Raw genomic sequence first — 230,686 nt, 5'->3', positions numbered from 1 at the left:
CAAGGTTCTACTCATGCGTTGCGAATACAATAATTCCTTTGGATACTCCATACCCGAAACGGAATACGTATTCACATCTTCAGCATTTTTTTTATCAATTAAAGCAATTGCAGTTTCAAATCTTGTAGGTTTCATCTTTTCATTTTTTAATCTGAAAAGCCAATATACACATTTTCTTCTTCAATCTTAACAGGATAAGTTGCAATGGCATCTAAATCTCCATTTAAATTCTCACCTGTTTCTAATGAGAATGTTTTTTTATGTAATGGACAAGCTACTTTAGGAACTCCTTTATCATCGCCTAACATACCTCTTGATAAGACCATTTCCATTTTATGTGGACATACATTTTGACAGGCAAACCATTGTTTTGTTCTTGTAAAATTAAAAACAGCTATTTGCTTTCCTTTATATTTTACACATCCTCCTCCGTTTTCAAAAAAATCGGCAACAGCACCCGCCTTAAACCAAACAGTAACATCGCTTATTGCAGTAGCTTTATATTGAGAAAGTATTGTATCCATAATTTTATTTTATTTATTACTGTGAATTTTAAAAATAAACCGTTGTTATTTTTGCTTAATATAATTTAGTTTTTCCAATGTTCTGGCATTTTTTGATCACGTAAAGGAACAAATACTAAATTATCATCTCTATCATCTGAGTTTACAAAATGATTAAAACGTTTTTTAGTTTTATCATTCTCTATCGCTTGTTTCCACTCACACTCGTAAGCATCAACTAAAAACTGCATCTCCTTTTCTAATTCTGGAGCAATATTTAAACTGTCTTCAATAACAATTTTTTTCAATTGCTCAATACCACCTTCTAATTTATCCAGCCAAGCAGCAGTTCTCATTAACGGTGCTGCAGTTTGTATGTAGTACATTAAGTAACGATCTAAATATTTTAAAACCGTTTCGTTATCGATTTTCTCAGCTAATAACTCTGCATGTCTTGGGGTTGCACCACCATTTCCACCAACATATAAATTCCATCCGCCTTCTACAGCAATGACACCAAAATCTTTTCCACGAGCTTCGGCACATTCACGAATACATCCTGAAACACCACCTTTTAATTTATGTGGGGAGCGTAAACCTTTATATCTGTTTTCTAATTCTATAGCAAAAGAAATACTTTCATCTAAACCATAACGACACCAAGTAGAACCTACACAACTTTTTACTGTTCTTAAAGATTTTCCATAGGCATGTCCACTTTCAAAACCAGCATCAATCAACTCTTTCCAAATAGCAGGTAAATCGTTTAACTCTGCACCAAAGAAATCGATACGAGCACCTCCGGTAATTTTAGTATATAAATTATATTTAGAACCAATTGTACCTAAAACAATTAAACCTTCAGGTGTAATTTCTCCACCAGCAATTCTTGGAACAACAGAATACGTTCCGTTACGTTGTATGTTGGCTAAGAATTTATCATTTGTATCTTGTGTAACATCTTCTTTATTCGGAGTGAAATTATATAAACTTGCAAAAATAGAAGACACTAATGGTTTACATGTTTCGCAACCATGCCCTGTTCCACAAGTATCAAGAACATCGTCAAAAGACGTTAATTTTTTAATTTTTATAATGCCATATAATTCTTGACGACTATATTCAAAATGCTCACAAATTACATTTTTAACCGTTTTACCAAGAGATTTTAAAGTTTCATTTACCAAATCGGTAACCATAGGTTTACAACCTCCACAACTTGTACTGGCTTTAGTAGATGAAATGACACCTGCTAAATCTTCGCAAGAACCATCTTTAATGGCGCCACAAATTTGACCTTTACTTACATTTTCACAAGAACAAATTTGTGCCGTATCTGGTAAATCTAAAGCGCTACCAAAAGCACCGCCTTCTGTTGCTGGCAATATTAATTGTGCGGCATCTTCAGGAATCGCCATGCCATTTAAGTATACTTGATGTAGCATATTATAATCCGATGCATCACCAACCAAAATTCCTCCTAATAGACTTTTACCGTCGAGACTGACATTAATTCTTTTATATAAATGTTGTGTTTTATTTTCAAAAATAACTGAATGCCCTTTTGATGCAGGCATAAAAGGTTCTCCAAAACTCGCTACATCTACACCAATTAATTTTAATTTGGTAGACATATCAATTTCGGCAGGCATTAAACTTTCAGCTTTACCTAAAATTTGGTCAACCGCAACACCAGCCATATCATAACCTGGAGCAACTAATCCAAAAATCATTTGATTGTAAAGCGCAATTTCACCTATAGCATAAATACTATCGTCCGATGTTTGCATCTTGTTATCAACCACAATACCTCCACGTACGCCCATTTCTAAACCACAAGTTTTTCCAAGCTCATCTCTTGGTCTAATTCCTGCTGAAATAATAAGCATATCGCAATCTAAAACGTCGTCTTCTCCAAACTCCATTCCTGTAATCGCTTTATCTCCTAAAATTTGATTGGTTGCTTTACTTAGGTGAATATTTAAACCAATAGACTCCAATTTTAATTGAAGCACTTGGCTACTACGTGAATCTAATTGTCTTGGCATTAATTTGGAAGCAAACTCTACAATATGTGGTTCTAACCCCATATCCATAGCAGCTTTACCAGCCTCTAAACCTAATAACCCTCCACCAAGTACGGCAGCTCTAGGATTAGGATTTGTTTTTTTAATTTTTTCAGCATAAGCAAGCATACCTTCTAAATCCTCAATAGTTCTATATACAAAAACACCTTCTTTCTCAACACCTTTTATTGGTGGAACAAAAGCCGATGATCCCGTGGCTAAAACTAAGTAGTCGTATGAAAACTCACGATCTTTTACTGTTGTAATGGTTTTTGTAGATCGATGAATATCACTAACACGTTCACCTGTTATTAATTCTATACCATTTTCAGCATACCATTCGGCAGGCGCCATTTCTAAAGCTTTCGCATCTTGGTTTTCAAAAAACTCACTTAAGTGTACACGATCGTACGCTGGGCGAGGTTCTTCACCAAAAACCGTTACTTTAAATGACTCATTTCCAGATTGTGCTGCAAATTTTTCACAAAATTTATAACCAACCATTCCATTTCCAACAACTATGATATTTTTCATAAACTACGTATTTGATACAAAACTAAGTAATTTTACTTAATTTTAATACTTAATCACATAGTTTTTTACGTAGCCCCTTAATAATTACATATTTCCTAAATTGACAATCATTTAATTAAGTATTAGGCAAAAAACAGGATTGTGAATTATGAAAATATCAGGATTTAAACAGATGCTTCTACCGTAATCACCACACTTTTAGACGCTGGAGTCTTCGCGGTATGCGCAAAACTATCTAGTGGCACCAGTACATTTGTTTCAGGAAAATACGTAGCACAGCAGTTTTTAGGAATATCATAACCAACAACCTTAAAGTTGTTAGCATGGCGTTTAACACCTTTAAATTCCGACTTTAAATTAACCACCTGATGTTCTGTTAAGCCTCGTACCTTCATGTCTTCACGGTTCATAAAAATAATACGACGTTCGTTAAAAACACCTCTGTAGCGATCATCTAATCCGTAAATTGTGGTATTAAATTGATCGTGACTACGTATTGTCATCATTATCAATTCATCATCCTTTAATTTCCATTCAGGAAGTTTATTGACAGAAAAATTAGCTTTTCCTGTTTTGGTATTAAATTTTCTAACGCGAGCCCCATTTGGTAAATAAAAGCCTGAAGGATTTTTTAAACGCGTATTGTAATCCTCGAAACCAGAAACCACTTCAGCAATATCATCTCGAACCAATTTATAATCGTCCTTATAAGATAACCACTTCACTTTAGTTTTACTTTTTAAAGTAGCATGCGCTACTCCACAAACTACAGCAACCTCACTTAATAAAGCATCAGAACATGGTTCTAGAATACCTTTAGTAGATGATACTACACCCATTGAATTCTCTACGCTTTGCACCTGTTCGCCAGATTTTTGATAATCTTTTTCGGTACGACCTAAACATGGTAAAATTAAAGCTTCTTTACCTGTAACTAAATGCGAACGATTCAATTTTGTACTTACATGCACGGTTAAATTGCAATTAGCCAAACCTTGGGCAGAATAACCTGTATCGGGTACAGCAGAAATAAAATTACCACCTAAACCAAAAAATACTTTCACCTTTTTCTCATACATGCCTTTAATGGTTTCAATAACTGAAAAACCATGTTTTGCACTCGGCTTAAAACCATATTTGCTTTCAATTTTATCTAAAAAAGCTTGAGGAGCCGATTCCCATATACCAACTGTTCTATCACCTTGCACGTTAGAGTGCCCACGAACAGGACAAGTTCCTGCTCCTTCCTTACCAATACTTCCTTTTAATAAAAGTAAATTTATAAGCTCTCGAATATTATCTACCGCATTTTCATGCTGCGTCAAACCCATGGCCCAACACACAATAATTTTTTCATTATTTAATATTAAATCGAAAGTTTGATTAAAAATATCTAAAGAAACACCCGAAGCTTTTAGGCATTCATCAAAATTATAAGTTTTTAAATCTGCTATAAACGCGTTGTAATCGCTAGTATATTCTTCAATAAAATGTTTATCAAAAACATTACCTAGCTCCTCCTCTTTTTCTAATAATTTTAAAAGAATTGCCTTTATAAAAGCAACATCGCCGTTTATAGTAATTGGTACAAATACATCTGCTAATTTTGTGCCTCCAGTTAATAGTTTTATAGGGTTTTGAGGATCGGTGAATTTAATTAAACCCGCTTCTGGCAATGGATTAATCGCTATTATTTTACCTCCATTATTTTTACATTTCTCTAAAGCACTAAGCATTCTTGGGTGATTGGTTGCTGGGTTTTGACCAATAACCATAACCACTTCAGCTTTATATAAATCGTCTAATTTCACCGAACCTTTACCAATACCTAAAGTTTCAGTAAGCGCACTTCCACTGGCTTCATGACACATATTCGAACAATCGGGTAAATTTGAAGTCCCAAATTCTCGCACAAATAATTGATATAAGAATGCCGCCTCATTCGTCGTTCTTCCTGATGTATAAAAAGCAGCTTCGTCAGGATTATCTAGCGCATTTAAATGGCTTCCCACTTTCTCAAAAGCAGTTTCCCAAGAAATGGGTTGATAATGTTTAGCCCCTTCCTGCAAAAACATAGGTTCTGCTAAACGACCAGATTTACCAATTTCGAAATCGGTAAAATCGGCCAATTCATCCACAGAATATTTTGCAAAAAAGTCTCGATTTATTGTTTTATTTTGAGCTTCTTCTGCAATGGCTTTCATACCATTTTCGCAATATTCACCAATAGCAGAACGTTCATCATCTGGATCTGGCCAAGCACAACCTGGGCAATCAAAACCACCTTTCTGATTTATTTTTAATGATAGCTTCAACGCATCAGAAGCTTTCATATATTTATTAACCTGTGTTGCAGCTGCTTTTAAAGCGGCAAAACCTACCGTGTTTTTTGGTGGAGCTTCCGTTTTTAAATTGGTAAACCCCTCTGGTGTTTTTGCTTTATCTTTTGCTGAACTGCTCATAAACTTATTTTTTATAGTTAAATCTACATGTTTTATTGGAAGAATTAAACCTTTTAAAAAGAATCATGACTATAAAACCATATTTTAACAAAAAGCTAAACTTTGTATAAACTCTAAAGCGCGTTGCTCATTATAATAGACATTATTTTTAGAAACAAAACCAACATGCCCGCCATATTCAGGCATTTCTAAAAACAAATTCGGATTGTTTTTTGCTTCCTTTACAGGATAACATTCTGGAGACAAAAACGAATCGTTAAGTGCATTAATAATTAAAGTAGGCGTCTTTATATTAGGAAGAAATTGCAAACTACTACATTGCTCGTAATAATCGGCTGCATCAATAAAACCATGTGCTTTAGACGTATATATATTGTCGAAATCTTTAAGTGTTTTGATCCTATTAAAAGCTTCCATTGACATACTATTTGGAAATTTATCAATCTTCTTTTTTAGAGAAGTCTTTAAATGTGTTAAAAAGCGATTAGAAAATGCTGCATTTTTTAATTTATGAAGCTCATCGCAAGCTCCACTTAAATCACAAGGTGTCGATATAGCAACTGCAGCCATAACTTCCTTTGGAACACTATCTCGCTCTCCTAAATATTTCAATATAATATTGGCCCCTAAACTAATGCCTTTTAAATAAATTTTCGAGTACTTTTTTTCTGAAATTAAATGCGTAATAACATCTACTAAATCTTGTGTTTCTCCAGAGTGATAACTTCTAAATTTAGAATTCACTTCTCCCGAACACCCACGAAAATTCACAGAAACAGCATCTATATTATTAGCATTAAAAAGTTTGGCAGCTCCTGTTAAATAAGGACGCTGGGCATGACCTTCCAAACCGTGAAGCAACACAATACAAGCTTTACTTTTTTCTTCGGAAAAGCTCCAGTCTAAATCAATAAAATCGCCATCGCTTAATATTAAACGTTCGCGCTCTTGCTCTAAAGAAATTTTACGAACAAGCCCAGAATATACCGTAGAAACAAAGCCACTTTTAAAATAAAACTTAGGTTTATAGGTCGATGTTAATATTGGCATTATTTATAGTTATTAGTTGTTACTGAAAAACAAATATTTTTTACTCTAAAGAACAAAAGTAGTTAAATTACAAACAGTTTTATTCTAGCATTTCTTAATAATGATTATACATAGTTTGTTATGTCAATAAAAAAATAAGTAACCCAACAGAAATAAAATAAAAAACTTAGAAGAACTTTAGTAAGAATGAAAAACCACAGGATAAATTAAAAGTAGTTTAACTGTTGCTTTTTCGACCGATAAGCACACTGTTTGTTCCTTCAATATTTTTAAAAAGTGATGTTTCAAAATAAATTGACTTTTCAAAATAAGTAATTACTTGCTCCGTTTTCTCTGTCATTTTTCCTTTTAAACCTAAATTAAAAATGAAATATCCGTTTTCATTAACCAATTTTGAAATATTCTCACAAAAAATAGCAGAATAAAATTGATCTGGAACTTCGTTATTAATAAATAAATCAATAATAATTAAGTCATATTTTTTATTGCTCTTTTTAACAAATTTATAAGCATCATATTTACTTATTGTAAGGTTGTGCGAAGTACAAATATTAAAATCATTTTTAGCAATAGCTATAATCTTTTCGTCAATATCTACCGCTTGAATATACCCATTAAAGTCAAACTTTTTTCTTAAAGAAGATATAACGCTACCGCCTCCCAAACCCAATATAAGAACATGTTTAACATTATCAAACTCAATTTTAGAAAGTGCATATTCTAGAATTTTTTGAAGGGATCCATAAGAATAGTTAGCATCTTTAGTATTAAGCATTTTTTTACCATTATAATAGGTTATTTCTAACTTCCCATTGGTATCAGAATCGATAGTTTTGGCTGTTACAGGCCATATATAACTTAATATTTTTTTCATTGAATAGAAATTATAGCTTAATGGTTTACGTTAAATTTAGATTGTTATTAAGCAGCTGAAACTCTAAGCATCTAGTGATGTAAATTTAAAATCTTTACCATTAAACAACCCTTTATCGCTTAATTTTAAAGACGGAATAACTAACAATGCCATAAACGAAAGCGTCATGTAAGGCGCATTTAATTTAGAACCCATTTTTTTAGCCATAGCGTCCAATTGTGCATACTGCTTTCCAATAGTTTCACCATCTTTATCACTCATGATTCCAGCAACAGGTAAGGACACTATTTTTTCTTCGGACGCAGTCACGGCACAAATACCACCTTTATTTTCTATTAGTAAATTAACAGCTTTGCAAATCATTTCGTCCGATACGCCTACAGCAATAATATTATGAGAGTCGTGACCAACTGATGATGCAATAGCTCCTTCTTTTAATCCGAAGTTTTTAATAAATGCCATGGCTGGTTTTTGATCGTTGTAGCGATTAACAACCGTCATTTTTAAAATATCTTTTTCGGTATTTGAAACTAAGTTCCCGTTTTCAATTAATGATTCTTCAATTAATTCATTGGTTACAAGTTGACCTTCTAAAGCTTCGATAACTCTTATTTTATCTGACGATGACGCGACTTTAAAATCTGAGATTTCTTTTTTAGTACAGTTGAAATTATTCAAATTTGTAAAAGAAACGGGCTTAATTAAAGATTTACCATTATTAGAAACCAATTCACCATTTATATAGGTTTGTAGTGTTTTAAAATCTTTTAAATCTTCTACTACAATACAATCGGCAACATCATTAACTTGCAACAGACCAACATCCAAATTATAATGTTTCACTGGGTTTACGCAAGCCGCTTGCAATACTTTAAAAACATCGATGCCTTTGGCAACTGCTCTTGCACATAATTTATTAATATGATTAAGAATTAAATCGTCAGGATGTTTATCATCACTACAAAACATCATGTTTTCGAAATATTCTGGTAATAAATCGATTAAAGCTTCAAAATTTTTGGCAGCACTTCCCTCTCGAATTAAAATTTTCATACCTTTTTGAAGCTTCTCTAAAGCTTCATCATAAGTAAAACATTCGTGATCTGTAGAAATTCCTGCTCTAATATATTTTGAAACATCATGACCGCGTAGTCCTGGTGCATGTCCATCGATAGGTTTGTTAAAATATTTTGCCCAAGCTATCTTTTTCATGACTTCATCGTCATTAAATAAGACGCCAGGATAATTCATCATTTCAGCCAAATATTTGATATCCGAATTTTCCAAAAGTGCTTTTATATCATCGGAATCTATTACAGCTCCGGCAGACTCAAAAGTAGTCGCAGGCACACAAGATGGTGCTCCAAAGTTAAATTTAAATGGCACTTTCTTACCATTTTCAATCATGAATTCCACACCTTTCACACCTAAAACATTGGCTATTTCGTGCGGATCGGAAACCGTTGCAACTGTACCATGAGTAACAGCCAATCTAGCAAATTCACTAGGCACTAACATAGAACTTTCTATATGTATATGTGCATCTACAAAGCCAGGAAGTATGTAATGATTAATGTTATGATTAGCTTTTTTTATTGATAAAATCTTCCCGTTTTCAATGGTAATTTCTCCTTTATAAATACGCTTATTTTCTATATCGACTATTTGGCCTTGTAATATCATGACTTATATTTTTTAATAGTTTTATTAAACCTCCAAAAGCTATTTGGAGTTAATTGAATAAACTATTGTAATGTAATTTTTAAAATGTTTTTTGTGTTTTCGGTAACCTTAAAGCGATTGTCTGCGCGTCTATTTACAACCCAAACAATAGTATTATTAGAACATAACACAGAAACGTGTTCCTTATCTAAAAGCGATAGCTTCTCATCTTTTAAATATTTGCTGATTTTCTTTTTACCCGACATTCCTAAAGGATGAAAAAAGTCGCCATCTTCCCATTTTCTTAAAGTTAATGGATATTCTAAAGTATCAGCATCGACATAAATAACCTCACTTCGCTTTCCAAAAATAGCATCGGCTTCATCAAAAAATAATGTTCCAAAAGGTGTTCCCACCTGTTTTTCCTCTTTTGAAATTAAAATACTTTTTTCTTTTTCGTTATTAATTTCACTTAATAATAAGTGTTCTCTATTTTTAATTAAGCGATGTGTTGCAGAGAATACCTGCTTTCCAGATTCGGCATCGAGTAAATTTAAAACATCGTTCCATTCGGTAAATCCATATTCCTTAAAAATTTCGAATAAATAAGCTTTTGGATTCCTTAAGCTTTTAAATTCTGAAATTTTAAATACCGTTTTATCATCATCTTGAGATACAATAGCTTTACTTAAAAGATGATCTAAACTATCTTTAACGAGATCTTTAGCATCCTTTAAATTACTTAGCGTTGTTTGAAAACTTTGAAGTAAACTCGGGTTTATTTCTTTTAAAATAGGTATTAAATTATGACGTAATTTATTACGCACATATTTAGTGGAAGCGTTACTACTATCATCTCGCCAAGCGATATTATTTGCTTTGGCATAATACTCGATAGCTTCACTCGAAAATGGTAATAACGGACGAACAAAAATTGTGTTGACTTCAGGAATCCCTGTTAACCCCTCTAAACCTGTACCTCGTGTAAAATTTATTAAAAACGTTTCGAGATTATCGTCGGCATGATGTGCTGTTAAAATATAATCGAATTCTAATTGATTTGCCAAATCTTCAAACCAATTGTAACGCAACTCTCGAGCTGCAATTTGAATGGATTGCTTATTGGTTTTAGCATAATTTTCTGTGTCAAAATTTTGAACAAAAACTTCTAAACCCAAACTGTCGGCGAACTTTTTTACCGATTGCTCATCTCCATTACTTTCCTCTCCTCTTAAATGAAAATTGCAGTGTGCTAATGCTACATTGAGTTTTAATTGATGGCATAAATGTGTTAAAACAACGCTGTCGATTCCTCCGGAAATAGCAATTAGGATTTTGCTTTCGTTTAAAAATGCAAGATTTTTATTGATATGGTTTTGAAGATTTTTAAGCATACTTCAAATTTAGTGTTTATTTTGATTATTCGTAAAGATTTAAATAGCTTATAAGAAGTAAAAAGAAATCAATTGCGTAAATAAACCATTGTTCAAAGCTGTTCTAAACCTAACGGATATACGCGCAAGGGATTGAACGGTTTGTTTGAAATCCTGCTTGTTTTCCTAAAAAACAAGCAGATTGAGTAGTGAAAGCCCGACCCTTTTCGGGTTGCGCCCAAAGTAATTTAATTCTCTAAAACGGTGCGCATAGCTTTGGCTTTTACTAGACATTCTTCGTACTCTTTAAGCGGATCACTTTTTGCTGTGATGGCACCACCAACGGAGTAAGACACGTATTTTTGTGTGGCATTGTACAAAATGGTTCGGATAACAACATTGAAATCGAAGTCGTTTTCGGGTGTAAAATAACCTATGGCTCCAGAGTATAACCCGCGTTTGGTAGCTTCGAGTTTCTCTATAATTTTCATGGCAGATATTTTTGGTGCGCCCGTCATGCTTCCCATCGGGAATGTACTTTTTAGAATGTCTACTGGGTGCGTTTCTGGTTTTACCTCAGAAGTAACCGTAGAAACCATTTGATGTACTTGATCGAAGGTATAAATTTTGCAAAGCTCCTCTACTTTAACACTTCCTTTTGTGGCTGTTTTTGAAAGATCGTTACGTACTAAATCGACAATCATGATGTTTTCGCTTCGCTCCTTTTCATCTGTAATCAAGTTGTTTATTAACTGATTATCTTCTGTTTTATCTAAAGATCGTTTTGCTGTACCTTTTATAGGTTGCGAAATTAAGTGATTACCTTCCTTTTTAATATACCGCTCTGGCGAAGCGCTTAAAGCGTATTTATCATATAATTTAACGAATGCCGCGAAGGGCGGTTTAGAAATTTTATTAAGTTTATTGTAGGTTTCTAATGGTGAAATTTGTGTGTTTTCGGCGTAAAATTCTTGACAAAAATTAGCTTCGTAAATATCACCATTGTGAATATGATTGAGAACGGTATCTACTTTATTAAAATACTCGTCTTTATGGATTTTAAGTTTAATTTTAATGTTGTTTTCTTGATGATCTTTAACGGCTTCTTTTGCATTTCTAATGGCTTCTAAATCGGTTTCAATTTCATCGTCTACACATTTTAAATACTGAATTTCAACTTGATTATCTTTAAATAAAAAAAGTTTTTTAGGTTGAAAAAAGGATAAATCGGGAAACTCTAACCCGTCGGTATTCTGAGATTTTAAAGCCTCTACATCGTTTTTTAAATCGTAGGTTAGGTAACCAAAAACCCAATCTTTTACAAGAGTTTGATATTCTTTTAATTTATCGAACCCCTGATGATAGTCGGTTTGTATGCTTGTAAAGGCTTCTACTGCTAAAATAGCATCGTAACTGCCATACTTCTGTTCGTAATGATTGGAATCTAACCAAATAACTTCGTCGAATTGCTGCCCCCAAATCAGTATTTGATTTTTAAAATCGTCGATATTTTCTGGGTTATGGGTTTGTTTTGCTCTCAATGGAATGTTTTGGTATGCTATTTTTTGACACAATATTATGTATCCCTTCGATTAAAAATATTTTATCCTTAAATATTATTCGGTAAAGTTAATGAGTTTCCATAAAAAAATGTAAATTTTGAGCATAATACCAATTTTAAAAGGAACTATGTACACTTTACAGAATGAATTACTGAAAATAGCCGTTAAAAAAACAGGCGCTGAACTTTGCAAAATTACATCGGTTAAGCATAATACCGATTTTATGTGGGATGGTAATCCGGATGTTTGGGCTGGTATTGCTCCTAACCTATTCCCTATTATTGGCGCTTTAAAAAATGATACTTATAAATTTGAGGGCAAAAGATATAACTTACCTAAACATGGTTTTATTCGCCATAGTGAAGATTTAAAAGTTATAGAGCAGACTGAAAATAGCTTAACTTTTAAATTGATTTATAATGATGATTTATTGAAGCTTTATCCGTTTAAATTTGAGTTTTACATCATTTATTCCTTAACAGGAAATACACTTAAAATTAAGCATACCATTAAAAATATTGATGATAAAGCATTATATTTTTCTTTAGGCGGCCATCCTGCTTTTAAATGTCCAGTTTTTAAAAATGAAACTTATGATGATTATTTTTTAGAGTTTGAGCATGCCGAAAATTCTAAAACGCATTGTATTAATATGGAAAATGGTTTAATTTCATCGAGCACCAAACCCGTTTTTGAAAACACAAATTTGCTTCCTTTAAAACATGATTTATTTAATGAAGACGCCCTAGTTTTTAAAGATTTAAAGTCTAGAAGCGCTATTTTAAAAAGTAAATTGAATGGCGAAATACTTACTGTAAGCTATCCAGACTTCCCGTACTTAGGGGTTTGGGCAAAACCTACGGGCAATTATGTTTGTATCGAGCCATGGCTAGGTATCGCGGATAATGAAAATACAAATCAAGATTTGATAACAAAAGAAGGCATTTTAAAACTTGAAGCAAAAAATGATTTTTCGGCTAGTTATAGTGTTAAAATAGCTAAAACACATTTAGAGTAAACAGCCACTATAAGTTTTTAAAAACCTTATAGAAAACATGTATAAAACAAGAGATTTTCAATTAGCTAAGATTATAAAAAAATGGTGTAACTTTGCCGCTTAAACTTTCCACTGTGATTTTTCAAGATTTAAATTTAAATACACCACTTTATAATGCCCTAGACGACTTAGGCTTTACTATCCCTACGCCTATACAGGCAGAGGCTTTTAATGTTGTAAGCTCTGGTAAAGATGTTGTTGGTATTGCGCAAACAGGAACAGGTAAAACGTTTGCTTACATGTTACCTATTTTGAAAAACCTTAAATTTTCGACTGATGAGAACCCACGTGTTTTGGTATTAGTACCAACACGGGAACTTGTTGTACAGGTGGTAGATGAGATTGAAAAACTATCTAAATATATTAACAATCGTGTTTTAGGTGTTTATGGAGGAACTAATATTAATACACAAAAAAAAGCTATTGCTGAAGGTATTGATATTTTAGTTGCCACACCAGGGCGCATGTACGATTTGGCTTTAAGTCGTGTTTTACAGTTAAAATCAATTCAGAAATTAGTTATTGATGAAGTTGATGTTATGTTAGATTTAGGTTTTAGACATCAAATAATTAACATTTTTGATATTTTACCGCCTAAAAGACAAAACATCATGTTCTCGGCAACAATGACGCAAGATGTTGATGTTTTAATTAACGATTTCTTTAAAAATCCAGAACGGGTTTCTATTGCCATTTCTGGAACACCACTAGATAATATTGTTCAACAACGCTATAATGTTCCTAACTTTTATACGAAAGTAAATTTATTAGCGCACTTATTGAAAGATACTGAAAAATACAGCAGAGTCTTGATATTTGTGGCTTATAAACGTATGGCAGATCGATTATTTGATCAATTAGATGAAATTTTTCATGATGAATTATGTGTTATTCATTCGAATAAAACACAAAACTATAGATTACGAAGTATTGAGCAATTTAGGGAAGGTAATAACCGTATTTTAATTGCGACAGATGTTATGGCTCGTGGTTTAGATATTGATAATGTATCTCATGTTATTAATTTTGATACACCAGATTTTCCAGAAAACTATATGCACCGTATTGGTAGAACTGGCCGTGCCGAAAGACAAGGTGAGTCATTATTATTTTCTACAGTAAAAGAAAATAACTTGGTTGAGCACATTGAAGCTTTAATGAACATGACAGTTCCTGTTTTGGAAATCCCCGAAACTGTTGAAATTTCTACCGAGCAAATTGACGAGGAACGCGCAGAAATTAAAGAACATTACAATCCTATAAAACGTAAGGATGAAGATGCTCCTGGACCCGCTTTCCATGATAAATCTGAAAAAAACTCTAAAGAGAATTTAGGTGGTTCATACAAATTTAAAATTGCTGCGAAGTACAAAAAACCTAAAACCCGTGGTGATAAAAACTATAATAAGCGTAATAAAAATAAATAAGATTGAAATTACTAAAAAAAACGAAGGAGGTTAGCTGAAAAGTTAACCTCTTTTGGTTTTAATAATCTGTTACATGTTTCCAGTTTTCACCAGATACTACGCGATATAATTGCATTTCCGAAATTCCAAATTCTTTAGCAATCATTTTAATGCGTGTACGCCGGTTTGGGTCGTTTACTTTTCTTCTAATTAATCGAACACGACTTTCTGTAAGCTTGGCGTAAGAACGGTCTATTTTCCTGTTTTTATAGTTTTCGCCAGAGTATTGGTGAACTTCCTTTTCGCGTTTAGTTGCCCATTTTAAATTTTCGACTCGATTATTAATTTTGTCGTAATCTAAATGAATTACATAAATTTGATTGTCTTCTTTTACTAAAAAATGTTGTGCAACTAATTTATGAATATACCTTCCAGTACTTTTTCCGTTAACACGCTGCTTTAATGAAATACTAACGTAACCATTTGTTAGCGAAGGGTCAACTAGTCTCTCTTGGTCTTTTTTACAATTAATTAACCGACCATAATTGGAAATCTTGTAGTTTTCAAATTCGGCTATTTTGTCATCAAAAACTACGTGTTCCCATTTTTCTAATGGATAATCACGTATCATATTATAATATATTAGTTAAGATTAACAACAATATAAAAATATTTTTTCGACACACCTAAATTTTTCAACTTATTTTTCTTTTCCAAAATGAACAAAACTACTGATTTTTAAACTATTACAAAACATTTCAAAAGAAAAAACCTCGTTTTAATCATGTAAAAAGAGGTTTAAAAATACAAATATTTTATACTTAAATTATGCCGCTCGAAACGCTTTTAAAACTACAATACAAATTCTTGTTATTACAAAAGTAAACGTACCAAATACTGTTGTTAAAAAAGATATTTTAAGCCCTGCCGCAAGCATACCAGACGAAATACTTCCCATACTTTCTATGGCATCAAAAGCTGTAATTAATCCAATAATTGAGCCTAAAAACCCAAAAACAAGACCTAACAAACTTATTTCTGATGCTAACGTTGTCATTTTTTTACATTTCGCTAAATCTTTTTTCAAATTTAAAAAAGCATTAACTACAAAAAATAAGGATAACAAAAAACAAATTAATATTAAAGACATAAAAAGCGGACCGCCTTCCATAAAACGATCGACAAAAACATTAGACACTAAAAAAGTAGATAATAGATACATAGAAATTTTCATAATTAATGGTTTTAATTAAACATAATACAAACCTAGTCACTTCTCAATCTTTAAATACTAAAATGCGATAGATGGCAAGATTAGCACCTAATATAACTTTAAGTTAAATCCCTAACAGAATCAGTTATCTATCTACAAAGCACCTATTAAAATCAAAAATATAGTATTATTGTAAGGCTATAGCAAAGTTATGATAACAAAATTGATATTAAATAAAATTGGGCAAGTACTACTCCATTGTGTTTTTTGGTGTGGTGTGTTACTATTTTACACTTATTTTTTTGGCTTCAATAGTGCCGATTTTAATTATGTATTCTCTTTTTCTTTGTTTTTAATGCCTATAACCATTGCTACAACATACGTTTCTATATATAAACTTATTCCAGATTATTTTGTAAAAAAGCGCTATGCTTTATTTAGCTTGTATAGTTTGTATACGTTTATAATTTCGGCATATTTAATTGTAGTTTCTGTTTTTTATGGCCTCATTTATTTATCGCATTTTCAGCTTCAAAACATGGCTCCTATTAGTAAAAGCTTATTACTCGTAGCCACAGCTGTGTATTTAGTAGTTATAGTTGTAAGTGCTTTTAAACTGCTTAAACTAAATGTAAAACATAGCGAGGAAACAAAAAAACTAGAGACAAAAATACTTGAAACTCAACTTAAGTTTAAGGAGCAAGAATTAAACTATTTAAAAATGCAAATTCACCCGCATTTTTTATTCAATACCTTAAATACATTGTATGGATTTGCTCTTAAAAAAGCAGATGAAACTCCTGATATGATTTTAAAATTATCTAATCTCCTAGATTATTTACTTTACCAAACTGATAAACCTTTTGTTTCTTTAACTGAAGAAATACATCATATCCAAGATTATATCGCTCTAGAAAAAATGCGCTTCAATAACACTTTAAATATTAATTTTAAAACCAATACTATTTCCGAAGAATTAAAAATAGCCCCCATGTTATTGCTTCCTTTTATTGAAAACAGTTTTAAACATGGCGTTATAAAGAATGGAAATTTAGTTATTGACATTAATTTACATTGCCATAAAAATCAGATTAACTTACACGTTAAAAACACTTCTTCTTCTTCTGAAACAAACACAAATGGAATTGGATTGGAAAACATAAAAAAGCGATTAGAACTCTTATATTCAAATCAATATGAATTAAAAATCGAACAAAATGAAGATTTTTTTAAAGTAAATTTGAAATTAAAATTGAATTAAATATGCAGCAAAACAAAAACATTTCGTGCATTATTGTTGATGATGAAAGTATAGCAAGAGATATTATAGCTAAACATTTATCGGAAATTGACAACATCGAAATTGTTGCGAGTTGTAACAATGCTATTGAAGCGTTTAATTGTTTGAATAAGCATAAAATTGATTTGGTGTTTTTAGATATCAATATGCCGGAAATATCTGGAATTTCGTTTGCTAAATCTATTAATAAAGACATCAAAATTATTTTCACCACAGCCTATCGAGATTATGCAGTTGAAGGTTTTGAGTTGCAAGCCGTAGATTATTTATTGAAACCTATTTCTTTTGATAGGTTATTGAAAGCCGTTAATACTTATTTTGATATTTACACAACTTACAACCACTTAAAAACGCCTGTACAAGAACTGCATAACTTTATGTTTGTGAGAGCAGATAGGCGCATGATTAAGATTGATTTTGATTCTATTCTATATATTGAAAGCTATAGCGATTATATAAAAATCCATCTAGAAAATGAAACCATTGTAACCCGGGAAACTATTAGTGCTATCGAAGCTAAACTGCCTAGTGAAGCCTTTTTAAGAATACATAGATCGTTTATTATTGCACTTAACTATATTACATCGTTTACTAATGAAGAAGTAACTATTAATAAAACATCGTTAACTATTAGTAGGAGTTATAAAAAGGATGTTTTGAAAGTGCTTGAGAAATTCTAAAAACCTTTTTTAAACACTTTAATAAATTATGGATTCTTAACTAAAAAATATTAATAACAATGTTTTTTTAGTTATAACCTACAATGGTAACAGGTAATGTTTTTAGCCCCCTTAGTTATCCCATATTATATTAATCACCTTCTCTGCTTTTGAAACTGAAAGATTATTTCTAGCACCTATTTTCTTAATTTGATTAATGTTCGATTTCATATTTTTATTATCCTTTTTATTATGGACAAATTCTAATTTTTTAAAATCTAAAAATTTACTTCCGTATAATATATTTCCTGTAATTGAATTATTACTTGTTTTTCCTAACTTTAAAAAATTAGCTGTTCCTTGATTATAAAAAATATTCCCTTTGATCGCCGTTTTGTCTGGCCAAACATATCCCCATTGTTTATACCACATCATTACATCATCTATTTCTGTATCCGTCACAAAAAGATTATTAGAAATCTCTGTATTTGTAATATTTCCAGAGAAACGGATCATGTGATGCTTCTCATCCTGAAAAATATTATGGCGTACAATTGTACCATCATTAAAAGAATTTTTAACTTTTCCCCAAGAACAAACCAATAGCCCACCCCAACCGTTATGGTGGCTATAGTTATATTGTATAATCGTGTTTTTACACATATAATCACTATCAAATCCACTAGCATCGGCATCTCCTTCATTATAAACTGTATAGCAAGCTTCATTGTATTGCCATAATGCATTATCACAATTGTATGGATAAGAAGCATTCCCTGTTGTTTTAGAACCACACTTAACAAACAAGTTATATTGAACTAGAGGCGATTCTGCCACACGCGTAACCAAACCATTTCCACCGATATTTTCAAATTTAGAATTCTCAATAACGATATTATAACTAGGAAACCAATTATGAGTTTTACCATCTGCACACAATTCACCATATTCCGAATCTATATCGCGCTTCTTCCAGAAAGATTGATTTATAAAACCACCACGATCTACATCTACAAAATGACAATTATTTATATAAATTCCATCAAAATTAGTAGGTATTCTTTTTTCAGAAACTTTATCTGCAATAACATTAAAAAAAACACCCCCATTTGTTCTTGTTTTTAGAGAGCCATTTACATTACTTATTTTTAAATTTTCTAATTTAAAATCATGCAATGTTCCAATATCTTTTGCCAAAATTAGAATACCTGCTTTTTTTGTTGGTTTTATTGGATTTTCTTTTTCAAAATTTCGAACTTCTAAATCTCTTATTTCCCAATATTCTTGATTAAAAAATATAATACCTGCCGACAAGAAATCATCATCTCCTTTTTTTCCTTCAGCATCTATTATAGGTAAACTACCTTCTCCATAAGCGCCAATAAAAATTCGCTTTCCTAATATACCATTTCCTTTGGGCTTCAAAGTTCCTATCCACGTATTGCCTCTTTTAAAAAAAATGGAATCTCCAGCAGTTAAAAGTTGTTTATTTATTTTTTTTAAACTTCGAAAAGCGGCAATTTCGCTTGTGCCTAAATTGTTATCATCTCCATCTGTATTATCTAAATAATAATTAGTCTGAGCATGGCATACGGTAGTTATACATAATAGAACTAAAAGCAATATATCTTTCATATTTAAAATTTTAAAAAGTTGCACCAATACTGATAATCTCGACCTTAACTACTAAATCTCCATAATTCTGTTACTTGCCCTAATCTATCTATCATTTTTTTAATATTTTCAGCTTTCCGGAGATTAGATTGTAAGATTCTCTCTTATCATTCTTTAAATTTAAAAGTATTATTTTTTTTCCTTCATTTGTGATACAGGTTTTAGACCTCACTTTTTTCTAATGATATAATTAGTAACATTATACACTCATTGAGCCCCTGAAGCTATTGGCTTAATAAAATTACTAATTGAAAAAAAGATAATTTATAGATTAAAACTTATTCAAAAATATATGATAATTCGTTTAAAAACAAGTTATTAATTTTCTTATTTTATAAACATAAAGCATCTATATGATAAGAAAATCAAACTATCACTTTCACGCATATAAAAGCTAATACACCTATGGATTATACGAGCTTGATCCAACTCATTTTAGTTTATTACAATTTGAAGCTTGACTAAGCATCGCTAAATGTAAAATTTGTCTTTTCTATATTAAAAAAGTAAAAACAAAATGTTTATATTTGATTTGAAAATACTTAAAAGCTAACTACTAAACCTCTCACCTACTAGCCATACACTAAGTAATTGTATAGCCGAATTGCAATGTCAATTAGTAGCTGTTTGAGTTTAAAAAGTTGGAGTTAAACTTTAAGTTAGCAAAGATATTTATATGAAGTTTAGAAATGACATTAATGCTTTAAGAGCTTTTGCTGTAATTTTTGTAATATTTTATCATTTTAAAGTTCCATATTTTTCTGGAGGTTTTGCAGGTGTTGATATTTTCTTCGTGATATCAGGCTATTTGATGTCAAAAATTATCTTGAAAGGATTTGAAAAATCATCTTTTTCTTTAATCGTTTTTTATAAAAAAAGATTTGTTAGAATAGTACCCACTTTATTAGTATTAATTGTTGCTGTTCAATTATTAGGAAGTATTTTCTTGTGGCCATCTGAACACAAACTACTATCAAAATATGCAATAAGTAGTGAGCTATTTCTATCAAATATCTATTATTGGTTAAATTCAGGTTATTTTGACCCATCCTCAGATACTAATCCATTACTCCATTCTTGGTCCCTGTCAGTAGAGTGGCAGTTTTATATGATTTACCCGTTATTATTACTTCTTATTAAAAAACTTTTTCTTAACAACAGAAAGGTATTTAGTATGATTATAATAGCGGCGCTTGCTGTTAGTTTTGCTGTCTCTATCTGGCTTGGCAATCATCACCCATCATTTGCCTTCTATATGTTTCCGGCACGATCTTGGGAAATGCTAATTGGATGCTTGATTGTGTTATATGAAGATCGCTTTGTAGAAAAGGTACCGACTAATTTAAGAAATATTTTATCCATTATTTCTTTAACTACAATGGGAGTATTTATATTCACGTATGATTCAAATTATTCATGGCCTAATTGGCCTAGTTTATATACATTAATTCCTGTAGTTAGTGCTTCTGTTTTAATACTATGCAATACACCTTTTACACTTTTTAAAAACAAAATTATCGGTTTTTTTGGTAAAATATCATACTCACTATACTTATGGCATTGGCCATTATTTGTAATTGCATCTAGCCTAGGCTTTAAAGGAGTATATTTTACAATAATACTTTTAGCTGTTGTTATTCTAATTTCTTATGCTTCATATAAATATATCGAAACAAATAAGAATCTTTTCTTTTCGTTAAAAAGAAGATTATTAATACCTTTAATTGTAATAGGTTTTTCTGTAATCATGGGGTCTTTCCATATAAACAAGCTTTTTATTAATGATAAAACGCTAGAATTGGCAGATTATAAAGAAGGTCATTTAGACCAAATAACAGACCAGTTTAATGTAGGGAAATGTTTTTTCGATGATAGCTTTTATTATGAAGATTTTTCTAATGCTGATTGTATTCAATTATCCGATTCAAAAAAAAATGTTCTTTTAATGGGAGATAGCCATGCCGCAGAATTCTCTTTAAGTCTTAAAAATGCATTGAATTTACTAGACATGAATTTAATTCAGGCGACCACCTCTTACTGTTTTCCTTTATTGAATAGTAATGGTAGAGAGGAAAATGTAAAGCTAACCAATTACATTTTGAAGGATTTTATACCTGAAAATTCTACAAAAATAGACTTGGTAATTATTTCAGCAAATTGGTCTGGTGGACAAGGATACTCAAATGATGATCTAAAAGTTAAAATAATAGAGCTAATTGATTATTTTAAACAAAATAACATTAAAGTTAAAATTATTGGTCAGACTGAAAACTATTCTCTCCCGTTCCCTGCTATATCGAGTAAAAAAATAGTGTATAAATACATAGATATGACTGATTTTATTAACATTAAATCTTACGATACAAACGAGTTTCTTAAATCGTTTATTCCAAAGGAAATTTATATTGATGTCTATAATCTTCTAAATCAAAAAGTATCACCAGACTACATACCCTATATGTTTGACAAAAACCACCTTACTCTATGGGGAGCAGACGAGTATCTTAAATTAATATTAAATGAACAAATATTGAAATAAAAACATATAATTGATATATTTATTTTGATGTTACGTAAAAAGAAACTGTCGTTTTTTACAATAATATAAAACGTTGTTTTCGTGAATTTATGCTAAGAAAAACACCTCACTCGAATTAAAAAATATAGGGTATAATAATACAAAAGAAATAAAATATCTAGAATTATCTACTTACAAGTAGGCTTATTTTGAGATAATACCTAAAAACAAATACTAACCAAAAAAGAAGTAAAACTTAAAAATCAACACTTTTTAATCGATCTAATCTTTATTTATATCATCTAATTCTAAAATTGGCGTATTTAGCTCAGTTACTATTGAAGCAATAATATTATCATTTTTTATTATTGCTAAGCGTAGCCTATACAAATGATATATCTTTGGCACTTTTAAAACCAATTCAGATGTTTCCCCTATTTCATTTATAGCTAAATAATTACCAAATTCATCACACTTTATTAATGACCATTCATACTTTAAATCTTTATACTTTGATGCAAAGTCCCAAGAATCACTATCTCTATTAAAAACCAATGCATGATAGACATACTTTTGACCATCAAAAATATATCTAGATGGTTTTAAGATATTGAACACATCATCATTATCAACTAATTTCTTTTTACCTACTAAAGTTAAAAATTCTGAATATTCTGCTTTGTATCTTCCTTTTCTATCTATTAATCCATTAAAATTAAGATGATTACTTTCGTGTTCATCTTGCCATTGCCTGATATAAAAAGGTATTTTTTTCTCAATTATTTTATGATTTCTAATAGTTTTTATATCTATATCACTCAAGACGAAAGGCTTATTAATTTTTTTCAAAAAACCTATAACATCTTCCAAATCTTCATCATATTCAGCTACCAAACCAATAATATCTATATTTTTAACATAATTTAAAATATAATTTATGTGATATTTAGTTTGTTTATTTACTTCAAAATCTAAAACAACCAATCTTTTAGAGTCTATTTTTTTTATCTGTGCCAACAAATCTTTAATCCATAATGCATAAGCTTCATTCTGATATAAAAGTTCTGGTTTCTGATAAAAATCTTTCTGTAAATACAACACATCATTTTTTATATGCCACCTAAAGATTTGTTTATTATCCTTTAAAGAACGTACTTTATTAACTATTTCTTTTTTTAATGCGGTAGTTTTTAATGTATCAAGAACAAAATCCAAATTTTCTGGCACCCAAAAACTATATGAAATATCAATACCTTTAGCTTTACTTACATTTAGTACATTATAATCATAAACCGAATTACCTAAGTAATTAACTGTTTTAATTCCAAGTTTTGATAACTTTTCAAAATCAGAAACTAAATTATTTCTTGTAAGAACATGATAATCTTTATCCCAATTATGCCCCTTTTTAAGGTTTACACCCATTGTATAATTAACGGGTTCGGAATTCGTATTATTTTCGTATTCCTTTATTTTATTACTTTTATTTTTAAAAGGTTGTAATACATAATTAGGTACCTTTTTACTATTAAATAAATTAATAGAGGTTTGTTCTGATGATACGGTCCAATCTAAATATATGCTAGAACTTTCTCCTTGTGGTAAATTATTATCTACTTTACTATTAAAATAAACTACCGATTTTATTTCATCAAATTCATTTTCTATATTTTGAAATGCGCTATCTATCCACTTTTCCTGTACCTCAGCGGATTTAGGGTCTTTTAAAGATCCAAATTCAGCTATTATAACTGGAGTAGCAGGAAGCTTTTTAAATTCTTCGTGAAAAGGGCTATATAAATCAATAAAATCATGATTCTTTCCATCTTTGTTTAAACTACCATAATTTAAAACATTAACTCCAATCCAATCAACATAATCAGAACCAGGATAATAGTCTTTAACATTTTCGGCTTTCCAAGGGTTCCATATCCAAATTACATTATCTGCTCTAACATTTTTAAAAATTTCATAAATATGAATCCAAGCTATTTTAAAACTTTCACTATCTTCTTCTCCTTCTACATACCAAGGGTAAAAAGGATTATCAAATTCGTGAGCAAACCTTATAAAAACAGGTCGATTAAGATTCTTTAAAACTTTTGAAAAACGATATATATACTCATCAAATTCCCCTTGTTCTATTTGTTCATATAAATTTTTATCATCTGTGTTTTTATTACTTGCAAAAGAATTTAACCAAGGTTCCCATGTAATTAACGGTGTTGATTTCTGTTGATAAATAGAATCTATTAATGTTTTCGGAAAGTTAGATTCAATATCTTCATCCCAAGCCAAATACAAAGAAATTATATCAAATTCACCTTCTTTAAATCGAATTGATTTTTGTAGCTCTTTTAAATCTGTTAAACCATTATCAAACTTAGGTGTAAAAGTACCCAAGTATCTTATTTTATTTTTCACTTTAATTTCTGGAGAAACACCTTTCCATTTAATATAATCGCCATAATATTGAAGAGAGCCACAAGTTAATGCTACCAATACAACAATAGAAATAACTGATTTATTAAAAAATTTAAAAAATTTATTTTTAATATTTTTTAAATATGGTTTATCATAATTCTGTAAAGCTGCATTTTCTGCTAAAGGTTTATCATATGCAAATCGAAAAGTGTACAGCATAAAAAAAGCATTAATAGCTGCAAAACAAGCCATAAGAATGGTAAATGGAGTAAAATCTATAGAAAGTCCATAAATTATAGCAAAAATAGAGACTAATGCCACAACTAGATTAGGTATCAATAACTTAAAACTTGTAACCCCTTCACTATTCTTTGGAGTAGGCAAATACGGTACTTTTTTCCCTATTACGGTATAAATAAAACCAACGAGATATATCCACCAAGTACAAATCATTAAAATACCTCCTAAAAAATGAAGTCCCCTTTCACTTTTATGCAACAACCAACGTTGCACATAAATATGGATACCTATTAAACAAGCAAATACAGGCGTGTAAATAAGTCCAAAATTAATAATATTACCTTTCCAAGGTAATGACGCATTTAGCAATGATATAATTGGGATTAAAAAACCAATTAAAAAGAAAATACCTGATAAATAATGTATTGGCAATAAGCCGTAATGTAATTTTTGTCGCCAAGTAAAATTTTTAAATAACTTAGGATAAACTGATGTTAATAAATCTAAAGTTCCTCTTGACCACTTAAGTTGCTGTTTATAATAAGCAGTTAAGGTCGCTGGTGTTAGACCTCTTGTTAATACTTTAGGTACGTATGTAGATTTCCAGCCTTTAGCATGAAGTTGCATTGCCGTATGCATATCTTCTGATAGTCCTGGAGCATGGCCACCTATTGAGTCTAAGGCCTTTCGTCTAAAAATACAGTTAGCTCCAATTGCATTTACAGTTCCATAAGCATTCATACACATCATTACTGGTCCGTAAAAATGAAATGTTTGCTGTGCTGCTGCTAACGCAACTTTCGATTCGTTATAATTATAATATGCTTGAACAGATTGTACATAGCCAACTTGTTCATCTTCAAAATAAGGTATAGTTTCTTCCAGAAAATTAGGAAAAGGCACATGGTCTGGATCTAATATTAAGGTAATTTCGCCTGTAGCTTGCTTAAGAGCATTATTTATATTTCCCGCTTTAGCATTAATCCTATTATCTCTAGTTACGTGAACTATATCATTATCTGCACAAAACTTTTTAAGATAATCATCATTAGCTTCGTCACACAAATATGTAGTTACCGTATGAGAATGATTTATTTTCTTAATAGCTTTCAAGGTTGCAATTACCATATCATATGGTTCCCCAGGAAAATAGGTTGTTAGGATATCAACAGAAAACTGTTTTTTAGAATTTACTTTTACAGGAATCGCAATATTCCAATAATGATACCACAAGAAAACAATTCTTAAAGATCCAAAAATTAAAACAGCTGCTAAAAACCAAAACAGTAATTTATTTTCAATTAATTCTGGTTTTAAAAACCAATAGAAAAAATTAAGAATACTTAATAAACCGATAATAATGAGCAGCCTAATAGTAAATTTATGTTTTCTTTTGGGTTCCTTTATTTTATTTAAATTATTCATTATCGTTTAAGACATAAAATGGCGTGTTAGATGTAGCAAAATTGCCCTTATTATCATATACATCTACAAAAAGTCTGTAAGGACCTTCAATTAAAGGTGTTTTAAAAGTAAACAAACGTTTCCCGTTATTTTGTATACTATCCGAACTTAATAATGGCTTATTAGTTACCACAGAAGAATCATTATCATACCATCTTTCTTTATAAATATTCCATTTATAAGTATAAGTTGAATCTACTTTACCCTCTAAAAATAAAGTCGCTGTTTTTAATTCATTTGGCTTATACATCAAATTATCTTTAGCTCCCTTTCCATCTACTAGCATATATTTTATTCGAGGTGAAAAACTACTATTTTTATAGTTTTTATTGTTCCAAACAGATTCTAAAGAGTAGCAGATTTGAGATTTCCTTCCGTTTTCATCAAATAAATTAAACCATGTATGCGTATATTCTTGCTTATACCCCCAATAAAAAGCTAAACTACCTAGAGATTCCTTATCTGACTTTATATATGATTCATATTGATTTTTATATTGTTCTGCTTTTTTTGTAGAAGTTTGTTCTATTGGAACATTCCATGCCGTTAATTGCTCTTCTTCCCAAGGACCAACATTTCCAAATTCACTTAAATAATAAGGAAATGGTTTTACAAAATAATTAGCTTTTTTAAGATCCGATTTTAAATCATGTAAATGTGCAAAAATGTTAAAACCAAATAAGTCTAATTCCGGAGAATTTAAAAGCATACTAAACACTTCTTTTTTCCCAATAATAGATGTAGATACTGGGTGATTAGAGTCTATGGTATGTATAAGATTTATAAGATTATTAAAAGTATTTATAAAATCATTTTTTATTATAACATTAGGATACTTAATCTCATTACCAAGATTCCAGAACAAAAGAGCAGGATGATTTTTATATTTATTTACTAATTCTTGAACACTATCACTTAGTTTAGAAGTATTTTCTTTTAATGAATAAAAATCATCATTTTTGTTATACTTTGGCAAGTAAATATCAACAATTACTGCTATATTATTAATTTGTGCACTATCCAATATTACTTCAAGATTCTCAGTCTCATATACGCGAATAGTGTTACCTCCAATATTCGATAATTCATTTAAATAATTTTTTCCTGAAGCTCCTTTTATATAGAAAATTTCACCATTCCTTATTATATTGAATTTTTCACCTGTTTTTTTTATATAGACTGTTTTCTCAGTATCAATCACTTTATCATTAAAAGGAACGAATCTATAAATCAAAAAACTAAGAAGAAATAACCCAAGTAAAATTAACGTTAAACGTATTATTAATTTAATCATATAATATATTATATAATTTAAAAATACTTCTATTTTAAATTATACCCTTTGTTAGTTTATATAATGTTAAGCTTTATATTACTGGTATTTTAAGAGAGGTTTTAAAAGAATAAAGGTAATAAAAATATTTTATTAAATTGAAATAAAATTAACTCTAATTATCATAACCAAAGCTTTATTTGGTTACGTAAAGCCTCATCGCTACACTTTTTAATTATCTAATTTTCTTATTGAAACCAGAAATTACAGTCCATGTTTTAAAATAAATTTATAATTATATGCAAAACAAATATGTAAAAAATTCGATATAACATCATTGCTAAAAACATTTTACTATCTATGGAAAAAATAATTTATCCAGATTGTGACAAAAAAAATAGCACTGTTAAAAAGAGCCGTTAAAGATTATTTCTTAAGAAAATGAAATAAAAAAAAACTGTGAATATAATCTCCGCGAGCAACAAGAGAAATATAGGCTTAGATATGCCAAGAACTTATTTCTTATTCAGATAAAGAATCTATGCGAGCTAGATTTTTACGGATTGGATTTAAAATTATAACGTATCGGTAAACAATCAATAAACCATGAAATAAGTAAAAACAAAAAAGCTCCACTATTTCTAGTGAAGCTTTAAGTGAGCCCTGCAGGATTCGAACCTGCGACCGCCTCCTTAGAAGGGAGGTGCTCTATCCAGCTGAGCTAAGAGCCCGTAGTTTTTATGTTTCTACGAAAACAGTGCAAAAGTAAAAAACTCTACTAATACAACTTATATTTATACGGTTATATTTAAAAAAATTAAACTATAACTTACGTTTTAAACACGCTATTTAAGAACTTAAAAGTAAAGGGTTTTACTTTATCGGGTGCAAATATATAATTAGTTAGAGTTCTAAACAATAAAAATCGCTTTTAATTTCAAATTAATAATAGTTTTATAATTTATTTGAAACCCTTGTTATTTTGCATCAGCCTCAACTCAAAAACAAACTACTGATTTGAAAGGCATTATACAACTCGCCCTCCTATAACTCATTTTATTATGCATGATACATTAAAAAATAAATCTTGTAATTTTATATACGTTTTTTTCACATCTCATACAAAAGGATAAATATTATTCCCTCCTGTCGTCTTATTGATACTAATGTACTTTCTTTATCTCCTACTTTTTTTTTAGTAAAGTATGGAAAAATCATTTTTAATACAAAGATGAATACTCCCAGATAAAAAATTTCAGAACCATTCCTGAACAAACTCTAACTCTTTTTAAACTTGCGAAATAGGAAACAAAATACATCATGAAATTTAGTTTAAAAACAAGGCAAAAAAAACTGGCTTACTCCAGTACACATAATACTCCATTATATAAAAATAAATGGATACAAGTACTACAATTTAAAAGTATTCAAACTAAATTCTAAAAAATCAAAATAACGCCTTCTATTAAGTCCTAGTATGGTCCAATGTTCGTTTCAACAACTTCATATATATAGGTCCATTCCCAAGCATTGCTGTACATACAGATGCAGTTACTGCTGTAAAAATCAATGGTAAAATTAAATCATAGTTTGCTGTCATTTCAACAGAAAGAGCCAAACCTGTAAGCGGAGCTCTAATTGTGGAAGCAAAAATACCCGTCATTCCGGCAACAGCAAAAATGGCAGGATCTTGAACCAACTCTGGTAAAAAGTATTGTGCAAGCCCGCCAAATAACATACCCGAAATAACACCTAAAGTTATTAAAGGCGTAAAAATACCACCAGAAACGCCAGAACCATAACTAAAAATGGATAATATAAACCTTACTACAAACAACAATAAAAGAAACTTTAGCGTAAACGAATTAGTTGTTACGTTATAAATTGTTTCATATCCTGCACCAATCATATCTGGAAAATAATTTCCTAAAATCACGATTAATAAGGCTAACACTAATGCCATTTTAAAATAATTCAGCTTTAATTGTTCAACAAAGTCTAACGTTTTAATTAACAATTTATTAAATGCAACACCAATAACACTTAATATACTGCCTAATAAAATAAACAACCAAATACCCGACAGGTGATCAAAAGTGAAAATCGATATTTTTATTATTGGACCACCAGCCACCATGGCTCTTACCACCAAATCGGCAGTAGCAGCACCAATCATAAGTGAGGCCACCGAATAAAAATTAAACTTAAAGTGCCCATTCATCTCCTCAATAACAAAAATAATACCGGCAAAAGGGGCATTAAAAGCACTAGCTAATCCAGATGCTGCTCCTGTTGAAATAAGCGCATTATTATTATCTTTGGATTGATGTAAAACATCTTCTACCATCTTACCTACATTGGCTCCTATTTGAACCGTTGGTCCTTCTCTCCCTAATAACAAACCACTACTTAGAGAAAAAATAGATGACAAAAATTTAATAGGCAATACTCTTTTCCAAAGTATTGGTCGCACGCCATCCAACGCTCCTTCTATCTCTTGAATACCACTACCGGCGGTTTCTGGAGCGAATTTTTTAACTAAAAATAACGAGAATAAAATAGCTAGAAAGGTAAACACAAATAATAAAAACAAACCCAACCAATCGTGATGCAGCCAACCTTTAAAAACATTAGTTTTTAAAGTCTCTAGATATGTTAATATGAGTCTAAAAAAAGAGCTCACGACACCAGAAATTAAACCAACCAAAAAAGCATAAAACAAAAGCTTATAATTGCTATACTCTCCCGCGCTCCATCGATTAATAAACTTTAAACTATATCTTTTTAGCATGAACCATTTTATTAAACAATTAATCTTGTAAGACTATTAGAATTTTACTTGGGTTAAATAAAAACTTATTCCAAAGGCTTTTTATTATGTTTTTCTTTCTTTAAAGCGGTAAAACCAGAGATCACATCAAAAAGTTCTTCGTCTATTGAACTTTGTCTTAATCGATGATAAGTATGCCCTATTTCATCAAGTAACTCCTCAATATTTTTTTCTGCCCGTTGCATAGCATTCAACCTACTAAAATTTTCACTTGCCAACGATTCCGTACAGCTTTTATAAAGCGTAACAAAAAGATATTCTCTAATTAAACGATGTATTAGTTTACTACTATCCCCTATAACTTGGGGTTGCTTTTTGGTAGGCCACTTTAACTGCTTTTTTTCTTGAAGCCATTTTGCATCTAGAGGAAATAAACGTAATTTTTCTTGTTGATAAGAGCCTTCTTTTACCAGATGATTATAAAAAAGATAATACTCATCTACACTTCCATTTTCTCGATTTTTCTCTACCTCTATCAAAATGGATCCTATAAGAGCTGTTATAGCATTAATAGAATTGGGAAGGTTAAATTCCTTAGTTACCGTCATCCCCATATCCGCTAATAACAAGGGCACGCGAACACCAACAGTCCAAATTTCTATTTTACCCTCGTGACTAGATAAAGACTTTTCGACATATTGCGAAAGCGAATCATTAAACTGACCAACAAACCCCTGATCCGATCCAAAAACAATAGCACAAATAGATTTATGCTCTTTTTTAAAATTTTTACTCTGTTTTATGATAGGGCTTTCTAAGTTTATATGTTTTAAATACGCAATAAGTCCTAAAGAAACGTTTGTCCAATAATCACCTAAAGACTCCATAGCTATTTCATATTGACCAATATTAGCTGCCGCCATAGCCTTCATTGTACGCACTATGCCGTTTAGATCTTTGGCTCCTGCAATCTGTCTTGTTAAGCTTTCTAAGGAATCCATTATGGTTTATTTTTTGTTTATTTACTCTGTTTCCTGAAGTGTTGTAAGGGCATTTTTTGCTACTGTTAAAATACTTTCTTCTCCCGCATCATCTATTCCTTTACTGGAATACAAACTTTGCTGAACTTCTTTAGGCAAAGCAGCCATACTTTTTATAACTATAGCTTCGGCTTCACGCATATTTTCTAATGAAATGGTATCAAAAAGACCATGGGTTAAAGCTAGAAGTACACCTATCTGCTCTACTACAGATAAAGGTTGTAATTCATTCTGTTTAAGAATCTCTCGAATACGCTTACCATGTTCAATAATTTGTTTTGTTTCTTCATCTAAATGAGAACCAAAACGCGCAAAAGTCTCTAATTCTTCAAATTGTGAAAACCCAAGTTTTAAATCTCCTGCAATAGTTCTGTAAGCAGGGAATTGAGCCTTACCTCCTACACGAGAAACCGATTTACCAACCTCAACAGCAGGTAAAATTCCTAACTCAAATTGTTTGGGAGACAGGTAGATCTGCCCATCGGTAATTGAAATTAAATTGGTAGGTATATAAGCCGAAATATTCTGTGCTTCAGTTTCAGTTATGGGAAGTGCAGTTAAAGACCCACCTCCAAGTTCGTCGCTTAAATGTGTAGAACGCTCCAATAATCTAGAATGAATATAAAAAATATCCCCTGGAAACGCCTCGCGACCTGGTGGTCTTTTCAATAAAAGAGAAAGTTCACGATATGCCCTAGCATGGTTTGTTAAATCATCATAAACAATAAGGACATCTTTACCACTTTCCATAAAATACTCAGCGATACTTGTGGCTGCATAGGGAGCTATATATTGAAGACCTGGGGAATTATTACCCTCTGTAACCATAACAATGGTATATGCCATCGCACCATTTTCTTTTAAATCTGCGATAACTTTAGCTACTGAAGAAGCCCGTTGACCAATAGCACAATACACACAAATAACATCTTTATCTTTTTGATTAACAATAGTATCTATTGCAATTGCAGTCTTACCTGTTTGCCGATCGCCAAGAATCAGTTCTCGTTGCCCTCTTCCTATCGGGATCAATGCATCAATCACTTTTATCCCTGTTTGTAAAGGCACACTTACTCCGGAACGATCCATAATTGATGTGGCATTTCGTTCTATAGGAAGTCTTTTTTCATAAGAAATGGCTCCTTTTTCATCCATAGGTTGCCCCAAAGGACCAATAACTCTTCCAAGGAGCGCTTTCCCCACTGGGACATCCATAACACGATTTGTGCGCTCTACGGGATCACCAGCATTTATATCGGAGTCCTCTCCTAAAAGTATGGCTCCAATTTCATCTTCTTCAATATTGAAAGCAATACCATACAAATTTCCAGGAAATTTCAATAACTCCTCGTAACCTGCGTTGGGAAGGCCCGATACTTTTACAACACCCGCAGAAACACTAGTAACACACCCTACTTCTTTTGGAGCTAGTTTAAACTCGTGATTCTCCGTCTGTTTTGCTAGATCATCAAACGTATCGTTTAATAAACCATTATAATCTGTCGCTCCCATTTTATTTAGATTTCATTTATATTTCTAAGGCTTTACCTGGTTCAGCATGGTCTTCAAAAGATTTTAAATAGTCAGAAATACTCCAAGACAATTTGTAGCCATTTGCCAAAATTTCAATACCATTAATCAATTCGGGTTGAACTTTAAATTCATAAGAATTTTCTTTTTCAAATAATTCTTTTAAAGATTTCTTAATCGAAGCTTGTTGGTTGGTAGACAATGGAAAAGCACTTTGTACCAATATAGATTTACTGCCTTTTAAAGCTTCTAAAAATCTTACTTTCTCATCACCATCTAAACCCTTCATTTTTTTTAAAAAAACCTCTAGCGTTTGCTCTTCTAAGTTCGCAGAAGACAGATCTATCAATGTTTTTCTTGTAATATCAAGAACCTCATCTCCTATCCGTTTTGCCATGTTCTTATTTTTTACAGCTTGATCTTTTGTAAAAGCTTTTTCTAATTCATCTTTAAGATTATTGGCTTCATGTCTTGCATTTTCCTTAAGTCTATCGCCTTCTGCTTTGGCCTCTTCTGCTGCCTTCTGCATTAACGCATCCTTTTCTATACTAAAAGTTTCATTTTTAACTTTGAATTCATCTTTTTCTTTTGCGGCATCTCTCTTTTGAGATTCAGCATCTAAAAGTTGGTTCTTTATTTTAGTTTCCCGTTCATCGATTGCCGATAAAATGGGCTTATAAAGAAAGCGTTTTAATAACCACATCAACACTAAAAAATTGATGATTTGGGCAATGAACGTAAACCAGTTAATTTCCATTTTTAATTATTTAGCGATAATAAAGTTCCAGAAAGGATTTGCAAAAAGTAGAATCATTGAGATCACAAAAGAATAGATTGCTAATGATTCAAGCATAGCGAGCCCTACAAAAAGAGTCCGCGTAACCGTTTGACTTGCATCTGGTTGTTGAGCCATTGAACTTAAGGCCGATGAAATAGCTTTTCCTTGCCCCAAAGCTGGAATCATACAGCCAATGCCTGTTGTTAAACCTGCAGTAACAATTGAGGCCACCGCGATTAATGTTGAATTATCCATAATATTTGTTTTTTTTATTTTTAAATTTTTATTTTGAATTAAATTTTCAAGACCATTTTAGCCACTACTTATTTAGCTTCAATTACCATTTTAGATGTATTCTTAATTTTATTTTTTCTCTCCTTATGCCTATCAGATTCTTCAGTTGCTGCAGCGATATAAACAGTTGCCAAAATGCTAAATATATAAGCTTGTATAACTCCTGTTAAAAGTCCTAAAACAGTCATTAAAACCGGAAAAAACAGCGGTGCAATACTCAAAAGAATTGTTATAATAAGACCACCGCTCATAATATTACCAAAGAGACGTACTGCTAATGCCAACGTTCGAGACAGCTCACTAATAATATTAAACGGAAGCATCATAAATGTGGGTTCTATATAGGTTTTTAAATACCCTAAAATCCCACTTTCTGAAATTCCAAAAATAGGTGTCGCTAGAAAAACACATATAGCTAAAGCTGCAGTAGTGGAAAGCGAACTGGTAGGAGGTTCATAACCTGGAATAATGATGCATAAATTCGAAAAGGCGATAAAAATGAACATGGTACCAATAAACCCAAGAAATTTTTCAGAATTTTTAAGTCCCACTTCCTTTATCTGTTGGTTCATAGTGGTTACTAACATTTCTAAAACACATTGCCAACGTGATATTTTTAAATCTGTACGCAATTTTCTGGTTACCAAAATAGAAGCTAAAACCAATATAAGTATTAAAACCCATGTGGTTACTAGCGTAAGGTTTATGGTTATAAAACCATGTTGCCAAAAAATTGTTTCGTCGGGACTTAGTTCCATCTTATTTTTTTTTAATTAATGGGTTTCATTACTTTAGTTTTCGTTAAACGAATAACAATAAAACGTGCCGTTATAAAGCCCAAAAGGCAGCATACCATATATTTCCAGTTGTTTTGACCCATATAATAAAACCCTAAAAGGGTAACACTTAATCTTACAAAGAAACTTCCCAAATACCATAATACTGGATTTTTAGAATGCAACATTTTTTTTGAAGTGAGCCAAAGTCCACCAAAGAATAGAAATCCTAAACAAGAGCCTCCAAAAAGCACTAATATTGTTATAACTAAATCATTCATCTTTATTTTTTTTATGTTCGTGCATTGATTTATTTTCTTTGTCTACCCACTGCCAAGCAATAGCACAACCCACAAATAAACCAGCTATTAGCAATGTTAATGTCCAGGAAAACGTTTGCGGATAGTTCTTATCTAACCACATCCCCAAAACAGCTCCAAATACAGTAGGTGCCGATACGGACCAACCTATAATACCAAATACCCCAAAACCTCTCCACTCACTCCTTTTTTCTTCTTCTCGAGCATTCAGCATGTATTGTTCTTTATTTCTAACCTCTTCTAAAAAGCCTTTTTCGTTTTTCTTATCTTCTGTATTTGGTTTCATGATTGATGTAGTTTTTTAATACCATGAATAAATTCACTTTCTAATTTGGCTACAGCTTTCCGTACATCCCTTTCTTCTTCATCTAAGTTTACAAACTCGCTTTCTACGGCATCTCTAAGTTTTCCTAGATTAGCTCCCGCAATTGCATTTCGTACAGATATTTCAACAAAACCTTCTCGCTTTGTTAGTATACCTTCATCCATGGCTACAAAGTGCTCTTCACCTTCCTTTGTTTCATAAATCAATATTCCAGGAACTAGAGCAGCAACACAATCTAATCGATTTGGCAAAAAACCGTATGAACCGGCATTGGTATCTACCACAATACGCCGTACTCCTGAAATTTTCAGAAATATCTTAAACGGAAGTAATATATGTAGATCCATTATTTTTAATTCTCAGTTTATACTTTAGCTGTTTCCTTTTTAGTAGTGCTTGTTTTTTCTTCATCAGGTTTCGTTTCTTCTTTCTTTGATTCTTTTTTTGCTTTTTCTATGGCTTCATCAATTGTTCCTACCATATAGAAAGCTCGCTCTGGCAAATCTTTAAATTCATCTTTAAGAATACGTTCGCAACCGTCAAGCGCATCTGCTAATTTCACTCCTTTTCCTTTTAGTCCGCTAAACTGTTCCGTTGTAAAGAAAGGCTGCGTAAAGAACCGTTCTAGACGTCTTGCTCGGTTTACAGTAGCACGATCCGTTACGGAAAGTTGTTCTAAACCTAACATGGCAATGATATCTTTCAACTCTTCATATTGAGCTAATGTTTGCTTTATTTGCTGTAAAAGATGATAATGGCGTTCACCTATAATTCCTGGTGTAGCCATTTTAGAACTAGATTGTAATAAATCTATAGCTGGAAAAAGTCCCTCTCCTGCTCTTTTTCTTGACAAGGTTAATGAAGCTGAAAGGTGAGAAAACGTATGCACAGCCGCAGGATCTGTAAGATCATCCGCAGGTACATAAACCGCTTGTATACTAGTAATAGCTCCTGTATTAGTATTTGCAATACGTTCTTCTAGTTTAGAAAGTTCTGTACCCAAAGTAGGCTGATAACCCAATCTTGATGGCATTTGCCCCATAAGGCCAGAAACTTCCATTCCTGCTTGAATAAAACGAAACACATTATCTATAAGTAAAAGTACATCACGATGCTCATCATCCCTAAAATATTCAGCCATAGTCAGAGCGGCATGTCCTACTCTAAAACGAGCTCCAGGTGGTTCGTTCATTTGTCCAAACATCATTACCATATCTTTCAATACATTGGCTTTTTTCATATCGTGGTATAACTCATGGCCTTCACGGCAACGTTCGCCAATACCGCAAAACATACTTATACCTTGATGGTAGCCTACCATATTATGTATCATCTCGGTAAGCAATACGGTTTTACCAACACCTGCACCACCAAACAAACCAGCATTACCACCATGTTGTAAGGGTACCATAACATCGATAGCCTTTATTCCTGTTTCAAAAATTTCAGATTTTGTAGATCGTTTAGATAATGGTGGTGGCAGTTGGTGTACACTTTTCCTTGGCAACTCTGGCAAAACCTCTCCGTGGTCAATAGTATTACCAAAGACATCGAACATACGCCCCATGATTTCTTTGCCTACAGGAACGGACAACTGTTCGCCATCTGTTTCAGCCTGCATACCCCTTGCCAATCCTTGTGTTGGAGTTAAAGCAATACCCCGAATTCTATTCTCGTCTAATTGAGCCAAAACCTCAATAGCAATGGCGTTATCTGGCCCTGTGTGTATTAAAGTATTAATAGATGGCAGGTTATTATCAAACCAAATATCTACCACACTTCCTCTCACAGCAACTACTTTACCTAAAATAGACTTACTGTTATTTTTCAAGACCGTTGCCATACTTTTTTACTTATAAATGAAGTGTAAAATTATAGCTCTTAATGGCGAATAGGCATGACCTAGGTCATGCTACTTATTTTTTCTTAAATGACCTAGGTCATTTTGGTAGGCATAAAAATATCGGATATTCGTATAGTTAATCTTGGTCGGGAACGACCCCAAAAAAAATAGAGATGAAAAATTACATACGTTACTTTGACGAAATTGACATTAACGATGTACCAATTGTAGGAGGCAAAAATGCTTCTCTTGGGGAAATGTTTCAAAAGCTCACCTCTAAAGGTGTTCAGGTTCCCGATGGCTTTGCTACTACGGCAGAAGCATATTGGCACTTTTTACAAGAAGTACATATAAAAGATGAGATTTTTGGTTACTTAGCAAAATTAGATACCAAAAAATTTTCTAATTTAAAAGCAATTGGAGCTACTGTAAGAAAGGCTATTCTAGATACAGAACTTCCTCAAGATATTAAAGATGATATTGAAGAAGGATACGATGCTCTATCTAAAAAATATAAAGGTGATATTTCATTGGCGGTCCGAAGTAGTGCTACAGCCGAAGACTTACCCACTGCCAGTTTTGCTGGCCAGCAAGAGAGTTATTTGAACATAAAAGGCAAAAAAGATCTTATTGATGCCTGTAAAAGATGTTACGCATCACTATTTACAGATCGTGCAATTAAATACAGAGAAGACAATGGCTTTGACCATACAAAAGTGGCTCTTTCCATTGGTGTACAAATGATGGTACGTTCAGATTTAGGAGCTTCTGGAGTAAACTTCACTTTAGATCCAGATACTGGTTTCGACCAAGTAGTAATGGTTTCCAGTATTTATGGTCTTGGTGAGAATATTGTTCAGGGTAGCATTAATCCTGATGATTATTTCGTCTTTAAACCTGGCTTAAAAAATGATGTAGAACAACCAATTGTTTCTAGACATTTAGGTAGCAAAGAAAAAACCATGGTTTATGATAAATCTGGTAGTGGAATAATAAATCTTGATACTCCTATGGAGAAACAAGAACAATATGTACTTACGGATGCCGAAGTAATAAAACTGGCACAATGGTCATTAATTATTGAGGATCACTACAAACGCCCTATGGATATTGAATGGGCAAAAGACGGACAAACAAACGAACTCTTCATTGTTCAAGCTAGACCCGAAACTGTTCAGAGTGCCAAAACGAATAAATTAAAAATCAACACCTATACCTTACTAAAAAAAGGTAAAGAAATTACTCATGGAATGGGTTTGGGAAACAAAATAGCATCGGGTAAAGCCCGAATATTACATAGCCCAAAAGAATCTGATAAGCTTCAAAAAGGTGAAATATTGGTTACCGAACGCACCAACCCCGATTGGGATCCAATTCTAAAAAAAGCAGCAGGTATTGTTACAAATCAAGGTGGACGAACCAGCCATGCAGCTATCGTTGCTCGTGAAGTAGGTGCGGCTGCAATAGTAGGAAGTAACAATGCTACAGAAGTGATTAAAGACGGACAAGAAATAACTATTTCTTGCGCAGAAGGAGATACAGGTATCGTTTACGATGGACTTTTAGAATGGAATGAAACCGAAATAGACCTAACTACCTTAGGAAAACCAAAAACCCAACCTATGCTTATTTTGGCAGATCCAGACCAAGCATTCAAATTTTCGTTTTACCCTTCCGCAGGAGTTGGATTGATGAGAATGGAGTTCGTTATTAACAACTCTATCCAAATTCACCCTATGGCCTTGAAGCATTTTGATACATTGAAAGACCAAGCGGTTAAGGATAAAATCCAGAAACTAACACATCACTATCCAGACAAGTCAGATTATTTTGTACACAAACTTGCTGAAGGTATCGGAACTATAGCAGCAGCCTTTTATCCAAAAGACGTCATTGTTCGTACTAGTGATTTTAAAACCAACGAATATGCCAGCTTAATAGGCGGCACTGAGTTTGAACCCGTAGAATCTAACCCAATGTTAGGTTTTAGAGGTGCTTCTAGATACTACAATCCTAAATACCAAGATGCTTTTGCATTAGAATGTAAAGCATTAAAAAGAGTACGAGAAACTATGGGATTAACCAACGTAAAAGTTATGATTCCATTTTGCCGTACACTAAAAGAAGCTGCAAAAGTGGTAGAGGTTTTAGAAAAAAATGGTTTGAAACGAGGTGAAAATGGACTTCAGCTTTATATGATGACCGAAATACCTAATAACATCATTTTAGCAGAACAATTTGCTGAATTCTTTGATGGATTTTCAATTGGCTCAAACGATTTGACACAATTGACATTAGGTGTAGATAGAGACTCTGAATTATTAAGTGACATCTTTGACATCAATGATATAGGAGTTAAAAAAATGATTGCAATGGTCATTAAATCTGCACATAAAACCAACACTAAAATTGGACTTTGTGGTCAGGCACCAAGTGATTTTCCCGAGTTTGCCCAGTTTCTCGTAGAAAAAGGAATAAACTCTATATCCTTTAATCCAGATGCGTTGATTTCAGGTATTAAAAACATTAATAGCGCAGAGAAAAACAAAGCCACATTTGGCATGGCAGAAAGTAGTAACTAAACCACTTTAATTAAGAACCTTAAAAACCAAAGTCATGGGATTTCTAGAAAAAAATTTAATACCAGGCATTCATGGTATGGTCTTTACTATCAACACTAAAAATGAAAAAGACAGAGCAAAAGTGAAAAAAGTTTTATTAAAAATGCCTGAAATAGCAGATGTAATATTTAATACAGAAGCTTACCCAGAAGAAATGACGGTAAGCACAAATAAAGTAATCGCTGTAGAAAAATTACAAAAAGCACTTATACCCTACAGTTTTCATGCTTTGCGTAAAACACTTACAGGGTATTAGTTTCTAGTTTGTTTAATTTGAGTACCTAATAATTAAAAATGAAAATAGCCATATTTAATGTCCACAAATGGGAAAAGGAATATTTAGAAAGTGCCAATAATGGCAAGCATACCTTAAAAATGTTCGACACATACTTATCTAAAGATACAGTTGAGCTAGCAAAAGGTTGTAAGGCTATATGCATTTTTACCGAAGATGATGCATCTACTCCAGTTTTAGATCGATTGCATGAACTTGGTGTTCGTTATATAGCGCTACGTTCAGCAGGTTATAATAATATAGATGTACCACATGCACAAAAACTAGGTATTCGCATGGCTCGAGTACCCGAATATTCTCCTTATGCTATTGCCGAATTTACTGTAGGTATTATGCTTGCGCTGAATCGAAAATTAATCCGTACCCACTATAGAATTATGGAAATGAATTTTTCTTTGAACGGGCTAGTCGGTTTTGATATGAACGGTAAAACGGTTGGCATTATTGGTATGGGTAAAATAGGTCATATCGTGGCCAAGATTTTACATGGATTTGGTTGTAAACTACTCGCCTATGATTTTATAGAAGACCCCCTTTTATCCCTACAATACGGCGTGACTTATACCAGTCTAGATGAACTTTGTAAACAATCTGATATTATAACCTTGCATGCTAGACTAAATACCGTAACTCACCATTTAATAAATGAAGAGAGAATTTTAACGATGAAAAAAGGTGTGATGCTAATCAATGCTGGTCGTGGAGGTTTAGTAAAAACACAAGATGTTATCAACGGACTTAAATCTGGCAAAATTGGCTATTTTGGAATGGATGTTTATGAAGAGGAAAAAGGACTTTATTTTGAAGACCATTCTGACGATATTCTTCTTGATGACTCCATGTCGCGATTGATGACGCTTAAAAATGTTTTAATTAGTAGTCACCAAGCTTTCTTGACAGATACGGCACTAAAAAATATAGCGAATACTACTTTTGAAAATTTGGGCCACTTTGAAAAAGGTCAAATCTGTTCAAATGAAATTAAATGTATTTAAATTAAAAGAATCTACTTTTTAGTTTAAAACTGAAAGTAGATTTAAATATAATAATCATGATAGAACAAATTGAAAAATTCGATAACAATGTACTATTCATTGAAGTTATCGATGGATTTACAGAAACCGACGAAAAGCTTTGCCAAAAGCTCTTTAATAAAAAAATAAAACAGGGCTTTGAACAGATAAATGTATTGGTGAAATTAGATGAAATGAAAGTTTCAAATAGCAATATAAAAGCCTTTTTTGAAGATTCACTTTGGCTACTTAGAAATTATAAAGCATTAGGCCAATTAGCAATAGTTGCTCATAATAAAGTTTTGAAGGCATTGGTTCCTATTGATAACATTTTTTTCGCCAGAGCGAGTAAAGGAAGACAAGAACGTTATTTTGATATTTCTCAATTAGATGAAGCTAAAACGTTTGTAAATCCCGATAATAAAGATTAATTCTTCAATTAAAAAAATTAAAATACAACCATTATGGGAAGATTAATATTAGTAAGACATGGAAAAAGTCTATGGAACGTAAAAAATGTTTTTACAGGATGGACAGACGTCGACTTAGCTCCAGAAGGAATTAATGAGGCAAAAAAAGCAGGAAAACTTATAAAATCAAATCATATTGATATTGACATTTGTTTTTCTTCATACCTAAAAAGAGCCATTAGAACAGCATGGCTTTTATTAGAAACAGCAGAAATGATGCATGTAAACTGCCAATATAGCTGGAAACTGAACGAAAGACATTATGGAGATTGGCAAGGCAAAAATAAAGATGAAGTGCTAAAAGAGGTAGGAGAAGATTACTTTCTAAGTGTTCGAAGAGGTTACGATGCTGCTCCTCCGAGCCTTTCCTGCAATGATAAGCGAAATCCAAAATTCGACCCAAATTATAAAGATTTAGATGTATATGGCTTACCCTTAGGAGAATCCCTAAAAGATACATCAAAAAGAGTAGTCAATTACTTTTTTGAAGCCATCGCTCCAGAAATAGCTAAAGATAAAACGGTATTAGTATCAGCCCACGGAAATTCACTAAGAGCTCTTATAGAATACCTAGAACATATATCATCGGATGAGATTGCTAAAGTTGAAGTCGCTACAGGAGTTCCCCATATGTATGAGTTTGACAGTAAATTGAACGTAACAGATCATTATCAATTAAAATAGAGTACAAAAAAAAACAGGATTTAAAATGACTAAAATAATCACTCTTACTGTAAACCCTGCGATTGACAAAAGTACAACCGTAGCAGGAATTGGCCCCAATACAAAACTACGTTGTTCCGAACCTACTTTCGATGCAGGTGGTGGTGGAATTAACATATCTCGAGCCATTCATAAATTAGGAGGCTCATCGCTTTGCATCTACTTTGCCGGTGGCCCTTCTGGAGAAAATTTAAAAAAACTTTTAAACGAACAAAATATAGAACAATCTATAATTTCTATTGAAGGTTGGACGCGCGAAAATCTTGCAGTTACAGACACAACCACAAATCAGCAATATAGATTTGGAATGCCTGGCCCAGCTATAAAAGAAAAAGAATGGCAAAATGCTCTAAAGCAATTAGAAGGTATTCTTAATAAAGGAGATTATTTAGTAGCTAGTGGAAATTTACCGCCTCATATACCGGACGATTTTTATGTAAAAGTAAGCCAAATAGCAGAAAAAAAAGAAGCTCGATTTATTCTTGACACCTCAGGTGAAGCACTTATGAAAGCTGCAAAATCACATGTTTATATGCTAAAACCCAACTTAGCAGAATTAGGAGTACTCACTGGAGTTCCCTCTATAACTCACTTAGACTTGAAACCCTTAGCTAAACAGTTTTTAGAAAATCATGATTGCGAAATTATTGTAGTATCCCTTGGTCCAAAAGGAGCCTTACTAGCCACTAAAAATGAAATAGTTCATGTTCCAGCTCCTGTAGTTCACCAAAAAAGTACTATTGGCGCAGGCGACAGTATGGTTGCTGGTATGGTTATGAGCTTAATATGGGGCAGAACTTTAGGAGATATGGTAAGGTACGGCGTAGCATGTGGTACTGCTGCTACAATGCATCACGGCACACAACTTTGCAATAAAGAAGATGCAGATAAACTCTACGATTGGATAAATGAACAAAAACCAATTACAAAAACAAATTAAAACAAAAGTTATGGAACTTGAAAAATATTTAAAAGAAGAAACATCATATCTACTAGATCATGAATGTACAACCATTTCTAAAGATAAGATTAACCTACCAGGCCCTGATTTCAATGATCGGATTATGGCATCAACTGATAGATCAAACCGTGTTTTAGGAAGCTTACAACAGCTATTTGATAACGGAAGACTTGCTGGAACAGGACATCTTTCGCTTTTACCAGTAGATCAAGGCGTAGAACATTCCGCAGGGGCTAGTTTCGCACCAAACCCTGAGTATTTCGACCCAGAAAACATAGTAAAACTAGCTATTGAAGGCGGTTGTAATGCCGTAGCTTCAACACTTGGAGTACTTGGTGCAGTTTCTAGAAAATACGCCCATAAAATTCCTTTTTTAGTAAAATTGAATCATAACGAACTACTTACGTATCCAAACACTTTTGATCAAATCTATTTTGCCGAAGTAGAACAAGCTTGGAACATGGGAGCTGTAGCTGTAGGAGCCACCATTTACTTTGGTTCTCCAGAATCTGATAGACAAATACAAGAAACTAGCAAAGCATTTAAACGTGCACATGAGTTAGGTATGGCCACAGTACTTTGGTGTTACCTACGTAATGATGCCTTTAAAACAGATAAAGATTATTCCGTTAGTGCCGATTTAACTGGCCAAGCCAATCACCTTGGTGTAACCATTGAGGCGGATATTATTAAACAAAAACAACCAAGTAATAATGGTGGTTTTCTTTCTTTAAAAAACTTTGGAAAAACTAGCGACCTTGTTTATAACAAATTAACTACCGATCACCCTATTGATTTAACGAGATACCAAGTCGCGAATTGCTATATGGGACGAGCAGGACTTATTAACTCTGGTGGCGCTTCTGGTAAGGATGATTTTGCTGCTGCAGTGCGTACGGCCGTTATTAACAAAAGAGCTGGTGGTATGGGATTAATTTCAGGTAGAAAAGCATTTCAAAGACCTATGAAAGAAGGTGTTAAACTACTTAACCTTATTCAAGATATTTATTTAGATCCATCGATAACCATAGCTTAAAAACACAACATCATGAAAATTCCGGAAAACCACCCATTATCCATACTTCATGAACCTTTGATTCCTTTAGCTGTAGGGTCTAAAACGAATTTAAGTCATAAAAAAGGAAACATCCTCGCTGGCGATATAGGCGGTACAAAAACAAATCTCGCCCTTTTTGAGTTCAAGGATGGCAACCTATATCTAATTAAACAAAATTCATATAAAACAAAAACTTATACTTCACTATTAGAAATTATAAAAGATTTTGAAGTTGCAGAAATGGATCAAATAGATAGTATTTGTTTTGGTGTTGCAGGCCCTATAACTAATGGCAAAGTACATGGTACCAACTTCCCTTGGAAAATTGATACTGAAGAACTTATTAGTGCACTAAATTTAGAATCCATTTTTTTAATAAATGATATGCAAGCTAATGCCTATGGATTGGCCTCGTTAAAAGAAAAAGATTTAGATCCTTTAAAATATGGTTCAAAAATAGAAGGCAATGCTGTAATTATTTCTCCAGGCACTGGTTTGGGTGAAGCTGGTATGTATTGGGATGGTGAGGCTTATCATCCTTTCGCTACCGAAGGAGGCCATTGTGATTTTAGCCCAAGAAATGATTTTGATATTGAAGTCTGGAAATATTTTCAACAAAAATATGGACACGTAAGTTGGGAGCGTCTACTTTCTGGCCAAGGCATACGCGACACCTATCAGCTATTACGTAATATTAGTGGAGAAAAAGAAACTGATGCTTTTAAAGCGAAAATGGCTAAAGAAGACCCTGCAGCTGTAATTACAAAAACGGCTTTAGAAGGAGCGGATACTATTTGCGGAGAAACCTTAGATCTTTTTGTTCGGTTTTTAGCTATAGAATCTGCCCAACTTGCTTTAAAATTCAAAGCTACTGGAGGTATTTATATTGGTGGAGGTATTATGCCTAAAATTATAAAAGGAATAAATCGTGAAGTATTTACTGATAATTTTATGCAATCTGGACGTATGAATTCTCTTTTACAAATGGTTCCTATAAATGTTATTCTTAACGATAATACAGCTTTACTCGGAGCAGCTTATTATGCAGCAATGTCTCTTAAACAAAAATAAAAACAACTTATAAACTTACCATCGGGATACCTTTTCAGTATTTAAAAAAAGTGCTATAAAGTATAAAGTTTAACTTCAGGATAATTAACAAAACTTATAGTTTTCTACATATTGCCATTCATAACAGAATTCTCTTACTCTTATAATAAAAGCTTCTTATAAATTATTTTTTTTTATAAAAAGTCACCTTAAACGATGTATAAGTCTATGGTTAAGAAACATTTCAAATTAAAAAAAAGTAAAATTATTTCGTTATAATGATTTAAATCATACTTATTCATTCTAAAGAATTAAACCTTTGCCAAGACATTAGATAAAACTTTTATAAATAGATGAAAGATCGAGTAAGAACAAAACGTAAAGCAGGATTCGCAAAGATGACTTTTCTACTTATGATGATACTCACATCTTATGCGAAAGCACAAGAGAAAGTAATAAGTATTTCTGAAGCCTTAGAACTAAGTTACTCCAACAACAGTAAAATTAAACAATATAACGAGCGCATACAACAAAAAGTAAATGAAGACAAGGCGGCTAAAGGCAACTTTTTACCTTCAATTAATTTGTTGGGTGGTTATACTTACCTCAGCGAGAACATAGAAGTAAACACCTCCCAAATTTCGAGTTCTTTAGATGAACTAGGAGCTAAATATGGTGCCGCATTTGTAACAGCCTATGGCGATGAAATAGGTCTTTCTGGTGTTAGTACGGAAAGTGCTTTTAGTACACTATCTAGTGTTTTAGGCCAATTTCCAGACTACCCAAATATGGAGGTAGACAACCAACAATTCCCAACAGCAGCTTTAGTAGCAACCCAACCTTTATTTACAGGCGGAAAAATAATTGCAGCTAAAAAATACGCAAAAGCAGAGCTAAATTCGGCAAACATTGAATTTACACAAGTAAAAGATGACATTGCGAATGAGCTTATTGAGCGCTATTTAAACCTAGTTCTTATAAAACAAGTTGTACAAACTCGTGAAGCCGTTTATAATGGTATGTTGAAACATAAAGAACAAGCTGAACGTGCTGTTCAGTTAGAAATTCTTCCCAAACACGAATTATTAAGAGCGCAAGTTGCTGTAGCAAACGCTCAAAAGGATTTAAACAACGACCTTAATAAAGAGACTTTAGCCATCATGGCTCTCCGCTCTACAATGAACGTTCCTGATGATTTTCAGTTTAAGGTTATGGACAGCATTGCTTATAGAGATCTTTATTTAGATTTTGAAGCGTTATTGAATACAGCTTATGAAAAACAACCAATTTTAGGTTTAATTGGGCAAAAAGAAGAAATGGCAAAACAAGCCCTTGCTTTAGAAAAATCTAAATTTATGCCCAACATAGCTGCTTTTGGTAGTTACAATATTGTACGTGATGAGCTCTCGATTATTCCTCCTAAATTTATTGTAGGGGTGCAAGCCCAAATAAATATCTTTAACGGGTTTAAAGATATTCACCAATTTAAAGCTAAAAAACATTTACAAAAAGAAGTTAAAAATGCGAAGGAATATGCTTTACAACAAATTCACTTACTTGTTCAATCTAACTACGTGAATGCGCTAAATCAACAAAAGCTTTACAATAGCTTATCTGCAACAGTTGCATTGGCTAAAGAAAATTTAAGAATTAATACGAGACGATTTGAAGAAGGTTTAGGAAAATCTATAGATGTTATTGATGCCACGCTCTTATACAAAAAATCGAAAATAGAACAATTGGTAGCACTTAATGAATACTACCAAGCTATTGCCAACCTTTACACCTCTACAGGAGAACCAGAAAAAATAATACCGTTTATCAATAAATAAGCTTCATTATGAAAAAAGCATATATAACATTAATCATACCTATAATAATCATTGTTTTTGCAATCGTTTTCTTTTTCTTTAAAGCGAATAGTGAAGAACAGACCATATATTCGGGTATGCTAGAAACTACAGAAGTTAATGTAGCATCAGAAATTTCAGGAAGAGTACACACCCTTCTCGTTGAAAAAGGGACAACTGTAAAAGAAGGACAACTATTAGCAACACTAGAACCCGATATTCTAAATGCAAAAAAAGGCCAAGCCCAAGGTATGGTTAATGCCGCCAAATCTTTATTTAACAAAGCGGAATACGGCGCTAGAAAAGAAGAAATAAATGCGTTACAAAACCAATATCAAATGGCAAAAAGTCAATTTGATTTCGCTGAAAAAACATATAAAAGGTTTCAAGCTCTTTATGCCGATAGCATTATTTCTAAACAAGAAATGGACGAAATTCAGTTTAAATACGATGCTGCTAAAGAGCAAATGAATGCTGCTAAATCGGTTTGGGAAATGGCAAAAAAAGGAGCTAGAAAAGAAGATATTAGTGCGGCCTATGGCAGTTATGAATCTGCGCAAAGTGCCTATAATGAAGTAGAAGCTTTTTATGATGAGTTAAAAATTGTTGCTCCTACCGCTGGTATTATAAGTAATCAAGTTGCCGAAGTTGGTGAAGTTATGGCTGCCGGCTACCCTATTGTAACAATACAAATTCCTGAAAAAATTTATGCTATATTCAATGTGAGAGAAGATCATCTTGCGGATTTTAAAATGGATCAAATCTATAAAGCAAAAGTACCAGGTTTAAGTAATGAAGAAGTTGAATTCAAAGTGAGTTACATTTCGCCAATGGCAGATTTTGCTACATGGGTTCCTGTAAAAGCTAAAGGAGAATACGATCTAAAAACTTTTGAAATTCACTTAAAACCTCAAAGCCGCATTACGGAGTTAAGACCAGGTATGTCTATTCAAATTTACAAATAGAATTATGTTAAGTAATTGGAGTGTATATCTAGTTTTTAAGCGAGAAATGCTGCGATTGGCACGGCAGAAATCTGCACGAAATTTATTTATTGTAATTCCATTTGTTGCGTTTTTTATACTTGGTGCTATTTATTCTAAGGGCGCATTAAGAGAAGTTCCTATTGCTGTTTATGATAATGACAACAGCTCTTTAAGCCGAACTTATATTAGATCCTTAGAAGCTTCACCCACTTTTAAAGTAACACATTACATAACCTCTGACGAAAACATTGAAAACACCTTTGTAAAAAATGGTGTTGAAGGTATATTCTATATTCCGAAGGATTTTTATAAAAACGTATTAAAAAAAACACCCGTACAGATAAAGGTTTATACCAATTCCACAAACATTGTTTTTGGAAACCTAATTTACAGATCGGCACTTCAAATTACACAATTAGTAAGCGCTTCGGTTGTTATAAAACGAATTGCTCCTTTAGGAATAAATCCTAGTAAAATATCGGGAACAGTTCTACCAATACCAGTAAACTCAAGAGTTATAGGTAATCCGCAATATAATTACAGTTATTATTTAATTCCGGGTTTAGCAATTGTTCTATTACAAATGATTGTTTTTATCGCGGCCTCAAGAGCTTTTAATAATGAATGGAAAATGGAAACATTTCAAGATTTATATACCATTTCAAAAGGAAATATATTATCCATGCTCTTCGGAAAATATTTTGCATATTCTATTTATAGTTTAGGATTATGCGGTATTGTTTTAGCCATATTGTTTCCTTTTTTTGACATTCCCATTTATGGAAATATAGGTAGTTTATTACTATTAATTTTTCTTCTAATTACTGTAAATATATTTCTCGGATTTGGAATTTCACTCATATTTAAAAAGGAACTCATAGCTCTCGACTTAGCTATATTTTATAATTCGCCAGCCTTTGTTTTTAGTGGGTTTACCTTTCCTATTTGGGCTATGCCGTGGTTAAATTCAGCATATGCTCAAATTATCCCTTTTACCCACTTTTTAACGGGTTTTCTTAAAATTTATCAATTAGATACACCTATCCATTTTATATGGCCAGAAATATGGAAATTACTTGTATTTCTATTGGTGGCATTTGTATTGATTTTAGCAGGATTAACCATTAACAGAAAACTCATTTTTCCTGTTAAAAAAACAGCTGCGATATGAATCTAAAAATTATATGGAAACTAATAAAAAAAGAAGCGCTCCTTATACTTAATGATAAGAGTATTCTTCTGGTTTTATTTGCCGCTCCATTTCTATACTTGTTTTTAATTGGTACTACTTATATAAAAAAAGATGAAGAAAAGGTAAGCGTTGGTGTGGTAGACATGGACCACACAAAAAGTAGTAAATCATTTTTAAATAAACTAAATACAACTCAAAAAGTAGCGCTCACCCATACTTACACAAATTTGCTCGAAGCTAAAAATGGACTCTCCAGTTTTGAAGTGCAAGGTTATGTGCATATTCCAAAAGGTTTTGAAAAAAAGCTACTTTTAAAAGAAAGTTCACCTATTGCATTGGTACTGAATAACACACGATTTCTACCCTCTAACGATATTAACAAAGCGGTTAATTTAGTAGCTCTAGATTATGCAGTTAAATCACGAGAAGATTTTTTTAAATCCAAAAAAATTGCTCCAGAATTGGCTCACGAATATGCAAATCCTGTATCCATAAAGGTAAATGCAGTATACAACTCAACTAATAATTATGGTGATTTTTTACTACCGTTCGTGCTATTTCTAATTCTACACCAAACACTATTAATGGGTTTGGCTGAAAGTGTAGCATCCGATCGTGAAAAAGGACTCATGCAAGTTGGTTTTGAAGAAAGTAAAAACAACTTTCTAAATTATATATTCGGAAAAATCGGGATTCATTTCTTAATTTTTCTAGCCTATACCCTATTAGTACTTTTAGTTATTTTTCCTTTTTTCGATTTACCTATTCATGGTAACTTATTTATACTATTAGGAGTATCATGCCTATTTATTTTAACTACATTATTGTACGGTTGGTTCTTTGCCTCTTTTTTTACTACCGAAACAGGAGCTATGGAAGTCATAGCCTTTACCTCTTACCCTGTTTTTTTAATTACAGGTGTTACATGGTCTATCAATGAAATGCCGTTATTAATACAATATATTTCAAACCTTATTCCTTTAAGACCCTTTTTTGTTTTTCTGAAGAAACTTACAATAATGGGTGTTGATAGTCCGTTTTATTTTAATGACATCATACACCTCTTAATTTTATTATTTATAGCCTATGTGGGGGCTTATTTAAGATACCGCTATTTACAGAAAAGAAGAAACATAATAGAGACTTCCTTACCAATATCTTCAGCTAAAAATTAAAAGCTTTTCCGAAGAAAATTCCTTAAATAATGTTTATAAATATCGTTACGACTTATTAGTTTTTACTAAAATTTAAAAAGATAGCCCATACTGATATAGGTCAGTGTAATTACTTTAGGCTTATAATACCTTTGGATTATTATTAATTCAAAATTAGAAAAAAATGAAAACTCCTAACATCGGAATTTCAGATGAAAACAGACAAGCTATTGCAGATCAATTGTCAATAGTATTAGCAGATGAATTTGTTTTATATTCAAAAACATTAAATTTCCATTGGAATATTGAAGGCCCAGATTTTCACTCTGTACACCTTTATCTTGAAACCTTATACAATGAACAACAAGAAGTTGTTGATACTGTAGCAGAAAAAATACGTATGATAGGTCATTATGTATCTGCAAGCTTAGAAAAATATTCTGAATTAACACACCTTACCGAAAAAACAAAAGGTAAAAATGATAGCCAAAGTATATTTGCCGAATTATTAGAAGACCATGAAAGTATTATTATTTTTCTAAGAGAAGAAATAAAACCTATTGCAGATAAATGGAAAGCTGATGGTATTAGCGATTATCTAACTGGACTTATGGAACAACACGAGAAAACAGCTTGGATGTTAAGATCACATCTAAAATAGCACAAGTTATAATAACCTTATTTATTATAATTAATTGGGGATAATTAATATTTATACCAATGGAAGCAGCTTTTAAACCAATAGCATTTAGCAAAAAACACTACAATTATTTGCTAACTCCTCTAGAAAATTGTTCGTTAGAACAAAATTTACATCATCATGCTTAGGAACGTCAAAATATCGCTTTGGATCGTACTCTTAGTCTTAACAAGTTTATGGGTATTGGCAAGTTTACCTTTACCTAGTACACTTAATTTTATTACTGTTCGTAATTTATTCATTCAATATTCTGGAGTTATAGGCATTGGGGTAATGAGTATATCTATGGTGCTTGCACTTCGCCTAGTTTGGCTTGAGTCCTTACTTGGCGGGTTAGATAAATCTTATAGACTTCACAAATGGTTAGGAATTACTGGGCTAATTGCTGTGGTATTGCATTGGGTTGCTAAAGAAGCTCCACATTGGCTTACCAAACTAGGTTTAATAGAAGGTGGTCATCGTCGTGGTGCTGGTTCACATTCAGAATCCGACTCGCTTAATCAGGTTCAAGCATTCCTTGATGGTCTGCACGGTCCTGCCAAGTTAATTGGTGAATGGGCCTTTTATGCACTAATTATACTTATTGCGATAGCGTTAATTAAGCGCTTTCCCTATAAAATTTTCGTAAAGACACATTCACTAATCGCGGTGGTTTATCTAGCTTTGGTATTCCATGCTGTGGCTTTATTAGATTTTGCCTCATGGAGCCAACCATTGGGAATTGTAATGGGGCTTTTGTTAATTGTAGGTACAATATCGGCTGTAATTGTGCTAACTGGACAACTCGGTAAACGACGTAAGGTTGAAGGCGCTATAGAAACACAACACTATTTTCCAAAAATGAAGGTGCTAGAAACCTTGATCTTACTAAAGGATGGATGGAAAGGCCACAAGAGTGGTCAGTTCGCTTTTGTTAGCTTTGATAAGAAAGAAGGACAGCATCCATTTACTATCGCCTCAGACTGGGATGCAAACAATCCTCGTATCATGTTTATCACCAAAGCACTTGGCGATTACACCAATTTTTTACCAGAAAAATTAAATATTGGAGATAAAGTAATTATAGAAGGCCCTTATGGTTGCTTCACTTTCAACGATTCGGCCAAACGTCAAATATGGATTGGTGGTGGAATTGGTATAACGCCTTTTATTGCGAGAATGAAACATCTTGCCCACAACCCAAGCTCTCAAGTTATCGATTTATTCCATTGTGCGAGCGAACTAGAACCTGAGGTATTGAATAAACTAACTGTCGATGCTGCCGCTGCTAATATTACGTTGCATGTGATACTTGATAAGCGTGATGGCCACCTAAACGGGGGGAAATTGCGCGAAATAGTTCCCGAATGGAAATCGGCTAGTGTGTGGTTCTGCGGGCCTATTGGATTTGGTAAAGACTTACAAAAAGACTTATTTAAAAACGGACTACCATCTAACAGGTTTCATCAAGAGCTTTTTAGTATGCGTTAGTAATAAAAACACTTGGGCAGGCTATACTTCATCCGCACTTAAAAATATAAATAAAATACTCAAAAAAACAGACGGTCTTGATGAAGCTAGAGACCAAACGATTCTAATGGTAATTAAAACGTTATTACTTATGGATGAATGAATCTAGAATTTATATTAACATAGTATTAGAACTCCTTATAGTCTTAACTGTAGGGTTTTCTTTTATAAAAACCTTACTATATTATAACAATATTAATGCATTTTTATTTTCTAAAAGACTGACATAAGTCATTTTAAATACTACTTCAACAGCATATCTTTACTTCTAATAAATTATTGTTTCATCAAAAATAAATAGACATGAAAACTGATTGTCAAATTAAACAAGACATATTAGATGAGTTGGTATTTCAACCTAACATCGAAGAAAACCAAATTGGTGTGGTAGTAGAAGACGGCGTAGTAATGCTAACTGGAGTTGTTGATGATTTTTCTATAAAAGTAGCCGCAAAAAAAGCAGTTAGAAAGGTAAAAGGCGTAAGAGCAGTAGCAGAAGATATAGAAATAAAATATGGTACAGATTATCAAAAAACAGATTTAGAAATTGCAAAAGCAATAGTATATGCTTTTAAAGAGAATACAGCTATACCAGAAACAAAAATAGAGATTGAAGTTAGTGATGGTTGGGTTAACCTCTCTGGAGAAGTAACATTTCCTTATGAAAAAGAAGCCGCAAAAAAAGCAACAGAAATAATTCTCGGAGTTAAAGGAATAAATAATGCAATTGTGATAAAACCAACTGTAAACCCCGAAACTATTAAAGGAAAAAGCAACCTCCTTGAGTTAGAAGAAAAATAAATAAGAAAAAAAGCACTAAAAAAAAACAACTTATTTCTCTCTATACGCAATTAGAATAGAAAATAGATTGGGTATAATTTCTTAAAAATAATTGAATAAAAACAACCCTAATTTATAGCTATAAATTAGGGTTGTTTTTATTATAATGACTTAGGTCATTACTGGGCTTAATAGGATATATTAACTTTGTATTAGAGTACTACTAGAACAGTAAAACAAAAAAGTTAAACATAAAACTATTGAAATGAGCTACAAAAATATAACCATCGCGGGAAGTGGTGTTTTAGGATATCAAATTGCATTTCAAACCGCTTTTCATGGATTCAATGTTACCGTTTATGACATTAATGATGAAGTTTTGGAAAAAGCAAAAACAAAATTTAATGGTTTGAGCGACGCCTATAAAACAGATTTAAATGCAACCCAACAACAGCTAGATCGAACCTTCCAAGACCTAAGCTACACTTCCGATTTAGCCGAAGCGGTTAAAAATGCAGATTTACTAATTGAAGCAGTACCAGAAGACCCAAAAATAAAAACAGAATTTTACAAAAAATTAGCAAAAGTTGCTCCTAAAAAAACTGTTTTCACAACCAACTCTTCAACACTTTTACCTAGTCAATTTGCTAAAATAACAGGAAGACCTTCTAAATTTTTAGCTTTGCATTTTGCGAATAAAATATGGCTCCATAACACGGCAGAAATCATGGAACATACAACAACAGACCCACAAGTTTTTAAGGATGTAGTGGCCTTTGCTAAAGCCATTGGCATGCTAACTTTACCTTTACATAAAGAGCAACCAGGATACATTCTAAATTCATTATTAGTGCCATTGCTTAGTTCTGCACTAGATTTATTAGTAGGTGACGTTGCAGACCAAGAAACTATAGATAAAACATGGATGAAAGCAACTAGCGCACCCTTAGGCCCTTTTGGTATTCTTGATGTTGTTGGTATCACTTCGGCTTATAATATTGGTAAAATTTCTGCGGAAAAGACCAAAAATGAATTAAAAATAAAAACAGTAAAATACTTAAAAGAGAATTATATAGATAAAAACAAATTAGGTGTTTCTACTGGAGAAGGATTTTATAAATATCCAAATCCGAGTTTTAATAACCCAGATTTTTTAAAATAAACCACTATATATCCTGCCTACTTAAAAAAAACTATTGATTAAAACTCATAAAACAATAAGTAAATCAGGATGTTATTTAATTCAATACTGGTAGAAAAAACCTGAAAATTAATTTTACTAGTCAAATATTTAAAAAAATTGCCGATAACTAATATGCGGTGGAGTACTTACAAATGTTGCGTTTTTCAAAACCTGTAACATGTTTTCTAAGAAACTTATATATTTCCATACATTGTCTACGCTCCATAGTTTTCGCGTTACTTAAATCGAACGGGTTTAAAGGATTGAAAACTAACACACTAGATGTATTAAATGTAAATTCAACTTAGATATTCGTTTCAAAAGACAATACATTTTCTCTAGGAATAGTTACTTTTACTTTGCTGTTGCGACATTCCATAAATCGTAAAAGCCCCATGTAGAAATGCGCTTGCTACGCTCTAAAACATCAGCTTTATCATTCGCTATTTCCTCAGCATCAAATTGATCCCAATTGTTAACCATATATTCTCTTAACTTTACTGTATCCTCATTTCCAACTTTAATATTAGTTGTTGAATAGTATCTGTGCAAACTACAGTTGTTATGCCTCCAATATAAGACCATACAATAGCAAATAATGCAAATTCATGAAATTGTACTTTGCCCTGTAATAATACTAAGCACAAAAACTCTACTTAATAATTGTACACCTTAACTCATAGTTTTACCAATCATAAAAAGGTTCGTGCTAATTGACTTGTTTTTATACCTAATCTATTTTGAATAAAATTGTATGAACTAAAAATGCCTTCTTCATAATATTCTTTTAATAACACATAAAGCAAAACCAATAGTCATTTGCAAATAGGTTAAATTTCTATTCATGAAAAGTATAAAAACAGGAACTACTATAAATGTAGCAACACTTGTTTTTGTTACTATTAAAGATAAAGAAACCACCCACCATGGCAGGTTATTTTCACTTTTAAAAAAAGCATTTAAGCCTTTGTCTTTATTTTTTTACAAGTTCTCCAATTAGAATTGTTCCTAAAAGGAACAATAATTAATATAACCCTATTTAAGGTTGAAAAAGAACATAAAATACAAGTTTGAAGAAAAAGTAGTAACGGAAAAAATATCAATACTGAAAAACATAATATTAATTTTGACAACAACTCAAATTTTAGAAATAACGCTGTAACTGACGGATTAAAAAAATGGTGTACAATTATAATATTGACATGTCATCGAACGCTATTTTGTTTTGTGCTACGATCCAAAAAATTAAATTCAGTATATATTTTTTTAAAATTAGTAAGTCAAGGTCAACAAACAACAGCGCAATATTATGAGGAAATGAGTTTCATCTTTATGCCATTCAAAAAAAAAGAGAACGGCGGATTGTTTCCCGTCGTCCTCTTTTAAGACTATAATATAAAATCGTTTTTCAAAATAATCTCCGGAAGTAATTTCCGATGAATTATTTCTTTAACGTCTTGAAATAATCGAATATTTCAGGAACATTGCCACTTCCCATGCCTGCATCTAAAGCAGCCTGAAGGTTGCCTGAAGTAGCTTCGGCTATTGTAGAAACTGAACCAAGATCTTGTATCATCTGTACGAAATAACCCAAATCCTTATTAGCATTGGCAATAGAGAAACCTAGATCACTTACATTATCTACAGCGTAGTTTTTAGTGAATTTCATGAACGGTGAATTCGATGGTCCAGCTGACATGATATCAAACAATTGTTGCCCATCTACTCCAGCTAATTTCGCTGCAGCGAAAGCTTGAGACATAGCAACTACAGTAGTCATACCCATAAAATTGTTTATCAATTTAGTTGTATGACCAGCACCAAGAGCGCCTAAATAAAATACGTTCTCACCTTGCTCATCAAGAACCGGCTTTACCTTTGCAAAGGTATCTTTATCTCCTGCTGCCATAATGTTAAGCAGTCCGTCTTTAGCATGAGCTGGTGTACGACCAAGCGGCGCATCAATCATACCTGCACCTTTACTAGCAAGATCTTTTCCAATTTTGATAGTAGAAGCAGGAATAGACGTTCCGAAATCAATCAAAACAGCACCTTCTCTAATACCCGCTAAAATACCTTTTTCGCCATAAACAACCTTTTCAACAACAGCAGAAGTGGTAAGACAGAACATTACGATATCGCTCTTTTCAGCCAATTCTTTTGGTGAGCTAGCTTCTGTAGCATTACCTCGAGCGATAACTTTTGCAACTTCGTCCTTATTAAGATCCATTACTGTTAGCTCATATCCTCTTTTTTGCAGATTTTCAACCATGTTACCTCCCATAAGGCCTAGTCCGATAAATCCGATAGTGGGTTTTTTCATATTTAACTTATTTTAATTATAATTGTTAGCACAAAGATATGCTTCTAATAACATTCACAAAATTATTTAATAGAACAATCCCAAGCATTGGGACGTTAAATTAATCTAAAAACATTGCTCCCCTACTTTCGCAAAAAGAAAATCCATTATTTTGTGTGTAAATTTACTAAATTTTGGGCGAAGTAAAACTTCTTTCCTACGTCGTTTCGTAAAAAAATCTCTATTAACGTCATTAATGAACATTTAAGAAGAAAAAAACAAGAAAAAGTAGTAAATTAAACTTCACTTTTGCCATTACAGTATAAACATTTTTTGCAACGCCTTACGGATTCTAACCTATTACCATCGGTGCATTTCTTGCGATGATTTTACAGGACTTGTTTTTAAATCTACATTAACAAAATTGCTCATTACGTTTACTTTTGAAACAATTAGTACTTAATCTAAAGATGCTGAAGATATTTTTAATTTAATGTCTATTTTATTATTTAGATGTTTCTCTACAATTAGAAGTTCTTGGTTTTCATACCCTAACTGATAAAATTAAACGATATCATTCACTGAAACATCATCTAACTCGAAATAGCCAGACGCGTTAGTATAAGTATCTTTTGATGTTTTTTTAAAAATAATTAAGCTACCTAGGTTATTCAATTATTCTCCCTCAATAAGTCCCATTTCTCCAACAATTACCTTAAGTTCAAACGTATTTGCTATATTATTCCCATCCGTATAAATTATTCGAATAACATCCACCCCTTCCGATACAGTCTTGAAATTGAAGGTGTAAGTTTCTGTAGTTTCATTTTTGATTATTACTACAGGTTTTTCAAGTTCCGTAAATTGTGGATTAGCATCTAACCGCCATGTATATCCCGAATTGACTTCGCCTTCAAGAATAATTTCAAATGGATCATCTTCAGATAAGGTTACTCTAGATCCACTGTCGGATAATTTATAAGGTTTAGAGCAACTTGCAAGCAATAACATCGCTACTATTAAAACATAATTTTTAAAAATTGTTTTCATGATTTATTAGGTGTTTAATCGTTTTTTGAGCTAAAACAAATACAGCAAGAGTTTCTGGATAATAGAAATAATCTACCACCTCTAAATCATGTTTTATTTCTATGTTTGTCTCAATTAATCTCCAAGTTAAATATAATTCCGCATATCTCCATTAGGCTTTAATATTCACCCAAAAAATTTAATTTATGTGTAAAGGAACTAAATAAAAGCAAAAGGCAATGCTACCTAAGTAGCAATTTCTTTTCTTTAAAAAATAGAATACTTTTACAAAAAATAAAAACATCCTTTTATGGCATTTATTATTGCTTTTATATTTTTAGTAGCTTTTGCTATTTACACGCTTTATGTTACCAAAAAGAAGAAAGCTGAAAAATTCCCGACTAATTGGCATACCTTAATAATACAACATGTTAACTTTTACAAAAGTTTACCGACTACCGAACAAAAACGATTCCAGAAGCGTATAATGGTGTTTTTAAGCGAAATAAACATAGAAAGTGTTGGTTTTGACCTAGAAGATCTTGATAAAATATTAATTGCATGTAGCGCTGTTATACCCGTTTTTAATTTTTCTGAATGGCATTATAAAAATTTAAGTACTGTGTTGGTTTATCCAGACCATTTTAATGAAGATTTAGGTTTTGCTCAAACCGATGAAAATCGACAAATTGCAGGTATGGTTGGTACCGGACAATTTGAACATCAAATGATTTTATCACGAAAAGCACTGCATGGAGGTTTTCAGAAAAAATCTCACATTCACAATACTGGTATTCATGAATTTGTTCATTTAATAGACAAACTAGATGGCTTAACAGATGGCGTACCAGAAACTTTAATACAACAACCCTACGTTATTCCTTGGTTAAAAATTATTCATAAAGAAATGGAAGCCATAAATAATAATAAATCTGATATTAGAAATTATGGAGGTACCAATGAAGCCGAGTTTTTAGCAGTAGCTTCAGAATATTTTTTTGAACAACCTAAAAAAATGAAGAAAAACCATCCAGACCTATACCAAATGCTTAAAGTTTGTTTTCGTACAAAAGATAAATCTAAAATTTAAAAAAGCATCTAAATTCACTTTAGATACTTTTTTATAATATTTAAACTTAAGAAGTTTTTTCTGCTTTTTTTATAGGCACTATCAATATAGGCGTTGTAGAATGTTTCACTATTCTCACCGCAGTATTACCCATTAATACATTTTCTATAATGCTGTGACTGTGCGTGCCCATTATTAATAAATCGGCTTTCCATTCTTTTAAGAATTTCAAAATCTCATAATCTGGCTCGCCTTCTAATACTTTAATCTCTATTTCTGGCTCACCTAAAAAGTTAGCCGTTGATTTAAGAAATTTTCCTGCTTCAGTTTTAAAATCATCAACAAGACCAATATTTTGTTGAATTAAACTACCACTATAGTCCATGATAGGATCAAAATCTATAGCATATTCTGCTGCATCTGAAACTACATGAACTAAAACTAATTTGGCCTTCAATGCTTTTGCATACTCGAAACCTAAAGTTGCTATTTTTTCTGCGGAAGGACTAGTGTCCAAAGCAATACATATCCTTTTCATTTTTAGATTTTTTTGATTTATTATTCCACTACGCTAGTAAAATTAATTGCACTATAATGTAAATATAACACCATAGAAGAACTAGAACTGCTACTTAAGTAGCAGTTCTAGTTCTTCTTAATAAAAAGAGAGATTATCTTTTAAAACAACCTCTCTTAACTCTAACCAATAAATAAAATGAAACTTTCATTTTCTCCTTAAAATAAAGGAAAAACTCCTACAGGGTATACATTTTCTGGTTGATGTTCTTTAAAATATGCTTCTGTTTCTTTTGCATGCGCTTTAGCTCTTTTTTTCCAAGCAATATAATCCTCTTTTAGTTTTTCACCTTGAGCTTCCAACTTTTCTCCTTCTTTTTTGGTAGCACCTGTTAGTTTGGATTTTCCAGCCTTAAGACTTTTCATATTATGATCTAATACCTTCTCTAATTGCGAATCGTTAACTTTTTCAGGTTCTGTGAGAATATAGGTATCATCGGTAACCAAATAATCATGCCCCACATTAATCTCTGCGTTGGCCATCACACTACGTAATGCATCTATATCTACCTTTTTTTCTTTTTCTAATAGTTTAGAAAACTCTGTAAGCTGATTAATACTGACATCTACACTTTCTATAAACTCAGAGCCTTTATTCTTAGCTTCTGTTTTTAATTCCTTAGCACCATAATTTATGTGTTCTGCTGCCGATTTGTATTCATTTTTATCTAGAGCCATTAACGCTTTTTCAAATGCAATATCAGATTTATTAGGCAATTCCATAGATACCTCATTCTCTACAACATCTGTCACTTCTTCTGCTTCTTTTTTTTCCTTATTACCGCAAGAGCTCACAACCATTCCAGATGCAACTAATACGAATAACAATCTTATATTTTTTAGATTTTTCATTTTAATAAACATTATTGGTATTTACCTTTATGCCATACAATTAAGTACGCCGTAATAGTAAATACAATTAAACTACCCTCTAAGTATGTTTCCATTACCATCTATGTACATACGGTGTGTTTTACCGTTATTCATAATTTTAACATGGTAATACACCGAAGTTTTACCATCCCTTGCGTAGTGTGTAGACACATATCTATCTGACAACAATTTAGCTTTAGGATACTTTTTAAAAACCGCTCTGTCTATAGCACTTGGTAATGCTATATTTTTAATACTTTCATAAGTACTCTCTAATGTGCCATCGGCATTATAATAAGCACTTATTTTTGCATCTTTTCCAGAAAGTCTTACTTCATAAGTATCATAATAATTAGGGTTAAAATCTTCATTTTTAGTAACAATTACCTGATCTTCTATCATAGTTATAGGTACCGCCTCATACTCTATAACGCTATAATCATTAAAATCATTTTCTACTGAAGACACTACTTCTACAGGTACCTTTTCTTTTAAAATTTTTGCTGAATACAAGACTCCTTCTTGTCCAAACATTGAGCTGGTTAGGCCCATAAAACATAAACCAATTAAAAACTTTTTCATTATAATAAAATTTAATTAATAATAAATCCTGGTTGATATAATCCTATATATGAAGAATTACTATGTAAAGATATTATCACTTAAAACCTCTTTATACTACTTAAGTAGCACTTCTATATTTTTATGAGTTTTTTAACATATAATTTTGATTATGAACACGTTGCGACAACAGTTGATAATTAACCACATCTGTATGTTTACGCTGTACGCTAATAATACCGTCTTTTTTAAATTGTTGGATATAACGGTTTACTACTGCTCTTGTACTACCTATCATATAAGCAATCTCATTATGCGAGAGATCATTTATTCTCTCCAAATGTTTAGTTTCATTACAATTAGACATAAACAAACGAGCTAAACGTGTAGGGATATCAGCTAATACATTATCGGTAAGGTTAGCTTCCATTTCACGCATTCGGCATGCCATATAAGGCATAAATGTTTTATATATGGCTGGATTGACTTCCATCCAAGCTCTCATTTTAGTCATTGAAGTTAAGAGCACTTCTACCTCATCAATTGTTGTAAAGTTAATATCATGTCTATGCCCATCTATAAGTGACATAATATCCAAAACATCCCCTTTTTCTAATAATGACAGTGTATAATTTCTATCTGTATCATAATTAGATTTACAGGTTTTTAAACGTCCTGATAAAATGATACAAAAGTTATTTGAATTGTTATCACCTGCAAAAAATTCTGTGCCTTTTTCCCATATGGTATATTTAAAATTATCTAATAAAGAGGTTATTGCGCCTTCATTTAAATGCTTAAATAACTCATGCTCTTCTAATTCAACTCGGCAAGCTGAATAATTTATATTTGTAGTTTTCATAATTATAGCCTTCAATTGGTGCTAAAGTAAAGCAGATTACTAACCTATTTAAAGACTTAAGTCAGTCCTATAAAAAAAAATTAGAAAAAATTTAAAAAGAAACTGACATACATCAGTGTATTTAAATTTCAAGAAGTATCTAAATATAAAAGGCCGAATAATAAAGGCGTCAAAGCGTGAATACAAATCTATTTTTGGGTTCTTAAAAAAAATAAAACACCTCTTCATTCAACCATATAAAATACTTCCGTCTTTCTAGGGTATATTTTTTTAATAGACAGTATATAAGTATGAAATTAACTCATTTTATAATAATTCTGAAAATATATAATTATCATTTTACCTAGATTAAAGCAATAAATTTAATAACACATAATTTATTCTTGTTAAAATTTTTGAAGTGACAATTTATTAAACACAGTCTTCCTAAACCTTTCAAAGTTGCTACCAATAATGTATATTTAAAGGATATGAATCTTTATATATAAAACATGCGAATTGGTATTATCATTGGTAGAATTGGTGGAGTGGACGGTGTAGCTCTTGAAACCGAAAAATGGATAGATGTCTTAAAAAAATTAGGCCATGAGGTATTTATCATGTCTGGAGAGTTTGAATCTTGGAATATGGATTATGAACACGACTATTTATATCCTGCTTTATCTTTTTTTTCGGTAGAAGCCGAATGGGGACAACGTAAAGCCTTTTACGAACCCGATAAAGATCCAGGTCCATTACTTGAACATGTTGAAAAAGCATCTAACATGATTCATGATGCCATGGTGAAATGGGTAACTAACAAAAAAATAGATGTTCTACTTTCCGAAAATGCTTCGGCACTACCCTGCCATTTATCTATGGGTGTAGCTATAAAAAAACTAATTAAAACTACAGGATTACCTATTGTAACTCATGATCATGATTTTCATTGGGAACGTGGTCAGCGCTATGTTTCTACACACCCAGAAGTTAACCAATATGTGGATGATAATTTCCCATTATTACTACCCGATGTGAAACATGCGGTAATTAACACTTTTGGAGTAGAAACATTTAAAAACAGATTTGATATAGACGCCACCTTAGTTCCTAATGTTATGGACTTTAATCGAATCTACGGTGTTCCAACCCCAGAAAACCAGTTTTTTCTTAGAGATCTTGGTATTAAAGAAGACGAAATTGCCTTATTACAAGTAACACGTATTGTAAGACGAAAAGGTATTGAAACTGCCATTTCTTTAATTGATAAGCTAGATGATAAAAAATTAAAACTCGTAATTACTGGAAATAATAATGATGATGAAAACAAAGAATATTACAACGAATTAATAGACCAAATACATCAACTTAATATATCTAGCCAAATTATATTTGCTGCAGATAAAGTTTTAGACCATAAAGATTTATCTGATGTTTATGCACACGGTCGGGCTGCAACTTACTTTAGTACTTATGAAGGTTTCGGAAATGCTTTTGTAGAAACAGTACTTGCAAAAAAACCAATTTTTGTTAATAACTACAAACCTGTATACATGCAGGATATTGGCTGTAAAGGTTTTGAAACCGTTATGATAGAAGATGGCAATTTAACACCTGAAAGTGTTCAACAAATGTCTGATATTATATACAACCCCGAACGATGTAAAGAAATTGGTGAATTCAACTTTAATCTTGGAAAAAAACATTTCTCTTATGAAGTTCTAGAAGAAAAATTAAGTAGTCTATTTAAATTTTAAAAACAAATAATGATTAAACAGGAAGCAGCGAAAATCCATAACATTTTAAAAAATTTAAAAAATGAAAAGATAAACACTTGGTTCGACCTCGGTTTATTTATTGATAAGTTCAAAGAGCAAAAATCACCCTTAGCATTTAAAGGTGATGCACAATCTTTTGATAAACAAATAGAAAAAGGAGGTATAGCTTTCCTTACATTCTATTTTACTATAGATGGTATTACAGTGGAAACTGAAAAGTATGCCAAAATTTTTAAAAACATCTATCCAAACATTCCTATACACTTTGTAGCAGGAGATATTAAAGAAGAAGCCGATGAGTTAATCCCCAAAGATGCCTTTAAAAAAGTGATTCCAGAAATGGAAGCTTTTGATGCTTGGCCATTATATAAAGACTTCTTTAGCGTTAAAATGGAGCGCGGAAGCGAGGCCTATAACGATCTTATCGGAAAGTTTTGGAAAGAGGTTCTTGTACTCGTCGAGAAACTAGGAAGCTATATTGAAGAAAACGATATTTCGCTGTTGTATCTCATCAATGTTTGCTCCAATCCTGGCAATGTTTCATTGGCCTTGGCTACAGTTTTAATTTCAGAATATTTAGGAATTCCTGTTATAAATAATAATCATGATTTTTACTGGGAAGGTGGTAATAAAAAGGAAGATATTAAAAAGAAAGGCTTAAAAAAGGGACCAAGAGATTTCTTTTTTCATAATGCGCATATTGGCGAATTTTTCTCTGTTATAGAAATGGTATATCCATGGGAAAGTCGTTCTTGGATGAACGTAAATATTAATAAAATGCAACAAGAGCATCTTATAAATATTAATGGTCATAATCCAGCAAATGTAGCTTTATTAGGTACTGCCGTAGATACCCAAATGCACCAAATGAGTAAACGTGATATTATAAAAGCGTTTATGCAAGTGTCTACTATTTTTTCTAATAAAAAAGAAACCATTACAGTACACACCGCCGCCAACCATAAAGACAGTAAACGTTCTTTAAAACCTATATTATTAGGACATAAAAAAATTGAAAAATTCGATTTTGTAAACAATAATATTGTTTTTCTGCAACCCACTCGGGTTATTAGTAGAAAATCTATTGAGCTTAACTTTAAGCTTATAAAACGATTATTTTCATACGATTCATTTGCTGAAAAATTTTCTACTAATCCACAATTAAAATTATCGCTCATTGTTTCTGGCCCCATACCTCATGGCCAACAGAATTATTATAGAGATTTAAAAAAGGACTTTACAAACTTCCTTAAAGAGCTTCCAAAGGAATTTAAATCAAGAGTGCTTCTAGGTTTTTTATTTAGTGAATTTGATAAAAATGAGTTCAAGAAAAAATATAAAAAACCATTAAATATTGAACAGCTTTATGATGTTGCTTCTCTAATTTTATTACCAAGTCAAACCGAAGGACGAGGCCTGCCTATTATAGAAGCTGCAGCTTGCGGAACACCTATATTTTGTAGACAATACGAACCAAGAGAGGTTTACGATCAAGTTATCGGGCGTCATTTAGATGAGTCCTTACGTTTAAAAGTGTTAGAATTTAAAGGCTCTAAAATTCCTAAAATATTGGCAGAAAAGATATGCGACCACGTATTTTATCCGCAAAACCGAATGGTAGATGTAACACACAACCGAAGTGTTATTAATAAACGTTACAGCATAGAATCTTTAGAAAAAAACATGCGATATATTTTAGAACGCATGTGTTTACAGCTAGATTCTTCGGGTATTGAAGAGAATATACAAGTGGTTAATTTACTAAAACAATACAAAACATCTGTTAACTTTGAAAACGATGATTTAAATGCTATTCTGAATAAGAAAACAAGACATTATTTACCAGGATATGGCCGTTTATCATTTATGTTGTACTTGAAATCTTTAATAGACCCTAGTTTTTTTAGAGTTGAAGAGCAACTTGTAAAAGGTAAAGTAATGCGTTATGCTAGAATGATGGAAAATGATATTCCAGATTTAGTAAATACCAATTTAGAACGCATTCATACTTATTACAATGCCATTGATGATATTTTTAAATATGTGGATGGAGAAATTACAACCAGACACGATCACGCACTTACATACAGACATAGAAATAAAAAATCTTATGCCTATCAAGCTTTTACCTACCAAGAAGTAACTGGTTTGGTTAACATGATTTATAACGATATTTTTAAGCCAGAAAACTTAACAGATTTAACATTAGCTCCACAATTTTTTGCTGATTGGGAATTGGCTTTATTTCAATTAACCAATAGTAAGTTTTTAGGTATTGATGATAGAAAAATATTAACAACCAATTTAAAGAAAAATGTGCCTAAAGGTTACTTCCCTGGGCGTTACATAAAACACGAGTTAGAATATTTTGTTTTACAACCTATTCGCGCACAACTAAAACTTACCATACAAGAAGAACTTACTACAGAAGTACTCCAATCTAGCCTAGATACATTAGAAAAAGTATATATTTTTATACATGAGCCAAGAATAACAAAATGGTTTTCTAGTGCAAACATTAAAGAGTATTTAGAAAGTGGTAAAGAACCAGAGTTAGGCTTGCTTTACAAAGCTGGAGTGGTTCAAATAGTAGAAACCAAACAATGGTCAGAAGGTGTTCATTTCCCTCAAATGGGTCCGAAAGCCATTAAAATTTTACGAGACATAAAAGAAGCCAATGGGTTTATAATTACAAATGGTGAATATTCTGCCATGATGACGGATATTATCGAAATAGATCATTTTCATATTGGAAAAGTGCTATATGAAATGACGGCCAAAATTATGGGAATCCCTAAAGATAGTGGCTTTATTCAATTTGTGCCAGCAGCTGTTCGTACTACTTTAGCCTACCCTACTCCAATACAAACGGCCAAAGATTTTGATTTAGCTTTAAAAAGTGAAATTTTCAATGATTTAAAAAATACAATTGGTGAAAAGGAATTATTCCAATTGATTTCTACCGATGCTATCGAAAACGGAACGCCTATTGTTAAGCTACTAGAACAAATAAAGGCGAGTTTGAAAAAGTCTAAAACTATTGAAAAAGTAAAATCATCTTTTGCAGGAGGTGTCTATGATGATGGTTTACCATGGAGTGGTGTATTAGCTGAAATTGATACTAAAAAGCACAATTGGAAATTTGCAGCACATATTGCGAATAAAACGCCTAAAAATGTTCCTGCATTAGTCAAGGAATATAAAAAGAAAAGTAAAAACCCAAATAAAATAGAACTCGCCTGGAATGGCGGTTATATTTTAAATCCTGAATTAGTTGGAAAACTGGGATTACCAGAAACCTATATTGGCTCGCCTTTAGGTTTATTAATTATGAATAATAAGGTGTTTTGCCCACCTTTATTTAATAAACCAGCCTTTATTATTTATAAAAATGGTGATGTAGATATTAGAAAGGTAAACAGTGAAGCTGGCTTTATCATAAAAGGCAAGCAAAAAGACATCGTTTTTAGCGCGAACAACTATAACAAACATAGTAATACTGAACCTTGTTTTTATGATTTATCCTATTCCGAAGATACTTTAAAAGGAGATGGTAATGTCATTATCAGAATCGCAGGAAACACAGTGAAACAAATAATTAAAACGAAAGAAAAAGAATCTGTAGCATCCATTCCCGTTGGTATCACCCTATCTATTCCTTCTAAAATATTTTCCGATACTATCTTTAAAGAAGGTATGCCGCTAGATATTCAATTATTAGAACCAGAGACTAATCCTTATAAATGGGACGAGATATCTTATGCTATTGAAGCTGGACCTATGCTGATTGATGGCGGAAAGCAAATATTAAATATGGAAGATGAAGGTTGGAAAACCTCTAACTCTATTAAAACACAAGCTGCACGGTTAGATTTCACAGATATGCGCGGACCAAAAATTGCTGTAGGTATTACCAAAGAAGGTAAACTAATGGTACTTATGGTGAATGGTAGAATTCGAGAATCCGTTGGAGCAACTCATTTTGATATGGTTGATATTCTTTTAAAATATGGAATGGAAAAAGCTATGGGCTTTGATCCAGGAGGAAGTAGCACCTTAGTTGTTGATGGAGAAATCATGAATATTTCACCATACAATAAAAATTACGAGAAAGACATTTACTCATTACCTCCAGAACCACGATTTGTAGCTAATGCTATTATGGGTTGGATTGAAGAATAAGTTCTTTACTTTATTCTGAAGTAAGATATTATTCTATTAAAACTTAATTCAGTTGAAATTTTTAAGCCTCTTTTTAGTAATTTAAAAAGAGGCTTTTCTTACAGTTAATAATATAATCAACTTTAAGTTATACTAATTTTTAATACGTTTCACAGTCTTTTTATTCAAAAAAAGCAACGGTAATGATACGCCAAGCGTTAATGCTATCAATATATAAACCATAGTAAAACCATTAGAAAAAATAGAATCTATTAAGGCTAAACGCTTATCACTGTTAGATTCAATAAAAACAAAATTCATTATTGATAATATAGTTTCGTAGGCATAATAACCCGGAATCATAGGTATCACGCCTGGAACAGAAAAAACAACTGGGGGATTATGGATTTTATGTGCAATAGGAATACTTATTAAACCTACATAACAAGCAGCAAATAGACTAACAAGAGCTATATGGAAATTAAAATGTAAAAGTAAAAACTTTATAAAACCAGATGAAAATCCTAATAAGAATATGGTGAATATAGTGTTCTTAGGCACATTAAAAAGCACTCCAAATCCAACTGCAGCAATACCAGACCAAAAGGAAACTTCTAACAAATGTAATATCAAATCTATCATATTTTATTAATTGAAAAAACATACATAGCAATAAAAAGCCCAGTAGCAATGGCCAAAACAGTCATTGCTCCCATCGCAAATCTAACAACACCGTTTAAAATATTCCCTTCAAGTAAATCTGTAAAGGAGTTAATAAGTGTTACTCCAGGTACAAGAAAGAGTATGGAAGTCGCTACCGCCGTTTGAGGGTTTGCTCCTATATTAAACACCATACCTATAGAAGCTATTAAAGAAGCAACTAAGGACGCCAAGAAAATCCGTATATACATATTGTACTTTAACCTATGTGCTTGCTGAGCAACAAACAACCCTACAAATGCACTTATAAAAGCAACTAACATGTTTAGATAATCCCCTTTAAAAAGGTTACAAAACCCAGCAATAGCAAAACTAACAGCAAATAGCACAACTATTTTAGGGTACTTTTCAAGTTCTTTAATCCGTTTAATTTCTGCTTCAATTTCTTCTAAAGACCAATTTTCATGAATAGCCGTCCAACTGGACTTACTAATTTCAGAAATGATAAGATAACTTAAAGCATGAGGTGGCAAATTATAAACTTTTGTAGTACTCTGTTTAGTTACTTCATCTGTTAATGTCATTATAATCGTTTTTTGACTAATCCAACTTTGAACATCAAAATTTAAAACTGAAGCAAATCGATCTATGCTAATATTAATTCTACTAGTATTTGCTCCCGAAACCATCAAAAGTGATGAAATTTCAAAAAGCAAATCTGCTGTTTGTTGAAACTTTTTAGAATCAGACATTTATATATTAAAATAGTTTGTTTTCGCAAATTTATAATTACAATTTTTAAGTTTAACTGATATGAATCAGTTAAACTTAACCAAACTCACTTCTCATTTTGATTTAGCTCTAGAAAATTCATTTACCTCCTAATAATAACTATTTTTGTTATATGAAAAAAAGAATAGCGATTATAGGTAGCGGACCAGCAGCTTTATTATTGGCGGCCTTTTTAGATCCCCAAAAATTTACTGTTACTATTTACGAAAAAAACAAAACCTCTGGACGTAAATTTTTAGTGGCTGGTAAAGGCGGTTTTAACTTAACGCATTCGGAAGATATTAATCAATTTATTAAACGTTATACTCCTAAATATTTTTTAGAAGAAGCGCTATTAAGTTTCACTAATAACGATTTTAGAAATTGGCTCGATACAATAGGTATTCCAACTTACGTAGGAAGTAGTAAAAGAGTATTTCCGGAAGAAGGGATTAAACCTATTGAAGTACTAAATGCTATTCTACAACTTCTTAACGAAAAAGGTGTTATTATTAAATATCAACATACTTTTTCTGGTTGGGATGATACTAGTAGTCCTGTTATTAATGACAAAAGTATACAAACAGATTACACCGCTTTTGCTTTAGGAGGAGGAAGTTGGAAGATTACAGGATCGGATGGAAGCTGGCTTAAAACTTTTGCTAAAAAAGAAATAGAAACTAAACCTTTTCAAGCGTCTAACTGTGCCTATCAAATTGATTGGCACCCAGATTTTATACAAAATAACGAAGGAACACCTTTAAAAAACATTGCTATTTCATGTAATGATGTTATTCAAAAAGGAGAAGCCGTTATTACTAAATTTGGACTAGAAGGAAATGCTATTTACGGGTTAAGCCCTCAAATTAGAGGACAGTTATCTTCAAACTCTAAAGCAACCATTTTTATAGATTTTAAACCTTTACTAACATTAGATAATATTCATTCTAAAATAACAACTTCTAAATTCAGAAATACTTCGGAAATTTTAAAAAAAGAATTAAAGCTAAGTACCTCGCAAATTAACCTATTAAAAATATATTTATCCAAAGATGTTTATTTAAACGCGGAATTATTAGCCAAACACATCAAAAAATTTCCTTTAGAAATAATAAATACGGCAGCAATTGACAAAGCAATTTCTACCGTTGGAGGTATTGGTTTAAATGCTATTTCTAAAAATTATGAACTTAAAAAAATGCCCAATCAATTTTGTATTGGCGAAATGGTAGATTGGGATGCTCCTACTGGAGGATATTTGTTGCAAGCTTGCGCAAGCACTGGAGCATTTTTAGCAAAGCATTTAAATGAAAATGGTTAAAACATATTTATTTAAGTTGAATTCGCTTTTTATTTTAAATTTTAGGCTTAAATCTAAAAAATATTTAGAATTAGTCATAAAAAAACTCTGCATCATTACAACACAGAGTTTAAAAGCTCCCTACAGCCTTTATTAATAGCTTATACAAGATTACAACAACTGTAGGATTAATCTTTACGGTTTTCCGTAAACACACATTTTTTTTTCAAATTAAACCCAAATCTTTAGCTATTGCGATTAAATGAATCGTATTTTTTGAACATAACTGGATTTTAAGTTTATTTAATCTCTTCTCGATGGAACTTAAACTCGATGGCGATATGCCTTTATTTCTAAAAAGCACACTAATTTGATCTTTTGATAGGCCTTTAGAGACATTCTCGAGTAATTTAACATCATAGTCATCTATCTCTAAATTGGTTTTATCTCCTAATGCTTTAGCTATTTTAGGTGAAAAATAATTACCACCCTCAGAAACAGCTATTACACCTTCCGCCAATTCAACTAAACCCTTTCTTCCTTTACATACATAGCCATTAACACCTAATTTAACTAAACGTCGAACCCTTTCTAATCTATCGTCAATAGAATAAGCTATTATATTTACTTCTGGATGTTCTTTTTTTAAAACCGAAATTAAATCTTCACCAGAAATTAAAGTTTGCTCTCTATGATCGGATTGAAATGATAAATCGGTAATAAGCAAATCGTATGGTTCATTATCAAAAAATGCTTTTTTAATTTTTAGATAAGCATCATCGCAATATTGAACTTTTGAAACATTTTTTATATTCAAATCTTTCAAAACAGTAGATACACCTTGATTGATGCTCCCTAAATCATCAGAAATTAAAACTTTTTTAAACATATTATATTTTTGCTTTAACTTTAAAACCTTCACCTATTTTTGTGCTAAAGATAACACTTCCTCTTAATGCATGAATACGGGTTTCCACATTTCCAAGACCATTTAGTCTTTTTAGCTCGGCCCCGACACCGTTATCAGCATAATTCATCTCTAAAACATTTTTGTTTTTATTAAATGAAACCGATACTAATGTGGCCTTACTATGCTTTTTCATATTCGTCATAAGCTCTTGCAACACACGGTAAATAGTAGTTCTTTTTAATTTAGAGATCGTTTGCCAATTAATATCTTTTAAACCCCTTGTAATAATTACGAGACCTTCAGTTTCATAAATAAGTAATAAGTCATTTAAAATAACACCAAAGTCAGTCTCTAAATCGATAGTACCGCTCTCTCTCGATATATCTCGAGTTTTATTATAGATATGCTCCAATTCGTCTAGTAACACTTCATTCTCTCCAACCTGCTCGTATTGTAGCTTGGTCATAACTTGGTATACATCATTAGCAACCTCATCATGTATTCTTTTAGAAATTCTTTTTTCAGTAACATAAACTTCCTGAACTCTATCTTTTCTATGTTTTGCATTTAATGTAAAGAAAATTAAAATTGATAATAAAACAATTAGAATCCAAAGAGTTAGATATAACCATTTATAGGTTCTTTCCTTTTCTTTTTCAAACTCACTAACTAATAGCTTGGTTTGGTTTTCTTCTAATAATTTTTCTTTTAAAGCAACATTATATTTAATAGCTGCAAACTTATTTTCCCAAAGCTTACTCTTACTTTTAACTTGCTTATTTAATGCTACATATTTATGGAAATCGGAATTATTTTCAAGATTCAACTTTAAAGCTAAAGCCTCAATTTGATAAGCAGGTGCTTGAATATTATTGGATAACTCTGTTACCTTATCGGCATAATAAAGAGCTTTTATTTTGTTTCCTTTTTCTGAAAAAAATAAAGATAAATGCCTATAACTAGAAAACAATCCAGATAAATCTTGAAGTTCCAACCTCATCTTTAAGGCGCCCTCCATTTCTTTTAAGGCTCGACTGCGTTTAGTTTTAAAACTAAAAAAACCAAAATTATCAAAATAGGTTGCTTTAATTTCTGAATTATCTAAAGTAACGGCGTCATCATAAGATTTCGACAAAGTTTCTATGGCTTTATCGTATTTTTTTTGATCTGCATAAGTGTTTGCAATGTTGGTGATAATCGCAATTTTATCTTCTAATTTTGTATTTAATTCTAAGGCCTGGTTATAATATCTGCGTGCATTTTCAAAATCTTCAAGCCTTCTGTAAATCATACCTAAATGATTAGATAATCTTTCTTCAGCATCTTTTTTAGATTTCGAATTGCTTTTATTTAATAATTTTAAAGCTTTAATACTATTGGCTTCACTTTCGTAAGAGAAACCCATTTTCAATTGACCTAATGCTATTAACTCTAAATAATATGCCGCTCTTTCGGTATTATTATTTAACAAAGCTTGGTCTGCTTTCTTTTTAAAAAACTCAAAAGATTTACTTATAGATTTTACATCTTTTAATTCTGTAATAGCTTTGTAGTAAAATAATGTGCTATCCCTTTTATTTTGTGATACTAAATTATGGCTTACAATACAAAACGTATTTATAACAATAAACCAAAAAAAAAGGAATGAAGTTTTATTGACTTTCATTCCTCAAAAATAACAACTTATTTTTAGTTACAAGCAAAATTAATTACCTGTTGTTAGTGATGGTGAAATTAAGCACCTATCCGCATAACAATTCTCTTTATTTATAATTACAGCATAGCTTATTTTTAAGGAGTTAACCTTTTTTGTTTCCCCTCTTTGATTACCCCTTTAATAAGTGTAAATAGTTCGGTTTTTAATGATCTGTAATTATCTAAAAATTCGCACACAACAACAATTAGTTTGCCATGCTCTATTTTATAAGCATTTTCTTTTTCAAACTCATTTACACCATCGACCATAATTTTTAGTCCATTTTCATGATTTATAATAGTATCAATTAATGAGCTAGTTTCCCTTTGTATAGCACTTAATTTAACCACAAGGTTTTTACTTACTTCAAAATACTTTGAATCGATAAGCTGAATTGTGTAGGACTTTATTAAATCATCAAAAAACAGTTCTTCATCTTTTACAAATCTTAATTCAGATAACCATTTTAGAGAATCTTTATGCATAATCTCAGGACTTAACCATGCACTATATTTTGCTTTTACTGCTGTAGTTTTCATTTTGTTTAGTTTAAGAATTAAAAAACAGAAAGCAATATTTTAATGAGATATTGCTTTCTATTTAGAGGAGAATTTAATTCACCTCAATCATTTTTTTCGGAGCTTGTTTCTCTTTAACATCTTGTTGTTTCAATAATTTTAAATTTAAAATACCATTTTTGTAAGATGCTTTTACTTCTTGATCAAAATCAATAGACGATGGAAGCATCATTGATCGTTTAAAAGATTTATAACTAAATTCTTTACGAGAAAAATCATCTTCTTTTTGCTCTTCTTCTAATTTTTTTTCACCAGAAACATGAAGTACATCTTCTTCAATTGAAACTTCAAAATCTTTTTTATCGAATCCAGGAATAGCAAATTCAATTTCAAAATCTTTTTTATGCTCTGTAACGTTCATTGCTGGCATTAAGCTATCTTTTTCAAAGAAATCATCATCTATCCCTGACAGATTGTTTAAATTAGATGGGAATAATCTACCGCCCCAAGGCTGTACTAAATTGTTGTTCCAAGGGGTTAATAATTGGCTTTCTAATGGAGATAATCCATTTCGTCTTTTTCTACGTTTCATTAATGTAGTCATGACATTATTATTTAAATTAAACTTATATTACTATACTAATGTATTTCGATATTCATATTTTCACAATGATATATATCAGTTAGCTTATGTCTATTTGTTAACCAAATGGAATTTACAAAACTAATTTTTCTACATCTGTAAGCTTAGGAATTGTAACATGCCAATGGTATGTGTCTTTTATTTTTACACGAAATGCATCTGCCGCATTAGGTTCGCCGTGAATTAAAAACACGTTTTCAGGCATATTTTTTATAGCACTCATCCAGTCTAACAAATCGTTTTGGTCGCCATGTGCCGATAAACTATCTATGCATTTAATTTCGGCTTTTACAGGATAATATTTTCCACGAAAGCGAATTTCATGAGCGCCTTCTTTTAATTGTCGCCCTCGAGTCCCTTCGGCTTGATAACCCACTAATAATACCGTTGTAGAAGACTCATCTATAAGTTGTTGCAAATAAGTAAGCACTCGACCGCCAGTTACCATACCGCTACCTGCAATAATTATTTTAGACCGTTTATCGTCTATAGTTTTCCAGGTATCCTTGTAAGATTCTATAATATTTACATGCTCACACATGGCATTATAATCTTCCATCGATAATTTATGCCACTCAGGAAAACGTTTAAAAACTTCTAAAACATTATTCCCCATAGGGCTATCTATAAAAATTGGAATATTTGGTATTTTATTCTTTTTGTAAAGTTCCCATAGTAAATACATAAGTGTTTGCAAACGTTCTACAGCAAAACTTGGGATGATTAAATTTCCTTTTTTATGAATAGTTTCTTTAATAATTTCTGATAAAATTTCCTCTATGTTTTCTACCGGATGTAGTTTATTACCATAAGTACTTTCCATAAATAAATAATCGGCAAGTTCTGGTTTTTTAGGTTTTTCTAGTAAATAATCATTTACGCGACCTATATCTCCAGAAAACACAAATCGTTTTCCAAAAATATCCAGTTCAATAAAAGTAGCTCCAATAATATGGCCGTTATATTGAAAACGATATGATATATTTTTAGTTAACGCAATCCAATTATCTGGCTTTTCTGCTTTAAATAATACTATGGTTTTTTCGGCATCAACCTTGGTATAAAAAGGCAATGCAGGTTTATGTTTTGTGTAGTTTTCTTTATTTGCTTCTTTGGCGTCTTCTTCGTGTATTTTAGCGCTATCTCTTAATATAATTTCGGCTATAGCCAAAGTAGGTGCGGTTCCTACGATTCTGCCTTTAAACCCTTGTTTTAATAACCTTGGCAGATAGCCAACGTGATCTAAATGGCCATGCGTTAACAAGACCACATCAATAGCTTTAACATCTACAGATAGATTTGTCCAATTAAGCATTCGTAATTCTTTTAGCCCTTGAAACATACCACAATCTATCAATATATTTTGCTCCGAGGTTTCTAACAGAAACTTAGAACCGGTAACAACGCCAGCTGCTCCTAAAAAATGTACTTTAACAAACTTATCCATAGCTTTTAATTATTACATAACATACTTATTTCTTTCATTATTTTTTCCTTCCGTATTTCCGAGATCCCTAAATGATCTAAATAAAACGCGTCGCCAATTAACTCTCTACAAAGCACAACATCTCTGCTTAATAAAAACTGTTTTTCTCTATTAGTTAATAATGTAGATACCGTAATGGGATATAAACCTAAACGATCTATTCTATCTTTTAGACCTTCATTTTTGGGATAATCCCAACTTAACAAATAAAGATTAACACAATTACCATATTTAATGGCATCTTCTGTAAAACGAGTATTAGTAACTACCCAACCATTAGTGAGTTCCGTTTTGTTTTTTGAATTAGCATCCCAATTTGCCCTAACATCATTATATCGCGAATTTATATAAAGTGGAATTTTCACGTTACAATTAAGTCCTTCTTCATTATGGAATTTACATTCTACAACTGTGCTTTCGTTGTTTTTATTTGCTATAATATCAATTTCGTGCGTAACGCATAGGCCTTGTAGAATGGTACCTACTTCTGTTTTATATCCCGAATACTCTAAAATTGCACTTATAAAACGTTCAAAAGGAAAACCTGTTGGTCCCAATTCGTAAATCGCTTTTTTAAGCTTGTATTTAGAAGCTAAATGGCTATCCTTTTTTTTCAATAAAGCAAATGCTCGATTATAAATTTCTTTTGTTGAAATACCTTGATATAGCTCGTCTCTAACTCTATTAATAGTTTGATTAACCGTTTGCTCATCTGCGCCAATACGCCTTAATGAAGTCCGTAGTTTCTCTATGGAAAATTTAACCTTTTCTCCAGAAGATTTAATAATATCTATAGTATCTGTTTCCATATTTGCGTTTTTATTAAAACTACCAAAAACCAATTATAATCGACTAATTTGGATTAGGAGTTTTATAAAAAGCTTTTACCCAAGCTTTCACTTGTCTTTTGGTCATTTTATCAGTTTTTACTACATCTTTAACTTTAGCGCTTAAATCTTTATGATATGTTGCTAATTCTTTATTGAACTTAATTTTGGTTTCAGCAGGACCAAACAACACAATAACATCGTCATCTTTAATTTCTGAAGCTATATCATTAAAATATTTTTTTAGTTGATGTTTTTCACGTTCTAAATATTTACTATCATGAACAACATCTTGTGGACCGCCTTTTAATCGTGATCCGGAACCACCATGAACATGAAAATACTCCATATTCGATAATAGTGTGTTTACACTTATATCTCCATTATAAAGCGTTACAATAATGGCTCTTTCTTTGTCTAACCAAATTCCTGCTCGTTTCATCTTATTTTATTTTAACCTTAATATTTCTTTCGAAAGTCTTTTTGCTTTGACAGGTTTTAATTTCTTAAATCGTGCATAACCAATATGGGTACTTTAGAGTTCCTACCTATATCTTTCACTAAAGGATGGGTTAACATACTTCCAAAAAATACATGTTTTTTATTGATAAAAGCAACCATATCACTCTCTCTACTTTCAACAAAACAGTTAATAGCCATTGGTATATCTGCATGGCTTAGGGTATGAAAAGAATAATCTACATCTTCAAAATACTCTTCTAAAATTTTTTTATTATTTGCTTGATGTTTGTTTAGTTCGGCTTCTTCAGAAATATGAAGAATTTTAATAGATGCGTTACATTTTTTAGCAATATCTATTAAGTAGTTTAGTTCTCTTCTTTTTAAATGGGTTTTAAAACTAGTAGGAAAAACAATTTCTTTAGGTAATATGCGAAGTGCTAATTCTGGCACTACAATTACAGGACAGTTACGTACTTTCTCCATAACATTAATAGCTGTACTACCATAAGCAACACCTCGTGAACTTGTTTTACCCTTGGTGCCCATAACTATCATTTCTATATCCTTTTCTTCAACTAAGCCTTTAATAGCTTCTACAGCATTGTTAAAAGTTGAAATAGTTTTAAAATGATGTTTTGGATTATCAAAATCTTTAAATGCCAACATATCTAAAACCTTGGCGAGTCCGTTTTCCGAATTTAGTTTTGCTGTTTCATACAGTTCACTGCCAGGTTCCGCATTTATTAAACTATCGATAATATTACCGGTAGAGGAATACACGTTTAAAAGATAGAAATCACAGTGATCTCTTTTATATAACTCTATTGCATAACATATGGCATGCCATGCATTCTTAGAAAAATCTGTAGGCAATAATATTTTACGTTTCATAATATTATTTTTTAGGTTATTATATAATTCCTGACTGAATAATAGTGAACGGACAAGCTAAATATCTACTGATTCTGGTATTACTAAAAATGGAATTTTAGCATGAAAACCTAGATCTTTTATAACAGGTTCGTTTAATATTTTTTGAAAAAAATTATGATTGTACTTTACCATAGCTAGAATATCAATATCCAATTCTTCTATAAAATCATTGATTTCTTCAACCTTTTCAGCATAATTTGGCATCCAATGTAAACTGAAGTTATTATTTTTTAAATAACTCTCCAACACTATTAAGTTATCACTTTGCTTATCGGAGAGCTCTTCCTCAACATCAATATGTACAATTCTAATTTCTGAGCTATATAAATCGGCTAATTCTCTTAAAGATTTAATTTCATTAGCGTGATAAAAATGATTGTAATCTGTTGGAAAAGCAATTTGCTTAGGTTTTATAAAATCAAATTCCTCTGGTATCATTAAAACAGGACAGTTTTTAATCTTCATAATAAGGCTTACAGTATTACTTCCGAAGAAAAGCTCTTTTGCTCCAGTGGCACCTTTTGTCCCCATTATTATAAGACTAATGTCATGTTTTTCAACAGCATTTTTCACTGCCTTATTTAAATCATCTGAACTTAAAATAATATCAAAATCATGTTTTGGGTTTGGATCACTACTTTGTACTAGTTCTTTTAAATCTAAAAGCTCTACCATAGCATTTTCTCTCATTGTTGTAATTAATTTATTGGAAACATTAGAAAGCATGTTTACCTTAACCACTATTGAGTTTAAAAAATAAAAAGTACACTCTTGTTCTGCAAAAAGTTTTAGGGCATAAACCGTAGCGCTCCATGCATTATCCGAAAAATCGGTTGGCAATAAAATTTTACGCTTCATTTCTTTATTGTTTTATCATTATTTAATAACCTATTACAATTCGTCTTTAAATATTTGCGTTTAGTATAGGCTGCCACATTATTTATCTATAAAAAACTTAGGCTTTAATACCCTTTGAAGGAATAACTAAGAATGGAATGTTTAAATGAAAACCAATATGCTTTATTGTAGATTTGAAAAATAAGTTTTCAAAAAATGAGTGTTTATTATTAATCATAATCAACAAATTAACTTTTGTTTTTTGCTGAAAATTAGTGATACCTACTTCTACGGTTTGGTTACTCTCTTCATGAAATAAATGTGCTATTTTTTTAAAGGATTTTTCTAAGATATTTTTATTTTCTTTCTGTGCTTCAGATAAATCATAACCATAAGTAAGGTAAAGTATATTAACTCTGGAGGTATTATTATTCTCAACCATAAATTTAATTGGTTTTAATTGTTGCTCCGTATACTTTATGGAATAATCTGTTGGAAATAAAATTTCGTGTGGTGTTTCAAACTCAAATCCGCTAGGAACAGCAAGTATTGGGCACTTCACATTTTTAAATACATGTACTGTATTCGATCCAAATAAAATTTCTTTCGCACCAGTAGCACCTTTTGTACCCATTACAACATAATCGATAGCTTTATCTTCAACAATTTCTGTAATTTCTGCAATAAGCATGTTAAAGGCCCCTATGGTTTCTATAGTATGCTTAGGGTTCTTAAACTCGTTTTTAATACGCGTTTTATAATCTTCTAAGTTTTTTAAAACCTCATCTCTAACGCTATCTATCATGCCCAATTGAGCAGGTTCTACCAATACATATTCAGCATGGTATATTACAGGTGTGTAAGTGTTTAGTAAATAAAATTTACAAGTTTCGTTTTTAAAAAGTTGCAATGCATATTTTATAGCATTCCAAGAATTTTCGGAAAAATCGGTAGGAAGAAGTATCTTTTTCATGATGATAAAATTTAGTTTATATGTTTTTACGTTTCATGTTTTGTAATGCTAAAAACGGAATATCAAGATTTAAGCTCAATTCATCTATAGTTGTAGATTGAAACAAAATATTTTCTAAAAATGAATGTCTTGTATTAACCATAACAAGCATATCTACATGGTTTTCTTTAAGATATTTATATATTGTATTAATGATGTGTTTGCTTTTTTCTACTTTAAAATTAACGGTGTTTTTGCATAACTCCTCATCTATAAATTTTTGGTTATCCAACTGTCTCATAGACAACTTTTCTATTTTAGATATGTAAAGCACATCTATTACAGCTCTATATGGAGAAGCCATTTCGCATAGCAGCTTAAGTTCTCTTCTTTTATAAGGAATCATGTAATCGGTAGGAAAAAGAATGTGTCTTGGTTGGGTGTATTTATAATTCTCTGGAATAGCAAGCACAGGGCATTGCACATATTTTAAAACTTGTAATGTATGGCTCCCAAAAGTTATTTTTTTATCATTCGTTTTCCCTTTAGTACCCATAATTATAATGTCGATATTTTGATCATCAACAACAATATCGGCCTCTTCAATAAGTAAATTATTGGCCGAAATGGGATAAAAAGTATGTCTTGGATTAGGAGAAATATTTTCAATTTCTCTTATAGTATTTTCTAATTCTTTCTGAGATTTTTTACGCATCTCAGATTTCACATCAGCTAAGTTAGCTTTGGTTAATGCAGACTCATTAGCATAAATATCGTCTTGATAAGCATGCATAATATAAAACTCACTAATATCATACTTAAATAAGTTTACAGCAAATTCTATAGCGTTATTGGCATTTTCTGAAAAATCGGTGGGAATCAATATCTTTCTCATGACGTAAAGTATTTAGCTTAAATTTAAACACTTAACAACAAAACAACAATGATATTTATCAGCTAAAAACGAGTATATACTCGTGAAGATTGGTTGTTTTTGTAAAATAAAAAAGGGAACGTTAAAATTAACACTCCCTTTTTATTCACATTACTGAGATAATGTGAACTAACCAACTATAACTTTACTAAAAGACAAAAAGCAAGAGCTTTCTATCTCCAGTATTGAAATGTTTGATGGTGCTAACTACCTTTTTGAAAATTTAATATACCCCCCTTAAAAGCTATATTAAATTTCAGATATTAAATACCTTCAAACAATCCTTAACAGCGTTAAACGTTTAATAACCTGTTAATTTTTAAAGAACTTACAATTATACTGCAAATTTACAGTAGAAACCCATGTTAAAACATGATAAATGTCACGTTTTAAAAAAAATTACATCGGTACAATATTGTAAACCACATTTAATAAAAATAAACCAGTAAAAAATAACATGGTATAAATAAGCTGGACGAATTTTATATTAAGAAACTCTAAAATGGAAACCGCACGTTTAGGGAATATAAAAAGTGCTAAGCCTATAAACAAAGAGCTCCAGCCTATTAGGGTAATAATAAGCTTCCAGTTTGGTTCCCATATATTATGAAATAAAATATTTAGTAAACCAATAATAATGGCTAAAAAAGATGACACAATTAGAAATTGCTCACCCTTTAAATCTGTGAATACTTGCTTTATACGTTTTGGATTTAAACTTAAGATAAAGAAAAATATAATGAGGTACCAACCCCAAAACTTTGCTAAAAATATTGAATTATCCATGATATATTAATTTTTGTCGTGTAATACTAAAAACGGAATTTTTGTGTGATAACTTATTTCTTCAACATTTGAATGAAATAAAATTTGCTGAAAATAATTAAGATTTTTTGCCACCATACATATCATATTTATTTTTTCATTTTTAATAAAAGACTGTATGGCAACCTCTGTTTTTTTATTTCTTAAATAATGAAAACTATGGTTTGTATAACTAAAATAATCATCCAATAATTCTCTGTTTCTTTTTTGTTCTATATTTAAATCTGTTTTATTTTTACTTACATGTACTATATGTAAAGCGGGCTTATGGTTTTCCAAAACATCAAATAAGGGTTGCAGTATTTGCATATCATAATTTAAAGAAAAGTCTGTTGGAAATGCGAGTTCTTTTAACTCCGTAAATTGAGCTTCTTCTGGAACTGCCAAAGTCGAGCATTTCACTTTAGTAATAACATCACCTGTATTGCTACCTAATATAATTTCGGCTAAACCAGAGGCGCCTTTGGTCCCCATAACTATCATATCTATTTTTTTTTCTTCTACATGTTTTCTTATAGATTCTATAAAAAAATCGTAATCCAAAAGAGAATAAAATCGATGATTTTTATTTGGTACAATATGTTTTGAAATACGCGTTAAAACCTTACGTAACTTTTGCATGGCAGGTTTAGTATAAACATCTTCAATAACATCAGAATTACTAATATTTTTATATGAAGAGTTACTTTCCAAAACATCACTAAGCATATTTACATGGAGTAAATAAAAGTTGCAAGTTTCTTTTTCGAAAAAAGCTACCGCATATTTAATAGCATTCCATGAGTTTTTTGAAAAATCGGTGGGTAATAATATATTTTTCATCTAACAGCATATTTACAACCACTAATTTAAGTGGTATACACATAAACCAAAATGATATTAATCATTTAGAGAAGATTAAAAATAGAGCTAATAGATCTGCTTTAGTTTTTCAATATCGACTACTTTTATATTTCTACCTTCAGATTTTATAATACCTAGTTTTTTAAATTCCGTTAAAGCTCTAATCAATGTTTCGGTTGCAATTCCGGCAACACTTGCTAAATCGCTTCTAGAAATTTTTATTGGATCGTCTGGCTTTCTATTTATTTTTTCGGCAAATTTTAAAATAGTAGTTGCTGTTTTTTTATTTACCGAGGCATAAGCTTTTTCTAATAATTGCTTTTTTATTTCTATAAGGTTATCAGATAATAACTGCATAAGCTCGATAGTTAATTTATGATTATTGTTAAGAATTTGATTAAATTCAATAACAGAAACACCGGTTAACTCGGTATCGTCGATAGCGGTAACGGTTTCTTTGTGTGGTATGTTTTGCGTAAAAGATGTGTAACCAAACAAATCGTCTTCTTTATAAAGAGCCGTTACAAGTTCTTTGCCCTGCTCCTGTATTTGGTGGCATTTTACAGCGCCTTTGTTAATTAAATAAATATAATTGGTATGGTCGCCTTCATTGTAAATAACCTGGTCTTTACTATATCTAAATATGGAACCATAATCGTCAAAATAGTTTTTTAAATCGTTAATGGTTTTTATTTCATCTTCAATATCTACACTTTTAGTAGTATTCGATTTTGTAGCTAAATCTTGTAAAATAGCGACTTTAGCTAAACGACTTTCTATAGCGTTAATAAGATCGTTAATAGCAAAGGGTTTGCTAATATAATCGTCTGCGCCTAAATTCATACCTTTTCTAACATCACAAACCTCTGTTTTAGCAGATAAAAATATAAAAGGAATAGACTTGGTGTTTTTATTTTTTGAAAGCATTTTAATAACACCGTACCCATCGAGTTCTGGCATCATTATATCGCAAACTATAATATCTGGCCTTTTTAACTTTGCCAACTCTACTCCTATTTTTCCATTAGAAGCTTTTACCACCGTGTAGTTAGATAGCTCTAAAAGTTCTGTTGTACAATCTCTTAAAACCACATCATCTTCAATAAGTAAAATTGTTTTCATGAGTATTTTTTTTTAGTTTTTGCTATTTTATTCTAACCCTATATTCGGAAATGTTATTGTAAAAGTGGATCCTTTATTTTCTTCACTTTTAAAAAAAATAGTACCACCTATATTATTTATATGATTTTTAACGATATTTAAACCTATGCCCGTGCCTTGAATATTTATTGCATTTTGTGCTCTAAAATAACGTTCAAAAATATTTTTTTGGTCTTTCTCAGGAATACCCATTCCTTGATCGGTAATAGTTGCTGTTATAAATTTATCATCCTGTTCAATATGCATATCTATAATGGATCCTTCTGGGGAATATTTTATAGCGTTGTGCAAAAGATTGGTGAAAATTAACTGAATAATTTTTTCATCTTGATATATAGATAAATCGTCTATGTTTTCGGGATACTTTATATTCTGACCATCTTTTAAAAGCATGTTAGCATTATAAACAACCTCGTTAATTACTTTACTAAGTTTAAAATGGTTAAATCTATAATTCACTTTTCCACGCTCCAGCTTATCTACCGATAAAAAGTCGTTCAAGATGTTATTTAAATAATACACTTTATCCGTGATATTTTTTATATACTCATTTCGTTTTTCTTGGTGCTCGGTTAATTGGTATCTGCTAAGTAACTCGCTAGAAGATAAGATACCACTTAAAGGTGTTTTAAATTCGTGAGATACTAATGATAAAAAATTAGTTTTCAATTCATTTATATCTTTTTCTTTAACCAATGCCATCTCCAGTTGTTTGGTTCGTTCTTCTACTTTATTTTCTAATTTATTAGTATAACTTTTACGTTCTGTAATGTCTAAAATAATAGCTACAAAAACTTCTTTGTTGTTTAGGTTTGATAATTGCAAATGAACTTCAACAGGATATTCTGATCCATTTTTACGCTTATGCAACGTTTCAAACTCAATCTTATTTACTTTCTTTTTTAATAAAACGTCTATGGTATTTCTAAATTCAATTTCGGTATCATTTTTTTTAATATCTAAAGGCGTCATGTGTTTTAATTCATCTAAACTATAGCCTATATTAATTTGCGCACCATAATTAACATTTATAAACTTTAATGTTTCAGCATCAAAAACATAAATTTCATTTAAAGACTCGTCAAAAATAGACGCTAAATGATGACGTTCTTCTTCTACTTTTTTTCTTAGTGTAACATCATTCTGAATACCAATAAAATTTGTAACAATACCTTTAGAATTCGTTATCGGAAAAATGTACAAATCATTCCAAAATAAGCTACCATCTTTTTTATAATTACGAAGCGTTGCTTGGCAGCTTTCCCCGTTTTTTATTGCAGTTCGAAGTTTTTTAAGAGGTTCTTGATTTCTATCTTGAGCTTGCAAAAATCTACAATTATGGTTAAGTATTTCTACCTCGGAATAACCCGTAAGGTTTTGAAAAGCCGAATTGAAATAAATGATAGGATTATCATCTTTTAAAGCATCGGTAATCACTATGCCATTATTAGCAGATTGTAATGCTTTGGTACGCAGCATTAAGTTTTTTTCAATTTCCTTTTTTTCTGAAACATCTTTAATCAAAGCCATAACATAAGTTTTGTTATAAATTTGAAAAGGGTTTAATTCTACTTCTACCGGAAAAATAGTTCCATCTTTTTTTAAGGCAAAAATATCTCTAACGTCACCCATTTTTATACGTTTACTTGCCTTAAGAAACGCTTTAAAATACTTAGAGTGACTATGATGATAATTAGACGGAATTAATACGTTTAGCTCCTTGCCAAAAATTTCTTTTTTTGTGTATCCAAAAATAAATTCTACCGATGCATTGACTTCAACTATTTTTTGGAGATTATCAACAATAATAACACCCTCGGAAACCGTTTCTAATAGAATATTAAATATTTCTTGATCTTGTCTAAACATAAATAACGATGCGTTAATGGATAGTCCCCTAAAAATAGGTAAAAATGCACGATTTATAATTAAGAACGACTGATTTATATCATGATTAAATCAATATTTTATCTTTATTTTTAGTAAAATTAAACGTTGCTAAACATGGAAACTAAAACAAAGTTAACCCTAGAGTTCTATCAACACCTTGGTAAGCTGTTCTATGCTATTGCTGCAGCCGATAAAAAAGTACATCCAGATGAGTTTAACAAATTAAAAGAGCTTGTTAAACTAAAATGGTTACACCTTGATCTTGCTGAAGACCATTATCATACAAATGCTGCTTACCATATAGAAATTGTTTTCGATTGGCTAAATAACGGAGCCTATGAAGCCGAAACTTGCTTTCATGATTTTGTAAATTACAAAAATGAAAACCCAGAGCTATTTACGAAAGTTATTAAAAAACTAATCATGAAAACGGCTAATGCTATTGCTTCTTCTTTTTCTGGGTTAAATAAATCTGAACTCATCATGCTAGCAAAATTAGAGATGGAACTAAAATCTAATACTTGCGAAAAAGCATAAGTATTTTATTATTATAAAGGCATACTAAAAGCATCCATATAGAAGCAAAAAAAGGAAATATTTATTCTTTTTGTTTTCCTATTCATTTATCTCAACAAAAGTTTTTACTGTAATTGATAGAGAAAACTATTTAGCATCATAATTGAAATAGCGTTAAACACTCTTTGTATATAAAAACCATTTTATCCAACCGTTTAGTAATAGTTGTTATTAATAAAAATAAGCCTAGGTATATCTATTTTATTAAAAGTTAAATTAAACATGAAGATAATACAATTAACAAGTCTGTTTTTACTCATGGTGTCTTGTTCTAAAAACACAGATAAAATACACCCAGAAAAACAAAATCTAACAGAATCTGTATACACTTCTGTAACCATACAGCCAGATAGCCTTTACCAAGTGCATGCCATTGTTGCCGGTATTTTATACAAAAACTTAGTTGAAGAAGGAGATATTATCTTAAAAGGTGATGCCTTATTACAAATTGAGAATAACACACCTAAACTAAATACTGAAAATGCCAAACTATCTTTAGAATTGGCTCAAGAAAATTATAACGGAAATGCAGCCGTTTTAAGAGGTATAAAAGATGAAATAATTGCGGCTAACTTAACATACAAAAATGATTCGGTTAATTATTTCAGACAAAAAAATCTATGGAATAAAAATATTGGTTCTAAAGTAGAATATGATACAAAACAACTTAATTATCAATTATCATCAAATAATTTACAACTACTACAAAGTAAATATAACAGAACTAAAAACGAATTACAGACAACCGTAAAACAGGCGCGTAACAACTATCAATCTTCATTAATAAACACTAAAGATTTCACCATAAAAAGCACAATAAATGGTAAAATATATGCCTTATATAAAGAACCCGGCGAAATTGTTGCTACCACAGAACCTCTGGCTACAATAGGCAGTGCAACCAAATTTATTATTAAAATGCTAGTAGATGAGGTGGATATTGTAAAAATAATAAAAAATCAAAAAGTCATTATTAGTCTAGATGCATACAATGGCTCTATTTTTACAGGAAAAGTATCCAAAATATATCCAAAAAAAGATGAAAGAAACCAAACATTTACAGTAGAAGCTCTATTTGATGAAGCTCCAAAAACCTTATATCCTGGACTTTCTGGAGAAGCTAATATTATTATTTCAAATAAAGAAAATGCGCTTACTATTCCAAAAGAATATCTTATAAAGGACAATACAGTAAAAACCGATGATGGACTAATAACCATTACTACTGGTTTACAAAATATGGAATTCATAGAAATAACTTCTGGAATTAGCGAAAACACAAGTATTTATAAACCCGAATAATGACGAACTGGAAGGTTATACTAAACATTGCAAAAATGCACTTGCTAACTAAATTTAAGCAAACTGCGGTTGCGGCATTAGGTGTTACTTTTGGAATTGGAGCTTACATTACTTTGGTAAGTTTTATGACGGGTTTAAACACCATATTAGACGATTTAATTCTAAATCAAACACCGCATATTCATATTTATAATGAAATAGAACCTTCAAAAAAACAACCAATCGCGTTATATGATGAGTTTAAAAACAGTATGAATGTAGTGCATTCCATTAAACCTAAATTAAGTCAAAAAAAAATACACAACGCATTACCTATAATTAAATATTTAGAAAACAAAAACATTGTTCGTGGTGCGCTCCCCCAAATAAAAGCTAATATATTTTACATTGCAGGTTCTATAGATATTAGTGGGAATTTAACAGGCATTAATGTGCTAGATGAAGCTAAATTATTCAACCTTAATGATTATATAGTTAGAGGTTCTCCAGAAGCTTTAGATCATACCGAAAATGGTATTTTACTCGGTATAGGTATTGCAAAAAAAATGGCTTTAGATGTTGGAGATCGCATTCAAATAAACACAACAACTGGCGAGATTTTCCCGTTAAAAATAGTTGGGTTATACCAAAGTGGTGTTACAAATATTGATGCTATACAAAGCTTTGCAAATTTAAAAACAGTACAACGCATTCTTGGTGAAGCAGATAATTATGTTACAGATATTAATGTAAAACTTAATAACATTGATGATGCACTTCCTTTATCAAAAAAACTAGAACAAGAGTTCAATTTAAAAGCCATAGATATCAATACCGCCAATGCCCAATTTGAAACAGGCACAAATGTTAGAAATATGATAACCTATGCCGTATCTATAACTTTGCTCATTGTTGCTGGTTTTGGTATTTACAACATTTTAAATATGTTTATTTATGAAAAAATGAACGATATCGCCATTCTAAAAGCCATAGGGTTTTCTGGCAAAGATGTGCAGCTTATTTTTATGAGTCAAGCCATGATAATTGGGTTTATTGGCGGAATTTTAGGTCTACTTGTTGGTTTCATTTTTACAAATATTATTAGCACAATTCCTTTTCAAACTCAGGCATTACCAAGAGTAAAAACGTACCCTATAAATTTTAATCCATGGTTTTATTTTATAGGCATGTTATTCGCTATGATATCCACTTTTTTCGCAGGTTATTTACCATCACGAAAAGCTAAAAAAATAGATCCTGTAACCATTATAAGAGGTCAATAATTATGCGCACTGTACTAGAAGCTAAAAACATTAATAAATACTTTAAAAAGCCTATGCCTTTTCACGTTTTAAAGGATATCAGTTTTAAAATAAAAAAAGGAGAATTTGTTTCTATTATGGGGAAATCTGGTTGTGGAAAATCCACATTACTCTACATACTATCTACCATGGACACCAATTATCAAGGTGAACTATTTTTAAATAATAAATTAATAACAGGCAACAATAACGACCAATTATCATACATAAGAAACAAGCATATCGGTTTTGTTTTTCAATTTCACTATCTACTTTCAGAATTTACAGTTTTAGAAAACGTAATGCTTCCTGCTAAAAAATTAGGTGAAAAATCGAATTTAGAAATTGAGCACGATGCCATGCAAAAACTCAAAATTTTAAATATAGAACAGCTTTCAAAAAAGAAAGCCTCTCAAATTTCTGGAGGAGAAAAACAACGCGTTGCCATTGCGAGAGCTTTAATTAATAACCCTTCCATTATTATGGGAGACGAACCTACTGGTAACTTAGATAGTCATAATTCTAAAAACGTCTTCAATATTTTTAAACAACTCAGTGAAGAACAAGATTTATCGCTTCTTATTGTAACTCACGACGAAGATTTCGCTAAAAAAACAGATAGAATTATTACTATGGAAGATGGTAAAATTATAGTTTAGAAATTTATATATCTTAAAATCAAAAGCCAAAACTAGTTACTAAAACTAGGTTACCTTAACTGATATTTATCATTTATAATGAGCCATTTTAAAAGTACTTTTAAGTTTTAACCTTCTTAAAATTAATGCGATGAAAAATTACCGAATAAAACCAACCGCAAATTATATTAAAGAAGCTAATTGGGACGAACTTTATATTTTAATAGAGCATTGGAAAAATGATATAGCGTTTTATTTATTCGACATAAAATTTTTAGAAACTCTTATAGAGTCGCACTTTTCTGAACTATTAGAATACGAAAATCTGGACGAATTAAGAGAATTACAACTTGAAATTTTTGAGTTAAAAAACCAGTGCGAATACATACAGCAACGGATACAATTAAATTTAGACAATATTGTTAAAATAATCGATAAGACATACAAACATAATACTGCCGAATTTAGAATTGAAAACGAACAACTTGAAGATGATATTATTTCATTAATAAATAATGAAAGAGAAGTTAAAAATGTTGTTTTTAGGATGATTAAAGAAATCTTAGAAAATGAAAAATCGAAAAAAACTTGGATGTTTAATTAAAAAATCATGGATAAATTACAAATTATAGAGAACAAAATCGTTAAGCTAACAAACTTAATAGAAACGGATTACCCCGAACTATATCCCTTTTTAGACGAAACACCAATGACTGTGCCTTCCAAAAACAAACCACATATAAACACGAAGGTAATGGGCGATTATTTAGAAAGTTTAAACCTGTTATTAAAACATCATATCGAAACCCATAAAAATAAGTAGATAATGGCTTACATAGATTATTATAAATTATTAGGGCTTTCAAAAACAGCCTCAGAAGCCGATATTAAAAAAGCATATCGCAAATTGGCTCGTAAATATCACCCAGACTTAAATCCGAATGATAAAGTTTCAGAGAAAAAATTTAAGCAAATAAATGAAGCTAATGAAGTTTTAAGCCACCCTGAAAACAGAAAAAAATACGACCAATACGGTGAGAATTGGCAACATGCTGAAGAGTATGAAAAAGCAAAACAACAAGGACAATATAATCAAAGTTCTCAAGGTGGTCCTAGTGGATATGCCGATCAAGGTTATTCTTCTTTTTTCGAGGATATGTTTGGTGGTAGAGCTTCAGGAGGAGGCGGTGGTCGATCTGTAAAATTTAGAGGCCAAGATTTTAATGCGGAAATGCAACTAGACTTAAAAGATGTTTATACAGCACACAAACGTACCTTAACCGTTAATAATAAAAACATTAGAATAACCATTCCGGCAGGTATAGAAAATGGACAAAACATAAAAATAAAAGGCCACGGTGGCAAAGGTGTTAATGGTGGTCCAAATGGCGATTTGTATATTCAGTTTTCTATTTCAAACAATACAAAATTTAAAAGAGACAAAGATAACCTCTATACAACCATAGATTTAGATTTATATAATGCATTATTGGGTGGTGAAATTATGGTGGATACCTTTAACGGGAAAGTTAAACTAAATATAAAACCAGAAACCCAAAATGGAGCTCAAGTAAAACTAAAAGGAAAAGGGTTTCCTAAGTATAAAAAAGACGGTCAGTTTGGAGACTTATATATTACCTATCAAATAAAAATACCGACTGCCCTTACAGAAAAAGAAAAAACATTAATAAAAGAGTTACAAAAACTACGTCAATAATGGAAATACAAGATTTAATACCTGTACCAATTCTATGCAATCGCTATAATGTTCCGGTTTCCTTTATAAATACATTACAGGAATTTCAACTGGTAGAGGTTATTGCTAAAAATAATGACTTTTATATCCATACCAAACAGATAAAAAAAGTTGAAAAAATGATACGCTTACACTACGATCTAGATATTAATTTAGAAGGTGTAGATGTTATTTATAATTTACTAAAACAAGTTGAATCGCTACAAGAAGAAATAAAAACTTTAAATAATAGGCTAAGCCTTTATGAAGATATATAACTAATTAAAATGGAACAATTAATAAACTGGCTCGACAAAAACCCAACAATATTTAGTGTTTTTAAATATGTTATTCTTGTCATTTTTGTTCTTATTTTAATTCAATTATTTCGGCGTTATTTAAGAAAAAAAGTTACCGATACAGATGCTAGATATAAGTCTCAAAAAGGTATAGAAATTATTGGATACATAGTTCTAATCATTCTATCCTTTTCCTACTTCACAGGCAATATTAAAGATTTCACATTAGCTATTGGGTTATTTACTGCTGGTATCGCTTTTACGTTACAAGAACTTATTTTAAGCGTTGCTGGCTCATTATATATATTTATTGTTAAAGTATACAAACCTGGAGATCGTATTGAAATTAATGGTATTAAAGGCGACGTAATTGATGTAAACAGTATGCATACCACCATGATGGAAATTGGCCAATGGGTAAGCAGTGATAATTATAGCGGTCGTATTGTAAAACTAAGCAATGCATTCGTTTTTAAAGGCCCTATTTACAACTATTCTCAAGACTTTCCTTTTATTTGGGATGAGTTTAATTTACCCATTAAATATGGATCGGATATTGAATTAGCAAAATCTATAGTTATTAAAATTGCTTCGGAAATTCTTTCTGAACACACCATTAATTCAAAATCTAAATGGAATGAAGTTGTTAATAAATATTACATTGAAGACGCTGTAGTAGACCCAACTTTAGCAATTACTCTAAACGATAATTGGATTCAATTTAACCTAAGATATATTGTAGATTATAAAAAAAGACGCATCACAAAACATATCTTAAACAATGATATATATAAAGCCCTTGAAAAAACAAATGGCAAAGTTTTATTAGCATCAACAACTATAGAAATAATTAAAATCCCTGAAGTTAAAGTACACGTAAAAGAATAGCTTTTAATAATTTCTAAAGCATTATATATCTATAAATACAGTAAAATCTACTTCTATATAGTTTGCCTATTCGGTAAGTTTCTTACCAAATTTCATTCATTTAAAATTCCGAATCTATAAAATTATAGTTGATTGATATATATCATTGTAGATTACCTATTATAATTATATTTTTAGTAAATAATACTTTAAAATATAATATCATGAATACTAGTTTAAAATATAACGTCATGAAAGATTTAACCAAAAGCGAAAGCTTGCATATTTTAGAGACTAATTATATTGGTTACTTATCTTTTATATGGGAAAATAAACCTTATTCAATTCCTATTACTTATTATTATAATAAAGAAGATAATTGTATTATTAGTTATTCTGATGAAGGTCATAAAATCGATGCTATGAGATTAAACAATGCAACATCTCTAGCAATAACCGAAATAGAATCCATAAACAAATGGAAATCTATCCTTGTGCATGGTAAATTTGAAGAACTGGATGGCACGTTTGCACAACATCAATTACACAAATTTACTTTAGGTCTAAAAAAAATAATAGCTAATAAGGATCATGAATACCCTCAGTTCATAAACGATTTCCCCAACAAAACAAAATCTTACAAAGCCCCCGTAGTATACCGTATAAAAATATTAGATCTTTCAGGAAAAAGCAGTTAAAAACAGGAATATTAAACTCAAAATTTAGTGTCCTAAAATAATTTGGTTCTATGACGAATGTCATTTTTTTGAAAGATGTATAATCATAATTTTAATCAGATAAAATTAAGTGTTATGAAAACTATCCTATATGCAACAGATTGTACTAAAAACGATGCTTCAGCATTAAAATATGCTTATCGTTTTAGTTATATTATGAAAGCAAATTTACACGTGATGCACGTTTACGATGTTCCTCCTGTTTCTATTTCTGTTATAAAACGTTCTGACGTATTGAAGAATAATATGATTCAAGAGCAAAAAGATATTGTTACAAAATACTGCGAAACCCATCTTAAAAACGAATTTAGAGAAAACCCTATTAAAATTCATGTTGTCGAAAACATTTCAGTTGAAAATGCTATCCTCGACATATCCAAAAAATTATCACCAGATTTAGTACTTCTAGGTATTAAAGATACCCGTAGTCACAGAACGTATTTCTCTAGTAATATAGCAAATATATTGTTAGATAAAATTGAAGTTCCAGTAATGATGATACCAAATGGTATGGTTTATAAAAGCATTTCAACTATAGTATATGCAACAGATTTTGAAAAGGAAGATATTCTACCTATAAAAAAACTTATTGAAATTGTAAGCCCGTTTGAAGCTCTTATAGAAGTTGTTCATATTTATAAAACAGATACAACTACTGCTAAAGAAAAAATGGTACGATTTAAATCTATACTATTAGAGCAAATTTCTTATAAAGAAATCACATTTAAAACTATGGCTGCAACTAAAATAAAATCTGGTCTTGTAAGTGTTTTAGATAATGAAAAAGCAAGTATGTTAGCCATGTTAGAACGTAAACATAGCTTAAGTCTTGATAATTTATTTCATAGAGATTTGGTTAGAGAAATGGAAGAAATTGTAACCATACCAATACTAGCTTTTAACAAACATAATACTAAGCTAAAAGAAGCTGTTACTGCATAAAGACATCACTATATTTAATACAATTTTTAATCATTTATTTATCCTTATTATAAGTTGCATCTTTTCAACTTTAGAATAGAACAATAACATATCGAGTGTGTAACATAAGTAACCTTATTCAAATGCTGATATTGTAATTTTGAAACAACTTAAAGCGGAATTAAGATGATAAATGAATTAAACGATAGTTATGGGCATCTTTTTGAAGACGCCTTACTTGAAGAAATAGCACAGATTGGAACTTATAAAGAAATACCCGAAGGGTTTAAGTTGCTAGAAATAGGCGATTACATAAAATCTATGCCATTGCTTATTTCTGGAGCTATTAAGGTTTTACGAGAAGATAATGATGGAGACGAGCTATTACTTTATTATTTAGAACGAGGTGAAACCTGCTCCATGACCATGACCTGCTGTTTAGGACATAAAAAAAGTGAAATTAGAGCTATAGCCGAAACCAATGCAGAACTAATTATGGTGCCTGTAGGTAAAATGGAAGAATGGACGGCAAAATATAAATCTTGGAGAAATTTTGTTTTTGAAAGTTACCATAATAGAATAAACGAATTATTAGCAACCTTGGATAGTATTGCCTTTTATCAAATGGATGAGAGATTAGTACAATACTTAAAGAAAAAAGCCAGTGTTAATAATGATAATATTATTAGATATACACATCAAGAAATTGCTTACGACCTCCACACCTCTAGAGTTGTAATATCACGACTACTAAAAAAACTGGAACAGCTTGGCAAGATAGAGCTACATAGAAATTACTTGAAAATTTTAAATTTATAAACGCTAATTTTTTAAACTGAAAGTCCTTTAAATTATAGAGAATAAATATCCATTAATGCAAAAACTAGATATTACATCTGTGTAACTTAGGTTACATATAAAATGTAGGAATTAGATTAAATTTATGCTTATTAATAATCAAAAATGAAAAGCATCATAATCATGTCAATATTCACAACAATATTTGGATCTAAAACGCCTCAAAATAGTGCAATAAAAGTTTTAGATATTCTCGAATTTAAAGCACAGACACAAAACAAAAACGTACAATTAATAGATGTTAGAACTCCAAATGAGTTTAACTCTGGACATATAAAAAACTCAAAAAACATAGATTCGGCTTCTAGTAATTTTAATGACGAGTTTAGTAAATTAAACAAAGATCAAGCTGTTTATGTGTATTGCAGAAGCGGAGCTAGAAGCAGACAATGCTCGAATAAATTAGCTGCAATGGGTTTTACAGAAATCTACGATTTAAAAGGAGGCATATTAAATTATAAATAAACTAAAATTAACGGCGAACCCATTTTACCAACATATAAAATAACATTCAAAAATGAAAACTTCAATAATAGTACAAAACCTAAAATGTGGTGGTTGTGCCAATACAATTTCAACTAAACTATCGGATATTAAAAATATTTCGGATATTAAAGTTCATGTAGATGAAAGTAAAGTATCGTTTAATTACATAAATGAAGCCGATGCGCTTGCCGTAAAAGAAAAATTAAAAAATATAGGTTATCCTTCGGTAGAAGACGATAATAATTTAGTTTCAAAAGCTAAATCTTTTGTTAGTTGTGCTACAGGAAAATTTTCAAAATAAAATGGTTAAAATCAAAAATTTAATAGTCATATTTATTTTTTCTGCTCTAATCTTTAGTTGTAATAATTCTAAGAAAAAAGAGTATTCAGCTTTCGAAAATCAAAAGGAAGCAAACAACCATCCAGGTAAAAAATTAATGGAAGCTAATTGCTATGCATGCCATAGTCCTTCTGCAAATCAAGATGATCGAATTGGACCACCAATGATTGCTATAAAAAAACGTTATATAAATAACAAAACTACAAAGGCCAACTTTACAAAAGATATGCTAGCTTGGATTAAAAACCCAACTGAAGAGAATGCCAAAATGTACGGAGCAGTAAACCGTTTTGGTTTGATGCCAAAACTACCTTTTGAAGAAGAAACCATAACCCAAATAGCAGATTATATGTTCGATTTTGAGATTGATAAACCCGAATGGTTCGAAGCTCATTATAATCAAGAAAGAGGCAATAACAATGGTCAAGGTATGAAAAAAGGCCTGGGTAAAGGAAACGGACAAGGTATGCGCATGCAACAAACAAAAGCGAGTACTGATGATTTATCTTATGGTGAACGTGGCTTAAAATATGCCCTATCCACAAAAGCCGTTTTGGGTAAAAATTTAATGAAAGCCATTCAAAAAAAAGGAACTTTACAAGCCTTAGCATTTTGTAATATAAAAGCCTACCCATTAACAGATAGTATGGCTGTGGTGCATAACGCAACTATTAAAAGAGTTTCCGACAAACCTAGAAACCAAAATAATCAAGCAAATAAAAAAGAATTAACGTATATTGAATCTTTTAAAACCGATATTAAAAATAATATAGAACCAAAGGCGATTGTAGATCAACTGGATAATAAAGTTCAGGTCTACTACCCTATTTCTACAAATACAATGTGTTTACAATGTCATGGAAAAATAAACCAAGACATTCAAAAACTAACATTACGCAAACTAGAAAGCTTATACCCTCAAGATAAAGCAATAGGTTATAACATTAATGAAATTAGAGGTCTTTGGAGTATTACTTTTGATAAATAAATTAAATAAGTTATGAGCAAATTTTCAGAATTAATAGATAAAGATACTCCCGTAATAGTAGATTTCTATGCAGAATGGTGTGGACCTTGTAAAATGATGAATCCCATTTTAAAAGAGGTCAAAGAAACATTAAAAGATAGAGTTTCTATAATTAAAATAGATGTTGACAAAAACAAAGCTATAGCCGCTAAATACCAAGTAAGAGGTGTACCAACTATGCTACTTTTTATTAAAGGAAAACAAGTGTGGAGACAATCTGGTATGCTTCAAAAGCACGAATTAATTAATGTAATTACAGATTCCTATTAATGGATTTAAACGAAAGCTATTGGGATAATAGATACAAATTAAGTGATACGGGTTGGGATTTAGGCGAAGTCTCACCACCATTAAAAGCTTATTTTGATCAGTTAACAAACAAAAGCTTAAAAATTTTAATTCCTGGTGGAGGTAATTCTCATGAAGCAGAATATCTACACCTTAAAGGCTTTGAGAATGTATTTGTAATCGATTTATCTCAAACTGCACTCCTAAACATAAAAACAAGAGTCCCTTCCTTTCCTGAACATCATCTTATTCATGGCGACTTTTTTGATATAAATATCACTTTCGACTTAATTATTGAACAAACCTTTTTCTGTGCAATAAACCCCATTTTAAGAACTACTTATGCAGAAAAAGCATTTAAAATGTTAAATACAAACGGTAAAATAGCAGGTTTACTTTTTAACGCACCTTTAAATAAAACACACCCTCCTTTTGGAGGTTCTAAAACAGAATATAAAAAATATTTTCACCCAAATTTTGATGTGCTGTTAATGGATGAATCTCATAATTCTCATCACTCAAGAAAAGGAAGAGAGTTGTTTATTAAAATTAAGAAGAAATAATAACTATCAAAACCTAATTCAGGTTTATATTATTCAGAAAACTACACCATATATTTAGAGCAACACATCCTTATAATGCTTCTTTTTTTCAAAATTGCTCAACTTATGTAACTTAAGTTATATATAGACTTACTCTATAGGTTTAAATTTGCATCATAGAATAAACCAATAATACAATATATTAATTATGGAAGCAAATTTAGAAAAACAAGAAACTTTCACCATGCCAAGAATTGGTGATAAAGCACCAGAATTTACAGCAGTAACTACACAAGGAGAAATTAATTACCCTTCGGATTATAAAGGAAAATGGTCTATATTATTTAGTCATCCAGCAGATTTTACGCCGGTTTGTACTTCAGAATTTATGACATTTGCACATTTAGAAGAAAAATTTAATAAAGCAAATTGTAGCCTTATTGGTTTATCTATAGATGGTTTATTCAGCCATATTGCATGGTTAAGAACTATTAAGGAGAAAATTGAATTTAACGGAATGAAAAACGTTGAAGTTAAATTTCCTTTAATAGAAGATATTTCTATGGATATCGCTAAAAAATATGGTATGGTTCAACCAGGAGAAAGTAAAACCCAAGCCGTTAGAGCTGTCTTTTTTGTAGATCCAGAAGAAACCGTTCGTGCTATAATTTATTACCCTTTAAGCTTAGGCCGTAATTTTGATGAGTTATACAGAGCATTGATAGCCATGCAAACATCAGACAAATTTAATGTAGCAACTCCTGCAGATTGGAATCCTGGTGACGATGTTATAGTATCTCCAGCTGGATCTTGTGGCGTTGCAGAAGAAAGAATGACCTCTACTGAAGAGTTAGATTGTAAAGACTGGTTTTTCTGTACTAAAAAACTGGATAAAGATTTAGTGTTAGACAGCATTCTTAAAAAGTAAAATAATTTTTAAATTAAAAAGAGTCTCAAATTGAGGCTCTTTTTCTAATTTAACTCAATTAGTATATTTTTTTAAACTAAAATTGATAAACACAACGCTCCTTCAATATATTAGTTTTAAATTTAAAAGGAGACCAATTTTTCTATTATATAGATAAACATAAAAAGACAAAATTATGAATATTATACAATTTGAAGACAAACCATTAGCGCATTATTCATACGTTATAATAAGTAATAATGAAATGGCTATTGTAGATCCATCAAGAGATGCAAAGCCTTATTATGAATTAGCAGAAAAGCATAACGCAAAAATTAAAGCTATTTTTGAAACCCATCCCCATGCAGATTTTGTGAGCAGTCATTTTCAGATACATAAAGAGACGGAAGCAAAAATTTATGTAAGTAAATTGGTTGGAGCTAACTATCCACACCAAGCATTTGATGATGGTGATACACTAAAAATGGGAGCGATTACATTTTCTGCAATTAACTCACCAGGGCACTCACCAGATAGTATTACAATTATAGCTAATGATATAGATAATAATTATGCTATGTTCTCGGGAGACACCTTATTTATAGGCGATGTTGGAAGACCCGATTTGCGAGAAAAAGCGGGTAACATGAAAGCTAAAAGAGAAGAATTAGCTAAAAGCATGTATCATACCATACATAATAAATTTAATCATTTGCCAGATACTACAAAAGTGTATCCAGCGCATGGAGCAGGTTCTTTATGTGGTAAAAACATGAGTACAGATCCATCAAGTACTTTAGGAAGAGAACGAAATGAAAATTGGGCTTTTAAGGATTTAACCGAAGATCAGTTTGTGAATCACATTTTAAAAGATCAACCTTTTATCCCTGCTTATTTTGGATTTAATGTGGCTATTAATAAAGAAGGTGCAGATAATTTTGAAACTACATTCTGCGATGTACCTTTTAACTTTGGAATAACCGAGTTCAGGAATTACGACAGTTTGATTATTGATGTAAGAAGGGCTTCACATTTTAAATATAATCATCTTAAAGGAAGTATTAATATTATTGCAGAAACAGAAGATGATAAAGTAGAAACGTGGTTGGGTTCTATTGTAGAACCTAATGAAGCGTTTCATTTGGTAATTAATTCTATTAATGACAGAAAAACAATTCTTAGTCGTATAGCCAAAATTGGTTATGAAAAGCAAATAAAATCAATTATAACTTTAGGTTCTAATAAATTCGAAACATTCAAATCTTTAGACCTTGAAAACTTTAAAAAGTATCCAAATCAATATACAATTATTGATATCCGAAATACAAGTGAAGTAGATGAAGGTAAGGTTTTTGAAAGCGCCATCCCAATTCCTCTAAATCAATTAAGAGTTTCTAAAAACAAAATCCCTACAGATAAACCAATTGTAGTGCATTGTGCTGGTGGATATAGAAGTGCAGCAGGTAGTAGTATTATTTCAAATTTAATAAATAATGTTACAGTATATAATCTTAGCGACGATATTAACGAGTTTAATTAATTACTCATTACAAAATTAACAAAGCTATTTAATATTAAATATTATAGTTTTCCTGAAGAAAAATCAACGTTAATAAAAGATTTAAATTGCACGCATTGGCGCATATATATTAAATTAAAAAAGAGTCTCAAATTGAGGCTTTTTTTTGTAACCAAAGTTACGTAGTATTAACTATATACTTAGTACTTTTATAGTCTATAAAAAAAACTATTTTTAATAATTACAATCAGTCTAAATCATGACAGGTACTTTAATTTCCTTGATTAGTATTTTCATAGGGATTATTGCTGCAAATGTATTTGGGAATTTAAAAAAAACATATTCTTTTGGTTTCACAGGAAATACATTAATAGGTGTTTTTGGTAGTATCTTTTTTATTAAATCCTTTGGAAGATTAGGTTTCGATCCTTGGTCCATAATGCAAAACGGAACATTTCATATCTCATTATTTATCATTAATTGTATTATTTCCATTTTAGGTGGAGTGCTCGGATTAATAGCCATTAAGTTTATAGAGAGCAAATTGAATAAAGATCTTCCTAAAAAATAAATTAAAACTATAATAAAATAATCAAATAGGATACTGTTTGATTATTTTTTGTAAATTTGTTAACCATTTGGTTAAACCATTTAGTTGAAATGAGAAAAACAAAAGACGAAAATACGGAAGAACAAATATTAGACGCTGCAAAAAGCATATTTCAGTCGAAAGGAATGGATGGTGCTCGTATGCAAGAAATAGCAGATAAAGCAGGTATTAACAAAGCGATGCTTCATTACTATTACAGAAGTAAACAAATGCTGTTTGAAGCAGTCTTTAAAAATGCCTTTTCATTATTAGCACCTCAATTAAATACTATTTTAAATGATGATTCTTCAATTGAAGAAAAAGTAAGAAACTTTACTTCAAATTATATAACATTTATTGTTAAACATCCATATCTGCCAAATTTCATAATTCAAGAATTGAATAGAAATCCAGATTTTATTCTTAAAATGAAAGGCACAAATGGTTTCCCTAATATTGAAAAATTTAAAAAACAAGTTCAATATGAAGTTGAAAACAACATTATTCTACCCATTAGCGCAGAACAATTATTCATAAATATTATGGCTTTAAATATTTTCCCATTTGTAGCCAAACCACTAATCATGGTATTTACAAATACAGATGATGACGCTTATAAAAAGCTAATTGAAGATCGAAAAACAGAAGTAGCCGACTTTATTATTAATTCTATAAAGCACATATAAAATGAAACAATTAATAATCATTTTAATCCTCCTAACGGCCTTGCCAAGTATTGCTCAACAAAGCATTACACTAGAAGAATGTTACAATTTAGTAACTACTAATTACCCTTTAGCAAAACAATCTAAACTATTAAATACCCAAAACAAACTAGAAGCTGCAGTTATTTCTACTTCACAATTGCCGCAAATAAGTTTAGATGCCTATGCCACTTACCTATCGGATGTTATTGAGTTTCCTGCCACAATGTCTGCGGTGGAGCCACTAAACAACGACCAATATCGTGCTACGGTTTCCGTAAATCAATTAATTTATAATGGAGGAGCAACCGGTGCTTCCTTAGATTTAAAATCGGCGCAATTAAAAACCAAACAGAAACAAGTAGAAGTTAGTTTGTATCAATTAAAACAACAAATCAATCAGCTCTATTTTTCCATTTTATTAGCACAAGAATCAAAGTTATTATTAAACGCAAAACAAACGCAACTACAAGCAAAACTAAAAGAAATACAATCGGGAATTAAATATGGTGCTGTTTTACCATCTTCAGATAAAGTTTTACAAGCTGAATTATTAAAAATAGATCAACAATTTAAAGAATTAGAAAGTAATAAATTAACACTTATCCAATCTCTTTCTAGTTTAATAAGCCTGCAATTAAACTCTTCAACTTTATTTCAAAATTCATTGGTAGAAACGCAATTACAAACGGATTTAACCCGACCAGAATTAGAATTATTTCAACTTAAAAAAGAAGAAATTGAAAATTCGGAAAGTGTATTATCAAAACAAAATGCACCAAAACTACTAGGGTTTGCAACTGGTGGATATGGTAATCCAGGACTAAATATGCTCGATAATTCATTTCAAACATTTTATACTGTTGGAGTTAAATTGAATTGGAAAGTATTCGATTGGAATTCGAACAAAAAACAACGTGAATCCTTATTAATTAATAAAGATATTATAGATAATGAAACCGAAATTTTCAAACTAAACACTAACATTGAATTAAATAAACAACAAAAAGAAATCGATAAAACAGAAGCCTTTATCACATCAGATTTAGAGATTATAAATCTTAGAAAAGAGGTACTAAAATCGGCAGATTCTCAACTTAAAAACGGAGTTATTACCTCATCGGCATATATTACAGAACTCACCAATTTATACGAAGACGAAAATACGTTAGTAAAACATAAAATTCAGTTACAACTAGCAAAATCAAATTACAATATCATTAAAGGACAATAAAAATATACAGATGAAAAATTACAACTATATATTGGGTTTAAGCATAATAGCAACAAGCTTGTTTTCTTGTGGAAACAACGATGAAAAGGCCGATGGCTATGGAAATTTTGAAGCTACGGAAATAACCATTTCAGCTGAAAACAACGGAAAATTAATGCAATTCGATCTAAATGAAGGCGATGTACTTCAAAAAGAACAATTCATTGGTTATATCGATACTATTCCGTTAGCATTAAAACAAGAACAATTAGAAGTGTCTAAAGCTGTAATTGGCTCAAAATCTAAAGGAGTTTTATCCCAAATAAGTGTACTAAATTCTAGATTAAAAACAGCCAACATTAATAAAACACGAGCAGAAAATTTAATAAAAGATAACGCAGGAACTCAAAAACAATTAGACGATGTTTCTGGAGAAATTGATGTTATAAGAAATCAAATTAGAAGTGTAGAAATACAAAATGCACCTGTGGTTAACGAGCTTAAATCTATCGATGTGCAATTAAAACAAATTGACGATCAGATTCAGAAAAGTAAAATTATAAATCCTGTAAACGGAACGGTATTAACTAAATATGCCGAGCCTAATGAAATTACCGCTTTTGGTAAACCTTTATATAAAATAGCAAATTTAAACACGATGCAATTACGCGTCTACATTAGCGAAACGCAATTGGGCAATATTAAAATAGGTCAAGAAGTTACTGTGGAAATTGATGGTGTAGATACAATGAAATCTTATAAAGGTTCGATTAGTTGGATTGCTTCGGAAGCAGAATTTACACCAAAAATAATTCAAACTAAAGAAGAACGTGTTGTATTAGTTTATGCAGTAAAAGTAGATGTGAAAAATGATGGCAGCCTTAAAATAGGAATGCCTGCTGAAATGTGGATTAACAATATAAATAATAACTAAAATGATGAAATATTTAATTTTTGTAATAACCTTAATTGTTTTTGTTGGTTGTAAAGACAATGAAAAGCAAAATACTTTAGATAGAATACAAACAAATAACCCACCCGTTGTAGTAGATAACACAAAGGAAAACAGAGAGACTTTAGAAGTTTATAAAAACTCATGGACTAATGAAATAAAGACGAACAAAGAAGGTAAATGGTTAGCAAACAAAGAAACCAATGAAGGTGTAAAAAACATGCTTAATAGCCTTGAAACCATTAAAACAAATACTTTAGAGGATTATAAAACTCTAGCAAAACAATTAGACATCAATAAAAATTATATTATTAAAAATTGTACTATGAAAGGTGAACCTCATGATAATTTACATGTTTGGCTCTTACCATTGATGGATAAAATTGAAGCACTTTCTGAAGCTAAAACTATTGAAGATGCTTCAAAATTAAAAAAGAGTACTGCGGAAAATATTTATAAATACAACACCTACTTTCAATAATAAATATAAGATACAATATCATGGAAAAACATACTTATAACGTTAATGTAAATTGGACAAAAGACAGAAAAGGAACCATGTGTTCCCCAGAATTAAAAAATAATGCAACCAACGAAACTAATTGCATTGAAGTTGCAACACCACCAGAATTTCCCGGAGGAATGCCCAATATTTGGTCGCCAGAACATTTATTTACAGCAGCGATAAGTAGCTGCTTAATGACCACTTTTTTAGCGATTTCTGAATATTCAAAATTAGAATTTGTGAGTTTTAAATGTGAATCTAAAGGGGTTTTAGAAAAAGTAGATGGCAAGTTTGTAATTAGCGAAGTATTATTGTTTCCGGAAGTTGTAATTACAGACGAATCTAAAAAAGAGCGAACAGAACGTATTTTAGAAAAATCGGAAAAAGCCTGTTTAATTTCAAATTCCATTACCTCTAAAATTACTATGGAAACTAAAATTATTGTTCAAAATTAAAACTAAGTGAGTATATCTGTTAACCATATTAGCAAATCGTACAAAAACGTAAAAGCCTTAGAAGATATTTCTTTTGAAGTTAAGGAAGGTGAACTTTTTGGACTTATTGGTCCTGATGGAGCAGGAAAAACAACGTTGTTTAGAATTCTAACAACACTTTTAATTGCAAATGAAGGTACGGCCACGGTTGCCAATTTCGATGTGGTTTTAGATTATAAAAAAATTAGAAATAGTGTTGGCTATATGCCAGGGAAATTTTCACTCTATCAAGACTTAACTGTTGAAGAAAATCTTGATTTTTTCGCCACTATCTTCGGAACAACTATAGAAGAAAATTACGATTTAATAAAAGAGATTTACGTTCAAATAAAACCTTTTAAAGACCGTAGAGCAGGAAAATTATCTGGAGGAATGAAGCAAAAACTTGCTTTATGTTGTGCACTAATCCACAAACCTAAAGTACTGTTTTTAGACGAGCCAACCACAGGTGTTGATCCTGTTTCCAGAAAAGAATTTTGGGAAATGTTAAAGCGTTTACAACAAAAGGGGATTACTATTTTGGTATCTACACCTTACATGGACGAAGCTGCTTTGTGCGATAGAATTGCTTTAATACAAGATGGTAAAATTTTACAGATTGACACGCCTAAAGCTATTGTAAAACATTATCCCAAACAAATTTATAATGTAAGGGCTAATAATACGTATCAACTCATAAATGCTTTAAAGGATTATGAATACAACCATAGCGTCTACCCTTTTGGAGAATTTGTACATTATTCGGATAGTAGAACAGATTTTAATCCAGAAGATTTAGTAACCTATTTAGGATCAAAAAACCTATCTAATATAGAAATAGAAAAGACACAACCAACTATTGAAGACACCTTTATGGAATTAGCAAAATAGCCCTATAAGGTTTAAATAAAAATGGAAAATAATAAAGTTATACAAGTAGAAGGACTAACCAAAATGTTTGGAGATTTTACAGCAGTAAACGCGATTACTTTTGAGGTTAATAAAGGTGAAATATTTGGGTTTCTAGGAGCTAATGGAGCAGGAAAAACAACAGCCATGAAAATGTTGATTGGTATTTCTAAACCCTCTTCTGGAAAAGCAAATGTTGCAGGGTTTGATGTGTACAAACAAGCTGAAAATATCAAAAAAAATATTGGTTATATGAGTCAGAAATTTGCTTTATATGACGATTTAACGGTTAAAGAAAACATCACTTTTTTTGGAGGGATTTATGGCCTATCAAGAAAAAAAATAAAAGAAAAATCAGAGCTATTAATTGAAGAATTGGGATTGGAAGAAGTAAAAAACCAGTTAGTAGGTTCTTTACCATTAGGATGGAAACAAAAATTATCCTTTTCTGTGTCTTTAATTCATGATCCAAAAATTGTGTTTTTAGATGAGCCAACAGGAGGAGTAGATCCTATAACTAGACGTCAATTTTGGGAAATGATTTACAAAGCCTCAAGTGAAGGCACAACTGTTTTTGTAACGACACACTATATGGATGAAGCAGAATATTGCGACAGAGTTTCCATCATGGTTAACGGTAAAATTGAAGCTTTAGATACACCTAAGAAACTCAAAAAGCAGTTTAAAGTGGATAATATGAACGATGTGTTTCTAAAACTAGCAAGAGGATGAAAAGATTTATAGGCTTCATAAAAAAGGAATTCTACCATATTTTTAGGGATAGACGCTCGTTGTTTATTCTCTTTGGTATGCCAATTGCTCAAATTATGCTATTCGGTTTCGCTATAACAAACGAAATCAACAATGTAGATATTGCCGTTTTAGATCATTCTAAAGATGCGACAACAGAAGAGATTATTAATAAAATTTCAGCTTCAAAATATTTTAGCATTAATCAATTTATTGACAAAGAGTCGGATATTGAAACTATTTTTAAAAAGGGAAAAGTAAAAGCTATTTTAAATTTCGAAAAAGATTTCAGTAAAAATCTAATCAAAGATAATAAAGCAACCATACAGATTATTACGGATGCTACAGACCCAAATACCGCAAATACAATAAGTAATTATGTAAATGCAATTCTTCAGCAATATCAAAAAGGATTGAATAAAAACATCACAATTGCATACCAAATAATACCAAGAACACGCATGGTTTATAACCCAGAATTAAAAAGTGTGTATATGTTTGTCCCTGGTGTTATGACAATTATTTTAATGTTGGTTTCCGCAATGATGACTTCAATTTCTATTACAAAAGAAAAAGAATTAGGCACTATGGAAATCCTTTTAGTATCCCCAATAAAACCAATTCAGGTCATTATTGGCAAAGTATTTCCGTATATTTTTCTATCCATTATTAACGCAATAGTCATTGTTATGCTGAGTATTTTTATTTTTAAAATGCCAGTTCAAGGTAGTTTCTTTTTACTAGGTATAGAAAGTGTTTTATTCATCATCACTGCATTAGCCTTAGGTATTTTAATATCAACTATTTCGGCAACTCAACAAACAGCCATGATGATTTCTTTAATGGGGCTCATGCTTCCTGTAATTTTATTGTCTGGTTTTATTTTCCCTATTTCAAGCATGCCTTTACCATTGCAAATTATTAGTAATATTATTCCAGCAAAATGGTTTATCATCATCATTAAAGGTATTATGCTCAAAGGTGTTGGATTACAATTTATATGGAAAGAAACTTTAATTTTAATAGGAATGACGGTCTTTTTTATTGGAGTGAGCGTTAAGAAATATAAAATTAGATTGGAATAATGAAAACAATTCTATACATCATACAAAAAGAGTTCAAGCAAATTTTTAGAAATAAAGGTATGCTTCCTATCATTTTTGTTATGCCATTAATACAACTCATTATTTTATCAAATGCAGCCACTTTTGAAGTGAAAAATATAAAATTTGGCTATATAGATAATGATCACTCTTCAACATCTAGAGCCTTAGTTGAAAAATTTAACGCATCTACATATTTTAATGTATTAACAGATTTTTCTTCGGAAGCACTAGCAAGTTCAGCAATGCTTAAAGGAGATGTTGATGTTCTTTTACAAATTCCACAATATTTTGAACGTGATTTACAAAAAGAAAAATACAACAATTTAGGAGTAACTATAAATGCTATTGATGGTGCTGCCGCTGGAGTTGAAAATGTATATGTTACACAAATCGTGCAACGCTTTAATCAAAATATAAAAGTAGATTTATTACAAGTTTCCGACAAACAAATACAGCCAATTACCATAGAAAACATTCCTTTGTTTTGGTATAATAAAACTTTAAACTATAAAACCTTTATGGTTCCAGGAATACTAGTTCTATTGGTAACAATGATTACTCTTTTTCTTTCAGGAATGAATATTGTACGAGAAAAAGAGATAGGCACATTAGAGCAAATAAATGTAACACCAATTAAAAAAAGTCAGTTTATTATCGGGAAACTCTTTCCTTTTTGGATAATAGGACTAGGCTTATTAACTGTTGGTTTAGCATTAGCAAAACTTATATTTAATGTTCCTATGGTTGGAAGTTTACCACTCCTCTATTTATACACATCTATTTATATTTTAGTGATTTTAGGAATTGGCTTATTCATATCCAACTTTACGGATACTCAACAGCAAGCTATGTTTATTGCTTGGTTTTTTATGGTTATTTTTATTTTAATGAGTGGCTTATTCACACCAATAGAAAGCATGCCAAAATGGGCACAAACAATAACGGATTTTAACCCCATTAAATACTTTGTAGAAGTGATGCGCATGGTAATGCTGAAAGGTTCTGGGTTTATGGACATCCTTCCTCAGCTATTAAAAACAGCACTTTATGCTTTTATAATGAATGGTTTAGCTGTTTGGAGTTACAAGAAAACAAATTAACACTTGTGTAACCAAAGTTACTGTTTAACTAATGTAAAAACCCAACCTTTACACTATCATTAAGGCTTTCTGTTCCAAAGAAAATCAAATTGATAAATATCATTTTGTATCCTTAGTTTTTAAACTAAATTCACATTATCAAATCATAAAAAATGTCTAAAATCGTTATTTTAGGAGCTGGAATTTCTGGCCATGTTGCAGCGACACACTTACGCAGAAAACTTTCAAAAAAACATGAAGTTGTTGTGGTTTCTCCCAACGGTAATTACCAATGGGTCCCTTCTAATATATGGGTAGGAATCGGTAGAATGAAATCCGAAAAAATATTATTCCCATTAGAACCTTTATATAAAAAGAAAGGTATCGGTTTCAAACAGGCAAAAGCTATTTCATTTTTTCCTGAAGGAGACAAAAATGAATATAAACCTTATGTGTTAGCCGAATATGTAAAAGGAGATAATGTAGGACAACAAGAAAAAATAACTTATGATTATTTAATTAATGCAACCGGTCCAAGATTAAACTTTGGAGCAACCGATGGATTAATACCTGGTAAAAACAAAACCTATTCTGTATGTACATATACACACGCAGACCATGCTTGGGAAGGCTTAAACAAAGTTATCGAACAAATGAAAGCTGGTAAAAGAGCTAAAATTTTAATTGGTACAGGACACGCAAAATCCACATGCCAAGGTGCTGCTTTCGAATATATTTTAAATGTAGAAAAAGAATTGTGCAGACATAATGTGCGCGATATGGCAGAAGTAACATGGATTTCTAACGAATACCAATTAGGAGATTTTGGTATGGATGGTATGTTATTAAGTTATGGAAGCATGACCATGAAATCTCATGAAATGGTTGAAATGATTTTTGAAGATCGAGATATTAAATGGATTCTTGGAGCTGGCGTTAATAAAATTGAAGATGGTTTAGCTCATTACGAAAACCTAGAAGGCGAACAAAAATCTGAAACTTATGATTTTGCCATGTTAATTCCTGCATTTTCAGGTCATGGTTTTAAAGCCTATGATAAAAACAAAAATGACATTACAGAAAAACTCTTTAAAGGGTTTATGATTGTCGATGCTGATTATACCCAAAAACCATACGAAAAGTGGTCGGTAAAAGATTGGCCAGAAACGTATCAAAATCCTAGTTATAAAAATATTTTTGCACCAGGTATTGCATTTGCACCACCACATGCTATTTCTAAACCAAGAAAAAGTAAAAACGGTACAGATATTTCACCTGCACCACCACGAACAGGCATGCCATCTGGTATAACTGCAAAATTGGTAGCAGACAATATTATCGATTCTATTAAAAGTGGAAAAGAATCTTTAAAACATAAAGGTTCTATGGGAAATATGGGAGCTGCTTGTATTGCTTCTGCAGGTTATGGACTAACAAAAGGAAGCGGCGTGAGCATTACTACATTTCCTATTGTTCCAGATTACGAGAAATATCCAAAAACACAAGGCAGACAATTAGGTAAAACCTTTGGAGCAATTGGTTTAGCTGGTCACTGGTTAAAATTAGCTTTGCATTATGCCTTTCTTTACAAAGCAAAAATGAAACCATTTTGGTGGTTAATTCCAGAATAATTAGGAAACCTACACTTGTGGTGTAAATAGCTTATAGTGAAAGACCTTAAACCATAATAAGAGAATAAATTGCAAAGTCATGACACATAGAATATCAAAATATCAAAGATTTAAAATGATGAATCCTATCATTCAGTTTTTCAAGTTTATTTATTTAAGTATAAAGATAATGCTTGTTGTTGCTGGAGGACATGGAGGCACTAGAAAAGTAAACTAATGTGATTGTTAGTTTTTAGTTGATTTTTAATGGAAAAAGGGCATTATTACTAATGCCCTTTTTTTCTATAAATAAGTTTCAACTAAACCTTAAAATTGATACTGCACAAAAGCAGTGAAGTTGCGTCCTGGATCTGTAATTGGAGTTCTTCCAAAGTTTTCTTGATTCGTAAAACTAAAATTTAAATGATTGTTATAAGCTTCATCAAAAGCATTTAACACAGCAACTCCTAATGTTAAATTTTTAAGCGGTATAATACCAAACTTAATATCCAAAGTTTCATAGCCATCTGTAGTGGTTTCTCCAAAACTTTCAGCAATATTATCTTGTTTACTTGTTATTTTATATTGAGCATTAGCCCAATATTTTTCTCGTTTTAAACCTAAAGAAAACGTAGTATTAAAAGGAGGTGTAAGAGGTAAAGATTCGTTTAAATCATTATTTTTTGCATAAACATAAGCCAATTGAGTTTTAAAGTAAAAATCATTAAAAAAGCCTACTTCACCCATAACTTCAAAACCTGTTTTATACGCATTATCTAAGTTTCTAAATACTTTTACAAACTGCGGATCTGTCGTAGGCATAAATTTGCGTGTAATAGTAGGATCTACAACACCTACAATATAATTTTCAAATTTAGAATAGTAAAAACTAGAAGCATATTTAAAACTATTAGTGCTATTTTTTCCTTTAAAACCAATTTCAAATTGATTGTTAACTTCCGGTTTAAGATTTGGATTTCCTAAATACTCATAAGGGTCCTGCCCTACTGTAAAGTGATTAATATAGCGTTCAATCATATTTGCAGATCGAATGCCACGTCCATAAGCAACTTCCAAAGTCAGGTTATTTGTCACTATTTTTTTAATAGAAACCGTTCCACTAATATTATTATCTGTTTTTTCCTCTAAATCATATCGTGCTGCAAAATCGTCTGCAGGATCATTTAGATCACTCTTAACCATATCATAACGTATACCAGCTGTTAAAACAGCGGTTGGATTAATAGCCCATTTTGCTTCGGTAAATACTCCAAAATCGTTAACATAAGCATCTTGCCAAACCTTATCATTATAAACTAATGGCGTGGCTAAAGTCATCCCCATCATATTTATTTTCACGGTTCTAATTCTTGCTCCATCTCTTGCAATACTCATCGCATCTAAACCACTAAAAATAGTTACAGATTTAAACGGTTCCCAATTTAACTCTAATTTACCACCTATTGTTGTTGCTTCCACAGACGATTCGGCCGCCGTTGTTGCAAAAGAAGGTCTATCAAAATTGGTCATTAAATGATCCACATAGCTATAGTAAGCTTTCGCGGAAAAACTTTTAACTATTTCACCCAAATCGATTATTTTATAATCTAAAGATAGAATACTACTATTATCGTAATCTGTATCCATGGCTAATGCGGCATGCTGGATATCTCGTCCAAAAGACTGTCTCCAATGGGCTTGTAAACGTTGATTTTCAGTAAGATTATAACCAAATTTTACGCCATAATCTGTACTTTTAAAAGCCGAAGGTATCTCTATACCATCACCATCTTCATAACTCCCAAAATCCCGATAACCTATATTTCCGATAATATCATATTTATTTTCAATATATTGAAGCTGAAGCATATTAACCATGGAATTCCCATTGGTTTCATATCCTGCGGAAGCTTTACCATGAAAGCCTTTCTCTAAATAATCTGGTTTTTGCGTTACTAGATTTATTATACCACCAAATGTGGCACCATAACGAACGGTATATGGGCCTTTAATAATTTCAATTTTCGAAATTTCTTCAGGGATAACATGTGTTGTTATTGGATCCATACGGTTTGGGCACGCGTGCATGGCTTTTGTTCCACCATCATACTGAACATTTAACTGTTCATATTGACTAGCTCGAAAACTAGGATCGATAGCGTAATTCCCTCTTTTTATAACCGAAAACCCGTTTATATCGTTAAATAAATCGGCAACGTTTTTTGGTTGAACAACATTTTTATCATAATTATTGGTTACCGTGTTAAGAACAGGATCTGTTTTAATATTTCCTGAAACAATAACTTCATCTAATTTTATATTTTTTTGTTTAGTGGTGTCTTGTGCTTTATTATTTGTTTGACCAAAGGATACAGACGTAATTAAAGCGCATAAAAGCACACTATAAATTGTTTTCATTATATGAATATTTAAAATTTTTGTAATAAGTCCTTCTATTGCTATTGAAGAAAACTTCATTGTAACAATAAATAAATTTTAGAATTTGACTTACACCTTTGGAGGATGAAAACAAAATAGCTTATAATTAAAACTATAAAGGTTTGAATATGAAAAAATTTCTTTTTTTTGAGTGAAAATAAAAGCGTTTAGTTGATATGCTTTAGTTGGTTGATGAAATAATAAAATCTCGTAATTCAAAAATTTAATGGCTTCTTTTTCACCTTCTGTAGATTGAGACACTTTCTTTAAGTGGCACTTCCCATTACACTTTAGTTCCGGTTTATCTATATTAACGCAATAATTCTCAATAAAACCGATGGGATCTAATTTGTAATTAATAAACGTGTAGGATACTCTTAATGTGTTAAACATTATAAGCGCACTCAAACCTATTGAAAATAAGAATATCCATTTTTTCATTACTACAAATTTATATCAAATAAGCAGCTTTAAAGGTGACTTTTATCACATAGCACCATTTTTTTTGGCTGATAGTATATTCAAATTTCGGATAACAGATCTTCTACTAAACGTAGCATTATTATATGGCTTCCGATGAAATAATTTGGATTCCCATGTTAATCATTTCCTTCTTAATCTCTAAAAACCCTTCAATATCCAATGCTTTAGAAGCATCTTCAATAAAAAAACAAGAAAAGCCTTCTTTAAAGGCATCATAAATGGAGTAATAAACACAAATATCGGATGCTAAGCCACATATAAAAAGCTGAGAAGTTTCTTTCTCCTTTAAATAGCCAGTTAGCCCTGTTGACTTTAAATGGCTATTATCATAAAAAGCACTATAAGAATCTATTTCTTTATCCGTTCCTTTCCTAAAAATAGCTTCAAATTTTAACGTATCTAGATTAGGATGAAGTTCAGCGCCTTTTGTTCCTTGTACGCAGTGATCTGGCCATAATGTTTGCGACTTACCATGAATTTCGATTTCATCAAAAGTAGATGCTGCTTTATGGTTTGAAGCAAAACTAGCATGATCTTGGGGATGCCAATCTTGTGTACCAACTACCAAATCAAATTTATGCTGCATTGCATTGATTATTGGCACTATTTTGTCTCCATCTGGAACGGAAAGCGCACCGCCAGGCATAAAGTCATTTTGCACATCAATTATCAGAAGTGTTTTCATTATTTTTTTATTTTAAATTCAGACCTAAATATTGCAATGTATTATAATACCCAATTTAGAACTTATGTTCTTGAACTAATTTATCTCGTTCTTGTTTGAGTTCTATACTAAGACCTATTTTGTAAATATGTGGATTTTGGAAACGCTTGTATTCATTTGGAAGTTGATCTAAACGAGATTGCGAATATTTAGAAATTTCTGTAACAGAGCGAGGCGCTACAACTCTTTTTCCATTTTCCATAACCTTTTCAAGTAAGGGTTCGTGTGTATAAGAGCTAAGATCTAAACCTTTTGTAGCATCAAAAGGATGTTTTATTTTGGTCACCTTACCTTCCGTAAACATAGCTATGGCATCTGCACCATAAAACATGCCATTGCTGTCTAACATTCTGTAAACTTGTTTCTTGTAAGGAAGCGATACCTTTATAATATTTTCAGAAAGCTTGATTCTAGGATCTCCATTATATTCAGATAATTTATAGACACCATCTAATGCAGCATCTGGTTTTCCAGTAACCAAATTGGTACCAACACCAAAAATATCAATAGGTGCGCCCTGTTCTTTAAGACTTTTTATTACATATTCATCCAATTGATTCGAAGCCACAATTTGTACGTAACCCAAATTAGAATCGTCTAATATCGTTCTGGTCTTTTTAGATAAATATGCCAAATCACCACTGTCTAAACGAACGCCTAACAATCGTTCCCCTTTAATTTCCATTTCTTTGGCTACTGTAATGGCATTAGGCAATCCGCTTTTTAGAGAATCGTAAGTATCTATTAAAAGCACACAATTTTTCGGTCGTATTCTTGCAAAATCACGAAATGCTTCTAATTCATCTTTATAACTCTGTATGAAGGAGTGCGCCATTGTTCCGGAACACGGAATGTTATAATCTTCAGCTGTTTTAACATTACTCGTGCCATCAAAACCGCCAATCGCAGCTGCTCTTGAGGCATAATATCCTCCAGTGGCATGCGCTCGGCGTAAGCCCATATCCAGTAATACTTCATCTTTTGCGCTTCTCCGTATTCTACTTGCTTTTGTTGCGATTAACGTCTGAAAATTGAGAATATTTAGTAAAACCGTTTCTATAATCTGAGCCTCTATAATATTAGATTCAACCTGTAATATAGGACGGTTTGGAAAAACAACATCTCCTTCCTTACTTGAAAAAATAGTCCCTGTAAAACGAAAATTCTTTAAGTATTCTAAAAAATCACTTTCAAATCCAAATTGTTGTAAATAAGAAAGATCTGAAGGAGAAAACTCGAGAGTTTCAAGGATATCTAAAACATCTTCTAATCCAGCAAAAATAGAATACCCACTATTAAAAGGATTATGACGAAAATAATAGTCGAAAACCGCTCGTCCATCTGGCTTAGTGTTAAAATAAACTTGAGCCATAGTGAGTTGATAAAGATCTGTATATGTAGCTGTTATATTCATGAAGATTTATTTTTTAATTATCTAGAATTTAAAAAAAATTAAGTGGAACGACTTTTTAAAACCTGTATTTTTATTTAAAAAAAAACAAGGATAAGTTCCAAGCCATAATATAGAATTTTTTATTTAATTTCCTTTTAAACGTATCCATAATTCAGACAGTAACTTCTTTCCATCTCGTGAATCTTTAGGAGCTTCTATAAATTGTACTTTACCCGTTTTATCAACATCTATTTCATATTTAAAAACGAAGTTTTCAGATTTTGGAGTTAAGCTTAATAATCCAAATCGTAAATCATTAAAATATAAGCGATCCTTTTCTTTTGAAATAATATACCAACCTTCAGAAATAGCAATCATACGTTCTACTTTTTCATTATGAATAAGCTCTCCTAAAAACTCATGATTTTTGGGGTAAGTCTCAAAAGTGATAGGTCTTGAATCTAAAAACGAATAATTACCTAATAAATAAGCATCGTCGGTTTCTACATTAGCGCTCCAAAGTATCGTATTTAAAGGAGAAGGCCTGGTATCTATTTGCACATAATCTATATTTTGATCTTTTAAAGCAGATTCAAATTTAGCATAGGCTACCCATTTTAAGAAAAAGGTAAGTACTAAATAAGAAGAACTCAATATTAGGCCAATTTTATTATACAAACGGCGCTTTTTAGTGGTTCGTTTTTGCATCATAGCAAGAATTAAAAACACCAAAAAGGGTACGGTATAAAGCGGATCAATAACAAATATGGTTTTAAATGCTAGTCTTAAATCAAAAGGCCAAAACAATTGTGTTCCCCAAGTAGTATGTGCATCTAAAATAGGATGCGTTACAAATGCCCAAAAAAAGAGCCAAGACCAATCTTTAAAGTTTTTATAGGTCTCGTAACGTGAAACAATCCACCCGAGAATAGGGGCGAAAAGTACAGAAAACACAATAGAATGCGTAAATCCACGATGTATGGAAAGAGCAGAAACCGTATCTGTAAAGTAAGATGCAAACACATCAAAATCTGGAATAGTTCCAGCAATTGCTCCATAAAGCATGGCTTTGTTCCCTACTTTTTTACCTAAAACAGCCTCTCCTACAGCGGCTCCTAATACTATTTGAGTTAATGAATCCATATACACCGTAAAAATAAGACATCAATATTAAACGACACCAAATTCTTTATTTTAAGTAACTCCATTTTAATTCTATCTTATTATTAACGCAATAATTACAATCTAATTTCTTTAGCCTGATTAATATCATTGTGGCTTTTCTATTCAAAACATATTTTTAGTAGCAATCCAAATTAGGAGAACAAATGAAAAACTTAGTTAAAACAATGCGTAAACCCAACTGGAATTTCGCATTAAACGCAGTAATGACCTTGTGCATGTTGGCTATTATTGGTATTGGTTTCCTAATAAAACATACACTTTTACAGGGACAAGAATGTAAAACCATATATGGACAAAATAAAGAGCTTTATTTACTCAATATGGATAGACATCAATGGGGAAATATCCATTTTATATTAGGCTTGGTCTTTTGTGGGTTATTAACACTACATATTTTTTTACACTGGAAAGTGATTACCGTTATTTATCATAAAATTATAAAAGCTCAATTAGCAAAAAGAATTTTAGCCTTTGGGTTTATAATTATATGTTCAATATTAATTCTTATACCATTCTTTATAACGCCCAAAATAGAACCAATAAAAAAAGGAAAGGGCCGCCAAGTAACATTGGTTACAGACTTCAATTCTAATCTACCATACCTTTGTAACGTAAACTAATAATTGATGAAAAAACACATTTATATACCATTACTACTCCTAAGCTTCACTTTCGCTCTGCAAGCCCAAGACATAGTGCCAATTGCTAAAACAGAGGTTTTATCTAAAGTATCTGAAAATAATACAAGTATTAAAATTTCTGAGCAAGAATTCAATCAAGCTAAAGCAGATTATAGACAAACTAACGCTATTTTTTTACCAAATATAACAGCGAGTCATACAGCGATGGCGACTACAAACCCATTAATGGCTTTTGGCTCTAAATTAAACCAGGAAATTTTAACAGCAAACGATTTTAGTCCGGCGTTATTAAACGATCCATCGCAAATTGAAAACTATGCAACAAAGTTCGAAATTCAGCAACCATTAATTAATGTAGATGGCATCTATCAACGTAAAGCTGCTAAATCTAAAATGGAAGCGATGTCTTTAAAAACAGAACGTACTCAAGATTATTTAGCATTCGAAGTTGAAAAGGCATACATGCAATTACAATTAGCTTATAAAGCTGTTGATGTTTTAGAAAAAGCTTTAGAAGCAGCCAATGCTAATAAAAAATTAGCAGATAATAGTTTTAAACAAGGGTATTTACAACGTGCAGACGTGTTGAATGTTGAAGTACGAGTTACCGAAGTTCAAAACCAGTTACAAACCGCTAAAAGTAATGTGCAAAACGCATCAAATTATTTATCATTTTTAATGAATGATGAAACTTATGTGGTTTACATGCCTACAGATGAATTAACAATTTCAACTTTAAGTATAGCAGATAAAACAGTTTCAGAAAACAGATCGGATATTAAAGCAATGCAATTAGCTTCTAACTCATATGAAGCCATGAACAAGGCCGATAAAATGGCATTTTTACCAAGATTAAATGCTTTTGGCAGTTATGAGTTATACGACGATCAAATTTTTCAAGCAGATGCTAGCGGTTATTTATTTGGGGCACAATTAAGTTGGGATATTTTTCAAGGTTCTAAACGCTTTGGAAAAGCACAAAAAAGTAAAGCTGAATTCGAAAAATCTAAGTTAGAGTACAATCAATATGTATCGAAAAGTAATTTAGAATTAAATAAAGCAAAACGAGCTTTTTTAGATGCTGAAAATAAACTAAAGCTAACGGCTTTGGCTATGGAACAATCGGAAGAGTCTTTAAGAATTAGAACAAATAGATTTAAAGAAGGTTTAGAAAAAACATCCGATCTATTAACAGCCGATACACAATACGCTCAAAAACAATTAGAATATTACCAAACTATTTTCGAATATAATTACGCACAAGCTTATTTACAATTTTTAACTAAAGAATAGAAAAAGAATAAAGAGCCAAGAGTCATCAGGATTAAAACTCATGTATTCGAGGCCATCTAATAAAAACAAACACAATGAAGAAAACATATACAATTCTAACATTTTCTATAGCTCTTTTATTAGCCAGTTGTGGAAGTGAAGACAAAAATACTGTTGTAGATAATTCTCCTGCAATTAGCGTAAAAGTAAATCAAGTAGAAGCCAATAGTAATAACCCGTTTTTAAGTGTAAGTGGGAAAATACAGGCAACCAATAGTGCCGATTTAAGCACTAGAATGATGGGTTATGTAAATAAAGTTTACGTAAACGTTGGCGATAAAGTGCGTAAAGGCCAATTATTAGTATCTATTAATAACGCTGATTTACAAGCAAAAAGAGCACAAGTAAATGCTGGAATTACCGAAGCCACTGCTGCTTATAATAATGCTGAAAAAGATTATAACCGTTTTAAAAATTTATTCACAGAGAATAGTGCTTCTCAAAAAGAAATGGATGATATGACGGCTAACTTCGAAATGGCAAAGGCACGTTTAGAATCGGCCAACCAAATGAAGAATGAAGTTAACGCTCAATTTACATATAGCAATATTACCGCACCTTTTAGCGGAACAGTAACTAGTAAAAATGTGGAAGATGGCAATATGGCAAATCCCGGAATGCCGTTAATAAGTATTGAAACTCCTGGGAATTTTGAAGTGATGGCAATGGTGCCTGAATCTGAAATTTCTGAAATTAAAAAAGGGTCTACTGTTAATGTGTTAGTCAAATCTATTAATGAAACGATAAAGGGAAAAGTAACTGAAGTTAGTACTTCTGCTAAAAATACAGGCGGACAATATTTAGTAAAAATTAATTTAGATAAAACGGACGCTAACATCTTATCTGGAATGTTTACTACTGTTCAGTTTCCAGTGGAGCGCAAAGCAAAATCGGCAATGGTTTTAGTTCCTAGTGAAGCGATTATAACTAACGGTCAATTATCAGGTCTATACACTGTTAGCCAAAGCAACACTGCCATGTTACGTTGGTTGCGTTTAGGTAGAACTTTTGGGAACCGAGTAGAAGTATTATCGGGTTTAAATTCAGACGAAGCTTACATTGTTTCGGCTGAAGGCAAATTATTTAATGGTGTAAAAGTTTCAATTAAATAGCTAAAATTCGCGTTAAGGATAGAAGTGGAAATCCTTTTTTTGCTGCCACAAATGGCAAAAAAAGATTGCAACGGATAGCCTGTTAAAACGCCCAAAACAAAAGAATATAAAATAGAGATTCTCACATGGCGTGGGAATGAAAAAAAATAATTCAATGAAAGAAGGTATCGCAGGAAAAATTGCCAAAGTCTTTATGCAATCTAAATTAACCGTGCTGTTAATGATTGTATTTATGGTAGTTGGCGTGTATAGTTCGTTTTTAATTCCACGTGAGGAAGAGCCACAAATTGATGTGCCTATGGCCGATATTTTTGTTGGTTATCCTGGTGCAAGTCCTACCGAGGTAGAATCTCGTGTAATTAAACCATTGGAGCAATTAATTTCAAACATTAAGGGTGTGGAATACGTGTATTCTACCTCGATGAAAGAGCAAGGCATGGTGATTGTGCAGTTTTATGTGGGCGAAGATATTGAACGCTCGTTTGTAAAACTATATAATGAAATTAACAAACATATGGACGAAATGCCTGCAGGTGTTACGTTTCCATTAGTGAAAACACGAGCAATTGATGATGTGCCAATGTTAGGCTTAACCTTGTGGAGTGAAAATTACGACGATTTCCAATTGAGCCAAATGGCGCAAGAATTGGAAGCCGAAATAAAAAAGGTTAATGATGTAGCAACTACCCATAAAATTGGAGGTAGAAAACGTCAGTTACGAGTAGTTTTAGATAAAGATAAATTAGCCGCAAGTGGATTAGATTTCTTGTCTGTTTCTGAAATGATAAAGGCAAATAACAGCCAACTAAGTTCAGGTAGTTTTGATAAGAATGATACTGAATTTCTTGTAAATACTGGTGATTTCTTAGCATCTGTTACAGATGTTGAGAATTTAGTGGTTGGCGTACAACAAAACCAACCTATATATTTAAAGCAAGTTGCTAAAATTATTGATGGTCCTGAAATACCACAAAATTATGTGAGTTTAGGGTATGGAAAAGGAAGTGTAAAATCTGCTGATTATAAATCGGAATATCCTGCCGTTACTATTTCCGTTGCTAAACGAAAAGGTGCAGATGCGATGAAAATTGCTGAGGTGATTATTGATAAAGTAGATCATTTACGTAGCAACTTAATTCCGGACGATGTACATGTGGAGGTGACTAGAAATTATGGTGAAACAGCATCGCATAAAGTATCCGAATTATTGTGGCACCTTATAGGTTCTATCTTCGCCGTTACTATTGTAGTGATGCTAGCCATGGGTTGGCGTGGTGGATTGGTTGTGTTTTTATCGGTTCCGATTACCTTTGCTTTAACTCTGTTAAGTTATTATATGATGGATTACACTCTAAACCGAATTACTTTATTCGCCTTAGTATTTGTAACTGGAATTGTGGTTGATGACTCGATTATTATTGCCGAAAATATGCATAGGCATTTTAAAATGAAACGCCTGCCTTTTAAACAAGCTGCTTTGTATGCCATTAATGAGGTTGGTAATCCAACAATATTAGCAACATTTACTGTAATAGCATCTGTTTTACCTATGGCTTTTGTATCTGGATTAATGGGACCTTACATGGCGCCAATGCCAATTGGAGCATCTATTGCCATGATTTTATCTTTATTTGTTGCCTTAACCATTACACCATATTTAGGTTATATTTTCTTAAGAGAAAAAGATAAAAAAGGAGCTGAAGAAAAACCAGAAAAAGCAATCGAGGACACACTTATTTATAGAATCTATAATAAATTTGAACGTCCTTTATTAGAAAGTAAAGCAAAACGTTGGTTGTTTTTAGGAGGAACATTCTTTTTATTAATGATAACTATGGTGTTGTTTTTCACCAAATCTGTTGCTGTAAAAATGTTACCCTTTGATAATAAAAACGAATTTCAGATTGTGATTGATATGCCGGAAGGCACTACCTTAGAACGTACTGGAGTTGTAACACAAGAAATATCACAATATTTATCAAGTAGACCAGAAGTAGTAAATTATCAAAACTATGTTGGTACTTCTGCGCCAATAACTTTTAACGGTTTGGTTCGTCATTACGATTTACGTGGTGGAAGTAATATGGCAGATATTCAAGTGAATTTAATTGATAAAGAAGAACGAACTGCCCAAAGTCACGATATCGCTAAATTACTGCGACCTGATATTCAAAAAATCGCATCAAAATATAATGCGAATGTAAAATTGGTTGAAGTGCCACCAGGACCACCAGTGATGTCAACTATTGTTGCTGAAGTTTACGGCCCCGATTATAATGAGCAAATTAAAATTGCAAACAGTGTTCAAAATATCCTAAAAAACACAGATGATGTGGTGGATATTGATTGGATGGTTGAAGCTGACCAAACCGAATATCAATTCGATATTAATAAAGAAAAAGCTATGCTTTATGGTGTTGCGCCACAACAAATAGCTTATACCATGAATATGGCATTATCAAACAGACCCATCACGAATTTGTATGATGAAGATGCCGTGAATCAAATTGGTTTAGTATTGGCTTTAGATGAAAAGGAAAAATCTACTGTTACAGATATTTCTCAATTAAAGGTTAAATCGAAACAAGGAAATATGGTTCCTATAGCAGATTTGGTTGATATTACAAAAAACACCGCTGCGAAAAGTATTTATCATAAAAACCAAAAACGTGTAGTTTATGTTATGGCAGATATGGCTGGAGAATTAGAAAGTCCTGCCTATGCTATTTTAGGAATGGAGGAAAAACTAAAAGAGATTCCGCTACCAAAAGGCTATGAGCTAAACGAAATGTACTTAGGTCAACCAGAATTCGAAGATAATTACACCGTAAAATGGGATGGAGAATGGCAAATTACTTTAGAGGTATTTAGAGATTTAGGAATCGCCTTTTTAGGTGCTATCATCTTGATTTACATATTAATTGTAGGTTGGTTTCAAAACTTTAAAGCTCCAATTGTAATGATGGTTGCGATACCACTATCCTTAATTGGTATTATTCTTGGGCATTGGATTATGGGAGCGTTTTTTACTGCAACCTCTTTTATTGGAATGATTGCTTTAGCCGGAATTATGGTTCGTAACTCCGTATTATTGATTGACTTTATAAATCTGCGAACAGCAGAAGGTGTACCTCTTAAACAAGCTGCAATTGAAGCTGGAGCTGTACGTACCACTCCTATTTTATTAACAGCAGGAACGGTTGTTATTGGTGCTTTTGTGATATTGTTCGATCCTATTTTCCAAGGTTTAGCCATATCGTTAATGGGTGGAACTATTGTATCTACAGTATTAACCTTATTGGTGGTACCGTTAGTATATTATATGATTGAGAAAAAAAATTATAAATAATTAAATTCTGAATTGTCACTTCGACAATTCAAAAAAATGATTTTAAAACCCCAATACTATGAAATTAGTTATAGTTACCGCTGTTGAAGAGTTTCAAAAAGATGTTTTTAGATTATTTAAAAACGCTAATATTAAAAATTTTAGCAGTTCTGATATTGATGGACACAAAAACGGATCATCATTATTAATGGCTTCAAATTGGTTTCCTGTTGAGAAAGGAGGAAATGAATCGAGTATGTTTTTCTCATTCACCGAAGAAGAAAATATTGATGCTTTATTCAACTTAATAAAAGATTTCAATGCTAATTTAGAAACGAATAATCCGTTGAAAGCAGTTGTAATTCCTATTGAAAAATCTATATAAATTTAAAAATTAATTAAAATGTTAAATACATATTTCAGAGTTATTGTTGGCACATTGGTAATTGTTAGTATGCTACTAACACTTTATGTAAATCAAAATTGGATGTGGTTCACTGTTTTTATTGGTGTAAACTTAATACAATCGGCCTTTACAAAATGGTGTTTATTAGAGGTTATACTTACAAAACTCGGTGCTAAAAAAAGTGGTGCAAGCTGTGCTGTAAAAAACTAAATATTTTGCCTTGGTTTATTTACATAACAATTAATTATAAGTGTTATGTAAATAAATATTCTATATTTCAAAACAGCATCACTTTTTAAATCTTATTATCAAAAATCTAATAAAATCGCAAATATTCTTTTGCGATTTTTTTTTAGATCAAAATAGAAATATTCTATGATCTCAACTCAAAATCTACTGTGCTAATCCTTCCTTGGTTTTGTAAGTATCAACTTTAAACTCTTTATTTTTTTCGTAATAAAATATAATTAATCACACTTCCCCTTGCATAAATATTTAATTTCGGCCTTCAAAAACAAATTATCTCAAGTAAAAAAAGAGTTATAATATTTAATAATAAAAATTAAAAAAACAACCTTACCCATCGCTTTACCCTTACTATTAATGCATAATTCAACAAATGTTACAATAATTGCTCGATTCGTTTTAAGTTTCAATTTGGCTTTATAGTAATTTTATCCTGTGGAATTAATAGAACTTATAATTCCTTAGATAAACGAGTCTTTAAATTATAATGATTTATGAAAAATACAATTAAGCATCAATATGTTGTCGCGTTATTACTTTCAGTTATTACATGTAGCACCATGTTTTCGCAAAACAAATCATCTAAAAATTTTAGTATAGATGAAATAAACACAAAAGTTGACAGCATATTACCGTTACTTACTTTAGAAGAAAAAGTAGCAATGTGTCATGCACAATCAAAATTTAGTACACCTGGCGTTGATAGATTAGGTATTCCTGAAATATGGATGTCCGATGGTCCACACGGTGTTAGAGCAGAAATTAGTTGGGATTCTTGGGATTATGCTGGATGGACTAACGATTCTATAACCGCTTTCCCTGCACTTACATGTTTGGCTGCTACATTTAGACCAGAACTATCCGCTCAATATGGAATGAGTGTTGGAGAAGAAGCCCTTTACAGAGAAAAAGATGTACTATTAGGTCCTGGTGTAAATATTTACAGAACACCTCTAAACGGAAGAAACTTCGAGTATTTAGGAGAAGACCCATATTTGGCTTCAAAAATGGTAGTACCATATATAAAGGGCGTTCAGAAAAATGGTGTAGCCGCTTGTGTTAAACATTATGCACTAAACAATCAAGAACATTGGCGTAATATTATAAATGTTGAAGTTAGTGATAGAGCATTGCATGAAATATACCTACCAGCCTTTAAAGCCTCTGTTCAAGAAGCAGGCGTATGGTCTATTATGGGTGCTTATAATAAAGTCAGAGGTCAATTTGCATGTCATAATGAATTGTTGCTAAACGATATATTGAAAAAAGATTGGGGCTTTGATGGTGTTGTAATAAGCGATTGGAGTGGCGCACACTCCACAGAGGAATCTGCTCTTTATGGCTTAGATATGGAAATGGGAACTGGAACAGATGGCTTAGGAACATCTACAGCAAACCACTATGATCACTACTATTTAGCTTCACCTTTTCTTAAAGCTATTAAAAATGGAGACATGGATGAAGCTTTGGTTAACGATAAAGTTAGACGTATTTTAAGACTTATGTATCGAACTAACATGAACCCAAATAAAGCATTAGGAAAAATAAATAATAAAGAACATCATGATGTTGCTAGAAAAATTGCAACTGAAGGTATTGTGTTATTAAAAAATGAAAATAATTTCTTTCCTATTGAAGATAAAGAAGGATTAACAATCGCTGTGATAGGTGAAAACGCAACTCGCTCTATGACTGCTGGTGGTGGTTCTTCGGAATTAAAACCCAAATTTGAAATATCTCCGCTTGAAGGATTAAAACAACGCTACAAAAAAGCTAAAATAATCCATGCCATGGGATATCATACTGGTTCTTCGGTTTACGATAATATAATTCCTTCTAATTTAAATCAAGATTCATTGAGAATAGAAGCTATTGCAACCGCTAAAAAAGCAGATATTGTTTTATACGTTGGCGGATTAAACAAAAGCCACTTACAAGATTGCGAAGGTGATGATAGACAATCTTACGAGTTACCATATAATCAAGAAGAGCTAATTAACCAATTAAAAGCAGTTTCACCAAAATTAGGCATGTTGCTAGTTACTGGAAATGCAGTTGAAACACCTTGGTTATCTAAAGTTGATGGTTTATTGCAAACTTGGTATTTAGGTAGTATGGCTGGCCATGCTATTGCAGATGTTGTTAGTGGAGATGTAAATCCTTCTGGAAAATTACCCTTCTCTTTTCCTAAAAAATTAAAAGATAATGGCGCTCACTTTTACGGCGAAATATCTTATCCTGGAGATGGAACAAATCAATATTACAAAGAAGATATTTTAGTTGGCTACAGATGGCACGATACCAAAAAGATTGCCTCGCAATATGCATTTGGTTATGGCTTATCTTACACAAAATTTAGTCTATCAAATATTAAAGCGGACCAAAATAAGTATAATACAAAAGATAACATTACAGTCTCTTGCAGTATAAACAATACAGGTAATCTTGAAGGAGACGAAGTTGTACAGGTCTATATTGGTAAGAAAAACTCTAAAGTAAAAAGAGCTTTAAAAGAATTAAAAGGTTTTAATAAAGCATCGCTTACAAAAGGAGAATCTAAAAATGTAAGCATTAGTATTCCTGTAAGTTCTTTAGCTTATTATAACGAATCTATATCCGATTGGAGCATTGAAAAGGGCGACTATCTAATCTATGTTGGTAATGCATCCAATAATATTTCAAAAACAATAAAAATAAGTGTTCAATAAAAATTAACATTTTTATGTTCTAAGTAATCATAACAGACTACTAAAAGATACAATCCATTATTTAACCCAGAACAATAACTATATTGTTCTGGGTTTTTAATTTTAGAAGGTTTTGTTTATACTTTTTCTGATTATATCGATTCTTATTTTATAATACCATTTAGTTCCCGAAGTAGCCTTAGAATTAAGAGTGTTACCGTTATACTATTTAAAACATATCGTTTACTATAGGGCTTGCTTTCTATTGTAATTCACAACTAGTTGTTTAAATTTCGAAATCAAAAATCTTTAGTGAGTTACTAAAGATTTTCTTCACAGTATAAAACTTAAAAAACGATCAAAATAAGAACAATATATACCAAGCAATCTTCGGCTATTTAAACACCATTCAAAATCACTTATAATCACAAAAAAAGCTCCTCATTTCTGAGGAGCTTTAATTTTATAAATAGACTTCCGTTTACACGGAAACAGAAAATTAATAATTATATTTTTCCGTCCATTTTATCTTTAAGCGCTTGTAAAGCATCATTGGCATCACCTAAAGTAGGTTTTGACTCTGCTGCTTGAGATTCAGCTTTTCTTACTGCTTGCTTAACCATTTTAGCTTCTTCTGCTCTAAATACAGCAGTGTGAGATGCTACAACTCTTTTGAATTCTTTGTTGAATTCAATAATTTTAAAGTCTGCAGCTTCACCTTTCTTAAGCTTAGTTCCGTCTTCTTTCTCTAAGTGACGAGATGGTACAAATGCAACGATATCTTCGTTAAACTCGATAGTAGCTCCTTTATCAACAATCTCAGTGATTGCAGCGTTGTGAACTGTATCTAAAGCAAACTCAGTTTCGTATTTATCCCAAGGGTTAACAGTTGTTTGTTTGTGTCCTAAAGATAATTTACGACCTTCAACATCTAACTCTAATACAACTACATCTAATTTATCGCCAACAGCGCAGAATTCAGATGGATGTTTAATTTTCTTAGTCCAAGATAAATCAGAGATATAAATTAATCCGTCAATTCCTTCTTCTAATTCAACAAAAACACCAAAGTTTGTAAAGTTACGTACAATACCTGTATGCTTAGAAGCTAATGGGTATTTAGTAGTAATATCTGTCCATGGATCTGCAGATAATTGCTTGATACCAAGAGACATTTTACGATCTTCTCTATCTAAAGTTAAGATTACTGCTTCAACTTCATCTCCAACAGAAACGAAATCTTGAGCAGAACGTAAATGCGTAGACCAAGACATTTCAGAAACGTGAATTAAACCTTCAACACCATCTGCAACTTCGATAAATGCACCGTAATCAGCGATTACAACAACTTTACCTTTTACTTTATCACCAACTTTCACCTCTTCTGCAAGAGCTTCCCATGGATGTTTAGATAATTGTTTAAGACCTAATTGGATTCTAGATTTGTTTTCATCAAAGTCAAGAATTACAACATTTAATTTTTGATCTAATTCAACAATCTCATTTGGATGGTTGATTCTAGACCAAGATAAATCTGTAATGTGAACTAATCCGTCAACACCACCAAGATCGATGAATACACCGTAAGAAGTAATATTTTTAACAATACCTTCTAATACTTGACCTTTTTCTAATTGACCAATAATTTCTTTTTTCTGGATTTCAATATCAGCTTCAATTAAAGCTTTATGAGAAACAACAACGTTTTTAAATTCATGGTTGATTTTCACAACTTTGAATTCCATAGTTTTGTTTACATATTGATCGTAATCTCTAATTGGTTTAACATCAATTTGAGATCCTGGTAAGAATGCTTCAATTCCGAAAACATCTACAATCATACCACCTTTAGTTCTGCATTTTACAAAACCGTTAACGATTTCTCCAGTTTCGTGTGCTTTATTTACACGATCCCATGCTTGGATTACACGAGCTTTTCTGTGAGATAAGATTAATTGACCAGTTGCATCTTCACGCACATCAATTAATACTTCAACTTTATCACCTACAGATAAACCTGGGTTGTAACGAAATTCGTTTAAAGAAATAACACCTTCAGATTTTGCGTTAATATCAATAATAGCATCTCTATCAGAAATGTGTACTACTGTACCTTCAACAACCTCATCGTTTAATGTGTCAACGAAATTTTCAGCTACTAATTTTTCAAACTCTTCTAATTGCTGACTATCAACTTCATCAATTCCTTCTTCGTAATTGTGCCAGTTAAAATCTGCTAAGAATTTTTCAGGGTTTGCTTTTGCTTCAGATACAACTGGAGCTTCAACAGGGTTTGCGTCAGTTGCTTCAACTTCAGCTGGGTTTGCGTTTTCCGCCATTTAATTAAATTTAATAACGTGTTTTAAATACATACGCTTTCGCGGAAATAAAACAACATTATGTTTTTGTATTCTATATGTTTTGGAAGATTTAAGCGAGTAACACACAGAAGTGTTATTTTTATATAATTTTCATTCCTTTTATCTTTTCCAATAATTCGCTAAAAGGAGTGCAAAAATACATATTTTCAATCAATTAGCCTAATTTGTATAAACTATTTTAAACTACTGATTGCTAGTAAAATAATAAAATTGAAATAAAACTTTAAACTTGGCACCCGTTTTGCTATATTGAACCTGTAAACAAAATTAAAATCTACACTTATGACAATGAAAGCAAAGTACCAATCTGTATTAGATCTAGGCGAATCTTTAAACATCCAAAATGGTGATGTTAAAGAAGAAAACGGACAATTAAAAGTTACAGGAACAGCAAATACTCCATACGAGAAAAACCTAATTTGGGATAAAATTAAAGAAATTGGTGGAGACAACCCAACAGACATTATGGCTGATATTAAAGTGGCTGACGAAACTGTTTTTCATAGACATACTGTAAAAAGCGGTGAGACTCTAGGAAAAATAGCAATTCAATACTATGGTAAAGCTGCTAAATATCAAGATATTTTTAAGGCAAACTCTGATATCTTAAAAAATCCAGATGTAATTCACCCAGACCAAGAATTAATTATTCCTAATTTATAAGGAGTAGAACATATTTATAAAAAAACGAACGTCTATTTATTTAGGCGTTCGTTTTTTTATGTTTTATTTTGAAGTTAAATAATTAAATGTTGTTTACTTTTTACTGAATACTGCCAACTGAAATACTATTCACAATCCTCAATTGTCATTTTGGCAAGACGTAAAATTTTATCGAATTGTTCATCCAATGTCATGTCTGAATTATCTATTTCAATAGCATCATCGGCTTTAACTAAAGGCGAATCTTCTCGAGTAGAATCTATAAAGTCACGTTCTTGAACGTTTTTCAATACATCTTCATATAAAACGTTATCTCCACGCTCAATAAGTTCATCGAACCGGCGAATGGCTCTTTTTTCCGCGGAAGCGATCATGTACAATTTAAGCTCAGCATCTTTAAAAACTACGGTCCCGATATCTCTGCCATCCATAACAACACCTTTATCCTGCCCCATTTTTTGTTGTTGTTCAACAAGTTTTTGTCTAACCTCCGAAATGGCAGCCACTTTACTAACAAAGCTAGAAACCTCTAGCGTTCTAATAGCTCTTTCTATATTTTCGTTATTTAAATACACTTCGGCAAAGCCTAAATTTTCATTAAATTTAAAAGTGATATTAATATTATCTAGCTGATAAATTAAAGCTTCAATATTAAAATCTTCCTTAGAAATTAATCCATTTTGCATGGCATAATAAGTCACCGCACGATACATGGCGCCAGAATCGACATACACGTAACCAAAATATTTAGCAAGTTGTTTTGCTACGGTACTTTTTCCGGTTGAAGAAAACCCGTCGATGGCTATAGTAATTTTATTCATGTATTTTTAAATTGAAAAGTGACTATTTTGAAAGTTCAAAAATACTTAAAGAATTATAAAGTATAAAACTAAACAGTCTAAATTAAGTTTGAAAACTTAACGATTACCGTAAATCTATTTGTAATCCAAAAAAATTAGCATTTGCAGCACTCGTATATTTTGAATGTGTATAACTAAAGCGCATTTTATTCATTTTAATTGAAATACCTGCGGAAACACCAGAAAAATTACGCTGATCTACAATTCGGAGTTCCTCGCCTCTTCTAAAATTATAACCTAAACGAATATTAAAACCGCTTTCAGGAAAAAGTTCGGCACCTAAAATTGTATGCCTAATAACTTGGCCTATAAATCCAATTTCCTCAGAAGAGCTACCTCCACTTAAATCACTAGTTTCACGCGCAGGATTGGGTCTAGCAATAGGCCATTCTTGTAAATTTTCAAAAGTAACATGCCAACGTATTGGTACATGTTCTAACCTTTGAGATAATCCTAAACTTACCTCGAAAGGCAACGACTCATTTAAACCAGCATACGTTGTAATTTGCCCTCCTAAATTTCGGACAACCAAAGCCGCATTAAAATCTAAATCTTCATTAATATAAATTAATCCTAAATCCACAGCCGCACCAAAGGAACTGTATTGTTCTAATTTTGAAGTAATTAATTTTAAGTTTGCACCGAAATAAAAATCTGAATACCCTACTTGAGTAGCATAACCTAAGGATAAAGCTGTTTCGCTTCCGCTAAAAGTTCCTGTAGAGTTTCCATCTTCATCATAACCATCAAAATCACCATAATTAACATAAGTTATACCGGCATGAATGGTTTGTGTTCGTCTATCAAGAGTATAAGCATAGGCGGCTGTACCGTAACCTATCCCTCCTAAATAACTCACATAGTTTAAGGCTAATTGATTATCCATTTCTACATTTATGGTAGCCGGATTGTACAGAGCTTGAGTAACATCATAATCCACATTTGTTAATACTTTGCCCCCTAAAGCGGCTTGTCGTGGCGATGATACTAAATTTAAAAATTGATACGTAGATTCTCCACCTACTTGCGCAGACGCAAATAAGCCAAAAGAAAAACAAAAAAACGTAGCAATATTTTTAAACATATTTCAAGCTGCAAAGAAAATAAATCTATCTTAAAACGAAGACATGTATCTTTTATTTTAATTAAAAAAGAATCACTAGTAGTTTTAACCTAGGTTTTTCGATGAAAAGAACATTCTTTAATATGAAATCAAAAAAAAAGCCTCGACTTAGTCGAGGCTTTCTTAAATTAATCAAAATCTATAATAGTTTAGCATTTTTCACCTTTTCATCAGTAATTGCATACTTAATAACATCACTCATTTCTGTAACATAATGAAACGTTAACCCTTTTAAATATTCAGGTTTAATCTCTTCTATATCACGACGATTTTCTTCGCACAACAAGATTTCTTTAATCCTAGCGCGTTTTGCTGCTAAAATTTTCTCTTTAATTCCACCAACTGGTAAAACTTTTCCACGTAATGTAATCTCTCCTGTCATCGCTAAACTTTTCTTTACTTTTTTCTGAGTAAATAAAGATACGAGTGAGGTTAGCATAGTTACACCTGCACTTGGTCCATCTTTTGGAGTAGCGCCTTCTGGCACGTGAATATGTACATTATATTTATCGAATACCGTTGGATCTATTCCAAATTCTTCAGCATAAGATTTTATATATTCCATGGCAATGGTAGACGATTCTTTCATAACCTTACCAAGATTTCCTGTAATCGTCATCACTCCTTTTCCTTTAGAAATAATAGACTCTATAAACAGAATATCACCACCAACGCTCGTCCAGGCTAAACCTGTAACAACACCAGCTACGTTATTATTTTCGTATTTATCGCGCTCCATTTTTGGACCACCCAATACTTCAATAATATCTTCGTTAGAAACTTTTACATTATAATCTTCTTCCATGGCTATATTTTTGGCTGCATAACGCACCATTTTTGCCACTTGCTTATCTAAACCACGCACACCAGATTCTCGTGTGTATCCTTCAACAATTTTTTCTAATTGCGGTTTGCCTATTTTTAAGTTATCGGAAGTTAATCCGTGCTCTTTTAACTGCTTTGGAAGTAAATGACGTTTACCAATTTCAACCTTTTCCTCAATGGTATAACCCGTTACATTTATAATTTCCATACGGTCACGCAAAGCTGGCTGTATAGTATTTAAACTGTTGGAGGTTGCTATAAACATCACTTTAGATAGGTCGTAACCCATTTCTAAGAAGTTATCATGAAACTCACTGTTTTGCTCAGGATCTAAAACTTCAAGCATAGCTGAAGATGGATCGCCTTGATGTGAATTTGCTAACTTATCAATTTCATCTAAAACAAAAACAGGATTCGATGTTCCCGCTTTTTTCAAGCTCTGAATAATACGCCCTGGCATAGCACCAATATAAGTTTTACGGTGTCCACGAATTTCAGCTTCATCTCTTAAACCACCTAATGAAATTCTAACATATTCACGTCCTAAAGCTTCTGCAATAGATTTTCCTAAAGATGTTTTACCAACTCCCGGAGGTCCGTACAAACATAAAATAGGCGATTTCATATCGTTACGAAGTTTTAAAACTGCTAAATATTCTATAATACGGCGCTTTACATCTTCTAAACCAAAATGATCGCGATCTAGAATTTTCATAGCACGTTTTAAATCGAACTTATCTTTACTAAACTTATTCCATGGTAAATCTAAAAACAACTCTAAATAGTTACGCTGTATAGAATACTCTGCAACTTGCGGGTTCATGCGTTGCATTTTTGCAACTTCTTTTTCAAAGTGCTTAGCAACTGTTTTATCCCAAAGCTTAGATTTCGCCTTGATTTTCATTTCTTCGATTTCCTCATCATGACTTACACCACCCAATTCTTCTTGAATAGTTTTCATTTGTTGATGAAGAAAATATTCACGTTGCTGCTGACTCATATCCATTTGAACTTTAGACTGAATATCATTCTTAAGTTCTAATTTTTGAAACTCAACATTCATGAATTTCAAGGTTGCTAAGGCACGCGATTTAAGATCGTCCATTTCTAAAAGCGACTGTTTTTCGATCACTGAAAGATTCATATTAGACGATACAAAGTTTATTAAAAACGAATTGCTTTCAATATTTTTTATAGCGAAAGATGCCTCGCTTGGTATGTTCGGGCTTTCTTTTATAATTTCTAGAGCTAACTCTTTTATTGATTCTATAATAGCTGAAAACTCTTTGTTTTTAATGGCTGGTTTAGCTTCAGAAATATCTCTAATGGTAGCAGTCATATACGGTTCTTCCGTAAGCACTTCTGCTACTTTAAAGCGTTTTTTGCCCTGAATAATAACTGTTACATTACCATCAGGCATTTTTAAAACACGTAAAATACGTGCTACCGTTCCTGTTTCGTGAATTTCACTAGCCGACGGGTTTTCTACAGATTCATCCTTTTGAGCGACAACACCAATAACTTTTCCGCCTTTGTTTGCATCATTTATCAATTTTATCGATTTATCTCGTCCTGCAGTAATTGGAATTACTACACCAGGAAACAATACCGTATTTCGTAATGAAAGAATTGGCAATGTTTCTGGCAATTCTTCATTATTTATAGCTTCTTCATCTTCAGGCGTCATTAATGGAATTAATTCTGAGTTTTCATCAAATTCCTGTAATGACAAACTGTCAAGAGTTGTAAATTTTGATTTTTTCATATATATTTTTGGGTCAATCTGTCATTAAAACACATTGGACTTTAAGGTTAACAATTTACATAAAATATTAAGTAACTAAAAATCAATTAATTAAAACTAATTCATTATACTCAATACTGCTATAAATTCAATAGCTATGCCAATAATGGTTTTAACAATTATTAGATTTTTCCTGTTTTTTTCATAACAAATAATAAAACAATAGGAAAAGCCAATAAACCAATCATTAACGGATTTGTTTGAAACAGCGTTGGTACCAATAATAAAGTTATTACATAACCACCTATAGCTCCTCCAAAATGGGCATCGTGTCCAATATTACCAACTCTATTTTTCATACCATAAATAGAATACAATAAATAACCAATACCAAAAAGATAAGCTGGAATTGGAATTGGTATAAAAAACAGATACAAGCTCATATCTGGTCTAAACAATATGGCTGAATAGATAATACCACTTACTGCTCCACTGGCACCAACAGCACTATAATGATATTCATTTTTATGAAAATAAAGAGACAATAAATTCCCAACCAGAAGGCTACCTATGTAAACCGCTAAAAACCCTACGACACCTAAAGAACCGACAACACTTCCTGCAAAAAAATAAAACGATACCATATTAAACAGCAAGTGTTGCATATCTACATGCAAAAAGCCTGCACTAAAAAACCTAATTTTCTCGCCACGCTGTATACCTCCAACATTAAATTTATATTTTTCAAAAAAGGCGTAATCATTAAAACCTTTGTAAGATATAATCACGTTTGCTGCTATAATAACAATAGTTATTAAATCTAATTTCCCCATGCGGTCTAATTATTTAAAATTGAATTAACATATATTTGCAAATCTAAAATTATTTCATGCAATTATTAGCCTATATTATTCTTTATCCATTTTTATGGTTAATTTCTATATTGCCTTTTAAATTACTCTATGTCGTTTCCGATGGCGTATACGTACTAATCTACTATATTATAGGCTATCGTAAAAAAGTAGTTGCCAGCAACTTAAGACTCGCTTTTCCGGATAAATCAGACCGCGAACTTGCTGTAATTCAAAAAAAATTCTATCATCATTTATGTGATATGATTTTAGAAGCTATTAAATCTATTACCATTTCGGAAGCTGAAATTAAAAAACGCTATGTTTTCACTAATTTGGAAGAAATATATAAACTTGAAAAAGAAAATAAAAGCATAATACTTCTTATGGGGCATTATGCCAGTTGGGAATGGATTTTTATTTTGCAAGCCCATGTAAACCATAAAGGATACGCTGTTTACAAGCAACTAAGCAATAAATACTTTGATGCTTTAGTAAAACGAATTCGTGCCAAATATAACAGCCATTTAATAACTACAAAAGAAACTGTACCAACACTTTTAAGAGCGAAGTTAAATAAAGAATTAACACTTAATGGCTTTGTTTTCGACCAGTCTCCAAAAGCAAACAAAGCTATACATTGGCAAAACTTTATGGGTGTAAAAGCTCCTGTACATGTTGGAGCCGAAGTACTTGCTAAACGTTTAGATATGGCAACCCTATTTCTAAAAGTAAAAAAAGTAAAACGTGGCTATTATGAAGCGACGTTTATGGATATTATAAAAAACACCAAAGATTTAAAAGATTTTGTTATTATTGATGCTGCATTAAAACGTGTTGAAGAACAAATTTACGAAGCACCCGAATATTATTTATGGACACATAAACGTTGGAAACACAAGGACAAAGTTCCTAAAGAGTTTTTGTAAAGAAAAATCTACTATTTTTTTTTCGATACTTCTCGCAAAGAATACATAAAATTTTAAAAAACCTTCTTATTTATTAAATACAAAAAAAACGAGTTAGATATCTAACTCGTTTTTTTTGTGCTTTTCTTTCGTTTTTCTTCTCGGAATTTTTTCCTTAAAAATTTATCATGTGCTCTTAATGTAGCGTCATCAATAATACCAGAAACTTCCAATTTATAACCCAGACCTTTTAGTTTTTCCTGATAGGAAATTAATTTAAGCTTAGCACGTTCTTTTTCTATAATTAGTTCTTTCTTACCACTATTATCGCAATCAGCATTAGCTATTAATTTTCCACCAAACTTATCACAGTCTACTATTTTCCATTCAAATATTTTATCATACTCGAAACACTTCAGAAAACATTTCCCCGATAAAGCTTCATTTAAAGGGAATTTGTATGGTTTTTGAGCGCTTAAAAAATTAAAACTAAGTACTAATAAAATAATGCTTAAACTTTTTGTCATACAAGCAATTTAGTAAAAAGTTTACAATTTAGCAATAGCACCTATTTCTTCAATAAATTTATCGGCTAAAGTATCAGCTTCAATTTGAGATTTTGCTTCTGTATAAATTCTAATTATAGGTTCTGTATTACTTTTACGTAAATGTGCCCAACTTTCAGAAAAATCAATTTTAACACCATCTATTGTGGTTAACTGTTCGTTTTGGTAACGTGTTTCAATTTCTTTTAAAATGCCATCAACATCTAAACCCGGTGTTAATTGAATTTTCTTTTTACTCATAAAGTAGTCTGGATATGTTGCTCTTAGAGCACTTACAGGTACTCGCCTTTCGGCTAATAAGCTTAAAAATAACGCCACACCAATAAGTGCATCACGACCGTAATGCGATTTTGGGTAAATAATACCACCGTTACCTTCACCACCAATAACGACGTTATTCTTTTTCATCAAATTAACAACATTCACTTCACCTACTGCACTCGCTTCGTAAGTACCACCATATTTTTCGGTAACATCGCGTAATGCTCGAGTAGAACTCATGTTACTCACGGTATTCCCTGGTGTTTTACTTAGCACATAATCGGCACAAGCTACAAGCGTATACTCTTCACCAAACATATCACCGTTTTCGTCCATAAAGGCTAAACGATCTACATCTGGATCTACTACAATTCCAAAATCGGCATTGTGTTTTTTAACCTCTTCAGATAAATCCGTTAAATGTTCTTTTAATGGTTCTGGATTATGTGGAAATTCACCATTTGGCTCACAATAAAGTTTTACAACCTCAACTCCCAAACGCTCTAAAAGCAAAGGAATAGCAATACCTCCAGTAGAATTAACACCATCTACAACAACTTTAAATTTTTCTTCTTCAATTGCTTTTACTGTAACTAAATCTAAATCTAGCACTTCAATAATATGTAAATCGATATAAGCCTTATTTTTTGTAATTTTCCCTAAATCATCAACCTCAGCAAAGTTCATCGTATCACTTTCTGCTATATTCAATATTTTCGCACCTTCAATAGCGTCTAAAAACTCACCTTTTTCATTCAATAATTTTAAGGCATTCCATTGTTTTGGGTTATGGCTTGCTGTCAAAATAATACCACCATCGGCATGCTCTAAAGTTACTGCTACTTCAACGGTTGGTGTTGTAGAAAGACCTAAATCTACTACATCTATCCCCAAACCAATAAGTGTATTCATTACTAGGTTTTGCATCATTTTACCCGAAATACGAGCATCACGACCAACAACTACTTTATAATTTTCTTTTACACGGTTTTCCTTGAGCCAAACGCCATAAGCCGATGCAAATTTAACAGCATCTATAGGTGTTAAATTATCACCTACTTGTCCGCCAATGGTCCCTCGGATTCCAGAAATTGATTTTATTAGTGTCATAGTTTTGTTTAATTTTAAAGGACAAATATAGTATTTCAAATTCGTAATTCGTAAATTTCCCCAATGAACTATTTAGCACATATTTATCTTTCAGGGGATAACGACTTAGTAACCGTCGGAAATTTTATTGCCGATGGTATTAAAGGAAAAGATTATAAAAAATTCCCAAAAGACATCCAAATCGGTATTTTGTTACACCGAAATATTGATACTTATACAGATGCTCACAAAACGGTTAGGCTAAGTACAAAGCGACTTCATGAAAATTACGGACATTATTCGGGAGTGATTGTTGATATACTTTACGACCATTTTTTAGCTAAAAATTGGAGTAAATATTCCGATACTCCTTTAGGTGGATATGTAGATACTTTTTATGATTCTTTAGAAGAACATTACAATGTACTTCCCGCGAGAATCCAGAAAATGATGCCTTACATGATGAGTGATAACTGGTTGTTAAGCTATGCGTCTATCGAAGGAATTTCAAAAGTTTTGGATGGAATGAACCGGCGCACAAAAAACAGATCGGGAATGGATAAAGCCGTGCATGAACTTGAAGTTTTTTACAAAGAATTTGAAACTGAATTTTCTTCCTTTTTTGATGAACTCATTGCTTTTTCAAAAGAAAAATTAAACGAACTTAACGAAACCATTTTATGAAAAATTTAATATATACAGCACTTCTCCTTTTATTTTTTGTTTCCTGTAAAAAAACAGTTGAAACTCCTAAAGCAGAAAAGCAAACTGGTTTAATTACTCAAAAAGCTATGGTAGTTTCGGCCCGAGTTGAAGCTTCTAAAATAGGAAATGATATTCTTAAAAAAGGAGGAAACGCCTTTGATGCTATGGCTGCTACGGAACTTGCTTTAGCCGTTGCGTATCCATATGCCGGTAATCTTGGTGGTGGTGGTTTTATGGTGTACAGAAAGGCAAACGGAGAAACAGGAGCTATTGATTATCGGGAGAAAGCCCCCATGGCAGCTACAAAAAACATGTATTTAGATGAAGGAGGAAATGTGATTCCGGATAAAAGCACACTAGGCGCCTTGGCAGTTGGAGTACCAGGAACAGTAGCCGGAGTGTTTGAAGTTCATAAAAAATTAGGTTCTTTACCTATTGAAGATATTTTAAACCCTGTAATTGCATTAGCAAAGAAAGGTGTTTTGGTTACCGAAAAGCAAGAAAAACGTATTGAACATTACCAGCCATTATTTAAAAAAGCAAATAAAGATTCTATTCTTTTTGATAAAGCTTGGAAGGCAAACGACACCATTAAATACCCGAATTTAGCTGAAACTCTAGAACGTATTTTAGAACATGGAAAAGATGGGTTTTATAAAGGCGAAACGGCTCAAGCATTAGCGAAATTTATTCAAGATAATGGAGGTATAATTACTGAAGAAGATTTAGCAAACTATGAAGCTAAATGGCGTACACCTATTAGTTTTTCTTATGATGATTTAAAAATTATTTCAATGTCACCACCATCGAGTGGAGGCGTTTGCTTAGCACAAATAATGAAAATGATAGAACCTTTTCATCTTGAAGAATACGGTCATAATTCTGAAAAAACCATTCAAGTAATTACAGAAGCTGAACGTCGCGCTTATGCCGATAGAAGTTTTTATTTAGGTGATCCTGATTTTGTTAAGATCCCAGTTAAAACATTAATTAATGAAGCTTATTTGGGAGGAAGAATGAATGATTTTTCGTTTGAAAAAGCAACGTCTTCCAAAGATGTTTCTCATGGAAATATTGCTATTATTGAAAGTGATGAAACCACGCACTACTCTATTATAGATCAATTCGGAAACGCCATTTCTGCAACCACAACATTAAATGGTGCTTATGGTTCTAAACTGTATTGTTCGGAACTAGGGTTTTTCTTAAACAACGAAATGGACGATTTTAGTAGCAAACCAGGAGAACCTAATATGTTCGGACTTATCGGAGCCGAAGCAAATAGCATTGTACCCCAAAAACGTATGTTAAGTTCTATGACACCAACAATTGTTGAGAAAAACGGGGAGTTATTTATGTCTGTTGGTACACCAGGAGGTGCTACCATAATCACATCGGTTTTACAAACTATTTTAAATGTTCACGAATTCAATATGACCATGCAAGAAGCAGTAAACGCGCCACGTTTTCACCACCAATGGTTGCCAGATGAAATTAGCATGGAACCGAATTCTTTCGATAAAACTATAATTGCAAACCTTGAAAAATTAGGGTATTCCATTAATGAAAAAGATTCTCCTGTAATAGGAAAAGTAGATGGAATTCTTGTTTTAGATGATAAAACGTTGGAAGGAGGCGCAGATTATCGTGGAGATGATACCGCGGTTGGGTTTTAATGAAAGATACCATAAGAATACTAACTTTTTCACAAGTAAATCCTCTATAAAAGCACTTTATTAAACACCCCATAATTAGTCTTGTGCCTTTATAGCAATATAACCTTATTAAAAATAACATGTAATGAAAAACAAATACCTACTACTGCTTTTTTTAGTGTTTTTAACAATATTCAATGGCGATATATCTAATGTGTTCGCATTAAACACAGATAATATACATTCACTAAATAACTCTGAAATTTCTGGTTACACCATGAATCTTACTGCTAAAGGAGAAGAGTGCGCGGGAGACGGAAACATCCAAATAGAAATCAATGGTTCTGAAATAGGCGCTACTTTTGAGTTTTTAGTTTATGACACCTCAGATTTAACAACACCAATAAATAGTGAAACAGTATTTGAAGGACCAATTAGTTCTGCTGACTTTACAACCAATATAACAACTATAAATAGTGGCACCTATATTATAAGAGCAACTGAAACCATTGGAGCTACTGATACAATAATAGAACAAGTAATTACAGTCGCTAATAATATTGTACCTATTACTTTTGACGCCATCCAGGAAAGTGCTTGTTTAGGAACTATCAATGTATTATTAAACTCTGGTAATGTTTTAGAATATAGAGTTAAACAAGCTGGTGTATTAATTGAAACCATTACTCAGGCTCAAATAGACGCTGGTACTGAAAGTACGTTTACAAATTTAGCCTTTGGAGACTACACCATTGAAGTTGAAGATGTTTGTGGCAACATAGTAGTTCAAGGAATTAATTTAATAGACCTAGCCCCTACTTATACAAACCCTTATGTATTTAATAATAATATTGATGACGAAGATTGCTCGCAAACAAAACTTTTTATTTATGTATTGGAAGAATTAAGCACAGGAAGTATAACAAATGATCTTGATGAAAACTTTTATCCTTTTGATGTAACAATAACTTATGATGATGATGCCGATGGAAATGATACAGTGATGACTGATACCTGGACCTCCAACAATGAAAATGGGGCCTATTATAATCTTCCAACACAAGACACATCATATTCAGTGACAACACAAATAACAAATGTGTGTGGTAGCGTTGTTTATTTAAGTACTGTTGATTTTTCTGGTCCACCAAAATTAAATGTTATTCCGCGAACAACTCAAGAATGTGGAGGACAGCGTCTGAGGTTTTCCGATTTTGCAAACTTTGCATTTCCAATGATTATTGAGGTTTTATCTGCACCAGCCGCTTTCGATCTAAATAATGATCCAAACCTTTATAACTCTATTTTTCCTGTTGGATCTAATATTTCTGATCCAATTCCCAACGCTAACACTTTATATTTTGGTCACTACAACTTAAGCCTTCCTGATGGAAGTTACACTTTTGCATTTAAAGACAACTGTGGTCGCCAAGTAAATAAAACTATAAACGTTGTAACCGATAACAGCCCAAGAGAATTAAGTATTAGAACCAGAGAAGGTTGTGGTGCAACAGGTAATTTAGAAATAAATGTAACAAAGCAAGGAACTTCTGATACAACTTCAGCTGCTGGCTTTAACAGCGTAACTATTACCTCTGCACCTGCAAACTACACAGGGCCACTAACAATAGACATAGCAACATCTACTGTTAATAATTTTTATGGAGATTTCATATATCTTTATGATTTACCTGCAGGTGATTATACTTTTGATGTAGAAACAACATGCGGCTATTCTTTAACTGGCTCCAAAACTATCAATGGAGTTCTTTTTAAAGATGTGGACGCCACGATTACATCATTTTGTGGTAGCTTTAATCTTAATCTAACTGCGACATTTAATATAACCAATCCAACCTTTGTTCTTCAAAAATTTAACACTACAGATGGCGTTTGGGCAAATATTAATAGTGCTACTGCCGAGTTAACTAATTATGTAGATAACACATATTTATACCAAGATAGCAACACCTCTGTTATATTAACTAATACTCAAAATAACTATGGGCAATTCATAACTGATAGTGGTTTTATTAATAATGTTACCGGATCTGGATTATTTAGAATTTATTATTCTTTTTTAAGAACTAGTGAGCAAGAACGTTGCTATAACACGCTTCAAGAATTTACAATTGGTGATAATAACATTACGCTTGTTGATTTTTCTGTAATCGATTGTGGAAATGGCACTAATGATTTATTAATTGATGCATTAGGTGTCAATTTAAATTATGAGTTAATAAGTAAAGATGGAGTTGCACTTAGCCCTGCTATTGATAATGGTAACGATCCTGTGTTTACAGGCTTAACACCTGGTCTATACGAGGTACAAATAAGTGATGATTGTGGCGCTATAAGTAATTTTGTTATTAATGCTAACAAATCTCAATTATCTGTCATAAAGCCCTACAACTTGTGTGTTGGAGAAAATGGTTTTCTTACTACTAATGCTTTATCAATTATTGATGTTACATGGACCAAAGATGGAGACCCTAGTTTTTCTGCTACTGGAAATACTTTAAATTTCACACCATACTCTGCTACAGATACTGGTACATATAATGCAATTCTAAGCTATAGTGCTAATCCAAGTTCTTGTGCTAACCAAACCTTAAGTTATACTGTTACTAGTGCACCACCTATTGCAGGTAATGGGCAAACTGTAGATATCGCATTTATAGATACTACTCTAGAAAATTTATTTGACTACATTAATGGTCCTTATGATAATTTTGGAATCTGGACAGAAACTACTGCAACACCTTCAGGCACTTTAAATGATAATTTATGGGATGCAACTGGATTAGAGGCCGGAACTTACACTTTTGATTATGTTGTTGATACTGGTTGCAATGGTATAGATAGCACTACAGTAACTATAAACATATTAGAAAGCGATTTAACAGCTATTGACAATTCTGTTTTAGATATCTGCCCATCAACAATTTACAACAACCTTTTAAATGTGTTAGATAATGACACCTACGGTCAACAGCCATTAGTACAAACCGATTTTTTAGTAACTACAGAAACTGCAGATCCGGAAAATGTAATTACCATAGATGCCATGGGAAATATAGATGTGAATAACACCAGTTTACCTGGACAAACTTACACATTAGAATACAAAATTACAGAAACAACAAATACTGATAACTTTGATACAGCATTCTTAACCGTAACTATAAAATCCATTTCTGAATCGGTTGCTCCAACTTTTTCTACAGCCCCAACACAAGTTCAATGTTATGATGACATACCATCGAGCACTATTTTAAGTCAAACAGAATTTGAAACTTTAGGAAATGCCGATGGCTTAATTAACAATAATAATTGTGGCCTAATAGAAATCACAGCAGCAAATAGTCTAGATACTGGTAATTGTAATCAAACCGTAACCCGAACCTATACTGTAATAGAATACTTAGACAACAATAATGATAACATTTATAATACTGGAGACACTTTATTCTATGAAACAATTTCTACTGAAAACTACTTAGTAAACGATACCGTGGCTCCTAGTTTAACCGGTACAATAGCAGAAACAACAATAGCAAAATGCTCTGTTAGCGATGCCGACACAGCAGTAACTACCGTACCTGAGTTAGAACTCATGGGATTAACAATTACAGATTCATGTAGCAATGATAACGATTTAATTGTAACAAGCGATGACACAGTTACCGGTACCAACCCAATTGTAATAACAAGAACTTATACCATTAAAGATCGTTGCGACAACGCTACTAGTACCATACAAATAATAAATATAGAGGATAACGAAAGCCCAACTATTAATTGCGCTATTGACATAACAATAGATACAGATACTGGATTATGCACTGCTAGCAATGTAAATTTAGGAAACATAACAGCTGTAGATAACTGTACTGTTGCTAGTTTAACAAATAACGCTCCTACAGTTTTTCCTACTGGAGATACTACAATAACTTGGACGGCAATAGATGGAGTTGGAAACACCAGTACTTGCGAACAAATTGTTACTATAGAAGATAACGAAAGTCCGACATTTACTGCTCCAGATGATATTGAAATTTTTTCAGACATTAACTCTAACTATGATATTAATATTAATATTACTGGCGATGTATTAGATGAAATAGATAATTGCTCTACAGAAATTCAAGCCACTTTTATAGACACTATTGTTGACGGCGAATGTCCTGGTTCTAAAATTATTACTAGAACATGGAGTTTAGAAGATACTAATGGTAATTCGGCTATAGATCAAATACAAACTATTACAGTCTTAAACGATACTATTCTAGCAAATCAAAATTTAGAAACTTATAGCGTTTGCGATAACACCCCTGAAACAGATAACAATACTAAGAACAATACCACTGTTTTCGATTTAAGCATCCAAGACAACAATGTTCTAAACGGGTTAGATAATATTATATATTCTGTTAGTTATTATCCGACTTTTGAAGATGCAGAACAAAAATCAAATACTCTACCTAATCTTTACGAAAACACAATTAATCCTCAAACTATATATGCGCGAGTAGACAATAATTCACCGGGAAGCACCTGTTATGCCATTACCGAACTTGGCTTAATGGTAGAAAGTTTACCATATATTCAATTAGAAGAATCATACTTAATATGTGTTGATACCAACGGCATTGCAATTGATGATTCTACTGTAATAAATATTCCTTTAAATAAACCGGAATATAGCTTTTCTTGGTATTACAACGGTATAATTATACCAAACGAAACGGAACCATCACTAACACCAAATCAAAGTGGTGAATACAATCTTATTGTAACCGATATGGTTAGCCCTTTCGTGTGCTCCAATAACTATACAATTATAGTTGAGGCAAGTGCACCACCCCAATTAAGCTACGAGTTAACACCTGCATTTGCAAACCTTCATGATGTAACAGTAACCGCGACTGCTTCTGAAATTAGCACAATAACAACAAATCATACATTTAGTTTAAACGATGGATCCCCTCAATTAGGTACAATTAATAGTGATGGTACTTCAAGCTACACTTTCACAAATATTAAACCTGGTTACAATGTTGTAACAGCTAATAATATCGACGGATGTGGTGAAAACAGTATTGAGATATTGGTTATAGATTACCCACTATACTTCACACCAAATAGTGATGGCTATAACGATACCTGGAACATTTATTCCATAGATACTCAACCCGATGCTCTAATTTATGTTTACGATCGTTACGGAAGGTTATTAAAACAACTAAAACCTACAGGTAGAGGATGGGACGGCACTTATAATGGTAATTTAATGCCTACAAACGATTATTGGTTTAATGTAGAGTATAGAGAACCAAAAACAAATGAGAAAAAAACTATGAGGGCCCACTTCACACTTAAAAGATAATTAAAACAAGATATCCAAAAATCAAAAAACGCATGAGCAAAAGTTCATGCGTTTTTTAATTTATTTCTGAAATATAAATAACTTAAATTTGTGTAATCTTTTCAAATAAACCTAATGAGAAAAAGAAAAAAACTTACACCAAAAAGAATACTAAAAATAGTAACAGGAATAATAATATTCTTAACACTACCTACGTTACTCCTTTTCGGTTTTTTATATTTTAAATATAATGAAGAATTACCAACAGGTACTAAAGGTAAACAAGCCGATGAATTAGCAAAAAACATGCTTAGAGCCTTAGATTTCGAAGCATACAAAAACACAGATTATATTGAGTGGACGTTTAAGAATAGACATCATTTTAAATGGCAAAAGAACGAAAATAAATGTGATGTATTTTGGAAAGACTACAGAGTAGCCCTTGATTTAAACAATCTCAGCTTAAGCAAAGCCTATATTCACGGTTTTGTTACGGATAACGAAATTGCCGATGAACTTAAAGAAAAAGCCCTTAATTATTTTAATAACGATTCCTTTTGGGTTGTAGCACCATACAAGGTTTTCGATTCTGGTACCGAACGTCGCTTAGTAAAATTGACAAATAACAAATCGGGACTTTTAATTACTTATAACTCCGGTGGCTCAACTCCTGGAGATTCATATTTATGGTTACTAGACGATAATTTTAAACCAACCGCATTTAAAATGTGGACTTCAATTTTACCAATAGATGGTTTAGAGGCCTCCTGGAGGGATTGGAAAACGACAGAAACAGGAGCTCTTTTACCCACGTTTCATCAACTTTTGTTTTTAGGTTTGGAGATTGATCACTTAAAAACTTCAGAATAAAATACCTCATGGATAACAACAAATCATTAATTTTAAGACAAATACGATAATTTTAAACTAAAAAAAACTTCTTAATTCCATTTATTTAATGGTAATAAATCTCGAATTAATCTTCACAAGGTTTTAACATCTAAAATCGTAACTTTGCCTTTTTGCCAATTTATGAGCCAATTTGATGATTTTATTGAAGTAAAAGGAGCGCGTGTTCACAACCTTAAAAATATAGACGTTTCTATTCCTAGAGAAAAACTTGTTGTTATTACAGGGTTATCGGGGAGTGGAAAATCGTCGTTAGCTTTTGATACTATTTATGCCGAAGGTCAACGTCGATATATTGAAACCTTTTCAGCTTATGCCCGACAATTTTTAGGAGGATTAGAACGCCCCGATGTTGATAAAATAGATGGCCTCTCTCCCGTAATTGCTATAGAACAAAAAACCACTAGTAAATCGCCACGATCTACGGTTGGTACTATTACAGAGATTTACGATTTTATGCGTTTGCTTTTTGCGCGTGCTAGTGATGCTTACAGCTACAACACAGGCGACAAAATGGTAAGCTATAGTGATGAGCAAATTAAAGCGCTTATTTTAAAAGATTTTAACGGAAAACGCATTAATATCTTAGCACCAGTTGTTCGCTCTAGAAAAGGACATTATCGTGAACTTTTTGAACAAATTGCGAAACAAGGTTTTGTAAAAGTACGTACCGATGGCAAAATAAAAGACCTTGTAAAAGGTATGAAACTCGATCGTTACAAAATGCATGATATTGAAATTGTTATCGATAGATTGAAGATTGACGATACTGCAGATAACGATAAACGCTTAACAGAAACCATAAATACAGCCATGTATCATGGCGAAGATGTGCTTTTGGTTATTGACCAAGACACTCAGGAAGCACGATATTTTAGCAGAAGTTTAATGTGCCCTACTTCGGGAATTTCTTATCCAAATCCAGAACCAAATAATTTTTCGTTCAACTCACCAAAAGGCGCTTGCGATAATTGTAATGGTATTGGAGAACTTTATCAGGTTAACGAAAGTAAAATTGTTCCCGACGATAGCCTTTCTATTAAAAACGGAGCTTTAGCACCACATGGTCCTGAAAAAAACTCTTGGATATTTAAACAGTTTGAAACTATTGCAAAACGTTTCAACTTTAAATTAACCGATGCCTACAAAGATATTCCAAAGGAAGCCAAACAAATTATTATGTATGGTGGTAACGATAAATTTTCAGTAGAAAGTAAAACATTAGGCGTAACTCGTGATTACAAAATAGATTTTGAAGGTGTTGCTAATTTTATTGAAAATCAATATAAAACAGCCGAATCGACTTCTTTAAAACGTTGGGCAAAAGATTATATGGACAAAATTACATGTCCTGTTTGCGAAGGTTCTCGTTTAAAAAAAGAATCGCTTTATTTTAAAATAAACAATAAAAATATTGCAGAATTGGCCAATAGTGATATTGTTGAATTATCTGAATGGTTTAAAAATTTAAACGAGCATCTTTCGGATAAACAATTAAAAATTGCCGAAGAAGTTATAAAAGAAATTAAAACCAGATTACAGTTTTTACTCGATGTTGGTTTAAATTATTTATCATTAAACAGAAGTTCCAAATCGCTTTCGGGTGGTGAGGCACAACGTATCAGGTTAGCTACTCAAATTGGATCGCAACTTGTTGGTGTACTTTATATTTTAGATGAACCTAGTATTGGTTTACACCAACGTGATAATGAAAAACTGATAAATTCATTGGAATCCTTAAGGGATATTGGCAACTCCGTAATTGTTGTTGAACATGATAAAGACATGATCGAACGCGCCGATTACGTGATTGATATTGGTCCGAAAGCGGGAAAACATGGCGGAAATATTATTAGCATCGGAACTCCCGAAGAATTAAAAACTCACGATACGTTAACAGCCGATTATTTAAACGGTAAAAAAGAAATTGAAATCCCTAAAAAACGCAGAGAAGGCAATGGGAATTTCTTAGAACTTAAAGGCTGTACAGGAAATAATTTAAAAAACGTTTCAATAAAACTTCCCTTAGGAAAAATGATTGGTGTTACTGGAGTTTCTGGTAGCGGTAAATCTACTCTAATAAACGAGACCCTCTACCCTATTTTAAACGCCTATTATTTTAATGGAGTTAAAAAACCAATGCCCTATAAAAGCATAAAAGGCTTAGAGCATATTGATAAAGTAATTGATATCAATCAGTCACCTATTGGAAGAACACCTCGAAGTAACCCTGTTACTTACACAGGAACGTTTAGCGAAATCAGAGCTTTATTTGCAAAAATCCCGGAAGCTATGATTCGCGGTTACAAAGCTGGACGTTTTAGTTTTAATGTTAAAGGTGGACGTTGTGAAACTTGCCAAGGTGGTGGTTTACGAGTTATTGAAATGAATTTCCTTCCGGATGTCTATGTAGAATGTGAAACCTGCCAAGGCAAACGTTTTAATCGAGAAACACTAGAAATTCGCTATAAAGGCAAATCTATTAGTGATGTTTTAAACATGACTATTAATGAAGCTGTAGACTTCTTTGAACACATTCCTAAAATATACAGAAAAGTAAAAACTATTCAAGATGTTGGTTTAGGCTATATCACTTTAGGCCAACAAAGTACTACGCTTTCTGGAGGAGAAGCACAACGTATAAAACTCGCCACAGAACTATCCAAAAGAGATACAGGAAACACTTTTTATATTCTTGACGAACCTACAACAGGACTTCATTTTGAAGATATTAGAGTATTAATGATTGTTTTAAATAAATTAGCAGATAAAGGAAATACCGTTTTAATTATTGAGCATAATTTAGACGTTATAAAAACCGTTGATTATATTATTGACATTGGTTACGAGGGCGGAAAAGGTGGCGGTAAGGTTATTGTAGAAGGTACTCCCGAAGTTGTTGCTAAGCATAAAAAGAGTTACACAGCTAAATTTCTAAGGTTGGAACTTGAAAATAGTAAATAATAAAACTCAAGAAGTGATTCTCTGTTTTTAAAAGAGACACTTCAAAAACAAATAAATTTAAAAATATTTTAAACAGAATAAGAAGTATGAAAAAAGAGCAACACCCAAAAGGTTGGAATGAAAAGAAAACAAACGATTCTTGGGCCATTTTTAAAATAATGGGCGAGTTTGTTAATGGATATGAAAAAATGAGTAAAATAGGACCTTGTGTTTCTATTTTTGGATCGGCACGTACTAAACCAGAAGATAAATATTACAAACTAGCTGAAAAAGTTGCAGGAAAAATTGTTGAACATGGTTACGGTGTTATAACTGGTGGTGGCCCTGGAATAATGGAAGCGGGAAACAAAGGTGCTCATTTAGGTGGCGGAACCTCTGTTGGTTTAAATATTGAATTACCTTTTGAGCAACACGATAACCCTTATATTGATAATGATAAAAGTTTAGATTTCGATTATTTCTTTGTTAGAAAAGTAATGTTCGTTAAGTATTCCCAAGGCTTTGTTGTCATGCCAGGTGGATTTGGAACTTTAGATGAATTATTTGAAGCCATTACATTAATACAAACACATAAAATTGGAAAATTCCCAATAATTCTTGTTGGTACCGATTTCTGGGAAGGTTTAATTGATTGGGTAAAAACAACACTTTTAGGCTCTTTTGGAAATATTAGCCCAAAGGATTTAGACTTGATTCATTTAGTAGATACTGAAGATGAAGTGATTACTATACTTGATAAGTTTTATCAAGAATCTAGGTTAACTCCTAATTTTTAACAACCATTGAATCAAGTTAATATAACTAGTTTGGAGATAATCTTAACGTTATAGATTAAAACTCTATCTATATTATTAAATCTAAATAATATAGATAGAGTTTTAACTAAATTATCACATTCATGAGTTACTTAATTTAAATAAAAGACAACTCATAGAAACCAACTCTTAAAGAACAACCAAACTCATTTTTTAATAAATTTAGTTAAACTTAAAAGTTTTATTTTTAAGCCACGTTATTTTATTATATTGCAACACCTTAAGTGCTATAAACCCTATTAATGCTAAAATAATTTGAAGTTACAATTTTTATTTTTTTTCGTGTTTTCTTCAATATGCTTTTCAGGTTTTAGTCAGAATAAAATTGACTTAAAAGCCAAGTTTGACATTGAGAATAAATCTATTATAATTGTACAATCTATTACATATCATAATACTACGGAAGATACATTAAAAACGATTTATCTAAACGACTGGAGCAACAGTTATTCTACAAAAAAAACACCTCTAGCAATACGAATTGCAGACGAATATAAAAATGATTTTCATTTAGCTAAAAATGAAGATCGCGGTTATTCCGTAGTAACTTCTATAAAACAAAATGATGCTGTTTTAAACTTTTCGCGCGTTAAAAACCAAATGGATATTTTAGAGGTTAAGCTTGTTAAGGCGCTCGAACCCCACACTGCTTACACTATTGATCTAGAATACCGTGTGCAAGTCCCTAACAGCAAATTTACAAGTTATGGAATTACAGATTTTGGTGATTTCAATCTACGCTATTGGTATATTACACCAGCAGTTTACGATGGTAAATGGCAATATTACAGTAATAAAGATTTAGATGATCTATATATACCTAAAGCCGACGTTACTTTAGAGATTGAATACCCAGAGAGTTATACAATAACTTCGGAATTAGATGTGTTAGAAACGGCGCAACAAAATGATATAAAAACCATAAAATTAGGAGGAGAAGATAGAATTAACACCAAACTATTTTTAACCAAGCAATCTACTTTCAAAGCTATTAAAAGTGACGATTTTTCTCTAATTTCAAATATAAAAGATGATGATTTAGAAATTATTGATAAGATTTTAATTACCGAAAAAGTTTCCGATTTCTTACTAAAAACCTTTGGTGCATATCCACATGAAAGACTATTAATTACTGAAATAGATTATGCCAAAGACCCCGTTTATGGACTTAATTTTTTACCAAATTTCATAAAACCTTATCCCGATAATTTTCAATACGAATTGAAATTATTAAAACTAATATTACATAATTATTTAGAAAATACACTATTACTAAACCCTAGAAAAGAGCAATGGTTAATAGATGGCATTCAAACTTATTATACTATAAATTACGTAGATGAGTATTATCCTAACATGAAATTCTTAGGTAGCCTGAGTAATTTTTGGGCCATTCGCCCTTTTCATGCAGCCGATATGAAGTTTAACGATAAATATACACTAGCTTACATGCTTATGGCTAGAACAAACAGAGATCAACCTTTAACTATGGCAAAGGATTCTCTTTTAAAATTTAATAAAAATATCGCCAATAAATATAAGGCAGGAATTGGACTTAAATATTTAGATGAGTTTGTAAATGGTGATGTAGTTGAAAATAGTATTAAATCGTTTTTAAAAACAAACAAGTTAAAACCAACCAATACTAAAGCTTTTGAAGCTCTTTTAAAATCAAACACAGATAAAGATATAGATTGGTTTTTTTCTGAATATATATCCACTCGAAAAAAAATAGATTTCAAAATAAAAAAAGTAACAAAAACAGAAGATTCTATTACGTTAACTATTAAAAACAAGAGAAATAACAGCATGCCTGTTTCTCTTTATGCTTTAAATAATGATAGTATTATTTCTAAAACTTGGTTAGAAAACATCTCGGGTATTAAAACCATTACTTTACCAAGAAATGGCGCTAATAAATTAGCTTTAAATTACGAAAATAGTATTCCGGAGAACAACTTAAGGGATAATTGGAAATCACTAAAAGGCTTCTTTTTTAATAACAAACCTTTACAATTTAGACTATTTCAAGATATTGAAGATCCGCATTACAATCAGGTATTTTTTATGCCTGTTGTAGAATTTAATAATATTTACGACGGGCTTACACTTGGAATAAGAGCCTACAACAAAACAGTTTTAAGAAAATTATTTAATTATAGTATAGAACCTCAATATGCCATTAAATCGAAAACTTTTACTGGTGGAGCTTCTGCGTATAAAACACATTATTTTGAAAACAGAAACTTGTATGCTATAAACTACGGTATATCCGGAAGTTACAAATCTTATGCAGAAGATTTATTTGTGAGTAAAATTCAACCATCTATTTCATTGAGTTTTAGAGAACACTCCGATTTAAGATCTAATAAACGGGGATCCCTTAATTTAAGATATTTGGATATTAATAGAGACCAAGACCTTAATAATATATTAACGAACTCAGAACCAAATTACTCTGTTTTTAATGCACGTTATACCAAATCGAACAACAATCTTATAAAATATAGCAGTTGGTATTCCGATTTTCAAGTTGCTAAAAACTTTAGTAAGCTTGCTTTTAATTATGAATACAGAAGATTATTTGAAAACAATAGACAGTTAAATATTCGTTTTTTTACTGGTGCTTTTATTAAAAATAATATACCTACCAATACTAACTATTTTAGTTTTGCTCTAGACCGACCGTCAGATTATTTATTCGACTATTCTTATTTAGGGCGTTCGGAAGCATCAGGTATATTCAGTCAACAATACATAGAAGCCGAAGGAGGCTTTAAATCTAAACTAGATACTCCGTTTGCAAACCAATGGATTTCTACCATAAACACAAGTACAACGCTTTGGAATTACGTTTTACTATATGGTGATATTGGTTTAGTTAAAAACAAACACCGCGATGCACATTTTGTATACGATTCGGGTGTTCGAATTAATTTAGTTACCGACTATTTCGAAATTTACCTTCCACTTTACTCCAATCTTGGATGGGAAATTGGTCAACCCCATTACGACCAAAAAATCAGGTTTAAATTCACTTTAGACCCACAAGCTCTTCTTGGCTTATTTAGACGTCGTTGGTTTTAATTTTTTATAGAATTATCAGTAATACATAATTACTAATACGAAAAAATCAACAAAAACAAGATAAAACAGTATTTAACAAAATTAATAACAGTTTTTTAACGCACTATAATATTGTAAAAATCACTAAGATTGATTACTTTTGCAAAAAGTATTCTATACAATATGCAGACAATTCCAGACGTTACCAACAACCTCTCTTTCGAAGATTTTAAAACAGAAGTTTTAAACGACTACAAAATTGCTGTGGTGAGTCGAGAATGTAGTTTATTAGGTCGCCGAGAAGTTTTAACAGGAAAGGCCAAATTTGGAATTTTTGGAGATGGAAAAGAAGTTCCACAATTAGCCATGGCAAAAGCCTTTTTAAAAGGTGATTGGAGATCAGGATATTATCGCGATCAAACTTTTATGATGGCTATTGGTGCGTTAACCAACGAACAGTTTTTTGCAGGTTTATACGCCAACACTAATTTAGAATTGGAACCTATGTCTGCCGGACGCCAAATGGGTGGTCATTTTGTTACTCACAGTTTAAATGACAATGGGAGTTGGAAAAACCTAACAGAACAGTATAATTCTAGTGCAGATATTTCTCCTACCTCAGGGCAAATGCCTCGTTTATTAGGATTAGCTCAGGCTTCTAAAATATTCCGAAATGTAAAAGATATTAACACCAATAATTTTTCGGTTAAAGGAAATGAAGTTGCTTGGGGTACTATTGGTAACGCAAGTACAAGTGAGGGATTATTTTTTGAAACCATAAATGCAGCAGGTGTATTACAAGTACCTATGGTTATTAGCGTTTGGGATGATGAATACGGAATTTCCGTACATGCCAAACACCAAACCACTAAAGAAAATATTTCTGAAATTTTAAAAGGGTTTCAACGTAATAAAGATGAAAAAGGATACGAAATCCTTAGAGTAAAAGGTTGGGATTATCCTAATTTAATGGAAACCTACCAAGAGGCAGCTAAGATTGCTAGAGAAGAACATGTACCTGTTTTAATTCACGTTACCGAATTAACGCAACCACAAGGTCATTCTACTTCAGGATCGCATGAGCGCTATAAAAATGCAGAACGTTTAGAATGGGAAAACAACCACGATTGTAATGCCAAAATGCGTGAATGGATTATTGAAAGCGGTATTGCAACCAACGAAGCTTTAGTAGAAATAGAACGTACAGCAAAAAGAAATGTACGTGATGCCAAAAAGAATGCTTGGAATACTTTTTTAAGACCAATAAAAAAAGAACAACTTGAGATAATTAATATTTTAAAGCAAGTGGCATCAAAAAGTGCCAACCGTGTTTTTATCTCAAAATTAGCTAGCGATTTAGAAGGTATAACCGAGCCAACTAGAAAAGATATTTTATCCACGGCTAGAAAAACACTTCGCCTAACACTTGGTGAAACTAATACTGAAAAAACGACTCTTGCCAATTGGATAAATTCCAATATAAACAAAACACAACACAACTTTAGTTCGCATTTATATTCGGAAACGCAACGTGCAAACATAAGAATAAAAGAAATTAAGCCAACTTATCCAGACGAAGCAGAATTAGTAGATGGCCGTATTATTATTCGTGATAATTTCGATTATATTCTAAGCAATCACCCAGAAGTTTTAGTTTTTGGTGAAGACACAGGAAAGATTGGAGATGTAAACCAAGGTTTAGAAGGCTTACAAGAAAAGTATGGTGAATTACGAGTTGCCGATACAGGAATTCGTGAAGCAACAATTATTGGTCAAGGTATCGGCATGTCATTACGTGGCTTACGCCCTATTGCAGAAATTCAGTATTTAGATTATATTTTATACGCACTTCAAATTATTAGTGACGATTTAGCTACTCTGCATTACCGTACCAAAGGAAAGCAAAAAGCACCGTTAATTATACGAACTCGAGGACACAGACTTGAAGGTATCTGGCATTCGGGATCACCGATGGGTGGTATTTTAAACCTAGTTAAAGGTGTGCACTTATTGGTACCACGAAACATGACTAAAGCCGCCGGTTTTTATAACACATTATTAAATGGAGATGATCCTGCAATTGTTGTAGAATGTTTAAATGGATACCGTTTAAAAGAAAAAATGCCAAACAATTTAAGTGCTATTAAAACACCTATTGGAGTTGTTGAAACTGTTAAAGAAGGTACAGATATTACTTTAATATCTTATGGTTCTACTCTAAGAATAGTTCAGCAAACAGCGAAAGACCTTATGGCTCTTGGTATTAACGTAGAAATTATTGATGTACAATCATTAATTCCATTCGATTTAAACCATGATATTGTAAAAAGTATAGCAAAAACTAATCGCGTCATGATTATAGATGAAGATGTTCCAGGTGGTGCATCTGCATATATTTTAGACGAAATTTTAATCAAGCAAAATGCTTTTCAATATTTAGATAGTGCACCAAAAACATTAACTGCAAAAGCCCATAGACCAGCTTACGGAAATGATGGTGATTATTTTTCAAAACCTTCAGCTGAAGATATTTTTGAAGCTATTTATGATGTTATGCATGAAAGTAATCCTGCAAATTTCCCTAAATTGAGATAATTCAGTTCATTATAAAAAATAATTAAAAAAGGTTTTGCCGGGTTTCTCCTGTCAAAACCTTTCTTTTTTCATATTAAAATTACTTTTCAATAAAAGCAAGTCTAAATTACTTTGTCTGGCTAAGCTTGTGGAAACCCATATTATTTTATTAAATTTAAAATCTAATTTATTTCTAAATGAAAGCAGTTTCGGCAGTCGCTATTAAAAAAGAATTACAACATCAATCCAACGAAGAGTTAATAGCACTTTGCCTTAGGTTATCACGCTTTAAAAAAGAAAACAAAGAACTCCTCACCTATTTATTATTCGAATCGGCTCATGAAGACGACTATATTCAATCTGTAAAAACATACATAGACAATGAGTTTGAAACCATAAACAGAGATAGCTTTTTTTATATTAGAAAATCTGTTCGAAAAATTCTTAGAAATGTAAAAAAGTTTGTGCGTTATTCACAGAAAAAAGAAACCGAAGCCGAACTACTTATCTATTTCTGCCAAACATTAAAAAATTTTTCACCAAGCATCAAGCGCAGCACACAATTGGTAAATCTCTATGATCGTCAATTACTTATGGTGAAAAAGATAATATCGGGTTTACATGAAGATTTACAATATGATTTTAATGAGATGATTGAAGGATTGAAGGATTGTAAAAATGATTAAACTTAACCAAAACAATATCACATTTTCATAAAACAATTCACATCCCTTTGTTTGAAAGCTTAGCACAATAATTTATCTTTGTTCGCTTAATACGAAAACGATTTATGAAGATTTCATATAACTGGCTAAAGCAATTTTTAAAAACAGATTGGACTCCAGAACAAACCAGCGAATTACTTACCGATTTAGGACTTGAAGTTGAAGGCATTGAAGCCTATCAATCTGTAAAAGGCGGATTAGAAGGTGTTGTAGTTGGTGAGGTTTTAACTTGTGTAAAACACCCAAACGCCGATAAACTAAACATTACTACTGTAAATATTGGTTTAGATGGACCTGTACAAATTGTTTGTGGCGCTCCCAATGTTGCTGCCGGACAAAAAGTACCTGTTGCTACTATTGGAACCACTTTATACTCGGAAGAAGGAGAAGCTTGGACCATTAAAAAAGGTAAAATTAGAGGTGAAGAAAGTTTCGGGATGATTTGTGCTGAAGATGAACTTGGCTTAGGAAAAGGACACGACGGTATTTTAGTTTTAGATGAAACATTAGAAGTTGGTACGCCTGCAGCAGATATTTTCGAAATTGAAAACGATCAAGTTTTTGAAATTGGATTAACACCAAACCGTGCCGATGCCATGAGTCATTTTGGAACAGCCCGTGATTTAAAAGCTGGACTAATCCAAAAAGACATAAACTTAGAACTTATTACACCATCGGTAAGTGCCTTTCACGTTGAAAACCGCACCCTAAAAATGGATATCGATGTGCATAATAAGGAATTAGCACCACGCTACTGTGGCGTTACTATTTCTGGTATAAAAGTAAAAGAATCTCCAGCTTGGTTGCAACACCGCTTAAAAGCGATTGGACTAAGCCCAATAAATAATATTGTTGATGCTACTAATTATGTTTTACATGAATTAGGGCAACCACTACACGCTTTTGATGCAGCAAAAATATCGGGTAATAAAGTTGAAGTTAAAACCTTAGAAGCTGGAACAAAATTTATCACTTTAGATGGTGTAGAACGTGAATTACACGAAGATGACCTAATGATTTGTGATGCTGAAAAACCAATGTGTATTGCTGGTGTTTTTGGCGGATTAAACTCTGGAGTTTCAGAACATACTACAAGTATCTTTTTAGAAAGTGCTTATTTTAATCCAGTAAGTGTTCGTAAAACGGCAAAAAGACACGCTTTAAATACTGACGCTTCTTTTAGATTTGAACGTGGCATTGATCCAAACATTACGGAATATGCTTTAAAACGCGCAACTTTATTAATTCAGGAATTAGCTGGTGGGGAAATTACTAGTGATATTATTGATTTCTATCCAAAGAAAATTCAAGATTTCGAAGTTAGATTAAGTTTCGATAATGCTGAAAAATTAATTGGAGAGGAAATTCCGAAGGAAACTATAAAACGTATTTTATCTTCTTTAGATATAAAAATAAACAATGTTACAGAAACTGGGTTAGGTTTAACGGTGCCTGCATACCGAAACGATGTGCAGCGTGAAGCAGATATTATAGAAGAAATTTTGCGTGTTTACGGTTACAATAACGTAAAAACTACCGAAAAACTAAACGCTTCTATTTCTCCTACATCACGTTTTGAGGATTATAAAATTCAAAATATTACAGGAAATCAATTGGCTTCGCAAGGGTTTTTCGAAATACTATCAAACTCACTTACAACGCCAAATTACGCTGCTTTAAGTGAACAATTAAAAGAAGAACACAATATTACCATGCTAAACCCTTTAAGTAACGATTTGTCGGTTATGCGCCAATCGCTATTATTTTCAGGTTTAGAGGCTGTATCATTCAACATCAATAGAAAACGTGGTGATTTAAAATTATTCGAATTCGGAAAAACCTACCATGGTTACCAAGATAAGCGCGAAGAATTTAAACATCTAGCTGTATTTTCAACGGGAAATCAATCACAAGATAACTGGATTTCATCTAGCGAAAAAAGTGATTTCTTCTTTATGAAAGGGAGTATTATCTCTCTTTTAGAACGTTTAGGCATTTCTAGATTTAGCGAAGCGCCAACTAAAAACGATTTAATAAGTGAAGGAATAAGCCTAGGTTTAGGAAAAACTACTTTAGTGGATTTTGGATTAGTTAAAAATCAAGTTTTAAAGCATTTTGACATTAGCCAAGATGTTATTTTTGCAGACTTTAACTGGGATGCTATTTTAGATGTTGTTAAACGCAATAAAATTACTTTTAAAGCCATTACCAAATATCCTGAAGTAAAGCGTGATTTCGCTTTATTATTGGATGACAATGTAACCTTTGAGTCTATTTATAAATTGGCAAAACAAAGTGAAAAGCAATTACTAAAATCGGTTAACCTTTTTGATGTTTACCAAGGTAAAAACCTTCCAACAGGCAAAAAGAGTTACGCAGTGAGTTTTACTCTTCAAGATGAAAACAAAACGTTAACCGATAAACAAATTGATAAAATAATGAACAAATTGAAATCGAGTTTTGAAAGACAACTTGGTGCGGAATTAAGATAGTTAAACACGTGTTAAAAATTAAAAGTCGGCCATGGCCGGCTTTTTTTGTGTTTAAAAATGTTGTATATTTAGTTAGAACATTAAACTAAAATTTATTATGACAAATTCAAACTATATAAAAGTTTTCTCTGGAGACTTTATTGTTGTACAACGTATTGTTTCAGATTTAGAAAATGAGAACATTACAGCTGTAATAAAAGATGAAACAGAATCTGGAAGACTAGCTGGATTTGGCTCGGCTATACAAGGCCTTCAAGAAATTTATGTACATAAGGATGAGCTAGAAAAAGCGACGTCAATTATTGAAGGTATAAATTTAGAAATAGAGCCTTAAAAAAAAGTGTTGGCGCACACGCAAAAACTTAACTGATTTTTAACGCTTTAACTCTTTATTTTGATTACTTTATTTATTATCTTGTAGGAATAAACTTTTAAAAACAAACTACAATGAAAAACTACATTAAAGTATTTACCGGAAATCTCAACGATGTACAACGTGTTTTTAATGACTTAGCAGCACTTAATATTTGTGCAGTAATTAGAGCCAAATCGAAGTTTGAGCGTATTAATTATCCTGGTGATTTAAATCAGACCTTACAAGACATTCTAGTACACAAAGACGAACTTGAACGCGCTACTGATGTTATTGATCATTTAATGGGTAAAAACACTTCTAAATTGGTTCAAAACAATTCTAATAGCAAACCAATACGTAGGAATTATGCTTAATACTTAATTAATTTACTAGTTAGTTTTTAAAATTATTATTTTATAACAAAACAAACTAAACTCAAAAAAAACACTGATTTTAAGTACAACAAATTAAAATCTGCACGATCTACCACAATGAAAGGACTTTTAGCGAAGTCCTTTTTTTTTACCATAAGCTTGAAATATTTAAAGAGATCGTTTTCAAGCAAAATAAAAAAGGGTTGTTGAAAACTAATTTCAATAACCCTTTTTTTAAAATTGTATAATTGCCAAGCAAAAATTTAAATAAATACTTTAGTAAATTTAAAGCAATATATTAAGCTTTTACGGTGTACATTTTATCACGTAATTCCTTTATTTTTTTGTCTTGCATATATTCATCAAAAGTGGTGTAACGATCTATAACACCGTTTGGAGTTAACTCCACTACTCTATTACCAACAGTTTGCGCAAACTCATGATCGTGTGTTGTAAACAACATAGTACCTTTAAAGTTTTTAAGCGAATTGTTAAAAGCTGTAATACTTTCCAGATCTAAATGATTTGTTGGCTCATCAAGCATTAGCACATTTGCACGCACCATCATCATTCTACTAAGCATACAACGCACTTTTTCTCCTCCCGAAAGTACATTCGATTTTTTAAGCGCTTCTTCTCCACTAAAAATCATTTTACCTAGAAAACCACGAATATGTACTTCTTCACGTTCTTCTTCGGTTGTAGCCCATTGACGTAGCCAATCTACTAAACTTAAATCATTTTCAAAAAACTCACTATTATCAAGAGGTAAATAAGATTGTGTAGTTGTTACACCCCAAGCAAACTCACCAGAATCAGCTTTTTCATTATTATTTATAATTTGATAAAATGCCGTTGTTGCTCTAGAATCTCTAGAAAACACAACCACTTTATCTCCTTTTGCCAAGTTTAAATCAATATTTTTAAAAAGCATTTCGCCTTCAAGTGAAGCTGTTAAACCTTCTATATTTAAAATTTGATCGCCTGCTTCTCTATCGCGATCAAAAATAATAGCTGGATAACGACGACTTGTACGTCTAATATCTCCAATATTTAATTTTTCAATCATCTTTTTTCTACTTGTTGCTTGTTTACTTTTTGCAACATTTGCAGAAAAACGACGAATAAATTCTTCTAACTCTTTCTTTTTCTCTTCAGCCTTTTTGTTTTGTTGTGCATGTTGGCGAGCTGCTAATTGAGACGACTCGTACCAGAAAGTATAGTTACCAGAATAATGGTTAATTTTTCCGAAATCAATATCAGAAATATGCGTACAAACGGCATCTAAAAAGTGTCTATCATGCGATACAACAATTACACAATTATCATAATTGGCCAAAAAGTTTTCTAACCAAGAAATTGTTTCGTAATCCAAATCATTGGTAGGCTCATCCATAATTAGTACATCTGGATTTCCAAATAAAGCTTGTGCTAATAATACACGCACTTTTTGTTTACCATCCAAATCGGCCATTAAAGTATAATGAAATTCTTCCTTAATACCCAAGTTAGATAACATAGAAGCGGCATTACTATCAGCATTCCAACCATCCATTTCTTCAAACCTAACCTGAAGTTCTCCTATTTTCTCAGCATTTTCGTCTGTATAATCAGCATAAAGTGCATCAATTTCAGTTTTAATATCAAATAATGGTTTATTACCCATTAAAATAGTTTCTAAAACCGTACTCTCATCATAAAGGTTGTGGTTTTGCTCTAAAACCGACATACGCTTACCTGCCTCTAAGGAAACATGTCCAGAAGTTGGCTCCATTTTACCTGAGATAATCTTTAAAAATGTAGATTTCCCAGATCCATTTGCACCAATGATTCCATAGCAATTGCCATTATTAAAGGTCGTGCTTACTTCATCAAATAGAATACGTTTTCCGAATTGAACAGAAAGATTTGAAACTGATAACATAAAAGGTTGTTTATTTTTTTTGCAAAAGTAAAAAAATACATTGGTAAGAAGAAACTTAGAAGCTCTAATTTTTGCAGTGTTAAAGCTTTAATCCATTATTAGTCTAAATAACATTTAACAACGCATTAACAGCAGATTATGAAAACAAGGCATATTTTTGTTCTGTAGATACTTTGCAAAAACCAAGACTTTATATGAGAATATTATTTTCAATATTATCAATTACACTTTTAATATCAGGCTGTAAAAATAACGCTCACGACCTGAGTGATGGCTTTGCATATATTGGAGGGGAAATTGTAAATCCTATTGAAAATACCATTATTTTAGAAAGTAGGAATAAAATTATTGACACTATAAAACTTGACGGTAGAAATAGGTTTATATATAAAATTAATAATTTGCACCCAGGTTTATACACTTTTAAACATGGTAGTGAATATCAAATGATAATTCTTGAACCTAACGACAGTTTACTTTTTAGATTAAACACATTCGATTTTGATGAATCTTTAGTTTACACTGGCCGTGGTGCAAAACAAAATAACTTTTTGTTAAATGAGTTTTTAGAAAACAAAAAGACAGAACAAGCCGTTAGAAGATTTAAAGCACTCGATCCAGAAAAGTTTACTGCTAAATTAGACTCGATAAAACAAGCACAACTTGCTAAATTTAAAAAATTTAAAAAGAAAAATGATGTTAGTAAAACTTTTGAGAATTTAATTTTAGAACATATCAATTTTTCCTACTACGCTAGTAAAGAAACTTATCCTTTTAGAAGCAATAGAACTGAAATTGAAAAAATATATAAAACGCTTCCTAAAGATTTTTATGCCTATAGAAAAGATATTGATTACAATAATTCTAAATTAAGAGACTTTGTTACTTATAAATGGTTTTTAAAATCGAACATAAGTAATTTGGCTTTAAACGAACACTTAGCACATTGTAATAAATTTGATTTTAAAAGAGGTCGTTCGCTTTGTTTTAACTTAGATCGACTTAAACAAATAGATAGTTTAATTTCTGATAAAAGTTTAAAAGAAGAATTACTTTATCATTACACCGTTAAATTTCTTTCGTTAAGTCATGATACGAAAGAAACAAATACCATTCTTAAAAATTATTTAGCCAAAACAGAAAATGAGAAAGGCAAACAAATGATTATTAATTATGCCGAGGCTGTTAGTAAATTAGATAAAGGAAATAAGCTACCGCCTCTTGATATTGTAGATTACAGAAACAACTCTCAAGAACTTAGTGACATAGTAAAAGGACCAACGGTAATTACGTTTTGGTCTAATATGTATTACGATCATTTTAAAACCAGCCATCATAAACTAAAAAGTTTAAAAGCAAAATATCCAGAAGTAACTTTTATAAGTATCAATATTGATAATTATAATGTAAATAAAGCAAGACGCCTATTACAATCTAATGGCTTTGTTAGTGGAAACGAATACTTTTTTAAATCGCCAAAATTAGCATCGGAAGCTTTAGCTATTCATCCAGTAACTAAAACCTTCATAATAAATAAAAACAAAACGATATCTAACGGCAATACTAATATTTTTTATAGCAAGTTTGAAGATCAACTTCTTGGCCTACTCAAAAAATAATTTAGCCTAAAGCTTATAGTGATTCATAAGCATTTTTTCATAGACCGCATCTGGAAGAATTCGTTTTAAGACAATTGAAAACTTCTGCATAAACGCACCAACTTTATAATGTATTTTAGGGTTTTTGGAGTTTATTATACTAAAAACAGCCTTTGCCATTTCATTAGGATCACTTCCTCCATCAACATGAGAGTCCATTAAACTTAAAGTTTCACCGTAAGGTTTTTTGTAAGGTGAATTTTCTAGTAATGGTGCATGATAGCGTCCTGCAGCAATATTGGTTGCAAAATCGCCAGGTGCTACATTAGTCATTTTAATATTGAAATCTTTCAACTCCATTCTAAACGCTTCTGTTATCAATTCTAAGGCGCCTTTACTCGCACTATAAACACCACGATACGGTAACCCCATATAACCAGCAATAGATGTTACATTAATAATTAAACCCGAATTTTGTACGCGCATTTGGGGCAAAACGGCTTTTATTACATTAATAGGTCCGAAAAAATTAGTATCGAAATTATTCTTGATTTCAACATCTGGAATTTCTTCAATTGGACCTGTAATTCCCGCGCCAGCGTTATTAATTACCACATCTAACTTGCCTTCATTTGCAATTATTGTAGCAACTGTTTCTTCAATAGTTTGATTATCCTTTACATCTAAAGCCAAAATAGGAAATTTACTACCCTTGTATTTCTCCGGATTTCTACTGGTTCCGTAAACAATAAATCCGTTAGTTTTTAAAAACTCGCCAATAGATTTACCTATTCCCGAAGAACCTCCTGTGATTAATACAACTTTAGACATGCTTTTTGTATGAAAATTAAAAATGTAAAATTAATAATGAATTTTAATATACCACTTAAATTATTAAAATTGTTTTATAAAGAAGATACAATATAAAACTAAAAAATCTCGATAAGCCTAAGCTTTCAAGATTTCAGTTTATTGTAAAAAAAAAGGCAAGCTACCTACATCACACTGCTACGACCATTTACCTTTGCTGCGTTCCCGCCCTGGAGGATTCAACAGGAGCTAGTTGTGTAGGACTTGCCGGGTGCAAATATACAACCTTTTAAAAAATTCACAATATTTTTTTTAACTGATTTTAAATAAATATCTTGCTTAAAATTTAAAGCTCGAAATGAAAACATTCAAACACTTAATAATCATATTTTTAAGCACACTAATTATTGCTTGCGGATCTAATAACGGACTAAAAAAAAATGATTTCAACGTTATAACGAACGCTGAAAAAGGGAATATTTCAGTAAATAAGACCTTAAAACTTTCTTTAGAAAATAAAAAAAGTCATAAAATTGATTCTGTTTCCTATACTTTAAACGGTAAGCGAATTGAAAATAATACAGCTTTAAGCAATTTTAAATTAGGTAAACAAACTATTGAAGCTACAGTTTATTATAATGGTGAGAAACAAAGTATAAATACTTCCGTTACTATTTTGAATGATGAATCACCAAAAATATTCACCTATAAAATTTTAAACGAATACCCACACGATATTACATCTTATACACAAGGTTTAGAGTTTTATAATGATACATTATATGAAAGCACTGGCCAAAATAAAGAATCTAAACTTAGAAAAGTAGACTATAAAACAGGAGAAATTCTTAAAAACATCAATTTAGCCGATGAGTTTTTTGGTGAAGGATTAACAGTTTTAAATGATAAAATTTATCAATTAACTTGGCAAAAAGGAACTGGTTTTGTTTACGATGTAAATACATTCGAAAAATTAGACAGCTTTAAATACGCTAATAGTAAAGAAGGTTGGGGTTTAACACATAATGAGAAATCGATTTATAAAAGCGATGGTACCGAAAAAATATGGTTATTAAATCCTGAAACTTTAGTTGAAGAAGGCTACATACAAGTGTTTACCAATAAAGGTAAAATTATTGGTATTAATGAAATGGAATGGATTGATGATAACATTTTCGCTAACCGTTACCAAAAAGATGGTGTAGCTATTATTAACCCAAAAAACGGTGCAGTAATAGGTGTAATCGACTTTTCTCCATTAAAGAAACTAGTAACCCAACACGAAGGTTTAGATGTTTTAAACGGCATTGCTTACAATCCAAAAACTAAAACCATATTTGTTACAGGTAAGCACTGGGATAAATTATTTGAAGTAGAGGTAATGGAAAAATAAAAACTTAATAGTTTATTCCTTAGAAAGTCAAAAAGATGGTTAAATCTCTTTTTGACTTTTTTTTATAAACAGTTTTAAGCTTCTTTTTCTTCAAATTTAAAAAGACCAAAAGCTACAGGAATAAATGATAAACCAACAACAATGAAAAGTATAAAGGCATTTCTTAATCCAAAAGCATGTGCCAGATAACCTATTAGCGGTGGCCCAATAAGCATACCTATAATAGCGTAAGTCGTTATAATTGAAATAGCCATACCTGGCGAATACTTTTTAGAGTTTCCTGCTAAAGACATCGTTACAGGAAAAAAGGCAGCCGTACCAAAACCAACTAAAAAGAACCCAAATAATGCGGTCCAAAACTTAGGAAATAGTACTGCCATAGATATCCCGATAACAACTAAAGAACTACTTAAAATATACGTTTTTAAAACACCTATTCTTGTCACTAATTTATCTGAGAAGAAACGAGACAACGCCATAGTAGTCATAAACATTAAATAGCCATACGTAAAAACATCTTCTTTTAAAACTTCTTTAAAATAGACACCACTCCAATCGAACATACCACCTTCGCAAATGGCTGCAAAAAACACAATTAACCCTAAACACATAATGTAAGGATCAGGCTTGCTTACTATTAATTTATTTCCAGAAGGTGCTTTATCATTTTTTAAAGTATACCTATAGGTTGCCAAAGCTACAAATATTGCAAAAATGGCTATACTTAATAAATGAATATGGATAGGCACTTTAAACTTAACCATGATAGTTGAATATAACACACCAAACAAGCCACCTGTGCTCCAAAGTCCGTGAAAAGCTCCTACTACCCGCTTTTCAAATTTTTTCTGTAAGGTAATGGATTGTGTGTTAATCGAAATATTCAAAATTCGTAAACAAAAAGCAAAACTAGAAATTGACAAAATCAATCCTAATGTGGTTGTTGCAAAACCAATCATAGCCAATGATATTGAAAAACAAACAAAGGCAAATATTAATGGAATACGACTATCGAATTTAGAAACTAGCCAGCCAGAAATAGGCAAACCAATCAAGGAACTTACTGGCATAGCAATAAGTATGGTACCTAGTTCCGCTTCATTTAAATTAAAAAAAGTTTTTATAGTTGGAATTCGTGATGCCCAAGTTGCAAAACAAATCCCAGATAAAAAAAAGTAAACGCTTAAAGCAATGCGCTGTTTTACTCGTAATTCCATTTAAAAAAATATTACTTTTTGAAGTTGCAAAAGTAATGTAACATTTTATTTTAAATGCAATAATTTAAGCATTACTTATGCACAGCACTTTGCGTACAGGGGCAATTACTAATACCTTGTAAGAAGTCGAACCCAACAGTTATTACATGCGTTCCTGAGTTATAAGATGATAAGCCATTCATTGTAATTTGATAAGAATACCCAAAATAGAATTGCGATTTTTTAAAACCCGCCATAGGTCCAATGTTTAATGGTTTCATTAACTGGTCATTCAGAAAACGATAAGAAATTCCTGCCCAATAGTAATCTTCGTTTCTACTAAATTTACGCATTTTTAAGTTGATATCGGTTGCCGAACGTTTATCACTTGCAAACATTTGATAAAAAATGGAAGGCTCAAATTCTAAACCACTTTTCTTAGGCCCACTAAAAGTGTATCCCGAATATATTTGATAGTTTAAAAGTAAATTAGGTTCTAGTTCTCTAAAATCTTCAAGCTCTTTGGCTAGAACATTATTAGCATTAAAACTTAAAAAGAAGCCGTGATTTCTATATAACGCACCAACATCGAAATTCTGATTTGATGTTTTTCTATTATCGGTAATAAAGGGATCTAAAGATGGGTTCTCAATAGTTGTGTTAAATTGATCAATATCAATTCTGAAATTATTCAGATTTAAAGAAATACCAAAAGATAAATATTGCTTAGAATAATAATCTAAAATAAGGTGATGTGCAAATGAAAATTTAGCACCAGTTTGAATAGTATAGCCATTTCTATCATTGTAAAATGAAACACCTACACCAGAGCGATCGGCTATTCTAAAATCGGCATAAATAGATTGATTATCTGGTGCATCTTTTATACCTACCCACTGTGTTAAACCGTTGGCTCTAATTCTCAAGTTATCACCAATTCCAGCATAGGTTGGAGATATTACAAAATCATTTTCTGCTAAATGTTGTGTAAAAACAGGTAAATTAAGTTCTTGACTATAAGCATTTGCCATAACCATAAGAAGCAGATATACTAATATTTTTTTCATTTGAATTCTTTTAGTGTTAAACATAAACAGACTCTTCTTCATTATCTATAAAGTGTAAAATGTCCAACAAACTCTTTATTATTTCTACTATCATTCAGTTTCACTACATACCAGTAATCTCCAGTAGGTAACTCTTTACCATGATATTTACCATTCCATTTTTGTCCAGCTCTTAATTTAGCTACAACACGACCATATCTATCGAAAATCTCGAAAGTTAAATCATTATAAATAGATGTACAACCTGGGCCCCACTCATCTAAAACACCATCGCCATTTGGTGTGAAATAATTAGTTATACACACATCAATAAACTCAAAATACATTGTTGCAGTTGCTATACAACCATTTCTATCGGTTACAGTTACAGTATAATCTCTAGACTCGTAATATATAAAATCACTAGTACTTCCGTACGATTCGCCGTTTAATGTAAACTCATATGGCTCTACTCCTCCTGTTGCCGTTGCAACAATTTCATTTAAACCTCCTGCTTCTATAGCCAATTCTAATGGTAGAATTTCAGAAATATCAAAAAGCTCTGTACGTTTAATACAGCCATTGGTATGTCTAACATTAACATAGTGATTTAATCCTGCAGGAACATCTAAGAAAATATTACTAGCTTGGTATGATACACCTCCATCTAGAGAATAATCTAAATCTGAAGTATCTGTGATACTTTCATCTACAGAAATTGTCACGGTGTTACTTGATGCATTATCAACACAACCATACTCAATGTTAAGTTGAGGATCTATAAGAACAGATTCTGGGAATGTAATATTCCATTCACTTTCGCAACCTAAGTTATCACGTACGAAAACAATATGATCACCACCTTCTAAACCTGTAAAATCGAATTCTATTTGTGTTGCTGCTCCAGTTGTATAAACACCATCTTCATCATCTAAAACAACACTGTATGGCATTTCACCTCCTGATATTTCAACACTAAATTCACCATCCATATCACCATCACAAACGGCTGGGAATATAGAATTTGGTACAATATTTAATAAGACAGGCTCGGCATCTTCAACCTCAAAATCAATGATTACAAAACAACCTAATTGATCTTGAACAATAGCTTGATAGATTCCCGGTGCTAAATCTTCAAAAGTAGCATCTTCAAAAAAGCGATCTAATCTTGGTGAAATTGCATATTTAATAATTCCAGATCCACCCGTAGCATTTATTTCTAAAATTCCATTATTTATTCCCGCACAAGTAACATTTATAACATTATAAGCAACGCTTAATGGATTTGTTGGTTCAGAAATTGATACAGGAGCACTAATCTCTAAACAGTCGCCACTTTCTACTTCAATTAAATAATCTCCTGCTGGTAAATCTGTAAATACACCAGGACTATTTTGAGTTGGTACTGGACTTATATCGGTTCCAGAAGCATCTTGCAACGTATAAACATAGTTACCTAAACCTCCTTCAGCCTTAGCTATAATAACACCTGTATCATCTCCAGAACAATTAATACTAGCATTTGTAGTATCTAAATTCACCTTTAAATCAAGTAAAGGATCTATAATTATTTCGTTAGATGCATTAGCAAGACAACCATTTGCATCACGCACATAATACATATACGTTCCTGGTGCAGCATCAAAAGTAACCTCTGATACGAACGATCCTATAACTGTTGCAAAATCACTTACGTTACTATATTCATAAATACCAGTTCCTCCAGTAGCACTTAATGTCAATGCTGCACTAATTAAACAAGTTTCCGATGTAGACTTCACTAACGATGCTTGAATATCTGCAGGTTCTGCAATAATGATATCTAACGAAGTTGCGCTACAATTATAACCATCTGTTACAGTTACATTATAAGTTCCTGATGCTAAACCAGAGAATACACCTGATGTTTGTGGTCCCGACGTACTTCCTGTTGGTGAAACCATATTAAGAGAATATGTATAATTACTTCCCTGTCCACCTGTTGTGCTTGTAACGCTAATAGTTGCATTAGAATCACCAAAACAATTTAATGTTGTTATATCTGTACTAGCAACAATAGTTATTGGAGTTGGGTTTACCAATATTACATTAATAGGATCCTCACAACCTTGACTGTCTCGAGCTGTAACGGTATAATCTCCTGCTGATAAATCAGTAAAGTTACTTTCCGTTCCAAAAGGAATTATAACAGATCCTCCTGTATTTGATAATTGATACTCATAACCTCCTGGCCAACCTCCTGTTGCACTAACAGATATAGACCCATCATTATTACCACTCACACATGTAATAGCAGTATGCGTTTCAGCTATTGCTAATGCCGCAGTTGGTGCAGTAATAGTAAAGTTTTTATTTACTGTACAATAAGGAGCATTTGTTAAACTTGTAGTAACACTATAAGTTCCTGCTAAAAGGCCTGTTATTGTAACTGGTCCAGCATTAGTTGTTAATCCTGTTGCTACTGAATTACCTAAATTATCAAATAACTCATAACTAAAAGCACCAGACTCATCGGTTGGATTAGGTGTTCTGTCGATTAAAGTAATATCAACACTACCATCATTATCACTAAAGCAAGTAACGTCTACAATATTATCTATAGTAAGATCGAACGTGAATGGATCGTTTACATAATGTACTTTTTCTATAACACACCCGGTATCGATATTTAAAACGGTCGCTAAGTAATTACCAATTGGTAATCCTGTAAATACACCTGTTGCATTGGTTTGGCTATAAACACCTCCTTTTACACTACCTACAATATCCTCTAAAGTAAATTGTAAATTGGTAGGCGTACCTCCTGTACTTGTTACAGATACCGTTATATCTTCATCATTAGTACATGTAATAGCATTATCAATAGTAATTGTTAAATCATCAATAGAAATAAATGGAGCTACCGTTGCTACAGAAGCGCCTAAACATCCATTATCATCATAAACATTAACTGTATATGCCCCACCTAAAAGATTGGTTATTGTGTAAATATTACTAGAATTAGATTGTACTACAACACCATCGGCATCTCTAATAAATTCATATTTAACAAAATTACCAGATCCACCAGATACACCTGTTACGGTTATAGTTGCAAAATTAGATAAATTGGTATTTACTGTACAAGAATATTCTTGAACCGTTGGAGCAGGAACTATAATAGCCGTTGGTGTTCCTACCGTTACAATTTCTGTGTCAACACAATCTCGTCCAGATGTAACCTCAACAGTGTAGCTTCCAGTTTCTAATCCTGTAAATATATTTGAATCTTGTGCTGGGAATGTTGCTGGTCCTGCAATTATAGCATACTTGTATAATGGATTATTATTCGATGCATCTAAATTAACAGTAATAACACCATCCGTATCACCTATACAGGTAACATCTATTGGAGTTGCTGTAAAGTTAACAGGAGTTGCTGCTTCTAAATTAACAGTAACTGTATTAGTACAGGTAGTTACAGTATCCGTAACTGTAACTGTGTAATTAGTTAAAGCAGATAATCCTGAAAATATATTTCCTGTTTGTGTGATACCTGTTGAAGGATTTATACTGAATGTATAATTTCCAGATCCTCCACTTCCAGATACTGTAATTTCACCATCATTATCTATACAACTAGGTAAAGAAACAATTGTAGAAGAAACATCTAACGCCGCATAAACAGTTATTGGGGTTGCATTTGTAAACGTACAACCATTTCCATCTTTTATTGTTACCGAATAAGTTCCGGCATTACTAACCGCAAAGGTTGTACCTGTTTGAAAACCGTTCCCTATAGAATATTCAAAAGGCACAACACCTGTTGGGTTTGTTACTGTAAATGTATAAGCATCTCCAGTTAAATTACATTGATTTGATGCTAAAGTAGGCACATCTACTGTTGGTAATGGATCTAATATTACAGTAGATGGGTTCGTGGTAATACAACCGTTAGCATCTTTTACATAGACATCCCAAACTAGATCTGTTCCAGAGTTAGTATCTACTGTAACTACATTACTCGTAATATAATCTCCAACTGCTGGAGCTGTTGTTCCTGCTACTACAGCTGCATAAGTATAATTTGCTGTTCCTCCTAGTGGAGTAACTGTTATTTGAGAATTATCTTCGGTACAATATACATTTGTTGAAGTTGTTGTAAAGTCTAAATCACTTGCGGGCTGATCTATAGTAATATCAACCTCATCAAAACAACCTGTAATATCATCTGTTACTCTTACTGTATAGGTACCTGTTACTAAACCAGTTAAATTAATAGTATTTCCTGATTGAGTTAAAGTTCCTGTTCCACTAGTTAAAGTACTCATGTAAGTACCAGCGTATCCTGTTACAGTATATTCAATAGCTCCGGTATTATCTCCAAAACAATAAACATCATTTAATTTTAATCCCGCAATTGCAATATTGGTTACAGGCGGTACAGTATATGATTCTTGATAATAACAACCATTAGCGTCCGTTACTTGAAATAAATAAGTATCTGGTCCTAAACCTGTAAAAGTTCCACTTGAAGCGCCTGATATATTACCTGTAGCACTTGCCGGTGATACTATCTCATAACTTAATATGCCAACACCATCTGTTGCCGTTAATGTTACACTACCTCCCGTTGTATCTAAACAAGTTACCGCGCTTCCTGGTGTGAATACTAAATCCGTTGGAGGATCTAATGCCACTATCGTTATATTTTGAGCTCCTGTTGTACATCCATTAGCATCTTTTACTTCATAAGAAAATGTTTGATCAACTCCAGTATCATTTACCGTTAAGGTATTGCTAGAAGTAAATGTTGTTCCTCCATTAAAACTATATTGATATGGTGCCGTTCCCGTTGTAGGAACCTCAATAGTTATTACTGCAGCTTGTTTTTCATTTGTAATGCTACAACTAAACTTTGTTGCAACAGCCGTGGCCACTAATGCCGTTGGCTCAGTGATGTTTACGGTTACAAAACCTGTACAGTCTTTACTATCTTTTACATAAAACGTATACGATCCTTGCGCTAACCCTGTAAATAATGATGTAGTTGTAAATGTTACATTATCATCACTATAGGTGTAACCACCTGAACCACCAGAACCTGTTAATTGAACCGTACCACTAGAACCGCCATTACAACTAACATCTGTTTTAATTGGTGTTACTATTGGATTAGTTATTGGATCTACTGTTATAGTACTTGTTGAAGTACAAGAATTAGCATCCGTAATTTCAAAAGTATAACTATCTACATCTGCTAAAGAAACCGAATATGTAAATGTTGGACCTGCAATAGGTGCGCTTGCAACACTCGCTACTCCTGCTCCTTTTTGAACAGTATAAGTAAATGGTCCATTACCACCTGAAATAGTAACCGTAATTTCTGCCTCTGGCGTTGCTGAACAATCTAATTCTTTTGTTACAGCAGGTACCGACGTTAATGGCTCATATACTATTGTTGGTATAGGGCTTGTAGCCGTACAGCCATTTGCATCTTTAATTGTAACGGTATAAGAACCCGGTGTATTTATTGTGAATGTTGGGCTCGATTGATACGATGCTCCTCCATTTATACTATACACATATGGTGATACTCCCGATGCTCCGGTTGCTGTAAAAGTAAAACCTGAACTAACTGAACATTGATTTGAAGCCAATGCAGGTGTGGTTACCGTTGGTTCTGGATCGAGTATTACAGTAGATGAATTTGTGGTAATACAACCATTAGCATCTTTTACATAGACATCCCAAATTAGATCTGTTCCAGAATTGGTATCTACTGTAACTATGTTGCTTATACCGTAATCCCCTGCTGATGGAGCTGTTGCTCCTTGTATTACAGCTGCATAAGTATAATTTGTTGTTCCTCCTGCTGGAGTAACTGTTATTTGTGAATTATCTTCTGTACAATATACATGTGTTGCTGCTGCTGTAAATGTTAATGCATTTGCTGGCTGATCTATAGTAATATCAACCTCATCGAAACAACCTGTAATATCATCTGTTACTCTTACTGTATAGGTATCTGTTACTAAACCTGTTAAATCAATAGTGTTTCCGGTTTGAGACAAAGTTCCCACTCCACTTGTTAAAGTAGGTGTGTAAGTACCAGCATATCCTGTTACAGTATACTGAATAGCTCCTGTATTATCTCCAAAACAATAAACATCATTTAATTTTAATCCAGCAATTGAAATATTCGTTACAGGGACCACAGTATACAATTCTTGATAAGTACATCCATTAGCATCAGTCACTTCAAATAAATAATCATCTGGTGCTAAGCCTGTAAATAAACCACTTGATGCGCCCGATACATTTCCTGTAGAAGTTGCTGGTGATAGTATCTCATAACTTAATATGCCAACACCATCTGTTGTTGTTAATTGTACATCACTAGTTAAATCAACACAAGTTACTGGGCTTGCAACAAAATCTAAATCTGTTGGTGGGTCTAATGCTGGTACAATAACATCTATTGGACCTGCAACACATCCCTTGGCATCTTTTATGTATGCCGATACCGTACCAGATGTATATGTGAAATAATTATTAGTTGATGTGTAATTTACACCATCAAAACTATAAGTATATGGTGCTGTACCCGTTCCTACTATTGCAGTAATAGTTACTTCGGCTGCTTGTGTTGCATTACCAGAACCACATGTTAAACCTTGTGGTAAATCACCTGTTCCATCGAGCAATACTGGTTCTGTTATGTTTACTAAGGTAGCAGATGAATCACAATTCTTGCTGTCTCTAACAACTACATTGTATATTCCTGCTGCATTTAATGGATTACCATTAGATGCATTAAAGACATTAGATGATTGGAATGTAGCTCCATTATCTATACTGTATTGGTATGGAGCAATACCATCTATTACTGTTATTACAATACTACCATCTGCACCTCCGTTACAACTCACATTAGTTTGAGTGTGAGTAAATGTAGGAGTCGTTTTTGGTGTAACTATAATGATATTCGATTCTGCTATACACCCTTCATCATCCGTAACTCTAAATTGATAATTCCCATCAACTGTTGCTGTATATGGAGAACTTAGTACCGGATTATAACCAGCACCATCAATATTAACTTCATAAGTGCTGTAAGTTCCTGTTCCGCCACTTGCCGTTAAGGTAATACTAGCATCAACAGTACAAGTTAAATCTTGCGTCATATCAGCATCTAACAACAATTCTGGTTGTACAACATAAGTTGTAGATGCAATACAGCCATTACCATCTTTAATAAACACATCATAAGTTCCAGCGGCATTAATTGTAAATGTATCACTAGACTGATAAGCACCTGCTACACCACCAGTGCCTATACTGTAGGTAACTGGACTAACAGCAGTTGTACCAGATAAAGTAATTGAAATTGGTGGACCTGTAAAACATTGTTGAGCAGGTGATGTTATTGTTGGATCGGTATCTTTGATTATAGTTTTGTCTTCTATTAAAAACTGACAACCATTGGCATCTTCTACAACTATATCCCAAATAGTTCTAATATTGTAATCTAAATTAAGCACATTACTCGTTCCAAAATCTCCTGTTAACGGTGTGAAACCTGGTGCGCCAGCGGCATATTTATATGGGCCTGTTCCTCCAGTTGTTGTAAGTGTAAGTTGAGCTCCTGAATTACAATTAGCATTTATCTCTTTTGTAATAATTGAAGATAATGCTTGAATTGGTTGCCTAATTTGGAATTCTTCTGCTGTTGAGCAGAAAGTACCGTCAACCTCTTTTATATATAAAGTATAATTACCAGCTAATAATCCAGTAATTGTTTCACTAACATCAGCTCCGGTTACTCCTGTTATTGTACCATTTTTTGCTGGTGAAATTGCAACATTTGTTAAATTATCACGTACTTCATAATAAAGTTCTGTAACTGATGCATCATATTGACCAATAGTAAATGAAAGCTCTCCATTGTTGGATCCATTACAAGTAACGTCTGTAGCTACTATAGGATCAATAGTTATAGGAGATATTGTACCTGTTTTTATTTCTAAAAAAGATGGACATCCCCCTGAATCAACAACTTCAAATACATATGTTGTATTTTGATCTAAATTTGCAAATGTATAAGAAGTTGATGATGTTGGCAGAGAAGTTGTTCCTGGTTGCCCATATATTGAATACGTATAATTTGGATTACCTCCAGTAACATTTAAATTAACAGTTGCTCCTGTTAAACAAGATAAAGATGTTGTTTGACTAGTTAATTCCAAATATGGTATAGGTTCTATTCTAAGTTTAGAACTTAAAAACTCACACCCTCGTGCATCTACAATAGTAATATAGTAATCTCCAAAATCTAAATTTGGAAAATTATGTGGAAATGAAGTTGAAGCTAAAGTAGTCGTATAGTTACCTATTTCCGTAAAAGAATTATCAAACAATCTATAAACATATGGAGCATCTCCTCCTGAAGTGATATCCACATCAAAACTACCAGGTGTAACAGAATTACATAAAATTCCATTTGTCACAATTTCAGGAACAATTGGTGCTGGGGACGTTAATGTAACTGTATCTGTTATTTCACAACCTTTAACATCTCTCACAACATAATTATAAGTCCCTGCTGCTAAACCACCAAATGTATTTGATGATACAAACGAACCACCTCCATCAATACTATAAATAAATGGAGCTTCTCCTGTTAATGCTGTTAATTCAATAGAACCATCAGTATCTCCATTACATGTTGGATTTACTAGTATTTCTGAAGCTGTTACCAGAGTTACAGGGGCAACTGTTATAACATTTGTTTCAATATCACATCCATTAACATCTGTTATTTTAAATTGATAAGTACCAGCTGTTGATGTTTTATAAAGTGAACCTGTAATACTTGTATATGTCGATCCGCCATCTGTTGACACTTCGTAAGTGTAAGCCCCATTTCCTCCTGAAGCAGAAATATCTATTGAAGCTTCTGTAGGTATTGAACAGGTTAAATCTTTAGTCAAAATAGCATTTGCCGTAAGTGGTGCATAAACAACAGTTGGCGTAGTACTAAATCCTGTACAACCATTCTTATCTTTTATTGTTACGGTATAACTTCCAGGCGTATTTACCGTAAATGTTGAGCTTGCTTGATAAGAAGCTCCACCATTAATACTATAAGTAAGGGGCGCTAAGCCAGTTCCTGTTGCTGTAAATGTAAAGCCAGTTGAAACTGTACATTGATTTGAAGCTAAAGCTGGTGTAGTAACCGTTGGTAACCCTTCTGTATCAATAACAACAGGGTTTATTTCAATACAATCATTTGCATCTTTTACATAAACATCCCAGCTTAAGTTTGCTGCCGAATTGGTATCTACTGTTATCACACTACTTGCATCGTAAGTTACCGGAGCTGATGCTCCTGTTACTACAGCGGCATAAGTATAACTTGCCGTTCCTCCTGCTGGAGTAACTGTAATTTGTGATTCATCATTTGTACAGAATACATTTGTTGAAGTTGTTATAAAGCTTAAATCACTTGCGGGCTCTCCCACTATAATGTCGGCTGTATCAAAACAGCCAGTAGCGTTATCTGTAACTTCTACAATGTAAGTTCCTGCTTCTACATTTGCTAAGGTTAAAACATTTCCAGATTTTGTAAGTGTACCAGTTCCTAAAGTTCCTGATGTTAATATAAACGCATAATCTCCAACAGTTGCATTTCCTGAAATCGTATAAGTTCCAGATCCGTTATTACCTCCTTTACATGATACATCACTTGTTAATGTACCTGAAACGGCTATAGGTGTTACTGGAGTTATTGTATATGATTCTTGATAATAACAACCATTAGCATCTGTTACTTGAAACACATAAGTACCTGGCGTTAATCCTGCAAAAGAATTAGACGTTTGTTTTCCAACTATTATAGGTGAAGGTGCTATGGTTTCATATTGCAATGTTCCTACACCATCCGTAGCCGTTAAATCTACAGTAGTAGTCGTGGCTAAACACGTTACAGATAATGAACTAAAATCTAAATCTGTTGGTGGATCTAATGCCGTTATCGTTATATCTTGTGCTGCGGTTAAACAGCCATTTGCGTCTTTTACAACATATGAGAAGGTTTGATCTGCCCCAGTATCATTTACCGTTAATGTATTGGTAGAACTAAAAGATGTTCCTCCATTAAAACTATATTGATATGGTGCTGTTCCTGTTGTTGGTAAAGCAATAGTTATTTCTGCCGATTCTTTTGTATTAGTTGCACTACAACTAAATGTTGTGGCATTAGCTGTAGCAACTAAAGCGTCTGGCTCTGTTATAGTTACTAAGGTAGCAGATGAATCACAATTCTTGCTATCTCTAACAACAATATTATAAGTTCCTGTAGGGTTTAATCCATTAAACACATTAGACGTTTGGAACGTCACTCCATTATCTATACTGTATTCGTATGGAGCTATACCACTATCTGCTGTTACTACAATACTACCATCACTACTACTATTACAGCTAACATTAGTTTGTGTAAATGTAAGTGTTGGTGTTGTTTTTGGTGTAACTATAATAATATTAGATTCAGCTATACAGCCTTGACTATCCGTAACTCTAAATTGATAATCTCCATCAACTGTTGCTGTATAAGGAGAACCAGATATCAAATTATAACCTGCACCATCAATATTAACTTCATAAGTACTGTAAGTTCCTGTTCCTCCACTTGCCGTTAAGGTAATACTAGCATCAACAGTACAAGTTAAATCTTGTGTCATATCAGCATCCAACAACAATTCTGGTTGTACAACATAAGTTGTAGATGCAATACAACCGTTACCATCTTTAATACTCAAATTATATGTTCCCGGAGCATTTATTGTAAAAATTGGACTTGCTTGAAAAGCACCTCCAATACTATAAGTTGGTGTGCCAACAGCCGTTCCTGATAACGTAATACTAATAGGTAGCCCTTTATAACATTCTAATGCCACAGGATCTATTGTTGGTATTCCATCTGCAGCAACAACAATATCTAATTTAGTGGTACAGCCTTGAATATCCATTACCCAAACATCCCAATCGGTATTTACTGATGGATCTAAGTTAGAAGTACTACTAAAGGTATAAAGTCCTGTTGGAGAAGTTCCATCTTGAACAAAAGCATAACTATAACCTGGTGTACCTCCAGATGCTGTTACTGTTACTTGAGCGTCAGTATCACAATTTCCATTAACATTACTTGTTACACCAAGTGTTAACGCATCTATAGGTTCGTTAACTGTAATACTGGCAGTATCATCACAACCCGTAGCGTTATCTGTAACTTCTACAGTATAAGTTCCTGCCTCTACATTTGCTAAAGTTAAAACATCTCCTGTTTGTGTAAGTGTACCAGTTCCTAAAGTTCCTGATGTTAATATAAACGTATAACCTCCAACAGTTGCATTTCCTGAAACCGTATAAGTTCCAGATCCGTTATCACCTCCTTTACATGATACATCACTTGTTAATGTACCTGAAACGGCTATAGGTGTTACTGGAGTTATTGTATATGATTCTGAATAATAACATCCATTAGCATCTGTTACTTGAAACACATAAGTACCTGGCGTTAATCCTGCAAAAGAATTAGATGTTTGTTTTCCAACTATTATAGGTGAAGGCGCTATGGTTTCATATTGCAATGTTCCTACACCATCCGTAGCTGTTAAATCTACAGTAGTAGTCGTGGCTAAACACGTTACAGATAATGAAGTAAAATCTAAATCTGTTGGTGGATCTAATGCCGTTATCGTTATATCTTGTGCTGCGGTTAAACAGCCATTTGCGTCTTTTACAACATATGAGAAGGTTTGATCTGCCCCAGTATCATTTACCGTTAATGTATTGGTAGAACTAAAAGATGTTCCTCCATTAAAACTATATTGATATGGTGCTGTTCCTGTTGTTGGTAAAGCAATAGTTATTTCTGCCGATTCTTTTGTATTGGTTGCACTACAACTAAATGTTGTGGCACTAGCTGTAGCAACTAAAGCGTCTGGCTCTGTTATAGTAGCACTAACTGTATTAGAACAATCCTTACTATCCTTTACATAAAAGCTATATGTACCAGCTGCTAAACCTGAAAACGTGTTATTTGTTGTAAAAGTTACATTATCATCACTATAAGTATAACCTCCGGAACCTCCTGAGCCTGTTAGCGTAACTGTTCCGTCGGCACTTGTGTTACAAGTAACTTCCGTTTTAGTAGCCGTAACTGCTGGTGTTAATAAAGGATTTACGTTAACCTCGTTTGATGCAACAATACATCCTCTATCATCGGTTACTTCAAATTGATAAACACCATCTGTAGTTGGATTTAAGCTGAAGGTATTCCCTGTTAAAGTAACAGTTCCTGTTCCTTGTAATAAGGTTACTGTATATGGTGCATAACCATCAGAAATAGTTCCTGAAATTTCTGCATCTGGTGATGTGGTACAATCTAATTCTTTTGTTAATTCTACAACTACTGAAATTTGTGGAGCAATAGTTTCTGCTGGTAAAACTACCGTACAACCATAAGCATCTCGCACTGTAATTATATAATTACCTGGTGCTAAACTCGTAAAAGTATTACTTGATTGAAAAATACCACTATTAATACTATATTCATATGGTAATTCTCCGCCCAATGCATCAACTATTAGTGATCCACCTCCAACGGGATCATAACAAAAATTAGAGGTTGTATTTATAGATGCTGTTGGTGCCGCAGATCCCGATAAATTAAGCGTTGTTGTAGCAACACAATCGTTAGAATCTGTAGCTCTTATTGTATAATCTCCTGAAGGTATATTAGATAAAATACCATTACTTGGAAAACTATCTACTAAATTTAATGTTGCAGTATCTAACAACTCATAAGTGTAACCAGCTGTTCCTCCTGTTGCTGTTGCTGTAACTGTAGAACCTGTAAGACAAGTTATTGGTGTTCCCGAAGCACTAACTTCTAAAAGGGCTGGTGCTGTAATAGTTTCAGAAAACGGAAAACTACACGTTTCATAACGCACTATAACATCATAGCTATCTGCTGCTAATCCAGTAATAGTATAAGGTGAAGTCATTTGAGTTGTCCAAGTAGTACCATTATCTATTGAATACTCAAATCCTATAGTTGCGTCATAATTTTGTGCTGCAATGCTAAGAGTTCCATCTGAAGCTCCATTACAAGTAACATTTGTAGACCCTGTGGTACTAGATGTAAAGGCCTTTCCTGAATCGATTACAATAGGAAACTCAACTTCTGTTACGCAAGATTTTGGTAATTGATAAACTGTGATATCATCGATGGCAACATCATTACCGTTGTTTACTTGAACATTGGATCTAATAATAAATTTTAAACTCGTATTTGATCCAGGATCAAGAGTCATAGGTGTTTTAGGATAATTCTCCCATTGATTACTTTTTGGAATTTCACCTGTTGAAAAAGAAGAAATTTCAGTACCTGAACCATCTACTAACGCAACAAGTAAATCAGGATTAGCTCCTGATCTACCAGATCTCAATAAGTTTATAGCATAAAGCTCTACGATAATAGGTTGACCAGCAATAATATCATTAATATCCTTTTCATACAAGATTTCTGTTTTCGGTATAGAAGACCCTATATTAACAACTAAAGACCTTCCTTTTTCTGTTGCTGGTGTAGTCGCAGGTGTATGATCTCCAGGTTGAAGCCAAGTACCATATGGTCTTACTATTTCAGCTGTAACAGAATAATCTCCATCCTGAATATTAATTTGACCTTTACATTCTGATCCGACAACTTGCCTTTCAAAACAATAATAGGTTGGGTTTATTCCTGGAGAAGTTGTATCCTCTCCATAGCCGAAAGTTTCATACAATAAATTACTGTAAGTCGTTACACTTTCTAATTTATAATCTACAGTTACTGTATGAGAACCACTTGGAACATTTAAAAACACTGTAGGATCAGCCGTATTAGGATTTTCTACACCATCTAACAAATAATTATAAGAAAAAGAATCTATTTCTGCATTTGTTACCGTTACCGTGGCATCGGCTGTTCCATCACAATTAAAATCAGGATCTGAAACATCTATAGTTGGTGCAACTGGTTCAGGATCTAATGTGATAGATGGCATGGCATAAATACAACCATTAGTATCTCTTATATACAACGTATAAGTTCCTGGTAAAACATAATATTCATTAGTGGTTAACCATGTCGATTGATTATCAAAACTATATTCATATGGTGGGGTACCTCCTTGCGGGTTTGTAATACGTACTTTACCTTCCCCTGAACCTGAAGGTTCACAACCTGCCAATTCAGAAACCCCAGAAGATGCCGTTAAAGCTGTATCTGGTTGGCTTATCGTAATATTTTCTGGAGTTGTAAAACATTCTGATGTACCAAGAGAATATTTAACCATAGTATCATAACTACCTGCAGTAAGATTTGAAAAAACAGGATTAGCAACATAAGTTACTCCATTATCTATACTGTATTCTAAAGTATACCCATTAGCATTAGTAACGTTAAATTCAATTTCTCCAGAATCATAACCATAACATAAAATATCTGTTTCAGCTATAGTATAAACTGGAGCCGGAATATCTTCCACCGTAATAGATGTTGTTGCACTACAGTTATTTGAATCTACAACCATAATATCAAAAACACCAGCAGACGTTACATCTATTGTTGCCGAACTTTGGAATTCCGTTGTACTATTAATAAAATAGAAATATGGTGCAGTTCCTCCTTCTGGATACACGGTAATTTCTCCATCAATACACGTTAACGGGGTTGTTAATGCCGAAGTTGCTGTTAATAAAGGTGGATTTATAATTTCTACAGTCTCAGAAAATGTACAACCATCTTCCGAAGAAACATTAACCGTATAAAATCCTGGATTTAAGTTTTCGAACTTATAACTATTTTCATTAATTGGCCCTACACTGTTTACTAAAGTTAAACCGCTATAAAGCGTAAAGAAATACTGCGGACGAACATCATTCGCAGCTAAATTAATATTTCCTTTATCACCATAACAAAGCGGTTGTGTAATTATAGTTGAACCTGTAAAATCACGCTCACGAATTTGAATATCTGGAACAGTAAATATACACGGGTTTGGTGATACACCTACTTGTCTAATATAAACAGTATAAAAATCTGGAGTTGAAATAGGAAACACATTACTCGATTGGTAGTTTGTTCCATCAATACTATATTCGTAACCACTAGGTACTCCCCCAACTACAATTTCACCTGTAGTTGTACAAAAAATATCACGTGATGTTGTATTTGGTTCCAAAATATTTTCATATACATTGAAATAATACTGATTAAAACAACCTCCTGTGTAATTTAAGGTTAACCTATATTGTCCAGCAGTATCGGCTGTAAAATTTGGTCCAGTTTCTACTTGATTCCATGTACACGTATCACTTTCATTAGCACAGTCTTGGTTAGTTACAGCATCGCAACTAGCCTCGTCCAATTTCTCCCAAATCATTGACGATGTATCGGAAATTCCTGTTTGAATAACCGTTGAATCATTTGCTCCACATAGAAAAATATTTGGTAATTCTTTTCCATCATTAGGACAAATTACAACTTGATCGGCATAAGGAAGCACAGGATTATTAACCGTTGTTCCAAAATTAACAACATTAAATACTTGATTTATAGATTTACAAGGCGCTACTGCTTCATTATAAACATAATAAGTTCCTGTTTCAGTAACGCTTATAGATTGCGTATTTCCAATAACTGGAGTAAGTGAAGGACTGGTAGACCATGTATAATTATTGTAACCATCGGCAGCCACTAATTCTGTAGTTGCTCCACAAAGAGTTACTTCTTCTTCAAAGCTACAATCATTTATATCTGCTAAAAAATTGGTAGCCTTAGGGTTTAATAAACACCCCGTATTTTCTGAAAAACTAGGGTCATCAGAAATAGTGAAAAGTGGATTTAACGTACCATTATAAGTTGCATATGCCTGATTATCTACTAAATTAGAACATGCGTCACTAAGTAAACTACAAGTTGAAACCACCCTTACTGAAAATCTAATTTCTCCAAGAGGATCGTTTTCCTCAACAGCCGATTCGTCAATTTGAAAAATTAACTCTCTCGTGGCCTCGTCATAACTTTGGACAGTAACACCTGGTGGTAGAGGTGCTAAATCCGCTGGATAATCAAACACAATATTTTGTGGTAATATATCTCTAATAATTACTTCTGTCGCGTTATCGTTTCCTGTATTTTGAAAACCAATAACGTAATTTAATTGATCACCAAGTTCTACTATTTCTCCTCCTATATTAGTTCCTGTATCATTTTCAACAATTTTGGTAAGTACAATTTTAGGTTCAATAATTTCGACGGCTAACGCGAAAAAATATTGAAAATATGTATCTCCACTACTTTCCAATCGTATAGTTGCATTTGTGGCATTATTTGCTATAACTCCATTCCCGGGGTTGGGCACATTCATAATACCAGTATCAAAACCTAATGTATTTGTACTGTTTGGGTTTCTATTATTAACAGGTAATCCGCTTAATTGCGTTACTGAACTATTAAAGAAATTCCAACTATTTCTATCTGTTGACGATAAACTAGAACCGTTAATTCTAAGTCTATCACCGTTAATTGGTTTATCACCTTCCAAAGTAGCAAAGGCTAAATTTGCACGAACAGGTGCTGGTGCAGGAATAGTTCTAAATCCTGAAATAGGAATATCTAAATTTACCGAGGTACTAATAGCACTAAAACCATCAAAACTCGTAATCGATTTTCCTGGTAATGTAGGATCTTCATAAACAATAAATAACGACCAACCTGCAGAAAAGCCTGTACCATTTCTTGGGGTAAGCGAAGCCGATCTACCTTCCTCACTAGATACATTTGCAACCGTGTAAGTTCCTGTATTATTAGTTATACCTGTAACTATACTTGTAACATCCGCATAACAAGAATAAGGGTAACTACTCCCTGTAACTAAAGTGCCATTTGCATCATAAATAATTTCTCCCGTAATATCATTATAACCGCCTTCTGGTCCTTTAAATTTTATATCAGTAATAGGAGCCGTTCCTCTTGAAACAGCACCCCAATATAAACCAGCATGAATAATTTTGTAGCAATCAATATTTGGGATTACTAAATCTGCACTCGTGGAACTAAATGTAGAAGCATCTCCATCTATATCAATATAACGCATATTAACGTTATGATTATACGTGCTATTATTATTAAAGGCATTATTATCTGGACCTAAAGTATTATTACCAATTAAAACTATATCCCCTTTAAGATCTTGATCGAATCTTGGAGTAAAATTCACATAATTTTGTGCAAAAGCTTGAAAACTGAATAATAGTAGCAATATTGCTAAGCCTTTGTTTAAATAAGTAGTTTTTTTCATGATAGTTCTAGTTACATTTATTTTTCATTTTAAGGCTATGAAAAATAAACAGTATGCTTGTTTTTTTTTAATTCTCTATTTTAACCATTGACATTCTACTATCGTATGGTTTATTGTTTCTGTTTAGTAAAACTCTTGATGCCATTTCGATATCATCAAATTTTTGATAATAAATAAAATAGTTACTACTATTAACATCATAAAAGAAATCAATATTTGATTGTCCTGCAGCCACTGCTTTGGCTAAAAAAGCATCTCTTTTAGCAACATCACTATGTACGGCAACTACCAAATAATATCCGCTTTCCACATTATCTACTCCTTTCATAATTTGAATATTACTTAACTTTTTACCAAAATCGAAATCACTTTCTGTTAGCGGTTCTGTACTAACTTCTGTATTATTTTTAATTCTAGCTAAAGCTGCTCTATCCTTCTTAAATCGATCCTCCTCATTTTCATAATCAGCTTTTTTAATACGACGTTTTCTTTCAATATCTGTTGCTATTTTAATACGCTCAAGTGTAGAAACTAATCTTTCCTTCGTTTCTTTTGCTTCTTTTTGTTCTTTATATAGAAGCTCAATGGCATCTAAATAAATAATATTAAGAGGGTCGTCTTTACTTTTAACCTTTTTACGTCTCTGGTTGTATAAATCTTCAATCTCTTTTATTTTATCAGTTCTTGCACTTATAACATCATCAACCTCAATCTTTAAGGCTTCTAAAGCTGCATTTTCTTCAGAAACACGTCTAAATGGTTTTGGAGGGCTAACAATACCTTTATCTCTTAAATCATTTTCCTTTTTCAAATCATCAAGATCTTTTTGTTTGCCAGCCGTTTTTTCATTTAATCGGCTTAATAAATCCTCTTGTTTTATCTTAGATGCATCGGTTAATTTCGTTATATCAATCATCGGTTGTGGCGTAACTACAGCCACAGGTTGATTTTCTAAAGCTTTAGCTTTTTCATCTGCTAATTGTTTTGCTCTTGCAATTTCTTCAGCTTTAGCTTTTTCATCCGCTAATTGTTTCGCTCTTGCAGCTGCTTCTGCTTTAGCTTGCTCTTCTGTCAATTTATTTGCTCTTGCAACTTCTTCAGATTTAGCTTTTTCTTCTGCTAATTGTTTCGCTCTTGCAATTTCTTCTGCTTTAGCTTTTTCATCCGCTAATTGTTTTGCTCTTGCAACTGCTTCTGCTTTAGCTTTTTCATCTGCTAATTGTTTCGCTCTTGCAACTGCTTCTGCTTTAGCTTGCTCTACTGTCAATTTATTTGCTCTTGCAACTTCTTCAGCTTTAGCTTTTTCATCCGCTAATTGTTTTGCTCTTGCAACTGCTTCTGCTTTAGCTTTTTCATCTGCTAATTGTTTCGCTCTAGCAATTTCTTCTGCTTTAGCTTGCTCTTCTGTCAATTTATTTGCTCTTGCAACTTCTTCTGCTTTAGCTTTTTCATCTGCTAATTGTTTCGCTCTTGCAACTTCTTCTGCTTTAGCTTTTTCTTCTGCTAATTGTTTTGCTCTTGCAGCTGCTTCTGCTTTAGCTTGCTCTTCTGTCAATTTATTTGCTCTTGCAACTTCTTCTGCTTTAGCTTTTTCTTCAGCTAATTGTTTCGCTCTCGCAACTTCTTCTGCTTTAGCTTTTTCTTCAGCTAATTGTTTCGCTCTTGCAACTTCTTCTGCTTTAGCTTGTTCTTCAGCTAATTGTTTCGCTCTTGCAACTTCTTCTGCTTTAGCTTGTTCTTCAGCTAATTGTTTCGCTCTTGCAACTTCTTCTGCTTTAGCTTGTTCCGCTGTTAATTGTCTAGCTTTAGCAACTTCTTCCGCTCTAGCTTGCGCACTTGCTAATTGTTTTGCTCTTGCTGCTTCTTTAGCTTGTTTCGCTTTATATAATTTGTATGCTAATTGATTTGCTTTAGCTACTCTTGCCGTTTTAGCTTTTTCTCGTGCTATTTCTCTCGTTTTAGCAACTTCTTCTGCTTTAGCTTTTACTTCTGCTATTTTTTCAACTTTTCTTTCTTCTTTTACTTCGGAACTTGCTACTCTATTATTTCTAAATTTTTCTTTATCACTTTCACTTGTTTTAGCTGATTGTTTTGAAGCTGATCGTTTTGGTTTATTTGATGGAGAAAAAAGTGAAGTTTCTTCCTCGTCATCACTATAATCATATCTAAATTTCTTTTTGAATTTATAAGCCAAAGTAATTTCATGAGAATTACCAAATCCTGACAACTCCCCCATAGATTTCTCGTAATTATATTCTATTGCTATTGAATTACTTACATTTAAACCTAATCCTGCCGAAACACCATAAAGCGTATTATATCCAACTTGTGTCCATATACCTTTAGGCATAGCAAGCATCATAATTCCAGATACTACAGTTTCATCTTTTTTAAACTCCGATCTCACTAAACCAGAAAATTTACTTTCATCAAAAAAACCACGACTTTGTATATAGCCCGTGTACATAATATGACCTTGAACACTTTGCTCTGGATTTTCTTCAATAAGTTCGGAAGAATTCATATTATATGAAACCAAATTATTAATAGCAACACCAAAATCTAAGAATTTAGTTCCATAATTAAGCCCTGGATTTATTGTAATAACTGAGCTTTTTTCTATATTATTTAATGCTGAATCAGGATAGTTAGAAACAACTTTACCTTCATTTATACCACTTTGATAAAATGCTATATTAGTACCAAAAGTTAAATTACTGTCTCGATTAAGAACAGCATTGTAAGCAAAATTCAAAACACCGCCAAAGTTAGTAAATACACCAATGTTTTGCTGAAATAAACCAATACCGGCTCCAATATTTTCACTAAACCGGCCAGAATAACTTAATAAATAATTCTCAGGAGAATTTTCGAATTGAACCCATTGCCTTTTATTGGTAATACTTATATATTTATTTTGTTCCCGCACAAAACTAAATGTAGGATTTAAGGCATATTTGTTGAATTTTAACGAATTCCTAACAGGTAATGCAAACGCGGCAATATCATTCTCTTGAGAATAGACCTGAGTAGTTAAACACAAAAATAAAACGGTATGTAGAATATACTTTTTCATTATCTAATAACAGTTATCGATCCTTTATGTATTTCGTTATTTTCGGTCGTAATTATGTAATAATACACTGGATTTATACTTTTAAATTCTATTTGATTTATTGGCCAGTTATTTTGATAATCATCGGTCTTAAAAACTATTTTACCTTGCGGACTAAATATCAACACTTTAGCATTTGTGCCACTAACATAAATTTTAGGAATTACCCAGGTATCATTTTCACCGTCATTATTTGGGCTAATTATATTTGGAATTTGCTCAACATCCGGAAATGGATCTATTTTATCAGTACCTGTCTTTTTATTTACTTCAAACGAAAATGTTTTTGTTGAAACACATCCCGTTGTTTGTAATACTTCAACCGTGTAATTACCAGATTCAGTAGCTTCATAACTAATACCTGTAGCGACAGATGTTTTATCTAAATACCAATTAAATTGAGGATCTGTTGCTGTAGTTGTAACATTAATTTCTAAAGTTTCATTTGCTTCAATATCGTTATACTCTGGTACATCAATACTTGCAGTAAAATCGGTATTTACTAAATCTATAGTTGCACTGGATGAACAACTTCCTAAGCTTACATTTACTAAATAAGTTCCTTCTACATTTGTTGTATACATTTGTTCCGTAGCCCCAGTAATTTCAACATCATCTAAAAACCATTGATATGTATCACCCTTAATAGCCGTTAAAATGGTTGGTCCGTCGCTAGCACAATATGGAATTTCTAAGCTGGAGTTTATAGTAAATGTTGACGCATCAAGCTCAACTTCATCTATAGTAACACGATTTGAATATGAATTTGAAGTACAAGTTCCATAATTAGTTTCTACAAAATATATACCTGGAGAATCTACTTCCAAAGTATTACCGTAATCCACAAAAACTGAAGTTGATGGGCCTGTTTCTTTAAACCATTTAAAGGTAAGTGATTCATATTTTAATGGTGAATCATTTTTATCATCACCAGGATTATCAATAGTTAACAGGTAACTCCCTGATGAACAATAAGATCCAGTTGCAATTAAATTATTAATAGTAAATGGTGAATCTTGAATTTTATAATATGCAGCAAAAGCATCGGAAGCAGTACTTGAAACCGCTGGTTCGGTACTTTTTATTTTAATTTCATAGCCTTCGCCTGAAGTGGTTGTAGGCAAAGAAAATGTTAATGTTGCTGGTGATACTGTTACACTTCCTGCTTCTGAAACATAAATAGTAGATGCTGTTGAAAAATCGCCGTTTTCGTCGGAAAGTTCTATTTCAAACTGATTTGATGCATTTGATCCTATATCTGAAGAAAAAGTAAACGTAACATTGTAGGTATTAAATGACGGACTCGCACAAGCCTGAGTAAAACCAAGCATTGGTTTTCCTATTTGAGCACTTACTATTTGCGTAAAACTCAAAACAAAAAAAATAAAAACATTTAAACGTCTCATTCTATAGTAATTTATGTTTATAAATAAAGATCCTCAAATAATTAATATTTCAACACCTTATATTAAAGCTGAACAAAACCCCTAAAAAACGAAGGAGCCAAACAGCTAAATAACAATAACTTAAGTATTTTTAAAACTTAAATATGGTAGATTAAAAAAATATTAGTCCATATTAACATCTTGTACTGAAGTAATTTCATTAATTCTTAAACGATAATCAGGCATACGCTCGTCTCTTATATTAATAAATGTTTCTGAATTTCTGCTTTTAGCATAAACATTAAAAAAAGAAGAGTTCCCGTACCAGTTTTCTAGATCTTCATTATTAGAATTATGCTCAACAAAAATGTTTCCATTACAATTATTAAAATACATATTGCTAAATTTTATTTGATCTAGGCTTTCCTGATTAATATTTATCTTCTCTTCGAAAATAACTGCCGGGTTAAAACCAGAGATTACAGTCTTACTCATTTCTAATGATGTATTATAAGCAACAAATACAGCTTCCTTTACCAAACCTTTTTCTACATCGGCTGCTAAATTTTCACTATTATTAATCATAGTAACATTTTTTGCGACTACAGATGTTCCGGGCTTAGAAAAATCGACATCAGCAATATCGTCATAAGCCAATATTTGAAAACATCTAGACCCTTCACTACTTGAAATATAAGGAGACCTTATTGCTATTGAATTAAATAACTCACATTGTACACCATAATTAAATTTAAAATCATTACTACTTGTTCTATATGATACTACTTTTTTCAAAATGACATCACCTCCCCAAACTTCAATAGCATCACCACCAGAATAACTCATCATAATATTTTCTAATACAGTTTGGTTTCCAACACCCGCTAGCAATAAACCATTTAAATACCCAGCACCTTTAATTCGTTTACCAGCATATTCAATTCTAACATATCGTAAAATACCCGAGCAGCTTTCTGCATTATCGCCTCCAAAACCAGTATATGCATAATCTTTTGTAGCTAAACCAGGAAAGAAGGACACTACTGAACCATTACCAAATTTATTTGTTGGAGCATCACCAAGTATAAATATTCCTCCCCAATCTCCAGCTCGCTTTACACTTCTATTTGAAGTAAAAACAATAGGATCGGTTTCTAAACCTTCTGCCACTATAAAAGAGCCCTTAGCAATAGTAAGTGATGCTTTAGTATCGTAGTCGCCAATTATTACTGTACCAGGTTCAATAGTAAGTGTTGCATTGTTGGTTACAAAAACACTACCTATAAGTAAATAGGTGTCTCTTTTGTTAAGAGTTAAGTCTTCGGTAATGTTACCTGTTAATATTTTATTAGGTTCTCTGTAGTTAGATTGTTTTGGATTGAACTCCGTCCAATTCTCTAACCAGTTGTTATCACCTATTATTCCTTTTTCTTGTTGAGCAAAGGCACTACCAAACAGAAACAAAAACAACAGTAATTCTAAAGTAAACTTTTTCATAAGTAATTAAATTTTAGGCTTGGAACAATAAAATTGCATAATAATTTCCTCAAAAATACAATATTTATCCTATGAAAAGACATCTTTTATCGACGAAATGCTTTTTTAAGTAGTTTATTAACTGCTTTTTATCGACGAAATGCATCTTTCAGCGCCAAACAATTGATAATCAGTAAGAAACAAAAAAGCAGCAAATCCGATATCTTTAGTCTTTTTTTTAAAAAAATAAAAATTAAACTCATTAATTCACTAAAAAAAAACAAGAAATATACTACATAAGCTTCTCGTTTCCGCTTAATTTAACCGAGTTACATTTATAGACACCCATTCTCAATTAGAATATGTAAATTAGCACACATTTTATTAGATAATCTCCATTAAACTTCGAATGATACACATTCACGAAAAAACATTACAAGATTTAGAGTTCCATGCCGTTTTACAACAAGTAAGCGAGCTTTGCGTAACACCATTAGGCAAACAAAAGGCTTTAGAAATAGAGCCGTTTAGAACCAAAGAAGAACTCCTAAACGCATTACAACTCACTAACGAATATTTATCGTCATTATATAACGATAATCGTATACCTAACCATGGTTTCGATACTATTGCAAAAGAATTGAAACTCCTTCATATAGAAAACACTTATTTAGAAGTGCATGGCTTAAAAAAAATTGTTTCAATGTCGATTTCGGTAAATGCAATACTTGTGTTTTTAAAGAAATTTGCAGAATATTACCCAGAATTACACCAATTTGCATCGCATATTGAAGTTACCAAAGTACTTATTGAAAAAGTAGATGCTATTGTTGATCGTTTTGGAGACATAAAAGATAATGCCTCTACTGTTTTATATGGTTTGCGTCAATCTATAAACCAAATAAAAGGAAAAATAAACGCGAGCTTCAGTTCCGCTTTAAATACTTACCACGGCATGGAATATCTAGATGATATTCGCGAATCTGTGGTAGACAACAAACGTGTTTTAGCAGTAAAAGCGATGTACCGCCGTAAAGTTAAAGGCGCCATAATGGGCGGTAGTAGAACAGGAAGTATTGTTTATATAGAACCAGAAACTACGCTGCAACATTCACGTGAACTAAATAATTTAGAATACGAAGAGCAAGAAGAAGTTATTCGTATTTTAAAAGATGTTACCAATTTTATTCGTCCGTTTTTACCATTATTAGAAAATTATCAAGATTTTTTAATCGATATAGATCTTATTTCCGCGAAAGCGAAATACGCCAAATCTATGAACGGGATTTTACCAGAATTTACAGAAGATCACAGCATGAATTTGCGTGATGCCTTCCACCCACTACTCTATTTAAACAATTTAGAAAAAAAACAAAAAATATTTTCGCAAAGTATAGAGTTAAAAAAAGATAGCAGGATTATTGTGATCTCTGGACCAAATGCGGGCGGAAAAAGTATAACTTTAAAAACCGTTGGATTACTACAAGTTATGTTGCAAAGTGGTATGCTAATTCCTGTACACGAACGGAGCACCGTTTGTTTATTCGATAGAATATTAAGTGATATTGGCGACAACCAATCCATTGAAAACCATTTAAGTACATATAGTTATCGTTTAAAACAAATGAATTATTTCTTGAAGAAGTGTAACAAAAACACACTTTTTTTAATAGATGAATTTGGAACAGGGAGTGATCCGGAACTTGGAGGTGCTTTAGCGGAAACTTTTTTAGAAGAGTTTTACCATCGCGAAGCTTTTGGAATTATTACCACACACTATTCTAACCTGAAAATTTTGGCAAACGAAATGCCAAATATGCTTAACGCAAATATGCTTTTTGATGAGCGTACGCTTGAACCTTTATTTAAACTCGTAATCGGACAAGCAGGAAGTAGTTTTACTTTTGAAGTTGCACAGAAAAATGGTATTCCTTATAGTTTAATAAACCGAGCTAAAAAGAAAATTGAACGTAGCAAAGTTCGTTTTGATGCCACAATTGCTAAACTTCAAAAAGAACGTTCTAAATTAGAAAAAACAGGCCAATCATTAAAAGAAAACGAAAAGAAAAAAGGAGAAGAAGCCGATAAACTTGAAGAAATAAATACCAAAATCCAAAAGAAACTAGAAAGCTATCAAGAACTCTACGATAGCAATCAACGTTTAATTTACTTAGGCCAAAAGGTTAATGATATTGCCGAGAAGTTTTTTGAAAACAAACAGAAAAAAGAACTCATGGGCGAACTTTTTAAAATAGTTCAAATTGAAAATTCTAAACGTAAACGCGTTACTGTAAAGCAAAAAAAGAAAGTAAAAGCCAAAGAAGTTCAGGTAAAAAAAGAAGTAGAAAAAAAGGTTGAAGTTATTCGCGAAAAGAAAAAAGAAGCGAAGAAAAAAGCCATTGAAGCTCCTAAACCAAAATCGATAATTCGTTTAGGCGATCGCGTCCGCATGGAAGATGGCCGAGCCGTTGGTACCATTGATAAAATTGAAAAAAATAAAGCTGTTGTAAACTATGGCATCTTTACTACAAATGTGAGTATTGATCAGTTGGAATTGGTGGAGCATATGAAGAAGTAATAATCATTTTTTAAGTTGGATAAAATGAAAATCGAGAACATTTACAGAAAAAATTTAGACAACTACTTTCATACGATAACGGATTTTAAACATTCAACAAATAGACTTAATAAGGTCTTAATAAAAGACATAGAAAAATATAAGACAGAAGAATCTATTTATTCTTCATTAACATCTTTAGTAATTGAAGACTGGACATTACAAAGAGAAAATAATTCTAAATTACGTTTTCATACTGGAATTAATAAATTAACTGGAAAAGAAAATTATCCCGATGAAATAACTAAAATTTTATCAAGAGAATTTAGTTTTGTTTATTCACAATGCTATGAAGCTTTTGAAAGATTTTTGAAAGATTGTATAGATTCAAAAATCATAAATGATATTGAATTTAAAAAGTTAGTTGGATTTAATGAAAACTACTCAAGAAAAGATTTAAAAGGAGGAGAAAACATCTATAAGCTAATCAAAAAAGCAGGAGGAAAAAGGTTAGTTAATTATTCAAAAAACAACATTAATGACTTCAAATTTAAAGAATTACTCAAAATATTTAGTGAGATTCGACATTCAGTAACTCACAATAAAGGTTATTTAGATGTTTCTAAAATCCCAAATAACCAATATTATAAAAATCTATTTGAATTTTTATTTAATAAAAACAAACTTGAAGGAAATAAAATTTTAATTCAATTTGACATAGTATTACTAAATAAAGTTTTAGTTTATTTAGCCGAATTTGGATTCCAAATCTATAAAATATTAAGTGAAGAAGATAAATATCAATGGAAAATAGAGTAAAATCACATTGGAAAATAAAATAGATAAATTATATCTCTAACCTTTATCTTAAAAAGACTTTTAAAACAAATAATGATGATACTTTCATAAGTATAATACATCATTTAAAAAATGAAAAAAAACAATCTCATTTTTTGTAGTCTAATCTTTCATTGTTTTACATATATTTGCGATAGTAAACTTTAGGAGTAATTAATTATTTATATAATTAGTTTGAGAAACATCCTTAGAACCTGATTTGGTTAACACCAACGGAGGGAAAAGTTAACAGTGTAACCACTGCCCTTTTTTCAAATTCCCGAACCTTTTATCGTTTACAAAAATTGTTTGACTAAACTTATTTAGTCTGCACAAACTATTTTTATATGATAAACATAAAGGTAAACAACGCAACACATCAATTAAATAAAGAATGCTCTCTAGAAAGCATTTTAAAAAAGTTAGAAATCTCGACGAACGGCATAGCACTTGCCGTAAACTTAAACATCATCACTAGAACCGACTGGAAAACTCAAACTCTTAATGATGGTGACGAGGTGTTAATCATAAAAGCCACTCAAGGCGGTTAAAACCAACCTTCTACAAATAAAATCTACACAAAATTCAATCAAATTTATTACCAGTTACACGCTATCAAATAAATAAGCAATGAAAACAAAAGACACTGCACCAAAACAAGACGGAATAACAAGAAACCCTTTCCCAAATTCTAATAAAATTTACGTGAAAGGAAAAATTCACCCGCAAATTAAAGTAGCCATGCGTGAAATTTCTTTAAGTGATACTACAGATTCGTTGACGAAAAAGAAAACACCAAACCAGCCTATAACTGTTTACGATACCTCTGGCCCATATACAGACCCTAATAAAGCCATCGATGTACACACCGGTATAGAAAGAATTCGCGAAAGCTGGATTCTAGAACGTGGAGATGTCGAGCAATTAAGCGGTTTTTCTTCAAAATATTGTAACGAGCGTTTAAATGATTCTAGCTTAGACCACATGCGCTTTTCGCATCTAAAAATGCCATTGCGTGCCAGAACAGGACAAAACGTAACACAATTACATTACGCTAAAAAAGGCATTATTACTCCAGAAATGGAATACATCGCTATTCGTGAAAACCAACGAATTGATGAAATGACCGAGATTAGAAAACAACATAAAGGCGAACACTTTGGCGCTTCTATTCCAGATAAAATTACACCAGAATTTGTACGATCAGAAGTAGCAAGAGGTCGTGCAGTAATCCCTTCAAACATAAACCACCCAGAAGCAGAACCTATGATTTTGGGTCGTAATTTCTTGGTGAAAATAAACGCCAACATTGGAAATTCTGCCACAACCTCATCCATTGAGGAAGAAGTAGAAAAAGCCGTTTGGGCTTGCCGTTGGGGCGCAGATAATATCATGGATTTATCTACTGGGCAAAATATTCACGAAACACGCGAGTGGATTGTACGCAACTCACCTGTTCCTGTCGGTACCGTGCCAATTTACCAAGCTTTAGAAAAAGTTAATGGCGTTGCCGAAGATTTAACATGGGAAATTTTCCGTGATACATTAATAGAACAAGCCGAACAGGGTGTAGATTATTTCACAATTCACGCTGGCGTATTGCTTCGTTACGTGCCTATGACGGCAAAACGTGTTACCGGTATTGTATCTCGTGGTGGTTCCATTATGGCAAAATGGTGCTTAGCTCACCATAAAGAAAGTTTTTTATACACACATTTTGAAGATATTTGCGAAATTTTAAAATCTTACGATGTCGCTTTTTCTCTTGGTGACGGATTACGTCCAGGCTCTGTTGCAGATGCGAATGATGAAGCACAATTTGCAGAATTAGAAACCCTTGGCGAGTTAACACAAATAGCCCGCAAGCACGAAGTACAGTGTTTTATAGAAGGTCCAGGTCACGTGCCCATGCACATGATTAAAGAAAATATGGAGAAACAAATTGAACTTTGCGACGAGGCTCCTTTTTACACACTAGGCCCTTTAACAACCGATATTGCTCCAGGTTACGACCATATTACATCTGGTATTGGTGCCGCCATGATTGGTTGGTACGGTTGCGCGATGCTTTGTTACGTAACTCCAAAAGAACACTTGGGTTTACCTAATAAAGAAGATGTTCGTGTTGGTGTGGTTACTTATAAATTAGCTGCCCATGCTGCCGATTTAGCTAAAGGTCATCCTGGTTCTCAACATAGAGATAACGCCTTGAGTATGGCACGTTTCGAGTTCCGGTGGGAAGATCAATTTAACCTTGGTTTAGATCCAGAACGTGCTCGCGAATATCACGATGAAACACTTCCTGCCGAAGGTGCAAAAATTGCGCATTTCTGTTCTATGTGTGGTCCAAAATTTTGTTCCATGAAAATTTCTCAGGAAGTACGAGACTTTGCAGCCGAAAACGACATTGTAGATAACGAGGTTATTGCAAAAGGTTTCAAAGAAAAGTCAAAAGAGTTTAAAGATAAAGGATCTGAAGTATATTTGTAGAATAATTAATTGGGAGTTCCCCCGCTTTTTAAACAAAGCGAGGGCGGGCTTTCCGTTACAATCTTTTGCAAAAGCAAAAGGATTTTCACTGCAATCCCTAACTCAAAAAAAATGATAGTTTTAATAGCACCAGAACATGATATTCCAAACGAAATTGAAATACTTAACCAGTTGTTTCAAGAAGGTTTACAATACTATCATTTTAGAAAACCCAATAAAAACTATGAAGAACATTGCGCTTATTTAAATCAAATAGATAAACAATATCATAATAGAATTGTAGTGCATTATTTTCATGAACTAATTAATGAATTCGATTTAAAAGGCATTCACTTTCAAGAACAAAAACGGATAGATCATATAGATAATCCTGGACAGTATTTTAAAAATCTAAACATGTTTGGTAAAAGCATTAGTTCCTCTTTTCATGAACCAAAAACATTAGAAGATTGCGAATTCGAATTCGATTACCATTTATTAAGTCCCGTGTTTTCTTCTATTTCTAAAGTAGGCTACGAAGGGAGAGGTTTTGATGTAAACCATATAGATAAATTTATTATTGGTATGGGAGGTATTAACGCAGATACTATAATCGAAACTTTTAAATTAGGTTTTAAAGGTGTTGGAGTTTTGGGAGGTATATGGAATTCAAATAATCCCGTTAAAAGTTTCATAGAATTAAAAACAGTTTACGACACTACAATAATTTGAAAAAACGACCAAGCATATTAACCATCGCAGGTTTCGATCCATCTAATGGAGCCGGACTAACTGCGGACATAAAAACATTTGAAGCTTTAAAATGTTATGGTTTATCTGTTTGCACAGCGAATACCATCCAGAATGACATAGAATTTAAAACCTGCCATTGGACAGAAATAATTCTTATTTTAAATCAAATGGAGATATTATTTAATCGTTTTGAAATCAATTATGTTAAAATTGGTATTGTAGAAAACTGGGAAATATTATCCATTATAATTAATAGATTGCAAGAACTAAATCCGGAAATTAAAATCGTTCTAGATCCTGTTTTAAAGTCAAGTTCAGACTTTAGTTTTCATTCTAATAATTCAGAAAAATTAGACGATATATTATCTAAAATATATCTATTAACACCTAATTACAATGAAATTCAACAATTATACCCAGAAAAAGATATAGAAGAAACAATTGCTTATATTTCATCAAAAACAAATCTATTTTTAAAGGGTGGTCACCGTACAGATAAAATAGGACGAGACGTTCTTTATATTACAAATAAAAAGCAATTTACTTTAAACCCAAAATCATTCAACTGCTCCGAAAAACATGGTAGTGGTTGTGTTTTATCTTCTGCTATAACGAGTTATTTAGCATTAGGATTTCCTTTGTTAAAAGCATGCAAAGAAGGTAAACGATACACCGAAAAATTTTTAAATTCTAATAAATCATTGTTAGGATTTCATTCAAAAAAATAATATGATAGCTAAATTACATTACATATCGCAAGGCGCAACGCCACAAGAACATTTAACAAATATCCATAGTGCTTGTGCTGCTGGAGCCGAATTGATTCAGTTGCGCTTAAAGAAATACGACCTTAAAACTGTTTTAGAAACTGCAAAAAAAGCGAGAGAAATTACAGAACATTTTCAAACACGCTTAATTATAAACGACTATTATAAAATAGCAGCCGAAGTTAAAGCCGATGGTGTGCATTTAGGTAAATCGGATACTTCCCCAACTATTGCCCGAAAAGGATTGGCATCTTGGCAAATTATTGGAGGAACCGCTAGCACACTTGCTGATTGCAAAAAATTAATTGATCAAAAAGTAGATTATATAGGTTTGGGGCCTTTCCGTTTTACGGAAACAAAAGAAAACTTAAGCCCTGTTTTAGGAGAAGAAGGATACAAAACAATACTAGAATCCTTAAAAACAGATATTCCGGTTATCGCTATTGGTGGCATCACATTGAATGATATTTTAGATATTATGATAACAGGTGTTTACGGTATTGCCGTTTCGGGAGAAATCACAAGCGATTTCAATAAAATCTCAAAATTTAAAGAACTTATAAACGGAGGCACAACAGAGGAACAACGCTGGAAACCTGAAGAAAAATAAAACACAAATCTTTAATAAAAGTTACTTTTATTATGAATAATAAATTACAAATAGCAGATAAAACATTTAGCTCAAGATTATTTACTGGAACTGGAAAATTTAGCTCGTCTAAATTAATGAAAGCGGCCTTATTAGCTTCGGAAAGTGAGTTGGTAACTGTGGCGCTAAAACGTGTAGATGTACAAGATAGAGAAGATGATATTTTATCACATTTAAATCATCCTAGAATTAATCTATTACCCAATACATCTGGTGTACGAAATGCAAAAGAAGCCGTTTTTGCAGCACAATTATCTCGTGAAGCATTAGAAACCAATTGGATTAAATTAGAAATTCATCCCGATCCAAAGTATTTATTACCAGACCCTATAGAAACATTAAAAGCAGCCGAGGAACTTGTGAAATTAGGTTTTGTTGTGATGCCTTATATCCATGCCGACCCTGTTTTATGTAAGCGCTTAGAAGAAGTTGGTACACAATGTGTCATGCCTTTAGGTGCGCCTATTGGTAGTAATAAAGGTTTAAAAACTCAAGATTTTCTCGAAATTATAATCGACCAAAGTAATATTCCTGTAATTGTAGATGCTGGTATTGGTGCACCATCGCATGCCGCTTACGCTATGGAGCTAGGAGCCGATGCTGTTTTAGTAAACACCGCTATTGCAGTTTCTCAAAACCCAACCGACATGGCTATTGCTTTTAAAATGGCCGTAGAAGCTGGACGCATGGCCTATAAAGCAAAACTTGCTCCAATAGTGCATAAAAAAGCAGAAGCAAGTAGTCCGTTAACAAGTTTTTTGAATTAAGAATCTATGAGCAGTTTCAAAAACATATTTGACACTTACAATTGGGACGATACTCTACAGAGTATTTTTTCTAAAACAGAATCCGATGTTTTACGTGCTTTAGGAAACCCGAAACGCGATTTAGAAGATTTTAAAGCGTTAATTTCTCCTGCTGCAAAACCTTATTTAGAGCAAATGGCTCAGCTAAGTAAAGCGTTAACTAAAAAACGTTTTGGTAATACCATACAAATGTACTCGCCAATGTATTTAAGCAACGAGTGCCAAAATATTTGCACATATTGCGGATTTAGCATGACGAATAAAATTGCGCGTAGAACCTTAACCGATGCCGAAATTTTAAAAGAAGTTACTTACATCAAATCAAAAGGATTCGACCACATTCTACTAGTAACAGGCGAAGCCAACAAAACAGTTGGTGTGGATTATTTTAATAATGCATTAAAATTAATTCGTTCTCACTTCTCAAATATTACTATTGAAGTACAACCTTTATATCAAAATGAATATGAGCAATTAATTGATAATGGCTTATTTGCAGTTTTAGTTTATCAAGAAACTTATCATAGAGAAGAGTATAAAAAACACCACCCTAAAGGTAAAAAATCAAATTTCGATTTTAGATTAGACACGCCTGACCGACTAGGTAAAGCCGGAATTCATAAAATTGGTATAGGCGCTTTATTTGGCTTAGAAGATTGGCGAGCCGATAGTTTTTTTACCGCGTTACATTTAAAATATTTACAGAAAACATATTGGAAAACAAAATACTCCATATCCTTCCCTAGGCTTCGTCCACATTCTGGAGGGTTAGATCCAAAGGTAGAAATGACAGATCCAGATTTGGTGCAGTTAATTTGTGCTTTTAGGTTACTAGATGAAGATGTCGAACTGTCTATGTCTACACGTGAAAGTGAAGTATTTAGGAATAACATTGTGAATCTTGGCATTACATCAATTAGTGCAGAATCTAAAACAAATCCAGGAGGTTATGCTGTAGCACCAGAATCTTTAGAACAATTTGAAATTTCGGATGAGCGTTCTACAGAAGAAGTGACTTTAATGCTAAAAGATCAAGGACTAGAAGTGGTTTGGAAAGATTGGAGTAATAATTGGGAATAATGAATTTATCTAAAGCAGAACATCAACAATATAATCGCCATTTAATTTTAGATGAAATTAATGAATCTGGGCAATTAAAATTAAAACAAGCTAAAGTTTTAATCATTGGAGCTGGAGGTTTGGGCTGCCCAATTTTGCAATATTTAGCAGCTGCAGGTATTGGTACTATTGGCATTGCAGATCATGACACGATTGACCAAAGTAATTTGCAACGACAAATTTTATACAACCATGACGACTTAGGAAAGTATAAAGCTAAAGTTGCTGCGAGTAAATTATCTAGGTTAAATCCGTTTATTACTTTCGAAGTTCATCTAAAAAAAGTAACTATAGAAAATGCTATTGAACTCTTTTCTAAATACGATATTATAGTGGATGGCAGTGATAATTTCCCAACACGATATTTAGTAAATGACGCCGCTGTACTTGCTAATAAACCCGTAATTTTTGGATCTATTTTCAAGTTTGAAGGGCAAATATCTGTATTTAATTATAAAAACGGTCCAACCTACAGATGCCTATACCCTACTCCTCCAAAACCAAATGAGGTACCTAACTGCTCAGAGATTGGAGTTCTAGGCGTTTTGCCTGGTATTATTGGTAGCTTACAAGCCAATGAAGTCCTTAAAACAATATTACAATTGGGCGATGTTCTCTCTGGTAAAATTCTAACATACAACGCGCTTAGCTCTGAACAACTTATTTTTAAATTCAAAAAAAATGAAGCTATATCCATCGAAAAACTAGAAGATAACTATGATGGTTTTTGTGGCATATCTAAAGAAATAACGGAAATCACATTTCAGGATTACGCCATAAACAAACAAAATTATAACGTACTCGACGTAAGAACACATGCTGAACGAAATGATTATTATTTTGAGAGTCTCCATATTCCTTTAAACGAACTTGAAGCGCGTTTACAAGAAATCCCAAAAAACAAAAACCTTTTGGTATACTGTAAATCGGGTGTAAGAAGTAAAGCCGCCATTACAATTTTACTTAACCATAAATTCAGTAAAAAGGTTGTGAATTTGAAAGACGGTTTAGACAAATACAACTAAAAAGTACACCAAAACAACCTACTATAAAACCTATTTTAATCGCTTTGAATTGATTTATAAAATGGTATTTTTACAACATGTATTTTGGAGTCCCTAAACATAAAAAACTTATACTATTCGATGGTGTTTGCAACCTTTGTAACAGCAGCGTACAATATGTAATAAAACGTGATAAAAACGAACAATTTTTATTTACAGCACTACAAAGTGATGTTGGAAAAGAAATCCTTGAGTATTATAAAATTGACACTAAAAAAGTAGATTCTATTTTACTCTATACACCCGAGAAAGGAATTGATTATAAATCTACGGCTGCACTAAAAGTAGGTTTTTCATTAGGCTTTCCTGAGAATTTAATGGGTATATTCCTTATCATTCCCGCTTTTATCAGAAATTGGGTTTACGATTTTATTGCAAAAAATCGTTATAAATGGTATGGTAAAAAAGAATCATGTATGATACCTACAGTTGAATTAAAAAATCGGTTTTTAGAGTAAATTTTCATTCTATCTTTTTTATTTATCTAAAAGAAACATCTTGCTGACGCGCAACCTTTTTCGTGTTTGGTTATCTATAAATAAAACATCTTATTATGTTAAAAAAGATTTCTTACTTAGTTTTAATTACTCTATTTATATCTTGTAATAGCAGTGACGATAAACCCGATTGCTCGGCTATTTTATGTGCTGAACCTTCAATTTTAATTAATTTAATTGATACTGAAACGAACGAAAATATGGTTTCACAAAACAGTATTTCTAAGGAAAATATTTTGATACAAAATGAAACAGAAACGCTGTTAGAATTTAATATTATAGAATCTACTGGTGTGCTGTACATTGCAAAAAGTATATCTGCAGGAACTCTAGAAATTAAAATAAACGCTGAAACTGCCGCAATAATAAGCTACGACACAACTACTCCGGAAACAGATGAATGTTGCGATTATGGAACTCTAACTAATATTGAAGTAACAGACAAAACATTTGATTTAGACAACAACACCATCAGCATTTATTTATAAGTGATACTAATTTTTAATTAAAATTAAAGTACTGAGTTTGTTATAATTCTTGTTTTGATTTACCGTTTGTCGATATTCTTGATTTTCAAATTTAAGTCCATATCCTTGGCAGATAAGTGCGAGAGCGATAGTAGCGCCATCCTTTTTGTGAAGCTTTAACAAGCCTAAACTTAGATTTTGTCCTTCATTTTATTAATTCTATATAATTTAAATTGTGTACTAATCTGCTTTGCAAAAAGATACAGCGGATAGCGCGGTTTTTATTTTTCTTAAAAACTCGCCCAAAAAAATATTGAAATTATGTATCTTCATTTCCGATTTTGAACAGGATTTAATGGCAGATAATAAAGAATTAGAATTGGCTTGGGAATTTGTGAACAACACAAACCGGTCAATTTTTTTAACGGGAAAAGCGGGAACGGGAAAAACAACGTTTCTACACCGCTTAAAAATGGATTGCTTAAAGCGCTTAGTAGTAGTAGCACCAACGGGTGTGGCCGCAATAAACGCGAAGGGCGTGACGATACATTCCTTTTTCCAGATGCCTTTTGGTCCTATTTTACCCGATACAGATTTAAACGCTTCGAAGAGTTTTAATCGAAAATTTAATAAAACTAAAATCGATATTATTAGGTCGATGGACCTACTGGTTATTGACGAAATTAGTATGGTTCGTGCCGATTTACTCGATGGTATTGACCGCACATTACGTCGTTTTAAAAACAGAAATAAAGTTTTTGGTGGTGTGCAAGTGCTCATGATAGGAGATTTACAACAACTTTCTCCAGTAATTAAAGAGAGTGAATGGCATTTATTGAAACCTTTTTACAAGAATGGATTCTTTTTTAGCAGCTTAGCTTATCAAGCTTGCGACGCGGTGACCATTGAGTTAAAACATATTTACAGACAGGATAATCCTGTATTTATTAATATTTTAAATGAAATTAGAAATAATGTGCTTTCTGAAGCTTCGGCAACGGAATTAAATAAACGTTATATTCCTGATTTTACGCCTAAGCCTGATGCTGGCTATATTTCACTAACCACGCACAACAACAAAGCAGAGGCTACAAATATTACGGAATTAAATAAAATTGACGGTAGAAATCGATTTTACAAAGCCAAAGTTGAGGGTAAATTCCCTGAATATGCTTTCCCTAATAATGAAGCTTTAGAGCTTAAGGTTGGTGCGCAGGTTATGTTTGTTAAAAACGACAGCAACCCAGAAAAGCGATATTTTAATGGGAAAATTGGTAAAATTATCCATTTAGATCAAGATGAAGTTGTGGTGCATTGCCCCGACGATGAGTTTAATATAGTGACGACTCCGGAGGTTTGGGAAAATATAAATTATACCGTTGATACGGAAACCAAGGCTATTTCGGAAAACAAAATTGGCTCTTACACCCAAATGCCATTACGTTTGGCTTGGTCTATCACCATACACAAAAGTCAGGGTTTAACTTTTGAAAAAGCCATTATTGACGCTCAAGGTGCTTTTGCTCATGGACAAACGTATGTAGCTCTAAGCCGCTGTAAATCTCTAGAAGGATTGGTTTTAAAAAGTAAAATACATTCTAGCCAAATTATTAGTGATGCCAACGTAATTACTTTTAATAAAAATGCAGAAGCTAATGAACCTGATGAAGCTGTTTTAGAGTTATCGCAGAAAAATTTTCAGTTGGATTTAATTGTTGAAGTATTCGATTTTTATCCGTTTTTATATCCGGCAAATCGAATTTTAGATGTCTATTACAAAAATCGTGGAAGTATTGAAGGTAATGTTGAAGTGCCTTTACTTGCAATAAAAACCGCCATTACCACCTTTTTGAAAGTAAGTAATGGATTTAACGCGCAATTAAAGGAATTGTCTAAAACCGAGCGTTTACCAGATGCTAGTGCTTTAATACAAGAGCGTTTTAAAAAGGCTATAGCCTATTTTAAAGTGGAAACTGAAACGCATTTTGTAGAACAATTGAAATTACTTAATTTCACTACTGATAATCAAACAATTGACAAAGATTTAGTTAAGGCTCTTGATTTACTCGAAGAGTTATTAGCTGCCAAGATTTTATTTTTTAATGGTTTAACAGATGGGTTTTCTGCTAAAAAACTTTTAGAGTTACGAGCTAAATCAAAGTTTTTAGCTAAAGACAAACCTAAAAAAGCAAGAAAAACGGTTATTGATGGAACAGCTAATGTAGAATTATTTGAATTACTCCGTGTGCTTAGAAATGAGATTGCCGAGAAAAACGATTTAATTCATTATCAAGTTTTCAATCAAAAAACACTTTACGAAATGTGCGAAACCTTACCTTTAAGTAAAGCAGAACTGCTTGAAGTAAATGGCATGGGAAAAACACGTGTAGAAAAATATGGCACCGAAATTTTAAAAGTTATTAAAGGGTATTGTGATGAAAATGATATTGATACCAATGTCGATAAAATTGATTTTACCGAAGAAAAGGCTGTAGAAAAACCTAAAAAACCAAAAGTTGACACGAAAAAAGTATCATTAGAATTACATAAGGCAGGGAAAACTATTTTTGAAATTGCTAAGGAACGTGATTTAACTACAAACACTATTTTTAGACATTTATCGAATTTTATTGATTCGGGTGAAATAAAAATTAGTGATTTAATACCTTTAGATCATTATAACGAGCTGAAAGAAATTATTCCTAAAAAAACCTTTGAAACCGTAACGGATTTAAAGCAGCAAGTGGATAAAAAATATAGTTATGATGAACTACGCTTGGTATTAAAGGTTTTAAATGAAACTTAGTTTTACTTTAATAACTTACTTTTGTAAGGAAGTTCCTGAATAAAGACTAACAGCTACTCATTTCATTCTCAAATTATTTATTTTAGTGCCCATGAATATAATTATCGAATCGAGCTTAAAAACGCTACAGAAAGCAGACCTACTTTTAAATAAATTATCGGATGATGATTTATGCAATGCTTCTGTTTCTCCATACTACTCCAGCATTGGTAGCCATGTTAGGCATATTTTAGATTTTTACGATTGTATTTTTAATAAGAATGAAGACAATATAATTGACTTAACCGCACGTTGTAGAAATCTAGATGTAGAAACGCAATGTAATTCAGCTAGTAATTATTTGAATATTACTATGGAGAAATTAAAATCTTTAGATTTTAATGCGGATACAAAAATTGTAGTCATTGACGATTTGGGCTTGGGTAAAGCCGAAATCGCCTATACTTTTGGTGCTCTATTATCTCAAGCCAATAGCCATACTATTCATCATTATGCGATAATTAGCTATATTTTAGATCGTTTAGAAATTCAGTTTGAAGATGGTGATTTTGGATACAATCCAACGACTCCAAAAACAGTTTCAAACAAATGTTAATTCAATAATTAGCCACTACTTCTTAAACATACTATCCATAATAGTTCGGATACCTTTAAATATTAAAAATACCGCAAAAGCACAAATCAATATTCCAATAATTAAAAGAGGAATATATAGCGAGTTTTCTGGTTGACTAAGAGCCATACTCAAAATTATTGGCCCCATAAAAAGTGTTAATACTGCAAAAATCATGGTTTTAACACCTTTAAATAGTTGTACTTTATCTGTTCTATTATTATCCATTGTTATGATTTTTTATTGCTAATCGCACGTTTTTATAAGTTTTAAGTAAATCTTCGGCTTCCTCTCTAGGAATACTAAGTTCGGCCATTATCATTTTAGCCCCACGATCAAAAAGTTTATTATTACTTAGTTGCATATCCACCATCTTATTTCCTTTTATATGTCCCAACTGGATCATAGTGGATGTGGTTATCATATTAAGCACTAATTTTTGAGCTGTTCCTGCTTTCATTCTAGAGCTTCCTGTTACAAATTCTGGTCCAACAACAGGTTCTACAGGGAACTGCGCCGTTAAAGATAAAGGGCTATCTTTATTACAAGAAATACATCCTGTAATAATATTATTTTTATTGCATTGCTCTAAAGCTGAAATAACATAAGGTGTTGTACCAGAAGCCGCGATACCAACTACGACATCTTTATCAGAAATATTATATTCCTTTAAATCTTCCCAACCTTGGTTTATAGAATCTTCAGCAAATTCTACAGCGTTTCTAATAGCGCGATCGCCACCAGCAATAATACCAATTACAATATCTGGAGATACACCAAATGTTGGTGGACATTCCGAAGCGTCTAAAATACCTAGGCGTCCACTAGTTCCTGCTCCCATATAAAATAAGCGTCCGCCTTCTTTTAACTTAGCAACAATTTGTTCAACTAACTTCTCTATTTGTGGTAGCGCTTTTTCAACCGCTAATGGTACACTTTTATCTTCATTATTAATATTACTTAATAATTCAGAAACACTCATCTTTTCCAGATGATTATATTTAGAATCTTGCTCTGTAGTTTTTGTGAAATTCACCATATTCCAAAAATATGAATTATTCAGGTTTTAATCATAAAGAATATCTTCAACTTCTATCTTTTTATCATTTATAAAGTCATAGAGCGTAAGTTGCCTTAATATGTAATAATCTTGCCAGAAATTTTCAAGAGAATTTAAATAACCAAATCTTTTTTGATTTCTAAGAGATTAACCTCAAAACCAGAAATAAGTATCAAACCCCCTTTAATTTGACTATATAATTAAAAATAGAAACTTCTGAAGCTCTAAAATACCCAAATGGATAATTTTCGGGGTTCGTTATATTTACACAATTACCTCGAACCGTAGCGGGTTGTGTTTCAAAAGGATCGCCACCTTCCTCATCTGTTTGCTGCAATAAAATAACCATAAATTCGTAAAATCGCTCAGAGATTCCACTACCATAAATGGTTAGTTCATCTCCAGCTTCTAAATCTTCATCAGAGTAAAATGCAAAAATCTCATTACCATCCGTAAATTCATCATCGTAAACTTCTAAGCTCACATCGTTATCCGACAACTTTTCAACTTCAAATAAGTAATAATTTTCGATACCTTCAGGATCGGTATAGTATGCTTTTATTTCTATTTCTTCTCCACTAAAACCACCGTCATTTTTTTGTTCTACACGATCAATACTAGCAACTCCCGTCAATTGCTCGGTACCTGTATAAATTTCATCTTTATAATTAATGGTCAAATTATAAACTCCATCTATCTCAGGGATAAACGTATTGTTTCTGTAGATTCCAGTATCTCCATCTTCAACAAAATTGAAAGTATTATTATTTGTATCCACAACTGTTACAATCGCATTATTAGCGGGTGGCACTTCATTATCATAAAAAGGTGCACTTAACGACAGTTTTATAAACTGATTTTTTCCTTCCGTACCTTTAAACCAATTTAGCGATGCATCGATAACTAATCGCGGTTCGGCAGTATTTAATTCTAAATCGATAACATCTTCACAAGCTGTAAAACTTAAACTTATCAATAATATATATATAAAATTTTTCATGATATTAAAATTTGAAATTATATGAAACCGAAGGAATAACACCAAAAATAGCCAATCTACTAGCTTCGTTAGCTCCAGTATCTTTATTAGAACTAAAAGAAATGGACGCTGCATTCTTACGATTATAAGCGTTATAAACCCCAAAAACCCAATAGCTTTGTAATCCTGATTTTTTTTCTGGCTTAGATGTATAAGTTGCAGATAAATCTAAACGATTGTAAACAGGTAATCTATCGGCGTTTCTACTACTATAACTAGGTATTGTAACTCCATTATATTGATATTGACCATTTGGAAAGGTTGCCGGCTGACCTGTTTGAAACAAAAAATTAGCATTTAATTTCCATTTTTCATTTAAATCGTAGCTTCCAGTTAACGAAATATCGTGAGTTTTATCATAAGGAGTATTGTACCAATCTCCATTATTAATTCCTATTTCGCTCGCCGTTCTTCCTTTAGTTTGTTGTTCGGATTTTGAAAGCGTGTAAGCCAACCATCCTTTAAAACGTCCCTCATTTTTTCTGAATAAAACTTCTAACCCATAAGCTCTACCTTTTCCGTTTAAAACCACTTGCTCAATGGCTTTATTGGCCACTAAATTGGCTCCATCAATATAATCTATTCGGTTTTTTATGGTTTTATAAAAACTTTCTATTTCTAAAGAATATTTACTTTCATTAAAATCTTTGAAATATCCTATCGCAAACTGATCTAGTAATTGCGGCTTAATATATTTCCCACTAGGTGTCCAAACATCTAAAGGTGTAGGAGAATTAGTGTTTGAAAGTAGATGAAGATACTGGCTCATTCTATTATAACTTGCCTTTACGGAAGATATGGAATTGAGCTGATAAGCTACTGAAGCGCGAGGCTCTAAATTAATAAAACTTTTAATGACATCACTTCTGTCATAATTTTCTGTGCCTATAGGTTTTGCTTTTTCGTAAATTTGAAAATCTTCGTTAAAAATAACGGCTTGATCATTTTCGTAAACGTTTAATTCATCTTGTCCTAAGCGATGGAAAGTACTTAAACGCAGTCCATAAGACAATGATAACTTATCTGACACCTTATGTTCAGCATCAAGATATATAGCATTCTCAAAGGCATATTTTTGAGTTAATGTAAATGGATTGATACCGGAGGTCTCTCCTGTTGGCTTAATATCACCAGGGTTAAAAGCGTAATAAATGCTATTTAAACCATATTGTAATTTTATTTTATTGGTTAAATAATGTTTAAAATCGTATTTTAAGTTGAAATTTTGAATGCCAGAATGCCAGTCGAATTCAACAAAATTTAATTTTAGACCATAATAATAGTCGGAATAAATTAATGACAAGTTTGAAAATATCTTATCGGAGAATAAATGATTCCATCTAAAATTTAATACTGTATTTCCATACGTATTTTCAAAAGTATCGGCTATACTAAACACGTCACGACCAAAATACCCAGAAAAATAGATATTGTTATTATCATTTAATTTATAACTCAGTTTTGTATTTAAATCGTAGAAATAGGCCTTATTATCCAAATCGAAAAGTGGTAAAAATAAATGTGCATAACTAGATCTTCCTCCTAATAAAAACGAGCCTTTATCTTTTTTTAGAGGACCTTCAAGCAACAATCTACTCGATACGATACCGATACCTCCATTGGCATGAAATTCTTTACTATTTCCCTCTTTTTGATAAATATCTAAAACAGATGATACGCGACCGCCATATCTAGCAGGAATACCACCCTTATACAATTTTAAATCTTTGATAGCATCTGGATTAAATACCGAGAAAAAACCAAATAAATGTGAGGAATTATAAATGGTAGCTTCATCTAAAAGTATCAAATTTTGATCTGCCGCACCACCACGAACGTTAAATCCAGAAGCTGCTTCTCCAGCGGTTGTAACGCCTGGAAGCAAGGTAATGGCTTTAATAATATCGGCTTCACCAAGCACTACTGGTATTTCTTTTATAGTGGTGGAACTTAACTTATTTACACTCATTTGAGGAGCTTTAATATTAAGTTTTTCAATATTTTCGGTAATCACGATTTCATCTAAATTTTCTAAAGTGTCGGATAAACTATAATTTTTAGAGAGATCATTGCTGAGTGTAATTGTTTCAACAACCGTATTAAACCCCAAATAGCTTACCACCATTTTATAAGTACCTTCGGGTAATGTTATGGAATAAAAACCATACTCATTAGTTGTGGTTCCCGATTGAACTTCTGGGAAAATAATATTAACACCAATTAAGGTTTCATTACTACTTTCTTCTGAAATAGTACCGCTTATAGTAAATTTATTTTGTGCATTTAAGGAAACGCTAAAAAAAGAAAAAGCTATTATTAGCCACAAGAAAAGAATTTTCATTAGGGGAATTTTTTATAAAAATAAAGAAAAAGCACCTAATTAATAATCATTTACAAACATTATTTCGTTTTACTAAATAAAAGAGCCCATATATTGTTTCTATAAGATTTGTATAAAAAAACAAATACGATGTTGGTTATAAAATGACTTAATAAAACAGCAAAAGCTGCACCAACGAGTTTATATTTAGGGATAAGTAAAAAGCAAAATAGAGCATTTACGCAACACCCTAAAATAAAACGATATACATTACGATCTAATTGATTTTGATTTACCAAATGCTTTTCAAATAGCATACCCATAAAAATAAATAGAGGTGCCCATCCAAAAATTTGCAAAGGAAGTTTGGCTGTACTAAAGCTTTTATCATATTGTGTAGATATAATATAGTCGCCAAAAAAAGTATAAAATAAACCAATGGAAACTCCAAAAATCATTACCACTATAATCATAAATTTTAATCGACTAGCATATAACTTCTTATCTATCAAATAGCATTCCGCCAAAGCAGGATACAAACCATAAATAAAAGCTGCGCCAATATTCCAGGTAATGAAAATCACTAAAAAGCCTACTACAGAAAACACACCATTAGCTGCATTACCGAGATAATTATTGATAAAAAAATCGTCAATTGCTAAATAAAAAACAATAATAAAATTAGTAAGTAATAATGGAAAAGCAGATTTTAATAAATCCTTTGCTATTGCAAAAGACCATTTTAATTTCGACAGATCTAATTGTTTTGAATACCTTATAATAACCAAATATATAATAGTTTGTATGGCGAATTCAAAAAACAAAATACTCGCAAAATAAAAAGCACCAAGGTTATTCTCTACTCCGTAATATTGAACAATTAAGACTATTACTAATGTTATAATTTTACAGAAAAAAACGTATTTATATTCTTTAGTAGCTACAAAAAAACACTCTACAACATCACTAATTCTAAACAAATAACTAAAAGCAAGAATTAAAACAATAAAAGTAATTTCGGTAGTATTTGTAAAATAGGTATAGATTAATAAGCAAAGCGACAATATTAAAAAACTCGCCAAACGAAGCACTAACGTTGTACCCAGGATATAATTTTTTAATTTTGGTTTAAAGACTAATTCCCTAATACAAATAGCCGATAATCCTAAAAAGAAAAATGGTGCTAGCACACCAACAATAGCTTTAGATATTTCTAATTCTCCAGAATTAAAAGCACCTAGACTATTAAAAATTTTAGGCGTAATATAAATGCCTATCATTAATTGACATACTTTTTCTAAAATATACCACTTAGCATTCGTGAAATCTTTTTTACTGAATAAACTCAATTACCACTTTTGTGCTAAAGTAGAACTATATCGTAAATTTTCAACAAATTTTATTACATTAGAACTTCAAACCCTACTGATGACACCTGATTTTATAAGAAAATTTCATATTTATGAAATTTTAACCAAAACCTCTATTAACAATTGTAAGTCTAGACAAGAGATAATCAATACATTAGAAACATTATATTTAGATTATCACGACGGTGATAAACTATATCAAGGCTTATTGGTTAGCAATGAGAAAACAATTAGCCGAGATGTAAAAGATATTGAATCCTTTTTTGGTGTAGAAATTGAACATATAAGGCACAAAGGCCATTATATGGTAAACCAATCTGTTATTACAAAAACACACCGCACCGTTTTTGATAAAATGGAATTGTTTTTAGCCAGCCATAAAGAGCGCCAATGGTCTCCTTATATCACAACCGAAGAATCATCATTAAATACGAAAATCAACATTTTAGGATTGGTTAAAGCTATAGCAAGAAAAGTTTATATTAAAATAAACTATGAAGGCTGGTATGACGACGACCATTTTTCTGAAATAAAACAGGCCACAGTTCAGCCTTTGCATATAAAAGAAGCAAACAAAGCGTGGTATTTATTAGTTTATAATGAAGATATTGGCGTAAAAGTATTGTGCTTAGACAAACGCATTTCTAACATTTTAATTACAGATCATTTAGTAGAAGATCCTTATTATTTTGATGAGTTAATTTATTTTAAAGATGCTTTTGGTATTTTAAAAAATGATATTAAAACAGAAACAATACGTATCAAAGTTGCCAATCATCACTTCAAATATTTAGAATCAAAACCTTTGCATCATTCTCAAACTATTATTAGTCGTCCTGTTAAAATGAATACAGTTATTTTAGATTATACAGACAAGAATATATTCGGTGAAATTTCGGTTACCTTAAAACCAAATTATGAGTTTCTCATCGAGCTGTTCAAATTTAATTTATGGGTAAAAGTTATAGAACCGCAATGGTTAATTGAAACCATAGTCGAACAGCATAAATTTATTTTACAACGCTACTACCCTGATATTTAAATATAAATATTCTTTTTATATTGGACACGCATTGTCTAGTTGCTTTTTTTATTTGTACTTCAACCAAATAAAAAGAGATAGCGATGGAGTTATATAAAAAAATCACCCTTTATGTTGTGCTTTTTTTATTATTTAATTGTGGTTCAAATTTTACCCAACAAGAACAGATTAGGGTTTACAATTACTATATAAAAAAGGCAAATTCATTTAATGATATACAAAACTACAAAGCATCTATAGCTCATTGTAATTTAGCCATTCAGGTCACAGATACACTATCTATAGCTTTTAAAACAAAAGGTATAGCCTTATATAATTTAAACTTTTTAGATGATGCTTTAGAAAACTTTAATAAGGCGATTAGTTTAGAAGGTGAAACATCTGAAATTCTAAAGAATAGAGCTTTAGTTCATTTAAAAAACAAAGATTCTTACTTTTTAAAAGATATTGAAATTTATCTAAACCATCATCCAAAGGATGAGGAAGCCATAATGCTTAAAAGAGATTATTATGAAAATATTTCAAATTATGTTAGTGAAATAGGCTTCCGCAGTATAAATTATTAATTAAAAGATATAATGATACCTTTAGAAAACGCAATGAACTCTAATCTATTTATAATGGAATAGTAAATATTTTATACAAGAATAAAAACTTTAAATCATAAAAAAAAACACCCAAACGGATGCTTTTTTTATAATATAAAAACGTTTTAGTGTATTCTTAATTCAAAATACTATTAAATGTTTTACTAGGTCTCATTGCATTATTTATTAAATCTTCGTTTGGCTCATAGTAACCACCTAGATCTACTGGAGAACCTTGTATATCGATAAGTTCTTTAACAATAACACTTTCATTATCCGCTAATTGCTTAGCAATTGGAGTAAACTCAGCTTTTAAAGCTTGATCTTCGGTTTGGTTTGCCAATTCTTGTGCCCAATACATCGCTAAGTAAAAATGACTTCCTCTATTATCCAACTCTCCAACTTTTCTAGAAGGTCCTTTTCTGTTTTCTAATAATTTATCGGTAGCGTTATCTAGCGTTTCACCCAAAATTTTCGCTTTAGGATTATTATTTGCTAAACTAAAATGATCTAATGATACAGCAAGTGCCAAAAATTCACCTAAAGAATCCCAACGTAAGTGATTTTCTTCTAATAATTGTTGCACATGTTTTGGAGCAGAACCACCCGCTCCCGTTTCAAATAAACCACCACCATTCATTAAAGGAACAATAGATAACATTTTAGCACTAGTTCCCACTTCTAAAATTGGGAATAAATCTGTTAAATAATCACGTAATACATTTCCTGAGACAGAAATTGTGTCTTTACCTTCTTTTAAACGTTCGCAAGTAAAAAGCGTAGCATCAATTGGAGATAAAATTCTTAAATCTAAACCTGTAGTATCGTAATCTTTTAAATATGTATTTACTTTTTTAATAAGCTCAGCATCGTGTGCTCTATTTTGGTCTAACCAAAAAACAGCTGGTGTTTCCGAAGCTCTAGCACGAGTTACAGCAAGTTTAACCCAGTCTTGAATTGGTGCATCTTTAGCTTGACACATTCTCCAAATATCACCGGCTTCTACATTATGCTCCAATAAAGTAGCTCCAGATGCATCAACAACTTTTACTACACCATTTGATGGTATTTCAAAAGTTTTATCGTGAGAACCGTATTCTTCAGCTTTTTGAGCCATTAAACCAACATTTGGTACCGTACCCATTGTAGTTGGATCGAAAGCTCCATGTTTTTTACAAAAATCGATAGTTGCTGTATAAATACCTGCATAACTACTATCTGGAATTACGGCTTTAGTATCCTGAAGTTTTCCTGCAGCATTATACATTTGCCCAGAAGTACGAATCATCGCAGGCATAGATGCATCGATAATAACATCACTTGGCACATGCAAATTTGTAATTCCTTTATCACTATTTACCATCGCTAAATTTGCTCCATTTGTAAAAGCAGCATCGATAGCAGCTTTAATTTCGGTTTGTTTTGCTTCTGGCAATACTTTTAAATTTTCAACTAAATTACCATATCCGTTATTTACATCAACACCAATTTCATCAAAAACCTCTCCATATTTTTCAAATACATCTTTTAAATATACACGTACTGCATGACCGAAGATGATAGGATCACTCACTTTCATCATCGTAGCTTTCATATGTAACGATAATAATACACCTTTTGCTTTAGCATCAGCAAATTCAATTTCAAAAAACTTAATTAATGCCTTTTTACTCAAAACAGTAGCATCAATAATTTCACCTTTTAATATTTTGAAACTATCTTTTAAAACGGTAACATTACCGTTAGTGTCAGTATGTTCTATTTTTATACTCGTTTCTTCTGGAAGTGTTATCGATTTTTCGTTATTAGCAAAATCTCCAGAACTCATAGTTGCCACGTGAGTTTTAGAATCACTAGACCACGCTCCCATTGAATGTGGATTGTTTCTCGCGTAATTTTTCACTGCTTTTGGAGCACGACGATCACTATTTCCTTCACGTAAAACAGGGTTTACCGCACTACCTTTAATTTTATCATAACGCGATTTAATTTCTTTTTCCGCGTCAGTTTTAGGCTCATCTGTATAACTCGGAATAGCAAAACCTTTACTTTGCAGTTCTGAAATAGCAGATTTTAATTGAGTTAGAGATGCACTAATATTTGGTAATTTAATAATGTTTGCTTCAGGTTGTTTTACCAATTCTCCCAAAAAAGCTAAATCGTCCGAAACCTTTTGGTTTTCATTCAAAAAATCATGAAAAACAGCTAAAATCCTTGCAGCTAACGAAATATCTTTCGTTTCCATTTTAATTCCCGCCGATTTTACAAAAGTTTGAACAATAGGTAAAAAAGAACGTGTTGCTAAAGCCGGAGCTTCGTCCGTTTTCGTGTAAATAATTTTAGACATTCGTGTGATTTTTTGTGAGTTATTATATCTAAAAAATGGTGTATAAAAATAAGGATACCATTTTTGCGTTGCGAATATACAAAAATTGACTTTGAAAATGGCCCCTTTTCCATATGAAAGGAGTTAAAGTATAGCAGATTTGTAACAATTTCTGCCAAATCACAAATTATTAACAAAACAAAAATATATCAAAAACTTTTTACGAATTTGATAATATCTTAATTGCAATAATGCGAATTTTTAATAAAAGTTTAAAACAGCGCTATCCTCTATATGAATTTACTTCTTATTAAACTTTCAGCCTATATTTAACCTATAGCACTTAATTACAACTAATAACACTCTAAATATTTCATGGAACACTAAAAAAAGAGATAGCTATTATTACTCCCGAAAACATGTTTACAAATCTATTGCTAAACTTAAATTGTCGATTAGTTTATTAGCAACAATTACTTGTATTTCTTAATAATCAATTTTTCGTTTTCTTCCATAAATATATCAGAAAAATAATACATTTAACCAAAACGAGCTTATAAAACCGCAATCTCCATTTCTAAAAAAACAAAGCCTAATAAATTAGTGTTATCACAAGAAAATTCTTTATACTGAACAAGGCGTGCCTAGCACTGCAATTATAAGAGTTCAAATTTAGTATAACACATCTAAGGCCATACATTTAAATCTAGTAAATTAAAATATTTTATTCGCAATAAACAGATTACCAACAATTTAATTATAAAAAACAAAAAAGTATTACCTTAGCAATAGCCTTATTAAGAAAATCCCTCAAGCCAATATGAATTATGGCATTAATGTTCACTAAAAACAAGTGCATATCTTTTCTTTTTAGTTTACTATTTTGGACTTGCTCAATGCACGGTCAAAAAGAAATTAAAACAGACCTTACCATACCAAAACAATTTGCTTTTAGCACATTATCTATACGTGATGGACTTTCACAAAACAGCGTTATTAGTATCGCTCAAGATAGTATTGGTTATTTATGGTTTGCAACCCAAGACGGCTTAAACAAATATGATGGCAGACATTTTATCCATTATGAAAAACAGTTTGAAGATATTACAAGAAACACATTTAGCAAACTTGGAAAGGTATATATAGATAAACAAAATAAACTTTGGATTATTACTCACTCGGGAAAGCTTGAGTTATATCAAAATAAAACAGACAACTTTAAGCATATTAAATTGCCACATGCAGCTAGTTCCATTTTTCAGGATAAAAATTTAAATATGTATATAGGCCTATATGACAACGGATTGTTAAAAATTGATGCCGAAACTAATGATACCATTCAAATTTTAAAACATGACGATAGATTTAGAACAATTTACGATTATATTGAAATAGAAAATGATTTGATTGTTGCAGCTGCTAATAATATCTATAAAATCAATAGCAATAATTCATATGAAAAAATAAACGAATCATCCAACACTAGTTTTAGCGTTCTAGAGAAAACCACGAACGGTGATGCCTGGTTAGGAACCTATGGCAAAGGCTTGTTTTTTAAACCACTAAATAGTAACGAATTCAAAAAATACAATAATACAAATCTGCCCGAAAATTTAAATATAGAAGATTTATTAGTAGATAAAAAAGGTAGACTCTGGATTGCAACTTATGGCAATGGGGTGTATTTAATAAACAACAAAACCAATAAAGTAACCAATTTTAAGGCTAACAAAAATAACCCGTTTGCTATTCATTATAATGATATCTTATCACTATATGAAGATAAAACTGGGATAATCTGGTTTGGTTCTGATGGTACAGGGGCTAGTTATTATGACGAGCATTTAATAAAATTCAATATATTAACAAACAATCAAGTTCCAAAAAGTGTTAATGTAGATATGGTAAGAAGTATAACTACGGATGTTAATGAAAACCTTTGGATTGGCACCTCTGGTAAAGGTTTAACCTATTTTGATATAAGAGCAGAAACTTACAGAACCTTTACGTCTGATAATTCTAAACTCTCTAGTAACAGAATTGTTAGTCTTAACTCCAACTACAACGAATTATGGATTGGCCATCAAGCACATGGACTCAATACTATGGATGCTTCAGGGAATTTGAAATCATATTCAGAGTTAGAAAACTTTACAATCTGGCAGATTATAAATGAATCTCCAACCCAAAAATGGTTATGCACAGAACTCCATGGCATTATATTATTCGACAAAAACAAAGGCATTATAAAAGAATACAATAGGGAGAATTCGGCTCTAACTTCTAATAATATAAAAACCTTAGTAAAATCAGATAACGGAATTATTTGGATAGGAACAGATAATAACGGTGTTTTTAAATTGAATACAACCACAAATAAAATTACCAAACTTAATGGTATAGACCAGAAAATTAAATCGCTTTACGCTTATAATAATTTTCTATGGATTGGAACCAATGGTGCTGGATTAAAGGAATATGATATTACCAAAAACACCACTAAAACCTATACTGAAAAAGACGGACTTCCAAACGATGTTGTTTATGGTATCTTACCAGATAATAAAGGTAAACTTTGGTTAAGTACTAATAACGGATTGAGTTGTTTTAATGCTTCGGAAAATGCTAAAAGTTTTGAGAATTTCAGTGTTTTTGATGGTCTTCAGAGTAGTGAATTCAATACAGGAGCTTATTTTAAAGATAAGAAAGGTAATTTGTTTTTTGGAGGTTTAGAAGGCATTAATTGGTTTCATCCAGAAAACCTTACTTACAATACCATAAAACCAAAAACCATTATCTCTAAATTTGAAGTCTTCTCGAAAGTGCGTCCATTAATTAAAAATTCGAAATTACAAGATCATGAAAATACCGTAACATTTACTTTTTCAAGTCTTCACTTTTCACAACCAGCACGTAATTTATTTAAGTATCAATTGATAAACCATGATGTTGATTGGATTGAGTCTGGAAATAACAACATAGCACATTATACAAATTTACCACCCAACACCTATACTTTTAAAGTTATTTCATGTAGTTACGATCGTGTTTGGAATGAAACGCCTGCGACCTATACATTTACAATAAAACAACCCTGGTACTTGAGTACACTTGCCATTTGCATTTATATATTTTTGTTTGCACTTCTATCTTATGCCATATATTATTATTTAAAATGGCGTTGGTACATGAAAATGAAATTGAAATTTGAACATGAAGAAACCAAACGCTTAAAGAAACTTAATGAATTTAAAACACGATTATATACAAATCTATCTCATGAATTTCGAACGCCACTCACTTTAATTTCAGGCCCCATTGAAAACCAATTAAGCAACCCTAAACTTTCAAATAAAGATAAAAAAGAGTTAACACTTGTTCAACGCAATTCGCAACGCCTTTTAAATCTTGTTGATCAATTACTGGATTTGTCAAAACTTGAAACAGGAAATTTAAATTTATCAGTTTCTAAAGGAAATTTAACCGTATTGCTTAAGCAACTTATTGCTGCTTTTCAATTTAAAACTAAAGAAAAAAACATTGTATTTACACATCAAATGAAAACCATTAATGATGCCTGGTTTGATAAAGATGTCATTGAAAAAATTATAATCAATTTATTATCCAATGCGGTAAAATATACACCAAAAAATGGAAAGATTCATTTTGAAGCTATTGTACAAAATGGTCAAATTATTATTTCGGTAATCAATAATGGAAATACAGTACCAGAAGAAGAACTAAATAAATTATTCACTCGGTATTATCAAAATAACAAAACTGCAGATGGTGTTGGTATTGGTTTATCACTCGTTAAAGAATTAGTGACATTGTCTCATGGAAACATCATCGCGCATACCATGAATGATGATGAAATTCAGTTTACTGTAACACTACCCATAGAACGTTCGTTTTATAATTCATCAGAAATTATTGAACTTCAAACAGTAGAGAATCCTGTTATCCAAAATAGTCCAAATACCATAGAACCAATTTCAAAAACAAAAAATAATAAAAATAAACCATTACTACTTATTGTTGAAGATGACGAGGATATTAGGCAATTTATAAGCTCTATTTTCGAACAGGATTATACGATAAAAAAAGCTACAGATGGTGAACAAGGCATTGCAAATGCTTTAAAATACATACCGGACATCATTATTAGCGATATTATGATGCCAAGAATTAGTGGTATTGAACTTTGCAATACCCTAAAATTAGACGAACGTACAAGCCATATCCCTATTATTCTACTTACTGCCAAAAGTGGCGATAAAAATGAAATTATTGGCTTAAAAACTGGAGCCGACGATTATATTACAAAACCATTTAATAATAATAAACTTAAAATACGTGTTGAAAAATTAATTGAATTACGTCAACAACTACAACAACGTTATAGCAATTCTTTTAATCTAAGCGATATTAAAACCACTTCTGTAGACCAACAATTTCTAAAAAAACTAAAAGAAGTTTTAAATAAAAACATTACGAATACCGATTTTAATTCAGAGCTTTTAAGCAAAAATATGTTAATGAGTAGAATGCAACTGCACCGAAAATTAAAAGCATTAACAGGTTTAACCACTTCAGAATTTATAAAAAGCCAACGTTTAAAAGCATCGCTTCCATTATTAAAAGCATCGCAACTTACTATAAGTGAAATTGCTTACAGCGTAGGTTTTAACTCTGTTTCTTACTTCAGTAAATGTTTTAAGGACGCTTATAATGTTTCTCCAGCCAACTATATAAAATAGCGTTTGTTACATAGTTTAAACACTTTGTTACATAGTTTATAAGCCTTCTAGCCACCTTACTATAGTTTTACATCAAATTAATTGTTAAATAATATGTTTGACAAAGACAAGCTCATATTTGATGGAGAACTATTGTCTTCAAAACCAGAAATTAATTTACATATAGATTATTTAAAAGATGGAAGTTATGTCTTGAATATTTTTTCTAAAGGAAAAATTATTAAAACAATTACCATAACTAAAACTTAAAAGCATGCAGTAGTTATATATAAAAAGATGCATACGCATGTTTGCCTTTTTCGAATTAAGACACTAAAAAATAAACGCGTTAGCAACCAAAACTAAAAACAACGATCATGAAAACTCTAAAACCATTATTACTTACCATCGTATTTTTATTTATCTGCCATACAAGCCACGCTCAGTTTTGGAAAAAATTAACTGAAAAAGCAGGGCAAGCTGTTGAAGAAGTTATTGTAAGAAAAACATCGAATAAAGCAGCTGAAATGACAGGAAAAGGTATGGATAAGATATTCGATATTGATTTTGAAGGTGCTCAGGCAGATCCATCTATTTTACCAGAAAGCTATGATTTTGAGTGGAAATACACCATGCAGATGCAACATAAAAAAGGCAATGTAAATATGACCTATTACCTAAAACCTAGTTCCAAGTATTTTGGGTCTCAGCCAGAAGTGGAAGATAACCCTATTGCAAACGGCATGTTTATGGTGTTTGACAAAGAACTAGGTATCATGGCAATTTTTATGGAAACAGAGGATGTTAAATCTGGTACGCTTCTTAAGAATCCAACTATAGATATTGAAGATGTAGCTGAACAAGAAGAAACAAATATAGATGAATATACATTTATAGAAATTGGAAATAAAACGATATTGGGTTATGAATGTCAAGGTTTCAAAGTAGAAAACGATGAATTAGAAATGACCATGTATATGGCTATGGATTCTCCTGTTAGTTTTAATCAGGTATATGGAAATCATTTGAAAACTACACAAAAAGGCTTTAATCCGAAATGGATGGAAAAAGCAGAGAACAGTATCGTTATGGAAATGGATATGACTCATAAAAAGAAAAAGAAATATAGCGCAAAAATGACATGTGTCGCCTTAGAGAAATCGCCAAAAACTATTGTAGTTAGTGACTATGAGTTTATGGATCTAAATTCTGAAATTAAAAATTAAAAACCCAAAATTATGAACTATTCAAAGAAAAATTACGAACTCAAAAAAATCAATAGAGATAATGAGAGCAAAACATTAAAGATATTATTCTCAAAAACTGTAGTCATTTTAATATTACTAACAGCATCATTAACAAGCTGCTCTAGTGATGATGATTCTAACGCAGACCAAAGCGATTATTATTTAACAGCTAAAGTAGATGGTGTTAATTTTTCAACAGATTATGTAACAATTAGTGCTTTTCAAGATAACACGGATATTTATTTCATCAGAGGTGTTGGTGAAGAGTCTTCCTTTGGTTTTTCATTAGAAAGTCCTGTTTCTACTGGAACATTTTCTGCAACGATATCAGAAGATTATGTACTGTTTTATCAAGTGATTAATCCTTATGCTGTATGGGCAGCAACCGAAGATGGAGGTTCTGGCACAATTACCATTACAGAAAACACTAATTCTTATGTAAAAGGAACTTTTTCGTTTACAGGATTTAATCCAGCAGATGATTCTACAAAAGTGATTACCGAAGGAAAGTTTAAAGCTCAAAAACTGTAATTATGACAACTAAAATTTATACACTTTTATTAATTGTTTCTGCGCTATTTCTTTCGTGCAAGACACAACAATCGCAAACTAAAGCTTCATTACCTAAAATAGAAAACCAATTTAAAGGGGAATTAGATTATGCCAAAGGTGGTTTTGAACTTGTTCAATGGCAAAACAGTGGAGATGAAATTGTACTAGGTAAGATTGATGAAAAGGGCATTGTTCATTTGAATTTGCCAGAATATGATATAAAAGCCCTAGGTAAAAATCATATGAATTCTCATTTTGAAAGCCAATTCAATATGCTAATATGTAAGGATAAAGGAGAGGTGGATATGACTGGAAAACCCCTTTTTAAAACACCTTACGATGATGTTTATTCGCAGTTATATCCACCAATGTACGTAAAAAAATATGATGCTTTTGTAGCTTATGTATCTATCGTTTCTGATGAGGAAATGTTAATAAAAGAAAATTTCGACGAAAATATAGGTAATAGGTATTATTGGATTTATGTAGACAGAGCTTTTAGTTATAAAGAAAAATGTATACGAGGATACTCTTATTATGATGATCGTGAAATTGAAAGAAGTGCAGATATTCAGTTTAAAAAAGGATGGAATCTTGTAAAAAGTAGTGTTCTAGAACTTCAACAATATGGCGAAAATAATAAGCACACCATCCCTAAAAAAATACTTTTCACATTAAGCTCTCAAACTTCTAAAGATGTAAAGTGGTATTTAGAGCGAGTTATGGAAGATGAAAAAATACAAGGAGCCAAAAAAGAATACGAATTAGAAGCTTCTAAATCAAACACGAATTAATATATAAAAAAAGCACTATTATGAAAACATTATTACTCTCATTAGCATTTATTTTTTCAATAACAATAAGTGCTCAAATAACAAAAACAGAAGCCTTTACAACTGGCACAAAACTCGCATTTTACATTAACGAATGTGGCAATACCATGCCTGAAGCAGCCGGAAAATTAAGTTTTTGCGATAGAAACAACAATCTAGGCGTTGTAGAACGAAGCTATGGACTTAGTGATAGACGTGTTTTACGAATGTTTCCTAATCATTTTAATGAAGATGAATATTATCTCACTGGTTATGGTATTTCTATTAGAAAGGCAGATGGTACTTGGGACAACTTACCACATATTGCTGTGCCACTTTGGGGAAGCACGTATTTGCCAACTATACAAACAGGTTTGGTTTTGCCAAATGGCAAAATAATTATTCAAGGTAATAACGCTGGTGCAGTATTGAATGTTTACGACCGCCTTACAAAAACCTTTACATCTGTTAATTTTCCAGATAATAGATACCCTCAACAAATGGTTTACGATGAAGACAGAGATATAACTTGGGTATTTGCAACGAAGACAAGCACAACATATCTTTATATGTATAATGATGCAAACCAAACACTTAAACTTATAAAAAATTTAGGTACAATAGGACTAAGCACAGGTTCTACCACAATAGGACTCGGTAAAACAAAACTACTTTATCATAATGATTTTATTTACATAGGAGGTTTTAGTAAGTATACATATGGGCTTTATAAATTAAATGTTTCAAATTTGGGTAATTCAGCGCCTATAACATATTATGACACTACAACAACTCCAAGTTTGCCTTTTGATCGTATAAATGATTTACAAATCGATGCTAATAATGATTTATGGCTTGCAAATAATGAAGCTTACGATGGTGCTATTGTAAAATTTAATATTACCACAGAAACCTATACAACATACCAATTACCAAGACCAGATAATGCTGCCGTAAATATTAAATTCAACACGCTAGCATTAGACGATAATGGGTTAATTTGGGCCGCTGCTTATAATTACAATGGTTTAGTAAAACTAACCATTGAAAATGATTCTCCAACTTGGACTCTTCTACCAAAAGAAGACTTAACAACTTTAGGTGTACCAGTAACTTATATTCCTGATAATATATACTACAGAAATAATAAGTTCTATTATACTACAAGAGACTATTCTAGCGGTATAAACTTTAATTATGAAGTTATTATTAACGATAATGATGTGTGGTCTGGACGTAACGATAATGAAGAAGGCAACCTATCCTATAGAATGAATAGACGTTTTACTAAAAATTTATCAGACGAGAATGGAGGCGTTTGGTGGTTTAATAGGTACGATAATTTAGTACTTTATAGAGATAGTGAAGATAAGCTCCAAACCATAGATTTACAATATTTATCACAGTCTGCTGCTATAGATGATGACAACAAAGCGATTATACAAGGCGGAAGTCCTAGTGAAATTAGAAAAATAGATTTCCCTAATGCTATTTCAATTCAAGAGAATGCTAACCAAGCCACTGATATAAAACGTGTTGGAAATCAGGTTTGGATATTTGATCATGCAAATAAAAAAATAGATGTTTATAAAGACGATGCGCTTTTAACCTCTTATGATTTAGGAGAAGATTGGTACCAACAAGCCTATTATTTTGCAGTAGATGATAATGGAGATGCTTGGTTTATGCAATATTCAACAGCTGGTGCGTTAGAAATTAAAAAATTTGATACCATTACATTGACATCTACAACTTACGATTTATCATCAGTTGGTAGTATGAGTTACTTACGTAAAATAGTAGCTGCACCAAATGGAGGTGTTTGGTTTTTGGGCAATACCGCAGCAATTTATCAAGAAGCTGGAGTGTTTTACGATTTTAAAGCTATCGATTATTCTGAGATATATAATTTGTTAGATGTTGTGGTTGATACTAATGGAAAAGCGTATTTACTTAATAACGATGTCGCTTCTATAGCCACAATAGAAAACCCAACCGATGCCAACCCAATAGTAGAAAACGTTGTTATTGAAGATTATAATTCTATAATGCCATCTTTAGACCATTATAGACCAGCATCTCTCGCTATAGATAGTGAAGGAAGTGTTTGGACGCATGCTTCTCTAAATACTTTTAAGCTTATCGATGATGATTTGGCAACAGAATATATAGCACAACCAACTTTAAGTATATCGGATAATGAACTAGTATCTATGGTAGAAATTTATCCAAATCCTTCAAATGCAATCTTCAGCATAAAGACCAATTATCAAATAGATACTATTGAAGTTTTTTCGGTTTTGGGTATAAAAGTTAAGACATTTAAAAACACCAAAGAAATTAATTTAACGAACCAAGAATCTGGAGTTTATTTATTAAAAATATCAGCAGAAAACAAAACGATAAGTAAAATAATTATTTTACAACAAAATTAGTTTTAAGTTCTGTTCATTAGGATTTACTTTAAATACTCGATTTATTCATTAGTATGCGACTTTGTATTTCAGTTTTTATATTGCACAATAATCTGCAGTAAACTCCTTAAATACTAATAGTTATGAATAAATATGTTGATTCAAATTCAGAAGAAAATAAAAAAAATCACTTTAGTACTGATCATTTAAAAAATAGAGAATATGTTTTAAACATCACATTAAGTAATAAAGTAATTAAGACACTAAAATTGAAGAAATAAAGATGCTATTAATCAGTGAGGAAAAAGGGAAATAATGAAAGTAACATGGAGTTATTTCTCTTTTTATTAAAACAGAATAATATTAGTTCAAAAAAGCTAAATACTCATATATGTATGGCTAACTATTCAAGATTACAATTCAAAAAACTCCCAAATACTAATTGATATATAGACTAGAATTAATCCAATATTAAATTAATCAATTAAAATTCAAAAAAATGAAAACAAAAATCACTTTAGCATTAGCAATGCTAGCTTGCTTCTTAACAAGTGCCAACAATATTACTGTAAGTAATATTTCTTTAGAAAATTTAAATTCGCCTCAAAACTGGGTTCAAGTAGAATTCGATTTAAGTTGGGAAAACTCTTGGCGATTAAGTGCTGGTCCATCCAATTGGGACGCCGCTTGGGTGTTTATAAAATATAGAGTTAATAGCGGAGATTGGGAACATGCCCAATTAGCACAAACAGATTTTGTGGCTGCTTCGGGTAGTACGATAGACATAACCAGCGATGGTATTGGTACCTTTGTTTATAGAGATAGCGATGGAAGTGGCGATATTAATTTACAAGATATGCGTTTGCGTTGGGATTATGGCTCTATTGACCCTAACGACATTATCGATTTACAAGTATTTGCCATAGAAATGGTTTATGTACCAGAAGGACCTTTTTCTTTAGGAAGCCCGGGTACTGAAGTTGGTAAATTTTATTCTTCGATTACCACTAATCCATATAGAGTAGAGTCAGAAAATGATATTACAGTGGCTGAAGGTTCTGGTAACCTTTACTATAGTACTACGGAAACGCCAAATGCAGGAGATCAATTAGGTCCTATTCCAGCAGAATTCCCTAAAGGCTTCAATGCGTTTTATTCCATGAAATATGAAATGACGCAAGGACAGTATGTTGGTTTTTTTAACACACTTACACCAACTCAAAAAACTGCAAATGATATTACGGGATCAAACGGTAAGAATCAAGATACCGAACTTAATCGAAACCCTATTTCATGGGAAGATGGTAGCGCTAGCGCCACTACAACATCGCCAGATATACCTCTCAATTATGTAAATAATAATATTTTATATGCCTATTTAGATTGGTCTGGACTTAGGCCTATTACAGAATTTGAATACGAAAAAGCATGTAGAGGTCCTATTGCTCCAAAACCGGGTGAGTTTGCTTGGGGCAATGCAAATATTGCCACTAATGATTATACTATTATAAATGAATCTCAACCGAATGAGTTGGTGTCAAATCCAGAAACAGGCACAGGAAATGCTTTATATAGTTTAACTAATGGAACACCTACAGGACCTAAAAGAGCTGGTATTTTGGCTGCTAGTGCTGTTAACAAAACGCGAGAAGAAACTGGTGGTAGTTATTATGGAATAATGGAATTAACTGGAAATTTATACGAACGATGTATAACTGTTGGTAACCCAGAAGGTAGAGCATTTACATCCACTCATGGAAATGGCGAGATTTTGGCAAATGGACTCGCCAATGTTACCTCGTGGCCTAACACTAATACAGGTATTGGATATCGAGGTGGATCATTTTATAATGGAGTGGATTTTATAAGAGTTTCAGATAGGTTTGATGCAGCTAGCGTTCTTGCGGGCGCTAATAACAGACTAGGCTTTCGTGGGGTAAGAACTGAAGAATAATACCTTGAAATATGACAACTCAAAAATTATATGTAATAACTACATTATTATTAATAGCAAATCAACTAAACGCGCAATATGTTGGTGGAATAGATGATGGCAGCGATAAATCCGCGCTTCATGGCAGTAGGCTTTCTGGTGAAATAGCCTCCTTTACCGTGCTCTATCAAGGTAGCTCCGGAGATGGTTTCGATAACGAACAAAACCAAGTCGTATTATCAAATTCAAATTTTGAAATTTATAACGGAAATGTTGGTGATGGATTTTCGCAAAATGTAGCCGCTTTAGTACTTAATGGGAATGCATTAAAAAGTTTATATAGTGGAAGATATGGTGATGGATATACCAAAGAAGATTACCAAACCATTCTAAATGGTCAAAACTTAAGCATGCTTTATTCGGGTAATATTGGAGATGGTGCAACTTATACTACAAAAGAAAATTTATTTCTAAAAGGGTTTATGCTCCAACTTTTTAATGGTGGTAATGGTGATGGTTATGCAAGCTTATTAAGTTCTAATAACTATCTAAACGGGCTAATGCTAACACTTTATAGTGGAGGTAACGGAGATGGTTTTGCGGTAAACAAATTGACCTCGGCACTTACTCTAGATTTAATCGAGCAACTTTTGGAGATGAATGTTTTAATTTATCCAAATCCGGCAAGTCAAATTGTTCACATTAAGCCTGATAACGGGGTTACGATAACTTCAATTGAACTTTATGATGTTTCAGGAAAGAAAATGTTTAGTGAGCTATCTAATGAAAACACAATCGATATTTCAAATCTTTCTGATGGGATCTATCTTTTAAATATGTTTTCTGAAAAAGGTTCAGTAACTAAAAAATTGATTGTAAAAAATAAATAAACAATAAAATTATGAAAACACTACTATCTACAATTTTTGCATTTTTAATGATATTGTCTATGTACTCCCAAGTAGGTGTTGACAACCCAAATCCAGAGCAAGCACTTGACATTAACGGTAAGCTGAAAATTACGGATGACACCAACGCTCCAACCGCTGGTACTATTCGTTACACTGCGGTCTCCGAAGACTTCGAGGGCTACAACGGGACGGAAAGGAAATCCCTCACAGAACAAAAAAGCAGCGGCACACCTAGTGATCCAGTGGCTTACTATGGACGCTCCAATCCCGTATTCGTTGGCAACACAATAGGTAACCCCGGTCTAGTAACACTACAATCTTGGGAGAGTAGCACCACTACCTTCAGTACCGTATCCGCTGGAAAATTCTTCCTCGTTACGCGTATTCAGGCACAAGACAATAACCTAACCACTACATTTGAACGCATTGACTGTGGCGTATACGCCCAAGGAAACTCTCTCAGAACAAGTTCGCTGGTAAAAATGGTAGGTTCTAATCGGGAATTAGTCACTTTATCGGGAGATCAATCGAACCCACTACTAATTTTGCGGCCAGGGGATCGGATCGCTATTTTCAATAACAATGTCGCCTCACAGACAACCATCAACGTCCTTATCCACGGCTTTCTTGTAAATCAACTAGACTTTTAAACTAAGAGCCATGAAAAATATAATCCTATTTTTGATATTTACGGTGTGCCAATTTTCAATTGGGCAGCAAGGGCTTTATATTTCTTCGGAAGGATTTCTCCAAAACAACAATGCTGTCATTAGCGTGGTGAATGGTGATTTTGTAAACGCAAGTAAAACGGCGTTAAATGGCGGTACACTTCAAATGATAGGTTTGGATGGAAACTCCCATCGCATCGAATTAAACAATGAAAACACCTTTGATTATTTGGAACTTTATGGCAGTTCTTCTTTTGAACTTGATGGTCAATTAATGCTAAACAGAGAAATTTTCATGAATGATACCTCTAGTTTTATAATGAACACTGGTAGTTCTATCATCATTGGCTCAACAGCAGAAATTGTTGGCGAATCCAACACCAACACCATCACTGGGGCAGATGACACTTATATTAAAACCACAAGAAACCATACGGCTGACATAACCAATGATTTTGGCCTTATAGGTGTAGTAACTTATACAGGAAGCACCTCCATGGGAAGTACCGAGGTATTTAGACGTTATGGTACTTTTGACATTAGTGAAAACCCTACGGTTAAACGATATTATGAAATTAACCCCACTATTAATTCAGGTTTAGATATAGAGGCGCATTTCTATCTTTCACACATTGATTTAAATGGACTACAACGTTCAAATCTTGCAGCCTTTAGAAGTACTGACAATGGTGTGACGTTTACCAAAGAAGGCGGTACTACAGAAACCTTCTATCATTCCGTATCCAATATTGAGGCCTTTTCAATCTGGACTTTTGCCGATGCCTCCACTTTAAATATCGACGAATATGATGCTAACCCTATTTCAATATTCCCAAATCCAGCATCTCATAGCATCACCATGTATACAAATAAAAATCAGGCAATAACTTCCGTAGAGCTCTATGATGTTACAGGCAAGAACATGATTATGAAACTACTATCAAATAAAAACACATTAAATGTGTCCCATTTGTCAAATGGCATCTATCTTTTAAAAATATTCACAGAAACTACAAGTATTACAAAAAAATTAGTCGTTAAAAAATAATAGTATCAAAATAGAAAATTTAAGCTTATTATAAAGATTCTGGTTTTATTTTGTAACAATAAAAGTATTTATGGTAAGTGTTTAAGAGGTTTAAAAACCACGCTACCCACTATATCTTTTTATGCTGGAGTTTTATCGTAATGATTTTAAATAAGGTAAGCCGTAAAAATTTCCATTTAAGTTTATAACAAAAAAAATCCTCAACAATTTCTTGTTGAGGATTAAAAAAGGCAACGACCTACTCTCCCACAAATGCAGTACCATCGGCGCTAATGGGCTTAACTTCTCTGTTCGGAATGGTAAGAGGTGAGCCCCATCGCTATAACCACCTTAAGTTATAGCTGCTCGCTATTAGATTTTAATCCTTTAGCATACAGCGTTTATCTCTTTGGATAAACAAATATCTTAACATATTGAAACAAAAATCATGAATATAATGTATTGTATAACTTATAAAAAAACAGGCGTACAATAAGCCTATGGGTTATTAGTACTACTTGGCTATGACATTACTGCCTTTACACCTATAGCCTATCAACGTGGTAATCTTCCACGACCCTTTAAAGAAATCTCATCTTGTGGTGGGTTTCGCGCTTATATGCTTTCAGCGCTTATCCCTTCCCAACGTAGCTACTCAGCAATGCTCCTGGCGGAACAACTGATACACCAGAGGTTAGTCCAACTCGGTCCTCTCGTACTAGAGTCAGATCCACTCAAATTTCTAACGCCCACTGTAGATAGAGACCGAACTGTCTCACGACGTTCTGAACCCAGCTCGCGTGCCACTTTAATGGGCGAACAGCCCAACCCTTGGGACCTTCTCCAGCCCCAGGATGTGACGAGCCGACATCGAGGTGCCAAACCCCCCCGTCGATATGAGCTCTTGGGGGAGATCAGCCTGTTATCCCCGGCGTACCTTTTATCCTTTGAGCGATGGCCCTTCCATACGGAACCACCGGATCACTATGCTCTACTTTCGTACCTGATCGACTTGTAGGTCTCTCAGTCAAGCTCCCTTATGCCATTGCACTCTACGCAC

At 32.1% G+C, this 230,686-nt stretch carries 179 protein-coding genes, 1 tRNA gene, 2 rRNA genes, 1 other RNA gene and 1 riboswitch (2 of these 184 only partly in view); of the genes, 106 read left to right on the top strand and 77 right to left on the bottom strand.

Annotated elements, in window-relative coordinates; genetic code table 11:
- From GQR97_RS13585 to pabB, 9 genes are all read right to left on the bottom strand, one after another.
- Positions 1 to 135, bottom strand: the 5' end (the start) of a protein-coding gene (locus GQR97_RS13585; protein ID WP_158849301.1) for a DUF4202 domain-containing protein. Its footprint begins 450 nt before the window's first position; only the first 135 of its 585 coding nucleotides appear in the window; the start codon lies at positions 133 to 135; its stop codon lies beyond the left edge, outside the window.
- 11 nt (positions 136 to 146) lie between these two features.
- On the bottom strand, positions 147 to 524 hold the full coding sequence (gene nirD, locus GQR97_RS13580) for a nitrite reductase small subunit NirD (RefSeq protein ID WP_158849299.1): 378 nt from the start codon (positions 522 to 524) through the stop codon (positions 147 to 149).
- A gap of 65 nt (positions 525 to 589) precedes the next feature.
- On the bottom strand, positions 590 to 3,103 hold the full coding sequence (gene nirB, locus GQR97_RS13575) for a nitrite reductase large subunit NirB (protein WP_158849297.1): 2,514 nt from the start codon (positions 3,101 to 3,103) through the stop codon (positions 590 to 592).
- Positions 3,104 to 3,267: 164 nt separating this feature from the next.
- Positions 3,268 to 5,565, bottom strand: coding sequence for an FdhF/YdeP family oxidoreductase (locus GQR97_RS13570; RefSeq protein WP_158849295.1), 2,298 nt, complete (start codon positions 5,563 to 5,565; stop codon positions 3,268 to 3,270).
- An 84-nt stretch (positions 5,566 to 5,649) separates the two neighbouring features.
- On the bottom strand, positions 5,650 to 6,615 hold the full coding sequence (locus GQR97_RS13565; RefSeq protein ID WP_158849293.1) for a YheT family hydrolase: 966 nt from the start codon (positions 6,613 to 6,615) through the stop codon (positions 5,650 to 5,652).
- Positions 6,616 to 6,832: 217 nt separating this feature from the next.
- Positions 6,833 to 7,489: a spermidine synthase gene (locus GQR97_RS13560; protein ID WP_158849291.1), complete on the bottom strand. Its 657-nt coding sequence runs from the start codon at positions 7,487 to 7,489 to the stop codon at positions 6,833 to 6,835.
- Between the two features lie 63 nt (positions 7,490 to 7,552).
- Positions 7,553 to 9,172, bottom strand: a complete 1,620-nt coding sequence (gene ade / locus GQR97_RS13555; RefSeq protein WP_158849289.1) for an adenine deaminase — start codon at positions 9,170 to 9,172, stop codon at positions 7,553 to 7,555.
- Positions 9,173 to 9,234: 62 nt separating this feature from the next.
- The gene (tilS, locus tag GQR97_RS13550) at positions 9,235 to 10,545 is read right to left on the bottom strand and encodes a tRNA lysidine(34) synthetase TilS (protein ID WP_158849286.1); all 1,311 of its coding nucleotides are present in this window, start codon (positions 10,543 to 10,545) and stop codon (positions 9,235 to 9,237) included.
- Between the two features lie 227 nt (positions 10,546 to 10,772).
- Positions 10,773 to 12,065: an aminodeoxychorismate synthase component I gene (gene pabB, locus GQR97_RS13545; protein ID WP_158849284.1), complete on the bottom strand. Its 1,293-nt coding sequence runs from the start codon at positions 12,063 to 12,065 to the stop codon at positions 10,773 to 10,775.
- 118 nt (positions 12,066 to 12,183) lie between these two features.
- On the opposite strand from pabB, the gene GQR97_RS13540 reads away from it, so the two are divergent.
- Together GQR97_RS13540 and GQR97_RS13535 are read left to right on the top strand one after the other, a co-directional pair.
- Complete coding sequence (locus GQR97_RS13540; RefSeq protein ID WP_317164055.1) at positions 12,184 to 13,104, top strand: aldose 1-epimerase family protein; 921 nt, start codon at positions 12,184 to 12,186, stop codon at positions 13,102 to 13,104.
- A 113-nt stretch (positions 13,105 to 13,217) separates the two neighbouring features.
- Positions 13,218 to 14,570, top strand: coding sequence for a DEAD/DEAH box helicase (locus tag GQR97_RS13535; protein WP_158849282.1), 1,353 nt, complete (start codon positions 13,218 to 13,220; stop codon positions 14,568 to 14,570).
- A gap of 58 nt (positions 14,571 to 14,628) precedes the next feature.
- On the opposite strand, the gene GQR97_RS13530 is transcribed toward GQR97_RS13535, so the two are convergent.
- Together GQR97_RS13530 and GQR97_RS13525 are read right to left on the bottom strand one after the other, a co-directional pair.
- Positions 14,629 to 15,180: an HNH endonuclease gene (locus GQR97_RS13530; protein WP_158849280.1), complete on the bottom strand. Its 552-nt coding sequence runs from the start codon at positions 15,178 to 15,180 to the stop codon at positions 14,629 to 14,631.
- A gap of 195 nt (positions 15,181 to 15,375) precedes the next feature.
- Positions 15,376 to 15,783, bottom strand: a complete 408-nt coding sequence (locus GQR97_RS13525) for a MotA/TolQ/ExbB proton channel family protein (RefSeq protein WP_233267540.1) — start codon at positions 15,781 to 15,783, stop codon at positions 15,376 to 15,378.
- 190 nt (positions 15,784 to 15,973) lie between these two features.
- Here GQR97_RS13525 and GQR97_RS13520 point away from each other — a divergent pair, with 190 nt between their 5' ends.
- The gene (locus tag GQR97_RS13520) at positions 15,974 to 17,023 is read left to right on the top strand and encodes a sensor histidine kinase (protein ID WP_158849278.1); all 1,050 of its coding nucleotides are present in this window, start codon (positions 15,974 to 15,976) and stop codon (positions 17,021 to 17,023) included.
- Positions 17,024 to 17,025: 2 nt separating this feature from the next.
- Positions 17,026 to 17,742: a LytR/AlgR family response regulator transcription factor gene (locus GQR97_RS13515; RefSeq protein ID WP_158849276.1), complete on the top strand. Its 717-nt coding sequence runs from the start codon at positions 17,026 to 17,028 to the stop codon at positions 17,740 to 17,742.
- Between the two features lie 111 nt (positions 17,743 to 17,853).
- On the opposite strand, the gene GQR97_RS13510 is transcribed toward GQR97_RS13515, so the two are convergent.
- A complete protein-coding gene (locus GQR97_RS13510; RefSeq protein WP_158849274.1) occupies positions 17,854 to 19,356 on the bottom strand; it encodes a hypothetical protein in 1,503 nt (500 codons plus the stop codon).
- 715 nt (positions 19,357 to 20,071) lie between these two features.
- Between GQR97_RS13510 and GQR97_RS13505 the strand changes: the two genes are divergently transcribed.
- Positions 20,072 to 21,934, top strand: a complete 1,863-nt coding sequence (locus GQR97_RS13505; RefSeq protein WP_158849272.1) for an acyltransferase family protein — start codon at positions 20,072 to 20,074, stop codon at positions 21,932 to 21,934.
- A gap of 261 nt (positions 21,935 to 22,195) precedes the next feature.
- On the opposite strand, the gene GQR97_RS13500 is transcribed toward GQR97_RS13505, so the two are convergent.
- The 13 genes from GQR97_RS13500 to atpD form a co-directional block, all read right to left on the bottom strand.
- Entirely contained in the window at positions 22,196 to 26,002 is a 3,807-nt protein-coding gene (locus tag GQR97_RS13500) for a glycosyltransferase (protein ID WP_158849270.1), read from the bottom strand.
- Complete coding sequence (locus GQR97_RS13495) at positions 25,995 to 27,335, bottom strand: DUF4434 domain-containing protein (RefSeq protein WP_158849268.1); 1,341 nt, start codon at positions 27,333 to 27,335, stop codon at positions 25,995 to 25,997. Before GQR97_RS13495 ends, GQR97_RS13500 begins: the two co-directional genes overlap by 8 nt.
- Positions 27,336 to 27,971: 636 nt before the next feature.
- Positions 27,972 to 28,045 (bottom strand) — tRNA-Arg (locus GQR97_RS13490).
- 734 nt (positions 28,046 to 28,779) lie between these two features.
- The gene (clcA, locus tag GQR97_RS13485) at positions 28,780 to 30,105 is read right to left on the bottom strand and encodes a H(+)/Cl(-) exchange transporter ClcA (protein ID WP_158849266.1); all 1,326 of its coding nucleotides are present in this window, start codon (positions 30,103 to 30,105) and stop codon (positions 28,780 to 28,782) included.
- 65 nt (positions 30,106 to 30,170) lie between these two features.
- Positions 30,171 to 31,085, bottom strand: a complete 915-nt coding sequence (locus GQR97_RS13480; protein ID WP_158849264.1) for a F0F1 ATP synthase subunit gamma — start codon at positions 31,083 to 31,085, stop codon at positions 30,171 to 30,173.
- Positions 31,086 to 31,106: 21 nt separating this feature from the next.
- The gene (locus tag GQR97_RS13475) at positions 31,107 to 32,636 is read right to left on the bottom strand and encodes an alternate F1F0 ATPase, F1 subunit alpha (RefSeq protein ID WP_158849262.1); all 1,530 of its coding nucleotides are present in this window, start codon (positions 32,634 to 32,636) and stop codon (positions 31,107 to 31,109) included.
- Between the two features lie 16 nt (positions 32,637 to 32,652).
- The gene (locus GQR97_RS13470) at positions 32,653 to 33,411 is read right to left on the bottom strand and encodes a F0F1 ATP synthase subunit delta (RefSeq protein ID WP_158849260.1); all 759 of its coding nucleotides are present in this window, start codon (positions 33,409 to 33,411) and stop codon (positions 32,653 to 32,655) included.
- Positions 33,412 to 33,417: 6 nt separating this feature from the next.
- Positions 33,418 to 33,687, bottom strand: a complete 270-nt coding sequence (locus GQR97_RS13465; RefSeq protein WP_158849258.1) for a F0F1 ATP synthase subunit C — start codon at positions 33,685 to 33,687, stop codon at positions 33,418 to 33,420.
- Positions 33,688 to 33,755: 68 nt separating this feature from the next.
- Positions 33,756 to 34,484: a F0F1 ATP synthase subunit A gene (locus GQR97_RS13460; RefSeq protein ID WP_158849256.1), complete on the bottom strand. Its 729-nt coding sequence runs from the start codon at positions 34,482 to 34,484 to the stop codon at positions 33,756 to 33,758.
- A gap of 11 nt (positions 34,485 to 34,495) precedes the next feature.
- The gene (locus tag GQR97_RS13455) at positions 34,496 to 34,783 is read right to left on the bottom strand and encodes an ATP synthase subunit I (RefSeq protein WP_158849254.1); all 288 of its coding nucleotides are present in this window, start codon (positions 34,781 to 34,783) and stop codon (positions 34,496 to 34,498) included.
- Positions 34,776 to 35,108: an AtpZ/AtpI family protein gene (locus GQR97_RS13450; protein ID WP_158849252.1), complete on the bottom strand. Its 333-nt coding sequence runs from the start codon at positions 35,106 to 35,108 to the stop codon at positions 34,776 to 34,778. Before GQR97_RS13450 ends, GQR97_RS13455 begins: the two co-directional genes overlap by 8 nt.
- A complete protein-coding gene (locus tag GQR97_RS13445) occupies positions 35,105 to 35,494 on the bottom strand; it encodes a F0F1 ATP synthase subunit epsilon (protein ID WP_158849249.1) in 390 nt (129 codons plus the stop codon). The genes GQR97_RS13450 and GQR97_RS13445 overlap by 4 nt, the downstream gene beginning before the upstream one ends.
- A gap of 17 nt (positions 35,495 to 35,511) precedes the next feature.
- Complete coding sequence (atpD, locus tag GQR97_RS13440) at positions 35,512 to 36,990, bottom strand: F0F1 ATP synthase subunit beta (protein WP_158849247.1); 1,479 nt, start codon at positions 36,988 to 36,990, stop codon at positions 35,512 to 35,514.
- A gap of 173 nt (positions 36,991 to 37,163) precedes the next feature.
- On the opposite strand from atpD, the gene ppsA reads away from it, so the two are divergent.
- The 16 genes from ppsA to GQR97_RS13360 all read left to right on the top strand — a co-directional run bounded on the left by ppsA (position 37,164) and on the right by GQR97_RS13360 (position 54,513).
- Positions 37,164 to 39,572 (top strand): phosphoenolpyruvate synthase, encoded by a 2,409-nt coding sequence (ppsA, locus tag GQR97_RS13435; protein WP_158849245.1) that lies wholly within the window; start codon positions 37,164 to 37,166, stop codon positions 39,570 to 39,572.
- A gap of 34 nt (positions 39,573 to 39,606) precedes the next feature.
- Positions 39,607 to 39,867: a heavy-metal-associated domain-containing protein gene (locus GQR97_RS13430; protein WP_158849243.1), complete on the top strand. Its 261-nt coding sequence runs from the start codon at positions 39,607 to 39,609 to the stop codon at positions 39,865 to 39,867.
- Between the two features lie 38 nt (positions 39,868 to 39,905).
- A complete protein-coding gene (locus tag GQR97_RS13425) occupies positions 39,906 to 40,901 on the top strand; it encodes a 2-hydroxyacid dehydrogenase (protein ID WP_158849241.1) in 996 nt (331 codons plus the stop codon).
- 56 nt (positions 40,902 to 40,957) lie between these two features.
- Positions 40,958 to 41,350 carry an STAS/SEC14 domain-containing protein gene (locus tag GQR97_RS13420; RefSeq protein WP_158849239.1) on the top strand — a complete coding sequence of 131 codons (393 nt, stop codon included), beginning with the start codon at positions 40,958 to 40,960 and terminating at the stop codon, positions 41,348 to 41,350.
- A 33-nt stretch (positions 41,351 to 41,383) separates the two neighbouring features.
- Positions 41,384 to 42,073 carry a 2,3-bisphosphoglycerate-dependent phosphoglycerate mutase gene (locus tag GQR97_RS13415; protein WP_158849237.1) on the top strand — a complete coding sequence of 230 codons (690 nt, stop codon included), beginning with the start codon at positions 41,384 to 41,386 and terminating at the stop codon, positions 42,071 to 42,073.
- 25 nt (positions 42,074 to 42,098) lie between these two features.
- Complete coding sequence (locus tag GQR97_RS13410) at positions 42,099 to 43,052, top strand: 1-phosphofructokinase family hexose kinase (protein WP_158849235.1); 954 nt, start codon at positions 42,099 to 42,101, stop codon at positions 43,050 to 43,052.
- A 10-nt stretch (positions 43,053 to 43,062) separates the two neighbouring features.
- Positions 43,063 to 44,109 (top strand): class I fructose-bisphosphate aldolase, encoded by a 1,047-nt coding sequence (locus tag GQR97_RS13405; RefSeq protein ID WP_158849233.1) that lies wholly within the window; start codon positions 43,063 to 43,065, stop codon positions 44,107 to 44,109.
- A gap of 12 nt (positions 44,110 to 44,121) precedes the next feature.
- Complete coding sequence (gene glk / locus GQR97_RS13400) at positions 44,122 to 45,201, top strand: glucokinase (protein ID WP_158849230.1); 1,080 nt, start codon at positions 44,122 to 44,124, stop codon at positions 45,199 to 45,201.
- Between the two features lie 332 nt (positions 45,202 to 45,533).
- Positions 45,534 to 47,012: a TolC family protein gene (locus GQR97_RS13395; RefSeq protein WP_158849228.1), complete on the top strand. Its 1,479-nt coding sequence runs from the start codon at positions 45,534 to 45,536 to the stop codon at positions 47,010 to 47,012.
- Positions 47,013 to 47,020: 8 nt separating this feature from the next.
- The gene (locus GQR97_RS13390) at positions 47,021 to 47,995 is read left to right on the top strand and encodes an HlyD family secretion protein (protein ID WP_158849226.1); all 975 of its coding nucleotides are present in this window, start codon (positions 47,021 to 47,023) and stop codon (positions 47,993 to 47,995) included.
- A gap of 4 nt (positions 47,996 to 47,999) precedes the next feature.
- A complete protein-coding gene (locus GQR97_RS13385) occupies positions 48,000 to 49,187 on the top strand; it encodes an ABC transporter permease (RefSeq protein WP_158849224.1) in 1,188 nt (395 codons plus the stop codon).
- A complete protein-coding gene (locus GQR97_RS13380) occupies positions 49,184 to 50,383 on the top strand; it encodes an ABC transporter permease (protein ID WP_158849222.1) in 1,200 nt (399 codons plus the stop codon). Before GQR97_RS13385 ends, GQR97_RS13380 begins: the two co-directional genes overlap by 4 nt.
- A gap of 163 nt (positions 50,384 to 50,546) precedes the next feature.
- Positions 50,547 to 51,023, top strand: coding sequence for a Dps family protein (locus GQR97_RS13375; RefSeq protein WP_158849220.1), 477 nt, complete (start codon positions 50,547 to 50,549; stop codon positions 51,021 to 51,023).
- A gap of 159 nt (positions 51,024 to 51,182) precedes the next feature.
- A complete protein-coding gene (locus GQR97_RS13370; RefSeq protein WP_158849218.1) occupies positions 51,183 to 52,532 on the top strand; it encodes a ferric reductase-like transmembrane domain-containing protein in 1,350 nt (449 codons plus the stop codon).
- Positions 52,533 to 52,874: 342 nt separating this feature from the next.
- A complete protein-coding gene (locus GQR97_RS13365) occupies positions 52,875 to 53,372 on the top strand; it encodes a BON domain-containing protein (RefSeq protein WP_158849216.1) in 498 nt (165 codons plus the stop codon).
- 244 nt (positions 53,373 to 53,616) lie between these two features.
- Positions 53,617 to 54,513: a 3-hydroxyacyl-CoA dehydrogenase gene (locus GQR97_RS13360; protein ID WP_158849214.1), complete on the top strand. Its 897-nt coding sequence runs from the start codon at positions 53,617 to 53,619 to the stop codon at positions 54,511 to 54,513.
- 375 nt (positions 54,514 to 54,888) lie between these two features.
- Here the strand turns inward: GQR97_RS13360 and GQR97_RS13355 are convergent, their stop codons facing one another.
- Positions 54,889 to 55,086, bottom strand: coding sequence for a hypothetical protein (locus GQR97_RS13355; protein WP_158849212.1), 198 nt, complete (start codon positions 55,084 to 55,086; stop codon positions 54,889 to 54,891).
- Positions 55,087 to 55,378: 292 nt separating this feature from the next.
- Here GQR97_RS13355 and GQR97_RS13350 point away from each other — a divergent pair, with 292 nt between their 5' ends.
- Positions 55,379 to 55,534 carry a hypothetical protein gene (locus tag GQR97_RS13350; protein WP_158849210.1) on the top strand — a complete coding sequence of 52 codons (156 nt, stop codon included), beginning with the start codon at positions 55,379 to 55,381 and terminating at the stop codon, positions 55,532 to 55,534.
- 441 nt (positions 55,535 to 55,975) lie between these two features.
- Here GQR97_RS13350 and GQR97_RS13345 read toward each other — a convergent pair whose 3' ends face one another.
- A complete protein-coding gene (locus GQR97_RS13345; protein ID WP_233267650.1) occupies positions 55,976 to 56,806 on the bottom strand; it encodes an NAD(P)-dependent oxidoreductase in 831 nt (276 codons plus the stop codon).
- A 705-nt stretch (positions 56,807 to 57,511) separates the two neighbouring features.
- Entirely contained in the window at positions 57,512 to 57,886 is a 375-nt protein-coding gene (locus tag GQR97_RS13340) for a hypothetical protein (protein ID WP_158849206.1), read from the bottom strand.
- A 289-nt stretch (positions 57,887 to 58,175) separates the two neighbouring features.
- Here GQR97_RS13340 and GQR97_RS13335 point away from each other — a divergent pair, with 289 nt between their 5' ends.
- Positions 58,176 to 58,955: a zinc-dependent peptidase gene (locus GQR97_RS13335; RefSeq protein WP_158849204.1), complete on the top strand. Its 780-nt coding sequence runs from the start codon at positions 58,176 to 58,178 to the stop codon at positions 58,953 to 58,955.
- A 46-nt stretch (positions 58,956 to 59,001) separates the two neighbouring features.
- Here the strand turns inward: GQR97_RS13335 and GQR97_RS13330 are convergent, their stop codons facing one another.
- The 4 genes from GQR97_RS13330 to GQR97_RS13315 form a co-directional block, all read right to left on the bottom strand.
- On the bottom strand, positions 59,002 to 59,472 hold the full coding sequence (locus GQR97_RS13330) for a universal stress protein (protein ID WP_158849202.1): 471 nt from the start codon (positions 59,470 to 59,472) through the stop codon (positions 59,002 to 59,004).
- 197 nt (positions 59,473 to 59,669) lie between these two features.
- Positions 59,670 to 60,362, bottom strand: coding sequence for a hypothetical protein (locus GQR97_RS13325; protein WP_158849200.1), 693 nt, complete (start codon positions 60,360 to 60,362; stop codon positions 59,670 to 59,672).
- 72 nt (positions 60,363 to 60,434) lie between these two features.
- A complete protein-coding gene (locus tag GQR97_RS13320) occupies positions 60,435 to 60,965 on the bottom strand; it encodes a hypothetical protein (protein ID WP_158849198.1) in 531 nt (176 codons plus the stop codon).
- 121 nt (positions 60,966 to 61,086) lie between these two features.
- On the bottom strand, positions 61,087 to 61,821 hold the full coding sequence (locus GQR97_RS13315) for a Crp/Fnr family transcriptional regulator (protein ID WP_158849196.1): 735 nt from the start codon (positions 61,819 to 61,821) through the stop codon (positions 61,087 to 61,089).
- Between the two features lie 476 nt (positions 61,822 to 62,297).
- Between GQR97_RS13315 and GQR97_RS13310 the strand changes: the two genes are divergently transcribed.
- Positions 62,298 to 63,542, top strand: coding sequence for a glycosyltransferase family 4 protein (locus GQR97_RS13310; RefSeq protein WP_158849194.1), 1,245 nt, complete (start codon positions 62,298 to 62,300; stop codon positions 63,540 to 63,542).
- A gap of 9 nt (positions 63,543 to 63,551) precedes the next feature.
- Positions 63,552 to 67,745 (top strand): phosphodiester glycosidase family protein, encoded by a 4,194-nt coding sequence (locus GQR97_RS13305; RefSeq protein ID WP_158849192.1) that lies wholly within the window; start codon positions 63,552 to 63,554, stop codon positions 67,743 to 67,745.
- A 132-nt stretch (positions 67,746 to 67,877) separates the two neighbouring features.
- Here the strand turns inward: GQR97_RS13305 and GQR97_RS13300 are convergent, their stop codons facing one another.
- Both GQR97_RS13300 and GQR97_RS13295 read right to left on the bottom strand, forming a co-directional pair.
- Positions 67,878 to 68,366: a threonine/serine exporter family protein gene (locus tag GQR97_RS13300; protein ID WP_158849190.1), complete on the bottom strand. Its 489-nt coding sequence runs from the start codon at positions 68,364 to 68,366 to the stop codon at positions 67,878 to 67,880.
- Positions 68,363 to 69,136 (bottom strand): threonine/serine exporter ThrE family protein, encoded by a 774-nt coding sequence (locus GQR97_RS13295; protein ID WP_158849188.1) that lies wholly within the window; start codon positions 69,134 to 69,136, stop codon positions 68,363 to 68,365. Before GQR97_RS13295 ends, GQR97_RS13300 begins: the two co-directional genes overlap by 4 nt.
- Positions 69,137 to 69,288: 152 nt before the next feature.
- On the opposite strand from GQR97_RS13295, the gene GQR97_RS13290 reads away from it, so the two are divergent.
- Positions 69,289 to 70,476, top strand: coding sequence for an NAD(P)/FAD-dependent oxidoreductase (locus GQR97_RS13290; RefSeq protein WP_158849186.1), 1,188 nt, complete (start codon positions 69,289 to 69,291; stop codon positions 70,474 to 70,476).
- Positions 70,477 to 70,681: 205 nt separating this feature from the next.
- Here the strand turns inward: GQR97_RS13290 and GQR97_RS13285 are convergent, their stop codons facing one another.
- From GQR97_RS13285 to GQR97_RS13215, 15 genes are all read right to left on the bottom strand, one after another.
- The gene (locus GQR97_RS13285) at positions 70,682 to 71,344 is read right to left on the bottom strand and encodes a response regulator (protein ID WP_158849184.1); all 663 of its coding nucleotides are present in this window, start codon (positions 71,342 to 71,344) and stop codon (positions 70,682 to 70,684) included.
- A 1-nt stretch (position 71,345) separates the two neighbouring features.
- The gene (locus tag GQR97_RS13280) at positions 71,346 to 73,031 is read right to left on the bottom strand and encodes a tetratricopeptide repeat-containing sensor histidine kinase (RefSeq protein WP_158849182.1); all 1,686 of its coding nucleotides are present in this window, start codon (positions 73,029 to 73,031) and stop codon (positions 71,346 to 71,348) included.
- Positions 73,032 to 73,156: 125 nt separating this feature from the next.
- Positions 73,157 to 73,600 (bottom strand): hypothetical protein, encoded by a 444-nt coding sequence (locus GQR97_RS13275; protein WP_158849180.1) that lies wholly within the window; start codon positions 73,598 to 73,600, stop codon positions 73,157 to 73,159.
- A 73-nt stretch (positions 73,601 to 73,673) separates the two neighbouring features.
- On the bottom strand, positions 73,674 to 74,183 hold the full coding sequence (locus GQR97_RS13270; RefSeq protein ID WP_233267539.1) for an Hsp20/alpha crystallin family protein: 510 nt from the start codon (positions 74,181 to 74,183) through the stop codon (positions 73,674 to 73,676).
- Between the two features lie 112 nt (positions 74,184 to 74,295).
- Positions 74,296 to 75,669 (bottom strand): MBL fold metallo-hydrolase RNA specificity domain-containing protein, encoded by a 1,374-nt coding sequence (locus GQR97_RS13265; RefSeq protein WP_158849178.1) that lies wholly within the window; start codon positions 75,667 to 75,669, stop codon positions 74,296 to 74,298.
- A 5-nt stretch (positions 75,670 to 75,674) separates the two neighbouring features.
- A complete protein-coding gene (locus tag GQR97_RS13260; protein WP_158849176.1) occupies positions 75,675 to 76,517 on the bottom strand; it encodes an ATP cone domain-containing protein in 843 nt (280 codons plus the stop codon).
- Positions 76,518 to 76,560: 43 nt separating this feature from the next.
- The gene (locus GQR97_RS13255; protein WP_158849174.1) at positions 76,561 to 76,977 is read right to left on the bottom strand and encodes a hypothetical protein; all 417 of its coding nucleotides are present in this window, start codon (positions 76,975 to 76,977) and stop codon (positions 76,561 to 76,563) included.
- Positions 76,978 to 77,033: 56 nt separating this feature from the next.
- Positions 77,034 to 77,888, bottom strand: a complete 855-nt coding sequence (locus tag GQR97_RS13250) for a universal stress protein (RefSeq protein ID WP_158849172.1) — start codon at positions 77,886 to 77,888, stop codon at positions 77,034 to 77,036.
- A gap of 57 nt (positions 77,889 to 77,945) precedes the next feature.
- Positions 77,946 to 78,788 carry a universal stress protein gene (locus GQR97_RS13245; RefSeq protein ID WP_158849170.1) on the bottom strand — a complete coding sequence of 281 codons (843 nt, stop codon included), beginning with the start codon at positions 78,786 to 78,788 and terminating at the stop codon, positions 77,946 to 77,948.
- 97 nt (positions 78,789 to 78,885) lie between these two features.
- On the bottom strand, positions 78,886 to 79,740 hold the full coding sequence (locus GQR97_RS13240; RefSeq protein WP_158849168.1) for a universal stress protein: 855 nt from the start codon (positions 79,738 to 79,740) through the stop codon (positions 78,886 to 78,888).
- A 16-nt stretch (positions 79,741 to 79,756) separates the two neighbouring features.
- Positions 79,757 to 80,614 carry a universal stress protein gene (locus GQR97_RS13235; RefSeq protein ID WP_158849166.1) on the bottom strand — a complete coding sequence of 286 codons (858 nt, stop codon included), beginning with the start codon at positions 80,612 to 80,614 and terminating at the stop codon, positions 79,757 to 79,759.
- A 438-nt stretch (positions 80,615 to 81,052) separates the two neighbouring features.
- Positions 81,053 to 81,439, bottom strand: coding sequence for a hypothetical protein (locus GQR97_RS13230; protein ID WP_158849164.1), 387 nt, complete (start codon positions 81,437 to 81,439; stop codon positions 81,053 to 81,055).
- 6 nt (positions 81,440 to 81,445) lie between these two features.
- Entirely contained in the window at positions 81,446 to 82,300 is an 855-nt protein-coding gene (locus GQR97_RS13225; protein ID WP_158849162.1) for a universal stress protein, read from the bottom strand.
- Between the two features lie 87 nt (positions 82,301 to 82,387).
- Complete coding sequence (locus tag GQR97_RS13220; protein WP_158849160.1) at positions 82,388 to 83,443, bottom strand: response regulator; 1,056 nt, start codon at positions 83,441 to 83,443, stop codon at positions 82,388 to 82,390.
- A 27-nt stretch (positions 83,444 to 83,470) separates the two neighbouring features.
- Positions 83,471 to 85,351, bottom strand: a complete 1,881-nt coding sequence (locus GQR97_RS13215) for a PAS domain-containing sensor histidine kinase (protein WP_158849158.1) — start codon at positions 85,349 to 85,351, stop codon at positions 83,471 to 83,473.
- Between the two features lie 135 nt (positions 85,352 to 85,486).
- On the opposite strand from GQR97_RS13215, the gene GQR97_RS13210 reads away from it, so the two are divergent.
- The 31 genes from GQR97_RS13210 to GQR97_RS19690 all read left to right on the top strand — a co-directional run bounded on the left by GQR97_RS13210 (position 85,487) and on the right by GQR97_RS19690 (position 109,822).
- Entirely contained in the window at positions 85,487 to 85,909 is a 423-nt protein-coding gene (locus GQR97_RS13210; RefSeq protein WP_158849156.1) for a hypothetical protein, read from the top strand.
- 261 nt (positions 85,910 to 86,170) lie between these two features.
- The gene (locus GQR97_RS13205) at positions 86,171 to 87,250 is read left to right on the top strand and encodes an efflux RND transporter periplasmic adaptor subunit (RefSeq protein ID WP_158849153.1); all 1,080 of its coding nucleotides are present in this window, start codon (positions 86,171 to 86,173) and stop codon (positions 87,248 to 87,250) included.
- Positions 87,250 to 88,512, top strand: coding sequence for an ABC transporter permease (locus GQR97_RS13200; RefSeq protein ID WP_158849151.1), 1,263 nt, complete (start codon positions 87,250 to 87,252; stop codon positions 88,510 to 88,512). Before GQR97_RS13205 ends, GQR97_RS13200 begins: the two co-directional genes overlap by 1 nt.
- Before the next feature lie 2 nt (positions 88,513 to 88,514).
- Positions 88,515 to 89,189 (top strand): ABC transporter ATP-binding protein, encoded by a 675-nt coding sequence (locus tag GQR97_RS13195; RefSeq protein ID WP_158849149.1) that lies wholly within the window; start codon positions 88,515 to 88,517, stop codon positions 89,187 to 89,189.
- 130 nt (positions 89,190 to 89,319) lie between these two features.
- Positions 89,320 to 89,772, top strand: coding sequence for a hypothetical protein (locus tag GQR97_RS13190; protein WP_158849147.1), 453 nt, complete (start codon positions 89,320 to 89,322; stop codon positions 89,770 to 89,772).
- A 6-nt stretch (positions 89,773 to 89,778) separates the two neighbouring features.
- Positions 89,779 to 89,991, top strand: a complete 213-nt coding sequence (locus GQR97_RS13185; RefSeq protein ID WP_158849145.1) for a hypothetical protein — start codon at positions 89,779 to 89,781, stop codon at positions 89,989 to 89,991.
- Between the two features lie 3 nt (positions 89,992 to 89,994).
- The gene (locus GQR97_RS13180) at positions 89,995 to 90,885 is read left to right on the top strand and encodes a DnaJ C-terminal domain-containing protein (RefSeq protein ID WP_158849143.1); all 891 of its coding nucleotides are present in this window, start codon (positions 89,995 to 89,997) and stop codon (positions 90,883 to 90,885) included.
- A complete protein-coding gene (locus GQR97_RS13175; RefSeq protein WP_158849141.1) occupies positions 90,885 to 91,181 on the top strand; it encodes a chaperone modulator CbpM in 297 nt (98 codons plus the stop codon). The genes GQR97_RS13180 and GQR97_RS13175 overlap by 1 nt, the downstream gene beginning before the upstream one ends.
- Positions 91,182 to 91,190: 9 nt before the next feature.
- Positions 91,191 to 92,090: a mechanosensitive ion channel family protein gene (locus tag GQR97_RS13170; protein ID WP_158849139.1), complete on the top strand. Its 900-nt coding sequence runs from the start codon at positions 91,191 to 91,193 to the stop codon at positions 92,088 to 92,090.
- 230 nt (positions 92,091 to 92,320) lie between these two features.
- Complete coding sequence (locus GQR97_RS13165; RefSeq protein ID WP_158849137.1) at positions 92,321 to 92,767, top strand: pyridoxamine 5'-phosphate oxidase family protein; 447 nt, start codon at positions 92,321 to 92,323, stop codon at positions 92,765 to 92,767.
- A 114-nt stretch (positions 92,768 to 92,881) separates the two neighbouring features.
- Entirely contained in the window at positions 92,882 to 93,748 is an 867-nt protein-coding gene (locus GQR97_RS13160; RefSeq protein WP_158849135.1) for a universal stress protein, read from the top strand.
- 165 nt (positions 93,749 to 93,913) lie between these two features.
- A complete protein-coding gene (locus GQR97_RS13155) occupies positions 93,914 to 94,546 on the top strand; it encodes a Crp/Fnr family transcriptional regulator (RefSeq protein WP_158849133.1) in 633 nt (210 codons plus the stop codon).
- A gap of 144 nt (positions 94,547 to 94,690) precedes the next feature.
- The gene (locus tag GQR97_RS13150) at positions 94,691 to 95,050 is read left to right on the top strand and encodes a rhodanese-like domain-containing protein (RefSeq protein WP_233267538.1); all 360 of its coding nucleotides are present in this window, start codon (positions 94,691 to 94,693) and stop codon (positions 95,048 to 95,050) included.
- 52 nt (positions 95,051 to 95,102) lie between these two features.
- On the top strand, positions 95,103 to 95,372 hold the full coding sequence (locus tag GQR97_RS13145; protein WP_158849131.1) for a heavy-metal-associated domain-containing protein: 270 nt from the start codon (positions 95,103 to 95,105) through the stop codon (positions 95,370 to 95,372).
- 1 nt (position 95,373) lies between these two features.
- Positions 95,374 to 96,399, top strand: a complete 1,026-nt coding sequence (locus GQR97_RS13140) for a DUF3365 domain-containing protein (RefSeq protein WP_158849129.1) — start codon at positions 95,374 to 95,376, stop codon at positions 96,397 to 96,399.
- 12 nt (positions 96,400 to 96,411) lie between these two features.
- Positions 96,412 to 96,708, top strand: a complete 297-nt coding sequence (gene trxA / locus GQR97_RS13135) for a thioredoxin (RefSeq protein WP_158849127.1) — start codon at positions 96,412 to 96,414, stop codon at positions 96,706 to 96,708.
- Complete coding sequence (locus tag GQR97_RS13130; protein ID WP_158849125.1) at positions 96,708 to 97,289, top strand: SAM-dependent methyltransferase; 582 nt, start codon at positions 96,708 to 96,710, stop codon at positions 97,287 to 97,289. Before trxA ends, GQR97_RS13130 begins: the two co-directional genes overlap by 1 nt.
- 187 nt (positions 97,290 to 97,476) lie before the next feature.
- Complete coding sequence (locus GQR97_RS13125) at positions 97,477 to 98,196, top strand: peroxiredoxin (protein ID WP_158849123.1); 720 nt, start codon at positions 97,477 to 97,479, stop codon at positions 98,194 to 98,196.
- 175 nt (positions 98,197 to 98,371) lie between these two features.
- Positions 98,372 to 99,715 (top strand): MBL fold metallo-hydrolase, encoded by a 1,344-nt coding sequence (locus GQR97_RS13120; RefSeq protein WP_158849121.1) that lies wholly within the window; start codon positions 98,372 to 98,374, stop codon positions 99,713 to 99,715.
- Between the two features lie 238 nt (positions 99,716 to 99,953).
- Positions 99,954 to 100,265 (top strand): hypothetical protein, encoded by a 312-nt coding sequence (locus tag GQR97_RS13115; protein WP_158849119.1) that lies wholly within the window; start codon positions 99,954 to 99,956, stop codon positions 100,263 to 100,265.
- 89 nt (positions 100,266 to 100,354) lie between these two features.
- Entirely contained in the window at positions 100,355 to 100,969 is a 615-nt protein-coding gene (locus GQR97_RS13110) for a TetR/AcrR family transcriptional regulator (RefSeq protein ID WP_158849117.1), read from the top strand.
- Position 100,970: 1 nt separating this feature from the next.
- On the top strand, positions 100,971 to 102,221 hold the full coding sequence (locus GQR97_RS13105; protein WP_158849114.1) for a TolC family protein: 1,251 nt from the start codon (positions 100,971 to 100,973) through the stop codon (positions 102,219 to 102,221).
- A 10-nt stretch (positions 102,222 to 102,231) separates the two neighbouring features.
- Complete coding sequence (locus tag GQR97_RS13100) at positions 102,232 to 103,134, top strand: HlyD family secretion protein (protein WP_158849112.1); 903 nt, start codon at positions 102,232 to 102,234, stop codon at positions 103,132 to 103,134.
- A gap of 1 nt (position 103,135) precedes the next feature.
- Positions 103,136 to 103,633: a hypothetical protein gene (locus tag GQR97_RS13095; RefSeq protein WP_158849110.1), complete on the top strand. Its 498-nt coding sequence runs from the start codon at positions 103,136 to 103,138 to the stop codon at positions 103,631 to 103,633.
- A 20-nt stretch (positions 103,634 to 103,653) separates the two neighbouring features.
- On the top strand, positions 103,654 to 104,112 hold the full coding sequence (locus tag GQR97_RS13090; protein WP_158849108.1) for an OsmC family protein: 459 nt from the start codon (positions 103,654 to 103,656) through the stop codon (positions 104,110 to 104,112).
- A 6-nt stretch (positions 104,113 to 104,118) separates the two neighbouring features.
- On the top strand, positions 104,119 to 105,021 hold the full coding sequence (locus tag GQR97_RS13085; RefSeq protein ID WP_158849106.1) for an ABC transporter ATP-binding protein: 903 nt from the start codon (positions 104,119 to 104,121) through the stop codon (positions 105,019 to 105,021).
- 21 nt (positions 105,022 to 105,042) lie between these two features.
- On the top strand, positions 105,043 to 105,771 hold the full coding sequence (locus GQR97_RS13080; protein ID WP_158849104.1) for an ABC transporter ATP-binding protein: 729 nt from the start codon (positions 105,043 to 105,045) through the stop codon (positions 105,769 to 105,771).
- Positions 105,768 to 106,874, top strand: a complete 1,107-nt coding sequence (locus tag GQR97_RS13075; protein WP_158849102.1) for an ABC transporter permease — start codon at positions 105,768 to 105,770, stop codon at positions 106,872 to 106,874. Before GQR97_RS13080 ends, GQR97_RS13075 begins: the two co-directional genes overlap by 4 nt.
- Positions 106,874 to 107,995 (top strand): ABC transporter permease, encoded by a 1,122-nt coding sequence (locus tag GQR97_RS13070; protein ID WP_158849100.1) that lies wholly within the window; start codon positions 106,874 to 106,876, stop codon positions 107,993 to 107,995. Before GQR97_RS13075 ends, GQR97_RS13070 begins: the two co-directional genes overlap by 1 nt.
- Before the next feature lie 152 nt (positions 107,996 to 108,147).
- Positions 108,148 to 109,605, top strand: coding sequence for an NAD(P)/FAD-dependent oxidoreductase (locus GQR97_RS13065; protein WP_158849098.1), 1,458 nt, complete (start codon positions 108,148 to 108,150; stop codon positions 109,603 to 109,605).
- Between the two features lie 79 nt (positions 109,606 to 109,684).
- Positions 109,685 to 109,822: a hypothetical protein gene (locus GQR97_RS19690; protein WP_199269854.1), complete on the top strand. Its 138-nt coding sequence runs from the start codon at positions 109,685 to 109,687 to the stop codon at positions 109,820 to 109,822.
- A gap of 89 nt (positions 109,823 to 109,911) precedes the next feature.
- Here the strand turns inward: GQR97_RS19690 and GQR97_RS13060 are convergent, their stop codons facing one another.
- The 4 genes from GQR97_RS13060 to GQR97_RS13045 all read right to left on the bottom strand — a co-directional run bounded on the left by GQR97_RS13060 (position 109,912) and on the right by GQR97_RS13045 (position 115,766).
- Positions 109,912 to 112,002 carry a TonB-dependent receptor domain-containing protein gene (locus GQR97_RS13060; RefSeq protein WP_158849096.1) on the bottom strand — a complete coding sequence of 697 codons (2,091 nt, stop codon included), beginning with the start codon at positions 112,000 to 112,002 and terminating at the stop codon, positions 109,912 to 109,914.
- Positions 112,003 to 112,585: 583 nt separating this feature from the next.
- Complete coding sequence (gene pncA / locus GQR97_RS13055; RefSeq protein WP_158849094.1) at positions 112,586 to 113,191, bottom strand: bifunctional nicotinamidase/pyrazinamidase; 606 nt, start codon at positions 113,189 to 113,191, stop codon at positions 112,586 to 112,588.
- Positions 113,192 to 113,246: 55 nt separating this feature from the next.
- Positions 113,247 to 114,644 carry a nicotinate phosphoribosyltransferase gene (locus GQR97_RS13050; protein WP_158849092.1) on the bottom strand — a complete coding sequence of 466 codons (1,398 nt, stop codon included), beginning with the start codon at positions 114,642 to 114,644 and terminating at the stop codon, positions 113,247 to 113,249.
- A gap of 123 nt (positions 114,645 to 114,767) precedes the next feature.
- The gene (locus tag GQR97_RS13045) at positions 114,768 to 115,766 is read right to left on the bottom strand and encodes a metal-dependent hydrolase (protein WP_158849090.1); all 999 of its coding nucleotides are present in this window, start codon (positions 115,764 to 115,766) and stop codon (positions 114,768 to 114,770) included.
- A 185-nt stretch (positions 115,767 to 115,951) separates the two neighbouring features.
- Here GQR97_RS13045 and GQR97_RS13040 point away from each other — a divergent pair, with 185 nt between their 5' ends.
- From GQR97_RS13040 to GQR97_RS13010, 7 genes are all read left to right on the top strand, one after another.
- Positions 115,952 to 116,428: a DUF4405 domain-containing protein gene (locus GQR97_RS13040; protein WP_158849088.1), complete on the top strand. Its 477-nt coding sequence runs from the start codon at positions 115,952 to 115,954 to the stop codon at positions 116,426 to 116,428.
- 6 nt (positions 116,429 to 116,434) lie between these two features.
- Positions 116,435 to 117,742, top strand: coding sequence for a TolC family protein (locus tag GQR97_RS13035; protein WP_158849086.1), 1,308 nt, complete (start codon positions 116,435 to 116,437; stop codon positions 117,740 to 117,742).
- Between the two features lie 74 nt (positions 117,743 to 117,816).
- Positions 117,817 to 118,893, top strand: a complete 1,077-nt coding sequence (locus tag GQR97_RS13030; protein ID WP_158849084.1) for an efflux RND transporter periplasmic adaptor subunit — start codon at positions 117,817 to 117,819, stop codon at positions 118,891 to 118,893.
- 154 nt (positions 118,894 to 119,047) lie between these two features.
- The gene (locus GQR97_RS13025) at positions 119,048 to 122,242 is read left to right on the top strand and encodes an efflux RND transporter permease subunit (protein ID WP_158849082.1); all 3,195 of its coding nucleotides are present in this window, start codon (positions 119,048 to 119,050) and stop codon (positions 122,240 to 122,242) included.
- A gap of 58 nt (positions 122,243 to 122,300) precedes the next feature.
- Positions 122,301 to 122,606 (top strand): hypothetical protein, encoded by a 306-nt coding sequence (locus tag GQR97_RS13020; RefSeq protein ID WP_158849081.1) that lies wholly within the window; start codon positions 122,301 to 122,303, stop codon positions 122,604 to 122,606.
- Between the two features lie 18 nt (positions 122,607 to 122,624).
- Positions 122,625 to 122,837, top strand: a complete 213-nt coding sequence (locus GQR97_RS13015) for a DUF2892 domain-containing protein (protein ID WP_158849079.1) — start codon at positions 122,625 to 122,627, stop codon at positions 122,835 to 122,837.
- A gap of 530 nt (positions 122,838 to 123,367) precedes the next feature.
- The gene (locus GQR97_RS13010) at positions 123,368 to 125,581 is read left to right on the top strand and encodes a beta-glucosidase family protein (protein ID WP_199269853.1); all 2,214 of its coding nucleotides are present in this window, start codon (positions 123,368 to 123,370) and stop codon (positions 125,579 to 125,581) included.
- 485 nt (positions 125,582 to 126,066) lie between these two features.
- Here the strand turns inward: GQR97_RS13010 and rpsA are convergent, their stop codons facing one another.
- A complete protein-coding gene (rpsA, locus tag GQR97_RS13005; RefSeq protein WP_158849077.1) occupies positions 126,067 to 127,899 on the bottom strand; it encodes a 30S ribosomal protein S1 in 1,833 nt (610 codons plus the stop codon).
- Positions 127,900 to 128,223: 324 nt separating this feature from the next.
- Here rpsA and GQR97_RS13000 point away from each other — a divergent pair, with 324 nt between their 5' ends.
- A complete protein-coding gene (locus GQR97_RS13000; protein WP_158849075.1) occupies positions 128,224 to 128,604 on the top strand; it encodes a LysM peptidoglycan-binding domain-containing protein in 381 nt (126 codons plus the stop codon).
- Positions 128,605 to 128,729: 125 nt separating this feature from the next.
- Here GQR97_RS13000 and cmk read toward each other — a convergent pair whose 3' ends face one another.
- The 4 genes from cmk to GQR97_RS12980 all read right to left on the bottom strand — a co-directional run bounded on the left by cmk (position 128,730) and on the right by GQR97_RS12980 (position 133,989).
- Positions 128,730 to 129,425 (bottom strand): (d)CMP kinase, encoded by a 696-nt coding sequence (cmk, locus tag GQR97_RS12995; RefSeq protein WP_158849073.1) that lies wholly within the window; start codon positions 129,423 to 129,425, stop codon positions 128,730 to 128,732.
- Positions 129,426 to 129,528: 103 nt separating this feature from the next.
- The gene (gene porQ, locus GQR97_RS12990) at positions 129,529 to 130,548 is read right to left on the bottom strand and encodes a type IX secretion system protein PorQ (protein ID WP_158849071.1); all 1,020 of its coding nucleotides are present in this window, start codon (positions 130,546 to 130,548) and stop codon (positions 129,529 to 129,531) included.
- A gap of 178 nt (positions 130,549 to 130,726) precedes the next feature.
- Positions 130,727 to 133,177, bottom strand: coding sequence for an endopeptidase La (lon, locus tag GQR97_RS12985; protein WP_158849069.1), 2,451 nt, complete (start codon positions 133,175 to 133,177; stop codon positions 130,727 to 130,729).
- Positions 133,178 to 133,338: 161 nt separating this feature from the next.
- Complete coding sequence (locus GQR97_RS12980; protein WP_158849067.1) at positions 133,339 to 133,989, bottom strand: rhomboid family intramembrane serine protease; 651 nt, start codon at positions 133,987 to 133,989, stop codon at positions 133,339 to 133,341.
- Between the two features lie 56 nt (positions 133,990 to 134,045).
- On the opposite strand from GQR97_RS12980, the gene GQR97_RS12975 reads away from it, so the two are divergent.
- Positions 134,046 to 134,936 (top strand): lysophospholipid acyltransferase family protein, encoded by an 891-nt coding sequence (locus GQR97_RS12975; RefSeq protein ID WP_158849065.1) that lies wholly within the window; start codon positions 134,046 to 134,048, stop codon positions 134,934 to 134,936.
- A 101-nt stretch (positions 134,937 to 135,037) separates the two neighbouring features.
- Here the strand turns inward: GQR97_RS12975 and GQR97_RS12970 are convergent, their stop codons facing one another.
- Together GQR97_RS12970 and glmM are read right to left on the bottom strand one after the other, a co-directional pair.
- A complete protein-coding gene (locus GQR97_RS12970; protein ID WP_158849063.1) occupies positions 135,038 to 135,442 on the bottom strand; it encodes a hypothetical protein in 405 nt (134 codons plus the stop codon).
- A 21-nt stretch (positions 135,443 to 135,463) separates the two neighbouring features.
- A complete protein-coding gene (gene glmM, locus GQR97_RS12965) occupies positions 135,464 to 136,852 on the bottom strand; it encodes a phosphoglucosamine mutase (RefSeq protein WP_158849061.1) in 1,389 nt (462 codons plus the stop codon).
- 63 nt (positions 136,853 to 136,915) lie between these two features.
- On the opposite strand from glmM, the gene GQR97_RS12960 reads away from it, so the two are divergent.
- From GQR97_RS12960 to GQR97_RS12905, 12 genes are all read left to right on the top strand, one after another.
- Positions 136,916 to 137,515: an ACP phosphodiesterase gene (locus GQR97_RS12960; protein WP_158849059.1), complete on the top strand. Its 600-nt coding sequence runs from the start codon at positions 136,916 to 136,918 to the stop codon at positions 137,513 to 137,515.
- Positions 137,512 to 139,212 (top strand): gamma-glutamyltransferase, encoded by a 1,701-nt coding sequence (gene ggt, locus GQR97_RS12955; protein WP_158849057.1) that lies wholly within the window; start codon positions 137,512 to 137,514, stop codon positions 139,210 to 139,212. Before GQR97_RS12960 ends, ggt begins: the two co-directional genes overlap by 4 nt.
- A gap of 124 nt (positions 139,213 to 139,336) precedes the next feature.
- The gene (locus GQR97_RS12950) at positions 139,337 to 144,580 is read left to right on the top strand and encodes a T9SS type B sorting domain-containing protein (RefSeq protein ID WP_158849054.1); all 5,244 of its coding nucleotides are present in this window, start codon (positions 139,337 to 139,339) and stop codon (positions 144,578 to 144,580) included.
- Positions 144,581 to 144,694: 114 nt separating this feature from the next.
- Complete coding sequence (locus GQR97_RS12945) at positions 144,695 to 145,429, top strand: hypothetical protein (protein WP_158849052.1); 735 nt, start codon at positions 144,695 to 144,697, stop codon at positions 145,427 to 145,429.
- 162 nt (positions 145,430 to 145,591) lie between these two features.
- Positions 145,592 to 148,432 carry an excinuclease ABC subunit UvrA gene (gene uvrA, locus GQR97_RS12940; protein ID WP_158849050.1) on the top strand — a complete coding sequence of 947 codons (2,841 nt, stop codon included), beginning with the start codon at positions 145,592 to 145,594 and terminating at the stop codon, positions 148,430 to 148,432.
- A gap of 86 nt (positions 148,433 to 148,518) precedes the next feature.
- Entirely contained in the window at positions 148,519 to 149,208 is a 690-nt protein-coding gene (locus tag GQR97_RS12935) for a TIGR00730 family Rossman fold protein (protein WP_158849048.1), read from the top strand.
- 294 nt (positions 149,209 to 149,502) lie between these two features.
- Positions 149,503 to 152,334, top strand: a complete 2,832-nt coding sequence (locus tag GQR97_RS12930; RefSeq protein ID WP_158849046.1) for a metalloprotease — start codon at positions 149,503 to 149,505, stop codon at positions 152,332 to 152,334.
- A 162-nt stretch (positions 152,335 to 152,496) separates the two neighbouring features.
- Positions 152,497 to 154,908 carry a thiamine pyrophosphate-dependent enzyme gene (locus GQR97_RS12925; protein WP_158849044.1) on the top strand — a complete coding sequence of 804 codons (2,412 nt, stop codon included), beginning with the start codon at positions 152,497 to 152,499 and terminating at the stop codon, positions 154,906 to 154,908.
- A 176-nt stretch (positions 154,909 to 155,084) separates the two neighbouring features.
- Complete coding sequence (locus GQR97_RS12920; protein ID WP_158849042.1) at positions 155,085 to 155,573, top strand: hypothetical protein; 489 nt, start codon at positions 155,085 to 155,087, stop codon at positions 155,571 to 155,573.
- 104 nt (positions 155,574 to 155,677) lie between these two features.
- On the top strand, positions 155,678 to 158,104 hold the full coding sequence (pheT, locus tag GQR97_RS12915) for a phenylalanine--tRNA ligase subunit beta (RefSeq protein ID WP_158849040.1): 2,427 nt from the start codon (positions 155,678 to 155,680) through the stop codon (positions 158,102 to 158,104).
- Between the two features lie 97 nt (positions 158,105 to 158,201).
- Positions 158,202 to 158,438 (top strand): putative signal transducing protein, encoded by a 237-nt coding sequence (locus tag GQR97_RS12910; RefSeq protein WP_158849038.1) that lies wholly within the window; start codon positions 158,202 to 158,204, stop codon positions 158,436 to 158,438.
- 113 nt (positions 158,439 to 158,551) lie between these two features.
- Positions 158,552 to 158,833: a DUF2007 domain-containing protein gene (locus tag GQR97_RS12905; RefSeq protein WP_158849036.1), complete on the top strand. Its 282-nt coding sequence runs from the start codon at positions 158,552 to 158,554 to the stop codon at positions 158,831 to 158,833.
- 298 nt (positions 158,834 to 159,131) lie between these two features.
- Here GQR97_RS12905 and GQR97_RS12900 read toward each other — a convergent pair whose 3' ends face one another.
- Entirely contained in the window at positions 159,132 to 160,757 is a 1,626-nt protein-coding gene (locus GQR97_RS12900) for an ABC-F family ATP-binding cassette domain-containing protein (RefSeq protein ID WP_158849034.1), read from the bottom strand.
- A 194-nt stretch (positions 160,758 to 160,951) separates the two neighbouring features.
- Here GQR97_RS12900 and GQR97_RS12895 point away from each other — a divergent pair, with 194 nt between their 5' ends.
- Positions 160,952 to 162,376 carry a TlpA family protein disulfide reductase gene (locus GQR97_RS12895; RefSeq protein WP_158849032.1) on the top strand — a complete coding sequence of 475 codons (1,425 nt, stop codon included), beginning with the start codon at positions 160,952 to 160,954 and terminating at the stop codon, positions 162,374 to 162,376.
- Positions 162,377 to 162,382: 6 nt separating this feature from the next.
- On the opposite strand, the gene GQR97_RS12890 is transcribed toward GQR97_RS12895, so the two are convergent.
- A complete protein-coding gene (locus GQR97_RS12890; protein WP_158849030.1) occupies positions 162,383 to 163,186 on the bottom strand; it encodes an SDR family oxidoreductase in 804 nt (267 codons plus the stop codon).
- Between the two features lie 150 nt (positions 163,187 to 163,336).
- Positions 163,337 to 163,435, bottom strand: an RNA gene (gene ffs, locus GQR97_RS12885) — signal recognition particle sRNA small type.
- A gap of 88 nt (positions 163,436 to 163,523) precedes the next feature.
- Here ffs and GQR97_RS12880 point away from each other — a divergent pair.
- Positions 163,524 to 164,558: a glutaminyl-peptide cyclotransferase gene (locus GQR97_RS12880; RefSeq protein ID WP_158849028.1), complete on the top strand. Its 1,035-nt coding sequence runs from the start codon at positions 163,524 to 163,526 to the stop codon at positions 164,556 to 164,558.
- A gap of 74 nt (positions 164,559 to 164,632) precedes the next feature.
- Here GQR97_RS12880 and GQR97_RS12875 read toward each other — a convergent pair whose 3' ends face one another.
- The 6 genes from GQR97_RS12875 to GQR97_RS12850 all read right to left on the bottom strand — a co-directional run bounded on the left by GQR97_RS12875 (position 164,633) and on the right by GQR97_RS12850 (position 190,196).
- Positions 164,633 to 165,775: an MFS transporter gene (locus GQR97_RS12875; protein WP_158849026.1), complete on the bottom strand. Its 1,143-nt coding sequence runs from the start codon at positions 165,773 to 165,775 to the stop codon at positions 164,633 to 164,635.
- A gap of 71 nt (positions 165,776 to 165,846) precedes the next feature.
- Positions 165,847 to 166,821 (bottom strand): type IX secretion system membrane protein PorP/SprF, encoded by a 975-nt coding sequence (locus GQR97_RS12870; RefSeq protein WP_158849024.1) that lies wholly within the window; start codon positions 166,819 to 166,821, stop codon positions 165,847 to 165,849.
- A 41-nt stretch (positions 166,822 to 166,862) separates the two neighbouring features.
- Positions 166,863 to 184,199 (bottom strand): T9SS type B sorting domain-containing protein, encoded by a 17,337-nt coding sequence (locus tag GQR97_RS12865; protein ID WP_158849022.1) that lies wholly within the window; start codon positions 184,197 to 184,199, stop codon positions 166,863 to 166,865.
- Between the two features lie 67 nt (positions 184,200 to 184,266).
- Entirely contained in the window at positions 184,267 to 187,275 is a 3,009-nt protein-coding gene (locus tag GQR97_RS12860; RefSeq protein ID WP_158849014.1) for a PorP/SprF family type IX secretion system membrane protein, read from the bottom strand.
- Positions 187,275 to 188,720: a gliding motility-associated C-terminal domain-containing protein gene (locus tag GQR97_RS12855; RefSeq protein ID WP_158849012.1), complete on the bottom strand. Its 1,446-nt coding sequence runs from the start codon at positions 188,718 to 188,720 to the stop codon at positions 187,275 to 187,277. The genes GQR97_RS12860 and GQR97_RS12855 overlap by 1 nt, the downstream gene beginning before the upstream one ends.
- Positions 188,721 to 188,882: 162 nt before the next feature.
- Positions 188,883 to 190,196, bottom strand: a complete 1,314-nt coding sequence (locus tag GQR97_RS12850; protein ID WP_158849010.1) for a hypothetical protein — start codon at positions 190,194 to 190,196, stop codon at positions 188,883 to 188,885.
- Between the two features lie 388 nt (positions 190,197 to 190,584).
- Here GQR97_RS12850 and GQR97_RS12845 point away from each other — a divergent pair, with 388 nt between their 5' ends.
- The 14 genes from GQR97_RS12845 (at position 190,585) to GQR97_RS12780 (ending at position 205,561) form a co-directional block, all read left to right on the top strand.
- A complete protein-coding gene (locus GQR97_RS12845) occupies positions 190,585 to 192,753 on the top strand; it encodes an endonuclease MutS2 (RefSeq protein ID WP_158849007.1) in 2,169 nt (722 codons plus the stop codon).
- A 24-nt stretch (positions 192,754 to 192,777) separates the two neighbouring features.
- A complete protein-coding gene (locus GQR97_RS12840; protein WP_158849005.1) occupies positions 192,778 to 193,551 on the top strand; it encodes a hypothetical protein in 774 nt (257 codons plus the stop codon).
- Positions 193,552 to 193,725: 174 nt separating this feature from the next.
- Positions 193,726 to 193,828: riboswitch (TPP riboswitch) on the top strand.
- 88 nt (positions 193,829 to 193,916) lie between these two features.
- Entirely contained in the window at positions 193,917 to 194,120 is a 204-nt protein-coding gene (gene thiS / locus GQR97_RS12835; protein ID WP_158849003.1) for a sulfur carrier protein ThiS, read from the top strand.
- 79 nt (positions 194,121 to 194,199) lie between these two features.
- Complete coding sequence (gene thiC / locus GQR97_RS12830; RefSeq protein ID WP_158849001.1) at positions 194,200 to 196,059, top strand: phosphomethylpyrimidine synthase ThiC; 1,860 nt, start codon at positions 194,200 to 194,202, stop codon at positions 196,057 to 196,059.
- A gap of 111 nt (positions 196,060 to 196,170) precedes the next feature.
- Complete coding sequence (locus tag GQR97_RS12825) at positions 196,171 to 196,770, top strand: thiamine phosphate synthase (protein ID WP_158848999.1); 600 nt, start codon at positions 196,171 to 196,173, stop codon at positions 196,768 to 196,770.
- Positions 196,767 to 197,519 (top strand): hydroxymethylpyrimidine/phosphomethylpyrimidine kinase, encoded by a 753-nt coding sequence (locus GQR97_RS12820; RefSeq protein WP_158848997.1) that lies wholly within the window; start codon positions 196,767 to 196,769, stop codon positions 197,517 to 197,519. Before GQR97_RS12825 ends, GQR97_RS12820 begins: the two co-directional genes overlap by 4 nt.
- Before the next feature lies 1 nt (position 197,520).
- The gene (gene thiE / locus GQR97_RS12815; protein ID WP_158848995.1) at positions 197,521 to 198,168 is read left to right on the top strand and encodes a thiamine phosphate synthase; all 648 of its coding nucleotides are present in this window, start codon (positions 197,521 to 197,523) and stop codon (positions 198,166 to 198,168) included.
- A gap of 32 nt (positions 198,169 to 198,200) precedes the next feature.
- A complete protein-coding gene (locus GQR97_RS12810; protein ID WP_158848992.1) occupies positions 198,201 to 198,974 on the top strand; it encodes a thiazole synthase in 774 nt (257 codons plus the stop codon).
- A gap of 6 nt (positions 198,975 to 198,980) precedes the next feature.
- Positions 198,981 to 200,093 (top strand): 2-iminoacetate synthase ThiH, encoded by a 1,113-nt coding sequence (gene thiH / locus GQR97_RS12805; RefSeq protein ID WP_158848990.1) that lies wholly within the window; start codon positions 198,981 to 198,983, stop codon positions 200,091 to 200,093.
- Positions 200,093 to 201,157: a HesA/MoeB/ThiF family protein gene (gene moeB, locus GQR97_RS12800; protein WP_158848988.1), complete on the top strand. Its 1,065-nt coding sequence runs from the start codon at positions 200,093 to 200,095 to the stop codon at positions 201,155 to 201,157. Before thiH ends, moeB begins: the two co-directional genes overlap by 1 nt.
- Before the next feature lie 77 nt (positions 201,158 to 201,234).
- A complete protein-coding gene (locus GQR97_RS12795) occupies positions 201,235 to 201,654 on the top strand; it encodes a thiol-disulfide oxidoreductase DCC family protein (RefSeq protein ID WP_158848986.1) in 420 nt (139 codons plus the stop codon).
- 95 nt (positions 201,655 to 201,749) lie between these two features.
- On the top strand, positions 201,750 to 202,181 hold the full coding sequence (locus GQR97_RS12790; RefSeq protein ID WP_158848984.1) for a hypothetical protein: 432 nt from the start codon (positions 201,750 to 201,752) through the stop codon (positions 202,179 to 202,181).
- A 334-nt stretch (positions 202,182 to 202,515) separates the two neighbouring features.
- Positions 202,516 to 204,966, top strand: a complete 2,451-nt coding sequence (locus GQR97_RS12785; RefSeq protein WP_199269852.1) for a helix-turn-helix domain-containing protein — start codon at positions 202,516 to 202,518, stop codon at positions 204,964 to 204,966.
- A 91-nt stretch (positions 204,967 to 205,057) separates the two neighbouring features.
- Positions 205,058 to 205,561, top strand: coding sequence for a hypothetical protein (locus GQR97_RS12780; RefSeq protein WP_158848982.1), 504 nt, complete (start codon positions 205,058 to 205,060; stop codon positions 205,559 to 205,561).
- Positions 205,562 to 205,576: 15 nt separating this feature from the next.
- On the opposite strand, the gene GQR97_RS12775 is transcribed toward GQR97_RS12780, so the two are convergent.
- The 5 genes from GQR97_RS12775 to GQR97_RS12755 form a co-directional block, all read right to left on the bottom strand.
- The gene (locus GQR97_RS12775; RefSeq protein ID WP_158848980.1) at positions 205,577 to 205,807 is read right to left on the bottom strand and encodes a DUF6095 family protein; all 231 of its coding nucleotides are present in this window, start codon (positions 205,805 to 205,807) and stop codon (positions 205,577 to 205,579) included.
- The gene (murQ, locus tag GQR97_RS12770) at positions 205,800 to 206,615 is read right to left on the bottom strand and encodes an N-acetylmuramic acid 6-phosphate etherase (RefSeq protein WP_158851801.1); all 816 of its coding nucleotides are present in this window, start codon (positions 206,613 to 206,615) and stop codon (positions 205,800 to 205,802) included. The genes GQR97_RS12775 and murQ overlap by 8 nt, the downstream gene beginning before the upstream one ends.
- Before the next feature lie 196 nt (positions 206,616 to 206,811).
- Positions 206,812 to 207,639, bottom strand: a complete 828-nt coding sequence (locus GQR97_RS12765; protein WP_158848978.1) for a DUF4249 family protein — start codon at positions 207,637 to 207,639, stop codon at positions 206,812 to 206,814.
- Positions 207,640 to 207,643: 4 nt separating this feature from the next.
- Entirely contained in the window at positions 207,644 to 210,019 is a 2,376-nt protein-coding gene (locus tag GQR97_RS12760) for a TonB-dependent receptor (protein ID WP_158848976.1), read from the bottom strand.
- A gap of 59 nt (positions 210,020 to 210,078) precedes the next feature.
- The gene (locus GQR97_RS12755; RefSeq protein ID WP_158848974.1) at positions 210,079 to 211,278 is read right to left on the bottom strand and encodes a polysaccharide biosynthesis C-terminal domain-containing protein; all 1,200 of its coding nucleotides are present in this window, start codon (positions 211,276 to 211,278) and stop codon (positions 210,079 to 210,081) included.
- Positions 211,279 to 211,426: 148 nt separating this feature from the next.
- Between GQR97_RS12755 and GQR97_RS12750 the strand changes: the two genes are divergently transcribed.
- Together GQR97_RS12750 and GQR97_RS12745 are read left to right on the top strand one after the other, a co-directional pair.
- Positions 211,427 to 212,410 carry a helix-turn-helix transcriptional regulator gene (locus tag GQR97_RS12750; RefSeq protein ID WP_158848972.1) on the top strand — a complete coding sequence of 328 codons (984 nt, stop codon included), beginning with the start codon at positions 211,427 to 211,429 and terminating at the stop codon, positions 212,408 to 212,410.
- An 83-nt stretch (positions 212,411 to 212,493) separates the two neighbouring features.
- The gene (locus GQR97_RS12745; RefSeq protein WP_158848964.1) at positions 212,494 to 212,976 is read left to right on the top strand and encodes a hypothetical protein; all 483 of its coding nucleotides are present in this window, start codon (positions 212,494 to 212,496) and stop codon (positions 212,974 to 212,976) included.
- Positions 212,977 to 213,133: 157 nt separating this feature from the next.
- On the opposite strand, the gene GQR97_RS12740 is transcribed toward GQR97_RS12745, so the two are convergent.
- Entirely contained in the window at positions 213,134 to 215,344 is a 2,211-nt protein-coding gene (locus GQR97_RS12740; RefSeq protein WP_158848962.1) for an NADP-dependent isocitrate dehydrogenase, read from the bottom strand.
- Positions 215,345 to 216,219: 875 nt separating this feature from the next.
- On the opposite strand from GQR97_RS12740, the gene GQR97_RS12735 reads away from it, so the two are divergent.
- The 10 genes from GQR97_RS12735 to GQR97_RS12690 all read left to right on the top strand — a co-directional run bounded on the left by GQR97_RS12735 (position 216,220) and on the right by GQR97_RS12690 (position 229,647).
- On the top strand, positions 216,220 to 220,083 hold the full coding sequence (locus GQR97_RS12735) for a two-component regulator propeller domain-containing protein (protein WP_158848960.1): 3,864 nt from the start codon (positions 216,220 to 216,222) through the stop codon (positions 220,081 to 220,083).
- A gap of 93 nt (positions 220,084 to 220,176) precedes the next feature.
- Positions 220,177 to 220,332 (top strand): hypothetical protein, encoded by a 156-nt coding sequence (locus GQR97_RS12730; RefSeq protein WP_158848958.1) that lies wholly within the window; start codon positions 220,177 to 220,179, stop codon positions 220,330 to 220,332.
- A gap of 107 nt (positions 220,333 to 220,439) precedes the next feature.
- Positions 220,440 to 221,288, top strand: coding sequence for a DUF4412 domain-containing protein (locus tag GQR97_RS12725; RefSeq protein WP_158848956.1), 849 nt, complete (start codon positions 220,440 to 220,442; stop codon positions 221,286 to 221,288).
- 12 nt (positions 221,289 to 221,300) lie between these two features.
- On the top strand, positions 221,301 to 221,840 hold the full coding sequence (locus GQR97_RS12720; RefSeq protein ID WP_158848954.1) for a DUF6252 family protein: 540 nt from the start codon (positions 221,301 to 221,303) through the stop codon (positions 221,838 to 221,840).
- Positions 221,841 to 221,842: 2 nt separating this feature from the next.
- The gene (locus GQR97_RS12715; protein WP_158848952.1) at positions 221,843 to 222,655 is read left to right on the top strand and encodes a hypothetical protein; all 813 of its coding nucleotides are present in this window, start codon (positions 221,843 to 221,845) and stop codon (positions 222,653 to 222,655) included.
- Positions 222,656 to 222,675: 20 nt separating this feature from the next.
- Positions 222,676 to 225,108 carry a T9SS type A sorting domain-containing protein gene (locus tag GQR97_RS12710; RefSeq protein WP_158848950.1) on the top strand — a complete coding sequence of 811 codons (2,433 nt, stop codon included), beginning with the start codon at positions 222,676 to 222,678 and terminating at the stop codon, positions 225,106 to 225,108.
- A gap of 478 nt (positions 225,109 to 225,586) precedes the next feature.
- Positions 225,587 to 227,041, top strand: a complete 1,455-nt coding sequence (locus GQR97_RS12705; RefSeq protein WP_158848942.1) for an SUMF1/EgtB/PvdO family nonheme iron enzyme — start codon at positions 225,587 to 225,589, stop codon at positions 227,039 to 227,041.
- 11 nt (positions 227,042 to 227,052) lie between these two features.
- Positions 227,053 to 227,910, top strand: a complete 858-nt coding sequence (locus tag GQR97_RS12700; RefSeq protein ID WP_158848932.1) for a T9SS type A sorting domain-containing protein — start codon at positions 227,053 to 227,055, stop codon at positions 227,908 to 227,910.
- An 11-nt stretch (positions 227,911 to 227,921) separates the two neighbouring features.
- Positions 227,922 to 228,581 (top strand): hypothetical protein, encoded by a 660-nt coding sequence (locus GQR97_RS12695; RefSeq protein WP_158848930.1) that lies wholly within the window; start codon positions 227,922 to 227,924, stop codon positions 228,579 to 228,581.
- Positions 228,582 to 228,612: 31 nt separating this feature from the next.
- On the top strand, positions 228,613 to 229,647 hold the full coding sequence (locus GQR97_RS12690) for a T9SS type A sorting domain-containing protein (RefSeq protein WP_158848928.1): 1,035 nt from the start codon (positions 228,613 to 228,615) through the stop codon (positions 229,645 to 229,647).
- Positions 229,648 to 229,872: 225 nt separating this feature from the next.
- Here the strand turns inward: GQR97_RS12690 and rrf are convergent.
- Both rrf and GQR97_RS12675 read right to left on the bottom strand, forming a co-directional pair.
- Positions 229,873 to 229,980, bottom strand: a 5S ribosomal RNA gene (gene rrf, locus GQR97_RS12680).
- A gap of 134 nt (positions 229,981 to 230,114) precedes the next feature.
- Positions 230,115 to 230,686, bottom strand: a 23S ribosomal RNA gene (locus GQR97_RS12675) (it continues 2,254 nt past the right edge of the window).

The organism is Algibacter sp. L1A34 (assembly GCF_009796805.1).
Taxonomy (GTDB): Bacteria; Bacteroidota; Bacteroidia; order Flavobacteriales; family Flavobacteriaceae; genus Algibacter.
Note: the sequence above shows the minus strand (reverse complement) of the source record. Positions and strands in the feature narration are given on the sequence as shown.

Excerpts from the sequence above, each read along its gene's own strand:
- nirD (WP_158849299.1), bottom strand. The coding sequence starts at position 524 with ATGGATACAATACTTTCTCAATATAAAGCTACTGCAATAAGCGATGTT.
- nirB (WP_158849297.1), bottom strand. The coding sequence starts at position 3,103 with ATGAAAAATATCATAGTTGTTGGAAATGGAATGGTTGGTTATAAATTT.
- GQR97_RS13570 (WP_158849295.1), bottom strand. The coding sequence starts at position 5,565 with ATGAGCAGTTCAGCAAAAGATAAAGCAAAAACACCAGAGGGGTTTACC.
- GQR97_RS13565 (WP_158849293.1), bottom strand. The coding sequence starts at position 6,615 with ATGCCAATATTAACATCGACCTATAAACCTAAGTTTTATTTTAAAAGT.
- GQR97_RS13560 (WP_158849291.1), bottom strand. The coding sequence starts at position 7,489 with ATGAAAAAAATATTAAGTTATATATGGCCTGTAACAGCCAAAACTATC.
- ade (WP_158849289.1), bottom strand. The coding sequence starts at position 9,172 with ATGATATTACAAGGCCAAATAGTCGATATAGAAAATAAGCGTATTTAT.
- tilS (WP_158849286.1), bottom strand. The coding sequence starts at position 10,545 with ATGCTTAAAAATCTTCAAAACCATATCAATAAAAATCTTGCATTTTTA.
- GQR97_RS13530 (WP_158849280.1), bottom strand. The coding sequence starts at position 15,180 with ATGATACGTGATTATCCATTAGAAAAATGGGAACACGTAGTTTTTGAT.
- GQR97_RS13525 (WP_233267540.1), bottom strand. The coding sequence starts at position 15,783 with ATGAAAATTTCTATGTATCTATTATCTACTTTTTTAGTGTCTAATGTT.
- GQR97_RS13520 (WP_158849278.1), top strand. The coding sequence starts at position 15,974 with ATGATAACAAAATTGATATTAAATAAAATTGGGCAAGTACTACTCCAT.
- GQR97_RS13515 (WP_158849276.1), top strand. The coding sequence starts at position 17,026 with ATGCAGCAAAACAAAAACATTTCGTGCATTATTGTTGATGATGAAAGT.
- GQR97_RS13510 (WP_158849274.1), bottom strand. The coding sequence starts at position 19,356 with ATGAAAGATATATTGCTTTTAGTTCTATTATGTATAACTACCGTATGC.
- GQR97_RS13505 (WP_158849272.1), top strand. The coding sequence starts at position 20,072 with ATGAAGTTTAGAAATGACATTAATGCTTTAAGAGCTTTTGCTGTAATT.
- GQR97_RS13500 (WP_158849270.1), bottom strand. The coding sequence starts at position 26,002 with ATGAATAATTTAAATAAAATAAAGGAACCCAAAAGAAAACATAAATTT.
- GQR97_RS13495 (WP_158849268.1), bottom strand. The coding sequence starts at position 27,335 with ATGATTAAATTAATAATACGTTTAACGTTAATTTTACTTGGGTTATTT.
- clcA (WP_158849266.1), bottom strand. The coding sequence starts at position 30,105 with ATGCTAAAAAGATATAGTTTAAAGTTTATTAATCGATGGAGCGCGGGA.
- GQR97_RS13480 (WP_158849264.1), bottom strand. The coding sequence starts at position 31,085 with ATGGATTCCTTAGAAAGCTTAACAAGACAGATTGCAGGAGCCAAAGAT.
- GQR97_RS13475 (WP_158849262.1), bottom strand. The coding sequence starts at position 32,636 with ATGGGAGCGACAGATTATAATGGTTTATTAAACGATACGTTTGATGAT.
- GQR97_RS13470 (WP_158849260.1), bottom strand. The coding sequence starts at position 33,411 with ATGGAAATTAACTGGTTTACGTTCATTGCCCAAATCATCAATTTTTTA.
- GQR97_RS13465 (WP_158849258.1), bottom strand. The coding sequence starts at position 33,687 with ATGGATAATTCAACATTAATCGCGGTGGCCTCAATTGTTACTGCAGGT.
- GQR97_RS13460 (WP_158849256.1), bottom strand. The coding sequence starts at position 34,484 with ATGGAACTAAGTCCCGACGAAACAATTTTTTGGCAACATGGTTTTATA.
- GQR97_RS13455 (WP_158849254.1), bottom strand. The coding sequence starts at position 34,783 with ATGAATGATTTAGTTATAACAATATTAGTGCTTTTTGGAGGCTCTTGT.
- GQR97_RS13450 (WP_158849252.1), bottom strand. The coding sequence starts at position 35,108 with ATGAAACCAAATACAGAAGATAAGAAAAACGAAAAAGGCTTTTTAGAA.
- GQR97_RS13445 (WP_158849249.1), bottom strand. The coding sequence starts at position 35,494 with ATGGATCTACATATATTACTTCCGTTTAAGATATTTCTGAAAATTTCA.
- atpD (WP_158849247.1), bottom strand. The coding sequence starts at position 36,990 with ATGGCAACGGTCTTGAAAAATAACAGTAAGTCTATTTTAGGTAAAGTA.
- ppsA (WP_158849245.1), top strand. The coding sequence starts at position 37,164 with ATGAAAAATTACATACGTTACTTTGACGAAATTGACATTAACGATGTA.
- GQR97_RS13430 (WP_158849243.1), top strand. The coding sequence starts at position 39,607 with ATGGGATTTCTAGAAAAAAATTTAATACCAGGCATTCATGGTATGGTC.
- GQR97_RS13425 (WP_158849241.1), top strand. The coding sequence starts at position 39,906 with ATGAAAATAGCCATATTTAATGTCCACAAATGGGAAAAGGAATATTTA.
- GQR97_RS13420 (WP_158849239.1), top strand. The coding sequence starts at position 40,958 with ATGATAGAACAAATTGAAAAATTCGATAACAATGTACTATTCATTGAA.
- GQR97_RS13415 (WP_158849237.1), top strand. The coding sequence starts at position 41,384 with ATGGGAAGATTAATATTAGTAAGACATGGAAAAAGTCTATGGAACGTA.
- GQR97_RS13410 (WP_158849235.1), top strand. The coding sequence starts at position 42,099 with ATGACTAAAATAATCACTCTTACTGTAAACCCTGCGATTGACAAAAGT.
- GQR97_RS13405 (WP_158849233.1), top strand. The coding sequence starts at position 43,063 with ATGGAACTTGAAAAATATTTAAAAGAAGAAACATCATATCTACTAGAT.
- glk (WP_158849230.1), top strand. The coding sequence starts at position 44,122 with ATGAAAATTCCGGAAAACCACCCATTATCCATACTTCATGAACCTTTG.
- GQR97_RS13395 (WP_158849228.1), top strand. The coding sequence starts at position 45,534 with ATGAAAGATCGAGTAAGAACAAAACGTAAAGCAGGATTCGCAAAGATG.
- GQR97_RS13390 (WP_158849226.1), top strand. The coding sequence starts at position 47,021 with ATGAAAAAAGCATATATAACATTAATCATACCTATAATAATCATTGTT.
- GQR97_RS13385 (WP_158849224.1), top strand. The coding sequence starts at position 48,000 with ATGTTAAGTAATTGGAGTGTATATCTAGTTTTTAAGCGAGAAATGCTG.
- GQR97_RS13380 (WP_158849222.1), top strand. The coding sequence starts at position 49,184 with ATGAATCTAAAAATTATATGGAAACTAATAAAAAAAGAAGCGCTCCTT.
- GQR97_RS13375 (WP_158849220.1), top strand. The coding sequence starts at position 50,547 with ATGAAAACTCCTAACATCGGAATTTCAGATGAAAACAGACAAGCTATT.
- GQR97_RS13370 (WP_158849218.1), top strand. The coding sequence starts at position 51,183 with ATGCTTAGGAACGTCAAAATATCGCTTTGGATCGTACTCTTAGTCTTA.
- GQR97_RS13365 (WP_158849216.1), top strand. The coding sequence starts at position 52,875 with ATGAAAACTGATTGTCAAATTAAACAAGACATATTAGATGAGTTGGTA.
- GQR97_RS13360 (WP_158849214.1), top strand. The coding sequence starts at position 53,617 with ATGAGCTACAAAAATATAACCATCGCGGGAAGTGGTGTTTTAGGATAT.
- GQR97_RS13350 (WP_158849210.1), top strand. The coding sequence starts at position 55,379 with ATGAAAAGTATAAAAACAGGAACTACTATAAATGTAGCAACACTTGTT.
- GQR97_RS13345 (WP_233267650.1), bottom strand. The coding sequence starts at position 56,806 with ATGGTTGAAAATCTGCAAAAAAGAGGATATGAGCTAACAGTAATGGAT.
- GQR97_RS13340 (WP_158849206.1), bottom strand. The coding sequence starts at position 57,886 with ATGAAAACAATTTTTAAAAATTATGTTTTAATAGTAGCGATGTTATTG.
- GQR97_RS13335 (WP_158849204.1), top strand. The coding sequence starts at position 58,176 with ATGGCATTTATTATTGCTTTTATATTTTTAGTAGCTTTTGCTATTTAC.
- GQR97_RS13330 (WP_158849202.1), bottom strand. The coding sequence starts at position 59,472 with ATGAAAAGGATATGTATTGCTTTGGACACTAGTCCTTCCGCAGAAAAA.
- GQR97_RS13325 (WP_158849200.1), bottom strand. The coding sequence starts at position 60,362 with ATGAAAAATCTAAAAAATATAAGATTGTTATTCGTATTAGTTGCATCT.
- GQR97_RS13320 (WP_158849198.1), bottom strand. The coding sequence starts at position 60,965 with ATGAAAAAGTTTTTAATTGGTTTATGTTTTATGGGCCTAACCAGCTCA.
- GQR97_RS13310 (WP_158849194.1), top strand. The coding sequence starts at position 62,298 with ATGCGAATTGGTATTATCATTGGTAGAATTGGTGGAGTGGACGGTGTA.
- GQR97_RS13305 (WP_158849192.1), top strand. The coding sequence starts at position 63,552 with ATGATTAAACAGGAAGCAGCGAAAATCCATAACATTTTAAAAAATTTA.
- GQR97_RS13300 (WP_158849190.1), bottom strand. The coding sequence starts at position 68,366 with ATGATAGATTTGATATTACATTTGTTAGAAGTTTCCTTTTGGTCTGGT.
- GQR97_RS13295 (WP_158849188.1), bottom strand. The coding sequence starts at position 69,136 with ATGTCTGATTCTAAAAAGTTTCAACAAACAGCAGATTTGCTTTTTGAA.
- GQR97_RS13290 (WP_158849186.1), top strand. The coding sequence starts at position 69,289 with ATGAAAAAAAGAATAGCGATTATAGGTAGCGGACCAGCAGCTTTATTA.
- GQR97_RS13285 (WP_158849184.1), bottom strand. The coding sequence starts at position 71,344 with ATGTTTAAAAAAGTTTTAATTTCTGATGATTTAGGGAGCATCAATCAA.
- GQR97_RS13280 (WP_158849182.1), bottom strand. The coding sequence starts at position 73,031 with ATGAAAGTCAATAAAACTTCATTCCTTTTTTTTTGGTTTATTGTTATA.
- GQR97_RS13275 (WP_158849180.1), bottom strand. The coding sequence starts at position 73,600 with ATGAAAACTACAGCAGTAAAAGCAAAATATAGTGCATGGTTAAGTCCT.
- GQR97_RS13270 (WP_233267539.1), bottom strand. The coding sequence starts at position 74,183 with ATGACTACATTAATGAAACGTAGAAAAAGACGAAATGGATTATCTCCA.
- GQR97_RS13265 (WP_158849178.1), bottom strand. The coding sequence starts at position 75,669 with ATGGATAAGTTTGTTAAAGTACATTTTTTAGGAGCAGCTGGCGTTGTT.
- GQR97_RS13260 (WP_158849176.1), bottom strand. The coding sequence starts at position 76,517 with ATGGAAACAGATACTATAGATATTATTAAATCTTCTGGAGAAAAGGTT.
- GQR97_RS13255 (WP_158849174.1), bottom strand. The coding sequence starts at position 76,977 with ATGAAACGAGCAGGAATTTGGTTAGACAAAGAAAGAGCCATTATTGTA.
- GQR97_RS13250 (WP_158849172.1), bottom strand. The coding sequence starts at position 77,888 with ATGAAACGTAAAATATTATTGCCTACAGATTTTTCTAAGAATGCATGG.
- GQR97_RS13245 (WP_158849170.1), bottom strand. The coding sequence starts at position 78,788 with ATGAAGCGTAAAATTTTATTGCCAACCGATTTTTCGGATAATGCATGG.
- GQR97_RS13240 (WP_158849168.1), bottom strand. The coding sequence starts at position 79,740 with ATGAAAAAGATACTTCTTCCTACCGATTTTTCCGAAAATTCTTGGAAT.
- GQR97_RS13235 (WP_158849166.1), bottom strand. The coding sequence starts at position 80,614 with ATGAGAAAGATATTGATTCCCACCGATTTTTCAGAAAATGCCAATAAC.
- GQR97_RS13230 (WP_158849164.1), bottom strand. The coding sequence starts at position 81,439 with ATGGATAATTCAATATTTTTAGCAAAGTTTTGGGGTTGGTACCTCATT.
- GQR97_RS13225 (WP_158849162.1), bottom strand. The coding sequence starts at position 82,300 with ATGAAAAATATATTATTACCCACCGATTTTTCAAAAAACTCATGGAAT.
- GQR97_RS13220 (WP_158849160.1), bottom strand. The coding sequence starts at position 83,443 with ATGAAAACAATTTTACTTATTGAAGATGATGTGGTTTTAAGAGATTGT.
- GQR97_RS13215 (WP_158849158.1), bottom strand. The coding sequence starts at position 85,351 with ATGTTTAGACAAGATCAAGAAATATTTAATATTCTATTAGAAACGGTT.
- GQR97_RS13210 (WP_158849156.1), top strand. The coding sequence starts at position 85,487 with ATGGAAACTAAAACAAAGTTAACCCTAGAGTTCTATCAACACCTTGGT.
- GQR97_RS13205 (WP_158849153.1), top strand. The coding sequence starts at position 86,171 with ATGAAGATAATACAATTAACAAGTCTGTTTTTACTCATGGTGTCTTGT.
- GQR97_RS13200 (WP_158849151.1), top strand. The coding sequence starts at position 87,250 with ATGACGAACTGGAAGGTTATACTAAACATTGCAAAAATGCACTTGCTA.
- GQR97_RS13195 (WP_158849149.1), top strand. The coding sequence starts at position 88,515 with ATGCGCACTGTACTAGAAGCTAAAAACATTAATAAATACTTTAAAAAG.
- GQR97_RS13190 (WP_158849147.1), top strand. The coding sequence starts at position 89,320 with ATGAAAAATTACCGAATAAAACCAACCGCAAATTATATTAAAGAAGCT.
- GQR97_RS13185 (WP_158849145.1), top strand. The coding sequence starts at position 89,779 with ATGGATAAATTACAAATTATAGAGAACAAAATCGTTAAGCTAACAAAC.
- GQR97_RS13180 (WP_158849143.1), top strand. The coding sequence starts at position 89,995 with ATGGCTTACATAGATTATTATAAATTATTAGGGCTTTCAAAAACAGCC.
- GQR97_RS13175 (WP_158849141.1), top strand. The coding sequence starts at position 90,885 with ATGGAAATACAAGATTTAATACCTGTACCAATTCTATGCAATCGCTAT.
- GQR97_RS13170 (WP_158849139.1), top strand. The coding sequence starts at position 91,191 with ATGGAACAATTAATAAACTGGCTCGACAAAAACCCAACAATATTTAGT.
- GQR97_RS13165 (WP_158849137.1), top strand. The coding sequence starts at position 92,321 with ATGAAAGATTTAACCAAAAGCGAAAGCTTGCATATTTTAGAGACTAAT.
- GQR97_RS13160 (WP_158849135.1), top strand. The coding sequence starts at position 92,882 with ATGAAAACTATCCTATATGCAACAGATTGTACTAAAAACGATGCTTCA.
- GQR97_RS13155 (WP_158849133.1), top strand. The coding sequence starts at position 93,914 with ATGATAAATGAATTAAACGATAGTTATGGGCATCTTTTTGAAGACGCC.
- GQR97_RS13150 (WP_233267538.1), top strand. The coding sequence starts at position 94,691 with ATGAAAAGCATCATAATCATGTCAATATTCACAACAATATTTGGATCT.
- GQR97_RS13145 (WP_158849131.1), top strand. The coding sequence starts at position 95,103 with ATGAAAACTTCAATAATAGTACAAAACCTAAAATGTGGTGGTTGTGCC.
- GQR97_RS13140 (WP_158849129.1), top strand. The coding sequence starts at position 95,374 with ATGGTTAAAATCAAAAATTTAATAGTCATATTTATTTTTTCTGCTCTA.
- trxA (WP_158849127.1), top strand. The coding sequence starts at position 96,412 with ATGAGCAAATTTTCAGAATTAATAGATAAAGATACTCCCGTAATAGTA.
- GQR97_RS13130 (WP_158849125.1), top strand. The coding sequence starts at position 96,708 with ATGGATTTAAACGAAAGCTATTGGGATAATAGATACAAATTAAGTGAT.
- GQR97_RS13125 (WP_158849123.1), top strand. The coding sequence starts at position 97,477 with ATGGAAGCAAATTTAGAAAAACAAGAAACTTTCACCATGCCAAGAATT.
- GQR97_RS13120 (WP_158849121.1), top strand. The coding sequence starts at position 98,372 with ATGAATATTATACAATTTGAAGACAAACCATTAGCGCATTATTCATAC.
- GQR97_RS13115 (WP_158849119.1), top strand. The coding sequence starts at position 99,954 with ATGACAGGTACTTTAATTTCCTTGATTAGTATTTTCATAGGGATTATT.
- GQR97_RS13110 (WP_158849117.1), top strand. The coding sequence starts at position 100,355 with ATGAGAAAAACAAAAGACGAAAATACGGAAGAACAAATATTAGACGCT.
- GQR97_RS13105 (WP_158849114.1), top strand. The coding sequence starts at position 100,971 with ATGAAACAATTAATAATCATTTTAATCCTCCTAACGGCCTTGCCAAGT.
- GQR97_RS13100 (WP_158849112.1), top strand. The coding sequence starts at position 102,232 with ATGAAAAATTACAACTATATATTGGGTTTAAGCATAATAGCAACAAGC.
- GQR97_RS13095 (WP_158849110.1), top strand. The coding sequence starts at position 103,136 with ATGATGAAATATTTAATTTTTGTAATAACCTTAATTGTTTTTGTTGGT.
- GQR97_RS13090 (WP_158849108.1), top strand. The coding sequence starts at position 103,654 with ATGGAAAAACATACTTATAACGTTAATGTAAATTGGACAAAAGACAGA.
- GQR97_RS13080 (WP_158849104.1), top strand. The coding sequence starts at position 105,043 with ATGGAAAATAATAAAGTTATACAAGTAGAAGGACTAACCAAAATGTTT.
- GQR97_RS13075 (WP_158849102.1), top strand. The coding sequence starts at position 105,768 with ATGAAAAGATTTATAGGCTTCATAAAAAAGGAATTCTACCATATTTTT.
- GQR97_RS13070 (WP_158849100.1), top strand. The coding sequence starts at position 106,874 with ATGAAAACAATTCTATACATCATACAAAAAGAGTTCAAGCAAATTTTT.
- GQR97_RS13065 (WP_158849098.1), top strand. The coding sequence starts at position 108,148 with ATGTCTAAAATCGTTATTTTAGGAGCTGGAATTTCTGGCCATGTTGCA.
- GQR97_RS19690 (WP_199269854.1), top strand. The coding sequence starts at position 109,685 with ATGACACATAGAATATCAAAATATCAAAGATTTAAAATGATGAATCCT.
- GQR97_RS13060 (WP_158849096.1), bottom strand. The coding sequence starts at position 112,002 with ATGAAAACAATTTATAGTGTGCTTTTATGCGCTTTAATTACGTCTGTA.
- pncA (WP_158849094.1), bottom strand. The coding sequence starts at position 113,191 with ATGAAAACACTTCTGATAATTGATGTGCAAAATGACTTTATGCCTGGC.
- GQR97_RS13050 (WP_158849092.1), bottom strand. The coding sequence starts at position 114,644 with ATGAATATAACAGCTACATATACAGATCTTTATCAACTCACTATGGCT.
- GQR97_RS13045 (WP_158849090.1), bottom strand. The coding sequence starts at position 115,766 with ATGGATTCATTAACTCAAATAGTATTAGGAGCCGCTGTAGGAGAGGCT.
- GQR97_RS13040 (WP_158849088.1), top strand. The coding sequence starts at position 115,952 with ATGAAAAACTTAGTTAAAACAATGCGTAAACCCAACTGGAATTTCGCA.
- GQR97_RS13035 (WP_158849086.1), top strand. The coding sequence starts at position 116,435 with ATGAAAAAACACATTTATATACCATTACTACTCCTAAGCTTCACTTTC.
- GQR97_RS13030 (WP_158849084.1), top strand. The coding sequence starts at position 117,817 with ATGAAGAAAACATATACAATTCTAACATTTTCTATAGCTCTTTTATTA.
- GQR97_RS13025 (WP_158849082.1), top strand. The coding sequence starts at position 119,048 with ATGAAAGAAGGTATCGCAGGAAAAATTGCCAAAGTCTTTATGCAATCT.
- GQR97_RS13020 (WP_158849081.1), top strand. The coding sequence starts at position 122,301 with ATGAAATTAGTTATAGTTACCGCTGTTGAAGAGTTTCAAAAAGATGTT.
- GQR97_RS13015 (WP_158849079.1), top strand. The coding sequence starts at position 122,625 with ATGTTAAATACATATTTCAGAGTTATTGTTGGCACATTGGTAATTGTT.
- GQR97_RS13010 (WP_199269853.1), top strand. The coding sequence starts at position 123,368 with ATGAAAAATACAATTAAGCATCAATATGTTGTCGCGTTATTACTTTCA.
- rpsA (WP_158849077.1), bottom strand. The coding sequence starts at position 127,899 with ATGGCGGAAAACGCAAACCCAGCTGAAGTTGAAGCAACTGACGCAAAC.
- GQR97_RS13000 (WP_158849075.1), top strand. The coding sequence starts at position 128,224 with ATGACAATGAAAGCAAAGTACCAATCTGTATTAGATCTAGGCGAATCT.
- cmk (WP_158849073.1), bottom strand. The coding sequence starts at position 129,425 with ATGAATAAAATTACTATAGCCATCGACGGGTTTTCTTCAACCGGAAAA.
- porQ (WP_158849071.1), bottom strand. The coding sequence starts at position 130,548 with ATGTTTAAAAATATTGCTACGTTTTTTTGTTTTTCTTTTGGCTTATTT.
- lon (WP_158849069.1), bottom strand. The coding sequence starts at position 133,177 with ATGAAAAAATCAAAATTTACAACTCTTGACAGTTTGTCATTACAGGAA.
- GQR97_RS12980 (WP_158849067.1), bottom strand. The coding sequence starts at position 133,989 with ATGGGGAAATTAGATTTAATAACTATTGTTATTATAGCAGCAAACGTG.
- GQR97_RS12975 (WP_158849065.1), top strand. The coding sequence starts at position 134,046 with ATGCAATTATTAGCCTATATTATTCTTTATCCATTTTTATGGTTAATT.
- GQR97_RS12970 (WP_158849063.1), bottom strand. The coding sequence starts at position 135,442 with ATGACAAAAAGTTTAAGCATTATTTTATTAGTACTTAGTTTTAATTTT.
- glmM (WP_158849061.1), bottom strand. The coding sequence starts at position 136,852 with ATGACACTAATAAAATCAATTTCTGGAATCCGAGGGACCATTGGCGGA.
- GQR97_RS12960 (WP_158849059.1), top strand. The coding sequence starts at position 136,916 with ATGAACTATTTAGCACATATTTATCTTTCAGGGGATAACGACTTAGTA.
- ggt (WP_158849057.1), top strand. The coding sequence starts at position 137,512 with ATGAAAAATTTAATATATACAGCACTTCTCCTTTTATTTTTTGTTTCC.
- GQR97_RS12950 (WP_158849054.1), top strand. The coding sequence starts at position 139,337 with ATGAAAAACAAATACCTACTACTGCTTTTTTTAGTGTTTTTAACAATA.
- GQR97_RS12945 (WP_158849052.1), top strand. The coding sequence starts at position 144,695 with ATGAGAAAAAGAAAAAAACTTACACCAAAAAGAATACTAAAAATAGTA.
- uvrA (WP_158849050.1), top strand. The coding sequence starts at position 145,592 with ATGAGCCAATTTGATGATTTTATTGAAGTAAAAGGAGCGCGTGTTCAC.
- GQR97_RS12935 (WP_158849048.1), top strand. The coding sequence starts at position 148,519 with ATGAAAAAAGAGCAACACCCAAAAGGTTGGAATGAAAAGAAAACAAAC.
- GQR97_RS12925 (WP_158849044.1), top strand. The coding sequence starts at position 152,497 with ATGCAGACAATTCCAGACGTTACCAACAACCTCTCTTTCGAAGATTTT.
- GQR97_RS12920 (WP_158849042.1), top strand. The coding sequence starts at position 155,085 with ATGAAAGCAGTTTCGGCAGTCGCTATTAAAAAAGAATTACAACATCAA.
- pheT (WP_158849040.1), top strand. The coding sequence starts at position 155,678 with ATGAAGATTTCATATAACTGGCTAAAGCAATTTTTAAAAACAGATTGG.
- GQR97_RS12910 (WP_158849038.1), top strand. The coding sequence starts at position 158,202 with ATGACAAATTCAAACTATATAAAAGTTTTCTCTGGAGACTTTATTGTT.
- GQR97_RS12905 (WP_158849036.1), top strand. The coding sequence starts at position 158,552 with ATGAAAAACTACATTAAAGTATTTACCGGAAATCTCAACGATGTACAA.
- GQR97_RS12900 (WP_158849034.1), bottom strand. The coding sequence starts at position 160,757 with ATGTTATCAGTTTCAAATCTTTCTGTTCAATTCGGAAAACGTATTCTA.
- GQR97_RS12895 (WP_158849032.1), top strand. The coding sequence starts at position 160,952 with ATGAGAATATTATTTTCAATATTATCAATTACACTTTTAATATCAGGC.
- GQR97_RS12890 (WP_158849030.1), bottom strand. The coding sequence starts at position 163,186 with ATGTCTAAAGTTGTATTAATCACAGGAGGTTCTTCGGGAATAGGTAAA.
- GQR97_RS12880 (WP_158849028.1), top strand. The coding sequence starts at position 163,524 with ATGAAAACATTCAAACACTTAATAATCATATTTTTAAGCACACTAATT.
- GQR97_RS12875 (WP_158849026.1), bottom strand. The coding sequence starts at position 165,775 with ATGGAATTACGAGTAAAACAGCGCATTGCTTTAAGCGTTTACTTTTTT.
- GQR97_RS12870 (WP_158849024.1), bottom strand. The coding sequence starts at position 166,821 with ATGAAAAAAATATTAGTATATCTGCTTCTTATGGTTATGGCAAATGCT.
- GQR97_RS12865 (WP_158849022.1), bottom strand. The coding sequence starts at position 184,199 with ATGAAAAAAACTACTTATTTAAACAAAGGCTTAGCAATATTGCTACTA.
- GQR97_RS12860 (WP_158849014.1), bottom strand. The coding sequence starts at position 187,275 with ATGAAAAAGTATATTCTACATACCGTTTTATTTTTGTGTTTAACTACT.
- GQR97_RS12855 (WP_158849012.1), bottom strand. The coding sequence starts at position 188,720 with ATGAGACGTTTAAATGTTTTTATTTTTTTTGTTTTGAGTTTTACGCAA.
- GQR97_RS12850 (WP_158849010.1), bottom strand. The coding sequence starts at position 190,196 with ATGAAAAAGTTTACTTTAGAATTACTGTTGTTTTTGTTTCTGTTTGGT.
- GQR97_RS12845 (WP_158849007.1), top strand. The coding sequence starts at position 190,585 with ATGATACACATTCACGAAAAAACATTACAAGATTTAGAGTTCCATGCC.
- GQR97_RS12840 (WP_158849005.1), top strand. The coding sequence starts at position 192,778 with ATGAAAATCGAGAACATTTACAGAAAAAATTTAGACAACTACTTTCAT.
- thiS (WP_158849003.1), top strand. The coding sequence starts at position 193,917 with ATGATAAACATAAAGGTAAACAACGCAACACATCAATTAAATAAAGAA.
- thiC (WP_158849001.1), top strand. The coding sequence starts at position 194,200 with ATGAAAACAAAAGACACTGCACCAAAACAAGACGGAATAACAAGAAAC.
- GQR97_RS12825 (WP_158848999.1), top strand. The coding sequence starts at position 196,171 with ATGATAGTTTTAATAGCACCAGAACATGATATTCCAAACGAAATTGAA.
- thiE (WP_158848995.1), top strand. The coding sequence starts at position 197,521 with ATGATAGCTAAATTACATTACATATCGCAAGGCGCAACGCCACAAGAA.
- GQR97_RS12810 (WP_158848992.1), top strand. The coding sequence starts at position 198,201 with ATGAATAATAAATTACAAATAGCAGATAAAACATTTAGCTCAAGATTA.
- thiH (WP_158848990.1), top strand. The coding sequence starts at position 198,981 with ATGAGCAGTTTCAAAAACATATTTGACACTTACAATTGGGACGATACT.
- moeB (WP_158848988.1), top strand. The coding sequence starts at position 200,093 with ATGAATTTATCTAAAGCAGAACATCAACAATATAATCGCCATTTAATT.
- GQR97_RS12795 (WP_158848986.1), top strand. The coding sequence starts at position 201,235 with ATGTATTTTGGAGTCCCTAAACATAAAAAACTTATACTATTCGATGGT.
- GQR97_RS12790 (WP_158848984.1), top strand. The coding sequence starts at position 201,750 with ATGTTAAAAAAGATTTCTTACTTAGTTTTAATTACTCTATTTATATCT.
- GQR97_RS12785 (WP_199269852.1), top strand. The coding sequence starts at position 202,516 with ATGGCAGATAATAAAGAATTAGAATTGGCTTGGGAATTTGTGAACAAC.
- GQR97_RS12780 (WP_158848982.1), top strand. The coding sequence starts at position 205,058 with ATGAATATAATTATCGAATCGAGCTTAAAAACGCTACAGAAAGCAGAC.
- GQR97_RS12775 (WP_158848980.1), bottom strand. The coding sequence starts at position 205,807 with ATGGATAATAATAGAACAGATAAAGTACAACTATTTAAAGGTGTTAAA.
- GQR97_RS12765 (WP_158848978.1), bottom strand. The coding sequence starts at position 207,639 with ATGAAAAATTTTATATATATATTATTGATAAGTTTAAGTTTTACAGCT.
- GQR97_RS12760 (WP_158848976.1), bottom strand. The coding sequence starts at position 210,019 with ATGAAAATTCTTTTCTTGTGGCTAATAATAGCTTTTTCTTTTTTTAGC.
- GQR97_RS12755 (WP_158848974.1), bottom strand. The coding sequence starts at position 211,278 with ATGATAGGCATTTATATTACGCCTAAAATTTTTAATAGTCTAGGTGCT.
- GQR97_RS12750 (WP_158848972.1), top strand. The coding sequence starts at position 211,427 with ATGACACCTGATTTTATAAGAAAATTTCATATTTATGAAATTTTAACC.
- GQR97_RS12745 (WP_158848964.1), top strand. The coding sequence starts at position 212,494 with ATGGAGTTATATAAAAAAATCACCCTTTATGTTGTGCTTTTTTTATTA.
- GQR97_RS12740 (WP_158848962.1), bottom strand. The coding sequence starts at position 215,344 with ATGTCTAAAATTATTTACACGAAAACGGACGAAGCTCCGGCTTTAGCA.
- GQR97_RS12735 (WP_158848960.1), top strand. The coding sequence starts at position 216,220 with ATGCACGGTCAAAAAGAAATTAAAACAGACCTTACCATACCAAAACAA.
- GQR97_RS12730 (WP_158848958.1), top strand. The coding sequence starts at position 220,177 with ATGTTTGACAAAGACAAGCTCATATTTGATGGAGAACTATTGTCTTCA.
- GQR97_RS12725 (WP_158848956.1), top strand. The coding sequence starts at position 220,440 with ATGAAAACTCTAAAACCATTATTACTTACCATCGTATTTTTATTTATC.
- GQR97_RS12720 (WP_158848954.1), top strand. The coding sequence starts at position 221,301 with ATGAACTATTCAAAGAAAAATTACGAACTCAAAAAAATCAATAGAGAT.
- GQR97_RS12715 (WP_158848952.1), top strand. The coding sequence starts at position 221,843 with ATGACAACTAAAATTTATACACTTTTATTAATTGTTTCTGCGCTATTT.
- GQR97_RS12710 (WP_158848950.1), top strand. The coding sequence starts at position 222,676 with ATGAAAACATTATTACTCTCATTAGCATTTATTTTTTCAATAACAATA.
- GQR97_RS12705 (WP_158848942.1), top strand. The coding sequence starts at position 225,587 with ATGAAAACAAAAATCACTTTAGCATTAGCAATGCTAGCTTGCTTCTTA.
- GQR97_RS12700 (WP_158848932.1), top strand. The coding sequence starts at position 227,053 with ATGACAACTCAAAAATTATATGTAATAACTACATTATTATTAATAGCA.
- GQR97_RS12695 (WP_158848930.1), top strand. The coding sequence starts at position 227,922 with ATGAAAACACTACTATCTACAATTTTTGCATTTTTAATGATATTGTCT.